Source organism: Acidovorax sp. sif0632, from assembly GCF_019218805.1.
Classification (GTDB): Bacteria; Pseudomonadota; Gammaproteobacteria; order Burkholderiales; family Burkholderiaceae_C; genus Acidovorax; species Acidovorax facilis.
This window is the reverse complement of record NZ_JAHUWW010000005.1, coordinates 223627-435853: the sequence shown is the minus strand read 5'-3', so window position 1 is coordinate 435853 and position 212227 is coordinate 223627. Positions and strand designations below refer to the sequence as shown.

General features: G+C 65.6%; 186 protein-coding genes and 1 riboswitch (1 of these 187 cut by a window edge). Of the genes, 104 read left to right on the top strand and 82 right to left on the bottom strand.

Annotation, left to right across the window (positions count from 1 at the left end; all coding sequences use genetic code 11):
- Positions 1-394: hypothetical protein (locus tag KW832_RS18105; protein ID WP_218300692.1), on the bottom strand; the 394-nt coding region annotated here is incomplete at its 3' end.
- A 355-nt stretch (positions 395-749) separates the two neighbouring features.
- Between KW832_RS18105 and gstA the strand changes: the two genes are divergently transcribed.
- On the top strand, positions 750-1358 hold the full coding sequence (gene gstA, locus KW832_RS18100; protein ID WP_121421762.1) for a glutathione transferase GstA: 609 nt from the start codon (positions 750-752) through the stop codon (positions 1356-1358).
- A 165-nt stretch (positions 1359-1523) separates the two neighbouring features.
- On the opposite strand, the gene KW832_RS18095 is transcribed toward gstA, so the two are convergent.
- The gene (locus KW832_RS18095; RefSeq protein WP_218300693.1) at positions 1524-2750 is read right to left on the bottom strand and encodes a YbfB/YjiJ family MFS transporter; all 1227 of its coding nucleotides are present in this window, start codon (positions 2748-2750) and stop codon (positions 1524-1526) included.
- Positions 2751-2920: 170 nt separating this feature from the next.
- Here KW832_RS18095 and KW832_RS18090 point away from each other — a divergent pair, with 170 nt between their 5' ends.
- Positions 2921-4027 (top strand): alkene reductase, encoded by a 1107-nt coding sequence (locus tag KW832_RS18090; protein ID WP_218300694.1) that lies wholly within the window; start codon positions 2921-2923, stop codon positions 4025-4027.
- Between the two features lie 135 nt (positions 4028-4162).
- On the opposite strand, the gene KW832_RS18085 is transcribed toward KW832_RS18090, so the two are convergent.
- The 3 genes from KW832_RS18085 to KW832_RS18075 form a co-directional block, all read right to left on the bottom strand.
- Entirely contained in the window at positions 4163-4750 is a 588-nt protein-coding gene (locus KW832_RS18085) for a hemerythrin domain-containing protein (RefSeq protein ID WP_218300695.1), read from the bottom strand.
- 469 nt (positions 4751-5219) lie between these two features.
- Positions 5220-6902, bottom strand: coding sequence for a methyl-accepting chemotaxis protein (locus KW832_RS18080; protein WP_218300696.1), 1683 nt, complete (start codon positions 6900-6902; stop codon positions 5220-5222).
- A 120-nt stretch (positions 6903-7022) separates the two neighbouring features.
- Positions 7023-9284, bottom strand: a complete 2262-nt coding sequence (locus KW832_RS18075) for a cation-translocating P-type ATPase (RefSeq protein ID WP_218300697.1) — start codon at positions 9282-9284, stop codon at positions 7023-7025.
- A gap of 167 nt (positions 9285-9451) precedes the next feature.
- Between KW832_RS18075 and KW832_RS18070 the strand changes: the two genes are divergently transcribed.
- Positions 9452-9655, top strand: coding sequence for a heavy-metal-associated domain-containing protein (locus KW832_RS18070; protein WP_029414201.1), 204 nt, complete (start codon positions 9452-9454; stop codon positions 9653-9655).
- A 36-nt stretch (positions 9656-9691) separates the two neighbouring features.
- On the top strand, positions 9692-10210 hold the full coding sequence (gene cueR, locus KW832_RS18065; protein WP_255577811.1) for a Cu(I)-responsive transcriptional regulator: 519 nt from the start codon (positions 9692-9694) through the stop codon (positions 10208-10210).
- Positions 10211-10276: 66 nt separating this feature from the next.
- Here the strand turns inward: cueR and KW832_RS18060 are convergent, their stop codons facing one another.
- Positions 10277-11122, bottom strand: coding sequence for a TetR/AcrR family transcriptional regulator (locus tag KW832_RS18060; protein ID WP_218300698.1), 846 nt, complete (start codon positions 11120-11122; stop codon positions 10277-10279).
- A 156-nt stretch (positions 11123-11278) separates the two neighbouring features.
- Here KW832_RS18060 and KW832_RS18055 point away from each other — a divergent pair, with 156 nt between their 5' ends.
- The 9 genes from KW832_RS18055 (at position 11279) to KW832_RS18015 (ending at position 21905) form a co-directional block, all read left to right on the top strand.
- Positions 11279-12121, top strand: a complete 843-nt coding sequence (locus tag KW832_RS18055) for an ABC transporter ATP-binding protein (protein WP_108500294.1) — start codon at positions 11279-11281, stop codon at positions 12119-12121.
- Positions 12118-13008 (top strand): branched-chain amino acid ABC transporter permease, encoded by an 891-nt coding sequence (locus tag KW832_RS18050; protein WP_056056932.1) that lies wholly within the window; start codon positions 12118-12120, stop codon positions 13006-13008. Before KW832_RS18055 ends, KW832_RS18050 begins: the two co-directional genes overlap by 4 nt.
- Positions 13009-13184: 176 nt before the next feature.
- Complete coding sequence (locus KW832_RS18045; RefSeq protein WP_218300699.1) at positions 13185-14222, top strand: branched-chain amino acid ABC transporter permease; 1038 nt, start codon at positions 13185-13187, stop codon at positions 14220-14222.
- A 17-nt stretch (positions 14223-14239) separates the two neighbouring features.
- Entirely contained in the window at positions 14240-15421 is a 1182-nt protein-coding gene (locus tag KW832_RS18040; protein ID WP_218300700.1) for an ABC transporter substrate-binding protein, read from the top strand.
- Between the two features lie 13 nt (positions 15422-15434).
- Positions 15435-16253 (top strand): ABC transporter ATP-binding protein, encoded by an 819-nt coding sequence (locus KW832_RS18035; protein WP_057271180.1) that lies wholly within the window; start codon positions 15435-15437, stop codon positions 16251-16253.
- A complete protein-coding gene (locus KW832_RS18030; RefSeq protein ID WP_218300701.1) occupies positions 16250-18049 on the top strand; it encodes a long-chain fatty acid--CoA ligase in 1800 nt (599 codons plus the stop codon). The genes KW832_RS18035 and KW832_RS18030 overlap by 4 nt, the downstream gene beginning before the upstream one ends.
- A gap of 87 nt (positions 18050-18136) precedes the next feature.
- Entirely contained in the window at positions 18137-18934 is a 798-nt protein-coding gene (locus KW832_RS18025) for an enoyl-CoA hydratase/isomerase family protein (protein ID WP_218300702.1), read from the top strand.
- Between the two features lie 173 nt (positions 18935-19107).
- Positions 19108-19842 (top strand): gamma-glutamylcyclotransferase, encoded by a 735-nt coding sequence (locus tag KW832_RS18020; protein WP_218300703.1) that lies wholly within the window; start codon positions 19108-19110, stop codon positions 19840-19842.
- A gap of 200 nt (positions 19843-20042) precedes the next feature.
- Entirely contained in the window at positions 20043-21905 is a 1863-nt protein-coding gene (locus KW832_RS18015; protein ID WP_218300704.1) for a beta-galactosidase, read from the top strand.
- Positions 21906-21948: 43 nt separating this feature from the next.
- Here KW832_RS18015 and KW832_RS25935 read toward each other — a convergent pair whose 3' ends face one another.
- The 3 genes from KW832_RS25935 to KW832_RS18000 form a co-directional block, all read right to left on the bottom strand.
- A complete protein-coding gene (locus KW832_RS25935; RefSeq protein ID WP_218300705.1) occupies positions 21949-23880 on the bottom strand; it encodes an acyltransferase family protein in 1932 nt (643 codons plus the stop codon).
- A gap of 17 nt (positions 23881-23897) precedes the next feature.
- Positions 23898-24887 (bottom strand): acyltransferase, encoded by a 990-nt coding sequence (locus KW832_RS18005; protein ID WP_218300706.1) that lies wholly within the window; start codon positions 24885-24887, stop codon positions 23898-23900.
- 159 nt (positions 24888-25046) lie between these two features.
- A complete protein-coding gene (locus KW832_RS18000; RefSeq protein ID WP_218300707.1) occupies positions 25047-26111 on the bottom strand; it encodes a recombination-associated protein RdgC in 1065 nt (354 codons plus the stop codon).
- A 416-nt stretch (positions 26112-26527) separates the two neighbouring features.
- On the opposite strand from KW832_RS18000, the gene KW832_RS17995 reads away from it, so the two are divergent.
- Positions 26528-27124 carry a Spy/CpxP family protein refolding chaperone gene (locus KW832_RS17995; RefSeq protein ID WP_218300708.1) on the top strand — a complete coding sequence of 199 codons (597 nt, stop codon included), beginning with the start codon at positions 26528-26530 and terminating at the stop codon, positions 27122-27124.
- 1009 nt (positions 27125-28133) lie between these two features.
- Here KW832_RS17995 and KW832_RS17990 read toward each other — a convergent pair.
- Positions 28134-33020 (bottom strand): EAL domain-containing protein, encoded by a 4887-nt coding sequence (locus KW832_RS17990; protein WP_218300709.1) that lies wholly within the window; start codon positions 33018-33020, stop codon positions 28134-28136.
- Positions 33021-33353: 333 nt separating this feature from the next.
- Between KW832_RS17990 and KW832_RS17985 the strand changes: the two genes are divergently transcribed.
- Positions 33354-33797, top strand: a complete 444-nt coding sequence (locus KW832_RS17985) for a MerR family DNA-binding transcriptional regulator (RefSeq protein ID WP_218300710.1) — start codon at positions 33354-33356, stop codon at positions 33795-33797.
- Positions 33794-34252, top strand: a complete 459-nt coding sequence (locus tag KW832_RS17980; RefSeq protein WP_176887660.1) for a PaaI family thioesterase — start codon at positions 33794-33796, stop codon at positions 34250-34252. The genes KW832_RS17985 and KW832_RS17980 overlap by 4 nt, the downstream gene beginning before the upstream one ends.
- A gap of 29 nt (positions 34253-34281) precedes the next feature.
- On the opposite strand, the gene KW832_RS17975 is transcribed toward KW832_RS17980, so the two are convergent.
- The 3 genes from KW832_RS17975 to leuA form a co-directional block, all read right to left on the bottom strand.
- Positions 34282-35382 carry a 3-deoxy-7-phosphoheptulonate synthase gene (locus tag KW832_RS17975; RefSeq protein ID WP_218300711.1) on the bottom strand — a complete coding sequence of 367 codons (1101 nt, stop codon included), beginning with the start codon at positions 35380-35382 and terminating at the stop codon, positions 34282-34284.
- A 167-nt stretch (positions 35383-35549) separates the two neighbouring features.
- Positions 35550-36056: a C40 family peptidase gene (locus tag KW832_RS17970; RefSeq protein WP_176887658.1), complete on the bottom strand. Its 507-nt coding sequence runs from the start codon at positions 36054-36056 to the stop codon at positions 35550-35552.
- Between the two features lie 132 nt (positions 36057-36188).
- Positions 36189-37868 carry a 2-isopropylmalate synthase gene (gene leuA, locus KW832_RS17965; RefSeq protein WP_121508049.1) on the bottom strand — a complete coding sequence of 560 codons (1680 nt, stop codon included), beginning with the start codon at positions 37866-37868 and terminating at the stop codon, positions 36189-36191.
- Between the two features lie 412 nt (positions 37869-38280).
- On the opposite strand from leuA, the gene KW832_RS17960 reads away from it, so the two are divergent.
- Complete coding sequence (locus KW832_RS17960; RefSeq protein WP_055393669.1) at positions 38281-38643, top strand: YciI family protein; 363 nt, start codon at positions 38281-38283, stop codon at positions 38641-38643.
- A gap of 19 nt (positions 38644-38662) precedes the next feature.
- Here KW832_RS17960 and KW832_RS17955 read toward each other — a convergent pair whose 3' ends face one another.
- From KW832_RS17955 to KW832_RS17940, 4 genes are all read right to left on the bottom strand, one after another.
- Positions 38663-40588 (bottom strand): bifunctional diguanylate cyclase/phosphodiesterase, encoded by a 1926-nt coding sequence (locus KW832_RS17955; RefSeq protein WP_121421739.1) that lies wholly within the window; start codon positions 40586-40588, stop codon positions 38663-38665.
- Positions 40585-41130 (bottom strand): YfiR family protein, encoded by a 546-nt coding sequence (locus KW832_RS17950; protein ID WP_218300712.1) that lies wholly within the window; start codon positions 41128-41130, stop codon positions 40585-40587. Before KW832_RS17950 ends, KW832_RS17955 begins: the two co-directional genes overlap by 4 nt.
- A 3-nt stretch (positions 41131-41133) precedes the next feature.
- Entirely contained in the window at positions 41134-43158 is a 2025-nt protein-coding gene (locus KW832_RS17945; RefSeq protein ID WP_255577810.1) for a TonB-dependent siderophore receptor, read from the bottom strand.
- 191 nt (positions 43159-43349) lie between these two features.
- Positions 43350-46157 carry a WG repeat-containing protein gene (locus KW832_RS17940; protein WP_218300713.1) on the bottom strand — a complete coding sequence of 936 codons (2808 nt, stop codon included), beginning with the start codon at positions 46155-46157 and terminating at the stop codon, positions 43350-43352.
- Positions 46158-46393: 236 nt separating this feature from the next.
- Between KW832_RS17940 and KW832_RS17935 the strand changes: the two genes are divergently transcribed.
- The 4 genes from KW832_RS17935 (at position 46394) to KW832_RS17920 (ending at position 49186) form a co-directional block, all read left to right on the top strand.
- A complete protein-coding gene (locus tag KW832_RS17935; protein ID WP_218300714.1) occupies positions 46394-46807 on the top strand; it encodes a YciI family protein in 414 nt (137 codons plus the stop codon).
- Positions 46808-46831: 24 nt separating this feature from the next.
- A complete protein-coding gene (locus tag KW832_RS17930) occupies positions 46832-47368 on the top strand; it encodes an SRPBCC family protein (RefSeq protein WP_121508053.1) in 537 nt (178 codons plus the stop codon).
- A gap of 71 nt (positions 47369-47439) precedes the next feature.
- Positions 47440-47847, top strand: coding sequence for a VOC family protein (locus tag KW832_RS17925; RefSeq protein ID WP_121421735.1), 408 nt, complete (start codon positions 47440-47442; stop codon positions 47845-47847).
- A 46-nt stretch (positions 47848-47893) separates the two neighbouring features.
- Entirely contained in the window at positions 47894-49186 is a 1293-nt protein-coding gene (locus KW832_RS17920) for an RNA polymerase sigma factor (RefSeq protein ID WP_218300715.1), read from the top strand.
- Positions 49187-49240: 54 nt separating this feature from the next.
- On the opposite strand, the gene KW832_RS17915 is transcribed toward KW832_RS17920, so the two are convergent.
- The 4 genes from KW832_RS17915 to KW832_RS17900 form a co-directional block, all read right to left on the bottom strand.
- Positions 49241-49711: a ribonuclease HI family protein gene (locus tag KW832_RS17915; RefSeq protein ID WP_255424244.1), complete on the bottom strand. Its 471-nt coding sequence runs from the start codon at positions 49709-49711 to the stop codon at positions 49241-49243.
- Between the two features lie 3 nt (positions 49712-49714).
- Complete coding sequence (locus KW832_RS17910; protein WP_010464995.1) at positions 49715-49972, bottom strand: DUF3297 family protein; 258 nt, start codon at positions 49970-49972, stop codon at positions 49715-49717.
- 103 nt (positions 49973-50075) lie between these two features.
- Positions 50076-50657, bottom strand: a complete 582-nt coding sequence (locus KW832_RS17905; RefSeq protein ID WP_218300716.1) for an NnrU family protein — start codon at positions 50655-50657, stop codon at positions 50076-50078.
- Positions 50658-50834: 177 nt separating this feature from the next.
- The gene (locus KW832_RS17900) at positions 50835-51446 is read right to left on the bottom strand and encodes a PolC-type DNA polymerase III (protein ID WP_121421731.1); all 612 of its coding nucleotides are present in this window, start codon (positions 51444-51446) and stop codon (positions 50835-50837) included.
- A gap of 176 nt (positions 51447-51622) precedes the next feature.
- Here KW832_RS17900 and KW832_RS17895 point away from each other — a divergent pair, with 176 nt between their 5' ends.
- The 3 genes from KW832_RS17895 (at position 51623) to KW832_RS17885 (ending at position 54862) form a co-directional block, all read left to right on the top strand.
- Positions 51623-52243: a LysE/ArgO family amino acid transporter gene (locus KW832_RS17895; protein WP_218300717.1), complete on the top strand. Its 621-nt coding sequence runs from the start codon at positions 51623-51625 to the stop codon at positions 52241-52243.
- A 169-nt stretch (positions 52244-52412) separates the two neighbouring features.
- Entirely contained in the window at positions 52413-53840 is a 1428-nt protein-coding gene (locus KW832_RS17890; RefSeq protein ID WP_218300718.1) for a serine hydrolase, read from the top strand.
- On the top strand, positions 53837-54862 hold the full coding sequence (locus KW832_RS17885; protein ID WP_218300719.1) for a M28 family peptidase: 1026 nt from the start codon (positions 53837-53839) through the stop codon (positions 54860-54862). Before KW832_RS17890 ends, KW832_RS17885 begins: the two co-directional genes overlap by 4 nt.
- 37 nt (positions 54863-54899) lie before the next feature.
- Here the strand turns inward: KW832_RS17885 and KW832_RS17880 are convergent, their stop codons facing one another.
- The 5 genes from KW832_RS17880 to dinG form a co-directional block, all read right to left on the bottom strand.
- Entirely contained in the window at positions 54900-56168 is a 1269-nt protein-coding gene (locus KW832_RS17880) for a PHB depolymerase family esterase (protein ID WP_218300720.1), read from the bottom strand.
- Between the two features lie 59 nt (positions 56169-56227).
- Positions 56228-56653, bottom strand: a complete 426-nt coding sequence (locus KW832_RS17875; protein WP_218300721.1) for a CopG family transcriptional regulator — start codon at positions 56651-56653, stop codon at positions 56228-56230.
- Between the two features lie 297 nt (positions 56654-56950).
- Complete coding sequence (locus tag KW832_RS17870; protein WP_121421727.1) at positions 56951-57454, bottom strand: pyridoxamine 5'-phosphate oxidase family protein; 504 nt, start codon at positions 57452-57454, stop codon at positions 56951-56953.
- 246 nt (positions 57455-57700) lie between these two features.
- Positions 57701-58072: a zinc ribbon domain-containing protein YjdM gene (locus KW832_RS17865; RefSeq protein ID WP_218300722.1), complete on the bottom strand. Its 372-nt coding sequence runs from the start codon at positions 58070-58072 to the stop codon at positions 57701-57703.
- Positions 58073-58134: 62 nt separating this feature from the next.
- Positions 58135-60297, bottom strand: coding sequence for an ATP-dependent DNA helicase DinG (gene dinG / locus KW832_RS17860; protein ID WP_218300723.1), 2163 nt, complete (start codon positions 60295-60297; stop codon positions 58135-58137).
- Positions 60298-60525: 228 nt separating this feature from the next.
- Between dinG and KW832_RS17855 the strand changes: the two genes are divergently transcribed.
- Together KW832_RS17855 and KW832_RS17850 are read left to right on the top strand one after the other, a co-directional pair.
- Positions 60526-61896 carry a hypothetical protein gene (locus KW832_RS17855; protein WP_370628727.1) on the top strand — a complete coding sequence of 457 codons (1371 nt, stop codon included), beginning with the start codon at positions 60526-60528 and terminating at the stop codon, positions 61894-61896.
- A 105-nt stretch (positions 61897-62001) separates the two neighbouring features.
- Entirely contained in the window at positions 62002-62301 is a 300-nt protein-coding gene (locus tag KW832_RS17850; RefSeq protein ID WP_121508061.1) for a hypothetical protein, read from the top strand.
- Between the two features lie 64 nt (positions 62302-62365).
- Here KW832_RS17850 and KW832_RS17845 read toward each other — a convergent pair whose 3' ends face one another.
- Positions 62366-63055, bottom strand: a complete 690-nt coding sequence (locus KW832_RS17845) for an HAD family phosphatase (protein ID WP_218300724.1) — start codon at positions 63053-63055, stop codon at positions 62366-62368.
- Positions 63056-63104: 49 nt separating this feature from the next.
- On the opposite strand from KW832_RS17845, the gene KW832_RS17840 reads away from it, so the two are divergent.
- Positions 63105-64184 (top strand): ankyrin repeat domain-containing protein, encoded by a 1080-nt coding sequence (locus tag KW832_RS17840; protein ID WP_218300725.1) that lies wholly within the window; start codon positions 63105-63107, stop codon positions 64182-64184.
- Between the two features lie 15 nt (positions 64185-64199).
- On the opposite strand, the gene KW832_RS17835 is transcribed toward KW832_RS17840, so the two are convergent.
- Complete coding sequence (locus tag KW832_RS17835; RefSeq protein WP_218300726.1) at positions 64200-66080, bottom strand: radical SAM protein; 1881 nt, start codon at positions 66078-66080, stop codon at positions 64200-64202.
- A 378-nt stretch (positions 66081-66458) separates the two neighbouring features.
- Between KW832_RS17835 and KW832_RS17830 the strand changes: the two genes are divergently transcribed.
- On the top strand, positions 66459-66929 hold the full coding sequence (locus KW832_RS17830) for a hypothetical protein (RefSeq protein WP_218300727.1): 471 nt from the start codon (positions 66459-66461) through the stop codon (positions 66927-66929).
- Between the two features lie 3 nt (positions 66930-66932).
- Here KW832_RS17830 and KW832_RS17825 read toward each other — a convergent pair whose 3' ends face one another.
- Together KW832_RS17825 and KW832_RS17820 are read right to left on the bottom strand one after the other, a co-directional pair.
- Positions 66933-67481 carry a gamma carbonic anhydrase family protein gene (locus KW832_RS17825; protein ID WP_218300728.1) on the bottom strand — a complete coding sequence of 183 codons (549 nt, stop codon included), beginning with the start codon at positions 67479-67481 and terminating at the stop codon, positions 66933-66935.
- An 87-nt stretch (positions 67482-67568) separates the two neighbouring features.
- A complete protein-coding gene (locus tag KW832_RS17820; RefSeq protein WP_218300729.1) occupies positions 67569-68306 on the bottom strand; it encodes a TetR/AcrR family transcriptional regulator in 738 nt (245 codons plus the stop codon).
- A 149-nt stretch (positions 68307-68455) separates the two neighbouring features.
- On the opposite strand from KW832_RS17820, the gene KW832_RS17815 reads away from it, so the two are divergent.
- Positions 68456-69565: an MBL fold metallo-hydrolase gene (locus tag KW832_RS17815; RefSeq protein ID WP_218300730.1), complete on the top strand. Its 1110-nt coding sequence runs from the start codon at positions 68456-68458 to the stop codon at positions 69563-69565.
- A 1-nt stretch (position 69566) separates the two neighbouring features.
- On the opposite strand, the gene KW832_RS17810 is transcribed toward KW832_RS17815, so the two are convergent.
- Entirely contained in the window at positions 69567-71027 is a 1461-nt protein-coding gene (locus KW832_RS17810) for a PLP-dependent aminotransferase family protein (protein ID WP_218300731.1), read from the bottom strand.
- Positions 71028-71135: 108 nt separating this feature from the next.
- Here KW832_RS17810 and KW832_RS17805 point away from each other — a divergent pair, with 108 nt between their 5' ends.
- Positions 71136-71615, top strand: coding sequence for an OsmC family protein (locus KW832_RS17805; RefSeq protein ID WP_218300732.1), 480 nt, complete (start codon positions 71136-71138; stop codon positions 71613-71615).
- Between the two features lies 1 nt (position 71616).
- Positions 71617-72243 (top strand): FMN-binding negative transcriptional regulator, encoded by a 627-nt coding sequence (locus KW832_RS17800; protein WP_218300733.1) that lies wholly within the window; start codon positions 71617-71619, stop codon positions 72241-72243.
- Positions 72244-72422: 179 nt separating this feature from the next.
- On the opposite strand, the gene KW832_RS17795 is transcribed toward KW832_RS17800, so the two are convergent.
- From KW832_RS17795 to KW832_RS17785, 3 genes are all read right to left on the bottom strand, one after another.
- On the bottom strand, positions 72423-73814 hold the full coding sequence (locus tag KW832_RS17795; RefSeq protein WP_218300734.1) for a homoserine dehydrogenase: 1392 nt from the start codon (positions 73812-73814) through the stop codon (positions 72423-72425).
- Positions 73815-73940: 126 nt separating this feature from the next.
- On the bottom strand, positions 73941-74087 hold the full coding sequence (locus KW832_RS17790; RefSeq protein WP_158603834.1) for a hypothetical protein: 147 nt from the start codon (positions 74085-74087) through the stop codon (positions 73941-73943).
- A gap of 71 nt (positions 74088-74158) precedes the next feature.
- Complete coding sequence (locus tag KW832_RS17785) at positions 74159-74404, bottom strand: ATP-binding protein (protein WP_218300735.1); 246 nt, start codon at positions 74402-74404, stop codon at positions 74159-74161.
- A gap of 70 nt (positions 74405-74474) precedes the next feature.
- Here KW832_RS17785 and KW832_RS17780 point away from each other — a divergent pair, with 70 nt between their 5' ends.
- A complete protein-coding gene (locus tag KW832_RS17780; RefSeq protein WP_121422963.1) occupies positions 74475-74777 on the top strand; it encodes an acylphosphatase in 303 nt (100 codons plus the stop codon).
- An 11-nt stretch (positions 74778-74788) separates the two neighbouring features.
- On the opposite strand, the gene KW832_RS17775 is transcribed toward KW832_RS17780, so the two are convergent.
- From KW832_RS17775 to KW832_RS17765, 3 genes are all read right to left on the bottom strand, one after another.
- Complete coding sequence (locus KW832_RS17775) at positions 74789-75586, bottom strand: DUF72 domain-containing protein (RefSeq protein WP_370628730.1); 798 nt, start codon at positions 75584-75586, stop codon at positions 74789-74791.
- Positions 75587-75662: 76 nt separating this feature from the next.
- Positions 75663-76976 (bottom strand): ATP-binding protein, encoded by a 1314-nt coding sequence (locus tag KW832_RS17770; protein WP_218300736.1) that lies wholly within the window; start codon positions 76974-76976, stop codon positions 75663-75665.
- Positions 76973-77746: a response regulator gene (locus KW832_RS17765; protein WP_218300737.1), complete on the bottom strand. Its 774-nt coding sequence runs from the start codon at positions 77744-77746 to the stop codon at positions 76973-76975. Before KW832_RS17765 ends, KW832_RS17770 begins: the two co-directional genes overlap by 4 nt.
- Before the next feature lie 178 nt (positions 77747-77924).
- On the opposite strand from KW832_RS17765, the gene KW832_RS17760 reads away from it, so the two are divergent.
- The 4 genes from KW832_RS17760 to KW832_RS17745 all read left to right on the top strand — a co-directional run bounded on the left by KW832_RS17760 (position 77925) and on the right by KW832_RS17745 (position 81181).
- Positions 77925-78452, top strand: a complete 528-nt coding sequence (locus tag KW832_RS17760) for a DUF2147 domain-containing protein (RefSeq protein WP_218300738.1) — start codon at positions 77925-77927, stop codon at positions 78450-78452.
- Positions 78453-78454: 2 nt separating this feature from the next.
- Entirely contained in the window at positions 78455-79168 is a 714-nt protein-coding gene (locus KW832_RS17755; protein WP_255577809.1) for a cytochrome c biogenesis CcdA family protein, read from the top strand.
- A 25-nt stretch (positions 79169-79193) separates the two neighbouring features.
- Positions 79194-79775, top strand: coding sequence for a thioredoxin family protein (locus tag KW832_RS17750; RefSeq protein ID WP_218300740.1), 582 nt, complete (start codon positions 79194-79196; stop codon positions 79773-79775).
- An 83-nt stretch (positions 79776-79858) separates the two neighbouring features.
- Complete coding sequence (locus KW832_RS17745; RefSeq protein ID WP_218300741.1) at positions 79859-81181, top strand: serine hydrolase; 1323 nt, start codon at positions 79859-79861, stop codon at positions 81179-81181.
- 55 nt (positions 81182-81236) lie between these two features.
- On the opposite strand, the gene KW832_RS17740 is transcribed toward KW832_RS17745, so the two are convergent.
- Both KW832_RS17740 and KW832_RS17735 read right to left on the bottom strand, forming a co-directional pair.
- A complete protein-coding gene (locus KW832_RS17740) occupies positions 81237-81674 on the bottom strand; it encodes an OsmC family protein (protein WP_218300742.1) in 438 nt (145 codons plus the stop codon).
- A 790-nt stretch (positions 81675-82464) separates the two neighbouring features.
- Positions 82465-82878 (bottom strand): YkgJ family cysteine cluster protein, encoded by a 414-nt coding sequence (locus KW832_RS17735; protein ID WP_055401223.1) that lies wholly within the window; start codon positions 82876-82878, stop codon positions 82465-82467.
- Positions 82879-83026: 148 nt separating this feature from the next.
- Between KW832_RS17735 and dcm the strand changes: the two genes are divergently transcribed.
- The 3 genes from dcm to KW832_RS17720 all read left to right on the top strand — a co-directional run bounded on the left by dcm (position 83027) and on the right by KW832_RS17720 (position 86250).
- A complete protein-coding gene (gene dcm, locus KW832_RS17730) occupies positions 83027-84262 on the top strand; it encodes a DNA (cytosine-5-)-methyltransferase (protein WP_218300743.1) in 1236 nt (411 codons plus the stop codon).
- A 163-nt stretch (positions 84263-84425) separates the two neighbouring features.
- Positions 84426-84878, top strand: coding sequence for a DNA mismatch endonuclease Vsr (locus KW832_RS17725; RefSeq protein WP_218300744.1), 453 nt, complete (start codon positions 84426-84428; stop codon positions 84876-84878).
- Positions 84850-86250: a type II restriction endonuclease gene (locus tag KW832_RS17720; protein WP_218300745.1), complete on the top strand. Its 1401-nt coding sequence runs from the start codon at positions 84850-84852 to the stop codon at positions 86248-86250. Before KW832_RS17725 ends, KW832_RS17720 begins: the two co-directional genes overlap by 29 nt.
- Before the next feature lie 419 nt (positions 86251-86669).
- Here the strand turns inward: KW832_RS17720 and gyrB are convergent, their stop codons facing one another.
- The 3 genes from gyrB to dnaA all read right to left on the bottom strand — a co-directional run bounded on the left by gyrB (position 86670) and on the right by dnaA (position 92103).
- Positions 86670-89285: a DNA topoisomerase (ATP-hydrolyzing) subunit B gene (gene gyrB / locus KW832_RS17715; RefSeq protein ID WP_055401225.1), complete on the bottom strand. Its 2616-nt coding sequence runs from the start codon at positions 89283-89285 to the stop codon at positions 86670-86672.
- Between the two features lie 144 nt (positions 89286-89429).
- The gene (gene dnaN / locus KW832_RS17710) at positions 89430-90548 is read right to left on the bottom strand and encodes a DNA polymerase III subunit beta (protein WP_055401227.1); all 1119 of its coding nucleotides are present in this window, start codon (positions 90546-90548) and stop codon (positions 89430-89432) included.
- A 130-nt stretch (positions 90549-90678) separates the two neighbouring features.
- Complete coding sequence (dnaA, locus tag KW832_RS17705; RefSeq protein ID WP_218300746.1) at positions 90679-92103, bottom strand: chromosomal replication initiator protein DnaA; 1425 nt, start codon at positions 92101-92103, stop codon at positions 90679-90681.
- A 431-nt stretch (positions 92104-92534) separates the two neighbouring features.
- Between dnaA and rpmH the strand changes: the two genes are divergently transcribed.
- The 7 genes from rpmH to KW832_RS17670 all read left to right on the top strand — a co-directional run bounded on the left by rpmH (position 92535) and on the right by KW832_RS17670 (position 98436).
- Positions 92535-92669 (top strand): 50S ribosomal protein L34, encoded by a 135-nt coding sequence (gene rpmH, locus KW832_RS17700; protein WP_005798102.1) that lies wholly within the window; start codon positions 92535-92537, stop codon positions 92667-92669.
- A 73-nt stretch (positions 92670-92742) separates the two neighbouring features.
- Entirely contained in the window at positions 92743-93258 is a 516-nt protein-coding gene (locus KW832_RS17695) for a ribonuclease P protein component (protein WP_218300747.1), read from the top strand.
- Positions 93255-93548: a membrane protein insertion efficiency factor YidD gene (gene yidD / locus KW832_RS17690; RefSeq protein ID WP_055401258.1), complete on the top strand. Its 294-nt coding sequence runs from the start codon at positions 93255-93257 to the stop codon at positions 93546-93548. The genes KW832_RS17695 and yidD overlap by 4 nt, the downstream gene beginning before the upstream one ends.
- Positions 93545-95254, top strand: a complete 1710-nt coding sequence (yidC, locus tag KW832_RS17685; RefSeq protein WP_218300748.1) for a membrane protein insertase YidC — start codon at positions 93545-93547, stop codon at positions 95252-95254. Before yidD ends, yidC begins: the two co-directional genes overlap by 4 nt.
- Positions 95255-95348: 94 nt before the next feature.
- Positions 95349-96773, top strand: a complete 1425-nt coding sequence (gene mnmE, locus KW832_RS17680; protein WP_218300749.1) for a tRNA uridine-5-carboxymethylaminomethyl(34) synthesis GTPase MnmE — start codon at positions 95349-95351, stop codon at positions 96771-96773.
- 143 nt (positions 96774-96916) lie between these two features.
- Complete coding sequence (locus KW832_RS17675; RefSeq protein WP_055401233.1) at positions 96917-97408, top strand: Crp/Fnr family transcriptional regulator; 492 nt, start codon at positions 96917-96919, stop codon at positions 97406-97408.
- Positions 97409-97518: 110 nt separating this feature from the next.
- Entirely contained in the window at positions 97519-98436 is a 918-nt protein-coding gene (locus tag KW832_RS17670) for a hypothetical protein (RefSeq protein WP_218300750.1), read from the top strand.
- 45 nt (positions 98437-98481) lie between these two features.
- Here the strand turns inward: KW832_RS17670 and KW832_RS17665 are convergent, their stop codons facing one another.
- A complete protein-coding gene (locus tag KW832_RS17665) occupies positions 98482-99036 on the bottom strand; it encodes an adenine phosphoribosyltransferase (RefSeq protein ID WP_121421703.1) in 555 nt (184 codons plus the stop codon).
- 194 nt (positions 99037-99230) lie between these two features.
- Here KW832_RS17665 and KW832_RS17660 point away from each other — a divergent pair, with 194 nt between their 5' ends.
- Positions 99231-102284 (top strand): EAL domain-containing protein, encoded by a 3054-nt coding sequence (locus tag KW832_RS17660; protein WP_218300751.1) that lies wholly within the window; start codon positions 99231-99233, stop codon positions 102282-102284.
- A gap of 219 nt (positions 102285-102503) precedes the next feature.
- Here KW832_RS17660 and KW832_RS17655 read toward each other — a convergent pair whose 3' ends face one another.
- Positions 102504-104489, bottom strand: a complete 1986-nt coding sequence (locus tag KW832_RS17655) for a monovalent cation:proton antiporter family protein (protein WP_055401241.1) — start codon at positions 104487-104489, stop codon at positions 102504-102506.
- A gap of 125 nt (positions 104490-104614) precedes the next feature.
- Here KW832_RS17655 and KW832_RS17650 point away from each other — a divergent pair, with 125 nt between their 5' ends.
- The 4 genes from KW832_RS17650 to KW832_RS17635 all read left to right on the top strand — a co-directional run bounded on the left by KW832_RS17650 (position 104615) and on the right by KW832_RS17635 (position 107805).
- Positions 104615-105616 carry an SIS domain-containing protein gene (locus KW832_RS17650; protein WP_218300752.1) on the top strand — a complete coding sequence of 334 codons (1002 nt, stop codon included), beginning with the start codon at positions 104615-104617 and terminating at the stop codon, positions 105614-105616.
- A gap of 130 nt (positions 105617-105746) precedes the next feature.
- Entirely contained in the window at positions 105747-106307 is a 561-nt protein-coding gene (locus KW832_RS17645; protein WP_218300753.1) for an HAD family hydrolase, read from the top strand.
- A 67-nt stretch (positions 106308-106374) separates the two neighbouring features.
- Entirely contained in the window at positions 106375-106998 is a 624-nt protein-coding gene (gene lptC, locus KW832_RS17640; protein WP_121421699.1) for an LPS export ABC transporter periplasmic protein LptC, read from the top strand.
- Between the two features lie 27 nt (positions 106999-107025).
- The gene (locus KW832_RS17635; protein WP_218300754.1) at positions 107026-107805 is read left to right on the top strand and encodes an SDR family oxidoreductase; all 780 of its coding nucleotides are present in this window, start codon (positions 107026-107028) and stop codon (positions 107803-107805) included.
- A gap of 132 nt (positions 107806-107937) precedes the next feature.
- Here KW832_RS17635 and KW832_RS17630 read toward each other — a convergent pair whose 3' ends face one another.
- Together KW832_RS17630 and KW832_RS17625 are read right to left on the bottom strand one after the other, a co-directional pair.
- Complete coding sequence (locus tag KW832_RS17630; protein WP_218300755.1) at positions 107938-108471, bottom strand: RNA-binding protein; 534 nt, start codon at positions 108469-108471, stop codon at positions 107938-107940.
- A 272-nt stretch (positions 108472-108743) separates the two neighbouring features.
- Positions 108744-109133 carry an RNA-binding protein gene (locus tag KW832_RS17625; RefSeq protein WP_218300756.1) on the bottom strand — a complete coding sequence of 130 codons (390 nt, stop codon included), beginning with the start codon at positions 109131-109133 and terminating at the stop codon, positions 108744-108746.
- Positions 109134-109466: 333 nt separating this feature from the next.
- Positions 109467-109657: riboswitch (yybP-ykoY riboswitch) on the top strand.
- 10 nt (positions 109658-109667) lie between these two features.
- Here KW832_RS17625 and KW832_RS17620 point away from each other — a divergent pair.
- The 4 genes from KW832_RS17620 to KW832_RS17605 all read left to right on the top strand — a co-directional run bounded on the left by KW832_RS17620 (position 109668) and on the right by KW832_RS17605 (position 113277).
- Positions 109668-110234, top strand: a complete 567-nt coding sequence (locus KW832_RS17620; protein ID WP_218300757.1) for a TMEM165/GDT1 family protein — start codon at positions 109668-109670, stop codon at positions 110232-110234.
- A gap of 132 nt (positions 110235-110366) precedes the next feature.
- Positions 110367-111497, top strand: coding sequence for a homoserine O-acetyltransferase (locus KW832_RS17615; protein WP_218300758.1), 1131 nt, complete (start codon positions 110367-110369; stop codon positions 111495-111497).
- On the top strand, positions 111494-112078 hold the full coding sequence (metW, locus tag KW832_RS17610) for a methionine biosynthesis protein MetW (RefSeq protein WP_218300759.1): 585 nt from the start codon (positions 111494-111496) through the stop codon (positions 112076-112078). Before KW832_RS17615 ends, metW begins: the two co-directional genes overlap by 4 nt.
- A gap of 68 nt (positions 112079-112146) precedes the next feature.
- Positions 112147-113277, top strand: coding sequence for a glycerophosphodiester phosphodiesterase (locus tag KW832_RS17605; RefSeq protein ID WP_218300760.1), 1131 nt, complete (start codon positions 112147-112149; stop codon positions 113275-113277).
- Here KW832_RS17605 and KW832_RS17600 read toward each other — a convergent pair.
- Positions 113261-113896, bottom strand: coding sequence for an NAD(P)H-dependent oxidoreductase (locus tag KW832_RS17600; protein WP_218300761.1), 636 nt, complete (start codon positions 113894-113896; stop codon positions 113261-113263). The genes KW832_RS17605 and KW832_RS17600 overlap by 17 nt on opposite strands.
- 72 nt (positions 113897-113968) lie before the next feature.
- A complete protein-coding gene (locus tag KW832_RS17595; RefSeq protein WP_218300762.1) occupies positions 113969-114439 on the bottom strand; it encodes a MerR family transcriptional regulator in 471 nt (156 codons plus the stop codon).
- A 191-nt stretch (positions 114440-114630) separates the two neighbouring features.
- Between KW832_RS17595 and otnI the strand changes: the two genes are divergently transcribed.
- From otnI to KW832_RS17570, 5 genes are all read left to right on the top strand, one after another.
- Positions 114631-115443 carry a 2-oxo-tetronate isomerase gene (gene otnI, locus KW832_RS17590; protein ID WP_218300763.1) on the top strand — a complete coding sequence of 271 codons (813 nt, stop codon included), beginning with the start codon at positions 114631-114633 and terminating at the stop codon, positions 115441-115443.
- A gap of 229 nt (positions 115444-115672) precedes the next feature.
- Positions 115673-117733, top strand: coding sequence for a methyl-accepting chemotaxis protein (locus KW832_RS17585; protein WP_218300764.1), 2061 nt, complete (start codon positions 115673-115675; stop codon positions 117731-117733).
- A gap of 121 nt (positions 117734-117854) precedes the next feature.
- Positions 117855-119111 (top strand): diguanylate cyclase, encoded by a 1257-nt coding sequence (locus KW832_RS17580; protein WP_121421690.1) that lies wholly within the window; start codon positions 117855-117857, stop codon positions 119109-119111.
- A gap of 184 nt (positions 119112-119295) precedes the next feature.
- On the top strand, positions 119296-120858 hold the full coding sequence (locus KW832_RS17575; protein ID WP_218300765.1) for a M20 family metallopeptidase: 1563 nt from the start codon (positions 119296-119298) through the stop codon (positions 120856-120858).
- 155 nt (positions 120859-121013) lie between these two features.
- Entirely contained in the window at positions 121014-121892 is an 879-nt protein-coding gene (locus tag KW832_RS17570; protein WP_218300766.1) for an alpha/beta hydrolase, read from the top strand.
- Positions 121893-121966: 74 nt separating this feature from the next.
- Here the strand turns inward: KW832_RS17570 and KW832_RS17565 are convergent, their stop codons facing one another.
- Positions 121967-122449: a YidB family protein gene (locus KW832_RS17565; RefSeq protein WP_218300767.1), complete on the bottom strand. Its 483-nt coding sequence runs from the start codon at positions 122447-122449 to the stop codon at positions 121967-121969.
- Between the two features lie 212 nt (positions 122450-122661).
- Positions 122662-124032 carry a M20/M25/M40 family metallo-hydrolase gene (locus KW832_RS17560; RefSeq protein ID WP_218300768.1) on the bottom strand — a complete coding sequence of 457 codons (1371 nt, stop codon included), beginning with the start codon at positions 124030-124032 and terminating at the stop codon, positions 122662-122664.
- 158 nt (positions 124033-124190) lie between these two features.
- Between KW832_RS17560 and KW832_RS17555 the strand changes: the two genes are divergently transcribed.
- Positions 124191-125117 carry a LysR family transcriptional regulator gene (locus KW832_RS17555; protein WP_218300769.1) on the top strand — a complete coding sequence of 309 codons (927 nt, stop codon included), beginning with the start codon at positions 124191-124193 and terminating at the stop codon, positions 125115-125117.
- Here KW832_RS17555 and KW832_RS17550 read toward each other — a convergent pair.
- A complete protein-coding gene (locus KW832_RS17550) occupies positions 125103-126287 on the bottom strand; it encodes an MFS transporter (protein WP_218300770.1) in 1185 nt (394 codons plus the stop codon). The two genes, KW832_RS17555 and KW832_RS17550, sit on opposite strands and share 15 nt — an antisense overlap.
- A gap of 256 nt (positions 126288-126543) precedes the next feature.
- On the opposite strand from KW832_RS17550, the gene KW832_RS17545 reads away from it, so the two are divergent.
- The 9 genes from KW832_RS17545 to KW832_RS17505 all read left to right on the top strand — a co-directional run bounded on the left by KW832_RS17545 (position 126544) and on the right by KW832_RS17505 (position 135579).
- On the top strand, positions 126544-127578 hold the full coding sequence (locus tag KW832_RS17545) for a peptidase U32 family protein (protein ID WP_218300953.1): 1035 nt from the start codon (positions 126544-126546) through the stop codon (positions 127576-127578).
- Between the two features lie 199 nt (positions 127579-127777).
- Positions 127778-128740: a U32 family peptidase gene (locus tag KW832_RS17540; protein WP_218300771.1), complete on the top strand. Its 963-nt coding sequence runs from the start codon at positions 127778-127780 to the stop codon at positions 128738-128740.
- 17 nt (positions 128741-128757) lie between these two features.
- Positions 128758-129351, top strand: coding sequence for a hemolysin III family protein (locus tag KW832_RS17535; RefSeq protein ID WP_218300772.1), 594 nt, complete (start codon positions 128758-128760; stop codon positions 129349-129351).
- A 17-nt stretch (positions 129352-129368) separates the two neighbouring features.
- Complete coding sequence (locus tag KW832_RS17530) at positions 129369-129905, top strand: SCP2 domain-containing protein (protein WP_218300773.1); 537 nt, start codon at positions 129369-129371, stop codon at positions 129903-129905.
- A gap of 2 nt (positions 129906-129907) precedes the next feature.
- Positions 129908-130321 carry a putative zinc-binding protein gene (locus tag KW832_RS17525; RefSeq protein ID WP_218300774.1) on the top strand — a complete coding sequence of 138 codons (414 nt, stop codon included), beginning with the start codon at positions 129908-129910 and terminating at the stop codon, positions 130319-130321.
- Entirely contained in the window at positions 130314-130910 is a 597-nt protein-coding gene (locus tag KW832_RS17520; protein WP_218300775.1) for a UbiX family flavin prenyltransferase, read from the top strand. The genes KW832_RS17525 and KW832_RS17520 overlap by 8 nt, the downstream gene beginning before the upstream one ends.
- Before the next feature lie 66 nt (positions 130911-130976).
- Entirely contained in the window at positions 130977-132464 is a 1488-nt protein-coding gene (gene ubiD / locus KW832_RS17515) for a 4-hydroxy-3-polyprenylbenzoate decarboxylase (protein WP_218300776.1), read from the top strand.
- Between the two features lie 163 nt (positions 132465-132627).
- Positions 132628-134268: a long-chain-fatty-acid--CoA ligase gene (locus KW832_RS17510; RefSeq protein ID WP_218300777.1), complete on the top strand. Its 1641-nt coding sequence runs from the start codon at positions 132628-132630 to the stop codon at positions 134266-134268.
- Between the two features lie 51 nt (positions 134269-134319).
- Positions 134320-135579: a branched-chain amino acid ABC transporter substrate-binding protein gene (locus tag KW832_RS17505; RefSeq protein WP_218300778.1), complete on the top strand. Its 1260-nt coding sequence runs from the start codon at positions 134320-134322 to the stop codon at positions 135577-135579.
- 40 nt (positions 135580-135619) lie between these two features.
- Here KW832_RS17505 and KW832_RS17500 read toward each other — a convergent pair whose 3' ends face one another.
- The gene (locus tag KW832_RS17500) at positions 135620-136390 is read right to left on the bottom strand and encodes an SOS response-associated peptidase (RefSeq protein ID WP_218300779.1); all 771 of its coding nucleotides are present in this window, start codon (positions 136388-136390) and stop codon (positions 135620-135622) included.
- Between the two features lie 198 nt (positions 136391-136588).
- Here KW832_RS17500 and KW832_RS17495 point away from each other — a divergent pair, with 198 nt between their 5' ends.
- Positions 136589-137878, top strand: a complete 1290-nt coding sequence (locus KW832_RS17495; RefSeq protein ID WP_218300780.1) for an acyl-CoA dehydrogenase family protein — start codon at positions 136589-136591, stop codon at positions 137876-137878.
- Between the two features lie 28 nt (positions 137879-137906).
- Here the strand turns inward: KW832_RS17495 and KW832_RS17490 are convergent, their stop codons facing one another.
- The 3 genes from KW832_RS17490 to KW832_RS17480 form a co-directional block, all read right to left on the bottom strand.
- The gene (locus tag KW832_RS17490) at positions 137907-139061 is read right to left on the bottom strand and encodes a diguanylate cyclase (RefSeq protein ID WP_255577807.1); all 1155 of its coding nucleotides are present in this window, start codon (positions 139059-139061) and stop codon (positions 137907-137909) included.
- Between the two features lie 332 nt (positions 139062-139393).
- Positions 139394-140131 carry a 16S rRNA (uracil(1498)-N(3))-methyltransferase gene (locus tag KW832_RS17485; protein ID WP_121508112.1) on the bottom strand — a complete coding sequence of 246 codons (738 nt, stop codon included), beginning with the start codon at positions 140129-140131 and terminating at the stop codon, positions 139394-139396.
- 90 nt (positions 140132-140221) lie between these two features.
- Positions 140222-141364 carry an aminoglycoside phosphotransferase family protein gene (locus tag KW832_RS17480; RefSeq protein ID WP_218300781.1) on the bottom strand — a complete coding sequence of 381 codons (1143 nt, stop codon included), beginning with the start codon at positions 141362-141364 and terminating at the stop codon, positions 140222-140224.
- 164 nt (positions 141365-141528) lie between these two features.
- Between KW832_RS17480 and KW832_RS17475 the strand changes: the two genes are divergently transcribed.
- The 3 genes from KW832_RS17475 to rsmA are packed head-to-tail and all read left to right on the top strand — an operon-like array spanning position 141529 to position 146153.
- On the top strand, positions 141529-143901 hold the full coding sequence (locus KW832_RS17475) for an LPS-assembly protein LptD (RefSeq protein ID WP_218300955.1): 2373 nt from the start codon (positions 141529-141531) through the stop codon (positions 143899-143901).
- A 26-nt stretch (positions 143902-143927) separates the two neighbouring features.
- Positions 143928-145343, top strand: coding sequence for a peptidylprolyl isomerase (locus KW832_RS17470; RefSeq protein WP_121508114.1), 1416 nt, complete (start codon positions 143928-143930; stop codon positions 145341-145343).
- 30 nt (positions 145344-145373) lie between these two features.
- Entirely contained in the window at positions 145374-146153 is a 780-nt protein-coding gene (gene rsmA / locus KW832_RS17465; RefSeq protein ID WP_218300782.1) for a 16S rRNA (adenine(1518)-N(6)/adenine(1519)-N(6))-dimethyltransferase RsmA, read from the top strand.
- Positions 146154-146385: 232 nt separating this feature from the next.
- On the opposite strand, the gene KW832_RS17460 is transcribed toward rsmA, so the two are convergent.
- The 5 genes from KW832_RS17460 to KW832_RS17440 all read right to left on the bottom strand — a co-directional run bounded on the left by KW832_RS17460 (position 146386) and on the right by KW832_RS17440 (position 150818).
- Entirely contained in the window at positions 146386-146598 is a 213-nt protein-coding gene (locus KW832_RS17460; RefSeq protein ID WP_147433275.1) for a hypothetical protein, read from the bottom strand.
- On the bottom strand, positions 146577-147002 hold the full coding sequence (locus KW832_RS17455; RefSeq protein WP_010464776.1) for a barstar family protein: 426 nt from the start codon (positions 147000-147002) through the stop codon (positions 146577-146579). The genes KW832_RS17460 and KW832_RS17455 overlap by 22 nt, the downstream gene beginning before the upstream one ends.
- A 140-nt stretch (positions 147003-147142) precedes the next feature.
- Complete coding sequence (locus tag KW832_RS17450) at positions 147143-147550, bottom strand: ribonuclease domain-containing protein (protein ID WP_055398013.1); 408 nt, start codon at positions 147548-147550, stop codon at positions 147143-147145.
- A 154-nt stretch (positions 147551-147704) separates the two neighbouring features.
- Positions 147705-150047, bottom strand: a complete 2343-nt coding sequence (locus KW832_RS17445; protein WP_121421673.1) for an NADP-dependent malic enzyme — start codon at positions 150045-150047, stop codon at positions 147705-147707.
- Between the two features lie 471 nt (positions 150048-150518).
- On the bottom strand, positions 150519-150818 hold the full coding sequence (locus KW832_RS17440; RefSeq protein WP_218300783.1) for a hypothetical protein: 300 nt from the start codon (positions 150816-150818) through the stop codon (positions 150519-150521).
- A 109-nt stretch (positions 150819-150927) separates the two neighbouring features.
- Here KW832_RS17440 and KW832_RS17435 point away from each other — a divergent pair, with 109 nt between their 5' ends.
- Complete coding sequence (locus KW832_RS17435; protein WP_218300784.1) at positions 150928-151416, top strand: GNAT family N-acetyltransferase; 489 nt, start codon at positions 150928-150930, stop codon at positions 151414-151416.
- Between the two features lie 314 nt (positions 151417-151730).
- On the opposite strand, the gene KW832_RS17430 is transcribed toward KW832_RS17435, so the two are convergent.
- The 3 genes from KW832_RS17430 to KW832_RS17420 form a co-directional block, all read right to left on the bottom strand.
- Complete coding sequence (locus KW832_RS17430; RefSeq protein ID WP_255577806.1) at positions 151731-152399, bottom strand: phage tail protein; 669 nt, start codon at positions 152397-152399, stop codon at positions 151731-151733.
- Positions 152400-152564: 165 nt separating this feature from the next.
- Positions 152565-154082, bottom strand: a complete 1518-nt coding sequence (locus KW832_RS17425; RefSeq protein WP_218300785.1) for a CoA-acylating methylmalonate-semialdehyde dehydrogenase — start codon at positions 154080-154082, stop codon at positions 152565-152567.
- 139 nt (positions 154083-154221) lie between these two features.
- Positions 154222-155583 carry an aspartate aminotransferase family protein gene (locus KW832_RS17420; RefSeq protein WP_055398024.1) on the bottom strand — a complete coding sequence of 454 codons (1362 nt, stop codon included), beginning with the start codon at positions 155581-155583 and terminating at the stop codon, positions 154222-154224.
- A gap of 129 nt (positions 155584-155712) precedes the next feature.
- Between KW832_RS17420 and KW832_RS17415 the strand changes: the two genes are divergently transcribed.
- Together KW832_RS17415 and KW832_RS17410 are read left to right on the top strand one after the other, a co-directional pair.
- Entirely contained in the window at positions 155713-156663 is a 951-nt protein-coding gene (locus KW832_RS17415; protein ID WP_218300786.1) for a LysR family transcriptional regulator, read from the top strand.
- Positions 156664-156730: 67 nt separating this feature from the next.
- Positions 156731-157036, top strand: a complete 306-nt coding sequence (locus tag KW832_RS17410; RefSeq protein ID WP_055398029.1) for a flagellar basal body protein — start codon at positions 156731-156733, stop codon at positions 157034-157036.
- A gap of 217 nt (positions 157037-157253) precedes the next feature.
- Here KW832_RS17410 and KW832_RS17405 read toward each other — a convergent pair whose 3' ends face one another.
- Positions 157254-157520, bottom strand: coding sequence for a DUF2061 domain-containing protein (locus tag KW832_RS17405; RefSeq protein ID WP_055398031.1), 267 nt, complete (start codon positions 157518-157520; stop codon positions 157254-157256).
- A gap of 279 nt (positions 157521-157799) precedes the next feature.
- On the opposite strand from KW832_RS17405, the gene KW832_RS17400 reads away from it, so the two are divergent.
- The 7 genes from KW832_RS17400 to KW832_RS17370 all read left to right on the top strand — a co-directional run bounded on the left by KW832_RS17400 (position 157800) and on the right by KW832_RS17370 (position 166137).
- Positions 157800-158852 carry an SPFH domain-containing protein gene (locus KW832_RS17400; RefSeq protein ID WP_055398033.1) on the top strand — a complete coding sequence of 351 codons (1053 nt, stop codon included), beginning with the start codon at positions 157800-157802 and terminating at the stop codon, positions 158850-158852.
- A 104-nt stretch (positions 158853-158956) separates the two neighbouring features.
- Positions 158957-160447, top strand: coding sequence for a DUF4178 domain-containing protein (locus KW832_RS17395; RefSeq protein ID WP_055398036.1), 1491 nt, complete (start codon positions 158957-158959; stop codon positions 160445-160447).
- Between the two features lie 98 nt (positions 160448-160545).
- On the top strand, positions 160546-160767 hold the full coding sequence (locus KW832_RS17390; protein WP_055398038.1) for a DUF350 domain-containing protein: 222 nt from the start codon (positions 160546-160548) through the stop codon (positions 160765-160767).
- Positions 160768-160817: 50 nt separating this feature from the next.
- Positions 160818-162380 carry a polyamine aminopropyltransferase gene (locus KW832_RS17385; protein WP_218300787.1) on the top strand — a complete coding sequence of 521 codons (1563 nt, stop codon included), beginning with the start codon at positions 160818-160820 and terminating at the stop codon, positions 162378-162380.
- Positions 162381-162529: 149 nt separating this feature from the next.
- Positions 162530-164236, top strand: a complete 1707-nt coding sequence (locus KW832_RS17380; RefSeq protein ID WP_218300788.1) for an NAD(P)-binding protein — start codon at positions 162530-162532, stop codon at positions 164234-164236.
- A gap of 6 nt (positions 164237-164242) precedes the next feature.
- Positions 164243-164764 carry a L,D-transpeptidase gene (locus tag KW832_RS17375; protein WP_218300789.1) on the top strand — a complete coding sequence of 174 codons (522 nt, stop codon included), beginning with the start codon at positions 164243-164245 and terminating at the stop codon, positions 164762-164764.
- Positions 164761-166137, top strand: a complete 1377-nt coding sequence (locus KW832_RS17370) for an MATE family efflux transporter (RefSeq protein WP_218300790.1) — start codon at positions 164761-164763, stop codon at positions 166135-166137. The genes KW832_RS17375 and KW832_RS17370 overlap by 4 nt, the downstream gene beginning before the upstream one ends.
- A gap of 98 nt (positions 166138-166235) precedes the next feature.
- On the opposite strand, the gene KW832_RS17365 is transcribed toward KW832_RS17370, so the two are convergent.
- The gene (locus tag KW832_RS17365; protein ID WP_121421666.1) at positions 166236-166487 is read right to left on the bottom strand and encodes a hypothetical protein; all 252 of its coding nucleotides are present in this window, start codon (positions 166485-166487) and stop codon (positions 166236-166238) included.
- 189 nt (positions 166488-166676) lie between these two features.
- Between KW832_RS17365 and KW832_RS17360 the strand changes: the two genes are divergently transcribed.
- From KW832_RS17360 to KW832_RS25930, 6 genes are all read left to right on the top strand, one after another.
- The gene (locus KW832_RS17360; RefSeq protein WP_218300791.1) at positions 166677-168032 is read left to right on the top strand and encodes an esterase-like activity of phytase family protein; all 1356 of its coding nucleotides are present in this window, start codon (positions 166677-166679) and stop codon (positions 168030-168032) included.
- A gap of 78 nt (positions 168033-168110) precedes the next feature.
- On the top strand, positions 168111-168815 hold the full coding sequence (locus KW832_RS17355) for a riboflavin synthase subunit alpha (protein ID WP_218300792.1): 705 nt from the start codon (positions 168111-168113) through the stop codon (positions 168813-168815).
- A gap of 17 nt (positions 168816-168832) precedes the next feature.
- Complete coding sequence (locus KW832_RS17350) at positions 168833-169333, top strand: GNAT family N-acetyltransferase (RefSeq protein ID WP_218300793.1); 501 nt, start codon at positions 168833-168835, stop codon at positions 169331-169333.
- Between the two features lie 35 nt (positions 169334-169368).
- The gene (locus KW832_RS17345) at positions 169369-169857 is read left to right on the top strand and encodes an NUDIX hydrolase (protein WP_121422951.1); all 489 of its coding nucleotides are present in this window, start codon (positions 169369-169371) and stop codon (positions 169855-169857) included.
- A 147-nt stretch (positions 169858-170004) separates the two neighbouring features.
- Positions 170005-170298, top strand: a complete 294-nt coding sequence (locus KW832_RS17340; protein WP_121508129.1) for a hypothetical protein — start codon at positions 170005-170007, stop codon at positions 170296-170298.
- Positions 170299-170450: 152 nt separating this feature from the next.
- Entirely contained in the window at positions 170451-172112 is a 1662-nt protein-coding gene (locus tag KW832_RS25930; protein ID WP_218300794.1) for a DUF692 family multinuclear iron-containing protein, read from the top strand.
- Between the two features lie 76 nt (positions 172113-172188).
- Here KW832_RS25930 and KW832_RS17330 read toward each other — a convergent pair whose 3' ends face one another.
- Positions 172189-173187, bottom strand: coding sequence for a tripartite tricarboxylate transporter substrate binding protein (locus KW832_RS17330; protein WP_121508130.1), 999 nt, complete (start codon positions 173185-173187; stop codon positions 172189-172191).
- Positions 173188-173208: 21 nt separating this feature from the next.
- Positions 173209-174093 (bottom strand): N-formylglutamate amidohydrolase, encoded by an 885-nt coding sequence (locus tag KW832_RS17325; protein WP_218300795.1) that lies wholly within the window; start codon positions 174091-174093, stop codon positions 173209-173211.
- A gap of 106 nt (positions 174094-174199) precedes the next feature.
- Here KW832_RS17325 and KW832_RS17320 point away from each other — a divergent pair, with 106 nt between their 5' ends.
- On the top strand, positions 174200-175144 hold the full coding sequence (locus tag KW832_RS17320; RefSeq protein ID WP_218300796.1) for a LysR substrate-binding domain-containing protein: 945 nt from the start codon (positions 174200-174202) through the stop codon (positions 175142-175144).
- 43 nt (positions 175145-175187) lie between these two features.
- Here the strand turns inward: KW832_RS17320 and KW832_RS17315 are convergent, their stop codons facing one another.
- The 5 genes from KW832_RS17315 to KW832_RS17295 form a co-directional block, all read right to left on the bottom strand.
- The gene (locus tag KW832_RS17315) at positions 175188-176162 is read right to left on the bottom strand and encodes a tripartite tricarboxylate transporter substrate binding protein (protein ID WP_218300797.1); all 975 of its coding nucleotides are present in this window, start codon (positions 176160-176162) and stop codon (positions 175188-175190) included.
- 40 nt (positions 176163-176202) lie between these two features.
- The gene (gene tcuB, locus KW832_RS17310; RefSeq protein WP_218300798.1) at positions 176203-177384 is read right to left on the bottom strand and encodes a tricarballylate utilization 4Fe-4S protein TcuB; all 1182 of its coding nucleotides are present in this window, start codon (positions 177382-177384) and stop codon (positions 176203-176205) included.
- A complete protein-coding gene (gene tcuA / locus KW832_RS17305; RefSeq protein WP_218300799.1) occupies positions 177371-178837 on the bottom strand; it encodes an FAD-dependent tricarballylate dehydrogenase TcuA in 1467 nt (488 codons plus the stop codon). The genes tcuB and tcuA overlap by 14 nt, the downstream gene beginning before the upstream one ends.
- 192 nt (positions 178838-179029) lie before the next feature.
- Entirely contained in the window at positions 179030-180013 is a 984-nt protein-coding gene (locus tag KW832_RS17300) for a LysR substrate-binding domain-containing protein (RefSeq protein ID WP_218300800.1), read from the bottom strand.
- A gap of 220 nt (positions 180014-180233) precedes the next feature.
- Positions 180234-181061, bottom strand: a complete 828-nt coding sequence (locus tag KW832_RS17295) for an IclR family transcriptional regulator (RefSeq protein WP_218300801.1) — start codon at positions 181059-181061, stop codon at positions 180234-180236.
- A gap of 104 nt (positions 181062-181165) precedes the next feature.
- On the opposite strand from KW832_RS17295, the gene KW832_RS17290 reads away from it, so the two are divergent.
- Genes KW832_RS17290 through KW832_RS17275 form a run of 4 tightly spaced genes read left to right on the top strand, consistent with a single transcriptional unit; the run spans position 181166 to position 185395 of the window.
- A complete protein-coding gene (locus KW832_RS17290) occupies positions 181166-182197 on the top strand; it encodes a tripartite tricarboxylate transporter substrate binding protein (protein ID WP_218300802.1) in 1032 nt (343 codons plus the stop codon).
- A gap of 29 nt (positions 182198-182226) precedes the next feature.
- Entirely contained in the window at positions 182227-183753 is a 1527-nt protein-coding gene (locus KW832_RS17285; protein WP_218300803.1) for a class I adenylate-forming enzyme family protein, read from the top strand.
- Between the two features lie 17 nt (positions 183754-183770).
- Complete coding sequence (locus KW832_RS17280; protein ID WP_218300804.1) at positions 183771-184565, top strand: citryl-CoA lyase; 795 nt, start codon at positions 183771-183773, stop codon at positions 184563-184565.
- Positions 184562-185395, top strand: coding sequence for an SDR family NAD(P)-dependent oxidoreductase (locus tag KW832_RS17275; RefSeq protein ID WP_218300805.1), 834 nt, complete (start codon positions 184562-184564; stop codon positions 185393-185395). The genes KW832_RS17280 and KW832_RS17275 overlap by 4 nt, the downstream gene beginning before the upstream one ends.
- A 7-nt stretch (positions 185396-185402) precedes the next feature.
- Here the strand turns inward: KW832_RS17275 and KW832_RS17270 are convergent, their stop codons facing one another.
- From KW832_RS17270 to KW832_RS17260, 3 genes are read right to left on the bottom strand one after another with little or no spacing between them, the layout of a single operon-like run.
- A complete protein-coding gene (locus tag KW832_RS17270; protein WP_218300806.1) occupies positions 185403-186476 on the bottom strand; it encodes a porin in 1074 nt (357 codons plus the stop codon).
- A 55-nt stretch (positions 186477-186531) separates the two neighbouring features.
- The gene (locus KW832_RS17265; RefSeq protein ID WP_370460079.1) at positions 186532-187530 is read right to left on the bottom strand and encodes a Bug family tripartite tricarboxylate transporter substrate binding protein; all 999 of its coding nucleotides are present in this window, start codon (positions 187528-187530) and stop codon (positions 186532-186534) included.
- A 38-nt stretch (positions 187531-187568) separates the two neighbouring features.
- On the bottom strand, positions 187569-188660 hold the full coding sequence (locus KW832_RS17260; protein WP_176887564.1) for a 4-oxalomesaconate tautomerase: 1092 nt from the start codon (positions 188658-188660) through the stop codon (positions 187569-187571).
- A 179-nt stretch (positions 188661-188839) separates the two neighbouring features.
- On the opposite strand from KW832_RS17260, the gene KW832_RS17255 reads away from it, so the two are divergent.
- The 8 genes from KW832_RS17255 to KW832_RS17220 all read left to right on the top strand — a co-directional run bounded on the left by KW832_RS17255 (position 188840) and on the right by KW832_RS17220 (position 202025).
- Positions 188840-189781, top strand: a complete 942-nt coding sequence (locus KW832_RS17255; protein ID WP_055398073.1) for a LysR family transcriptional regulator — start codon at positions 188840-188842, stop codon at positions 189779-189781.
- Complete coding sequence (gene mnmA, locus KW832_RS17250) at positions 189778-190908, top strand: tRNA 2-thiouridine(34) synthase MnmA (protein ID WP_055398068.1); 1131 nt, start codon at positions 189778-189780, stop codon at positions 190906-190908. Before KW832_RS17255 ends, mnmA begins: the two co-directional genes overlap by 4 nt.
- A 332-nt stretch (positions 190909-191240) precedes the next feature.
- Entirely contained in the window at positions 191241-191717 is a 477-nt protein-coding gene (gene bcsD, locus KW832_RS17245; RefSeq protein ID WP_255577805.1) for a cellulose biosynthesis protein BcsD, read from the top strand.
- A gap of 44 nt (positions 191718-191761) precedes the next feature.
- Positions 191762-192298, top strand: a complete 537-nt coding sequence (bcsP, locus tag KW832_RS17240) for a cellulose biosynthesis protein BcsP (protein WP_218300807.1) — start codon at positions 191762-191764, stop codon at positions 192296-192298.
- The gene (gene bcsQ / locus KW832_RS17235; protein ID WP_055400301.1) at positions 192295-193077 is read left to right on the top strand and encodes a cellulose biosynthesis protein BcsQ; all 783 of its coding nucleotides are present in this window, start codon (positions 192295-192297) and stop codon (positions 193075-193077) included. The genes bcsP and bcsQ overlap by 4 nt, the downstream gene beginning before the upstream one ends.
- Complete coding sequence (gene bcsA / locus KW832_RS17230) at positions 193074-195260, top strand: UDP-forming cellulose synthase catalytic subunit (RefSeq protein ID WP_055400303.1); 2187 nt, start codon at positions 193074-193076, stop codon at positions 195258-195260. The genes bcsQ and bcsA overlap by 4 nt, the downstream gene beginning before the upstream one ends.
- Positions 195261-195290: 30 nt before the next feature.
- Positions 195291-197615 carry a cellulose biosynthesis cyclic di-GMP-binding regulatory protein BcsB gene (gene bcsB / locus KW832_RS17225; protein WP_218300808.1) on the top strand — a complete coding sequence of 775 codons (2325 nt, stop codon included), beginning with the start codon at positions 195291-195293 and terminating at the stop codon, positions 197613-197615.
- A 90-nt stretch (positions 197616-197705) separates the two neighbouring features.
- Complete coding sequence (locus KW832_RS17220; RefSeq protein WP_255577804.1) at positions 197706-202025, top strand: cellulose biosynthesis protein BcsC; 4320 nt, start codon at positions 197706-197708, stop codon at positions 202023-202025.
- A 245-nt stretch (positions 202026-202270) separates the two neighbouring features.
- On the opposite strand, the gene KW832_RS17215 is transcribed toward KW832_RS17220, so the two are convergent.
- The 6 genes from KW832_RS17215 to cysC form a co-directional block, all read right to left on the bottom strand.
- Positions 202271-203911: a hypothetical protein gene (locus KW832_RS17215; protein ID WP_228897149.1), complete on the bottom strand. Its 1641-nt coding sequence runs from the start codon at positions 203909-203911 to the stop codon at positions 202271-202273.
- Between the two features lie 420 nt (positions 203912-204331).
- Positions 204332-205045 (bottom strand): Bax inhibitor-1 family protein, encoded by a 714-nt coding sequence (locus KW832_RS17210; protein ID WP_218300809.1) that lies wholly within the window; start codon positions 205043-205045, stop codon positions 204332-204334.
- Between the two features lie 86 nt (positions 205046-205131).
- The gene (locus KW832_RS17205) at positions 205132-205707 is read right to left on the bottom strand and encodes a hypothetical protein (RefSeq protein ID WP_218300810.1); all 576 of its coding nucleotides are present in this window, start codon (positions 205705-205707) and stop codon (positions 205132-205134) included.
- Between the two features lie 305 nt (positions 205708-206012).
- Positions 206013-206576: a single-stranded DNA-binding protein gene (gene ssb, locus KW832_RS17200; protein WP_218300811.1), complete on the bottom strand. Its 564-nt coding sequence runs from the start codon at positions 206574-206576 to the stop codon at positions 206013-206015.
- 128 nt (positions 206577-206704) lie between these two features.
- Positions 206705-207883, bottom strand: a complete 1179-nt coding sequence (locus tag KW832_RS17195) for an MFS transporter (RefSeq protein ID WP_218300959.1) — start codon at positions 207881-207883, stop codon at positions 206705-206707.
- A gap of 193 nt (positions 207884-208076) precedes the next feature.
- A complete protein-coding gene (cysC, locus tag KW832_RS17190) occupies positions 208077-208673 on the bottom strand; it encodes an adenylyl-sulfate kinase (RefSeq protein ID WP_055400369.1) in 597 nt (198 codons plus the stop codon).
- Positions 208674-208786: 113 nt separating this feature from the next.
- On the opposite strand from cysC, the gene uvrA reads away from it, so the two are divergent.
- On the top strand, positions 208787-211843 hold the full coding sequence (uvrA, locus tag KW832_RS17185; protein ID WP_218300812.1) for an excinuclease ABC subunit UvrA: 3057 nt from the start codon (positions 208787-208789) through the stop codon (positions 211841-211843).
- A gap of 75 nt (positions 211844-211918) precedes the next feature.
- Here the strand turns inward: uvrA and KW832_RS17180 are convergent, their stop codons facing one another.
- A protein-coding gene (locus KW832_RS17180) for an alpha/beta hydrolase (RefSeq protein ID WP_121508149.1) crosses the window boundary here: on the bottom strand, positions 211919-212227 show its 3' end. The gene runs 663 nt beyond the window's last position; the window shows 309 of its 972 coding nt (coding positions 664-972); its start codon lies off the right edge, out of view; its stop codon occupies positions 211919-211921.

Below are 212227 nucleotides of genomic sequence, written 5' to 3'. Positions count from 1 at the left end.
TGGGGCTGGCGTGGGGGGCTGCTGCCTGGGCGCTGGCAGTGCCAATGGCTGGGTTCTCGGGAGTGATCTGCAGGGGTTTGGTCTGCACCAGGTCGATACCGAGACCTGCTGCGTTCTCCGGGGTGACCTGCAGAGGCTTGGTCTGTGCCTGCACCATCAGGGCCAGTGTGGTGCTGGGGGTGTGGTCGGTGGGGGCGAAGAGGGAGGTGCTGGCCAAGGCCGTGTCAGCGTAGGGGTCGGGCTGGCCATAGCCGCCTGGGCCGCTGTCGGTGAAGGCGCCAGCGTTGTCCTGGGGTTGGTCTGTGTAGCTGTTGAATGCGCTGCCAGGGGCGGGCTGGCTGGCCAGGTCGCCAGGGGCGGGAGCGTAGGTGGAGGCTGAGGGGGCGACTTGCATGGCGCGCGACTGTGCCTACAGGCATCAGCGCGCGAAACTGGGAAGGCTCCTAGCTAGGAGTGTTCCTAGCTAGGAATGACCCCTACATGGGACGGGCCAGTGTGGGCGGCGGTGAATGCAAGGAATCGTGCTGTAGGGGCTGTGGAGAATGCGCAAGCAGCTACTAAATCAGGAGCATTCTACGCGCGGGGAATGCAGGAGGTGGGCTGCGCGGGTTACAGATTTTTACCAGGGTGAGGGCCGCAGAGGAATGACCGAGGCCACCACGCACTGTCGGCCGACATAAAAACAGCGAAGCGCATAGCATCGACAGCTTCACCGTTTGTCACTCTTTCACGAATTCAAGGACCGATCCATGAAGCTCTACTACTCACCCGGCGCCTGCTCCCTGTCTCCCCACATCGCCCTGCAAGAGGCCGGCCTGGCCTACACCCCCGTGCTGGCCAGCACCAAGAGCCACAAGCTGCAGGATGGTACCGACTACTACACCATCAATGCGCTGGGTTACGTGCCCGTGCTGGAGCTGGACAACGGCGAGCGCCTGCGCGAAGGGCCGGCCATCGTGCAATACATCGCCGACCAAGTGCCCGACAAGCAACTGGCCCCCGCCAACGGCACCCTGGCGCGCTACCGCCTGCAGGAGTGGCTGACCTTCATCGGCACCGAGTTGCACAAAGGCTTCAGCCCCCTGTTCAACCCCGCCACCCCCGAGGACTACAAACCCATGGTGCGCGAGCGGCTGCTGCAACGCCTGCAGTGGGTAGATGGCCAGCTGGCGGGCAAGCAGTACCTGATGGGCGACCAGTTCACCGTGGCCGACGGCTACTTGTTCACCGTGACCAACTGGACCCAACCCACCAAGCTCGACATCTCCGGCTTGGCGAATCTGGCGGCCTACCGCGAGCGTGTGGGTGCACGGCCTGCGGTGCAGGCGGCCATGAAGGCAGAAGGCCTGCTGAAATAGGGACACCCCCCTGAGGCGCTGCGCGCCTTCCCCCCGCTCTCGCTACGCAGGCAGGGGGACAACACCCTCGCTGCGGGGCGGCCCTTGCTCGGCGTTCCTGGCCTAGGCCCCGCCAGTATCGATTGGGAGCACGTAGCTCGACGCGCGGCCAAAACCCCAGTTGCGCTACAGCGGCTTCTGCCGCCACGCCACCAGCGCCCCCACCCACAACGCGCAGGCCGAGAACACCAGCCCGCGCGCCAGGCCTCCAGGGCCATCGGCAATCCAGCCCACCACCGTGGGCCCCACGATCTGCCCCGCCGCAAACACGATGGTGAACGCGCTGATGCCGCTGGCCCACAGCGCCTGCGGCAGGTTGTGCCGCACCAGCGCCGTGGTCGATGCCACCACCGACAGAAACACCCCGCCAAACAGCAGCCCCGAGGCCAGCACCACCGGCCAAGCCCCGGTGATGGCGGGCAGGATGGTGGCCACGCCCAGCAGCGCATTCAGGCGCGCCAGGGCCTCACCGCCCCGGCTGCGGTCCAGCAGCCCGGCCCAGATGCGCGACGACAACACCACGGCCAGCCCCAGCAGGGCGTAGAACAGCGTCACCTCGACCGCACCCCGGCCCTGCTCTCGCAGCAACGCCACCACAAAGGTCATGTAGCCGATGTAGCCCACGCCAAAGAGGCCATAACCCAGCAGCGCAGGAGCCAGCGCCCGCCAGCGCACGCGGTCGGGCACTGCAGCCTCCGGTGTGGTCCCGAATGCGGCGGCCACGGGTGCAGCCAACCCGTTCAACGCCCGCGCAGGCCACAGCAGCACCGCCGTGGCCGCCATGCAGGCCAGCGCCAGCGCCCACCAGGCCCAGGTCCAGCCATGCGGCGCGGGGGCCACTGCCAGCACCGCAGGCACCAGCAAGGCCGACAGGCTGATGCCCCAGCCCGTGCCGCCGTAGTACAGGCCCAGCAGCAAACCGCTGCGCCCCGGCACCTGGGCGCCCAGGCGTGCCGCCAGCAGGCCCCCCGCAATGAACACCAGCGCACTGGCACCACCGGCCAGCAGGCGCTGCACCAGCAGGGGCGCTGCCTGCGTGAAAAATCCGCTCAGGCCCATGAACACCGTGGCCATCACCGCACCTGCCACCAGCACCGTCCCCGGGGCCACGCGCCGCAACAGCAGCGGCGTGGCAAGAGCCCCCAGCAGATAGCCCAGCGCGTTCACCGTGTTCATGCCGCCCGCCAGCGTGTACGACCAGCCCAGGTCTTCCCGCATGGGCGGCAACAACAAGGCATAGGCAAACCGCGTGATGCCCAGCGAGATAGCGGCGCCCATCGACAAGGCAACGGCCAGCCACAGGCTGCGCAACGGGGAGACGAACAACGGTGCGGAAGGCGGTGGCAAGGGCATGGCGGTCCATTCTCGTGCAACAGCCCCCGCGCCGCTGGCACGACAGTCAGCGGACCGGGCTAACACAAAACCTGTGCCCTTGTTGACGCAAGTGTGCTGCACGTTTTGCGCTGCAGCATTAAGCTGAAAGGCTGCTTTTCTTGCACACAGCCCCTCAGGACACCCTCACCATGACCTCTTTGTTTGAACCCACCCGCGCGGGCGACCTTCAGCTGGCCAACCGCATTGCCATGGCGCCCCTGACGCGCAACCGCTCGCCCGAGGCCATCCCCACCGACCTGGTTGCCACCTACTACGCGCAGCGCGCCAGTGCCGGCCTCATCATTTCCGAGGCCACGGCCATCAGCCCACAAGCCCAGGGCTATGCCGATGTGCCCGGTCTGTACGGCACTGAGCAGCTGGATGGCTGGAAGAAGGTGACCCGCGCCGTGCATGACGCCAGCGGCAAGATCGTGGTGCAGCTGTGGCACGTGGGCCGTGTCTCGCACACCGACCTGCAACCCGGCAACGCCGCCCCCGTCGCGCCCTCGGCCGTGCAGGCCAACACCAAGACCGTGCTCATCAAGGACGGCGTGCCCACCTTCACGCCGACCTCCATGCCTCGCGCGCTCGATGCCGAAGAGATCCCCGGCATCGTGCAGGACTACCGCCACGCCGCACGCAACGCCATTGCGTCGGGCTTTGACGGTGTGGAGATCCACGCGGCCAACGGCTACCTGATCGACCAGTTCCTCAAGACCGGTGCCAACCAGCGCACCGACGACTACGGCGGCAGCATCGCCAACCGCGCCCGTCTGCTGCTGGAAGTGACCCGCGCCATCGTCGAAGAAATCGGCGGCGGCCGCACCGGCATCCGCCTGTCGCCCGTCACCCCCGCCAACGACATCGTGGACGCCGACCCACAGCCCTTGTTCGACCACGTGGTGCGCCAGCTCGCGCCCCTGAACCTGGCCTACATCCACATCATCGAAGGCGCCACCGGCGGCCCGCGCGAGGTGGAAGGCCGCCCCTTCGACTACGCCGCCCTCAAGGCCGCCTACCGCGCAGCCGGTGGCAAGGGCGCCTGGATGGTCAACAACGCCTACACCCGCGAGCTGGCCGATGCCGCACTGGCCCACGGTGCCGACATTGTTGCCTTTGGCCGCCCCTTCATCGCCAACCCCGACCTGGTGGCGCGCCTGGAGAGCAACGCCCCGCTGAACGAAATCAACCGCGCGACGCTGTACGGAGGCGGTGCTGAGGGGTACACCGACTATCCAGCCTTGACAGCGGGCTGAACAGCCCTGTCCACCAAGCGGCAGTCTCGCCACACAACGGTGGATACCGGCGCGCCCCAAGCCAGGGCCGCCGCGCAAGGGCCGCCCCGCCACGCTGGCGGCGTCCCCCTTGAGGGGGAAGGCGCCGCAGGCGACTCAGGGGGGGCTTCCAAGCCCTATCGGGCTGGGCGCCCGCATCACGATCCGGGTGAACAACCGGTCATACGCCGCATCGCGCGGCTTGCCCGGGGCCAGCGGGTTGGTGTTGCTGGCAAAGGCCGCATCAATGGCCACCCAATCACCGGGCTGCAGGCACTCCTGCGCCGCCGGCAGGACCACGGTTTCCTCGGTGCGCATGTGCTCCAGGTAAAAGCTCACATAGCGCTGCAGCGCGTCGGCAAAGGCCTCGCGGCGGCCATCACCCATCAGCTCCCAGCCCAGCAGCAGGTGCTGCAGCTCCCGCACCGCTGCCTCGCCACCTTCGTGGTCGCGCTCCAGCTGCGCAATGGCCTCAGCGGCCTGGGGCGCGCGCTCGGCCACTTTGGGGAAAAGCCACTGCGACTCTTTGGGGTGGTGCTGCCTTTCGGGAAACTCGTCGATGTAGAACAGCATGGCCCGCATCACGTCAAAGAACGCGGCAGGCGCATCGCCCGGGCCCTGGTCCAGCATCAGGCGCAAGGAATGGAGCACCGCCGCAAGCGACGCATGCTCTTCGCGAATGGTCCGCAGGCTGATCGACGGCATGGTGCACTCCCCAGGTTAGACGAACTCTAAGAACCTGTTCAAGATCTTTCGGGGATCGCATTGGAGTGCAATCGGGATGAGTGGATGCTTCGGATGCGCCGCATGGGCTCGTGCCCAAGCAAGCAGTCGAGGCTCCTAATCGCCCGATTTCACTCCAACCCTTCGGGCAAATGCCTTGCCGGGCGGTCTGCGGCGTTGCGGCGCTTGTGGATAGGCGGGCTATCCACTGCGCCCCGCGCCTTGCATCCCATCCCGGTAAGGACCTTGTGCGACCCCGAAAAGATCTTGAACAGGTTCTAAGGGTGCCATGCAGCACACAGCACGCCCATGACCCAGGTCAATAAACGGACTGCGGCCTGATCTACCCCTCTCCGCGGCAGCATGGAGAGCAGCCAAATAAAAAAGCCCTGCACGCCAAGCCTGCAGGGCCTTGATGCACTGGCTGCGCATGCGCAGCACGGGCAACAGATCAGCGCGCCAGCCGAGCCTGCGTGGGGCCTGATGAAACCTGCGTCGGTGCCTCGGCATATGGCGCGGCCACGCTGTTGCTGCCACCGCCGCTGCGGTGAGCCTGGCCATGCCCCATAGAGTCGGCCAGATGGAACTGCTGCACCACCTGCGACAGCCGCGCGGCCTGCTCGCGAAGTGATTCGGCGGCAGCAGCGGACTCTTCCACCAACGCCGCGTTCTGCTGCGTCATGCGGTCGATCTCGCCCACCGAGCCATTCACCTGGCCGATGCCGGCCGACTGCTCGGACGCCGCTGCCGTGATCTCGCCAATGATGTCGCCCACGCGCTGCACACTGCTCACGATGTCCTTCATGGCCGTGCCCGCTTCTTCCACGTGGCGCACGCCACCGTCCACGGCCGTCACGCTGTTCTGGATCAACCCCTTGATGTCGCTGGCTGCTGCGGCAGAGCGCTGCGCCAGGCTGCGCACTTCGCTGGCCACCACCGCAAAGCCCCGGCCCTGTTCCCCCGCGCGGGCGGCCTCAACGGCAGCGTTCAGCGCGAGGATGTTGGTCTGGAACGCAATCGAGTCGATCAGGCCGATGATGTCGCCGATCTTGCGGCTGGAGGTGGAGATCTCGTGCATGCTGGCCACGGCCTGCTGCACCACGCCACCGCCGTGCGTGGCCATCTGCGAGGCCGAGGCCGCCAACTGGTTCGCCATCTGCGACGACGACGCCGTCTGCTGCACCGTGGCGGTCAGCTGCGACAGCGAAGACACGGCCTCCTGGGCGTTGCTGGCCGTCTGCTCGGTGCGCTGCGACAGGTCCTGGTTGCCCGTGGCAATCTCCTGGCTGGCCGTGGCGATGTTGCCGCTGGCATCACGCACCTGCGCCACCAGCGCGCCCAGGCCCTGCTGCATGTCGCGCAGCGCGCGCTGCAGGTCGGCCACTTCGTCCTTGCCCTCGGCCGCGATGTTCTGCGACAGGTCACCCCCCGCAATCGCCTGCGCCATCCTGCGCGCATCTTCCAACGGGCGGCAGATGGAGTTCATGTTCATCAGCGTGGTAGGCACCACCACCACCACGGTGATCAGCACGGCCAGCACAAACAGCCACTTGGTCTGCTCAGACACCTCGCCCTGCTGCTCCACCGACTTGGCCACCTCGGCGCGCAGCACGGAATCAAGCTCCGCCATCAGCTTGTCGGCCTCGGCAAACTCGGCCACGGCCTTGCCGCTCATGCGGTTGGCAATCGTGGCCGTGTCGTAGCCGCTGGCCTCCAGCTGGCGCGCCACGTGCGCGAACAGCTCGCGGTAGCTGTCCAGGCGCTTGACGATGTTGCGCACCACAGGGTTGTCAGAGTCTTCCTCGCCTTCCAGGAACTTGTTCGCAATCTTCTTGGCCTTGTCCTGGCTTTCCAGCCATTTGGCGTGCGCCGCTTTCACCGCCTCGGGCTTTTCGTAGCCAATGATCATGTCCTTCTCGAACTGGCGAATGGCCCCCATCTCGCCCCGCAGCTCGGCCATGTAGCCCACCTCGGCAAACGAGTGGTCCATGAAGTCCTGGCTCATGTTGTGGATGCGGAACATGCCCAGCATGCCGGCGCCCCCCAGCAGCCCCAGCAGCCCCAGCACCACGCCAATGGCCCCCAGCATGCGCAAACGTATGGTGAACTGCCGCATGAGCGAGAAGAGATTCATGATCTGTCGTCCTTCATATATTGGTATGCCTGTGCGCCTGTCGCACCTCCCCCGAGGCCACGGATTCGCAACAAATCGTTGCAGTTTGCCAGACATCGATGACCGTGTTGTACGTATTTATCACATGCGCCACCGCTTGAGTAAGAGGGCATTCGCCATCACGCTCACCGAACTCAGCGCCATCGCAGCCCCCGCCACCACCGGGCTCAGAAAGCCCAGGGCCGCCAGCGGGATGCCCGCCACGTTGTATGCAAACGCCCAGAACAGGTTCTGCCGGATCTTCATCACCGTGCGGTGCGAAATATCCAGCGCCGCTGCCACCAGCATCGGGTCGCCCCGCATCAGCGTGATGCCCGCCGCGTGCATGGCCACGTCGGTCCCATTGCCCATGGCCATGCCCACATCCGCAGCCGCGAGGGCCGGGGCATCGTTAACGCCGTCGCCCACCATCGCCACTTGATGGCGCTTGCCATCAGGCCCTTGTTGCAATGCCACCACCTTCGCGGCCTTGTCACCCGGCAGCACCTCGGCCATCACCTCGCCCGCGTCGGGGTCCAGCCCCAGGCGCCGGGCCATGGCCTCGGCCGCGCCGCGGTTGTCACCCGAAATCATCACGGTGCGGATGCCACGCGCCTTCAGTGCCGCCAGCGCCTCACGTGCACCGGGCTTGGGTTCGTCACCAAAAGCCATCAGGGCACGAAGCGCCAACCCTTCCGTCACGCGCTGGGCCACAGCCGATACGGTGGCCCCCTCGTTCTGCAGCTCCTGTGCCCGCGCCGCCAGCGCACCCAGGTCCACCCCCAGCTCCTGCATCCAGCGCAGGCTGCCCACCAGGTAGCTCTGGCCGTCCACCTCGCCCTCGGTGCCGCGCCCAGGCACGGCGCGCACGTCCTGCGCGGTGGCCACGCTGATCTGCCTCTCGCCCGCAGCCGCCACCACGGCACGCGCCAGCGGGTGTTCGCTGCCGCTTTGCACCGCAGCCACCGCCGCCATCACGGCCGCATCGTCGAGGCCTGGCACTACCTCAAACGCTGTCAGCCGAGGCTGGCCCACGGTCAGCGTGCCGGTCTTGTCAAAAGCCACCACATCCACCTTGTGGGCCAGCTCCAAGGCTTGCACGTCCTTGATCAAAATGCCGTTCTTGGCTGCCACGCCCGTGCCCGCCATGATGGCCGCCGGTGTGGCCAGCCCCAGCGCACAAGGGCAGGCAATCACCATCACGGCCACGGCGTGGATCAGCGCGGCCTCCATGCCCACGCCCATCCACAGCCAGCCCAGCAGGGTGACCACCGCCACCACCAGCACCACGGGCACAAACACGGCCGACACCTGGTCCACCAGCCGCTGGATGGGCGCCTTGGCCGCCTGCGCGTCTTCCACCAGCCGGATGATCTGGGCCAGCACCGTCTCGGCGCCCACGGCCGTCACCGCCATCACGATGCGGCCATCACCATTGATCGAACCGCCCGTGAGCGCCGCGCCCACATCGCGCGCCACCGGCAAGGGCTCGCCCGTCAGCATGGATTCGTCCACCTGCGTGTGGCCCTCGTGCACCGTGCCATCCACGGGGATGCGCTCTCCCGGCCGCACCACCAGCTGGTCACCCACCAGCACCTCGGACACCGGCACATCCACCTCGCCCTGCTTGGTCAGCAAATGCACCACATCGGGCCGCAGCGCATGCAGCGCGCGGATGGCGGCCGTGGTCTGCCGCTTGGCGCGCGCCTCCAGCCACTTGCCCAGCAGCACCAGCGTGACCACCACGGCCGAGGCCTCAAAGTACAGATGCGGCACATGCCCCGGGTGGTCCGTGGGGGCCGTGAGCCACAGCCACATCGACAGGCCCCAGCCCGCACTGGTGCCCAGCGCCACCAGCAAATCCATGTTGCCGCTCAGCGCCTTGGCCGCATGCCAGCCCGCCTTGTAAAACCGCGCCCCCAGGATGAACTGCACCGGCGTGGCCAGCACAAACTGCACCCAGGCCGGCAGCATCCAGTGCTGGCCGAACAGGTCACCGATCATGGGCAGCACCAGCGGCGCCGACAGCAGCAGGCCAATGCCCACGGGTAAAGAGCCGGCCCAGGGTGACAAGTCCTCCGGAGCATCCTCCTGCCCCGCCGCACGCGGATCGTAGCCCGCATTGCGCACCGCGCGGCGCAGCACGGCCTCCATGGCAGCGGCGTCGGCGCCCACCTGCGTGACAAAGGCAATGCGCGCAGACTCGGTCGCCAGGTTGACCGAGGCCTCCTGCACGCCCGGCACCTTGCGCAGTGCACGCTCCACACGGCCCACGCAGCTTGCGCAGGTCATGCCAGAAATGCCCAGGTCCAGCGAGTGCACAGACCCGGGCGCGGTGTTGGGGGGGGTGGTGATGGTGTTCATGGCCGGGATGCTGATCCTTGACGTGATGGCAAGGTCAAGCATTGATATTGATCAACCCTCACATCATGAGTGTCTTGAGCGGTGTTTGACTCTGCCACGATGTCAAGCTTCAACATTCACTTCGGTCGCTTCAACGGCCCTTTTGAAAACCAACCCGAGGACACCCCATGACAACCACCACTACTTTCCAAGTTCAAGGCATGACCTGCGGCCACTGCGAACGCGCCGTCACCCAGGCCGTGCAGCAGATCGACCCCGACGCCCAGGTCCGCATCGACCGCGCCAGCGGCAAGGTGGACGTGGACAGCACCGCCCCGCGCGAAGCCCTGGCCGCCGCCATTGCCGAAGAAGGCTACACCGTCGCGGCCTGAGCGCCGCGCCACCACGCACCCAGCGAGGGCCACACCATGACCACGCCCCATTCTCCCGATGCCGCGCCCACCACGCGCGCCAAGGCCACAGCACCCCGCCCCATCGCCTGGCCCGTGCCCATCGGCGTCGCTGCCAAGCGCGCAGGCATCTCGGCGCGCATGGTGCGGCACTACGAATCGCTGGGCCTCATCAACGGCGTGGCGCGCACCGACAGCGGCTACCGCCAGTACACCGAGGCCGACGTGCACGCCCTGCACTTCATCCGCCGCAGCCGCGACCTCGGATTTTCGATGGAAGAAATCGCCGAGCTGCTGGGCCTGTGGCACGACCGCAGCCGCGCCAGCAGCCAGGTCAAGCGCATCGCCCAGCAACACATCGACGACCTGAGCGAACGCATCGCCCAGATGCAGGCCATGCAGCGTAGCCTGCAAACGCTGGTGTCGTGCTGCAAGGGCAACGACCGGCCGGACTGTCCAATATTGGATGACCTGGCGGCAGGGCAGGCGGAACACAACCCCCCCAGGGCACAGCGCAAAACGCTACCAAATCAATAGCATTTAGCGCTTATCCATAAAGCGCTAGAGGCCAGTTTTGCTTAAAATCCGACCCACCGAGGCACATCAGCCCCCGCTGGGCCGAACAGCGGTATTGGCTTTGCTGCTCGCCGCCCTGCGTTTGGGGGCGGGCACGGCGGCGGTGTTCAGCGCAGTGCTGTCAGCTGGCCGCCGCAACACCCCGTCACACAGCGTCGCAATGCACTGCTGTGCCACCTGCTCGGCCGTGTACTCGCCGCCGGGCTGGTACCAGCGGCCGATCCAGCTGAGCGCACCTGCAATCACAAAGGCCGTGATCTTGGGGTCGCAGGGCTGGATCGAGCCCTCGGCCACGCCCTCAGCCACTAGGCGGCGGAACTCCTGGTCGATGGCGGACTTGAGGCGGCGCAGCTCCTTGCGGCTTTCGGGGGGCACCTGCTCGTCGCCCACGCGGATCAGGCACATGCCGAAGTCCATGGTGACGATGCGCGCATACACCTGCATGCAGGTCATGAGCTGGTCGATGGCCTTGCCGCCTGCGGCGCGGGATGCGTCGATGCCTTCGAGCATCATCGCCAGCCCCTTGCCCACGCACTGCAACAGGATCTCGTCCTTGTTCTTCACGTAGTAGTACAGCGTGGGCTTGGTCACGTTCAGGCGCGCAGCGATGTCGTCGAGCGAGGTGGCGTGAAAGCCGCGCTCGTTGAACAGCTGGGCCGCCGCCTGCAGCACGGCGTTGCGCTTGGCCTCACGCTGTCGTTCGCGGTGCGACACAGGGGCCCAGGGCGAAGCGGCGTCGGGCGCGTCTTCGGGCCCGGGGGCCGGGGCTGAGGATGAGGATGAGGGCTTGGGGGCCGCGCGCTGGGTGCTGCTGCCGCTGCTCGTGCTGCTTTTGCTGCTGCGTCGGGTCGATGCCGCTTTGGCCTGGGGCATGGGGGGCGATTCCTCGGGAAAGTACGGATGCTGAACGGGGTGGCGGCTTCCAGAATCTACTCACGAGTAAACAGTTTACGCACAAGTAGGTAATTTCTGCAGGGTCTGCAAGAAATTTCTGTTCAGAAGCTGCGAACAACCCGTATTAGAAAGCCAATGGAGACAACCCCTTCCGGCCCCGCTGCTGCCACGCCCCTGTTGCAGGTGCAGGGCGTGACCCTGGCGTTCGGTGGCGTGAAGGCGCTGACCGGCGTGGGGTTTGACGTGCAGCCCGGCTCCATCACCGCCGTCATCGGCCCCAACGGTGCGGGCAAGACCTCGCTGTTCAACACCATCTCGGGCTTCTACCGGCCCAGCCAGGGGTCCATCCGCTTTCAGGGGCAGGACATCACCCGCGTGCCCGCACCGCAGCGCGCCAAGCTGGGCCTGGGCCGCAGCTTTCAGAACATCGCGCTGTTTCGCGGCATGACGGTGCTCGACAACATCAAGCTGGGCCGACACGCGCACCTCAAAACCAACGTGCTCGACGCGCTGCTGTACTTCGGCCGCGCGCGCCGCGAAGAGGCCGAACTGCGCCGCGACATCGAGGAGCGCATCATCGACTTTCTCGAAATCGACCACATCCGCCACGCACCCGTCTCGGCCTTGCCCTACGGCCTGCAAAAGCGCGTGGAGATGGCCCGGGCCCTCGCCATGCAGCCGCAGATCTTGATGCTGGACGAGCCCGTGGCCGGCATGAACCGCGAAGAGACCGAAGACATGGCGCGCTTCATCCTCGATGTGCGCGAAGAGTGGGGTGTGACGGTGCTGATGGTGGAGCACGACATGGGCATGGTGATGGACCTGTCGGACCACGTGGTGGTGCTCAACTTCGGCCAGGTCATCGCGCAGGGCACGCCCGCGCAGGTTCAGGCGGACCCCGAGGTCATCCGCGCCTACCTGGGCGCGGGCGACGTGGGCGACCTGCGTGCCAAGCTGCAGGGAGTGACCACCGCATGACCGGCAACTTCGACTGGGCCTACCTGTTTGAGATCAGCCTCACCGGCATCGCCGGTGGCGGGCTCTATGCGCTGGCCGCACTGGCTTTCGTCATGGTCTACAAGGCCACGCGCGTGGTCAACATCGCCATTGGCGAGCTGCTGATGGTAGGGGCCTACCTGTTCTTCACCTTCGCATCCATGTTTGCGCTGCCGCTGTGGCTGGCCATCCCCGCCGCGGTGCTGGGCACGGGCCTGCTGGGCGCGGTGATCGAGCGCACCATGATCCGCCCGCTGCTGGGCGAGCCGCCGATCTCCGTCTTCATGGTCACCGTGGGCCTGGCCTCGGTGCTCGTGGGCCTGGTGGAAATGATCTGGACGGCCGACCAGCGCCGCCTACCCGACTTCATGCCCACGCAGCCCATCATGGTGGGGGATGCCTTCCTCGCACCCAAGGTGTTCTGGGGCGCCGTGATTGCCATCGTTTTCATTGCAGCGGTGCTGGTGGTGTTCCGCTTCTGGCGCGGCGGCGTGGCCCTGCGCGCCACGGCCAGCGACCAGGCGGCCGCGTATTCGGTGGGCATCAACGTGCCGCGCGTGTTCTCGCTGGCCTGGGTGGCGTCGGCCATGCTCGCGGCCATCTCCGGGATCATCGTTGGTTCGATTGGCGGCATCTCTTCCAGCATGGGCGTGTTCGGACTGTCGGTGCTGGTGGTAGTCATCGTGGGCGGGCTCGACAGCGTGCTGGGCGCGCTCGTCGGCGGCATCCTCATCGGCCTGATCGAGGCACTGGCCGGGGCCTACCTGGGCGGCGAATACAAGCTGCTGGCCACCTTCATCGTGCTGGTCGCCGTGTTACTGGTGCGGCCCTATGGCCTGTTCGGCACCCACGAAATCGAAAGACTATGAAACACCCCCTGCGCCGCTTCGCGTCTTCCCCCTCAAGGGGGACACCGCCGGTGGCCCGGCAAAGCCGGTTCCACGGCGGTCACTCGCATGGCCTGCTCCGCGGCCTTTCGCACAAAGGCTTGGCAAATGTCAGGCCGACGATGCCAAAACACATCTGCGCCTTGGAGGCTTGATCCATGCGCATCGGAACCCTCAAGGAAACCTACATCACCGACGCTGCGCTGTTCGACTCGCGCACGCAAAAAGTGTGGCTGGCCGTGGGCGCCACGCTGCTGGTGCTGTTCCCGTTCATGGCCAGCGACTACTGGCTGTACCTGGCCTGCCTGGTCAGCATCAATGTGGCCAGCGCCACGGGCTTGAACATCCTCACGGGCTACACAGGCCTCGTGAGCCTGGGGCAAGCGGCGTTCATGGGCCTGGGCGCCTACACCGTGGCCGTGCTGGAAACCAAGGTGGGCACGCCGTTCATCCTGAACCTGCTGGCCGGTGGGTTTGTGGCGATGCTGGGTGGCATCGTGGTGGGCATCCCATCGCTGCGCGTCAAAGGGCTGTACCTGGCGATTGCCACCATTGCCGCATCGTTCATCGCGCACTTCATCTTTGCCAACTGGAAGTTCACCGGCGGCACTGGCGGCCTGAGCGTGCCACCCGCCAAGCTGTTTGGCATGGCGCTCGACACCTCGTTCCGCCTGTACTGGCTCATCGTGCCCGTCACCCTCCTCATGCTGCTGGGCGCGGCCAACCTGTTTCGCACGCGCGTGGGCCGTGCCTTCATCGCCATTCGCGACCGCGACATCTCGGCCGAGGTGCTGGGTATACCGCTGCTGCGCTACAAGCTGCTGTCGTTTGGGCTGTCGTCGTTCTATGCGGGGGTAGCGGGCGGGCTGTGGGCGTACTTCTTTCGCGTGGTCACGCCCGAGAGCTTTCCGCTGCTCATGTCCATCTTCTTCCTCGCGGCCATCATCGTCGGCGGCATGGGATCCATCCTGGGCGGCATCCTGGGCGCGGTGTTCATGACCATGGTGCCCGAGCTGCTCAAGCTCGTGGTGGGCCTGCTGCCCGGCGGCAGCGAACTCACCGTGTTCCTCTCGCCCGTGCGCACGGTCATCTTTGGCCTGCTCATCATCGGTTTTCTCGTCTTCGAGCCCCATGGCCTGGCCGAAGTGTGGCGGCGCGTCCGTCGTTTCTTCCATCTCTGGCCTTTCCGCAACTAAACCTATAGGAGACAACCATGGACACACAACGCACTTCCTTCCAGCGCCGTCAACTCTTGCTCGGAGCCGCTGGCGCCGCCGCCCTCACCAGCCCACTGTCGGTGCTGGCCCAGGGCGCCGAAGAGATCGTGATCGGCGGCTCCATCCCGCTCACCGGCGTGTTCGCGTTTGCGGGCGTGGGCATCAACGCGGGCATGGGCGACTACGTGAAGATGCTCAACGACGCGGGTGGCATCAAGGGCCGCAAGGTCAAGTACGTGCCCGAGGACACCGGCTACAAGGTCGATGTGTCGGTGGCTGCGTTCAAGAAGATCACCAGCCAGAACAAGGTCAACCTGTACTACGGCGACTCCACGGGCTTCTCCAAAACCATCAACCCCGAGCTGGACCGCAACGGCAACATCCTGATGGCGGGCGCGTCGTTTGCCACCGAACTCAACGACCCCAAGAAGTACCCCAACCAGTTCCTTGTGGGCCCCGACTACACCGAAATGTTCGGCATCCTGCTCAAGCACATCGCCAAGGAAAAGCCCGGTGCCAAGGTGGCCTTCGTGTACTCCGATTCGGAATTCGGCCGCGACCCCATCGAGTCCAGCGAAGCCATGGCCAAGCAGCTGGGCCTGTCGGTGCCCATCAAGATCATGACGCCCGCCGGCAGCGTGGACGTGTCCACCGAGGTCATCAAGCTGCGCCGCGCGGCGCCCGACTACACCATCTTTCACGGCTACATCCTCGCGCCCATCCCTGAGTTCATCACCCAGGGCAAGCAGCAGGGCATGACCAGCAAGTGGATGGGCACCTTCTGGACCATGGACAGCTCCACCGTGATGAAGATGGGCGACGCCGCCGACGGCTTCATGGGCGTGATGCCCTACCGCTACTACTACGACACCGAGAAGGCGCCGATGCTGGAGAAGATCCGCGCGCTGCGGCCCGAGTACCAGAGCACGGCCTACATCCAGGGTTTTCTGGCCGCGATGCTGTTCACCGAGGCAGCAAAGCGCACGCTGGACGCAGGCAATCCCCTCACCGGCCCCAACCTCAAGGTCGCGCTCAACAGCATCAAGGACTTCGACACCGGCGGGCTGATCGGCGTTCCGATCACCATCAGCGGCAACTCCATCCCCGTGGGACGCGTGTACCGCGCCGACATGAAGGCGCAAAAAATGGTGGCCGCGTCTGACTGGATCAAGCTCTGACCTCGCCTTTGCCATGACCCAGCCAACCCCGGCCAACGTCCTCGAAGTCAACAACATCGAGGTCATCTACAACAAGGTGGTGCAGGCCCTGCGTGGCCTGTCGCTGGCCGTGCCACGTGGGCAGATCGTGGCGCTGCTGGGCAGCAACGGGGCGGGCAAAAGCACCACGCTCAAGGCGGTGTCGGGGCTGCTGGCGCTCGAAGATGGCACGGTGGAGAGCGGCAGCATCCACTTCAATGGCCAGCCCACAGCGGCGCTGGCCCCGCAGCAACTGGTGCGCAACGGCCTGAGCCATGTGATGGAAGGCCGCCGCGTGTTTGAAGACCTCACGGTCGAAGAGAATCTGGTGGCGGCGACCTATGCGCTCACGGGGCGGAAAGACGCAACACCGGATTTCGACCTGGTCTACAGCTACTTCCCGCGCCTGCACGAGCGGCGCAAGGGCCTGGCCGGGTACCTGTCGGGCGGCGAGCAGCAGATGCTGGCCATTGGCCGCGCGCTCATCGCACAGCCCCAGCTTATCCTGCTCGACGAGCCCTCGCTGGGGCTCTCCCCCAAGCTGGTCGAAGACATCTTCACCATCATTGCGCGCATCAATGCCGAGCGCGGTACCAGCATGCTGCTGGTGGAGCAAAACGCCACCGTGGCCCTGGCCGTGGCGCACCGGGGCTACATCATGGAGAACGGCAAGATCGTGATCGACGGCACGGCCGAACGCCTGGCCAATGACCCGGACGTGCGCGAGTTCTACCTTGGCATGGGCGGTGGTGGCGAGGCCAAGAGCTTCAAGGACATCAAACACTACAAGCGCCGCAAAAGGTGGCTGTCATGACGCTCCCCGACCTCACCCTGCCCCAGATGCTGCGCGAGCGCGCGCGCACCGACGCGCAGCGCATCGCCATCCGGCAAAAGGACTTCGGTATCTGGAAGCCCTTCACCTGGGCGCAGTACCACCAGCGTGCCAGCCACTTCGGCCTGGGGCTGCGCGCTCTGGGCCTGCCTGCGGGCGGGCATGTGGGCGTGATTTCCGAGAACCGCATCGAATGGGTGCTGGCCCAGATGGGCGCGGGCCTGGTGGGCGCCGTGACCGTGGGTGTGTACCCCACCAGCCCCACCAACGAAGTGGCCTATGTGGTCGGCCATGCCGACATCGAGATCATGGTCTGCGAAGACCAGGAGCAGACCGACAAGCTGCTGGCCGCACTGCCCGAGCTGCCGCGCCTGAAAAAAATCGTGGTCATGGAGACCAAGGGCCTGCGCAGCTTTGCGCCCGAGGTGCGGCAGTTCATCACCACCTTCGACGAGGTCGAGCAGCTGGGCGCGGCGTCCAATCAACAACCCCTCATCGACGATGCCCTGGCACGCCAGCGGCTGGATGACGTGGGCCTGATGATCTACACCTCAGGCTCCACCGGCAAGCCCAAGGGCGCGATGATTTCGTACCGCAACATCCGGGGCGTGGTGCCCGGCATCGTGGACCGGCTGGAGCTGTCGCGCGAGACCACGCACCTGTCGTACCTACCGCTGTGCCACGTGGCCGAGCAGATGCTCACCAGCTTTGTGCCGGTGTACATCGGCTCGCAGGTGAACTTTGGCGAGTCCATCCGCACCGTGCAGGAAGACCTGCGCGAGGTCGCTCCCACCATGTTCCTGGGTGTGCCCCGCATCTGGGAGAAGCTGCACGCTGCCATCCACATCAAGCTGCAGGAAACGGGTGGCCTGCGCCGCGCGCTGTTCCACAAGGCCTACAACGCCTGCAAGCCGCTGGCCGAGAAGCCGCGCAGTGCCTGGAGCGCAACCGACAAGCTCACCTTTGCCGTGAGCTACTGGCTGGTGTTCCGAGCGCTGCAGAACTTCATCGGCCTGCGCAATGCCCATGTGGCGCTCACCGGCGCTGCGCCCATTCCGCCCGATGTGGTGCGCTTCTTCCGCGGGCTGGGCGTGCCACTCATCGAGGTGTATGGCCTAACCGAATCCACCGGCATGGTCACGGGCCACCGGTTGGACCATGTGGTGGTGGGCACCGTGGGCGTGCCTACGCTGGGCGTGGAACACCGCATTGCCGACAACGGCGAGCTGCATTTGCGGGGCGACATGGTGTTTGCGGGCTACTACAAGAACCCCGAGGCCACGGCCGGCAGCATCGTGGACGGCTGGCTGCACTCCGGCGACGTGGTGCGCGAGGAGCAAGGCCAGATCAAGATCGTGGACCGCCTCAAGGACATCATGATCACGGCGGGCGGCAAGAACCTCACACCGTCCGAGATCGAGAACACGATGAAGGGCAGTCCCTTCATCAAGGAATGCATCATCGTGGCCGAAGGCCGCAAGTTCGTCGGCGCGCTGGTGATGATCGACTACGAGACCGTGGGTAAATGGGCCGAGGCGCGGCGCATTCCGTTCACGCACTTTCGCTCGCTGGTGGAGCACCCCGAAGTGCGCAGCCTCATCGATGCCGAAATCAACCAGGGCAACCAACGCCTCGCGCAGGTCTCGCAAATCCGCAAGTTCCACCTGCTGACCAAGGAGCTGGACCACGACGACGGCGAGGTGACGGCGACCATGAAGGTGCGCCGCTCCAGCATCTACAAGACCTACGCGGCCGAGATCGAGGCGCTGTACCACTAGCCCCGGGGCTCACCACTTGTCGCGTAGATCACTATCAAAACAGGAGCTATCAGCGCTTATCCATCAAGCGCCAGAGGCCAATTTGACATGAAAACCACCGCCGCCGACCCGACCGCCCCCCTGCTGCTGGAACGAAACGGCGCCATTGCCACGCTGCGCTTTAACCGGCCCGATGCGCTCAACGCCATCGATGTGCCCATGGCCAACGCCTTCCTGGCCGCCGTGCAGACCATTGCCGCCGACCCCAGCGTGCGCGCCGCAGTGCTGTGTGGCAACGGCCGCGGCTTCATGGCCGGGGGCGACCTGACCACCCTGCGCGCCGACCCGGTGCAGGGCGCCATCGACATCCTCACGCCGCTCAACGCAGCACTGCTCCTGCTGGCGCAGATGAACGCGCCCGTCGTTGCGCAAGTGCACGGTGTGGCCGCCGGCGCAGGCCTGAGCCTGCTGCTCATGGCCGACTACGTGATCGCTGCCGAAGGCACACGCCTGAACCTGGCCTACATCAACCTGGGCACCAGCTGCGACGTGGGCGCATCGTGGGCGCTGCCGCGCCTGGTGGGCGTGCGCAAGGCGCTGGAAATCGCGCTGATGGGTGAAGCCTTCACGGCCGACGACGCCCTGCGCATGGGCCTCATCAACCGCATCGTGCCTGCCGTCGAACTGGAGACGGCCACCACCACCCTGGCCCAGCACCTGGCCGCCGGGCCCACCGTGGCCTACGGCGCCATGAAGCGCCTCATGCGCGAATCGATGGACCGCCCCCTGTCCGAGCAACTGGCTGCAGAAAAAGACGCCTTTGTGCACTGCGCGGGCACCGAGGACTTCCGCGCGGGGGTGGAGGCCTTTCACCAACGCCAAAGCGCGCAATTTGTGGGCCGCTGACGGCCCTCGCCACGGCGGCGCCCCCTTCTTTCATGGCCTCTGCCGTAACACGTCACCGCGCGCCGCCATCAACACCATGGCTGGAACACTGAGTTGTCAGTCGGCCCATTGATCCAACCGTTCTCGGACCACTACAGTAAAGCTTGCCCCACGATCTCCTGCAGTCCCAGCACATGACGCCCCCTGCCTTTGTGCACCTTCCCGAACTTCAAGGACGGCTCATCCCCGCCCACGCCTGCGGACTGCGGTTGACCGACGAGGTCCTGGCGGAATGGGACGCGCAGGCGCGCAGCCAGGGCCTGCCCATCGATTGGCGCCTGCCCGACGGCGACGTCGAACGCTCGCGCCGCCAGGTGCTTGCGGGCGTGTCCGAACGCCGGGACGACCTGTGGGTGTTTGCGTATGGATCGCTGATGTGGAACCCCGGCCTGGAGTTTGCCGAAGTCCGCAGGGCGCACCTGCCGGGATTCGCCCGGCGCTTTGCGCTGAGCACCACCATCGGCCGGGGCACACCGGATTGCCCCGGTCTCGTGCTCACGCTGCAGCGCGACGCAACGCAGTCTTGCGACGGGCTGGTGTTCCGCATTCCGGCCTGTGCAGTTGAAGAGGAGTCACGCCTGCTCTGGCGCCGCGAGATGATCACCGGCGCCTACAGCCCCGCCCTGCTGCCGTTGCAGACGCCACAGGGTGCTGTCAACCAGGCGCTGGTGCTGACAGCCAATACAGCCCATCCACACTACCGGGGCGACCTGTCCATGCAGGCCACCGCCGCCACCATAGCCAGCGCCTGTGGCCGCATCGGCAGCAACCGCGAATACCTTGATCAGCTGGTCGCACAATTCGGCGTGCTGGGCATCGTAGACCCCTATGTGCATGCACTGGCGGAGATGGTGCAGACGGCCTGCTGAACGAGGTTTCGAGCAGGCGGTGGCGCACTACCTACCCGTGCCGGTGTAGCGCAGCACAAGATCAAGGTATCCCTGTTGTTCATGGAACAATGGAATGGAAATCCCTCTTGTTGCCAGCGCTTCGACCGCCCAGCGAGGGGCGCATTTTGTGAATCCAGGCCGCCCAACGCCTCCTACGGAATCTTTCTTCCAGCGCTTTCATGAAAAAAATTCTCCGCATTGCCGCCGTTCTTGTTTCGCTGGTTGCGCTGGCCAGCCAAGCAGCTCCACCTCCACCCGCTCCCGTCTCCAGCATCATCGTCATGCCCTGGGAGTTGAATCAGAACCAGAACCTGCCCCGCGAACTCAAGGCCCAGGGCTTCAGCCACGCCACCGTCTATCTCAACTGGTCCGATATCGAAAGTCGCAAGGGCCAGTACGAATTTTCCCAGTACCACCGCCATCTGGATGCCATCGTCAACGGAGGCCTGTCGCTGCTGCTGGTCATTGACATGGGTGGACGCCCCTACAAGGACGAGACGGGCCAGCTCGTGCCCAACATGTCCACCGTGCCGCAATGGATCACCACGGCACATCCAGACATGGCCATGCGCAATTTCTCGGGCGACCCCAGCTGGCAGCCCGACTTCACCGATGCGTCGATCAGGAAGTATGCAGACCCATTCATTGCACAGACGGTCGATCACTTCTCCAAGCGCTACCCCGGCAAGGTCCTGGGCTACGCCATCGGCCTGCAGGAAGAACACGAAATCAAGTACGGGCAGATGGGCTACCAGTGGCGGGACTACAAGGACTCGACCCAGGATGCGTTTGCCAAAAAGTACAACGCCAAACAGCCCATCATCAACTACAACAACCACATCGCAGCAGGTGTTCCTAAAGCAGAGCCCCTGCTGCACGCCCACAAGGAATTCCGGGAAACCCGGCTCCAGGAAGCCACCTGTGCCTACGCCAATGTGATCCGGAGCAAGGGGGCAGAGGCGATTGGCTACTTTGCAGAAACCTTTACCTCCCACGACGCCATCTACGCCACGGGTGTCGTCGAAAAGCTGGCCCCGTGCATTGACATCGCAGTCATCGACTTCAATTTCTACGATGGCTATGGGCTGGTGGCAGACCCCGATGTGTTGCCCACGCTGGCCAACTACATGGGTTCACTGGGCTACAAGAAAGTCATGGTGGGCGCATATGGTGAGCGGTGGGAAGCCGCCAAGAAGACGCCAGAGCTGATCCCCGTCATCCAGCAGGCGGTGGCCCAGTCGCTGGCCCAGCCCCATGTGATGGGCTACGAGATCGGAGGCTTCCACCACCAGGCAGGTGGGGGGCCGCTGGCTGGCCTGCAGCTGAACAAGCTTCACGCCCGCATTGCCAAGCCGGGCCCCGCCGTCACAGCGGGCACGGAACGCAGGGTCAGAATTGGCATCCTGGGCTCCACCACCAACTTCCACGTGTGGCACGGTGAGAAAAGCGCGGGCAGAAACACCCACCGCGATGCGCTGTTCGCGTCTTACAAGATTCTGAGCAGCGAGCCCGGCATGCAGGTCCACGTCATCGGCGAAAAGAACCTTCTCGCGGACGACCCCATCATCGGGCAGCTGGATGCCATCCTAGTGCCCCACCAGGTGGCCATGCCGCAAGGCATCAAGACCAAGTTGACCGCCTACTGGAAAAACGGCGGCGCGCTCATTCAGGACATGCGTCTGGGTGAATTCGACGAAAACGGCAAACCCACCTTTGACTGGATGCACGAGGTATTCGGCATAGCCAATGTCGAGTGGAAGAAAAATGGCGGCATCTTCCTGATCGACGGCAAGGTCTACCGGCTCAAGCCTTCAAAACACTTGTACGCGGGCTACGCGTCGATCACGCCCCGCACCGGGTACCAGGTGCTGGCCACAGAACTGCTTCAACGGGAACAAGGCATCTTGGTGAAAGGCGAACGCACTTTGGCATTCGGGTTCATGCCGCAACTGGTCGCCGATTCAACCCAGGATGCGTGGAAGAAACTGTTTGTGCGCGAGATTGCAAAAGTGGCCACCAAACGGCCTGCATTCCAAAACTGAAAACCCGCCAGACCAGGGCCCGGAGGCCCTGGGACCACAGGCTTCATGGCGCCAACGCGTCTTCAATCTTCCGAGCAAGAGCGGCCGCCATGAGCTGGCTCCCAGCCGTAGTGAAATGGCCTGGGTCGATGTACATCTGTACCCCCTTGTGGTTGATATAGCAGTACTGAGCATCGCAAAGCTCATCCAGCGTGTTCAACACGTGCACGCCTTGCAGCCCGCCAATCACCCGTTCCACCATGGCGTCGTATTCCCGTCTTTCCGCATCGACAGCATCCCTGGCCCGCAAACATTCAGCGGGCTCGCGGCGCAAGGCGGGCCGGACATCACCAGCGCAGCCTGTCACATTCAGCAACACCGAATGAATAGGAATGGACTTCACCAACACCACTTTCTTCTGTTTGGCCACCAGCCGCTCCAGGGTGCGCCGCAGGCCGCGCTCATACGCCTGGGTCGATGTCTCGTCGGGCCCAGCACCCCGGATACTGCGCAGGCTATTGCCCGTGAAGTAAATCAAGTACACATTGGACAGGACAACCAAGCGGACGTCTGAATCTGACTCCAGGCGGCGCAATACCTTTTCCGTCATCTCCGGGGTACCTACATGTTCTGGATGCGGCATATAGCCCGGCCGGTATCTGACACCATCAAGATAAGGCCAACCCGGCGTGGACGCGACCTCCAGCCGATTCCCATACAGCAGCGAAAGGCCGTAGAACAAGTGCCCTGCATTGCTGTCACCCACCAAGGCTATCTTCCCCTGGCTTTTTATCTCTGGCTTGTCGTAGGCAGTCAGTGCCGCATTGGGGTAGGGCACGCCTGTCAACGGAACCTTGCCTGCAAGCCCAAGCCAGCCGATCCCCCCTGCCACCACCATCAGTGCCAAGAGCAGGACCGCAAGAAGCCTCTTGTTTTTCACATGTCTGGCCAACGGTCTTTCAATGCCGTGGTAGGTAAGCACAGCCAGAAGGATCGAAGCCAGAACCGCCAGATTTCGATGGGATGACGACCAACGCCCATCCCCCAGCAGGCGTACAAAAACCAACAGCGGCCAATGCCACAGGTACAGCGGGTAGCTCAGTTTGCCCACATAGACCAATGCGGGGTGCGAAAGCACCTTGCGATTGAACCATGCGCCAGGCCCAGCTTGCACCAGCATTGCGGTGGCCATTACCACTGCCAGGGTGTAAAAGCCTGGAAACGCGTTGGCATCCATGAATACAACCTGGGTAGTGACCAGTAAAGCAATGCCGGACCATCCTGCAACATTCAAGACATCCTGCCGCAGCTTTTCACTAGAAGCACTTGCGGACACCCTGCTTCCAGCTTGCCATTGAATACAGGCCATCACTCCGCCGCAGGCCAACTCCCAAAGACGCCCGAACGGCAGGTAGAAACCCGCAGCCTGGCTTTTGTTGGTGAGGATCAGATTCACCACCATCGAGCCAAAAACCACGGCAAGAGAAACCGTCACCATGGAACGCTTCGTACGATGCGCCCATAGCAGAATCAATGGCCACAACAGGTAAAACTGCTCTTCCACCCCAAGCGACCAAAGATGCAGCAACGGTTTTAGCTTGCTGGCCACATCCCAGTAGCCAGACTCCAGATAAAAATGAATATTGGCTGAAAACAATGCACTGAACAGCGCCGACTTGCCCATTTGGGCATATTCGCCTGGATACATCAGCGCAGGGCCCAGAAGCAGGCAGCCCAGAAGCACCAGGATCAGAGCAGGGAAGATACGGTTGATCCGGCGAACGTAAAAATCCCGAATGGAAAAATCCCCCTGAGCCAACTCTCTGCACAGAATGGATGTAATGAGGTAACCCGAAATCACAAAAAATAGGTCCACTCCAACATACCCATTGGGAAGGCTGGCAGGCGATGCGTGAACCGCAAGGACCATCAATACGGCAATGGCGCGCAATCCATCGATATCAGGACGATATTCAATTTTTTTATCTGTATTCACTGAGCCGCCAAAATTAATTATGATTTTTGTCTAGCAATGTTCATGAACGGCTTTTCAATCAGCTTATAGCTCAAATAAGAAATTGTAACCGTTGCAAAGAAAGACAAAAACATTTGATGATACTTGTTTTGAACAACAGAAGTTGTCAAAACAATGACTGGATAGTGAATCAAATAGAATGAATAAGAAATATCCGACATCAATTTCACCGATTTCGGATTTTCGTACTCAGAATTTTTCAAAATAAGAAATAATGCCGCCACTCCAAGACCTGTGAGGAATATCGGTGACGGAAATATTGGCTCCCATGATTTAAAAAGAACCACGGTCGATACAAATACGGCTAACAATGCTGCTTTGTCATACCTTGGATTTTTGACCGCAATCCACGCACCAAAAAGAAAAAATGGCATCTGGGAAATCGCATTATTTTGGATAAAGAAATACACATATATTCCTTCCATGCTTTTTACCAACGGATGCCATTTGGTACCACCAAACACCCAAACGCATGCAGCGACTACAAAAATCGCTGTAATTTTGGTTGGGCTTTTAAAAAACTTGGCGGCGATGAGAAATGCAATCACATACCATACCACTTCGATGGTCAATGTCCAGCTCACGCTCAAGGCATTATATTTTAAATAAGCTTCTGGAAAAAAATGCTGAAGAAAAAGCAAATGAATCAATAGACTTTCAAAGTCCATTGATTCCAATTGAAAATGACCAAAAACCAGAGAAAATAAAACAAACCAGAACAGGTATGCCGGATATATTCTAAAAAATCGATGCTTAATATATTCAATCGCAGAGTATCTAATTGCGCTTTGAATAATCAAATATCCGCTGATAACAAAAAAAATCTGTACCCCAATCCACCCCCCTACAATTCCAAAATATGGAATAGAAACAACCTTCAAGGTATGGAGATGATTCGCAAAAACAAGGAGCACGGCCAGTGCTCTCAAGGTTTCAATGGAGTGATTTTTTGACGAAATAATACTCATTCAAATATTTTATAGCGAGACAATTAAATATTAACTACCAGAATTGGTAGGTAGGTGTCGCATGCCGGCCAAACCACGGGCAAAACAACCGGCATCTGTTAGACCAGACACCTCGGCATTCAGGAGAAAGCACCTTCTCAGCTCTCTCACACTCTCCGCTCAAAACGGTGCCGACTCCGGATCCGTATCCACCGGGACTTGCGCAGGGCCCGTCACCACGCCACCAGCGCCACTCTTTCGCGCAGGCGCTGAATTCGTGGGGGCGCGTGATTCCACAGAAGGAGCTGGCATGCTGGCCCCCTCTGAAGCCACCGCAGCTGCCGCACTGGCCACGCCACTCTCCGCCTCTCCGCCCAGCGCCTCGATCAAGTCCGGGATCAGCTTGACCAGCTCGCCGGTGGCAATCGCCACATCGGTGTCAAAACCACCGTCATCGGCCTTGGTGCCCTCGAACACGGTGTCCAGGAACGACACTTTTTTGATCTGCAGCCCCTCTGTGAGCATGAAGGACACGCGGTCGTCCCAGGTCAGTGCCAGCTTGGTGGGCAGCTTGCCGGCGTCGATGTGGGCCTGCACCTCCTCGATATCCAGCGGGTGGCGGGCGTAGCGCACCACGGCTTTTTCCTCGTTGGCGCTTTTGAGTTCGCACTCGCGGTCCACCGTGAAGCCCACGGGCGGCTCCTGTTCCTTGAGCCAATGGGCCATGGCGGCCTGCGGGCTGGTCTGGGTGTTCAGCAGCGACACCGACAGGCCGGGCAGCGCCTCGATCAGCAGGGTGACCACTTCGTCCGCGCGGCCCTGGCTGGAGGTGTCCAGTACCAGCAGGCGCGAGGTGGCGTCGATCCACACCCACATCGAGCCCTGCTTGGTGAAGGCCATGGGTAGCAGGTCCAGCTTGGCCTCGTCTTTGAGCTCCTTGCTTTCCTTCTTGCCGGGCTTGCGGCCGGTTTCCTGCTCGATGCGCTCGGCCTTTTCTTTCACGCGGCGGGCCAGCACGCTGCCGGGCAGCACTTTGGATTCGACCATGAAGCGCAGGATCCACTGGCCCCCGACCGACTCGGCCAGTGGGCCGTGTGCATCACCGCGCGGGGGCACCCAGCCCAGGGACTTTTCCTGGGTGGCACCACATTCCATGAAGGGCGCCTTGGCCAGGGCTTCTTCTACTTGCGTCAATTCAACCTGCCATTGCGGGGCAATGCGGTACACGATCATGTTCTTGAACACAGATAACCTTTTGTTCGGGAGCGTTGGTGGTGAAGCGCTTTCAGCGAGAGCACTTTCTCTATCGGTGAAGCTATTGCCAACGGATGATCGAGCGATCGAACCCGTGAGCAAAACAGCCCGCCCGACACGGAACGTGCCATTGTCGGTGGTCGTCGGCACGCAGCCTGCCGCCGGAGCGCACAAGCAACGATGGTCGCCTGAATTAGCTATAAATATAATAGCTACTAGCGCTTTATGGATAAGCGCTAGCGGCCATTTTTTATCAAAACCTTGATCGCGCAGGCCTGCAGCTTCTTGGCACAACTTTACACAGCGTCATCCAACGCGCACGGCCGCGATACATGCGGGGCGGACACTGACTCTCAATCGCCGGAACGGTCGTTCCAGCGAGCCACCCCCGTAAAAGGACCCACACCATGGCTTTCCGCTTCCAACACCGCCTTGCCGCCACCGCTGCTCTGGCCGCGCTGGCCCTGCCTGTTCTGGCCCAGCCAGCCCCGGCCACCCCACCCGCTGCTGGCGCCTCCACAACCGAAGCCGCCCCGCGCTACAAGGCCGGAGAACGGCACGAACGCCACCATGGCGACCGTGCAGAAAAACGTGCCGAACACCATGCCAAACGCCTGACCGCCCTCAAGGGCCAACTCAAGCTGACCGCCGCGCAAGAACCCGCGTGGACAACGTTCACTGCGGCCATGCAACCGGGCGAACGCCCTGCCCGTCTGGACCGCCAGAACATGGACAAACTGACCACCCCCGAGCGCATCGACCGCATGCGGGCCATGCGCGCCCAGCACGCCGCCGAGGCCGACCGCCGTGGCGAGGCCACCAAGGCCTTCTACGCGGCACTGACGCCCGAGCAGCAAAAAACCTTTGACGCCCAGGCCCACCACGGCCACCGCATGGGAGGCATGGCAGGCATGAGGGGCGACGGCGAAGGCCGACACGGGCACCACGGCATGCGGGGTGGCGAAGGCCGCCATCAGCAACCGCAGGCAGCGCCCGCGAAGTAAATCCCCTCGTGGGGCCGCCCTGACGCAGGGGGCGGCTCAGAGGTAGGCGGCGGTTCCCCTCTCTTCTTGCCTGACAAAGCCCGGAGTCCTCCACGGACCCCGGGCTTTGTGCTTTGTGGGATGGAAAAGGTTGTCGACGGGCACCCGTTGTGGATAACACTGGGAACAGTTCTGGCACAACTGGACAGTTATCCACACAAAACGGCGATGGCCTGAAGTTGTTGTCTGCGAGCCCCGCCCTTTGTGCAGACCGCCACACAGACTTTGCAGCTGCGCAACCCCGCGCCAGCGTTGAACAAATTGGCCTTGTCCACAGAAAGTGGCTTGCTCTACTACTACTGCTATTTATATATAGAACTATAGAAGAATAACCAGAACCCCTCGAAACACCATTCCGCGGCGCACGCGCGTTCTGGTGGGCTGCCCCAGAAAGGGGGCATGAACAAGACCTGGGCGCGGACCTCCGTTTTTGGGCACTGCTTTGCTGAGGTGGAGGTGGAGCGGCACTCGCAGCACGGCGCCTGCGAATGTGTGTTTACTATAAATAAGATAGCTAATAGCGCTTATGCAGTAAGCGTCAGAGCCAGTTTTTACACAAGTTCATGACGAACCAGCGCCGGTGCGTAAGACTGGGGATAGTTCTGGCACAACCACGTGGTTATCCACAGAAAAGGACAGGCGCTGTGTTTTGTCCCCGTTCCCGTGACAACGGCAAGAGGGATCGGTGCACAGGGTTGGCGCACCTGCAAGTGCGCGCTGCGGTTGGGAAAAAAGCGGTTGTCCACATTCCGTGCCGCCTTCTACTACTACGACTATGTATTTATAGACAACATAAGAAGAAGACAGAGGGACAACTTGGGGTGCACCCGGGCAGGGGTTGCCATCTGGACGGGGCGATGTTTGGGGGCGCACGGGACACAACCCCAGGGAGAAAACCGCAGCCGACCAACCGTGCACGGGGCCGGTTGCGGCAAGGCGATCGGGGAAAACGCGGGGCCGTGCAGGCCGTCTACGCAGCCGCAGGGCGCAGGAAGGCCCCCAGGAGGTCCGCAGACAGGGGGCGGCTGAAGAGGTAGCCCTGGTAGAGCTGGCAGCCCGCGCGGGCCAGCAGCTCGCGTTGCTCGGGGGTTTCCACGCCTTCGGCGATGACTTCCAGGCCCAGGCTGCGCGACAGGCCGATGATGGTGTCCACAATGGCGGCGTCGTTGGGGTCGGTCAGCAGGTCGCGCACAAAGCTCTGGTCGATCTTGAGCTGGTCCAGCGGCATCCGCTTCAAGTAGCTCAGCGACGAGTACCCGGTGCCGAAGTCGTCCAGCGAGAAGCCCACGCCGTGCGAACGCAGCGCGGCCATGGTGGCGATGGTGGTCTCCATGTCTTCCACCAGCAGGCTTTCGGTCAGCTCCAGCTTGAGCAGGTGGGCCGGTGCCCCGGTGATGGCCAGCACCCGGGCCACGTCGTCCACAAAACTGGCGTGGCGGAACTGCCGCGAACTCACGTTCACCGCCATGGTCAGGTGGGCCAGCTGCGGGTCGGCCTGCCAGGTGGCCAGGAGCTTGCACGCCGTGTGCAGCACCCAGCGGCCCAGTGGCAGGATGAGCCCGGTTTCCTCGGCCAGCGGTATGAATACGGCAGGGGGCACCATGCCGCGCTGCGGGTGGGCCCAGCGCACCAGGGCCTCTACGCCCACACAGCGGCCCGACTGGTGCATCTGCGGCTGGAAGTGCAGCAAAAATTCCTCCTGCGCCAGTGCGGCACGCAGGTCGGTTTCCAGCCCGGCGCGGGCCGTCACCACGGCCTGCATGTCGGGGTCGAAAAAGCGCAGGGTGTTGCGCCCTGCCGTCTTGGCCTGGTACATGGCCAGGTCGGCCTGCTTGAGCAGCTCGCCCACGCTGGTCAACTCGCCGGTGAAGGGCGCGATGCCGATGCTCGGTGTGCTGCGGTACTGGTAGCCCGCCAGCGCATAGGGCACGGCCAGCATGGCCAGGATCTTCTCGCCCACCCCGCGCGCGTGCAGGGCCAGTTCGTGGGATTTGGGGCTCAGCTCTTCCAGCATCACCACAAACTCGTCGCCGCCCAGCCGGGCCACCGTGTCCACGCTGCGCACGCAGGTGTTCAGGCGCTGCGCCACCTGCTGCAGCAGCAGGTCACCCTGGTCGTGGCCCAGGGTGTCGTTCAGGGTCTTGAAGTTGTCGAGGTCGATGAACAGCAGCGCCCCGCCCTGCTGGCGCCGCTGGGCATTGGCCAGCGCATGGGCCATGCGGTCCATGAGCAGCATGCGGTTGGGCAGGCCGGTGAGCGCGTCGTAGAACGCCAGGCGCTGGATTTCACGCTCGCTGGCCTTGCGCTGGCGGATGTCGGTGTTGATGGCGAGGATGGATTGCGGCTGGCCGTCATCACCGCGCACCAGGGTCCAGCGGCCCTCGACCTCGATAGTGCTGCCATCGCGGTGGCGCTGCACGATCTCACCAGTCCACTCGCCTTGCTCCAGCACCGACTGGGTGGCATGGCGAAAGTGGGCGGGGTCGTCGTAAAGCAGGGTCTCGATGGACTGGCCCAGCGCCTGCAGCTGCGACCAGCCGTACAGGCGCTCGGCGCTTTTGTTCCAGAAGATGATGCGGTGTTCCAGGTCGCGCACCAGGATGGCATCCTGCGCCTTGTCCAGCAGCGAGGCCTGGTGGCGGATGCGGGCGTCGGCCAGTTGTCGGTCGATCTCGGACGAAGCGCGCGCGGCAAAGATCTGCAGCGTGGAGGCGATGAAATCCGTCTCAGCAATGGCCTGGCGGAACAGCACGAACACAATGCCCACCACCTCGCCGTCGGCATTGCACAGCTGTTGTCCTGCGTAGGCCTGCGCGCCCACGTAACGGAGCACGGGCGCATCCGGGTAGCGCTGCTGCACCTTGTCGGTCACCACGTACTCGCGCTGCGTCAGCAGCATGAGGCTGGGCGTGCCCTCCAGGCTGTATTCGTCGTTGGGCAGCATCTGGCCGTCCAGCACCGCCGCCAGCGTGACCACCCGGGGTGGTTGCCCTTGCGCTTGGGGCAGCAACCGCACCACGCAGCCGCCCTGGGCCCCCAGGGCATCGGCCATGTTGCGCACCAGCTGCACAAAAAACTCGGTGCCCGTGCTGGCCGACACGGCCGCCGCCACCTTGAGCACCGAGGCCTGCAACCGCTGCTGCGCCTTGTGCGCGCGCAGGCTGGTGATGCCAAAGGCCAGGTCGTTGGAGAGTTCCTGCAGCAGGGCGGCCTCTTCAGGGCTGATCTGCAGAATGTCCGGCGCGTAGAGGTACAGCAGGCCAAAGGTACGGTCGCGGTTGCGATCACGGTCCTGCAAAGGCAGGCAGATCACACCGTGGAAGCCGTGGTCCAGCATGCGCTCGGTCCAGTCGGCAAAGTCGCCTTCGGTGCGGATGTCCTGCACGATCACGGGCTTGCCCGAACGCACCGCCATGCCCGCCGGCCCCCGGCCGTAGGGGTCATCGGCCGACCAGGAAAGCTGCAGGTTTTCGAGGTAGTTCTGGTTGTAGCCCGCGTGGGCTACAGGCTGGATGGACTTGCGTTCGTCGTCCAGCGCAAACCCCACCCAGCCCATGCGGTAGCCGCCAATGTCCACGGCAATCTGGCAGATGGCCTGCAGCAGCGCGGTTTCGGAGGTGGCGCGCACCAGGGTTTCGTTGCAGGCGCTCAGAAGGCGCTGCGCACGGCCCATGCGGGCCAGTTCGCGCTCGGTGCGCAGGCGTTCGGTCACGTCGGTGGCCAGCACCTGGCGTGCCGGGCGGCCATTGAAGCTGATGCTGCCAGCCGTGATCTCCACATCCATGAAGCTGCCGTCCTTCTTGACGTGGCGGCTGATCACTGGCTTGTTGCGCTGGTCGATCGCAATCGCATGCAGGGCCTCCCGGATGGTTGCGTGCCGCTCGGCGGGCCACAGGTCGGTCATGTCCATGGCCAGCAGCTCGGCCTCGGTGTAGCCGTAGTGGGTTTCCATCGACTGGTTCACAGCCTGCAGGCGCAGCGTTTCCTTGTCGTACACCCACATGGGATGGGGATGCTCGTTGAACAGCATGCGGTACTGCTGCTCCGACGCCTTGAGCTGCCCGGCCACATGCCGCAGCTGCACCATGGCCCCCAGGGATTCGGTAAGGATCTCCAGGTGCGCCACGTCGCGCCGCGAGAACGCGTTGGGCTTGTCAGACGTCACCTTGAGCGAGCCCACCACCCCCTGCGCCGTGCGCAGCGGCACCGCCATCACGGAGCGGACGCCATGGCGGTGGGGCAGCGAAGCCATGTCCCAGCCCTCGGCCTCGGTGTCGTTGCACACCACGGTGCGCCCTTCGCGCAGTGCGGGCCAGAGCAGGCTCTGGTCCACGGCCAGCAAGTGCCCCACGGGCCGCACATGGTCGCCTGCCGAGGCCTGCGCCACCAGCTGGTGGCCCTGCAACAGCTCCACCAGCGCGCCCCGGGCCAGCGTCTGGCGCAGCACCGTGTCGGCCACCAGTTGCAGCACGTCGGGCAGGGGCATGTCCAGCGACGAGATGCGCTGCTGCACATGCAGCAGCTCGGCATGGTTCTGCGCATCACGCTGCGCGTCAAGCTCGGTCAGCTTCTGTACGCTGATGTCGGTCATGCCGCCCACCATGCGCACGGCCGTGCCGGAGGAGTCGCGGATCAGGAAGCCCCGGTCCAGCACCCAGGCATACGTGCCGTCCTTCCGAAGAAAGCGGTACTCGGCCGACCAGTGGTTGTCGGTGCCATCAATGGCTGCATGGATGCTGTGGAGGATTTCCTGGCTGTCGTCGGGGTGCAGCCGCAGGGTCCAGGAGGTGCTGTCGGGGGGCAGCTCGTCCAGCGGCACGCCGAACAGGTTCTGCATGCCCTCGTTCCACCACATGGCATCGGTGTGCAGGTTCCAGTCCCACACAGCATCGGCCGTGGCACGCGAGACCAGGTGAAAGCGTTCTTCGCTTTCGCGGCGTGCCTGCCGCGCCTGGTGCTGGACCGAGATGTCCTGGAAGGCGCCCTGGATGCGGATGATCTGGCCATGGGCATCACGCGCCGCCTGTCCTGCTGTGCGCACCCAGAATCGCCCGCCACCAGGCATGGCCACCTCAGCCTCGACGTCGAAGGGGGTGCCATGGTGCATGCATTCATCAAAGGCCTTTTGCATGAGCACCCGGTAGGGCGGGGTGTACAGCTGCAGCACCTGGGCCAGGCTGCCTACGCGGTGGGTGAGCCCGTAGGCGGCAGCGATCTCCTGTGACCAGGTCAGTTGGAGGCTGGGGAGCTCTACCGTCCATCCCCCGATGCGCGCAATCTGTCCTGCCACACGCAGCGCATCGCTCTGGGCCAGCATCTCCGCATGCATCTGGTCGCGCTCTTGCACCAGCTGGGCCAGCAGGCGCTTCTGGCGGCGCAGCTCCAGCTGCACCATGGCCTGGCCTGCCAGGATCTTCAGACCGTCGAGCTGCTCGTCCCCCAGCGTGCGGGGCACGGTGTCCAGCACCGCCAGCGTTCCCAGTGCAAAGCCCTCCGGCGTAACAAGGGGCACGCAGGCGTAAAAACGAACACGGGGTTCGCCCACCACCAGCGGATTGCCCGCAAATGCGGGGTGCTGGCGCGCGTCCGGCACCACCACGGCATCGCGGTTGCCGTCCAGCGCATGGGCGCAAAAGGCAATGGCACGGTCGGTCTGCCCGAAAGGCACGCCTATCGCTGCCTTGAACCACTGGCGCTCGCTGTCTACAAAGTTGACCACGGCCATGGGGCAGCCGCAGACGCGCGCGGCCAGTGTGGCCAACTGGTCAAACGCGTCTTCCGGGGGGGTATCCAGGATGGCGTAGGACTGCAGTGCGTGGAGCCGCGCGGCCTCTTGGGGTGCGTGCGCAGGCGGCATGGCGGTTACGCTGGGGCCAGGCCCAGGGGCACGCATCCGACCTCCAGGCGCCTTGCTGCCTGGGGAGGGTTGTAGGAGGACCGGAGTTGCGTCAACAAGGAAGTGGAGCGGTAAGGCGGCACATGCCGGACGGCCCAGCCGCTGCAGGAAGTCGCAAACGCCGGGGCCACAACTTGTAATAAAGCAGCAATGCTACACCGCACAGACCCATGTTGACGCACCGCAGCATGCGGGTTTGCCCCAAAGGGGAAACCGGCCCAGCGACCACGGGCAGCGCGGAAACAGTCGCCAAGGCAACCTTCGCGCAGCATCAGGCTTGCTAGCCTGTGTGCCATGCAGATATCCGAACTTGCCCGCCAGGCCTCAGTGTCCGTCCACGCCCTGCGCCACTATGAACGGCTGGGGCTGATTCGCCCGCACCGCCGGGCCAACGGATACCGGGACTATCCCGCCAGCATCAAGCGCGAGGTGGTGTTCATCGCCATGTCCCGCCAGCTGGGCTTTGCGCTGCCGCAGATTGCCCGGCGGCTTGACGACTACCGTGCCGGCACGCTGGGTATCGACGACATGGTGCTGGCCCTGCAGGAACGCGTGGCCGCGCTGGAGCAGCAGATCGGCCAGTTGCAGGCCCAAAAGCAGGTGGTGCTCGACCACCAGGCGTGGCTGCAGGCGCAACAGACACGCAAGCGAGAGACACCCCGCGCCTGGCCGCGCTTGCGGCCCAGCACATCCACCAAGTCCCCCTCCCAAACCCCAACCTCCAGGAAAACGCCATGACTTTGTCTTCGCCATCCCCTTTGCCCACGGCCTCCATCGCCGCATTGCAGGCCTTTGTGCTGGCCATGCCCATGGCCCGCACGCTCGGGCTGCGCTTCGTCCACGCCGAACCGGGCCGGGTTGAGATGGAGATTCCGGTGAGTGAGGCCTTCAGTTTTCGCCCCGGCCAGTTGCAGGCCACGGCTGTGTTTGCCGTGGCCGACTTTGCGGCGGTGGCGGCAGCAGGCAGCGTGTTGCCGCCAGGGTGGACCAATGCCACGGTGGATGCGACCGTGAAACTCGTGGCGCCTGCCCGGGGCGTTTGCCTGCGTGCGCGCGGGCGTGTGGTGGATGCGGGGCGGTTACTCACCGTCTGCGCGTCCGACGTTTTTGCGGTGGACGGGAACGGCCAGGAAACCCTGTGCGCCACGCTCCTGGCCACGGCGCGCAATATCGATCCCGCCGCTGCGCGGTAGGTGGCGGGCCGTCCCGTTCTGAGGTGGGATTACGCCCGCGAGCGCCGCGCCCGCACGGCGGCCGCCAACCCTTCAAGCACCGGCACGGTCTGCGCCAGGCTGATGCAGGCGTCAGTCACCGACACGCCGTGTTGCAGCGGCTGGCCGGGCACGATGTCCTGTCGGCCTTCGTTCAGATGGCTTTCGATCATCAGGCCGGTGATGCGCGCATCACCGGCTGCAATCTGCTCGGCCACTTCTGCCGCCACCGTGATCTGATGCTGGTGCTGCTTGCTGCTGTTGGCATGGCTCACGTCGATCATCACCTGCTCGCGCAGGCCCGCCGCCTTGAGCATGGTGCAGGCAGCATCCACATCGGCAGCGCTGTAGTTAGGCTGCTTGCCGCCGCGCAGGATCACATGGCAGTCCTGGTTGCCGCGCGTCTCAAAAATGGCGGCCTGGCCCATCTTGGTCATGCCCATGAACGCGTGCGATGCCTGTGCGGCCTGGATGGCGTCGCTGGCCACCTTCACGCCGCCATCCGTGCCGTTCTTGAAACCCACGGGGCACGACAGGCCACTGGCCAGCTGGCGGTGGCTCTGGCTCTCGGTGGTGCGCGCGCCTATCGCGCCCCAGCTCACCAGGTCGCTGATGAACTGTGGCGAGAGCAGGTCCAGAAATTCGGTGCCCACCGGCAGGCCCGTGGCCAGCACATCGAGCAGCAGCTGGCGCGCCAGCTCCAGCCCTTCGTTGATGGCAAAACTTCCATCCAGGTGCGGATCGTTGATGTAGCCCTTCCAGCCCACCGTGGTGCGCGGCTTTTCAAAGTACACGCGCATGACGACGAGCAGATCGGCCTGCAGCGCATCCGCCTGTTGCTTGAGCTGGCGCGCGTAGTCCATGGCCTGGTCGTGGTCGTGGATGGAGCAGGGCCCCACCACCACGATGAGCCGGTCGTCCTGCCCGTGCAGTACGCGTGAGATGGCGGCGCGGCTCGATTCGACCAGCGCCTGCGCCGCATCGGGTGCGGGCAGCCACTCCTGCAGCAGCGCAGGCGTAATCAGCGGGCGCACTGCCTTGATGCGCGTGTCATCAATGCGTGTGGTGTCGTGGGTGGAAATGGGGTTGGCGGAGCGGTGTGCGTGGGTCATAGTGGCCCCGATTGTCGCGGAGCCGCTGTTGCCTGCTGGTCAAGGAGGTGGTCACACGGCTCGGAACTGGCGCGGCCCAGGCCAGTGACGCAGAGCAAGGGCCGCCCCGCAGCGAGTGCGTCGTCCCCCTCAGGGGGAAGGCGCCGAAGGCGACTCAGGGGGAGCCTCTACGGCCTGCGGAACGCCGCATTCTGCCGCGCCCAATGGCGCGACTGCAAATGGTCGAGCCGCACCGTTCCGCCCGTGGAGGGCGCGTGCACAAAACGCCCTTCCCCCACATAGATGCCCGCATGGTTGGGCTGGCGGCCGGTGCCAAATACCACCAGGTCTCCGGCGCGCAACTCGCCACCGTCGATTCGGTATCCCCAGTTGTTGAGCTGCGCCACCGTGCGCGGCGGCGGTGTGCCGACCTGATTGCGGTACACGTAACCAATCAGCCCGCTGCAGTCGAAACCCGAGTCGGGCGTGTTGCCGCCGTAACGGTACGGCGTGCCCACCAGGCCCAGTGCGTGGATGGCGATGTCGTGTGCCTGCTCGGCGGTCAGGGGCGGCGTGGTGCGGATCGGGGCGGACGAAGAAGAAGACGTCGAAGGCGGCCGTGAGGTGCCACAGCCGCCCAGGGCCAGCAGGGCGGCGGTGCAGGCGGCAAAGGCCAGGCTGTGAAAAACGCGCATGGACCGAAGGGTAACGGATGGAGCCCGGCGCATGCGCTGACCCCGTTCCTGCCTTGGGGATATTGGTCAAAAATGCCGCCAGCGCTTGTGCATCAAGCGTTGGCAGCTATCTTTTTTACAACACTTGGGAGCTCATGCCGTCGCAGTGATTTCGGCCGTCTGGCGCCGCAGCAGCAACCGGTTGGCTACGCTCACGATGGCCTGAACCGACGCAGTCACGATGTTGTGGCTCGCGCCCGCGCCAAAGGTGGAGCCCGCCACGCCGTCCATGGCCGCTTCCACAATCGCCAGCGCCTGGGCGTTGGCGCCCGTGCCGGTGGCGCGCTCTTCATAGTGGTCCACGCGCAGCGGCAGGCCGAGGGCATCCACCGTGGCGGCAATCGGCCCGTTGCCCTGGCCGCGCAAATGCTGGCGCGTGCCGTCGATGGTCACGTCCAGCTCGATGCCCTGCCCGTCTTCATCGAGCTTGTGGCTGTGGCAGGTGATGGCGGCGTGCGCAGGCGCTTTCAGGTACGTGGTCTGGAACAAGTCCCACAGCGCCTCGCCGCTCATTTCGCCCTCGCTCGCGTCCGTCTGCCGTTGCACTACTGCGCTGAATTCGACCTGCATGCGGCGCGGCATCACCACGCCGTGTTCGCGTTCGAGCAGGAAAGCAATGCCGCCCTTGCCCGATTGGCTGTTCACGCGGATCACGCTGTCGTAGGTGCGGCCGAGGTCCGCCGGGTCGATGGGCAGATACGGCACTTCCCACAAGGCGTTCGGGTCTTGCGCTGCAAAGCCCTTTTTGATCGCATCCTGGTGCGAGCCCGAGAATGCGGTGAACACCAGGTCGCCAGCATACGGGTGGCGCGGGTGCACGGGCAGCGAGGTGCATTCCTCGGCAATGCGCGCGACCGAGGTGATGTCCGAGAAGTCGAGGTTGGGGTGCACGCCCTGCGTGTACATGTTGAGCGCCAGCGTCACGATGTCCACATTGCCGCAGCGCTCGCCGTTGCCGAAGAGGCAGCCTTCCACGCGGTCGGCGCCGGCCATCATCGCAAGTTCTGCCGCCGCCACGCCCGTGCCCCGGTCGTTGTGCGGGTGCACCGAGAGCGTGATGTGCTCGCGCGGGCTGAGGTGCCGGTCCATCCACTCGATCTGGTCGGCGAACACGTTGGGCGTGGCGTTCTCCACCGTGGTGGGCAGGTTGATGATGATGGGACGGCCGGGGCCCGCGTTCCATGCGGCAATCGCGGTCTGGCAGGCCTTGAGGGACACGCTGAGTTCGGTGGCGCTGAAGGTTTCGGGCGAATACTGCAAGGTCCACTGCGTTTCGGGCTGTGCATCGGTAAGCTGCTTGAGGTAGCCCACGTGGTGCGCGATGAGCTGCATCACCTGCGTCACGTTCATGCCGAACACGATGCGCCGCCATGCGGGGGCCGTGGCGTTGTAGAGGTGCACGATGGCGCGGGGGGCTCCTTTCACGGCCTCCACGGTGCGCGCAATGAGGTCTTCGCGCGACTGGGTCATGACCATGATGGTCACGTCATCGGGGATGAGGTTCTCGTCGATGAGGCGGCGCACAAAGTCGAAGTCCGTCTGCGATGCTGCCGGAAAACCGACCTCGATCTCCTTGAAGCCGATGCGCACCAGCTCTTCAAAGAGCTTCATCTTGCGCTCGCCGTTCATGGGCTCGAACAAGGCCTGGTTGCCGTCGCGCAAATCGGTGGACAGCCACACGGGCGCGTGGGTGATGCTGCGAGTGGGCCACTGGCGATCGGTCAACGCGACCGGGGCAATGGGCTGGTACTTGGTGGCGGGTTTGGAAATCATGACAAAGGCTCCACGAACGGTGTGTGCGGTGTGAAAGACACGGTGCACAGGTCAAACGAATCTAGAAACGAATGACATCCCCTGCAGCCCTTTGCGTGTGCAAAGGCTGGTTCGCGGGCCGGGGTCAGGGGGAGATCAGGTGTTGCGCTGAGCGGATCAGGCAACGGTGGCGAACGCAGGCAGACCCCGGCCAGGCACTAGGCCTAGCGATAGGGTGGATAGGAGCATGCTGCGTTGCATAGGAGGCAAAGATAGCACAGGCTTGCTGCGGTGCGCAATTATTTTGACGAAAATTGCCGCTAGCGCTTTATGGATAAGCTCTGATAGCTATCAAAATAATAGTGAATACTGCTGATAGGATGGCGCCTTTCGTTGCGTGCCCTCCCCATCTGTTTCGTCAGGAGATCTTTTCATGGCCTACATGCTGCTCATCATGGAACCCCACGGCCAACGGGCCGAGCGGGGGCTGGCGGGGGGCCAGGAGGCCTATGCGCGCATGCTGCGTTTTGGCGAAGGCCTGCAGGCCCGGGGCCTGCTGCGTGCCTCCGAATCGCTGGCCTCCACCGAGCAGGCCGTGCGCCTGCAGGTGCGCGAAGGCCAGGCCCGCATGGTCGATGGACCCTTTGCCGAGACGAAAGAAATGGTGGGTGGCTTTTACCTGCTCGACTGCGCCACGCGCGAGGAGGCTGTGGCCATTGCCCGCGAATGCCCGGCCGCCGAATGGGCCACTGTCGAGGTGCGCGAAGTGGCGCCGTGTTACCACGGGGCTTTGTGATCCGGGGCGCTGACGCTTTTCACACTCCCCGGCGCGCAGTGCCTTCCTGCAGCTGTGCCTGAAACTCCCCCACCGGCATGGGCCGCGCAAACAGGTAGCCCTGCAGCACATCGCAGCCCTGGCGCACCAGGTAGTCGGCCTGCTCGGGCGTTTCCACCCCTTCGGCTGTGATCTGCAGCCCCAGACCGTGGGCCAGCGCCACGATGGCGGTGACGATGGTGCGGCTGTGTTCCTGGCCGGGCAGGTCTTTGACAAAGCTGCGGTCGATCTTGAGGCGCCGCATCGGCAACTGCCGCAGGTAGGCCAGGGAGGAGTAGCCGGTGCCAAAATCGTCAATGGCCAGGTGGATGCCCAGCTGGCTCAGGCGGTGCAGGGTGTGCGCACCGGCCTCCATGTTGTCCATCAGCACGGTTTCGGTGAGTTCGATTTCGAGCAGGTGGGCGGGCAGGCCCTCTTCGCGCAGGATGTCCATCACGCGCTCCAGAAACTGCGGGTCGCCCAACTGCCGTGCCGAGATGTTGACCGACACCCGGAGCGGCCCGCCCGCCTGCCACCGGGCGGCATCGCGGCAGGCCGTGCGCATCACCCAGTAGCCCAGCGGCACGATGAGGCCGCAATCCTCGGCCACCATCACGGCCTCTAGCGGCGAAACGTTGCCCAGCTCCGCATGCGACCAGCGCAGCAGCGCCTCGGCGCCCACCAGGGCGCGGTCGGTGGCGGCAAAAAGCGGCTGGTAGTGCAGCGCGAGGCCCTCGCCTTGCTGGAGCGCGGCGCGCAGTGCATGCTCGATGGCCTGGCGCCGAACCACCGCCTGGTTCATCGACGCGTCAAACCGCACACAGCGGTTCTTGCCCATTTCCTTGGCGCGGTACATGGCCGTATCGGCATTGCTGACCAGGCCGTCCATGTCGGCCGCATCACCCGGAAAGGTGGCGATGCCCGCGCTGCAGGTCATGGTCATCTGCTGGCCGACTTCGGTGAACGAATGGTGGAAGGTGCCGACAATCCGCTGGCCATAGGTGTTGAGCGCTGCGTCGTCCATGTCCAGCGGCAGGATCACGGCGAACTCGTCGCCCCCCAGGCGCGAGATCGCATCGGTGCTGCGCACCACGGACTGCAGGCGCCGCGCCACCTGGCGCAGCAAACCATCTCCGGCCGCATGTCCGAAGGTGTCGTTGAGCGTCTTGAAATTGTCGAGATCGATGTACACCAGGGCCACGCGGGTGCCCTGGTCCCGGGCGGCTTCGATCGCTGCGGCCAGGCGTTCATTGAAGGCGTGCCGGTTGCCCGTGCCCGTGACGGCGTCGGTATGGGCGAGCGCGTGCAGCCGGTTCTCGGCGTTGCGCACGGCCGCCTGGCTGCGCAGCACCATGGCGGCGGCCATGGCCATCACACACCCGGCAATCAGCAACGCGCTGACAAAACGAATGGCCAGGCGCGAGTACACCGCACGCATGGACTTGCGAAAGTACAGGGTTCCCTCTGCCACGCCCGCCGTTTCAACCGGCCGGGCAATCTCCAGCACGCTCACCCCCGCACGCTCGGTCAACCCGCCCATGCCAGCGGCCGCCAGCGTGGCGGGGAAGCTGTCGCCTGGCCCGCGTGTGTAGTGCGCCAGCAGCAGGCCCTGCGCGTCGTACACCCCGGCGCCCAGCACCATGGGCGACGACTTCAGCGCCGCGAGCATCTCGTTGGCCGTGCGCGCATCTCGGAACATGACAGCGGCCGCAATGTTGTCCGCGACGATGGCGGCCTCCACGCGGCTGTCCTGCAGCATGGACTGGCGCGTGCTCCAGTAGTCCAACCCCGTGAGTGCCAGCACCACCGTCAAAAGCGCCAGGCCCGCCGCCAGGATGCCCGTTACCACCAGCCTGGACGACAGCAGCACGGGCGGCAGCGGTGGCGCCGGGATGGCAATCTGGGGTTCGGGGGCCTGGGTTCTCATCGGTACACCTTGGCCAGCCGCAGCAGTCGGGAGCTGATCGTGAGACCCGCCTTGGCGGCGGCGTCGGGGCTGATGCCGAACACGATACGCCCTTCCTGCTGGGTGAGAGCGATGACGATCTCCGGGTTGACGAAGGTCAGCTCATCCGAGACCGTCAGCACGCCATGGCCCTGAGACAGGGTTCGAAGCGCTCGCAATGCCTGCTCTACGTCTGCGTTTTGCAGGATGAGCACCCTGCAGTCGCGCAGGCTGGCCATCTCCAGCAGCCTGATCCGCACGGTACGGCCTTTGGCGGCCTGTTTGCCTTCCAGGGCGGTCAGGGGGCGCTTGAGTGGACTGAAGGGCGAGACGCAGACGGTCAGTTCGCTGCCCATGGCGCTGTCGTTGTCAGGCCATTCGATGAACTGGATGAAGTTGAAGATATAGGCGGCCTTGAGGTCGGGTTCTTCCACGGGGTTGGTGGCATGCGCCAGGCCGACCAACCCGCCCAGCAAACACAGGCCGAACCACAGTATCTTGCCCAGGTGGATGGCGTTGTACATGGCTCAGAACGCGTAGGTGAGCTTGAGCCGGTAGGTCCGTCCATCCTGCCGGATCGATTCTTCGCGGATCTCGTACGAGGCGGGGTCTGCATGCCGGTGGTTGAACAGGTTGTAGACGCCCATCGACACGTCCACATCCGCGAAGCGTTGTGTGTAGACGAGGTTGGTGACGATGGTCCCCGGCAGGCGTGCGCCCGAACGGGTTGCGCGCGCGCCCACGCCAATGGCCTCCACGGCATATTGGCCCGGCCTGCCAGCGCCTGGCGTTGCCCATGCGCCCAGCGCCAGGGTGTCCGACCACTGGACCTTGAGCAAGTGCCGGGGAGAGTTCGTCAGCGGCTGGGGGGTGCTGGTGTTGCGCGCCTTTTGCCAGCCATAGGCCACACGCAGGCGCGAGCCGCCTTGCCAGCGCTGTTCCACCTCGGCTTCCAGCCCGTGAACGCGCACGCTGCCGGTGTTGCCGAAATTCAGTCTTTCCGCTGCGTTCGCATCGCCCAGCGCGATCAGGTCGGTCACCTGCGACCGGAACGCCGTCAGCAGCATGCGGGTGGCGCCGGTGGGGGCATGTTCGAGAGCCAGCTCTGTGGTGCGCACCTTTTCCGACCGAAGCCCCTCCGAGCTGACGATGCCGCCGGGCAGGTCCACGCGGTAGTCGCGTTCGTAGGCATTGGGGGGCCGGTAGGCCGTGCCGTGCAGCAGCTTGAGGGCGGTGGAGGGGTTCCACCAATACACCAGGCCCAGCCGGGGATGGAAGCTGCCCGCACTGCCGGACTGCTTGCCCCAGCGCAGCCCGGTGTGCAGCGTGAGTGTGGGCGCCAGCGCAAATTCATCCTGCATGTAGATGCCCAGCGCATCGCCCGAGCGGCGGGTGTCCAGGTACTGGGCGGGTGGGTCCAGATCGACGTTGAGCTGCTGGATGCGGGTGTCGCGCCGGTAGTCGATGCCCCAGGCGAGCTTGTGGCGTGCAAACGCCGTGCTGACCCACTGCCAGTCGGTGCCCCACCACTGCCCGGTGCCGACGTCGCGGTTGACCGTGAGGGGTGGGTAGTCGTACACATAGTCGCCCACGAAGCGGTAGCGCCCGGCGTGTACGCGGCCGGTGAGCGCCAGTGAGGACGAAATCTGGTGCGTGGTTTCGGCCGCCAGGCGGGTGGTGGTGTCGATGTAGCGCGAGCGTGGGTCGTTGAAGGCCTGCGAGAACGAAGCCGTGGGCGTGCCCTTGGTGCGCTCGCCATGGGCCAGGGTGAGCGTGAGCCCCTCCCGTTGCATGCGGGCAAACAGCTGCGTGCTGCGGTCGAAATCCAGGCGGTGTGCCACACCATGGTGGGTCTCGGGCGCGTCGAACGCTGAAAAGTACTGGTCTGCCCCCCGGCTGCTGGAGCGCGTCACCGCGATGAGCCAGTCGCTGCCCTGGGCATCCACCGTGCCCAGCGAGAAGCGTGCCTTGGCGCTGCCTTGGCTGCCCGCCTCCACGCTGATCTGCGGCCCGGCCAGCTGGCGGCCGTTGCGCGTGATGACATTGACCACGCCAAAGAACGCATTGGCGCCATACACCGCAGAGCCCGGCCCGGGAACGAACTCCACGCGGTCCACCAGGTCCAGGTCGAGCGGGAAATCCGTGCCGATGGTGGCCTGGTCGTAGAGGTTGTCGTTAAAGCGCACGCCGTTGACCAGCAGCAGCACCCGGGTGTTGTAGTCGCCCGGTGTGGCAAAGCCGCGTGTGCCAAGGTAGTGGTAAGAGCGGTCGTACGAGACATACAGCCCGCGCATGCTGCCCAGCACTTCCGCCAGCGTGCGGTAGCCAAAAAGCCGGATGTCGTCTGCGGTCACCACGCTCACCACGGCGGGCGCTTCCAGGGCGGTTTGCGCATACCGGCTGGCCGTCCGGACCTCCATCTGCATGAGCTGTTCCAGCGGCAGCTGGGCAATGTCCGCCTGCGCGGCAGCGTGGGATGCAAAGCCACACAGCAGCGCCAGCACCAGCTGCTGTGTCCGCTGGGTTGTATTGGGTTCCGATCCTCTTTGCATGGGTGGTGCACCCGCTGTGGTGAGGGCCCGCGCATGCAGGCCAAGGCGTTCTGGAGGTTCGTGAATCAGTGGGGCGAAAGGTTTACAAAGTGTATCCATCGCCGGGACCGAACAGTCCCTCCGGGGATCGGTGATGACCCCTAGAAAACTGTAAAAAGTGCTGCGGCCGCCCCGTGAACCCTTGCCGGAGCTCACTCGACGGGCGTGATGCCCTCACGTGCCGCGTAGGCCAGCCCCACGCGGCGGTACAGGCGGCGCCAGCCGAACACGTACACCACCACCAGGGTGGCTGCAAGCGCCAGCCATGGGCTCCAGGGGCTGGACGCTACAAAACGCCACGCCCAGTACAGCTCCGCAAAGCCCATCAGTGCGAAGGTGCCCAGCCCGATCCACGGGCCCTCGGCCCGCCAGGCCGCGACCGAGACGAATGCATGGCCCACCAAGGCTGCGAGGCCCAGCAGCAGGTGGGCCGCCAGCGCCAGCACTGGCCGCTGCTCGAACCACCCCGCCATCCCCCGGAGGGTGGGGGGCGTGTCTGACTTGGCGGTCAGTGCTGCCTGCATCACAAACGCTGCCAAAAACCACTTGTGCTGGAGCCTGCGTGCCGTGGTGTCCTGGCCTCGCAGGGCCGAGCCCACCACGCGCCGCGACCACCAGTCGCCCAGGTCGCCACCCGCGCGTGGCGGGTCTTCTTTCTGTGCATCCGGGGGTAGCTGGGCCATCGCTTCGCGCGCCTGTGCACGCAGGGATTCGGGCACGTGTTCCAGCGCACTGGGGCTGCGGCGCAGCGCGTGCGCACAGACAGCGACGGTGCGCAAGGTCTCGGGCACCTGTTCCAGGCGCCAGCCACCGTCCTGCACGTGGGCGATGCAGGCGTCCTCGCTGAGCATCCCGGCCGGTATTTGCGCAAAGCTTTTCACACCCTGCCGCAGTGCGGTGGCGTAGCGTGCGGGTGTCATGAGCCGCCTGGGCACAAAGCGCACGGTGTCTTCATCGGTGGCCAGCGCGGCGTCCACCATGGCGTGGGTGATGTGTTCACGCGGCACATCGGCCAGCGTACGTGGGTGCGACTGTAGCTGTGCCATCAGCGTGGTCTCGTCGGCGGCTTGGGCCTGGGGTGCTGGCTGTGCAGAACGCGCACGTTGCGCCAGCTGCAGCGCATCCACGCTGGGCGCTGCCATCAGCCACAGCTCCCACCATGCGTCGCCATCGCCGGAATCCGCGTGTTGGTACAGCGTGAGCCACTGCTCGCGCGATTCGCGCAGCACTCCGCCATCACCGGGCAGGGGTCTGGCCAGCGGCGAGGCCCAGGCCTGGGTGTGGTCGCCGCTGCGGTGCCAGGGGGCGGCGTGTTCGGGGTCCGGGTCGGCCGGGCCAAAGCGCGCTGACAGGCGCTGCACCATGGCCTCGCGGGCTTCGTTCACCGCGCGGTGGAGGTCGGCAGACAGGAATTCATACGGGCCGTTGTGCGACTCGCTCAGGTAGGCGCGCATGACCCGGCGCACGACCACGGTGCGGTCGGCCTGCACCTGGTCTGGGTCGTCCGCATCTTCCTCATCGTCGGTGCCGTCATCGTCCTTTTCCGTGCCCGCGCGGTCAGCTTGCAGCATGTCGCCCGCAGCCAGTTGGTGCAGGCGTGTCTCGGCCTGGGCCAGCAGGCGGCTGGCCAGGGGCACGATGCCGTCGAGCGTGTCCAGGCCTTCCAGGTGGTCGGTCAGGGGGGCATGGAAAAAGGGCCGGGGCGGCCAGCAGTTCTCGCGCACGCCGCTGCGCCACAGGGGCGCACCTTCAGCGCCGAGCAAGGCCACCTGCTGGCCGTCATAGTGCGCGCGCCAGACCACAACCCCTTCGCCGTCGATGTACGCCAGCTGACCATCGCGGGTGAGGAACGGCACCAGCGGGGTATCGGGCGTATTGCCCACCAGCCAGCCATCGCCGTTGGTCAGCGGCTCCAGCAGATGCGCTGGTGCCGGCACGAAACGGCCATCGGGATGCAGCAGGCCCCAGGTGGCGCAGGCCGACGGACCTTGCGCGGCGGTGCGCACCACGGCAAAGCCGCTCTCCGCAGAAAAGTCCGAGCCATAGCTCAGGCGCGGGCCGGGCAAAGGCTTGCCTTCGGCCGTGAGAAAACCCGTGCCGTCGTAGCTGTTGGCCACCACGCCGCAGACCATGCGCCGAGACAGGTGGCGGCCACCCTTGACCACCACCTTGCCCCGGGCGTCGAGATAGCCGTGGCCGTTGTCCCAGGCGTTGGGTTCGTCAAAATAGGCCAGGCCGTCGCTGTTGAAGGCATCGATGCTGGGGTAATGCGGCTTCAGCACCCATTCGCCCCGGGCATTGATCAGCCCGTAGCGTTCTCCATCGAGCGATGCGGCCGTGGTGGGGGACTCGCCAAACGGCTTGGCATCGCGAAAGCGGGGTTCAATCACCCAGCGGCCCGCGCGGTCCACAAAGCCCTGGGTGCGCTGGTTGCTATCCTTTTTCCACAGCGTGGCGCGGGCCAGGCCGTTCGCGCCGAACAGGCCCAGTTCATGAAAAGCTTCGTCGCTGGTGGGCTGGCCCTTGCGGTTGATGGCGCGCCATGCATCCTGGCCCACCTGCACGGCACTCACCCCGTTGCGGAATGGGTGGGCGTTGTCGAAGGTCGGGGGGATGACCACCGCACCCGCCAGGTCCACAAAGCCCCAGCGGCCCCCGTCGCAAAAGCGCGCCAGTCCGTCTTCTGAAAAGTTGCGTGCGTTCTGCAGCGCGGGCGGCACGCGCCAGCAGCCTTCGCCATCGATATAGCCCCACAGCGAGTTGTCGGCCTGGGCAGCGCTGACCCAGCCGCCGCGCCCGTCGGCGTTGAAGCGCAATACCGCCTTCAAGCCTTCTGGTGGCACCACGGCCCGCCCGGGGTGGACGATGACCAGGGCCGGGGTCTGGCAGCTGGGTTCCAGCGGAATGCTGGCCAGCCAGGGAGGGGCCGGTTCGGTGGTGATGTCGCTGTCTTCGTTCATTGTGCTCGGGGGCTCTCCGCGCGGCATCCTACCGAGGGTGTCTGGCCGGGCGCGTAACCATTTGCACGCCTTGGCAAATGCCCCACACCTTGGGCTGCGCCTGACACCTTGGCGACTTTTTTCTACGTAGTTACCCTGATTTTTTGAACCATCCTGTCGATCTGCCCGGCCTTCGTTCGTCGTGCAGGTGAAGGTCCACCAACGGGCCCTCAACCCATCACTTTCAGGAGAACCCCATGCGATTCATGATCATCGTCAAAGCCACCGCCGAATCCGAACAAGGCTGCATGCCCAGCGCCGCCCTGATGGCCGAGATGGCCCGCTACCACGAAGAACTGGCCCATGCGGGCGTGCTGCTGGACGGCAGCGGCCTCAAGCCCAGCGCGCAGGGCTGGCGTGTGCGCTACACCGCCAGCGGCCGCACCGTGACCGACGGACCGTTCACCGAAACCAAGGAACTCATTGCCGGCTACACCCTGATCCAGGTGCGCAGCAGGGGCGAGGCGCTGGAATGGACGCGCCGCTTTCCCAATCCGCGGGGTGAGGGGCTCGATGCCGAGATCGAAGTGCGCCAGCTCTTTGAGATGGAGGACTTTGCCGGCGTCGAAGGCGTGGAGAAATTCCATGACCTCGAAGCGATGCGCGGCTGAAACCAACCGGGAGGACCCTCTACCATGATCAAGACCATTGCCCTTGTGCTGCTGGCGGCGCTGGGACTTTTCCTGGCGTTTGCTGCCACCCGCCCCGACACCTTCCGCGTGGAGCGCAGCCGCGTCATCTCCGCCCCGCCCGAGCGTGTGTACGGCCTCATCCACGACCTGCGCCAGTTCAACACCTGGAATCCGTACGAACGCAAGGACCCCGCCGCCAAGGGCGAGTACAGCGCCAACACCATCGGCCCCGGCGCGCGCTATGCGTGGCAGGGCGACAAGGTGGGCACCGGCAGCATGGAGATCGTCGATGCCACTGCCCCGGCGCGCGTGGCAATGAAGCTCGACTTTGTGGCCCCGTTCGAAGCCCACAACCAGGTCGAGTTCACGCTGCAGCCCGAAGGGGCAGGCACCACCCGCGTCACCTGGGCCATGCACGGCCCTGTGCCCTACCTGGCCAAGATTGCGCACCTGGTTTTCAACATGGACCGCATGGTGGGCCAGGACTTTGAAGACGGCCTGGTCAACCTGCAGGCTGTGGCGCAAAAGCCTGCCGGCTGAGCCCCATCCCCTGTTGCGCTTTGCAAAACCTTTCGTTTCGCTTTACCTTCCTTACTCCTCAGGAGCACCTCATGCACCAACAAATCTTCGTGAACCTGCCCATCGAAAACATGGCCCGCTCGCAGGCGTTCTTCCGCGCACTGGGCTATGACTTCAACCCCCAGTTCACCAACGACCAGGGCGCCTGCCTGGTGGTGGGCGAAAACCTCTTCGTGATGCTGCTGGTCAAGGACTTCTACCAGACCTTCACCAGCAAGACGATTGCCGATGCGCGCACCACCTCCGAGGTGCTGGTGTGCTTCTCTTGCCAAAGCCGTGCAGAAGTCGATGCGCTGGTGGACAAGGCCGTGGCTGCGGGCGGCACCACACCCCGCCCTGCGCAGGACCTGGGCTTCATGTACTCGCGCAGCTTTGACGACCTGGATGGCCACACCTGGGAGTTTGTGCACATGGTGGACGCCAGCAAGGCGCTGGGATGAGAACGTGTGAATGAATGCGCCGGATTCATTCACACCTTTTGATCGCGTGAAACCCTCTACCCTTCCCGACCGCGATGCCCTGCACCGCACCATCGACTCGGTGTGGCGTATCGAGGCCGCGCGCATCATCGCCAGCGTGGCGCGCATGACGCGGGACGTGGGCCGGGCCGAGGAACTGGCGCAGGACGCGCTGGTGGCCGCGCTGGAGCACTGGCCTACCACCGGCCTGCCCGCCAATCCGGCGGCGTGGCTGATGACCACGGCCAAGCGCCGCGCCATCGACCACCTTCGCCAGCAGGCGCTGCACACGCGCGAGAACGAAGCCCTGGGCCACGACCTCGAAGCGCTCGAAGCGCAGTACGCGCCCGACGTGGTGGAGACCCTGATGCACGTGCAGCAGGACGACATTGGTGACGACCTGCTGCGCCTCATCTTCACCGCCTGCCACCCCGTGCTGCCCACCGAGGCGCGTGTGGCGCTCACCTTGCGGCTGTTGGGCGGGCTCACCACGGCTGAGATCGCACGCGCGTTTCTCGTGCCCGAGCCCACCGTGGCCCAGCGAATTGTTCGCGCCAAGCGAAGCCTGTCTGCGGCCCACGTTCCGTTTGAAGTGCCCGGCCCTGCGGAGCGCGCGCCGCGACTGGCCTCGGTGCTGGAGGTGATCTACCTCATCTTCAACGAAGGTTATGCCGCCACGGCGGGCGATGACTGGATGCGCCCCGCTTTGTGTGGCGAGGCGCAGCGACTGGTGCGCGTGCTGGCCAGCCTGGCGCCCGATGAGCCCGAGGTGCAGGGGCTGGTGGCACTGCTCGAAATCCAGGCCTCCCGCCTGCCCGCACGCACCAACGCACAAGGCCAGCCCGTGCTGCTGATGGACCAGGACCGTGCGCGCTGGGACCACCTGCTGGTGCGCCGGGGGCTGGCAGCCCTCGACAAGGCCGAGCAGCTGGCACGCGTGGGCCATGCCTGGGGGCCCTATGCGCTACAGGGTGCGATTGCGGCCTGCCATGCGCGCGCGCACCGCGCACAAGACACCGACTGGCACCATATCGTGGCGCTGTATGACGCACTGCTGCAGGTGGCGCCCTCGCCTGTGGTCGCTCTCAATCGCGCCGTGTCGGTGGGCATGGCCCTGGGTCCGGCCGCAGCACTGGCCCTGGTGGATGAACTGGCCGCAGAACCCAGCCTGCGCCACTACCACTGGCTGCCCAGTGTGCGGGGCGACCTGCTGGCCAAGCTGGGGCGCCAGACGGAAGCTTGTGCAGAGTTTGAACGGGCCGCCAGCCTGACGCGCAATGCGCAGGAGAAGGCACTGCTGCTGGCGCGAGCGCGAGCGTGATGGACATGCACTCCAGCCGGCGCGCTGCGTGAAGCAGGTCGGAGCAGGGCAGGATCAGCGTCGACGCTTCTGGGTGCGGCCGTGTGGCGTGGCCACCTTGGGCGCCAGACCCAGCGCGGCACGCGCCAGCGCATCGGCCGCCCCATTGCGGTGGCGGGGAACCCATTGCAGGTCCACCTGTGCAAACCGCTGCAGCACACGGCGCGCCTCGTCAAACAGCGGTGCCAGCCGCTCGATAGGCGCTACGGCCTGCTTGCCCAGTTGCTCCACCAGCACGCTGCTGTCGCTGAGCACCTGCACGGTGGTTGCCGTCGCCACCACCTGGGGTTCCAGCCACTGCAGCGCCCGCAGCAGCGCGCGCAGTTCGGCCTCGTTGTTGCAACCGGTGAAGGTCGTGGCTTCAGAAATGGTGTGTTGCGTGGCCCCACCGGGCCCCACCAGCACTGCCCCCAGCCCCATGCGCCCGGGGTTGGGCACGGCGCTGCCGTCGCAGTGCACCACCCAGTGGGCGGGTTCGGTGGCCACGGCCTATTTGTAGAAAGCTTCGACTTTGCCCTTGAGCTTGATCATCAATGGCTGGCCCTTGCGGTCCACCGTCTTGCCTGCGGGCACTTTCACCCAGCCTTCGCTGACGCAGTATTCCTCGACATCGCTGCGGTCCTTGCCGTTGAAGCGGATGCCGATGTCGTGCTTGAACACCTCCGCCACATGGTGCGGGCTGCGGGGGTCCACCGACAGGTGATCGGGCAAGGGGGGTGGCGTGGTGGAGGTGGTTGCGTCGGTCATGCAGAAGGCTCAGTGTGAAAAGGCAATGGGAAAGAAAACAAAAACGGAAAGCGCGGATTCTCCGGGATTTGGTCCTGCAGTGCTGCGCCAAGCCCCTGCCACCCTACCGCGCGAGAGGCGCAACGCCGATCAGCCAGGCATGCGCCCAGAACGCAAAGCCCACCCAGGCCACAGCGCCCACCACCACGGCCACGCCCGTGCCCGCCGCAGTGCCGGGCGCGTAGCCGGTGTTCATCGCCCGGTCGCGCTGCCGTGCGGCCCGAAAGCTCAGCACGGCCCACAGCAAAAAGCTGCCAAACAGCAATACATCGGCCAGGTTGCCGTTGGACAGCAAATGCGCCAGCGCCCACACCTTCACGCCCAGCACCATGGGGTGGTGCAGCCGGGCCTTGATGGCATTGCGCGGCACGTAGGTGGCGGCCAGCAGGATGAAGGCAATGAGCGTCAGCAGCGACGCAGCGTGCCGCATGCCAATGGGCGGCACCCACAGCACCACCGGCTGCTGCCGCGCCAAGCCATAGCCCCACACGATGAGTGCCAGGCCCATGGCGGAGACCAGTGAATACAACCCCTTCCACGGCATCTCACCCATGCGTGCCAGCGTCTGCGTGCGCCAGCCATCGGCCACGATGCGCACCGAATGCACACCCAGAAACAGCACCAGTCCAAGAACCAGAATTTCCATGGCAAGACCTTTCATCGGGGGTTGTTGTGGGCGCAGCCACCTTGTGTGGGATTGTCGCGGCCTCAGTATGCAAAAAATTTGAATAAAAATGGCCTTCTGCGCTCGTCCATCATGCACTGATAGCTATCAAATTGATAGTTAATGGGTGTTGCTTGGCGTGCCCTCAGCGGGCTCTCGCTAGGCCACCGCATGCTGCGCCAGCAGCGCCCCCACCTTGGGCTTGGCGCAGCGCTGCAGCGTTTGCAGCAGCGTGTAGCTGGGCTCGGCCACCCTCCAACGCGTGCGCAGGTCGTGCTGCATGCGCGCCAGCAGCGCAGCAGCCATCTCGGCATCGGCCAGCGCCCGGTGCGCCTGGCCCGTGCGCGGCAGGCCGTGGTAGTCCACCAGCGAGCCCAGCTTGTGGCTGGGCGCCTGCGGGTACAGCCGCCGCGACAGCAGCACCGTGCACGCAAACGGCTGCGGCGCGGGCAGACCGGCCAGGGCCAGCTCGGCCTGCCAGAACTTGCTGTCAAACGAAGCGTTGTGCGCCACCATGGGCGCATCGCCCACAAAACGCGCCGCGTCCTGCATCACCCCCGCCGCATCGGGCGCGGCGTTCACCATCGCGTTGGTAATGCCGGTGAGCTGGGTGATGAACGACGGTATCCACACCCCCGTTTTCATCAGGCTTTGAAAACGGTCCACCACCTGCCCTTTTTCCAGCAGCACGATCGCCACCTCGGTCGCACGCGCGCCCTGGCCGGGCGAGATGCCGGTGGTTTCAAAGTCGATGACGGCGATGGGGGGCATGGGTGGGGCGGGTGGTGTGAGGGACATATTGTCCGTGGTGTGGGTTGGGCCGCCTCTCGTTGGCACCAGGGCACCAAGATACAGGACAGGCTCGGGGCCATTGCAGCGAGAGCCTTATGATCAACGCTCTTCAAATCGTCCGGTTCAGCTTGAGAGGTTGTCGGTAAGGCGCCGACATGATTGACCTCTCTACCTTGTTACAGGGCTTTGTACTTGGCTTGGGCGTGTTCATTTGCCCAGGACCGAAGGATGTCCTGATCCTTCGCGAAGCACTGCGTGGACGCTCTCCGGCCCAGTTGATTGCTGTGGGCTGCGGCAGCGATGCGGTGCTGATTGCCCTGGGGCTTATCGGGCTGTCTGCCGCGCTACAGGCGGAACCTGCATTGCGGTTGGCCGCGCAGGTGCTTGGCATTGCGCTTTTGGTCCTGCACGGCGGGTTGGCAGTGCGCAACGCCATGCGTGCCTGTCCTGCCGTGTCATTGAATGCCGTCGCCGCAGCGGCCCCCGGATCGCATGGATTGCACCAGCTCCTGTTGGTGTCGTTGCTCAATCCAGCGGCTTGGCTGGACACGGTACTGATCATCGGAGCAGTGGGCGCAGCGCTGCCGGTCGATACCCGCTGGAGCTATGCCCTTGGCGCGGTGAATGCGTCGCTGGTGTGGTTTTCGATATGGGTTTTGGGTGCACGCAAAGCGCAGCGATTCATGGGAGCCTCCAGCGCATGCCGAGCGTTGGATGTCAGCATTGCCCTGGCGATGTGGGGGATGGCCCTTTGGATGTCCTGGGACCTGTGGTGAAACACCCGGGGATGGCCTGCATGATTCCCTGCGGTCTGTGATCGCGCGGCGTTGGGCATCTCGGCGTCGGCCGATGCCCGGTGGGCCTGGCCCGTGTGCGGCAGCCCTGCGGGAACGCGTGCCCTACACTGCCCATCCCTTTTTCTCGACGGATCGAGCGGAGCAACGCATGAAGAAGAACGGCACCGATTCAGCCTGGCTCAAGGCGGCACTGGACTATGTGCCGCAATGGCTGGGCCTGCAGCTGGAGCGCTTCCGCCAGCCCGGGTGTTCCGTGGCCATCGCACGCGGGGGAGAGACCCTGGCAGAGCTGGCGCTGGGCGTGGCTGATATGCGGACTGGCAAACCCCTCACGCCCCGGCACCGCCTGCGCATCGCGTCGCACTCCAAAAGCTTCACGGCCACTGGGGTCATGCTGCTGCGCGAGCAAGGAAAAATCGGCCTGGACGACCCCATTGGCCGCTATGTCGATGGCCTGCACAAGGACCTGGCCCGGGCGCGCATTGGCGAGCTGCTGTCGCACGCCGCAGGCGTCACGCGCGACGGCCCCGACGCGGGCCAGTTCCTGGACCGGCGGGCCTTTCTCTCCCGTGCAGAACTGCTGGCGGACCTGCGCGACAAGCCGCCGCTGGAGTCGGGGGTGCAGCTCAAGTATTCGAACCACGGCTACGGCCTGCTCGGGCTGATGATGGAGCAGGTTACGGGTACGGAGTACGCAAGCTGGATGGTGCGCCATGTGATTGATGCTGCAGGCCTGCAGGAAACGGTGCCCGACATGCCGCGCCTTGCGCGGGGCGCCCCGATGGCTGTGGGCCACAGCAGTGAGTTTCCGTTCGGCCAGCGCCTGATCGTGCCTGGCGACAACGTGTGCGACGCCATGGCCCCGGCGGCCGGGTTTGTGTCCACCGCGTCGGATGTGGCCCGCTTCTTTTCGCAGCTGGCGCCAGACAGCAAGCGCAGCATCCTTTCGCCCGCCAGCCGCCGCGAGATGGCGCAGCGCCGCTGGCGCGACCCCTGCAACGTGTTCGAGTCCCACTACGGGCTGGGCACCATGCTCAGCGCGCCGGGCCCGCGTGAATGGATGGGCCACACCGGCGGGCTGCAGGGGTTTCTGTCGCGCACGGCGCGCTACCCCGCGCTGGACCTGACGGTGACAGCGCTTACCAACGCGCAGGATGGCCTGTCCACCGAGTGGGTGGACGGCGTTGCCAGCATCCTGTTTGCGTTCCAGCAGCACGGCGCGCCTGGCATGAAGGAGGCCGCCTGGGCCGGGCGCTGGTGGAGCCTGTGGGGTGCCACTGATCTGGTGCCCATGGGCAAGGTGGTGTGCCAAGTGGTGCCTGCCATGTTTGTGCCCTTCAACGCAGCAACCACCGAGCTGGCCATCACCGGGCGCGACACCGGGATGGTCCAGAAAGCCTCGGCCTACGCCAGCCCGGGCCAGGCGGTCCGCCGTGTGCGCGATGCCCACGGCGTGCCGACCGAACTGTGGGTGGGCGGCTCCAAGCTTCTGCCCAAGGACGCGATGCTGGCAGAGGCCACCCAGCGCTATCGCAAGAGCAAGACGCGCCCGGGCCGCAGCGCCACATCGGCGTGAGCGACGTAGCCCTGCGTGTGGGGCAAAGTCTCTTGCGCATCACAGGCGCCCTCGCCGCCGTGTTTGGCCTGATTCTGGCGGCCATACTGGTGTTCACCACCATGCCCGGCAGCTCGCACCGTGGCGCGCTCCCAGCCGCCAGTGCTGCGCAGCAGGCGCTGGCGCAGCAATTGCAGCGGCATGTGGCCGTGATTGCAGCGCAGGAGCACAACGCCCAGCACCCTGCTGCGCTGGAGGCCGTGGCGACTTACCTGGAGTCAGAGCTGGTCTCGTATGGTTACAAGGTTCGGCGCGACGAGTTCAAGGCGCGGGGCGTGGCGGTGCGCAACCTGGAGGTCACGGTGCCCAGCCAGAGCGCGCCGGGGCGGCGCCTGGTGGTGATCGGCGCGCACTACGATTCGGCGCACGAAACACCCGGCGCCAACGACAACGCCACGGGCACCGCCGCCGTGCTGGCCCTGGCCAAAAGCCTCAAGCACCTGGGCGCCACCGCGCAGGCGGACGTGATGTTTGTGCTCTACACCAACGAAGAGCCGCCCTTTTTCAAGACCCCGCAGATGGGCAGCCAGGTGCACGCCCAGGCCTTGCAGGCCCGTGGTGCGCCGGTGGTGGCGATGCTGTCGCTGGAGACCATGGGGTATTTCTCGAACGCCGAAGGGTCGCAGAAATACCCCTGGCCGCTGAACCAGTTCTACCCCACGCAGGGTGATTTCATTGCCTTCGTCGCAACCACGCCCGACCTGGGGCTGGCGCGCCGGGTGGTCCGGTTGTTCCGTTCGCATGCGGCGTTCCCGTCCGAGGGCATCGCGGCGCCGCGTTTCATTCCTGGCGTGGACTATTCGGACCACGCGGCCTACATCGACGCGGGCTACCCCGCGCTGATGGTGACCGACACCGCCCCCTACCGCTACCCGCACTACCACACCCGCGAGGACACATCTGATAAGGTGGACTACGACCGATTGGCCCGCGTGGTTCAGGGGCTCGAAGGTGTTGTACGCGATCTTGCACACCGGCCTTAGCGCATCGAAGACCGAGTGAGGGGACGCGTGTGGGGAGTCAATGCCTCGGAGCGCGCGGATGTTCCAGAAAAAACCTCAGCATCTCCTGCGTGGCAGCCACGCCGCGTGGGTCGGTGTGGCTGCCGCCCGCGTGCCCACCAGCCCACGCGTGCCCTGCGCCGTGCAGCACCCATTGTTCTGCCACGACCGTGCTGTGCAGTGTGCTGGCCGACAGGGCGCTACCCGCCACGGTGTACACCTTGCGGGTATAGCTCTGGCCACCACGGGACTGGCCCTGGTGCACCGTCTCCACCGTCGTCTGGCCGCCATCTGGGGCCGTGGCCAGTGCTGACAGCGTTGCCTCGATGAGTTGCTCGCCGTTGTGGGCGTGCACGGTGGTGTCGGCGTCGCCATGGAACACGATCATCGGCGGAGGCGGCAGTGCAGGGGCCTCGGCGGTGGGGTGGGTGGCGGCGCCGGGTTTGGCGCCGTTTTTCATGGCCGACAGCGCGCCCATCACGTTGTGCGCCGCGCCCGCCTGCAGGCCGGAGTGCACGCCTACGGCGGCAAACAGCTCGGGGTATTCGCGGCCCAGCAGCGCTGCCATGGCGCCGCCAGCCGACAGGCCCGCCACGTAGACGCGTTGCGCATCCACCGGATGGCGCGCCATCACGTCCTGCAGCATGGCGACGAGCAGCGCGGGCTCGCCGCTGCCCCGGTGCTGGTCGCCGGGGCGAAACCAGTTCCAGCAGCCGTTGGGGTTGGCGCTGTGGGGTTGCTCGGGATACAGCACCAAGGCGTTGGCGGGAGCGGCGGCGTCGTTCATGCCTGTGCCGGTGGCAAAGTCCACGGGGTTCTGCGTGCAGCCGTGCAGCATCAGCACCAGCGGCATGGGGGTGCCTGCCGTGGCGCCCGGGGGCACGTACAGGTGGTAGTGGTGCGGGTGGCGCCGTGCATCGGGGTGGGTGAAGACCACGCGGGTGAAGCTGCCGGGCGGCTCAGCCTTCGGGTGGTTGCTGGTGGGGCGTGGTGTGGTGGAGGGCTGTGCTTCTGCTGGCGGTGTGGGGGCGCTGCGGTCGATGACCACGGCGTCTTCCACGTCCTGCGCGGTGTTGGCATTGCGCCAGCGTGGGGTCTCTGTGCCTGCAGGTGATGGCGCTTGCAACGACGTGGCCTCAGCGCTGGCAGGTGTCGGTTCGTTGCTGTGGCGCGCCACGGCTGCGCCCAGGGTCTGCTGGATGGCCCGCGTGGCGTCGGCCAGCTGGCCACTGCGCACCAGCTGGGTGGCTTCGCCCATCAGGCGCTTGAGATTGAGGTTCCAGTCCATGGGGACTCCTTGTGTGGGTGGGCGCGCCAGCGGTGCGCTGCGGTCCGGGTCGGTGGTGTTCAATGCATGCGCCCGGCCAGGGCGGTCTTGACGGCCGCACTGGCATGGAACGCGCCCAGTACCGTCACCGAGGCAACCGTGGCCTGCGCCAGGGCGGGCGGCACGTCGTCGTCGATGCTGGCCAGGCCCAGCACGCGGATCTCCAGCGTCTCGCCCGCCGCCAACACGGCCTCCAGATCGGCCCGGCCAAAACGCTGCAGCCCCAGCACAAGCATCTTGCGGGCCACCACCTGGCGCACGGCGTCGTTCTGGGCGGTCAGCTGGTTGCGGATGGCGGTGCGGATGAAGTCGGTGCGGTTGGCGTAAAAGCCTTCTGAGACCAGCAGATCAATGTGGCCCAGGTCCACGAAGCCCAGGTTGATCGTGACCTTCTCGGACTCGGGCACCTTGCCGCGCGACGGGGCGATGGGAACGATATTGTTCATCGGGGAAACTCCATAAAACATCCAATGGGATGGTGTATGGATGGCATGTGGATGCCTTGGCGCGCTGTTTCAAGAGCCGTGACCCAAAGAAAAAGGAGCCCGTGGGCTCCATGGCTCGGTGGTTTTGCTATGAAATATGTAGCTATTAGCGCTTGATAGAAAAGCGCTGGAGCCCATTTTTTCTTGAATTTCTGTGCAAGACGCTGACGCTCTTCCTGGCATTGCGGCAGGGTGCGGCGTGCCTCCGGCCACTGCCCCACCTTGGGGAAACAGCCGCCCGGGGGCCTGCCGCTCAGCTCAATACAAGGTCAGTTCCTTGTGCTCGCCCAGGCTGCGCGGTGGTTCGCCCGTGATGGCGGCCTTGGCCATCTTGAAGAGCTGCACCATCTTGCTTTCATCCACATCCCAGTATTCGGCATGGCGGATGCGCACGGCCAGCAACGCCAGGTTGGGGTCGGACACGCCACCCGGGAACCACGCCTGGGCCATGGGGGACCACAGGGCTTGTTTTTGCGCATGGTCGTCCACAGCGCGTGCCTGGCCCGACAGCGACACGTAGCTGTCGTCGTCCGGGTTGGCATACGACACGTTGACTTCGCCATCGGTCAGCAGGCGTTCGTACAGCTCGCCCGACTTGGGGATGAAGAAATACAGCTCGCCGTGTTCGTCAAACTGGCGGTTTTGCGTGGTGAGCGGGTGCGCGTGCAGCATGCCCGTGGAGGTGCGGTGCGTGAGCATGCCAAACCGAATGTCCTTGATGAGCTTCCACAAGGTTTCGTGGCCGGGGGTGTCGTGGTGCATGGGGGGCTTCCGTGAAATGGAGGGGGTGCTACGACTCTAGGCCGCCCGCGCCATGCGCCGCGTCGTCCCCCTGCCCGCCTGTGCGTGGGCGCTTGTCCGACATCCCCTCCGACCCGCCCAGACAGGATGGGTCAGGACCGGACGTTACCTATGCCGCCCGTGCGGCTGCACCGGTAGCTCCGCCTTGCGCAGCACCTGCCGTGCTGTCACGGTAAAGCGTGGTGCGCCAGGTGGAGGGAAGGCGCTTCACGCCTTCTTCAAAAACTCCGACTTCAGCAACATGCTGCCCAGGTCGGTCTTGCAGTCCACGTTGTGGCCATCGGCGCCATCCACCAGGCGGATGCTCTTGATCTTGGTGCCCTTCTTGAGGGTGGACGATGAGCCCTTGACCTTGAGGTCTTTCACGAGGATCACCGCGTCGCCATCGGCCAGCGGGTTGCCGTTGGCATCGCGCACCATGCCATCGCCTGCTTCTGCGGCATCGGACTCGGATTCGGATTCGGCAGCATCGGCCACCTGCGGCCATTCAAACGCGCAGTCGGGGCACACATAGTTGCTGCCATCGGGGTAAGTGTTCTCCAGGCCGCATTGGGGGCAGGCAGGGGTGGTGTGGGGCATGGTGGGGTCCTCTCTGTCGTTGTTGTAGTGGTTGTGAAATGGGTGCGCAAAGTGTCGCCGCTTCACAGCGGCGCGCGTTGCTCCAGCGCAAACGGTGGCAGCCCTTTGAGCAGGCGCTGGCCGTAGCTGGTGCGTGTCAGGCGCTTGTCGTAGCAGTACACATGCGCCATGTCTTCTTCGGTGCGAATCGCGCGGCCCACCCATTGCGCCAGACGGATGGCGGTGGCGGGCACCACCAGCTCGCTGAACGGGTCGCGCCCCACGGCGCGCAGCCATTCGGCGCGGGCCTCGCCCACCGGGTCGTCGGGCGGGGCAAAGGGCAGCTTGGTGATAAAGACCGATTCGCACAGGCGCCCGGGCAAATCCAGCCCTTCGCCAAACGACTGCATGCCAAAGATGACCGAGGGCTCGCCGTTTTCCACCCGCTCGCGGTGGCGCTTGAGCAGCTGGGTGCGCGGCAGTGCGTTCTGCACCAGCACCACGCTGCGCATGGCGGTGGGCAATGCGTCCACCGCCTGTCGCATCTGCTCGCGCGAGGTGAACAGCACCAGCGCGCCGTATTCCACGCGGGCAATGTCGTGCAGCAGCGCATCGACCATCTCGGTGGTGAACTGCGCGGCGTTCTTGGGGTCGGCGCGGGTTTCGGCGGCAATCAGCGTGCCCTGCGCGGCGTAGTTGAAGGGGCTGGGCACTTCGAGCGTGGTGGTGGCTTCATCGCCATGCAGGCCTGCCTCGCGCAGGAAGAAATCAAAGTGCCCGCAGCTGGTGAGCGTGGCCGAGGTCAGCACCGCGCCGCGCACGGCGCTCCACAGGTGGTTGCGCAGCGTGGTGCCAGGCAGGATGGGGCTGGCGTGCGCCTTGACCACGATGAAGTCGCCATCGACCTCCAGCGTGAACCATTTGGCGGCCGGCACCGCGCCTTCGGGCGCATCCTGCAGCAGCAGTTGCGCGGTGGCATGCAGCTCTTCCAGGCGCGGGGCCAGCATGCCGATTTGTGCGTACAGCGTGGACAGGCGCTTGGCCTCGTCGGGCTTGTCACGCATCTCGGCGCGCAGGGCTTTGCTGATGGCGCGCAGGGCGTCGAGGAAGCCCTCGGCGCTGGCGGCCAGCAGGCCCAGCGGCGCAATGAGCTGTTCGGGCAATTCGCCGCGTGGCACGCGCACGCGCGCCGGGCCCCAGGCGCTGGGCTGGCTCTTGAGTTGGGCGCCATACACATCCATCACGATGCGTGCCAGGTCCTGCAGCGTCTGCCGCAGCTGGGCCGAATGTTTGGGGATGTCGGCAATCTCTTCGACCTCCAGCAGTGCCCCAATGCGCAGGCCTCGGCTGGCAAGCCGCTCGATCCAGGTGATGCGCGACAGGTCCATGCTGCACGCAAACTGGTCGAGCGCTGTGGCGGGCAGGTGGTGGGCTTCGTCCAGCACCAGGAGGCAGTTGTCCAGCTCGGGCAGCACGCGCGCGCCCAGCGATGACAGCAGCAAATCGTGGTTGGCCACGATCACCTGCGCGCCCACCAGCTCCTTGCGCTTGTCGTAGTAGGTGCACTGGCTGAAGGCCGGGCAGTGTTTGCCGGTGCACGACGCGCCCTCGGCTGCCACGGGGCTCCACACCTCGGGCTCGGGCGGCGTGTCCAGGCTGTCGCGGTCGCCATCCCACGCACCTTTCGACAAGGTCTGCGCCATCGTCGAATAGAACTGGATGCGCGCCTCGGTCTCGTGCCGGGGGCGCTTGGCGCGGGCGGCGGCTTCCTCCTCGGCAAACAGGTCGTCGTCGGCCCCTTCCTCGGCCTCGCCCGTGCCCGCCAGGCGGTCCAGCTTGAGCTTGCACACATAGCGCCCGCGCCCCTTGGCCAGCGCAAATTTGAAGGGCTGGGGCATCAGCGCGGCCAGTGCGGGCAGGTCCTTGTTGACCAGTTGCTCCTGCAGCGCCACGGTGGCGGTAGAGATCAGCACCCGCGTGCCGCGCGACAGCGCCAGGGCGATGGCGGGCGCGCAGTACGCCAGCGACTTGCCCACGCCCGTGCCCGCCTGGATCACGGCGATGGACCGCGTAGGCGCGTCTTCACCGCTTTCTTCATCCACCTTGCCCAGCGTGGCGCTGCTGAACGTGCGCGCCACCTGCTCGGCCATCAGCCGCTGGCCGGCACGGCTGCGAAAACCCTCGGTGGCTGACACCACCGCATCGAAAGATTCAAGGGCCTGCGCGGCCCACACCTGTTGAGACATACAGTAGTGTCGCATGCCGAAGACAGGTTGACGCTGGGCAGTGCCTTGTGGCGGATGGGCGGGCTGTCCCCCCGCAGCTGCCTTGAAAGAAAATCCCCGCACAGCTACAGGAGAGCAAAGATGCAGGGGGGAAATGCGTGGGGATTTGCGCTGAACTGCGGTTCGCTGCTGCGCTGCAGGCCATGGGCAATGGCAAGCGCAAGCTGTGTTCCGGGTGGGGCGAAAGGTGTGCAAGGCACCCTGCTTCGGACGCTGGGGTTCGTGCTGCTGCTGTGCATGGTGAGTGCATCGGGCGCATGGGCACAGCAACCCGCATCGTCGGCTGCCCAGGCAGGCAGCCCTGCGCGCCAGCGGTTGCTGGCGCAGGAGCTGGTGCCGCAGCACCCTGCCCGGTACGCATGGATGCGTGCGGCAGAGGCCCAGGGACAAGGGGCCGATGCGCTTTATCTGCGGCTTGCATTGCTCGACGAATGGTTGCTCGCCCTGGAAGGGCGGCCGGCGAAGGCCAGTCGCACCATCGAAGTTGCCATCGCTCACGGGCGCGAGGTCGATGCGGACGATCTGCAGCGCCGGGCGCGTGCGGTCTGGCCCTCCCTCCTCAAAGCCCAGCTGCGGCCGCTATGGGACATGGACGGCCCCGATGTTCCGCTGCCGTCCGAGCTGGATGCCCTGGGCGCGGACAGCATTGCCCAAGAAGGCCCTGGCCTCTGGGTGCACCGGGCCAAAGATGGCCGGCCTCGGGGCCTTTACCTTTGGCTGGGCGTGCGCAATGGGCTGGGCGAGCCCGTGCCTTTGCCGGAGTTTGCGCTGCGCCTGGGCCGCCCCGGCCAGCAGGCGGCTGCGCCGTTGATGCAATGCTATTTGCCCCGCTACAGCACGCGGCAGCTCATCCCGCCGCAAAGCACGCAGCATTACCTGTGCCGCGCGGGCGAGGGTGGCCTTGGGCTGCCGCCGCCCGGCGTCGGGTGGCTGGCGCAGATGGGTGAGTGGTTCAGCCAGGGGGGGGCCCTGCAGACCGAACTGCCCCAGCACGACCAGGCCTTGTCGCGCACGGGCCGGATCCTGGGCCAGGTGGACAACCCGGCGGTGGACGACTTCCTGCGTGGTGCCCGTGAATCCGCCGAGAAGCAGCAACAACTGCAAAAAGAACGGGCCCAGGCGGAGGCCGCAGCGGCCGCAGCGACCAAGAAGGCCCGTGAAGCCACGCTAGCGCGTCGCTCTGGCGAGTCGCTACCGCTCTGGCTCAAGCGGGTGGCGTTCTTGGGCGGGGTGGTGGGCGCATTGGTGCTCTATGGCCTGCTCGCGCACCACGTCAGCGTGGCAGTGGCGTCCGGGGTGCTGTGGTTGGGCCTGGCCATTCCGAGCGCGATCTACTTGCGTTCGATCTGGACCATGGGCGGGACCGACGGCTGGGGCAAACTCGTGGCCATCGTCCTGTCGGGTGCAGCCATCGCGGCGCCTTTTGTGGGCACGCTCGCCGCGTACACGGTTTACAAGCTGGTGGTGAGCGCGCGGGCGCGCCGCAAGGCGATCCTTTTCTTGATCGGCGTGATCGTGGTCATCGTGCTCAACGCGCTGGAGCGGTGGTTGTTCTGGTGACAGCAGGCTCCGCACGCCCGCAGCCGTGCAGGGCCTGGGCCTACAGTGCGGGGCGGCCAGCGGCGCTAGGGTGAAGGGACTCCACGTTGCATACCAAGGCCCCGCATGAAAACGACCCCCACAGCCCCCCGCAAGGAAGAGGAGATCATCCCCTCCGCTCCTGTGCCCGCCCGCACCGAGCGGCGCGTGAACACCACCCAGCCCCAGCCGCACCCCGGCAGCGGACCCGAAGACCTGAGCGGGCCCGAACCCCGCCTGCCCCACGAGCGCGACGAGGCGGTCAACATGACCGACGGCGAACCCGACGCAATGATGGAGCAGGCCTACCGTGATGTGAAACGTGGACTGCAGGACACGGACCGGGGGCCACCGGCCGACAAGGCTTACCAGAAGCAGAAACGGTAATGCTGCTAATTTGATAGCTATATGCGCTTGATGGATAAGCGCTAGAGGCCAATTCTTATCAGTTTTACGGCACCCGCGCCGCCCTGAACCAGCGCGGCAGGTGGTCATGGGCATGCACCAGCGATTCGAGCACGCCGTGGCTGCGCTCCACCACCTCGATGCCCGGTGCTCTGAGGTCCGGCACGATCACTACCGCGACCCCTGCGGCTTGCGCCGCGCGTGCGCCGTTCTCGCTGTCTTCAAACGCCAGGCACTGTGCGGGGTCCACGCCCAGGCGCACAGCCGCCAGCTGGTACAGGGCGGGGTCGGGTTTGCCGCGCGGCACTTCGTTGCCGCCAGCCCAAGCGTGAAAGTGCTGCAGCACGCCCACCCTGCCCAGGCGGTGCTCGATCTCGTCGCGCCGCGACGATGAGGCCACCGCGCAGGGCACGCCTGCTTGCCCCAAGGCGTGCAGCAGCGATGCGACGCCGGGTTTGAGGGGAAACAGGGGCTCTGGCCCTGCGTCCCACAGGCGCGCAGCCACATCGGATTGCACCTGTTCGAACATCTGCGGACCACCCAGCAAAGCCGTGAGCATGGTGTCGGAGTCGGTGGAAGCGCGCCCCACCACCTGCAGGTAGTCGGCCTCTGCCAGTGCAATGCCCCGCGCCCGCGCGGCGTCCAGCCAGGCGCGCAGGGTCACGCGCTCGGAGTCGACCAGCAGTCCGTCCATGTCGAAGATGGCGGCGGTGAAGGGCGGGCGAGGTGTCTGCATCGAAATATGATGCCTGCAAAAACCACTGCTTCAGTCCATCCGAGGGAACATGGAAACCACGACGCGATTCACGCTGGTCTGCAAGAACGATACCGATGCCGATGCACTGCATGCGGTTTTCAGCACTCCCGATGGTGCCGGGCTTGAAGCGGCAGTCAGGGCCTTCTTCGCGGCCCGCAAGATCAGCATCCACCCCACGGACTACCTGGGCTTTGACCGCTACGAGCGTTCGGGCCTGGTGATCGACGCGGCATTCACCTCGGGCTCCACCGATGTCGGTGATTTCATCAAGCCCTTGTCCAAGGGGTGCCATGCGTTGCACGCCGAGCTGGTGGACGACGAGGTCGCCCACCAGCTTGTATACGGCTTCATCGACGGCAAGAAGAAGCCAGCCGCCGATGTCGTGGCCTTGATGAAGACCCTGGCCCCGACCGCTCAGCTCGGCCGGGTGGGGAAAATCATCGAGGCCGCCGAGCGCGAGCAGAACGACCCGACCTATGCCTTCATCCGCGCCATCGGGTTCTCCAAGAACCAGGCCACCGTGCAGGCCCTGCTGGAGAAGGGGGCCGACCCCAACAGCACATTCTCTTCCGGCTACTCCTGCCTGAACAAGGCCATCACCGACAAGCGCGTGAAGGTCGTGCAGCTCATGCTGGAGCATGGCGCCGACCCCAACCTGCCGCACAAGGGCTATCCCAACCTGTACGAGGCCTGTCGGTTCTCTGCACCCAAGATCGTGGACCTGCTGCTGCAGCACGGCGCCGACCCCGATGGGCGCGCTCAGGGCGCATCGGAAACCAGCTACCCCATCGAGATCGCCATCTACTACCACCAAGCCAAGATCGTGCAGTCGCTGCTGGACAAGGGCGCCACAACCCGCGGCCTGCCCAAGCTGGCCAATTTGCTGGAGCTCACGGCCCGCTCGTTCGACGCCATGTACGAGAACCTGGACGGCAAGCTCGCTATCCTGAAGCTGCTGGTGCGCGACCCGGCGTGGAAGGCCGAACTCGTGCAACGCCGTGACCGGCTGACCGGAATGCTCCAGCAGTCTTTCGCTGCCTACAAGTACCAGACGCCCAAGGACCGCAAGGACTTCGACGACATCCTGGCTTTCATGGCGGCTGCTTGAAGAAATACTGCGGGCTCAGCCGCGCTGCTGAAGCGCCCGCTCAATCCGGTCACGTCGCACCGTCGTCTTGGGCACCTTGAACGGGAACCACGTGCGTACGTCCTCTTCGAGCCCGATGCCGTGCATGTAGTTGTAGATGGCCTTCTTGAGCGCGCCACCCAGCGCGTCGTGGTCCACGCCGGTGGGGTCGATGAAGGCCACGTCGTTCTTGGCAAAGTCACCGGGCGGCAGCGGCGCCAGCGTCACGCCGTACTCCTCGGGGTTCTTGCCCACGGGCGAGTGCACGGTGCAGGCAAAGCGGTGAAAGAACCCGCTCTGGATGCAGCCGTTGGCGAACAGCTGGCGCACGTATTCGAGTGCGTCCACGGTGTCCTGCACGGTCTGCGTGGGAAAGCCGTACATCAGGTACGCATGCACCAGGATGCCCGCGTCGGTGAACGCCCGCGTCACTCGAGCCACCTGGTCCACCGACACGCCTTTTTTCATGAGCTGCAGCAGCCGGTCTGACGCCACTTCGAGCCCGCCCGAGATCGCGATGCAGCCGCTGTCGGCCATCAGCTCGGCCAGGTCGGGCGTGAAGGTTTTTTCAAACCGCACATTGCCCCACCAGCTGATGCCTGCGTTGCGCGCGATCAGCTCGGTGGCCAGTGCCTTGAGCGCCTTGGGCGGTGCGGCTTCGTCCACAAAGTGAAAGCCGGTCTGCCCCGTCTCGTGCACGATCTGCTCGATGCGGTCGGCCAGCACGGCGGCGCTGGCGCCTTCGTAGCGGCTGATGTAGTCCAGGCTCACATCGCAAAAGCTGCACTTCTTCCAGTAGCAGCCGTGCGCCACGGTGAGCTTGTTCCAGCGCCCATCGCTCCACAGGCGGTGCATGGGGTTGAGCATGTCAAGTAGCGACAGATACCGGTCCAGCGGCAGGCCGTCCCACGTGGGCGTGCCCACCTCGGCGAAAGCGATGTCGGCTTCCATCATGTTGATGTACTGCACGGTGCCATCGCCGCCTTCTCCATCATTGCGGACAAAGGTGCGCACCAGCCGCTGGCGGCCGCGCTCGCCGCGCAGGTGCTCCAGCAGCGCCAGCAAGGGGCGCTCGCCCGCGTCCATCGTCACATAATCAAAGAAGTCGAACACACGCGGGTCGGCTAGTTCGCGCAGCTCGGTGTTCACAAAGCCGCCGCCCAGCACGGTGGCGATGTGCGGGTGCCGCGCCTTGATGGCCTGCGCAATGCGGAATGCCGCATACACGGACCCCGGGAACGGCACGGACAGCAGCACCACGCTGGGCTGGTGCTTGGCAATCGCCTCGTGCGTGAGCTGCTCCAGCAGCGTGTCCACCAGCGTGGGTGGTGCGGCCAGGGCATCGGCCAATGGGTCAAACGTGGGCTGGCTGCCCGCGAGCGACTCGGCATAGCGCACAAACTCAAAGCGCTCGTCCACCGCGTCGCGCAGCACATCGGCCAGGTCGTTCAGGTACAGCGTGGCCAGGTGCTTGGCCTTGTCCGTCAGGCCCAGCGCGCCAAAGGCCCAGCCCAGCGGGTCGCCGCCTTCGTCGTCCACGTACACATCCAGTGTGGCAAAGCGCGGGCCCTCGGGCAGGTAGTTACGGCCCACGATGCGGTGCGCCAGCGTGCTGTCGCGGCCTTGCAAGAAGGCAATGGCGGGGCCGATGGTGGCGAGGTAGCGGTCCTTTTGCGCCGCAAAACTTTGCACGGCGGGGCTCTGCTTTTTGGCGGGCAGCGCATCCACCTGGGCGGCCACCGCGCGCAGCCCTTCGGGCGAGAGCAGGCGCAGCACCAGCGCCAATGCCAGGTCTTCCTGGAACGCCGTCACCCCCCGCGAACGCAGAAAGCCCGTGAGGTAGGCGGTGGAGGGGTAGGGCGTGTTCAGCTGCGTCATCGGGGGGATGACGGAGAGGACGCGAAGAGACGCAGGAGCAGGGAGTGAGGCGGCGGCGGACATGGTAGAGCCGCCTGGAGCAAGTGGCGGGACACAATTATCGGTTGAGGTCAGAGGCGGGCTTGTTTCACGCAATCTTGGTCTGCCGACAGGCATCGTGTTTGTGAGGGGCGTGGCTGCCTAGAATCGCCGATCAATTTCTCCAAAGCTCAGTACTCGATGGCGTTCCAGTTCAACTTTCGCTGGCGATTTTTTCGCCCGCTCCCGTCATTGCACTGGGCCGTTCCCTGCATGTTCGTAGCGTCTCTGGTACTGGCGACTGCGGGTAACCAATGCCGAGTCGGCCCAAACTATGAGGGGCCCATCTGGTTGACGGCGATGACGGTGACCGCATTTTGGGCCGCTGTGTATTCAACAGCTGCTGCCTACCAAGGCTGGCGGAGGTGGATGAAGGTCGGAACCAGCGTCGTTTTTGATGTGCTGTGTGTTTCGTTGTTGGCGCTTCCGTTCACCCTCTTTCAGCCAACCTATCAGTGCTACACGGAAAGAGCAAAAGTTGCAGAGATGATGGTTGTTGCATCGCTATACCGTGAGGCCATCACCGAGCGAGCCACCCAGCGACAATCGCTATCCGGTGCGGGTGAAGGGCTGCGTTTTGAACCGACGGGGCGGGTGCACGGTGGCGCCATCTCTGCCAACGGGGTCATCACCTTGTTCTCTGAGGAGCCGAGAGCGTTGGTCGTATTGCGCCCCTCCTTGGAGAACTCCGAAGTGAAATGGGCATGCGAGGGATTTCCTCTGAAGGCAATGACCGCCTCATGTCGGCAGCTTCCCTATCAAACGCGGTGAAAGCTATACAAGATTTGCTTGGGCGCCCGCCAGATAGTTGTTCTTCACCCGCACATAGTGCTCGGCCGAATACTTGAGGTACGCAATCTCTGCATCGGTGAGCGCGCGCTGGCGCACCGCAGGGCGGCCGATGTAGAGGTACCCGCTCTCCAGCACCTTGCCGGGCGAGACCAGGCTGCCCGCGCCCAGCATCACGCGGTCTTCGATGATGGCGTCATCCATCACGATGGAACCCATGCCGATGAGGCATTCGTTGCCGATGCGGCAGCCGTGCAGGATCACCGAATGGCCCACCGTGACGTAGTCGCCGATGACCAGCGGCGAGCCTTCGGGCTTGCTGGCGTTGCGGTGTGACACATGGCCCATGGTCAGGTCCTGCACGTTGCTGCACACGCCCACGGTGATGCGGTTCACATCGCCGCGCAGCACGGCGTTGCACCAGACCGAGCTGTCGCGGCCCAGCGTGACGTCGCCGATGACCTGGGCAGAGTCGTGGATGAAAACGCCGGTGTCCAGGACCGGGGCGGTGTCGAGGTAGGGAGCGAGGGGCATCTTGGTGTCAGGCTGCGTTGAAAGAACGGGCGAGCGTAGTGCAAATCGCACTTCACGCCGGCTTGCTGGCCAGGGGGGTGGCGTGGGTCAGCGCGCTGGGGCGCGGCGAGGGGCAGGTTTCGCAGAGGTTGCAACAGGGGCTGCCGCTGCCTTGCCCGTGCTTCCAGCCGGGGATTTTTTTACGGGGGCCTTGGCCCCCTGGGTGGGCGCGGCGTAGAACCCCAGGAACATGTCCACCGCATCCCCCACCACTTGCGCTTGCTGTGCGGCGCTCAAGGGTGGCTGGCCCATGGCCAGCTGGGGCCAGAACGCAAATGCCTTGACCATGCCCTGCAGTTGCTGCGCGGCATAGGGCACATCCATGGTGGCGCGCAGGCGGCCATCCTGCTGGGCCGCGCGCAGCCAGCGCGGCAGGCCCTCTTCCTTGGCCGAGAGCTTGGCGGTGATGCCGCGCGCGCGCTCGGGGGTGTGCATCATGTCGGCCATGGCCACGCGGCTCAGGTCGATGAAGCTCGCGTCGTTGAGCAGGCGCATCTTTTGCGCCAGCAGCTCCAGCAGCTGGTCGCGCAGCGGGCGCGTGGGGGTGTAGGCCAGTTCGTCGGGTGACTGGCTGCGCTCCCACATCAGCAGCAGGATGGCTTCGAACAGTTCTTCCTTGCTTGGGAAGTGGTTGTACACCGTACGTTTGGACACATCCGCCGCTGCGGCCACGCGGTCCATGCTGGTGCCGTTGAAGCCGTGTTCGCGGAACTCGCCGATGGCGGCCTGCACGATGGCATCGCGCTTGCGGTCGGTCAGGCGAGGGGTGGGCTGGGAGGCGATCATGCGCAAATTTTACACCGGGTAGTTTACTTTTCTAAAAAGTGAACTACACTGTGCAGTGTAATTTCCATGTCGCAGATCCGGTGTCACTCTCCATCGCCCGCCGCCGTCTGCTCCCGGCACTTTGTGTCGCCTTCGTTGTACTGATCGCCATGGCCTACAGCCTCTTTTCCCGCGCCGCCCAGCCGGTGGCCGCCTATGAACAGTCGCCGCAGTTTGCGGGCGGCAAGTTTCGCAACGTGGCACCCCGCCATGCGCTGGGCGCCCTCAAGACGCTGGAGGTGATGTGGCGCTTTGCCACCGGCAAGCCCGACGACTCGGTGCCGCGCCAGCCCGTGCCGGTGTACGCGGTGATGCGGTCAGACCTGCTGGCCGCGCCCGACCTGAGCCTGTGGCGCCTGGGGCACTCCACCCTGCTGTTCAAGATCAACGGCCAGTTCTGGCTGACCGACCCGGTGTTTTCCGAGCGCGCCTCGCCGTTCCAGTTCATGGGGCCCAAGCGCTTTCATGCGCCGCCCATCACGATTGACGAGCTGCCGCCCATCACCGGCGTGATCCTGTCGCACGACCACTACGACCACCTGGACTACGCTGCCATCCAGAAGCTTGCGCCCAAGGTGGAGCACTTCATCACGCCGCTGGGCGTGGGCGACCGGCTGATTGGCTGGGGCGTGCCTGCGGCCAAGGTGCAGCAGTTTGACTGGTGGCAGGGCACCACCATCGGCGGGCTGCAGCTGGTGGCCACGCCTGCGCAGCATTTCTCGGGCCGGGGCCTGTCGGACGGCAACAGCACGCTGTGGGCCTCGTGGGTGCTGATCACGGGCCAAGGCGCCGAGCCGATCCGCATCTTCTTCAGTGGTGACACGGGCTACTTCGACGGCTTCAAGGCCATTGGCGAGCGGTTCGGCCCGTTCGATCTGACGCTGATCGAAACCGGCGCCTACAACGCAGACTGGCCCGACATCCACATGCACCCCGAGGAGAGCCTGCAGGCCCATCTGGACGTCAAGGGGCGCCGTCTGTTCCCCATCCACAACGGCACGTTCGACCTGTCGCTGCACCCGTGGGTGGAGCCGTTCGAGCGCATCACCGCGCTCGCAGCAGCAGCGCAGGTGCCGCTGGTGGCGCCCATCATGGGCGAGCGGCTGGACATCCGCGCGCCCGCGCTGTCCACCCACTGGTGGCGCAAGGTAGAGCCGCAGGCCGAGGCCACGGCAGTGGACCGCAGCGTGGCCCTGGCTCCGCAGCCCGGCGCGTGGTGATTTACCGCATGCGCGCCAGCCCGCCCACCGCGCGCGCGGCGGCCACGATCTCGGCTTCGCTATAGCCTGCATACCCCAACAGCCAGCCACGCCGCGTGGACTGCATCGCATAGCGCGATAGTGGCGCCAGCATCACCCCGGCGGTGAGCGCCTTGCGGCTCAGGGTCTCGTCGTCACTGCCTGGGGCGGCTTCGTGCAGCAGGTGCATGCCCCGGTCGCTGGGCTGCAGTTGCCAGGCGCTATCGCTGGCATCGGCCAGCGCATCGATAAGCACATCCTGGCGCGCCTGGTACAGCTCGCGCATCTGCCGCAGATGGCGCAGCAGGTGGCCTTCTGCAATGAAGCGCGCCAGCACCGCCTGGGTGTCGCCCGGCGCGTGCCGGTCGGTGATGGCCCGGGCCATGGCAAAGGCCTCCACCAGTGCGGGCGGCACCACCACAAAACCCAGGCGCAGGCCGGGGTGTAGTGTCTTGCTGAAGGTGCCTACATACAGCACGCGCTCCGAGCCCGGCAGGCTGCACAGGGCGGGTACGCGCTGGGCAGCGCCGCCGTACTGAAACTCGCCGTCGTAGTCGTCTTCCACCACCCAGGCGTCGTGCGTGCGCGCCCATTGCAGCAGCGCCTGCCGCCGCGCCAGGCCCATGCACACGCCGGTGGGGAACTGGTGCGTGGGCGTGACCACCGCCATGCGCGCGCCGGGCCACTGGGCCGCACCCTCGTCGATGCGAAGGCCCTGCGCATCCAGCGCCACGGGCCGCGCCAGCACGCCGTGGCCCAGCAGGCTGGCGCGGATGCCTGGGTAGCCAGGGTCTTCCACCAGCACCTCATCGCCCACGTCCAGCAGCAGCCGCGCGATCAGGTCGATGCCCTGCTGCGAGCCCGAGCACACCACCACCTGCGCCGCATCGCAGCGGATGCCGCGCGACGCCCACAGCCACAGTGCCACGGCCTGGCGCAGTTCGGGGTCGCCCGCGGGGTCCAGGTACTGCGCGCGTGCGCTGCGCTGGCCGGGGCGGGCCTGGCGCGCCAGGCGGTCCCACAGCGCAAACGGAAACGTGTCCACCTCGGGCGCGCCGATGCGGAATGCGCGTGCCGCCACATGCGGCGGGCGCCAGCGGGCAGCCGTTTCGGCAATGAGCTGCCCGCGCCGCGAGAGCCCACGCGGCGGCGCCACCAGCCCTTGCGGAGGCGGTGCGCCTGCGGCCTGCGAGACATAGGTGCCGTCGCCCACACGCGCCTCCACATACCCTTCGGCCTGCAGGCGCTGCACGGCCCACAGCACGGTGTTGCGTGACACGCCCAGGCTGGCTGCGTGCTCGCGCGACGGCGGCAGGCGCGTGCCCGCCGGCAGGCGGCCCTGTTCGATGGCGCTGCGCAGCTGTTCGTACACCTGCTGGCGCAACTGGCCCAGGCGCCCGTCCCGGGGGGCTGTGGTCTTGGGATTGGCTCCGGCAACTGGCATGAATTGGCCCCTTGGTTGTGGTGATGCAACCATAAACTGAAGAGCCATTTTAGAAATCCCGGGCTTGTGTTTCCTCCAAGGCCCGGCCACCGCAAGAAAGACCTATCCATGGCCGAGCACACCGCCACTATCACCTGGTCCCGTGGCAACGATGACTTTCTGGACAAGCGCTACCACCGCACCCACACTTGGCAGTTCGATGGCGGCGCTACCGTGGCCGCGTCGTCGTCGCCCCATGTCGTGCCGCTGCCGTATTCCGACGCGGCAGCGGTGGACCCGGAAGAAGCCTACGTTGCGGCCCTGTCGAGCTGCCACATGCTGTGGTTCATGGACTTCGCCAGCCGCGCGGGCTATCGGCTCAACAGCTACGCCGACGCCGCCGTGGGCACCATGGCCAAGAACGCGCAGGGGCAGCTTGTCGTCACCCACGTGCAGTTGCGCCCCGTCACGCGCTTTGATGGGGCCCACGCGCCCAGCGCTGCCCAGCTGGACGACCTGCACCACCGCGCCCACACATCGTGCTTTCTGGCCAACTCGGTCAAGACGCAGATCGACTGCGCGCCCGTGCTCGAAGTGGATGGAGCCTGACATGACCATTGCCAACCGCCAGTTTCAAGTCACCGACCCGGCCGCGCAGCAGGGACTGGTGCAGGCCCAGCCCCTGGCCACCCTGGTCGTGTCGCACGAGGGCACGCTGCACGTGAACCATGTGCCTCTGTATCTGGACTCCTCGCGCGGACCGCACGGCACGCTGGTGGGCCATGTGGGGCGCGGCAACGGCGTGTGGCCGCTGCTGCCGCAGCAGGCCGTGGCCGTGTTCCACGGCCCCCAGGCCTATGTGTCGCCCTCGTGGTATCCGTCCAAGGCCATCGACGGCAAGCAGGTGCCCACCTGGAACTACGCCACCGTGCACGCCCACGGCACGCTCAGCGCGGTGGACGATCCAGTGCAGTTGCGCGCCATCCTGCACATTCTGAGCGAGCGGCACGAGGCGCACCGCCCCGACCCTTGGCGCATTGACGATGCCCCGCCCGACTACATCCACAAGCTGCTGGGCGCCATCGTGGGCATCGAGCTGGCGGTGGAGCGTTGGGAAGGCGTCTGGAAGGTGAGCCAGAACCGCACCGACACCGACCGCGCGGGCGTGGTGCAGGGCCTGATGGCCGAGGGCACATCTGCAGCACAAGACATGGCCGCGCTGGTGCGGGTGGCTTGATGCATTGAGTACACGCCAGCATCAATATTGATAGCTTTTGGCGCTTGATAGATAAGCGCTAGAGCCTGTTTTGACCATATTTTTCAGGTGGCTGAAATCGTTCATTACCGTTCGGGCTGAGCCTGGCGAAGCCGTGCGCGGCGCTTCGACAGCCTCAGCGTGAACGGGTTATGGACGAATCATCCCTCCAGCAGCTCCACCCGCAGCGCCACCACTGGCCCGGCCACCGCAGGGTGGGCGGCCAGTGCGTGCACGGCCAGGTCTACCGTGGCTTGGGCCACGGCATCGGTCAGCACCAGCACCTGGGGCTCGCTGCCCGTGGGCAGCGCTTTGTCGCAGGCCAGCTCCACACGCTGCACGGGCACGTGCTGCGCCGCCAGCCAGGCACCCACGGCTTCGATCTGCTGGGCGCTGTGCACAGGCACGCGCAGGTAGTAGCGGGTGTGCACGGCTGCGCGGGGCAGCACGGCCAGTTGCTCGTCCATCGCCTGGGGGTGAAACCCCAGGTGCGGCACGCGCTGCTGTGCACGGGTGCCATCCAGGCGCGCCACGTCCACCAGGTCGGCAATCACGGCCGATGCAGTTTGCTCGGACCCCGCACCCGCGCCGTAGAACATCGTCACGCCCGAAGCATCGCCCTTGACCATCACCGCGTTCATGGAGCCGTTCACCTGCGCCAGCAAATGCGCGGCAGGCACCAGCGCAGGTTGCACGCGCAGCTCCACGCCGTCCACATCGCTCTCTTTGCGCCGCTTGGCCACGCCCAGCAGCTTGATGCGAAAGCCCAGTTGCTCGGCGCAGGCCACGTCCAGCCCCTGCAAGCGGGTGATGCCCTCCACCTGCGCATCGGCAAAGCGCACCGGCATGCCGAACGCATTGGCCGCCAGCAGCGAGATCTTGTGCGCAGCGTCGACGCCCTCGATGTCAAACGTCGGATCGGCCTCGGCATAGCCCAGCGCCTGGGCCTGCGCCAGCGCTTCGGCAAAGCCAACACCCTCATCGCGCATCTTGCTCAGGATGAAGTTGGTGGTGCCGTTGATGATGCCCGCCACCCATTCGATGCGGTTGGCCGTGAGGCCCTCGCGCAGCGCCTTCACGATGGGGATGCTCACCGCCACCGCGCCTTCATAGGCCACGGCCACGCCGTGCTGGCGGGCGGCGGCAAAGATCTCGTTGCCGTGCGTGGCCAGCAGCGCCTTGTTGGCCGTGACCACATGCTTGCCCGCGCGGATGGCGGCCAGCACCCAGTCGCGCGCAGGGCCGGTGCCGCCAGCGGCTTCCACCAGCACATCCACATCGGGGTGTGTGGCCACCTGCATGGGGTCGTTGGTCAGGGCCACATCTTTGCCCACCACGCTCATGGCGCGGGCGAGGCTGCGGGCGCAGACCACCACCAGCTTGATGTCCCGCCCTGCGCGGCCTGCGATGAGCGCCTGGTTGCGTGCCAGCACGCGAAAGGTGCCCGCGCCCACGGTGCCAATGCCGATCATGCCCACGCGCAGGGGGCGCATGGCCGCAGTGGGCGACTGCAACGACGGGGCTTCGAGGGACTGGACGGGATCGCGGTACATGGACTTCTCCGGCTAACGAACGAACAAACAAAAAAACCCAGCTGCCAGAGCTGGGTTTCGTGCATTCGTCTTGGGGGAGAAGAGAGCGATCACCAGGTGGCTGCCGAAACGGCCACCTGCGCGTGCTCAGGTGGCCGCGGTGGTAATGGTGGTAATCATTCGTGCACCCAGTGCCCGCTGTTCACCATTGGCCCGCGTGAATGCGGGCGGCATCATGCCCATGCCTTGGAAGGCAGCGGCGCGTGCGGTGAAGGGGATGGAGGTGTACGACATGAAGGGCACAGTGTACCGGATGCGTGCCGGGGCCCGTCAACCCGTTTCTGTGGGCCTGTGGCGCGAAGGACTCACCGGCCTTCGGTGGTTGCCACGCGCACCATGCGGATCGCATCGAACGGGCAGCGCACCGCACACAGCGCGCACCCGGTGCAGCCCGGCGCATCGTGCAGGGTGGAACACTTGGGACCCCAGGGCCCCGTGCCTTGCACCTGCAGCGACAGCACATGCGGCGGGCACACCGCAATGCACCAGCCGCAGCCGGTGCAGCGCTGGGGGTCGATGGTGGGCAGTGCCTTGGGGGGGGTCGTGGTCATGGGGTGCGGTGCTGCTGGCAGTGTGCCCCTGGAGCGGGCTCCCCACAAGGAGCGCGCTACAGTGCCCCCCATGAACGCAGAACCCCACTCCACCATCACCCGCCATCTGTTGATCACCGGCCATGTGCAGGGCGTGGGCTACCGCTGGTCCATGGTGCAGGCCGCCGAACGCCTGGGCGTAAAGGGCTGGGTGCGCAACCGCCAGGATGGCCGCGTGGAGGCCTGCGCATGGGGCACCGAGCAGGCCGTGCTGGCCCTCATCGACTGGGCGCACCAGGGGCCTGTGCATGCGCGGGTGGAACGTGTGGTGGTGGGCAATGTGCCCGATGGTGGCGAGGCCCCGCAGGGGTTTGTGCAGCGAGAGACGCTGTAGCTGCGCCGCTGCTATGCGCGCAGGCCCAGTTGCCTCAGCAACTCCATCGCGCCCGCAGGCGCTCGCTCCTTCGCCCCGTTGATGAAGTAGACGAACACATCGCGCGGCCGCTCGCCGCCGGTCCAGGTGCGCACGCCATCGGCCCACTGTGCAATCGCCTCGTGCGTGTAGCCGGTGGGCACATCGGCCTGGCTGCGCATCAGCCGCAGGTAGGCAAAATCGGCCTCTGCATCTGCGATGGCGGGAAACTTTTCGGAGTCCGTGTAGACAGGCACGCAGCCGTATTGGCGGGCCAGCGCCACGAACTCTGGCGTGGCAAAACTCGGGTGGCGCGCATCCAGGGCGTGGCGCAGCCGCAGGCCATCCACCTGTGGTGGCAGCAGGGCCAGAAAGGCCTCGAAGTCCCGTGGCTCAAACACCTTGGTCGGCATGAACTGCCACACGATGGGCCCGAGCTTGTGCTTGAGTTCCGAGATGCCGCTCTCCACAAACCGCGTGATCGACTCGCCTGCCTCCGCCAGCACGCGCCGGTGCGTGGCGAAACGGTTGGCCTTGAGCGAGAACAGGAAACCTTCGGGCGTTTCATCCCGCCACTTGGCGAAGGTGGGCGGCTTGAAAGTGCTGTAGTACGTGCCGTTGACCTCGATGGAGGTGAGCTGGCGGCTGGCGTACTGCAGCTCCTTGCTGTGCGCGAGGCCTGCGGGGTAGAAGTTGTCGCGCCAGGGCTCGAAGGTCCAGCCGCCGATGCCGATGCGGATGTTTTGGCTTCTGCTGCTACTGCCTGCGTTGGTGCTACCAGTGCTGTCCACGGTGTTCCCCTCATGAATCCACGGAAGGGCCACTGTAGCAGCGGCCTGCTGCGCCTGGAGAGCCTACAGAGCGGTGCTATGGCTGCGGGCCGGGCAGCTCGACCCGCGCCTCCAGCCCCGCACCATCCTCACGCGGCCCCAGCACCAGCCGGCCGCCCAGCGCCTGCGCCAGCTCGTTCGCAATGGCCAGGCCTAGCCCCGTGCCGCCTGTGCCGCGGTTGCGCGAGTCTTCCAGCCGCACATAGGGTTGGAGCACGGCGGCCAGGTCAGCTTCCGGTATGCCCGGCCCCCGGTCCAGCACGCGCAGCAGCCACTGGCCGTGATCTCCAGCCTCCAGACTCACCTCAGCCGCGCCCGCGAACTTGAGCGCGTTGTCCACCAGGTTGCACACCAGCCGGCGCAGGGCCTGGGGGCGCGTGTCGCAGGTGCCCGGGTCTGCGTGCAGCAGCGTCACGGGCAGGCCCGCATCGGCGTAGTCGAACGCAATGCTCTGCAGCAGCGCGCGCAGGTCCACGCGCTGCAGCGGCTCCTGCACGGCCTGGGACGAGCGCGCGTAGGCAATGCCCTCCTCCACCAGCGACTGCATCTCGGCCAGGTCTGCGTGCAGCTTGCCCTGCAGCGCGGTGTCGTCGAGCAGGTCCGCGCGCAGGCGCAAGCGGGTGATGGGCGTTTGCAGGTCGTGCGAGACGGCGGCCAGGATGCGCATGCGCTCCTCCAGGTGCGCCTGGATGCGGTGCTGCATGCGGTTGAAAGCTTGGGCAGCGCGCTGCACCTCGCGCGGGCCGTCCTCGGCCAGGGGCACGGCGGCGCGGTCGGCGCCCAGCGCATCGGCCGCGTCGGCCAGCGTTCGCAAGGGCCGCGTGGCCGCGCGTACGGCCCAGGCGCACAGGCCTACCAGCAGCGCCAGCTGTAGCGCCAGCGCGCCCAGCACCCAGGGCGAGACCTGCAGCCGGGGCTCGTCCATGTCCACGGCCAGCGGCGTGCCGTCGCTCAACTGGAGCTGCAGGCGCAGCTCGGTGCCGGGCACGAGGGGGTCGACCACCCGCACCGTCTGGCCGGGGGGCAGCGTCGCGCCCACGGCGCCTGCAATCAGGCGGGCCAGGTCGGACGGGTCTTCGGGGGCGTCCAGCGGCGCGGTCAGCGCAAACCGGTAGTTTCGACGCGCCAGCCGGTCCACCCACTGCGCACGCTCCGCGGCGGGCAGGCGGTCCAGCATGGCCATGGAGCTGGCCACATCGCTCGCCAGGTACGACACCATGGCGCGGCGCATGGTCATGCTGCGCTCGGTGATCGCCAGCACGAAGGTCAGCGCATGCGCCAGCGCCAGGCCCAGTGCCAGCACCAGCAGGATGCGACCGAACAACGAGCGGGGCCACCAGCGCAGCGTCATGCGGCGGCTCCTCCCGGCGCGGGTGCGGTTACCGGTGCGGGCAACACGCCGGCGCAGAACACATAGCCCTCGTTGCGCACGGTCTTGATATAGCGTGAGCCGCGTACCCCGTCGCCCAGCCGCTGGCGCACGCGGCTGACCAAGAGGTCGATGGAGCGGTCGAACACATCGGCATCGCGACCCTGGGTGAGCTGCAGCAGCTGGTCGCGTGTGAGGATGCGCTGGGGGTGGTCCAGCAGCACGCGCAGCAGCCGGTATTCGGCGCCCGACAGCGCCACCACCGCGCCCGTGGCATCGAGCAGGTGGCGCGCCGTGGTGTCCAGCCGCCAGTCGCCGAACGCAAGGTGGCGCGCGGGCTCGGCCACCGCCAGGTTGGGCGGCAGCATGCGCGTGCGCCGCAGCACCGCGTGGATGCGCGCCAGCAGCTCGCGCGCGGCAAAGGGCTTGGTCAGGTAGTCGTCCGCGCCCAGCTCCAGGCCCAGGATGCGGTCCGCCTCGTCGCTGCGCGCGGTGAGCATGATGATGGGCAGGGGCGGCGCGCCGGGGCTGCGCAGCTCGCGGCACAGCGCAATGCCGTCGGTGCCGGGGAGCATCAGGTCCAGCACCAAGAGGTCGATGCGTTGCGTGGCCAGCACCTCGCGCATCTGCCGGCCGTCGGCCGCCACGCTCACCTGCAGGCCCTGACGCTGCAGGTACTCGGCCGCCAGTTCGCGGATGCCGGCGTCGTCATCGACGATGAGGATGTGGTCGGGCGGGGTCGTCGTCGTCATGGGCGCTGATTGTCCAGGCTTTGGCGCCGTGCGGTGAGGCCGGTACGGGCCCGCATGTATCTGAACTTGTCTGCCGGTGCCGCCGACACGCGCGCATACCAAAAGGCCTGTGCAGGACAAACCGCCGATACGTACGCTGGCTTCAATGCAGTCTTCCTGAACTTCACGAGGACTTGCCATGAAACCATCCTTCGCCCTGGCCGCCGCTGCGCTGGCCCTGGGCCTGGCGCACAACGCCAGCGCGCAAGAGGCTGCCACCCAGCCCGCCACGGCGCCGCACCCCAAGGCCCCGCTGGGCCGCTGGATCACCGAAAGCGGCAACCTGGAGGTGGAGATTGCTCCCTGCCCCACTAACGCCAATGGCACTGCCAGTGCGAACACCGGTGGCAGCAGCGGCACCAACACCCTCTGCGGCAAGGTGGTGCGCGTGCTGGCCAACCGGTCGATGAGTGCACCCGGCACCGAGATGGCCGCGGCCGACGCGCGGCCCGCGCTGGGCATGACGATGCTGTCCGGCCTGCGCGACAGCGGCAGCGGCGAGTACCAAGGCGAGATTTACAACCGCGAGAACGCCAAGACCTACCGCTCCACCCTCACCCCCGCTGAGCCCGACCAGCTGCTGGTGCGCGCGTATGTCGGTATCCCGCTGTTCGGCAAGACGCAGGTGTGGCGTCGCCCGGCCGCAGAGCGTGGGGGCGTGCAATGAGCATGGCCGCCACCTCCCCCTGGCTGGCCGTGGCCGCTGGCATGCTGACTGTGGGCGCGCCCTGCGTGCTGCCCATGTTGCCGGTGGTGCTGGGGGCGTCGGTGGCGGGCGGCCCAGCGCAGCGCACGCGTCCGCTGTTCATCGCGCTGGGGTTTGCGCTGTCGTTCGCAGCCGTGGCGCTGCTGTTCAGCAGCTTCACGCAGGTGCTGGGCTTGTCGCCCGAGGGCTTGCGCCGGTTCGCCGCCGCAATGCTGCTGGTGTTTGGCGTGCTCACGGTGTGGCCCAGGCCATTCCAGTGGCTGAGCCAACAGGCGGGTGGCGTGCTCAACCGAGCGGCCAGCCTGGGGATGGGCGCATCGGCGGGCAACTGGGGCGGGCTGCTGCTGGGTCTGAGCCTGGGTGCGGTGTGGACGCCCTGCGCCGGGCCGGTGCTGGCCTCCATCCTCGCGCTCATCGCCACGGAGCCGCCCGGGGTCAGCACGGCGGTGCTGTTGCTGGCCTATTCCACCGGCGCCGCGCTGCCCATGCTGGCCATCGCCTACGGCGGTCAGGCCGCGGCCAGTCATGTGCGCCGCATCTCGCGCCATGCACACCGCGTGCAGCAGGTTTTTGGGGTGGTGGTCATCGCCGTCGCGCTGGCCATGCTGCTGGAGGTGGATGGCCAGGTCACAGCGTGGCTGTCGCAGTTCTATCCCTCAAGTTTTGGAGGGCTGTAAGCGGCCCTCAGCAAGGAGTTTCACCATGACATCGCGCATTTCTTCACCCATCTCGTTTCAGCGCCGCACGTTCCTGGCGTCTGCAGCATCTGTGGCTGCCGCCGTAGCGGCACCCGCCCTCACCCACGCAGCAGGGCCCGCCGTCCAGGCGGCCACGCTGCCCGACTTTGGCGCGGCACCCGAGTTCACGGGCATCGAGCGCTGGCTCAACTCCGAGCCGCTCAGCCTGGCCCAGCTGCGCGGCCGCGTGGTGCTGGTGGACTTCTGGACGTATGCCTGCATCAACTGCATCCGCACGCTGCCCCACGTGAACCGCTGGGCCGAGCTGTACACGCCCCAGGGCCTCACCGTGGTGGGTGTGCACACGCCGGAGTTTCCGTTTGAGCGCACCACCAGCAACGTCGAGGTGGCCATGCGCCGCCACGGCGTGAAGCACCCCGTCGCGCAGGACAACCGCTACGGCACCTGGAAGGCCTACAGCAACCAGTACTGGCCCGCAGCCTACCTCATCGATGCGCAGGGACGCATTCGCTACAAGCACTTTGGCGAAGGCGAATACGAGCGCACCGAGGCCGTGATCCGCGCGCTGCTCGCGGCGCGGAGCTAGGCGTTCTGGCTCCACCGTTCACTCATTTTTATCCCGTCATTTCTCTGCCCGCTCTCCACTCACCTTTGCAGGACTCTTGCACCATGCCGTACCCCCGCCTTCAATTTGCCCTGGTCACACTCGCCGCGGCCGCTGCTGCTCTCTGCATGGCCGCTACCAGCCATGCCCAGGCACCGCAACTGCCCCCGCCCGACGCCACCCACCCCGCCACGCTGCAGCTGATGCAGGGCTTTCCGCCGCCGCCCGACAAGGTCGTGCGCTTGGCCAACATCCTCAAATACCCCAACGTGCGCTGGGCCGCGCACCACCTGCGCGAGCTGGGCCCCACGGCGGCCGTGTGGCGCGGCGCCGGCGCACCCAGCGCGCTACTCGCCGCAGCCCGCGCGCTGGACGATGCACTGCCGGTGCCCGACGGCAAGGGCGGCACCACCACGCTGGCTGACTGGCAAAAGGCCACCTACACCGATGGACTGCTGGTGCTGCACCGAGGCCGTGTCGTGTACGAGCGCCACCACATCGGCATGCAGCCGCACCAGCCCCACGTGCTGTGGTCCATGAGCAAATCGCTCACCGGCCTGCTGGCCACTGAACTCATCCAGGAAGGCGTGATCGACCCGAAAGCGCTGATTCCCCGCTACCTGCCCGAGCTGGCCACCAGCGCCTGGGCCGATGCCACCGTGCAGCAGACCCTGGACATGACGACCGGCGTGCAATACGCCGAGAACTTTGCCGACCCTGCGTCCGGCGTTTTCCAGTACCTGGCCGCCGCAGGCCTGCAGCCCGCGCCGCCCGGCAGCAACGCCGCCAAAAGCATGGCCGAGTTCCTGCCCACGTTGAAGAAAGAAGGGGAGCACGGCACCGCGTTTGCGTACAAGTCGGTGGACACGGAAGTACTGGGCTGGCTGCTGCAGCGCGTGACGGGCAAGAGCTACGCCACGCTGCTGTCCGAGCGCATCTGGTCGCGCCTGGGCGCACAGGAGGATGCCTATGTGTTTGCCGATGCGAACGGTGGCCAGTCCACCAGCGTGGGCGTGAACGCCACGCTGCGCGACCTGGGGCGCTTTGGAGAAATGCTTCGTGCCAATGGCAGCTTCAACGGCCAGCAGATCATCTCGGCCGCCACCATTGCCGAGCTGCGCAAGGGTGCCGATCCCACGAAATTCAGCATGGCCCCCGGCACGGCCATGCGCGCGGGCTACTCGTACCACAACCAGTGGTGGGTGCCGCACGATGCGGACGGTACGCTGGAAGCCAAGGGCCTGATGGGTCAGCACATCCACATCAACCCGGCGGCAGAACTGGTGGTGGTGAAGCTATCAACACACCCGGTGCCCAACACGGCCTTCACCCACGCGCTGGACCGGCAGGCATTTGCTGCGCTGGCAGCGGCGGTGCGGGCTCGCTGAGGGTGAAGAAGAATCGGCCAAGGCGGCGCCCCCGGCGCTGCGCCTGTACCGATAGCTACTTCACGAGCGTGGCGGTCAGCGTGATCTCTGGCACCGAGGCCAGTGCCTTGGACAGCGGGCAGTTGGCCTTGGCATCGGCCGCTAGCTTCTGAAAGGCAGCATCGTCCATGCCCGGCACCTTGGCCGTGAGCGTGAGGGCGATGCGGTCAATCACAAAACCATCGCCTTCCTTGCTGAGCCGCACGCTGGCCGTGGTGTCGACGGTCTCGGTGGCGATACCAGCCTTCTCGGCTGCAAAAGAAAACGCCATGATGAAGCAGGCTGCATGGGCAGCGCCCACGATCTCCTCGGGATTGGTGCCCTTGCGGTCGTCGCCGAAGCGGCTGGCAAAGCCATAGGGGTACTTGTCCAGTGCGCCGGTCTCGGTGCTGATCTGGCCCTGGCCGGACTTACCGGCACCTTCCCAGTGAACGCTGGCTTTCTTTTCAGACATGGTGTGCTCCTTGTGGTGAATGGGGTGAACCGCCCATGTCACCACGCCCCGCCGCTCAGGCGTGTGGGACACCGTCGCGTCGTGCTGTCCATCTTGAACGTGCATCGTGGCGGGCATGGGTGCCCGTTGCAGCGCTAGTTTGGTGTTGCATGCTTGACGGCACATTGAAAGCCGATGGATTTTTGGTCAGGGCAAGGCGCAAGCCACAGCGACACCCGTAGGTATCGCGCGGATTTGCAACGCCGCCCTGGCCGAAAAGACCCGGTTAGAAGTGCCGGATAGCGTCCAACACCACACTAAACGTCTTCAATGAGGGGCTGGGTCCGCACCATGCGGATCGCATAAAACGGACACCGCACCGCGCACAAGGCGCACCCCGTGCAGATCGCAGCAGCAGGATAGAGCCAGGCGACCACGACAGCATTGCAGCTCAGCGCACGCAGCACCGCTGGTCGAGCGCTGCCGTGGTGGGCGGGCTTGTAAACAACACCGAAGGCGGGTGCGCTGGCGATACCGTGCGTGCACGCCCCCTGCAGCAGCAACAGTGCCTCCACCATCACCCGGCACCTTCTCATCCGTGGACACGTCCAGGGCGTCAGCTACCGCTGGTCCATGATGCATGGCGGCCCAGCAGCGCGGTGTGCAAGTGCCGTGATGGCAGCAGAGCCTGCGGAGCCTTGGGCAGGCCTTGTACAGAGGGACACGGTGTAGGAGCAGGGAGGTTGGTCAGCTTGCACTGTGTCGGGTGCCGCGCTGCTGCACCAACCGACGGATTGGTCTTGGTGACCGTTCAGCCCTTGCGCTGCAAGTCCCGAGCCCCATAAGCACAGTACCCAGGCTTGGGGCTCTTCTTTTGTGGGTGCAGCCGGCACGTCTCGGGCCGCTTGTCATACACCGTGCACAGCCGGGTCTTCGGGTCCAGAAAATTGCAGTCCCCGCTGGCCCGCCGCGCCATCGTGAAGATCGCGTTCTTGTGATTGAAGTGGTCAATCAACCGCGCCTTGAGCAGCCGCTTGGCAATGTGCCGCAGCTCTTCATGCTCGGCCTCGAACGGGTCCACCAGCTCAAGCCGCACCAGGTCGGGCAACTGCACTTCCAGCGGCATCGTGCAGCAGTTGGCCGCGCAGGTGTCGCACAGGCCTGCGCGGTAGCGGGTCCAGGTGTCCAGGCGGTCTACGTCAACGATGGCAATGGGTGAGCGCATGGGAAGCATTGGTTTTTTGTCAAGTCGATGGGTACTTAGGCAACTGGGCAGATTTGAGTGAGCAACAACAGCTCACCTGATGGCTGTATTTGTATACAGAGGGACGATATGGCGACATAATGTCGCAAAATTTTCCCGCCTGAATATCATGATACTCACCACTGCAGACGACCAGCCCGCCCTGAACTACCTGCATGCCGCACAAGCAGCTTGGCCAGCGCTTGACATGGCGCAGCATTTCGGAATCTCGCTCCGTACTCTGCAGCGCTGGAAGGGCGGGGAGATCAATCCACCGCGTCATGTTGTTGCTGAGCTTCAGCGTCTCTTGGACTTTGGCGTCTCGAAAACTCCCAAGGGAGACTTCCGATTCATTGACCTCTTTGCAGGAATTGGTGGCATCCGTCAGGCCTTTGAGGCCATTGGCGGTGAATGCGTTTTTACTAGCGAATGGGACGAGTACGCACAAAGGACCTACGCAGAAAACTATCCAGGAGGGCACCCGATCAACGGGGACATCACGAAGATCGAAGCAAGCGAAGTACCTGATCACGACGTTCTTCTGGGAGGCTTTCCCTGCCAGCCTTTTTCGATTGCCGGTGTTTCAAAGAAGAACGCGCTAGGCCGCGCTCACGGGTTCCAGGACGAGACACAAGGCACACTTTTCTTTGACGTAGCCCGCATCATTGCGGAAAAGCGTCCGAAGGCATTTCTGCTAGAGAACGTTAAAAACCTGCAGTCCCATGACAAGGGTCGGACTTTCGATGTCATTCAACGTACTCTGAGGGATGAGCTGGGCTACCAGATCCACTGCAAAGTGATTGACGGAGCCCACTTCGTTCCTCAACACCGTGAGCGAATCCTGATTATTGGCTTCAGGGATCCGGTTATTTTCGATTGGGATATGGTCGACCTTCCCACCAAGGGTGTCCATGTGCTGGGAGACATCCTCCATAGTGGGAAGGAGGAGCCATTTATTGAGGCCGATGGTGACAAGTACTTTGACCACAAAGCAGGGCGTGTTTTGGAAAAGTACACGTTGACCGACAAGCTCTGGACGTACCTGCAGGACTACAAGAAAAAGCACCAAGCCGCCGGCAACGGCTTTGGCTTCGGACTGGTGACATCAGAAAGCGTGACCCGGACGCTGTCTGCTCGTTACTACAAGGATGGCTCTGAGATTCTGGTAAGTCAGGGCAGCAAGAAGAATCCGCGCCGACTGACTCCCCGGGAGTGCGCGCGTCTTATGGGCTTCCCGGACTCTTTTAAGATCCCGGTGTCGGATACCCGTGCGTACAAGCAGTTTGGCAACTCAGTTGTGGTGCCGGTTATGGAAGCGGTGGCTCGTGTCATGCAGCCATTAGTCGTTGAAACCACTGGCATCTAAGTTTGCGTAACCTTGGGGCGGTGTGATCATTCAAGTAGTCCCTGCACAAAAAAACTTTGCGGACCTGAAAGGTCGGGGCAGCCCAGCATTGGTATGAATCGCAGCTTCCATAAGCTAACGCCTCTGGTCTTCACTGCCTGCCATCCAGCATGTAACTAAACTCGTGACAGATGTTGTAGACAAGGCTACTAGGAGCTGGATGATGTCCGGTATCCGTGCACGCGACACCAAGCCAGAGTTACTTGTGCGACGTTTTTTGCATGCGAAGGGCTTACGTTATCGCCTCCATGTGAAATCGCTGCCCGGGACGCCTGATCTTGTGCTGCCACGGTGGAAGACGGTCATCTTCGTACATGGGTGCTTCTGGCACCAGCATCCGGGATGTAATCTTGCCTACATTCCCCGGACACGTCAGGCCTTTTGGCTGGAGAAATTCGAGAGAAATGTTGCACGTGACGCTGCAGCAATTTCAGCCCTGAAGGGCGCGGGCTGGCAAGTCATCGTTGTGTGGGAGTGCGTGCTTCGCTCCGGCGCTTCTCAGAGGGTACTGGCAGATCTGGTCCAGAAAATCAAAGAGGGAGTGGATGATGAAGGAAGTGACCGTGGATCTTTTTGACGTCGAAGAAGCATCGGGTGAGCTGACAGATTCTGATATCGAGATGCTTGATTTACTCGAAGCGCTTTACCGAGCATCTAACAGGATCGCAATTAAGAAACTGGCCAAGAACGACAGGGGCTGGGCTTGGAGTCCTCCGTCTACCAATCAGGCGGGCATATACGTACCCAAGGAGTTCCGCGATGGACTCTTTTTCCCCAAGGATGATGCAATATTGCCAAGAGCGGACAAGCCTGCAATTCTCGACTTGTCAGTTCCCGTAAGTTGGCCGCAAGCACCAGCGCACGGCAAAGACGCCCATTACAAGCGGTTTACAGAAAAAAATAGTGGCACTGAGACCCACCTAACGCAGCTTCCAAAGTCAATATTCAAAACTGCAGGCCCGGCTTCATATCTTGTGATGGGCCGTTTATCTACGGCACCGCCGACTTCCTTGGTATGCGTTGTCGTTGACTCTGGATCAGCAGTCCATGCAATGCTGGAGGCAAAGTTTGATCTGCGTCCAGATTTTCAGGCGGGCCTGTTTGATCCACCGAAAGCAACACCAACGGAAGCACATGATGCTGATGAGTTACAAACCTTCATTGATGAGGCTATCGAGGCTGTCGCGACAGGTACTCTCGAACTAATGTTGCGTAAATACGCACGGATGCCAGCCCCTGCTCTATTGAGCGCGCAGGCCCAGCAGACGTGGTTGGAGCGCAACCCGGGGAGCACGCTGAATCCAATGAAGCTGTCAAAGCCTGGTGATGCTGTGCGTGAACTTGTCTCTCACATCGAGTTCAATCTCTACCGAAAGCATGAAGTCCGGACGCGCGCAGTAAATCTGATCGAGTTACTCCTTGGCGATCGAAAGGAGCCAACCGTTAGGTCGCTGGTCACTAGCCTTGTCAGAGATTTCAGCGGTTTCTATTCAGAAATGCTCAATGCCGCCCAGCAACGCAAGGCTCGTGTGGGGGCGGGTTTTGAAACGCATATTCGCGCGCTATTGGAGGCTGGTGCCATTCCGTTTGCTGAGCAGAAGGTGGTCAGCTCGCTGCGACCTGACTTTGTTCTCCCAAGCGTTGCGCTGTATCAGGCGAAATCCCCTAGCGCTCTGGTGCTCTCGGCCAAGACCACACTGCGTGAACGCTGGAAGCAGGTAACAATGGAGAAGCGTGGTTGTCCGGTGTTTTTAGCCACGATGGATGAAAAGGTTGCTGTCTCTTCCGTCAGGAAAATGCGGGAGCACGATGTGTTTTTGGTAGTTCCGGAAGCATTCAAGGCCAAGGGCACAGTTGTTGATTTCTCAGCCGAGTCAAATGTTTTAAGCTTCAGCGAGTTTTTCAAAGAAGAAATAGGTGTACGTCGAGTACCACTATGGCAGGCGTAAAGGACTGCGAGTTGAGCCCGAGCTGGCGGGCCTTCACTAGTTGAGTATTAGGTGCGAGCAAGCACGCAGTGGAGGTGACCATCCTTGTCGTGCCCGATAAGCAGTGTGTCACCAGGTTGCGCAAGAGTCATTACATCGTTGGTCTGAAAATAGAGTCTGAACTCTGTCCTCGTCGCATGATTTTCTCTAGCGTCATACCAAGTGACCTCAGCATCAACAGTCGGGCCTGCGCTGCCAACTACGGAAAAAGTTGCGAGAACATTCCTGCGTTCAGTTCCTAGAATTTTCTTGAGCCGGGTGACCCCGTTAAGTTCATGCTGATTCGATGTGTCAAGGTCTGCCTCCACGGCAGAAAGTTTCTTGAGACATGTGGCTTCAAGAAAGTCTGGATTCAACTTAACCATAGTTCCTCTGCTTAATCAAACGTCAATATTCCCCGCCCGCAGCGCATTCGTTTCAATGAAATCCCGGCGCGGCTCCACTTCATCCCCCATCAGCATCGTGAACACCCGGTCCGCCTCGATCGCGTCGTCGATCTGCACGCGCAGCAGGCGGCGCACGTTGGGGTCCATCGTGGTTTCCCACAGCTGTTCGGGGTTCATCTCGCCCAGGCCCTTGTAGCGCTGGCGGGATGTGCTGCGTTCGGCTTCGCTGATCAGCCACTTCATGGCCTGGCGGAAGTCGCCGACCTTTTCTTCCTTCTGCTTTTCGCCTTCGCCGCGCAGGGCCTTGGCGCCCTCGCCCAGCAGGCCGCGGAAGGTCTCTGCGGCTTCGGCCAGGGCGGCGTAGTCGGCGCCGTGCACGAAGTCTTGCGTGATGACGCTGCTCTTGATGTTGCCGTGGTGGCGGCGGCTGATGCGCAGCAGGGGCTTGTCGGTGCGGGCGTCGAACTCGCCAGCCACTTCGGCGGGGGCGCCGGTGGTGTTCAGTTCGCGCAGCTTGGCCTGCAGGGCCACGGCGCTGGCTTCAGCGTCGGCCACGGTGTCGAGCTTCAAGCTCACGCCGTCGGCAATGGCGCGCAGGGCTTCGGCGTCCATGAAGTTGCCCAGGCGCGCAATGACACTCTCGGCGATCTGGTGCTTGCGCGCCAGTTCGGCCAGGGTGTCGCCAGTCAGGGTTTGCGGGTTGGCGCCGCCGGTGGTCACGCTGGCGTGGTTGAGCGCAATGCGCAGCAGGAAGCCGTCGAGCGCGGGGGCGTCCTTCAGGTACAGCTCTTCCTTGCCAGCTTTCACCTTGTACAGCGGTGGCTGGGCAATGTAGATGTGGCCGCGCTCCACCAGCTCGGGCATCTGGCGGTAGAAGAAGGTGAGCAGCAGGGTGCGGATGTGGGCGCCGTCGACGTCGGCGTCGGTCATGATGATGATGCGGTGGTAGCGCAGTTTGGCCACGTCGAAGTCATCGCCACCCGTCGTGCCACCGGCCTTGCCGATGCCGGTGCCGAGGGCCGTGATCAGCGTGAGGATTTCGTTGCTGGTCAGCAGCTTTTCGTAGCGGGCCTTTTCCACGTTCAGGATCTTGCCGCGCAGGGGCAGGATGGCCTGGAACTTGCGGTCGCGGCCTTGCTTGGCAGAGCCTCCGGCGGAGTCACCCTCGACGATGTAGATTTCGCACAGGGCGGGGTCTTTTTCCTGGCAGTCGGCCAGCTTGCCGGGCAGGCCCATGCCGTCGAGCACGCCCTTGCGGCGGGTCATTTCGCGGGCCTTGCGGGCGGCTTCGCGGGCGCGGGCGGCTTCCACGATCTTGCCGCAGATGATCTTGGCGTCGGCGGGGCGCTCTTGCAGGTAGTCGGTCAGCAGCTTGCCGACGATGTCTTCCACGGGTGCGCGCACTTCGCTCGATACCAGCTTGTCCTTGGTCTGGCTGCTGAACTTGGGCTCGGGCACCTTCACGCTCAACACGCAGCACAGGCCTTCGCGCATGTCGTCGCCGGTCACTTCGACCTTGGCCTTCTTGGCGAACTCGTTTTCTTCGATGTACTTGTTGATGACGCGGGTCATCGCGGCGCGCAGGCCGGTGAGGTGGGTGCCGCCGTCACGCTGGGGGATGTTGTTGGTAAAGCAGAGCACTTGCTCGCTGTACGCGCTGTTCCACTGCATCGCCACTTCCACGCCGATGTGGGTGCCAGGGATGCCGCCATACGTCTCGGCCGGGCGCTCGCCCGCTGCGTAGAACGATGTGGGGTGCAACACCGTCTTGCCCTTGTTGATGAACTCCACAAAGCCGCGCACGCCACCAGCGCCCGAGAAGTCGTCTTCCTTGCCGCTGCGCTCGTCTTTCAGGCGAATGCGCACTCCGTTGTTCAAGAACGAGAGTTCGCGCAGGCGCTTGGCCAGGATCTCGTAGTGGAACTCGTTGTTCTCCTTGAAGATCTCGGTGTCGGGCAAGAAGTGCACTTCGGTGCCGCGCTTGTCGGTGTCGTCCAGCACCTGCATGGGCGAGACTTCCACGCCGTCCACCGTCTGCACGATGCGGTTTTGCACGAAGCCCTTGCTGAACTCCAGCGCGTGCACCTTGCCTTCGCGGCGCACGGTCAAGCGCAGCATCTTGCTGAGCGCGTTCACGCAGCTCACGCCCACGCCGTGCAGGCCGCCCGAGACCTTGTAGCTGTTCTGGTTGAACTTGCCGCCCGCGTGCAGTTCGGTCAGTGCGATCTCGGCGGCCGAGCGCTTGGGCTCGTGCTTGTCGTCCATCTTCACGCCGGTCGGAATACCCCGGCCGTTGTCGGTGACGCTGATGGAGTTGTCGGAATGGATGGTGACGACGATGTCGTCGCAGTGGCCGGCCAGCGCTTCGTCGATGGAGTTGTCCACCACCTCGAACACTAGGTGGTGCAGGCCGGTGCCGTCACTGGTATCGCCGATGTACATGCCGGGGCGCTTGCGCACGGCTTCCAGACCTTCGAGGATGGTGATCGCGCCTTCGCCGTAGCTTTCACTGGCCCCTGCCTGGTTGGTGTCGATCTTGGCGAGGGTGGGCTCAACATGGCCGGAGACGCCGGTGTCTTCGGGCTCGGAGGGGATGTTGTCAACGGTCATGGTGGGCCTTGGGATCCGTGGAAACCGGGGTTTCCAATGTGTCAATATGGGTCAAATTGGGCTCTAGCGCTTATCCAGTAAGCGCTAGTAGCTATCAAAACGGTAGTCGTCGTGGTCAGGCTGTGCAGCAGGACGGGGGCCGCCTCAAATGCGCATTGGCATGACCACGTACTTGAAGCTGTCGTTCTCGGGGATGGTCAGCAGCGCAGAGCTGTTGCCGTCCGAAAGCTCCACCTTCACCATGTCCTGGCCCATGTTGGCCAGGGCGTCGATGAGGTAGGTCACGTTGAAGCCGATCTCGATGGTGTCGCCACCGTAGTCGATGTCGAGCTCGTCCACGGCCTCTTCCTGCTCGGCGTTGTTCGACGCCACGCGCAGGGTGCCGGGCTCCAGGTTCAGGCGCACCCCCTTGAACTTGTCGCTGGTCATGATGGCCGTGCGCTGCAGGCTGGCCAGCAGCGGGGCGCGGCCCAGGGTGATGCTGTTCTTGTGGTTCTTGGGGATCACGCGGTTGTAGTCGGGGAACTTGCCCTCGACCAGCTTGGTGACGAACTCCATGCCGCCAAAGGTGAACTTCGCCTGGTTGTTGGCAAACTGCATCTCGATGTGGGGCTGGTTCTCGCCGCCCGCATCGCTGAGCAAACGCTGCAACTCGATCACGGTCTTGCGCGGCAGGATGACTTCCTGCTTGGGCACTTCCACATCCAGCGTGGCGCTGGCAAAGGCCAGGCGGTGGCCGTCGGTGGCCACGAGGCTCAACTGCTTGCCCTCAGCCACGAACAGAATGCCGTTGAGGTAGTAGCGGATGTCCTGCACCGCCATGGCAAACGACACCTGACCGAGCAGATCTTTCAGCGTCTTTTGCGGCACGGCGAACACGGGGCCAAAGGCGGCAGACTCTTGCACCAGCGGGAAGTCTTCTGCGGGCAGGCTTTGCAGCGTGAAGCGGCTCTTGCCGCCTTTCAGGATGAGCTTGGACTGGGCCGATTCGAGGCTCACGGTCTGGTCGCCGGGCATGGTGCGCAGGATGTCAATGAGCTTGCGCGCGCCCACGGTGGTGGTGAAGTCGCCGGTGTCGCCGCCCAGCTCAGCCGTGGTGCGGATCTGGATTTCGAGGTCGCTGGTCGTCAGCTGCAGGGCATTGCCCGTCTTGCGGATCAGCACATTGGCCAGGATGGGCAGCGTGTGGCGGCGCTCCACGATGCCAGCCACGGATTGCAGAACCGCGAGAACCTTGTCTTGTGTTGCCTTCAGGACGATCATGTCTTCAACCTCTTGTGGTTTTTGGGACGGTGCGTGGACAGCGGCACAGGTCGTGCCTCCCCCTGCTGTATAACCCGCCATTTTGCCCGTTTACCGGGCGGGTTCTTTTCGGGGTCTCTCCCACCGGTTGTCAGCCTTTCAGGGTCTGTTCCAGCACATGCAACTGCTGGTTCAACTCGGTCAGCTGCTGGCGCTCGCCCGAAATCTTGCGCACTGCATGCAAAACGGTGGTGTGGTCGCGCCCACCAAACAATTCTCCGATCTCGGGAAGACTCTTTTGCGTCAGTTCCTTGGCCAGGTACATCGCAATTTGGCGCGGCCGGGCAATGCTGGCCGGGCGCTTCTTGCTGTACATGTCGGCGACCTTGATCTTGTAATAGTCAGCAACCGTTTTCTGGATGTTTTCCACAGAAATCTGCCGGTTCTGGATCGACAGCAGATCGCGCAGCGCCTCGCGGGCGAGCTGGATGGAAATCTCTTTCTGGTTGAAGCGCGAGTAAGCCAGGATCTTGCGCAGCGCGCCTTCGAGCTCGCGCACGTTGGAGCGCACGTTCTTGGCCACGAAAAAGGCCACTTCTTCGGGCATCTCGGTGCCTTCGACGCGGGCCTTGTTGATCAGGATGGCCACTCGCATTTCCAGCTCGGGTGGCTCGATGGCCACCGTCAGGCCCGAGTCGAAGCGCGACACCAGCCGCTCGTGGATGTTGGCCAGGCCCTTCGGATACGTGTCCGACGTCATCACGATGTGCGACTTCTTGGCCAGCAGGGCTTCGAAGGCGTTGAAGAATTCTTCCTGCGTGCGGTCCTTGTTGGCGAAGAACTGCACATCGTCGATCAGCAGCAGGTCGAGCGAGTGGTAGCGTTCCTTGAATTCATCAAAGGTGCGCCGCTGGTAGGCCTTAACCACATCCGACACAAACTGCTCGGCATGGATGTAGAGAACTTTGGCGTCGGGCTTGTCCTGCAGCAGGCGGTTGCCCACAGCGTGCACCAGGTGGGTCTTGCCCAGGCCCACGCCGCCATAGATAAACAGCGGGTTGTACAGGTGACCGGGCATGCCCGCCACGTGCATGGCGGCCGAGCGCGCCATGCGGTTGGCCGTGCCTTCCACCAGCGTCTCAAATGTGAGGCCTGCATTGAGCCGGTTGCGGAAGGCGCCCGCCGAGGCTTCATCGCTGTGGCTCGATGGTGGTTCGGACGGCGTTGCAGTGTTCGATGGTTCAGACGCTGCGGGGCGTGCGTAAGTGCGTACAACGGATTCCCGCTGAGCGAGCGCTAACTCCAGGGTGACGGGCTGGCCATACAGGCCTTCAAGCAACGCGGCAATGCGGCCCGCATACTGCGCCCGGATCCAGTCGAGCTTGAACCGGTTGCCCACCAGCACGGTGACCTTGGAGAAGTCTTCGGCCACCTGGGCAATCAGGGGCTTGATCCAAGTGTTGAACTGCTGCTCGGGCAGGTCTTGCGCCAGTTGCTCTACGCAGGCTTGCCACAGGCCCTGGCCGGCATCTGCACCGGGTGAATGTTGGGGGCTGCGGGAGGGTTCCTCGATCATTTCAGGGGGATTCTTGTTGTGGATAGGAGGAACGGGGCTGGGCGGCGGATTGTAGCTTGTCAAATAGTTATCCACAATTTGAAAACTGCGGTGGTCAGAGGTGTTGATAGTCGTTCAGGGGGCGCTGTGGTGCTGGCGTGTACCCATTGAAAATCGCAGCCGTAGTTGCCGAGAATCCGTGATAAGCCGCGATAAAACAAGCCGAAACGTGATCCGGAGATAAGCCTGCCAGCCAAAAGGCATTGCCAGCAGCTGGCTAGCCTGCGATAATCTCGGGTTTCCCTGAATGTGTTCAGGGTGATTTGACCCGGCGCGCCGTTATTTCTGCCCCGTGGATCTGCCGCCAAAGTCCTGTTGTACAGGGCGTGGCTGCGCAGATTGCAGGGGGTTCAAGAGCAGCAGTCCGGAACTGAACCTCAAGGAATAGCACCATGAAACGTACTTATCAGCCCTCCAAGACGCGCCGCGCGCGCACCCACGGTTTCCTCGTCCGCATGAAGACCCGCGGCGGCCGTGCCGTTATCAACGCACGCCGCGCCAAGGGCCGCAAGCGCCTGGCCGTCTAAGGCCGCTACGGTCTACGGCCTGCTCCCCGCCTGTTCCCGGCTTGTACCGCCAGGTTCCAAACGGGGCGCTTGCATGCACAGGCTGAAAACCCGTCCGCAGTTCCAGGCCACCATGGCGGGGGGCACTGTCTCCCGTACAGCGCATTTTGTGCTGCACCGTCTGGTGCTGGATGCCGAAGGTGCTGCGGCTGACCTCCAAGCCAGTGCTGCTTTACCCACAGGGCCCGGCTCCTTGCCACAACAGCAAGGGCCGCAGGCCCTGTTTGCCGTGCAGGGCGTCTGGCTGGGTGCCATGGTGCCCAAGCGCTGGGCGCGCCGCGCGGTGACGCGCAACACCATCAAGCGACAGATCTACACCGTGGGCGCCACGTTTGAAGCGCGGCTCCCGCAGGCCGCCCATGTGGTGCGTCTGCGCACGGCGTTTGACCGCAAGCAGTTCGTGAGCGCTACGTCTGACCAGCTCAAGCAGGCGGTGCGGGCAGAGCTACTGCAGCTGTTTGGCTACGCCGCACGGCGTGCAGGTGGGGCCGATGCTGCTTCCCCCGCGCAGCAACAAGGTGGTGTTGCAGAGCCGGTGGTGCCATGCTGATGCAGCGCCTCTTGATCGGTGTCGTCAAGGGCTACCGGCTGTTCCTGAGCCCTTGGCTGGGTTCGTCGTGCCGGTTTGAACCGACCTGCTCGGCCTATTCGCTGCAGGCGCTGGAGCAGCATGGCGCTGCGGCGGGTAGCTATCTCACGGTGCGCAGGCTGGTACGCTGCCACCCCTGGTGTGACGGGGGCCATGACCCGGTCCCGCAACAATTGCCGCGCAGCATGCGGCTTTTCTCGCGGCTTCATCCTTCCAACACCCAACCATCCTCACCAAAGAAGTCTTCATGAACGACATTCGCCGCACCATCCTGTGGGTGATTTTTGGCTTTTCCATGGTTCTGCTGTGGGACAAGTGGCAGCTGCACAACGGCAACAAGGCCACCTTTTTCCCCACCACGCCCGCCGTGACGGCACCCGCCGCTGCTGGCGCTGCGTCGGGCGCGACCGGGGCTGCCAGCGTGCCTTCCACGAGTGCACCCGTGGCCGCTGCAGCGACGGGGGCCTCCGCCGTGCCGGGCCAACCAGCGGCTGCTGCGGCAGTACCTGCCCCCCGCGAGCGCATCGAAGTCAAGACCGACCTGTATCGCCTGGTGTTTGACAGCGAAGGCGGCTCGCTCACGCATGCCGAGCTGCTCAAGCACGCCGACATGGCCGACAAGGCCCGCAATTTCCTGTTGCTGGACGAAAGCGCCCAGCGCGTTTATGTGGCGCAAACCGGCCTGATCGGTGGCACGTTCCCCACCCACAAGACTGCCATGACCGTGGTGCCCGGCCCGCGTGAACTCAAGGACGGTGAAGATGAAATCAGCGTTCGCTTCGAATCGCCTGCACAGGGCGGCGTGAAGCTGGTCAAGACTTGGACCATCAAGCGTGGCGCCTATGACATCGCTGTCAAGCACGACATCGTCAATACGGGCAGCGCGGCGGTGTCGCCCCAGCTGTACCTGCAATTGGTGCGCGATGGCAACAAGCCTCCCGGAGAGTCGTCGTTCTACTCCACCTTCACCGGCCCGGCCGTCTACACCGACGCCAAGAAGTACCAGAAGATCGAGTTCAAGGATATCGACAACGGCAAGGTCGACATCCCCAAGGACTCGCCCAACGGCTACGTGGCCATGGTGCAGCATTACTTCGCCACAGCATGGCTGCTGGCCGACGGTGTGCAGCGCGAGCCCTTCACCCGCAAGGTGGACACCAACCTGTACTCCGTGGGCATGCTGACCTCGCTGGGCGCCATCGAGCCCGGTGCCACCAAGACCATCGATGCGCGCCTGTTCGCTGGCCCGCAGGTCGAAACGATGATGGAAAAGCTGTACCCCGGCCTGGAACTGGTCAAGGACTATGGCTGGCTCACCATCCTGTCCAAGCCGCTGTACTGGCTGCTGGACCAGCTGCACAAGCTGCTGAACAACTGGGGCTGGTCCATCGTCGCCCTGGTGCTGTTGCTCAAGATCGCGTTCTACTGGCTCAACGCCAAGGCCTACGCCAGCATGGCCAAGATGAAGGCCATCAACCCCAAGATCATGGAGATGCGCGAGCGCCTGAAGGACAAGCCGCAGCAGATGCAGCAGGAGATGATGCGCATCTACCGCGAGGAGAAGGTCAACCCGATGGGCGGCTGCTTCCCTATCATGATCCAGATCCCTGTGTTCATTGCGCTGTACTGGGTGCTGCTGTCCAGCGTGGAAATGCGCAACGCGCCCTGGATCGGCTGGATCCACGACCTGTCCACGCCTGACCCGTTCTTCATCCTGCCCTTGCTGATGACGGCCAGCTCGCTGCTGCAGACAGCCCTGAACCCCGCGCCGCCAGACCCGATGCAGGCCAAGATGATGTGGTTCATGCCGCTGATCTTCAGCGTGATGTTCTTCTTCTTCCCGGCCGGCCTGGTGCTGTACTGGCTGACCAACAACATCCTGTCGATTGCGCAGCAGTGGCTCATCAACACCCGCATGGGCGTGCCACCGCAATTTAACTTGCCGAAGTTCAAGTGATGCCGCAGCGGCAACGCTGACATCAATGAACTGACTCCCGAAAGGCCGCGCAAGCGGCCTTTTTCTTGCCCATCCACCCTGTACAGTCACCACCATGCTTGCCCGCCACCAAGACCCCATCGTCGCCATCGCCACCGCCCCGGGGCGTGGGGCCGTCGGCATCGTGCGCGTGTCAGGGCGCGGGTTGGATGCGCTGGTGCAGGCGGTTTGCGGGCGCATCCTCAAGCCCCGCGAGGCCACCTACCTGCCCTTTCGCGATGCGCAGGGCCAGGCCATCGACCAGGGGCTGGCGCTGTACTTTCCCGGCCCGCACAGCTACACCGGCGAAGACGTGCTGGAGCTGCAGGCCCACGGCGGCCCGGTGGTGCTGCAACTGCTGCTGGCACGCTGCCTGGAGGCGGGTGCCGCCACCGACCCTGCTACCGGCCAGCCCAATCTGCGCGGCTTGCGCGTCGCCCAGCCGGGCGAGTTCACCGAACGAGCCTTCCTGAACGACAAGATCGACCTGGCCCAGGCCGAGGCGATTGCCGACCTGATCGACGCCAGCACCGAGGCGGCTGCCCGCAGCGCCAGCCGCTCGCTGACCGGGGCTTTTTCGGCCGAGATCCATGGCCTGCGTGATGCCCTCATCCACCTGCGCATGCTGGTGGAGGCCACGCTGGACTTCCCTGAGGAAGAAATCGACTTCCTGCGCAAGGCAGATGCGCATGGACAGCTATCGAATTTGCAGCAAACATTGGCCTCTGTGATGCAGCGGGCGCGCCAGGGCGCGCTGCTGCGCGAGGGCATCAAGGTGGTGATCGCAGGCCAGCCCAATGCCGGTAAAAGCTCGTTGCTCAACGCGCTGGCGGGGGCCGAGCTGGCCATCGTCACCCCCATTGCAGGCACCACCCGCGACAAGGTGCAGCAGACCATCCAGATCGAAGGTGTGCCCCTGCACATCATCGACACCGCCGGCCTGCGCGACAGCAGCGACGAGGTGGAGCGCATCGGCATCGCCCGCGCCTGGGACGAGATTGCCGGGGCCGACGCGGTGCTGTTCCTGCATGACCTGGAGCGTGCGGATGCTCCTGAATACATAGCTGGTGACGCCGATATAGCAAACGCGATGGCCCAAAAAATGCCCAAGAGCATTCCCGTGATTGACGTCTGGAACAAGCTCGACCGGGCGCCAGGGGCGGCTGCGGCGGCGGGTGAAAACGCCCGGCCTGGCGTGCACCTGTCTGCCCGGACGGGCGAGGGGCTGGATGGCCTGCGGCGCCTGCTTCTGGAAGTAGCCGGCTGGCAGTCCGCGCCGGAAGGCCTCTACATTGCCCGCGCCCGGCATGTGGAGGCACTGCAGGCCGTGGGGGCTCACCTGCAGGAGGCGGCCGATCAACTGCAGGCTCAGGGGCCGGCGCTCGACCTGTTGGCCGAAGAGCTGCGTTTGGCTCAGAATGCCCTCAGCGCCATCACCGGCGAGTTCAGCTCGGACGACCTGCTGGGTGTCATTTTTTCCAGTTTTTGTATTGGCAAATAGGCCCGCAGAAGGGCCGCTGCTCGCGCAGGTTGAACGGGTTTGCATCCGACCAGGGCGCACAGGCCGCCGCCTGTCGCTTATGTTGTAAATGGACGTAAACAGCGCTTGTGCGCAATCTGTAACAAGGGTACTTTCGGCAAACCATGAATGTTCCCACGCCTGTTGTTTCCAAGGTAGACCTGCAAGGTCTGATCGATGCCATCGCACAGGCCAGTGCCGACGACAGCATGACCAACCCGCTGACCCAGGCGCAGTGGGACATCCTCTCGTCTTACCTTCTGCCCGTGGTCATGCCCGCCGGACAGGTGTTGTTCACGCAGGGCGCTACAGACCGCACCTTGTACCTGGTGGAAAGCGGCAGCCTGAGCGTGCACTACCAGGACGAAAAAGAGCGCTTGCGTCTGGCGATCGTCGGGGCAGGCTCCGTGGTGGGCGAAGGTGCGTTTTTCTCGCACCGCTCCCGTAGCGCCACCGTGCAGGCCAGCGCGCCCTGCAAGCTGTGGAGCCTGACCGCCATCCGCTTCACCGAACTTTCCATCCGCCAGCCTGCCATTGCGCTGGGCCTGGTGATGGCCGCTGGGGCGGTACTGGCCAAGCGGCTGGGCAATCGCCGCCGCCGCGTTGCGGCCACCTGACAGACCACCGATGTGGTGGTGGCCTGCGGGCTTTTGCGGGGCAAGAATGGGTGTACAGCAAGTTACACTCAATTTGGATTTTTCTGGCGCCGTCCCGTAGAAAGCAAGCCATGTCTCTGTTCAGTTGGTTTAGCCGCAAACCTGCTCCCCCCAAGCCCCGGCCCATGGCCGAACCGTCGGGCCTGTTGAATGCCGATGCCACGGTACCGCTCTCGCCAGGCCGCCAGGGCAAACCGCTGGTGGAGCCCCTGCCTCCCGAGCACGCCGCCAACCGCAAGAACGAACGCATGGAGCGCCGCGAGCTGCTCTACACGGTGGTCCGCGACGCGATGGTGCGGGCCGGTGTGCTGTCGGCCAGCTACAAGTTCAAGGTGCTGTCGCTGGACCAGCGTGGGCGCCAGTTTCTGGTCATGATGGACCTGGCGCGTGAATACGGTGGAGAAACTGTGCGCCTGTCCGAAATCGAGGCGCTGATTGCCCAGACGGCCAAAACCCGCTACGACATCCTGGTAACCGCCGTGTACTGGCGCATCAATGACCACGTGGCAGTGGGTATCCCCCAGAAGGGGGTTGCGCCCCAGGGGGCTTCCCTGCAGGCAGCACCACCGCTGGCCCGGCGGCCGGTTCCGGTGGCTACGGCACCCGCTCCGGTGGTGGCCACCCCGGCCCGCCCGGTGGCGCCCGTGCCGACAGCCGCCGCCACGGCCCCCGCGCCACTGCGCCCTCCCCTGGCTGCTCCGGCGGTTGCGCCTGCTGCGGCGCCCACTGCGCCCGCCGCCGCACCACGCCCAGCACCACGGTACGAACCCATCGAGGCGGACGAAGTGGCGGCGTTCAAGCGCGCCCTGGCCTCGGCGGCAGGCCCCACCGCCGCAGTGCCGCTGGCAGCGGCCAAGCCCGGTGTGCCTGTGCGTTCGGGGCCTTTGCTGCCGCCTTCGCAGCCCACGGGGTTTGAAGACACCGAAATGCCCGGGTCCGATGGCCCCGCGCCGGACCTGAGCAGCACCCAGTACGGCGAGCTGAACTGAACTGACCCTGCGGGCCGCAGCTCGTCGGACTCTGGGCGGCCGTGATCAGTGGCCCTCGAAGTCCACCAGCGTGTACAGCGGCAGGCCGGATTCGCGCAGCCGTTTGGAGCCTCCCAGCTCGGGCAGGTCCACGATGGCGGCGCCCTCGGTCACCGTCGCGCCCAGTTTCTCCAGCAGCTTGCGGCCCGCCATCATCGTGCCGCCCGTGGCAATGAGGTCATCGATCAGCAGCACGCGGTCGCCTGCCTTTACGGCGTCGGTGTGCAGTTCCACCGTGGCGCTGCCGTATTCAAGTTCATAGGTTTCCTCTACCGTGGTGAAGGGTAGCTTGCCCTTCTTGCGGATGGGCACAAAACCCACGTTGAGTTCATAGGCCACCACGGCACCCAGGATGAAGCCGCGTGCATCCAGCCCGGCCACCACATCCGGGCGCAGCGCCTTGTCCATGTAGCGGTGCACAAAGGCGTCGATCAGCACGCGGAACACCTTGGGGTCCTGCAGCAGCGGGGTGATGTCCCGGAACTGCACACCGGGTGCGGGCCAGTCGGGTACGGTGCGGATGTGCTGGCGGAGGTATTCGTTGACGCTAAGTGGCTGCATGGGGTCGAGGGGGTAAAGAAAGGCTGCACGCGCAAACGTGCGCAGGCCAAAGGCCGTTGTGGGGCAAAGTGTATCCAGCCGGGGGTGGGTGCCCTGGGGGTGTGCCCGGAGCGCTGCAAGCCCCCATAATGTTTCCGTGCTGTTACACCCTTGGTAACGCCCCCCGTTGGACCACTCCACAACGCCGATCGGCCATGCCCATCTCCATCCTGCTGATCGAAAGCGATCACCACCACGCGCGGGCGGTGGTGGATGCGCTCGCAGACCCCTGGTCCGGCTGGCGGGTGGATGTGGCTCAGTCGCTGGCTCAGGCCCGGGACCACCTGGGGCACAGCAGGCCGGACATTGTGCTGGCGGCGCAGCGCAGCGTCGATGGCTCGGCCTTTGACCTGCTGCGGCTGCTCGATGGCGTCCCGGCCATGATCATCGTGCGCAAGGGCGCCGAGACCCATGCGGCCCAGGCCCTGCGCCACGGCTTTGATGACTATGCTGTGCAGGACCCTGCGCTGGACTACCTGCTGACCCTGCCCGCGCAGATCGATGCGGTGCTGGAGCGCAGTTCCAGCGCCCGTGCCCGGCTGGTGGCAGAGGCCATGCTGACGCGCCAGCACCGGTTGCTGCAGGCGATATCGCTCGCGCAGGCCATGTTCATCGCCAGTTCGGGCCCGCGCGCCGCGTTCGAGGCCCTGCTCAAGGAGCTGATGTCGCTCACGCAAAGTGCCTTTGGCCTGGTGGGCCAGGTACAACGGGCCGCCGACGGGCATCCCTTCCTGCGGGTGCATGCGATGACGGACATCAGTTGGGACGAGGCCTCCCATGCCCTCTATGCCCAGCACGCAGAAGAAGGCATGGTGTTCGACAACCTGCAGTCCCTGGTGGGCGCGGCGCTGGTGTCGGGCGAGCCGGTGCTCACCAACGATGCAGGCCACGACACGCGCAGCGCGGGCACGCCCCCGGGCCATCCCCCGCTGCACACCTACCTGGGGCTGCCCATCCATGCGGCGGGCGAACTGGTGGCCATGGTGGGCCTGGCCAATCGGCCCGAGGGGTATTCGGCGGCAGACGTGCAGTTTCTCCAGCCCCTGCTCAACACCGTGGGCCAGCTGGAAATGGCCCGCCGAGCCGAGCTGGCGCGCAGCGCGGTCGAGGTGGAACTCGCGCGCACCAGCGCGTTGCTGGCCGAGAAGACGCGCGCCCTCGAAGGCACGCTGGCCAGCGTGTCGCAAGGCATTACCAACGTGGATGCGGAGGGACGTATCCGCGTCTACAACCGGCGCTATCTGGAGCTGCTCGACCTGCCCGAATCCCTGCTGGCCGCCCAGCCCAAAGTCGAGGACGTGGTGCGGTTTCAGACCGAACGGGGCGATTTCGGCACCGGGTTTGAGCTGATAGAACCCACGGCGCGCAACTATGTGGCGTCGGAATATGCGGCCCACGGTGGCAAGCTCACCATGCCGGACACCTATGTGCGGCGCACCCACAACGGCCGCTACATCGAAGTGCGCACCCGGGCCCTGGAGCCGGGGGGGCGCGTGCGCACCTTCACGGACGTGACCGACTACCTGAGCACCCTGGAGGCCTTGCGCCTGAGCGAATCGCGCTGGCGCAGCCTCACCCACCTGTCCTCCGACTGGTACTGGGAGCAGGACGCGCAGTTCCGCTTTGTGCGCCTGGACGGCAGCCCCTACAACGATGCCGGCGTGCCCGACGAGATGCACTACGGGCGCACGCGCTGGGAGCTGCCCAACACCTTTGTGAGCGAGGGCCAATGGCGGGAGCACCGCAGGCAACTGGAGGCGCACGAGGTGTTCCACGACTTTGAAATGCAGCGCCTGACCGAAGACGGAAAGCCCGTGTGGGTCTCCATCAGCGGGGAGCCCATCTTTGATGACGCCGGCCAGTTCACGGGCTACCGGGGCGTGGCGCGCGACATCACCGAACGCAAGCTGGCCGAGGCCGAGATCCAGCGCCTGGCCTTCTATGACGAACTCACAGGCCTGCCCAACCGGCGGCTGCTCATGGACCGGCTGGACCGCGCGGCCAACGCGTGTGCGCGGGAGGGATGCCACGGGGCTTTGCTGTTCCTGGACCTCGACAACTTCAAGGGCATCAACGACACCATGGGCCACGAGTGGGGAGACCGGCTGCTCGTGCAGGTGGGCGGGCGCATCGGCGCGTGCGTCCGCGCCACCGACACGGTGGCGCGTTTGGGTGGCGACGAGTTCGTGGTGGTGCTGCAGGGCCTCCACGCCGAGATGGACGTTGCGGCCGCCGAAGCCGAGGCCGTGGCGCAAAAGGTGCTGGCGGCGCTGAACGAGCCCTACGTGGTGCAAAACAGCGAAGTGCACAGCACGCCCAGCATCGGCATTGCCCTTTTTCGCGGTGTGCAGCTGCCCGTGCAGGAGCTGCTCCAGCGCGCCGATCTGGCCATGTACCAGGCCAAGGCGCAGGGCCGCAACACGCTGTGTTTCTTTGACCCCGCCATGCAGGCGGCGGCGTCTGCGAGGTCGGCGCTGGAAGGCGACATGCGGCAGGGCATTCTGCGCAACGAGTTCCTGCTGCATTACCAGCCGGTGGTGGACGAGGCCGGCAAGGTGCTGGGGGCCGAGGCGCTGGTGCGCTGGAACCACCCGCAGCGCGGCATGGTGCCTCCCGGCGACTTCATCCCCCTGGCAGAGCAGACCGGACTGATCCTGGCGCTAGGGCGCCAGGTGCTGACCATGGCCTGCCGTCAGCTGGCGCTCTGGGCAACAGCGCCGCACACTGCGGACTGGACCGTGGCCGTGAACGTGAGCGCGCAGGAGTTTCGCCAACCCGGCTTTGCCGACGAAGTACTCAGCGTGCTGCGCGATTGCGGGGCGGACCCGGCCCACCTCAAGCTTGAGCTCACGGAAAGCCTGCTTCTGCATGACGTGGAAGACAGCATCCTCAAGATGCAGGCGCTGCGCACGCTCGGCGTGGGCTTCTCGCTGGACGACTTTGGCACGGGCTATTCGAGCCTGAGCTACCTCAAGCGCCTGCCACTGGACCAGCTCAAGATCGACCAGAGCTTTGTGCGCGACGTGCTCACCGACCCCAACGACGCCACCATCGCCTGCACCATCATCACCCTGGCCCACAGCCTGGGCCTGGACGTGGTGGCCGAAGGGGTGGAAACCGAAGGGCAGCGCGCGTTCCTGCTGCGCAACGGTTGCCAGCAGTTCCAGGGCTATCTGTTCGGGCGGCCCGGGCCCGCCGAGCTTTTGTAGTTTGCTATTAAATAGATAGCTATTGACGCTTGGTAGATAAGCGCTAGAGCCATATTTAATTCAAATTTTGGCGCCAGCCTCAGCCACTGGCACGCACTAGGCGAGAGATGCCAAGCAAGGGCCGCCCCGCAGCGAGGGCATCGTCCCCCTTCCCAGAGCGCGTAGCGCGTAGAGAGAAGGAGGAAGGCACGCAGTGCCTCAGGGGGATGTACCCTGCCTTTACCCCCGCAACAACTTGTCCTCCGCCAGCGCCAGCGCCGCCGGATGTCCTGAGAGCACCAGCGTGTCGCCTTCGGCCAGCTGTGCGTCGTCCTCCGCTGCGCTGATGTGGCCGTTGCCACGCCGCAGGTTCACCACCCGAACGCCCATGGCGGGCAGGGCCAGCTGGCCCAGGCTGCGGCCCAGGGCCGTGGAGCCGGGCGGCAGGTTGATGGTGGACAGGCGTTCTTGGTCGCGCTCGTTGGCCGTGTCGTCGTCGGCGCCGTGGAAGTAGCCGCGCAGCAGGTTGTAGCGCGCATCGCGCTGGTCCTGCACCAGGCGCAGCACGCGGCGCATGGGCACGCCCACCAGGGCCAGCGCGTGGCTGGCGAGCATGAGCGAGCCTTCGATGGCCTCGGGCACGACCTCGGTGGCGCCCGCCTCTTGCAGCTTGTCCAGGTGCAGGTCGTCCTGCGTGCGCACCACCACGGGCACCTGCGGTGCGTGCGAGCGCGCGTTGGCCAGCACCTTCAGGGCGGCCGGCACGTCGATGTAGGTGATCGCCACCGCGCTGGCACGCACCAGGCCAGCGGCCATCAGCGCCTGCAGGCGGGTGGCGTCGCCATACACCACCGAATCGCCCGCAGCGGCGGCCTGGCGCACACGGTCCGGGTCCAGGTCCAGCGCCATGTAGGGGATGCCTTCATGCTCCAGCATGCGCGCTAGGTTTTGTCCGCAGCGGCCGTAGCCGCAGATGATCACGTGTTTGCTGGTGTTGATGGATTTGCGCGCGATGGACGTCATCTGCAGCGACTGCTGCAGCCAGTCGCTGGCCACCAGCTTCATCACGATGCGGTTGCTGTACATGATGAGAAACGGCGTCGCCAGCATCGACAGCACCATGGCCGCCAGGATGGGGTTCATCAGCGCGGGCTGCACCAGCCCGTTGGCCTGCGTGAGCGACAGCAGCACAAATCCGAACTCCCCCGCCTGGGCCAGGTAGAGCCCGGTGCGCAGGGCGACGCCCGTGGTGGCCCCCATGCTGCGGGCCAGCACCAGGATGATCCCCAGCTTGACCACCAGCGGCACCGTCAGCAGGGCCAGCACCAGCGCCCAGCGGTCCACCAGGATGTGCCAGTCCAGCATCATGCCGATGGTGATGAAAAACAGCCCCAGCAGCACGTCGTGAAACGGGCGGATGTCCGTGCCCACCTGGTGCTTGTACTCTGTCTCGGACACCAGCACGCCCGCGATGAAGGCGCCCAGCGCCAGGCTCAGCCCCGCCAGTTCGGTCAGCCAGGCCAGGCCCAGCGTGATCAGCAGCAGGTTGAGCATGAACAGCTCCTCGCTCTTGCGCCGCGCCACCAGCGTGAGCCACCAGCGCATGAACCGCTGCCCGCCCGTGAGCAAAATGCCCACCAGCACCGTGGCCTTGACCAGCGCCCACGCCAGCGCGGTCAGCAGCTGGTCTGACGAGGAACTCAGCGCGGGGATCAACACCAGCAGCGGCACCACGGCCAGATCCTGGAACAGCAGAATGCCCATCACGCGGCGGCCATGCTCGCTTTCGAGCTCAGCCCGCTCGGCCATGAGCTTGACCACAATGGCCGTGCTGCTCATCGCCATCACGCCCGAGAGCGCCAGCGCCGTCTGCCAGCCCATATCCCACACGCCGCCCACCCAGCGGGAGAGCACCAGTGCCGCGCCGGTGACCACCACCATCGTCAGCACCACCTGCATCAGCCCCAGGCCGAACACCTGGCGCCGCATGGCGCGCAGCTTGGGCAGGCTGAACTCCAGCCCGATGGCGAACATCAAGAACACCACGCCAAACTCGCCCAGGTGCCGCACCCCTTCCGAGTTCTGCGTCAGCGCCAGCGCATGGGGGCCAATGAGCACCCCCGCAGCCAGGTAGCCGAGCATGGGTGGCAGCTTGAGGCTGCGGCAGACCACAACACCCAGCACTGCGGCCAACAGGTAAAGCAAGGTGAGGGCGAGTGAGGACATGGTTCGATGCTATCCGAGCCTTCCTGCGGCCCTCGGTGTTTTCTGTCCGAAGCAGGGTCCATGCCAGAGCCAGGGCAAAAAATCTGCCACCCGCGCAGGCATGCCCGGTCGATAGAATCCACCGGATGACCCCTGTGCCCGCCACGCTGCCCCCTTTTGATGCCGAACAGGCCCTGCGCCTGGCCCGCGAGACCTTTGACATTGAGGCGGCGGCGCTGACCGGGCTGGCGGCCCGCGTCGATGGCGTGTTTGCCGAGGCTGTGTTGATGGTGCTGCAGGCCCGTGGCCGTGTGGTGGTGATGGGCATGGGCAAAAGCGGCCACGTGGGCCGCAAGATTGCAGCCACGCTGGCATCTACGGGCACGCCGGCGTTTTTTGTGCACCCGGCCGAGGCCAGCCACGGCGATCTGGGCATGGTCACGGGCGACGACCTGGTCCTGGCGATCTCCAACAGCGGCGAAAGTGGTGAACTGACGGCCATCCTGCCCGTGCTCAAGCGCCTGGGCGCCCCGCTGATCGCGATGACCGGCGGGCTGCAGTCCACGCTCGCCCGCCATGCCGACCTGGTGCTCGACTGCAGCGTGGAGCGTGAGGCCTGCCCCCTGAACCTGGCCCCCACCGCCAGCACCACGGCCCAGCTGGCCATGGGCGACGCGCTGGCCGTAGCCCTGCTCGACGCCCGGGGCTTCCGCCCTGAAGACTTTGCCCGTTCGCACCCTGGCGGTGCGTTGGGGCGCAAGCTGCTCACCCATGTGAGCGATGTCATGCGCACTGGCAGCGAGGTGCCGCGTGTGGCGCCCGACGCCTCCTTTAGCGACCTTATGCGCGAAATGAGTGCCAAGGGCCTGGGCGCCTCGGCCATCGTTGATGCTGCTGGCCAGGTGCTGGGCATCTTCACCGACGGCGACCTGCGCCGCCGCATCGAGGCCGGGGCCGACCTGCGCACTGCCACGGCGGGCCAGGTCATGCACCCCCACCCGCGCCGCATTGCCCCGGACGCCCTTGCGGTGGACGCCGCCGAAATGATGGAGGCGCATGCCATCACCAGCGTGCTGGTGGTGGATGCGGGAGGGGTGCTCACGGGGGTGGTGCACATCGGCGACCTGATGCGAGCCAAAGTCATATGACCTCATTGGATAGGACCCCCCTGAGTCGCTTCGCGCCTTCCCCCCTTGAAGGGGAGACGCACCCCCTGGCCCGGCGAAGCCGGTTCCACGGGTGCACTGGCTTTGGCCGTGCTTGTTCAAACGCTGCGTGATGACTTCTGACGTGACCTTTCCGGTGCTGCAATTTCCCCCCGAGCTGCTGCTGCGCGCCCAAGGCGTGCGCATTGCCTTCTTCGATGTCGATGGCGTGCTGACCGATGGCGGCCTGTATTTCAGCGAATCGGGCGAAACGCTCAAGCGCTTCAATACGCTGGACGGGCATGGGCTCAAGCTGCTGCAAAAGGCAGGCATCACGCCTGCGGTCATCACGGGCCGCGACTCCGCGCCGCTGCGCGTGCGCCTGAAGGCGCTGGGCGTCGAACACGCGGTGTTCGGCACCGAAGACAAACGCCCCGCCGCTGAACAGATGCTGGCCACGCTGGGGCTGGACTGGTCCCAGGCTGCTGCGATGGGTGACGACTGGCCCGACCTGCCGGTGATGCGCCGCAGTGCTTTCGCGTGCGCCCCGGCCAACGCCCAGGCCGAAGTGCGCCACGCCGCCCATTTTGTGACGCAGGCCCGGGGCGGCGATGGTGCCGCGCGCGAACTGTGTGATCTGCTGCTGGTGGCCTCGGGCCGCTATGCCGCACTGCTGGCGGAGTACACCGCATGAACCGGGGTTTTCTGCGCTCTTTCCCCACCTGCCAGGTTGTCGTGCCTGGCCCGGAGGCAACACCGTGATGCGCAACTGGGTCCGCCAGGGCTGGGAACAGTTCTCGCTCTATCTGCCCGTCGTGCTCATGGGGCTGCTGGCGCTGGGCACCTGGTGGCTGGTGCGCAACGCGCCCATGCCCCTGCTGCCTGCCATCGAGCGCCAACAAGGCAACCAGCCCGACTATTTCATGAAGTCGTTCTCGGTAAAAAGCTTTGACGCGAGCGGGCGCCTGCAAAGCGAAGTGCAGGGCGAAGAAGCGCGGCACTACCCCGACTCCGACACGCTGGAGATCGACAAAGCGCGCATGCGCTCGGTGACGCCGCAGGGCCGCCTCACCGTGGCCACGGCAGACCGCGCCCTGACCAACGCCGATGGCTCGGAGGTGCAGCTGTTTGGAAATGCCATCGTCACGCGCGAGCCCCTGCCCGCCAAGCCAGGGTCACCCGCCCAGCCTCGGCTGGAGTTCCGCAGCGAATTCCTGCACGCCTACACCAACACCGAACGCGTGCGTTCCGACAAGCCCGTCACCCTCACGCGCGGCAATGATCGCTTCACGGCCGACGGCATGGACTACGACAACCTCGACCAGGTGCTGCAGCTGCGCGGACGTGTGCGTGGCGTGCTCCAGCCTGGCGCGGCCAAACCCTAGTACGCGTTGCCCACGTCCGGAACCTGCATGACCACTCCCCTTGTCTTCATCACCGGCGCGTCCAGCGGCATCGGCCAGGCCCTGGCCCTGCGCTTTCACCGGTCGGGCTACCGCCTGGCCCTGGTGGCGCGCCGCACCTCTGAGGTAAAAACATGGGCTAGCGCTCAAGGAATAAGCGCTGACAGCTACGAAATTTATAGTGCAGATGTAGCCGTGACCGACAGCATCGTTGCTGCGGGCCGCGATTGCATCGCACGCCAAGGGGTGCCTGACGTGGTCATTGCCAATGCGGGCATCAGTGTGGGCATGGACACGGCAGTGCGCGACGACATCGACGTGATGGCACGCACCTTTGCCACCAACAACATCGGCGTGGCGGCCACCTTCCATCCCTTTGCGGACGCGATGGCGCAGCGGGGCAGCGGCACACTGGTGGGCATCGGCAGCGTGGCAGGCATCCGTGGCCTGCCCGGGCATGGTGCGTATTGCGCCAGCAAGGCGGCCGTCATCAGCTACTGCGAGAGCCTGCGCGGGGAGATGCGCCCCCACGGAGTGCGTGTGGTCACCATTTCTCCGGGCTACATTGACACGCCGCTCACCCGCCAGAACCGCTACAGCATGCCGTTTCTGATGCAGGCCGATGATTTTGCGGACCGTGCCTTCCGGGCCATCACGGCCGGTGTCAGCTACCGGGTCATCCCCTGGCAAATGGGGGTGGTTGCCAAGTTGCTGCGCATGGTGCCGAACGTGCTGTTCGACAAGCTGCTGGCCGGGCGCCCGCGCAAGCGGCGGCAGAGCGAGCAGTAGCTCCTAGGTCCACCGGGGGTGGTTTTTGGCCGCCGGTTCGGGGCGGTCCTGGCTGCGATAGAAGCAAGGCGTGGCGGTCGTGCATGAAAAAAGCCCCCGAGGGGGCTTTCAGAGAAACGTCACTGGCCTGCTTCAGTAGCCGTTGCCACCACCGCCACCATAGCCGCCGCCACCACCGCCGTTGCGGCCACCGCCGCCACCGCCGTTGCGGGAGCCAGAGCCGTAGGGGCTGCGGAATCCGCCTTCGCTGCGGCCACCGCCACCACCGCCGCCGTAACCGCCGCCACCCTCGCGGCCGCCGCCATAGCCACCACCGCCTTCACGGCCACCGCCGTAACCGCCGCCACCACTGCGACCACCGCCGCCGCCGTAACCGCCACCACCGCCGCCAAATCCGCCACTGCGGGGTGGGCGGGGCTCCATGGGGCGTGCTTCGTTCACGACGATACTGCGGCCACCCAGTGGCTGGCCATTCATGCCATTGATGGCGGCCTGGGCTTCCGCGTCACTGCCCATTTCCACGAAACCAAAGCCCTTGGAGCGGCCTGTGTCGCGCTCCATCATGACCTTGGCGCTGGTCACTGCGCCGAATTGGCCAAAGGCCTGTTCGAGATCGCTGTCGCGCACCGAGTACGGCAGGTTGCCGACGTACAGTTTGTTGCCCATTGAGGGACTCCTCAAAAACACATGGAAAAAGCGATGGAGTCCCGAAAACGCAGCCAGCTAATCTCAATGACGCTCTCAGCGCGAAACTGACGGATCACCGCAAACTTTAAGCGGGGGAAACCCCGCTGGCTCATTATGCGCCACACTTTTGCTGAAAAAGCAAGCGGCAATGCCGACTGTGGTGGCGATGCCGCGCAGGCATGAAAAAAGGAGCCCAGGGGCTCCTTTGTTTTGCCTTTGGCAGACCGCAAAGGTCTGCCAGCAAGGTCTTTTTAGTAGCTGCTACGGCCACCGCCGTAACCACCACCACCGCCGCCGCTACGGCCACCGCCGTAACCGCCGCCTCCACCACCGCCGTAGCCGCCGCCACCACCGTTGCCGCCGCCGAAGCCGCCGCTACGGGGAGCGCGGGGCTCCATGGGACGGGCTTCGTTGACCACGAGGTCACGGCCGCCGAAATTGGTGCCATGCACGCCTTGGATGGCGGCTTGGGCTTCAGCATCGCTGCCCATTTCGACAAAGCCGAAACCCTTGGAGCGGCCGGTGTCGCGCTCCATCATGACCTTGGCGCTGCCGACCGAGCCGTACTGGCTGAAGGTCTGTTGCAGATCTTCGTCGCGGAAAGAGTAGGGCAGGTTGCCCACGTAAAGTTTGTTGCCCATGAAGGACTCCTGAAAAAACACAAAAACGCGATGGAGTCCGACGCAATCAACAAACCTGTGACGACTTCAAAGACGCGAAACTGACCATTCACCGCTAAGCTAACTGCTTTCCTGCAAGCAGAAAAGCGAACCCATTATTAATCACTTTATGAGGCGTGTGGGGTTTATTTCTGGATCAAGCCATCCATCCTGCACAAATTTGTGGGTATTTTGGAGCGTGCAACGGCGGTTTTCAGGGGAAACCCGCAGGGTCTGAACAGCCACCCGAACCTGGCCCGTCGCCACCTTTCGGCAACCACCCGCCTGTTTTCCCTGTCGGAAGCAGGGTAAAATCCGCGAGTCTTTGGGGAGTAGACCGCCCGGCCGCGCAATGCGCCGGGGGCATGCGTCAACACACTTGGGTTCTTCGAAACCTATGGCGTATGCGGCTTTTGAGCTGGGCGAGACCATTGACTGCAAACCGATCCACATGGCCGGAGTCGGGGTGCAGTCAATGCGTTTTCCACCATCCGGCCGGATAGGACCCCCTCCCCCATGGAAGCCTTCTTCATTTCTACCGCCATCGTCGCGCTCGCCGAGATGGGCGACAAGACGCAGCTGCTCGCGCTCGTGCTGGCCGCACGTTTTCGCAAACCCTGGCCGATCGTGCTTGGCATCCTGGTGGCGACCCTGGTGAATCACGGCCTGGCCGGGGCTTTGGGTACCTGGGTGACCACGTTCCTCGGCCCCCAGGTACTGCGCTGGATCCTGGGTGCATCGTTCATCGCCATGGCGGTGTGGATGCTGCTCCCCGACAAGCTGGACGAAGGCGAAGCCGACGGATCGCCACGCTGGGGGGTGTTTGGCACTACCGTGGTCGCATTCTTCCTGGCCGAAATGGGCGACAAGACCCAGATCGCCACCGTCATGCTGGCCGCGCAGTACAACGCCTACCTGTGGGTGGTGGCGGGCACCACGCTCGGCATGATGATCGCCAACGCGCCGGTGGTATGGCTGGGCGAGCGCATCACTCGCCGCGTGCCCATTCGCGCCGTCCATGTGGTCTCGGCGGTGATTTTTCTGGTGTTGGGGCTCGTGGCGATCTTCACGCCCGCCGGGTGAGTAGCAGCGGCCGTTTTGGTATATTTGCCAGACGCGCCGATTTGCCACAGCTTGCGGGCGCTTTATAAATCCTGCTAAAGACCCGTCCGACACATCCGCCCGGCCTCGTTTTTAGCGACGCCGGGTTTTTTTATGTCGTTTTTTGCCACGCCCCAGTCCATGCATTTCCCGGAGGTGCTCTCGCTGCAAAGCGGTGCGTCCATCCGCGACTACCACCTGGCCTACGAGACCTACGGCACGCTCAATGCCGACCGCTCGAACGCCGTGCTCGTGTGCCACGCCCTCAACGCCTCGCACCATGTGGCGGGCGTCTACGCCGGGCAGGACAAGAGCGAGGGCTGGTGGGACAACATGATCGGCCCCGGCAAGCCCGTGGACACCGACCGCTTCTTCGTGATCGGCGTGAACAACCTGGGCTCCTGCTTTGGCTCCACCGGCCCCATGCACAACCATCCCGATACGGGCGAGGTCTACGGCGCGGACTTCCCGGTGGTCACGGTGGAGGACTGGGTCAATGCCCAGGCCCGTCTGCTCGACCGTCTGGGCATCCAGCAACTGGCGGCCGTGCTGGGCGGCAGCCTGGGCGGCATGCAGGCATTGAGCTGGACGCTGCAGTACCCCGAGCGCATGCGCCACGCGGTGGTGGTGGCCAGCGCCCCCAACCTCACAGCCGAGAACATCGCCTTCAACGAAGTGGCCCGCCGCGCCATCGTGACCGACCCGGACTTCCACGGCGGCCACTTTTACCGCCACGGCGTGATCCCCAAGCGTGGCCTGCGCATTGCCCGCATGATCGGCCACATCACGTACCTGAGCGACGACGTGATGAACGAGAAGTTCGGCCGGCAGCTGCGCGAAGGCCTGGAACTGAAATACAGCACCCAGGACATCGAGTTCCAGATCGAAAGCTACCTGCGCTACCAGGGCGACAAGTTCAGCGACTACTTCGACGCCAACACCTACCTGCTCATCACCCGCGCGCTCGACTACTTCGACCCCGCGCGAACCCATGCCGGCAACCTCACGCGGGCCCTGGCCCGGGCGCAGGCCAGGTTCCTGCTGGTGAGCTTCACCACCGACTGGCGCTTCTCTCCCAAGCGCAGCCGCGAGATCGTGAAGGCCTTGCTCGACAACCGCCGCAGCGTGAGCTACGCCGAGATCGACGCGCCCCACGGGCACGATGCCTTTTTGCTCGATGACGCCCGCTACATGGGCGTGATGCGCTCTTATTTCGACAGCATTGCCAAGGAGTTGCAAGCATGACGGACAAAGCGGCAATGCAAGCCCTGGCGCGCCTGGTGCCTCCCGGCTCGCGCGTGCTCGACCTGGGCTGTGGCAACGGCGCCATGCTCGACTACCTGCAGCGTGAGCGCGGCTGCAGTGGCTATGGCGTGGAGATCGACGACGCCAACGTGCTGGCCTGCGTGCAGCGCGGTGTGGATGTGATCCAGCTCAACCTCGACGAGGGGCTGGTCATGTTCGACGACAACAGCTTTGACGTGGTGCTGCAGATCGACACGCTGCAGCACCTGCGCAATGCTGAGACCATGCTGCGCGAGACGGCGCGCGTGGGCCGCACGGGTGTGGTGGCGTTTCCCAACTTTGCGCACTGGCCCAACCGCCTGTCCATCCTGCGCGGACGCATGCCCGTGACGCGACGCCTGCCCTACCAGTGGTACGACACGCCCAACATCCGTGTGGGCACCTACAAAGACTTTGAAGTGCTGGCCACCAAGAACGGCCTGCGCATCCTCGACTCCTTCGGGCTGCAGGACGGGCAAGAGGTGCGCTGGCTGCCCAATGCACGCGCGGGCACGGCCGTTTTTCACTTCGAACACGCGTAGGCCTCCTTGCGACACGACGCTGTCAAGCGCATCGGCTAAGGTGCGGTCTCCGTTTGTAGGAGACCCGCATGAAACGCATTGCACTGCGCGCAGTGACCGCTGCCGCGCTGTTGACCACTTGGGCGCTGGGTGCCGTCGCCCAGGCTTGGCCGCCCACCCCCACCGTGATTGCCCACCGGGGCGCTTCGGCGCTGCGGCCCGAGCACACGCTGGCCGCCTACCAGCAGGCCATTGACGACGGCGCCGACATCATCGAGCCCGACCTGGTGATCACCAAGGACGGCGTGCTGGTGGCCCGGCATGAGAACGCGATTGCCATCCTGGGCGCCGACGGCTCGGTGAAGGAAGCCACCACCGACGTGGTGGACCGCCCCGAGTTCGCAGGCCGCAAAACCACCAAGACCATCGACGGCCAGGCCATCACCGGCTGGTTCACCGAAGACTTCACCCTGGCCGAACTCAAGACCCTGCGCGCCCGCGAGCGCATCCCCGCGCAGCGCCCGGCCAACGTGGCCTACAACGGCCAGTTCGAGGTGCCCACGCTGCAGGAAGTCATCGACCTGGCCAAGGCCCAGAGCGCGAAGACGGGCAGGACCATCGGCATCTACCCTGAGACCAAACACCCCACCTACTTCCAGTCCATCGGCCTGCCGCTGGAGGCGCCGCTGCTGGCCGCGCTGGAGAAGAACGGCTGGAACCACAAGGACGCGCCCGTGTTCGTGCAGTCGTTCGAGGTCAGCAACCTGCAGGCAATCCGCAAGCTCAGCAGCGTGCGTCTGGTGCAACTGGTGGCGCCCTCGGGCCGGCCGTATGACTTTGTGGCGCAGGGCGCGGCCAACACGCGCGCTTATGCCGACCTCATCACGCCCGAGGGCCTCAAGCAGGTGGCCACCTATGCCAATGCCATCGGCCCCTTCAAGACGCTGGTGGTGCCGGTCAAGGACGGCGTTCCCGGCGAGCCCACGACGCTGGTGGCGCGCGCCCGCGCCGAAGGCCTGGCCGTGCACATCTGGACGCTGCGGCCCGAAAACGCCTTCCTGCCCGCAGGCCTGAAGAAAGCACCGACCACCGATGGCACCGTGCGCGGCGACAGCGTGGGTGAGATCACGGCCTATCTGCGCGCAGGCATCGACGGCTTCTTCACCGACGACCCGGCCGTGGGCCGAGCTGCCGTTCAAGCATTCACGGCGACGAAGTGACGGGTGCCGGGCGCGGCTTGCCCGGCGCGGAGCGTGCCCCCTGGCGCTGCCCCAGTTGCCGCGCCTTTTCCACCCACTGCGCCAGCCGCTCGGTGCTGGCGCTGCGCACCGGGCCAAAGCTGTGCACCTGCACGGGGCTGATGCCGCAGAACTCCAGGATGGCCTTCTTCATCTGGTGGTGCCCTGGCATGCGTGTGACCCAGCGGAAGTACCAGGGCGGCGAGTCCATGGTCACCAGCAGCTCGGCCGATCGGCCGGCCAGCAGCTTGTCCCACAGTGATGAGCCTTTGCGGTACTTGAAGGCATAGCCGGGCAGCAGCACGCGGTCGATAAAACCCTTGAGCAGCGCGGGCATGGCGCCCCACCAGATCGGATAGACCCACACCAGATGGTGCGCCCAGGTGATGTCGGCCTGCGCGGCCAGCAAATCGGGTTCCAGCGGCTGGGCAGCGCCATAGCCCTGGAACAGGGGGTTGAAGGTCAGCTGACCCACGTCCAGAAACCGCACCTGCGCCCCTGCGCGCCTGGCGCCCTCGGCATAGGCACGTGCCATGCCTGCGCACAGGCTCTCGGCGGTGGGGTGGCCCAGGATGACCAGAATGTTTTGTTGCTCTGCCACAGACGCTCCATCACGGTGTTGTTGATGGCGCCATGGTCACCCTGCCCCACGGGGCAGAGTCAAGCGGTCAGGTCAAGTCGCGGTGAATCTCGCAGCGCCCGCCGTGGTCGCTGCACCAAATTGCGCGGGGTTGTGCGCTGGAGGTGCCACCGCCAGTGTGGAGGGCGCGGCGCAGGCTTCGGGTGCCACGGGCACGGCCAGCGTGTCGCAGGTGTGCAGCTCGGCTTCCAACAGCGCCAGCTGCGCGTCCAGCGCTGACAGGCGCGCCAGCTCCTGCGCCACGGCGGCCCGCCGCCCGGCCACCAGCTGGGCCATGCGTTCCCAGCCTGCAGCGGTGTCGATGTGGGGCAGGCCATCCAGCTCCGACAGCCGAAAACCCAGCGCCTGGGCCTGGCGGATCAGCAACACGCGGGCCACATCGGCCTCGCCATAGTGGCGGTAGCTGCCTGCGCGCGCCACCGTGCCCAGCAGGCCCCGGGCCTCGTACAGCCGGATGGCCTTGGGCGTGGTGCCGGTGCGTTGGGCGAGTTCTCCGATGCGCATTGGGTGTCCTGGTAGGAGAGCAAAATACTATTAAATTAATAGCTACTGGCGCTTATCCATTAAGCGCTAGGTGCCAATTTTGCTCATATTTTTCATGGGTGGAGCCTGGTTGAGGCTTGTCAAGGGCTGCTGGCCCCGATGCTGCACGATAAGCTGCTGCGCTCTGATTCCACCTTCCGCCCGCGCCCGCCATGCCCCAGTTTGCCGCCAACCTGAGCCTGATGTACACCGAGCTGCCGTTTCTGGACCGTTTTGCCGCTGCGGCGCGCGACCGGTTCACGGCGGTGGAGTTCTTGTTTCCCTATGCCTTCGAGCCCGTCGAGGTGGCGGCCCGGCTTGCGGACAACGGCTTGCAGCTGGTGCTGTTCAATGCCCCGCCTGGCGGCACCGACCGCAGCCGCATGGCGGCGGCGTGGGACCAGAACGCGCGCGGCACCGCAGCGCTGCCTGGGCATGAGGCCGAGTTCCGCGCGGGCGTGCAAGAAGCCCTGCGCTATGCCGAGGTGCTGGGCTGCCCGCGCATCCACGTGCTCTCGGGCATCGTGCCGCCCGGCGTGGAGCGCGAATCCCTCAAGGACCTGTGCGTTGGCAATCTGCGCTGGGCGGCGGCCGAGGCTGCGCGTGCGGGGTGCGACATCCTCATCGAGCCCATCAACCTGCGCGACATGCCGCGCTACTTTCTGAACCGGCAGGATCACGCGCACGAGCTGCTTGATGCGGCGCAGGCCCCCAACCTCAAGGTGCTGATGGACCTCTACCACTGCCAGATCGTGGAGGGTGACGTGGCCACCAAGCTGCACCAGTACCTGCCCACGGGCCGGGTGGCGCATGTTCAGATTGCCGGTGTGCCCGGGCGCCACGAGCCGGACCGGGGGGAGCTGAACTACCCCTTTCTCTTCGACACCATCGACGCGTTGGGCTACGGCGGCTGGGTCGGCTGCGAATACCGGCCCGCAGCGGGCACCTCGCAAGGCCTGGGCTGGATGACTGGGAAGATCCGCTGAGTCGCTTTGCGCCTTCCCCCTACGCCTTCGTTGTGGGGCGGTACTTGCTCGGCGTCCTCGGCTTGGGCAGTGCCAGTTTCGCAGGCCATGACTCACACATCGGCGGCGTTGAGGTACGCAGCTTTGCGTAAGGGAATGCGTGAATAAATGTAACAAGCCTCTGGACGTAGAGTGACCGCAGACCGGCGACAGCCGGCTTTGGGCTTTCAATCTCCAGGAGACACACTGCATGGCTGCTTCCCTTGCCAACAACCGTTCCGTCGCGCGCCAGGTCACGCTGACCGCCATTGCGCTGGTGGCCCTGGTGCTGGTGCTGGTGGGGCTGGCCATTGCCGTGCTCACCGAGCGCAGCACCCGCGCCCTGGTCGCCTCCAGTGTGGGCGACACCGCGCAGAGCGTGGCGCAGTCGCTGGACGCCGCCGACAACACCAACCGCGAGCTGGTGCAGCTGACCATGAAGGGCTTTCAGCGCTACTTCGAGGCCACCATGCAGCTCGACGAAGCCTCGGGCGAGCTGCGCAGCTACGGCGCGCTGGTGAACGAGGACTACGGCTCGGTCGACAAGTTCGCCAGCGAGACCGGCGGTATCGCCACCGTGTTCGCCAAGAAGGGCGATGACTTCGTGCGCATCACCACCTCGGTCAAGAACGAACAGGGCGCGCGCCAGCAGGGCACGCCGCTGGGCAAGGACGACCCGGCCTATGCCACCGTGTCCAAGGGCGAGCCCTACACCGGCGTCACCGTGGTGGGCGGCAAGCCCTTCATGGGCCACTACCTGCCCGCCAAAGACGCTTCGGGCAAGGTGATTGCGCTGCTGTTCATCGGCAACGACATCAGCGTGTTCCACGCCATGCTGCAAAAGCAGGTCACGCAGACAAAATTCTTCGAGCATGGCGGCACGTACGTGATCAACCCCGGCACCTCGCTCGACAAGGCGGTGTTCGTGTACCACCCCACGGCACGCGGCAAGCGTGTGCTGGAAGCCTACCCCCAGGCCCGCCCGTTTTTTGAAGCCCTGGCCGCATCGCCCGACGGCTTTGTGCGCGAGGCCGCGCCCGTGCTGGGCACCGGTGCCGAAGACCCCTGGGCCCTGGTGCGCAAAACCGGCGGCGGCTGGTGGGTGGTGGCGGAGGTGGCCGACGGCGAGGCCATGGCCAGCCAGCGCCGCGTCACGCTCGCCGTGTGGGGGTTGATGGCCGTGGCCGTGGTGCTGCTGGCCATCGGCCTGTTCCTCATGCTGCGCCGGGGCGTAAGCCGCCCGCTGCAGGACCTGACCCAGGCCATCACCCTGGTAGCGCAGGGCGACCTGACAGAAGAATTCCGCACCACGCGGCGCGACGAAATCGGCGCGCTGGTGCAGGAGGTGGAAGGCATGCGCCAGCGCTACACGCAGATGCTGCAGCAGGTGCGCACGGCGGTGGACAGCATCACCACCGCCAGCGCCGAGATCGCCAGCGGCAACCAGGACCTGTCGGCCCGCACCGAGGCCACGGCCAGCAGCCTCGCGCAGACCGCGCAGAGCATGGAGCACCTTACCTCCACCGTGCGCCAGTCGGCCGACGCCGCGCGCCAGGCCAACCAGCTGGCCAGCACCGCCGCCGCCGTGGCCGCACGCGGTGGCCAGGTGGTGGGCGAGGTGGTCACCACCATGGGCGACATCAACCAAAGCTCGCGCAAGATTGCCGACATCATCGGCGTGATCGATTCCATTGCGTTCCAGACCAACATCCTGGCCCTGAACGCAGCGGTGGAAGCCGCCCGCGCTGGTGAACAAGGCCGGGGCTTTGCCGTGGTGGCCAGCGAGGTCCGCAGTCTGGCAGGGCGCAGTGCCGAGGCCGCGCGCGAGATCAAGGCGCTCATCGGCGCCTCGGTGGAGCGGGTGGAATCGGGCGCACGCCTGGTGCAGAACGCGGGCACCACCATGGACGAGATCGTGGGCTCGGTCAAACGCGTGGGCGACATCATTGGTGAGATCACAGCGGCATCGAGCGAGCAGTCCGACGGCATCGGCCAGGTCAACACTGCCGTCAACCAATTGGACCAGATGACACAGCAGAACGCTGCCCTGGTGGAGGAATCCGCCGCCGCAGCCCAAAGCCTGCGGGAGCAGGCCTCCCGTCTTGCGGGGGCGGTGCAGGTGTTCAAGCTCTCGCGGGCCGAGGGCGCTGCCGGTGGCGGTATCGGCTACACCCAGCGCGCGGCCCTGGCCGCGCCCATGGCACAAACGGGCGAGGGCGAGGCGGTGCACGCCCCCGGCAGTGGCGCGCGCGCACCCGCCCAGTTGCAATAGCCCACTGCATCCGACCAATCGACTGTGCGGCGGGGACGCGTGGTCATCTGGCGGTTTGCGGTCTGCAGACCTTCGTTTATGCTGATCTGAAACCCCCCCACCACACCGCCCACCCCCATCCATGGCCGCCCACGTTCCCACCATGCTGGTCATGATCATCGTGAGTTCGCTCATGATGGCCGCCTCCATGGCTGTGGTGGGCTGGGGGCGTCGGCGCGATGGCCTGGGACGGTGGGCGGCCGCCCTGATGGTCAATGCCGTCGGGCATTTGCTGATCATGCTGCGGGGTCTGGTGCCGGATGTGGTGTCCATCGTGCTGGGCAACCTGCTGCTGTCCTGCGTGTTTGTGGGGATGATCGCCGCGATCTACCAGTTCCAGGGGCGCCCGCCACGGTGGCTGCTGCTGCTCACACCGTCGGCGCTGGTCACGTGTTTTGTCATCGTGTTTATCGACAACTTTCCGGCGCGCGCGAGTTTTGTGGGCCTGGTCATCGGGCTGCAGGCCGTGTGGGCTCTGGTGGCGGCCCTGGAGCGCCGCCATGCCACCGTGGGGCGCGGGCAGTGGCTGCTGGTGGCAGGGCTGGGCCTGGAGGCCCTGGTGCTGGGGGGCCGCGCGCTGCTGGCCTTGGGCGAAAGCCAGACGGCCACCAGCATCCTCCAGGGCAGCCTGCTGCAGACGCTGACCTTCATGGCCACGTTTTCTGTGGTGCTTATCAGCTCCATGGGATTTGTGTTCATGTCTCGCGACCGTGCCGACGAGAACAACCGCATCATGGCGGCGCTGGATCCGCTTACTGGCGTGGCCAACCGCCGCTCGCTGATCGCGGCGCTGGACCGCGACGTCTCGCGCGCCGTGCGCTCGCGCGAATCCATCGCGCTCATGATGGTGGACATCGACCACTTCAAGCGGGTCAACGACCGCTACGGGCACCCCGCCGGTGACCAGGTGCTGTGCAGCGTGGTCAATGTGCTGAGCGAGCGCGTGCGGGCGCAGGACCTGGTGGGCCGCTACGGGGGTGAGGAATTCATGGTGGTGCTGCCCGACACCACGTTGCTGGGGGCCGAGCAGCTGGCGCGGGAACTGTGCAAGGCGGTGGAGGAATCGCGCTGCCGCATCCGCGCAGTCGGCGGAGCCGCGCCAGATGCAACCACCGACGCGGCCCTGGGCATTGCCGTCACGGTCAGCATTGGCGTCTTTGGCGGCCGGCTGGAGCCCGGCGACAGCTGGGACATGCTGATCGCCGCAGCCGACCGTGCGCTCTACCAGGCCAAGGAAAACGGCCGCAACCGGGTGGAGGTGTCCACCAGCCTGCGGCGCCCCGCCTCCCTGGCGGCGGCACAGGCCAATCCCGACACGCATCCTGTTTCCCGGTATTGACCCCCAAGAGGGACGCGGGACGGGCCACGCTGGGCACACCACCCGAAGAAGAGCTGCGCCCCCTGCCACAGCGCTGCCAGACTATGTCGCGGGTCTATGGATACCTGCCATGGCGCCCGCACAGGCGTTGTGTTGGAATGCTGGTTTCGGTCCACAAGATCCGCCGTATTCAGGAGAGCTGCCCATGAACGCCCGAGTCCCCCCCCACGCCCTGCAACCCGCCCTGGCCCTCGAACGGGTTAGCCAAGCCTGGGACAACGACATTGTTCGCCAGCTCACCGACTACATCGCCATCCCCGCCAAGTCGCCCATGTTCTCGCCCGATTGGGCCGAGCAGGGCCTGCTCGACACCGTGGTGCGCAACGCCGCCGCGTGGGTCGAGTCGCAGAAGGTTGAAGGCCTCACGCTCGAAATCGTGCGCCTCCCAGGCCGCACCCCCGTGCTGTTCTTTGAAATCGACGCTACCCAGGCCGGCGCCCGCGACGCCGCACGGCCGCCCGAAGGCGGCGCAGCCCCCTCGGGGGGCAGCGAACCACGCGCAGCGGGGAGCGTGGGGGCCGGTGACACCGTGCTCATGTACGGCCACCTCGACAAGCAACCCGAGTTCAGCGGCTGGCGTAACGACCTCGGTCCTTGGACGCCCAAGTACGAAGACGGCAAGCTCTATGGCCGGGGCGGCGCCGATGACGGCTACGCGGTCTATGCCAGCATCGCCGCCGTGCAGGAGCTCAAGCGCCAGAACGTGCCCCACCCGCGCATCGTGGGCCTGATCGAGACCTGCGAGGAAAGCGGCTCGCGCGACCTGCTGCCCTACATCGATGCACTGAAGCCCCGCATGGGCAACGTGGCGCTGGTCGTGTGCCTGGACTCGGGCGCCGGCAACTACGACCAGCTGTGGCTCACCACCAGCCTGCGCGGCATGGCCACCGGCACGCTCAAGGTCGAGATCCTCACCGAAGGCATCCACTCCGGTGACGCCTCGGGCCTGGTGCCTTCGTCGTTCCGCATCATGCGGCAGGTGCTCGACCGGCTCGAAGACAGCGCCACCGGCCGTCTCCTGCCCCAGAGCTTTCATTGCGAAGTGCCTGCCGACCGCCTGGCCCAGGCCCGCGCCACGGCGGGCATCCTGGGCGAAGATGTGTACAAGCGCTTCCCCTGGGCGCACTACGACTGCGGCGGCTCCACCACCTTTGCATTGCCCACCACCACCGACCCGCTGCAGGCCCTGCTCAAGCGCACCTGGGAGCCCACGCTGAGCGTGACCGGCGCCGAAGGCTTCCCGGCCCTGCAGGACGCAGGCAATGTGCTGCGCCCCTACACCGCCTTCAAGCTCAGCCTGCGCCTTCCGCCCCTGGTGGACGCCGCCGCCGCCGTGCAGGAGCTGAAAGCCCTGCTCGAAGACAACGCGCCCTACCAGGCGAAGGTCACCTTCCAGAGCATGAGCGGCGCCACAGGCTGGAACGCCCCCGCCACCACGCCCTGGTTCGAGCAGGCGCTCAACGCCGCCTCGCAGGCCCACTTTGGTGCGCCCTGCGGCTACATCGGCCAGGGCGGCACCATCCCGCTCATGAACATGCTCAGCGAAGGCTTCCCCACCGCGCAAATGATGGTGTGTGGTGTGCTCGGCCCCAAGAGCAACGCCCACGGCCCCAACGAGTTCCTGCATGTGCCCTACGCCAAGAAGCTCACCGCCGCAGTGGCGCAGGTGATTGCAGGCATGGCGGAAAGCTCGGGTACAACCCCCTGAGTCGCTTCGCGTCTTCCCCCTTCTCTCGAAGTCGCTGCGTGACTTCGGGAAGGGGGACGATGCCCTCGCTGCGGGGCGGCCCTTGCTCGGCATCCCCCGTGTTGCACCCCGCCTGATCCGCGTTCTGCTCCCCTGTCTGTGCCAGCCCTTTCACCATGACCCTCGACGCCGACGAACTCGCTCCCTCCACCCTCACCACCTTCACCGCCAGCGACGGCGAAAACCTGGCTGTGCAGGACTGGCCCCTGCCCGAGGGCGAGCCCTGCCGGGGCACCGTGCTGCTGGTGCATGGCCTGGGCGAACATGTGGGCCGCTATGACGCGGTGGCCCGCCGCCTCAACGACTGGGGTTTTGCCGTGCGGGGTTACGACCAGTATGGTCACGGCGAATCTGGTGGGCCACGTGGCGGCCTCACTTCGGACCTGCGCCTGCTGGATGACCTGGCCGACCTGGTGGACGCCACGCGCGCCCGCATGCCCGCAGGCCAGCCCCTGGTGTTGCTGGGCCACAGCATGGGCGGGCTTGTGGCTTCGCGTTTTGTGTCGTTGAAGATACGGCCTGTGGACGCCCTGGTGTTGTCATCCCCCGCGCTGGATGCGGGCCTGGGCGCCGTGCAAAAGCTGCTGCTGGCCACGCTGCCGCGCATCGCACCCAACCTGCGCGTGGGCAATGGGCTCGATGCGCAGTACCTCTCGCACGACCCGGCCGTGGTCGAGGCCTACCTGGCCGACCCGCTGTGCCACGACCGCATCAGCGCCCGCCTGGCCCGCTTCATCGCCAACGGCGGCCCCGCCACCGTGGCCCGCGCCGCGCACTGGAGCGTGCCCACGCTGCTGATGTGGGCGGGCAGCGACAAGCTGGTCCACCCTGCGGGCAGCCGTGCCTTTGCGGCCGCAGCCCCCAAGGCCGTCGTGCATGCACACTGCTTTGAACCCCTGTTCCACGAGCTGTTCAATGAAAGCCCGGAGCTGGCCGAGCCGGTGTTCAACCTGCTGCAGCAGTGGCTGGTGCGGCGCTGTCCGGCAGTGAGGTAGCCGGGTCGTCGCGGTTACCCAAAATTTCAAGCCAAAATGGCCGCCAGCGCTTATCTATAAAGCGCTAGCAGCTATCATTTTTGCAACAATCCGCCCAGCATTCCGAACAGGTCGTTCGAGGTGCCAAACCCGCCCTGCGGCGCCTCGCCGCGCGGGCTGAGCTGGTCGATCAGGCCCGGCAGTACCTGGGCCAGCTGGCCTGCTGCCGCGCCGGGGCCTACGCCCAGTTGCGACGCGATCTGCGACAGCGGGCCGCTGCCCAGCACGCTGGACAACTGTTCGCCGGAGATCGCCTGATTCGGCCCCGCGCTCAGCCAGGACGCAATCACATTGCCAAGCCCCGCCTGCTGAAACTTGGCCATCAACCCCGGCAGACCGCCCACCGGGCCGTCGTTGCTGATCAGGGACATCACGGCCTGCACCAGCTGCGGGTTCTGCGCAGCCAGGCTGATCAAGCCGCCCAAGCCACTCCCGGCCCCACCGGCTGCAGCGGCGCCATTGCCGCCTTGCGATGCATTGTTGATAACGGCACCCAGAACGGAATCGAGCAAACCCATGGTGTTCTCCTGCAGAGGGATAAAGGACGGCGGTGCGCCGCCCCGGACGGAACCACCCATGGTACGCACCTTGGCGTCTCCTTCATGTCAACAATCGTGAATTGTGGTGCTGCGGGCCCTGCCCGGCAGGGCACGCGGCAACACGCCATCCACGGCCCGCTCCACTCCCGCGCTGGTGTGTGTCGCTGAGAGGGCGCCCCGCTGCCGCGCAACTACTTGGCGCGGGGTGGGCGCTTGTCCAGCAGCGGTGCACTCACACCCTGCACCCCCACCAGCCCCAGCACCGTGACCAGCGAGGTCTGCGCGCCTTTCCAGGCGTCCGTCAGGTCAATCCATTCGGACAGCGCGTGGAACCCGCCCGTCTTGCCGCCGCCCCCGATCACGATGGCGGGGATGCCCAGCGACATGGGCACGTTGGCATCGGTGCTCGCGCCGCCCAGCACCGTCTTGCGGCCAAACGCCGTGTTGGCGCGCACGGCCGCTTCCACAATGACCGAATCCGCCGCCGTACGGCCACCGGGCCGGTCGCCGATGAGTTTGGTCGATGCGCTCAGGGTGTTCACACCCCAGCGTGCGTTCTCTTCGGTCACGGCGCTGTCCACGGCGGCCAGCACCTGCTTTTCGGTGGCCAGCATCGGGGCTGTTTCGTCGGAGCGGATGTCCACCGCCATGCGCGCATCCGGCGCGATGGTGTTGACCGATGTGCCGCCGCCCACAGTGCCCACGGTGAACGTGGTCTTGGGGCTCTTGGGCGTGCGGATGTCGGCGATCTTGGCAATGGCGCGGCCCATGCCGTGGATGGCGCTGGGCACCTCGCCAAACGCGGCGTAGCTGTGGCCGCCCGGGCCCTTGAAGGTCACCTCGTGGCGGTGGCTGCCCGTGCCCAGCACCAGCACCGTGCCATCGGGCGCGGGCTCCAGCGCCACCATGCCGTCGATGTCCAGGTGTTCCTTGAAAAGGTGCTTCATGCCGCGCAGGTTGCCCAGCTCTTCCTCGCCCACATTGCCCACGAACACCAGGTCGCCCACGGTGGCGATTTTCTGGTCGTTCAGCACCTTGAGCCACGACAGCAGCACGGCCAGGCCGCGTGTGTTGTCGGAAATGCCGGGCGCATACAGCTTGCCGTCGCGCTCCTTCACCTTCACATCGGTGCCGGATGGGAACACCGTGTCCAGGTGGGCCGAGATGACCAGCTTGGGGCCGTTGCCCGTGCCCTTGCGCACGCCCACGACGTTGCCTTCGGCATCGATGGCGGCGTTGGTCAGGCCCAGGGCCTGGAGCCGGGCCAGGAAGGCTTCGGCACGCTTTTGTTCCTTGAACGGCGGCGCCTCGATCTCGGTGAGCATGCGCAGGTCTTCGGTGGCGCGGTCGTGGTCGGCCTTCACGGCGTCGAGCAGCTGCAGGATCTGGGGCGCAGCCATGAGCTGGCCGTAGGCCTTGTCCACGGCAGGGCGCAGCACGGTGGGCGTGGGCGCCACGGCGCCGAACTGCGCATGGGCGGCACCGGGCAGCAAGGCGGCGCAGGCGAGAGCCATGGCACCCGCAAGGGCTGTGGCACGGAAGGTATGGAGAGGGAGAGTCATGGTGATCCAGCGAAACACGAACACAAACGGAAGGAGTGACCGGCCTGTCCAGCCATCGTGGATGGAGCCGCGGGCCGGCATGCAGTGCCATGCAATTGTTGGACCGAACCCCGCCCCTGGGCTCTGCTTTAATCTGCCCAGCCGACAGTTTTTCTTACATGCGCAAACACATCCCCAGCACCCGTGCCCTGCTTGTTTTTGATGCCGTGGCGCGCCACCACGGCGTGAGCAAGGCCGCCGAAGAACTCTGCCTCACCCACAGCGCCGTGAGCCAGCAGCTGCGTCTGCTGGAGGGCCAGCTGGGCCTGCAGCTGGTGCAGCGTGGCGCACGCGGCTCCACCCTCACCGACGTGGGCCGCCGCTACCACGCGCAGATCGTGGGCGACCTGCTGCGGCTGCAGAACCACACGCTCGAAGCCATGGCCCAGCGGCCCGATGGCGCGCGCCTGCTGGTGGGCTGCGTGCCGGTGTTTGCCGAGCGCTGGCTGCTGCCCCGTCTGCCGGCCTTCCTTGCACAGCACAAAGGCTGCAGCCTGCACCTGCAGGTATACCCCACGCAGATCTACATGGCGGAGATCCCGTTTGATGTGGCCGTGCAGTACAACGACGCGGCCTGGCCCGGCGTGGTACCAGCGCCCCTGATGCCCGAGGTCTGCGTGGCCGTGTGTGCCCCGCAGTCGCGCCACCGGCGTGCGACAGAGCGCGGCGATTTTCGGGCCGTGCCGCTGCTGCAGCTCAGCTCGCGCCTGGGGGCGTGGGACGACTGGCTGGCCCGTGCGGGCATCACGCGCATTCCGGGCCACACGTTGGGTGGCCACCGCTTTGATCTGTTCTCGATGCTGGTGGAGGCGGTGCGCGCCGACTTGGGGCTAGGCCTGGTGCCCCGGTATTTTGTGGAGCGCGAACTGCAATCGGGCGAGCTGGTGCTGGCCCACCCGCACCACGACAGCGGTGCGCGGGGCTACAGCCTCTTCGTGGCGCCGGGGCGCCTGGAAGACCGGGCGGTGGCGGCGTTTGCACAGTGGCTGCGCACCACGGTGGCCGCAGAAGGCGCTGTGGCTGAGGTGCCTTCAGACGCCGCGTGAAACGCGCTTGCGCTGCAGACCCAGCCAGGCCAGTGCCAGCCCCGTCACCACAATGGGCACCAGCGAACCGGCGTTCAGCAACGTCCAGCCCTGCGTCGTGACCAGCACGCCCGACGAGAACGCGCTCAGCGCCAGCGTGGCGTACACGCAGAAGTTGATGGCCGCCTGGGCGCGGTCCTTTTCTTCAGGGCGGTAGGCCGTCATGGCCAGTGTGGTGGAGCCGGTGAACAGGAAGTTCCAGCCCACCCCCAGGAAGAACAGCGCAATGCCGAAGTGGTGCAGCTCCACGCCCATCAGCGCCACGGCTACGCAGGCGAAGTTGAGCAACACCCCCGTGCCCATGATGGGCAGCACGCCAAACCGCTTGATGAGGTGGCCGGTGACAAAGCCGGGAGCGAACATGCCAATCACATGCCACTCCAGCACCAGCGCCGAGGCGTCAAAGTCAAAGCCACACACCTGCATGGCCAGCGGCGTGGCCGCCATCAGCAGGTTCATCACCCCATAGCCCAGCGCAGCGCCCACAATGGCCACGATGAAGGCAGGCTGGCGCATCAGTACAGAGAGGGGGCGCCCCTGCTCGCGTTGGCCCGCAGCGTTGAGCACCACGGGTTGCGCTTCGAACCGGATGGCTGCCATGCACAGCATGGACAACAGCGCCACGCCGATGAGCGCGATGTACGCGCCCGCAAACGGCACCGGGAACAAGGTGCGCGTGGTGCTGGCCAGGTTGGGGCCTGCCACGGCGCCCAGCAGGCCACCGGCCAGCACCAACGACACGGCCTTCTCGCGGTAGTCCGGGGCCGCCAGCTCGGCGGCCGCAAAGCGGTACAGGCCACCGTTGGCGCTGTAGTAGCCCGCCACCAGCGTAGCGGTGCACAGCAGCCAGAAGCTGCCGCTGAACGCCGCCCAGGCACACAGCGCGGCCGATGCCACGGCCACGGCCAGCCCGATCTGGAACGACACCTTGCGCCCCCAGCGCGATTGCGTGCGCGCCACCAGCGGGGTGGACAGCGCCCCGCCTACCACGTAGCCCATCACCGGCAGCGTGGCCATCCAGCCAAAGGGCGCCAGCTGCAGGCCCACCAGGCCATTGATGGCAATGAAGACAACGTTGTTGGTGAGGAAAAGGCCTTGGCACAGCGCCAGCAGCCACAGGTTCTTGTTCATGACAGGGCAGCGCCCGGGTTGGGCAAAAGGAAGGAACGAAAAGTGGGACAGCGTAGACGCAAGTCAAGGCCTGGCGGCTATGGGGTGCGCTGCGGAGGCGGGCCACATCAAAACCCGACTGGTTTGCTCCGGAATTGTGCACCGCCGTTGATGAAGATCAGCGGATGCGTGGAGTGTCCTCATTATGGTGGCGCCCAGTGCTGTGGCCCGGCCCGGGGCCCGCGTTTGAATGTTTGTGATGGAACCCCTGAAATCGATGGAGGCGGTGCTGCCCGACGCTGCAACCCCCGGACTGGAACTCGTCTGCCCCGCCGGCAGCCTGCCCGCCCTGAAGGCCGCTGTGGACCACGGCGCCAACTGCGTCTACCTGGGCCTGCGCGACGCCACCAATGCGCGCAATTTTGCGGGCCTCAACTTTGACGAGGCCGCCATCGCCAACGGCATTGCCTATGCGCATGGTCGCGGCTGCAAGGTCTTCATGGCGCTCAACACCTACCCGCAGGCGGCCAACCCGGGGCCGTGGCGCAGCGCACTGGACAAGGCGGTGGAACTGGGCGTGAACGCGGTCATCCTGGCCGACCCCGGCCTCATGCACTACGCGGTGCAGCACCATCCCCGGCTGCGCCTGCACCTGTCGGTGCAGGGCTCGGCTACCAACTACGAGGCCATCAACTTCTACCGCGAGCAGTTCGGCATCGTGCGCGCCGTGCTGCCGCGCGTGCTCTCGATGGAGCAGGTGCGCCAAGTCATCGATCGCACGCCGGTCGAGATCGAAGTCTTCGGCTTCGGCAGCCTGTGTGTGATGGTCGAGGGGCGCTGCGCGCTGTCGTCGTACGTGACCGGCGAATCGCCCAACACACACGGCGTGTGCTCTCCGCCCAAGGCCGTGCGCTGGGTGGAGACGCCGCAGGGCCGCGAGTCGCGCCTGAACGGCGTGCTCATCGACCGCTATGCGCCCGGCGAGAACGCGGGCTACCCCACGCTGTGCAAGGGGCGTTTCGATGTGGGGGACGACGAGAACTACTACGCCATCGAAGAGCCCACCAGCCTCAACACGCTGGAGCTGCTGCCCCAGCTGCTCAAGATGGGTGTGCGCGCCATCAAGATCGAAGGCCGCCAGCGCAGCCCCGCGTATGTGGCGCAGGTCACCCAGGTCTGGCGCGAGGCCATGGACCAGTGCCTGGCCCACCCCCACCGCTATGCGCCCAAGACACGCTGGATGGCCAGCCTGGACCAGGTGGCAGAAGGCCAGCAGCACACCCTGGGTGCCTACCACCGCCCCTGGAAATGAAATGATCAGGCGACAACCCCCTGAGCCGCTGCGCGGCTTCCCCCTTCTCTCTACGCGCTTCGCGCTAGGGGAAGGGGGACAACGCCAGCGCGGCGGGGCGGCCCTTGCGCGGCGTCCCCTGGCCTGGATCGCGCCAGATCGAAGGTCGGTGCGCCGCTTTGAATCCGAAATATCACGATGAAACCCCGGAGATCGCCCCATGAAACTCTCTCTCGGCCCGCTGCTGTACTACTGGCCCCGCGACACCGTGTTCGCGTTCTACGAGGCCATGGCCGCCACGCCCGTGGATGTGGTGTACCTGGGCGAGACGGTGTGTTCGCGCCGCCATGAATTGCGCCTGGCCGACTGGCTGGCGCTGGCGCGCATGCTGCGGGGCGCGGGCAAGGAGGCGGTGTTGTCCAGCCAGGTGCTCATCGAGTCCAGCGCCGACGTGGGTGTGATGCAAAAGATCACGGGCAACGGCGAGTTTCTGGTTGAGGCCAATGACATGGGCGCCGTGAGCTGTCTTGCGCGCGCACCCGCCGGGCCGCAGGCCTTTGTGGCCGGGTCGCACCTGAACCTGTACAACGCGCACTCGCTGCAATGGATGGCGCAGCAGGGCGCTACGCGCTGGGTGATGCCGCTTGAAATGTCGCAGGACGCGCTCGCTGCCGTGCTGGCGCAGCGGCCCGCAGGTTTGGAGACAGAGGTGTTTGCTTACGGACGCATGCCGCTGGCCTATTCAGCACGCTGCTTTACCGCACGCCACCGCAACCTGCCCAAGGACGACTGCCAGTTCAGCTGCCTTGACCATGCTGACGGACTGCCGCTGCGCACGCGCGAGAGCGAGGGCTTTCTCGTGCTTAACGGCACGCAGACCCAGTCGGCCCGCGTCTACAACCTGGCCAACGAACTGGTGGCGATGCAGGCCCAGAGCGTGGACGTGGTGCGCCTGAGCCCGCAGGCCCAGCACATGCCGCAGGTGATCGCCGCGTTTGACGAAGCCCGCCGTGCCGCAGCCGCCAAAGCCACTGCTGAAAACGCGCCCGACTTTGTGGAGCGCATGCAACCCTTCATGCCCGATCTGCCCTGCAACGGCTACTGGTTCGGGCGCCCGGGGCTGGAGCAGGGGATGCACGGCGCGGCGGGCGGTGCAGCCGCTCAGCCCTCCATGCACCCGTAACCACAAGGCAGATCACCATGTACCCCGGAGAACGTTTCAACAGCATCAGCCACCTGGTGGGTGCCCTGCTCGCCACGGCAGGCACGGCCGTGCTCATCACCCTCGCGGCGCGCCTGGGCGACCCGTGGAAGGTGGTCGCGTTCAGCATCTACGGCGCCATGTTGGTGGCGCTGTACGCGGCCTCCACCGCGTACCACAGCGTGCGTCGGCGCACCATCAAGGCCGTGCTGCAAAAGCTGGACCACTGCAGCATCTACCTGCTGATTGTGGGCAGCTACACGCCGTTTGCGCTGGTGTCGCTGCGCGGTGCCTGGGGCTGGTCGCTGCTGGGCATTGCGCAGGAGATCTGGTGGGCGCGGGGTGCACGCGTGCTGTCGCTGGTCATCTACGTGCTCATGGGCTGGCTGGCGCTGGTGGCCGTGGTGCCGCTGTGGCACGCGCTCACGCCAGCCGGGTTTGCCTGGCTGCTGGCGGGCGGGGCCTGCTACACGCTGGGCATCGTTTTCTATGCGCTGGACCACCGCGTGCGCCACGGCCACGGGCTGTGGCACCTGTTTGTGCTGGGCGGCAGCGTCTGCCACTTCTTCACCGTGTTTTTCTACGTGGCCTGAGGGCCCGTCTTCAACCTATGGCTGCTTTCCCTTCTTCACCCACCCCTGCCGCGAACCCACGGCTGGTGCCGCCGCCCGTGGGGGCCTTGCTGGCGCGCCTGCCCGCCTACCCCGGCTCGATGCTGCTGGTGACGGCGCTCAACCTGGCGCTCGCGCGGCACCTGCCTGTGGACGTGGGCCAGGTGCTGCTGCACAAGAAGATGCGGGTGCAGGTGCGCGATGCGCGCGTGGCGTTCGACTTTGCCTGGACGGGCCAGCGCTTCGCCCCCCATGCACCGCTGGTGCCGCCGCAGGTGGCCGACGTGACGCTGAACGCTACGGCCCATGATTTTTTGCTGCTGGCCCAGCGCCAGCAAGACCCGGACACGCTGTTTTTCAGCCGCCGCCTGTCGATGGAGGGCGACACCGAGCTGGGCCTGGTGGTGAAGAACGCGCTCGATGCGATCGAGCTGCCCGTGCTGGACCCGCGCCAGTGGGTCCACAGGCTGGCGCCGCGCCAGGTGCTGGGCCACCTGCGCCGCCGCCTGGACCCCACACCACGCAACGGAGGGTGAGCATGACCACCGACACCCATCCCCAGAACCATCCCTTGGTCTATTCCTGCTCCGGCTGCTCCAGCGCCGCGCAGCTGGCCAACCACGTGGCGCTGCAGCTCGACCGGCGCGGCGTGGCCGAGATGTCGTGCATCGCGGGGGTGGGCGGCGACGTGCCGCACCTGATGAAGACCGTGCGCTCGGGTCGGCCCATCATCGCGCTCGACGGCTGTCCGCTGGTCTGCGTGAAAAGCACGCTGGCGCGCCACGGCATCGTGGCCGACCGGCACTACCAGCTGCAGCAATACGGCGTGAAAAAGCGCACGCACGAAGACTTTGACCCCGTGCAGGCCGCGCTGGTGCTGGAGCAGGTGGAGGCCGATCAGCAGGCGCAGCCCTTGGTTCGTTCTGCCGCCGTGGAGCCCTCGCATGGCTGATGCTGCCCACACCCGTCGCATCATCGTCGCGATCTCGGGCGCCAGCGGCGCCGTGTACGGCGCGCGCCTGCTGCAGGTGCTGCAGGGCCAAAGCGGCATCGAGACCCACCTGGTCGTCTCCGACGCCGGCTGGCGCAACCTGCAGCACGAGCTGGACATGGACCGCCCTGCGGTGGAAGCGCTGGCGCACCGCGTGCACGACGTGGCCAACGTGGGCGCGGCCATCGCCAGCGGTTCGTTCCAGTGCCATGCCATGGTGGTGGCACCGTGTTCCATGCGCACACTCGCCGCCATTGCGCACGGCCTGGCCGACAACCTGCTCACGCGCGCGGCCGACGTGGCCCTCAAGGAGCGCCGCCGCCTGGTGCTGATGGTGCGCGAGTCGCCGCTGCACCTTACACACCTGCGCAACATGGTGGCCGTGACCGAGATGGGCGGCATCATCTGTCCGCCGCTGCCCGCCTTCTACCTGCGCCCGCAGACCGTGGGCGAGGTGGTGGACTACAGCGTGGCGCGCGTGCTCGACCTTATCGATGTGCCGCACGCCCTGGCGCCTCGGTGGCAAGGTCTGGAGCTGAATGCTCCTTAATTGATAGCTGTTTGCGTTTGTTGGAAAAGCGCTAGCGGCCAATTTCATTCAAATTCTGGACCTGATATGGCCTACCGCGACCTGCGCGACTTCATGGCCCAGCTGGAAGCCACGGGCGACCTGCGCCGCGTGGCGGAGCCGGTGTCACCCCACCTGGAGATGACAGCGCTCAGCGATCGCGTGCTGCGCGCGGGCGGCCCGGCGTTGCTCTTCACCCAGCCCACCGGCCACCGCATGCCGGTGCTCACCAACCTGTTTGGCACCACCGCCCGCGTGGCCCGCGCCATGGGCGTGGCCGACCTGCGCGGCGTGCGCGCCCTGGGCGAACTGCTGGCCACCCTCAAGGAGCCCGAGGCGCCGAAAGGCTTCAAGGACATGCTGGGCATGGGCCCGCTGCTCAAGACCCTGTGGAACATGGCGCCGCGCACCGTGGAGCGCGGCGCACCCTGCCAGCAAGAGGTGTGGGAAGGGCCGGACGTTCATCTCGACCGCCTGCCCGTGCAGCACTGCTGGCCTGGCGACGTGGCCCCGCTCATCACCTGGGGTCTGACCATCACGCGCGGCCCGCGCAAGGCGCGGCAGAACCTGGGCATCTACCGCCAGCAGGTGCTCTCGCGCAACCAGGTCATCGTGCGCTGGCTGGCGCACCGGGGCGGGGCGCTGGACTTTGCCGACCACTGCGCCGCCCACCCCGGCCAGCCCTACCCCGTGGCCGTGGCGCTGGGGGCCGACCCGGCCACGCTGCTGGGCGCCGTCACGCCCGTGCCCGATGCGTTGAGCGAATACCAGTTCGCCGGCCTGCTGCGCGGCGCGCGCACCGAAGTCACGCCCGCGCTGGGCGTGCCCCTCTCGGTGCCCGCCACCGCCGAGATCGTGCTCGAAGGCCACATCCAGCCCGACGCGGGCCACCCGAGCGGCTGGCAACACGCGCTGGAAGGGCCGTATGGCGACCATACGGGCTACTACAACGAATGCGCCGAGTTCCCCGTGCTCACTGTGGACCGCATCACGCTGCGCAAAGACCCGATCTACCACAGCACCTATACCGGCAAGCCGCCCGACGAGCCTGCCATGCTGGGCCTGGCGATGAACGAGCTGTTCATCCCACTGCTGCAAAAGCAGTTCCCCGAGATCGTGGACTTCTACCTGCCGCCCGAAGGCTGCAGCTACCGGATGGCGGTTGTCAGCATCCGCAAGGCCTACGCCGGCCACGCACGGCGCGTGATGATGGGCGTGTGGAGCCACCTGCGCCAGTTCATGTACACCAAGTTCATCGTGGTGGTCGATGCCGATGTGGATGTGCGCGACTGGAAAGACGTGATCTGGGCCATCACCACCCGCATGGACCCGGCGCGCGACACCCTGCTGGTGGAGCACACCCCCATCGACTACCTGGACTTTGCCTCGCCTGTCAGCGGCTTGGGCAGCAAGATGGGGCTGGACGCCACGAACAAGTGGCCGGGGGAGACGCAGCGCGAGTGGGGCCGCCCCATGGCCATGGAGGCCGCCGTGCAGGCGCGGATGGACGGGCTTTTTACGGCGCTGGGCCTATGACACCACCGCGCACCGCGGCGGTGCAGAGCTCCCCAGTCACGTAGAAGACAAGCACGCCCCGCGTTGTTTGCGACGATGTGCCAGCCCCAGCACAGAGGGCTCTGCACCGGCACCGACGGATGCCGCGATGCAGCACAGCGCACATCCCTAGGAGACAACGGCAATGCAGCAGCACCAGCCCGGCAGCATGATGGACCGGCCACTACTGGTTTCGGCCATCCTCGAGCATGGCGAGAACCAGTACGGCGACCAGCAGATCGTCTCGCGCGACACCGATGGCAGCCTGCACCGCTACCGTTTCGCCGACATGGCCCGGCGCGCCCGGCAGCTGGCCAACGCGCTGCAGGCGCTGGGCCTGCGCCCTGGCAGCGTGGTGGGCTCGCTGGCCTGGAACAACCACCGCCACCTGGAGGCGTACTACGCCGTGTCGGGCAGCGGCATGGTCATGCACACCTGCAACCCGCGCCTGCACCCCGAGCAGCTGGCCTACATCGTCAACCACGCCGACGATGAGGTGGTGCTGTTTGACACCACCTTTGCACCGTTGGTGCGTGCCATTGCGGCGTTGTGCCCCCGCGTGCGGCACTGGGTGGCGCTGTGTGATGCCGAAATGCTGGGCACCATCGACCTGCAAGGGGTGCCCGGGGTCGAGGCCTACGAGACCCTGGTGGCCGGCCAGCATGACCGCTTTGTGTGGCCCGAATGTGATGAAAAGACCGGCGCGGCGCTGTGCTACACGTCGGGCACCACCGGCAACCCCAAGGGCGTACTGTATTCGCACCGGGCGCTGGCGCTCAGTGCCCTGTCGGCCTGCATGCCGGGCGTGCTGAGCATCAGCGCACGGGAGACCATCCTGCCCGTGGTGCCCATGTTCCACATCAATGCCTGGTGCCTGCCCTATGCGGCCCTGATCGGCGGCGCCAAGCTGGTGCTGCCCGGCCCGCGCCTGGACGCGGCCAGCCTGTACGAGCTGATGGAGACCGAGCGCGTCACCGTCAGCGCGGGCGTGCCCACGATCTGGTTGGGCCTGATCCAGCATGTGGAGCAGCACGGTCTGCGCTTTACCACCATGCGGCGCACGGGCGTAGGCGGCTCGGCCATGCCCAAGGCACTGATCGCCAAGTTCAATGACGTGTACGACGTGGAGGTACGCCACGGCTGGGGCATGACCGAGACCACGGCCATTGCCACCATGAGCGTGCTGGGCGCTTCCGATGCCGAACTGCCGCCCGAGGACCGCCATGCACTGGTCGCCAAGCAGGGCAAGTCGGTGTTCGGCATCGAGCTTAAGCTGGTGGACGAAAACGGCGCCAGCCTGCCCCGCGACGGCGTGGCGCAGGGGGAGCTGATGGTGCGCGGCCAGTGGATCGTGGACCGGTACCACAAGGCCGAGCGTTCGGCGCTGGTCGATGGCTGGTTTCCCACGGGCGACATCGCCACCATCAGCCCGCAGGGCGTGGTGCAGATCCGCGACCGCACCAAGGACGTGATCAAGTCCGGCGGCGAGTGGATCAGCTCCATCGACCTGGAGAACGCCGCTGTCGCCCACCCGGCCGTGGCCATGGCGGCTGTCATTGGCGTCAAGCACCCCAAGTGGGATGAGCGCCCGCTGCTCTTCATCGTGCGCAAGCCCGGCCAGGCGCTCGACAAGGCGCAGATCCTGGACTTCCTCGCAGAGCGTGTTGCCAAGTGGTGGCTGCCCGACGAAGTGCTGTTTGTCGAGAGCCTGCCCCTGGGCGGGACCGGCAAGGTTCAGAAAAACGAGCTGCGGCAACGCCATGGCTCGGTGTTCGGCGGCGATTGACATCGCCCCGCATTGACGCAGTTCCTACCCACCCACCCCACGGAGACACCCATGAACATGGTTCCCAGGAAATGGCCTCATCAATGGCTTCAGGCCGGCGCCTGCGCCGCAGCGCTGGTGATGGCGGCACACGCCGGCGCGGCCGAGACGGTGAAGATCGGCTTCATCGACCTGCTGTCCGGCCCCTTTGCGCTCACCGGCCAAAGCTCGCTCAATCAGCTGCGCGAGGTGGTGGCGCAGGTCAACGCCAAGGCCGGGCCCAACGAGCCCAAGTTCGAGGTGATGGACTTCGACAACAAGGGCACGCCGCAGGAGAGCCTGAACGCCCTGAAGGCTGCCACCGACCGGGGCGTGCGCTACATCACCCAAGGGGGTGGATCGGGGGTGGCCCTGGCGCTGGTGGACGGGCTCAACAAGCTCGCCGAGCGCGACCCGGAGCGCGCCACCGTGTACCTGAACTACGCCGCCATGGACCCGCAGCTTACCAACGAGCGCTGCAGCTTTTGGCACTTCCGCTTCTATCCATCAAGTGAGATGAAGATGGAGGCGCTGACCACCTACCTGCAAGGCCGCAAGGACGTGAAGCGCGTGTACCTGCTCAACCAGGACTACACCCACGGCCGCCAGGTTTCCAAGGCCGCCAAGGAATACCTGGCGCGCAAGCGGCCCGACATCGAGATCGTGGGCGACGACTTCATCCCCATCGCGCAGACGCGCGACTTTGCCCCCTATGTGGCCAAGATGGCCGCTGCCAAGGCCGATACGGTCATCACCTCCAACTGGGGCAGCGACCTCACGCTGCTGTTCAAGTCCTCGCGCGACTATGGCCTGAACATCAACTACTTCACCCTCAACGCCAACAACCCCGGCACGCCCGCGCAGATCGGGCCCTGGGGCGAGGGCAAGGTCGGGGTGATCTGGAACTGGGTGCACAACGCCCCCACCCCCGATCTGGAAAAGATCTACGTGGACTACAAGAAGAAGACCGGCGACGACTTTGTGTTTGCCGCGCACTGGAACAGCATGCACATGCTGCGTGAAGCCATGCGCAAGGCCCAGTCCACCGACGCCAAGAAGGTGGCCCTCGCGCTGGAAGGCATGACCTACAAGAGCCCCATGGGCGAGGTGCGCATGCGCAAGACCGACCACCAGCTCGAAGCACCGCTGTACCTGGGCATCTGGGCCAAACAGGGCAGCAAGGGCGTGAAATACGACGCGGAGAAAACCGGCTATGGCTTCCGCTCCGAAGTGGCCTGGGACAACTACATCAGTTCCCAGCCCACGTCCTGCCAGATGAAGCGGCCGTCCTGACTCTCCCACCGTGCCACCGTGCCGCTCACGCGGCGCGGCATCAGCCCAGCAGGCCCTTGGGCACCTTGTCCGCCTTTTTCTCCACCGGGTTGGCTGTGAGCCACTGCGCTGCGTACTGGCGCATGAACTCCTTGGCCTTCTCTGGCCGGGCCGTGAGCCACGCGTCGTAGGCGCCTTCGTTCAGGATGGCGGGCATGCTTTTTTCGCTGCCGGGCTGGCCGTAGCGGTGCAGCAGTGCGTGGTTGTTGGCATTCACCGTGAGCAGGCAGTAGCTGATGATCACCTCGCCATCGGCCCCCTGCCAGCGCGCCCACAGGCCCGCCACGCCCATGGGCTTGCCGTCCACGCGCGCCACGCGGGTGGGCACGGCCTTGCCGCTGCGCAGGTCGTCTTCGTAAAACGCCACCATGGGCACGATGCAGCGCTGGCCATTCAGCCACGCGTCGCGGAACGCGGTGCCGGTGGAGGCGGTGTCGGACTTGGCATTGACCAGCTTGGGCGCGCGCAGCTTGGCATCGGATGTCGACTTGACCCAGTGCGGCACCAGGCCCCATTGCGCGGGCACGAGCACGCGTTCCGTGCTGGCGGCGGGTGCGTCTGTGGGCGTGTCTGCCGGGGGGCTGGGTTCGGCGTCGGCCGCCGCTTTGGCCACCACTGGCTGGGCGATGGCGGCTGCCGTGGCCGCATGCACGATGAAGAAGCCGGGCTTGCGTGGCCACAGGTGGCGTTCACCCAGGGCCTGCGGTGGCTCGACCGCAAAGGCCTCGCGGTAGGTGTCGGCGTGGGTCAGGGTTTCGTAATGGGTGCTCATGGGGCGATGGTAGCGTGTGGCGTTGAGGTTTCTTGCATGAAATAGGGCTCTAGCGCTTGTTTGATAAGCGTTAACAGCTATAAAAACAGAAGCATTTTCGAGCCCGCTGTGTCACCCATCCGGCCCGGTCCTGACCTGTATCAAGCCCGTTGTCGCCTGCGTTGTGACGCGCGCTGGCGCTGTTTTCACAATGCCCGCATGGACTTCGCACCTTCCCCTCTGGCCCTTCAATGGCGTGATCGCCTGCTGGCGTTCATGGACCGGTATCTGCTGCCCTACAACCCTGCCTGGCAGGCGGCCGTGCTGGCGGGCGACTACCCGCCGCCTTTTGTGGAGGACCTGAAGGCGCTGGCGCGCGAAGAAGGCCTGTGGAACCTGTTCCTGCCCACGCTTGAGGACGACGAGCCCGGCACGCGGCTGTCCAACCTCGACTACGCGCCGCTGGCCGAGGCCATGGGCCGCCTGCCGTGGGCGGCCGAGGTGTTCAACTGCCACGCGCCGGACACCGGCAACATCGAGCTGTTGCACCGCTTTGCCACACCCGCCCAGCGCGCCCGCTGGCTGGTGCCGTTGCTGCACGGCCATATGCGTTCGGCCTTTGCGATGAGCGAGCCCGACGTGGCCTCGTCCGACCCTACCAACCTGCAGACCACGGTGCGGTGCGAGGGTGACCACCTGGTGCTCAGCGGTCGCAAGTGGTTCATCACCGGCGCGGCGCACCCGCATTGCCAGCTGCTCATCGTGCTGTGCCGCAATGCAGGTGATGACCAGACTGACAGCCACCATCGCCACAGCATGGTGCTGGTGCCCGTGGACACGCCGGGTGTGCAGATCGTGCGCAACATCAGTGTGCTGCACCACCATGCGCCCGAGGGGCATTGCGAGATCCTGCTGCAGGGTGTGCGTGTGCCTGCGGACCACCTGCTGGGCGATTGGGGCGCCGGCTTTGCGATGGCGCAGGCGCGCCTGGGCCCCGGCCGTGTGCACCACTGCATGCGCACCATCGGCCAGTGCGAGCTGGCGCTCTCCCTGGCCACCGAGCGGGCGCTGGAGCGCACGGCGTTTGGCAAGCCGCTGGCCGAGCAGGCCAATGTGCAGGAATGGCTGGCCGAGTCGCGCATCGAGATCGACCAGGCGCGCCTGCTGGTGCTGCATGCGGCCTGGCTGCTGGACCAGGGCGACGCTTCGGATGCGCGCACTGTGCGTGCCCAGGTTGCCGCCATCAAGGTGGTGGCCGCGCGCCTGCAGCAGCGCGTGGTGGACCGCGCCATGCAGATCTTTGGCGCCATGGGCCTGTCGCCCGACACGCCGCTGGCGGCGTTCTGGACCTGGGGCCGCGCGCTGCGGCTGATGGATGGGCCCGACGAGGTGCACCTGCGCACTGTGGCGCGGCACGAACTGCGTCAGGCGCGCGAGCAGCTCGGCACCTTAGCAGCCTACTTCACCACCCCGGAGCAGATGCGCGCGCCGCCACGGCTGAGTGCCTGAGCACCTGCACCGGACAGTGCGGCGGGAGTCAGGAGGACGCGGCCGAGGCCCGCGCGGCGCGCTGGCCGGAGGGCGCCACCACAACGCGGTTGCGCCCCAGCGACTTGGCGGTGTACAGCGCCTGGTCGGCGCGCTCCAGCGTCTGCTCCACCATGTCGCCGGGCAGGTGCAGTGCCAGGCCAGCCGATACCGTCATGCGCAGCACGCCGGCAGCGTGCGGAATCTCCATCGCGGCCACGGCCTGGCGCACGCGCTCCAGCAGGTCGCGGGCATCGTCCATCTGGGTGTCGGACAGCAGCAGCACAAACTCTTCGCCACCCCAGCGGGCCAGCACATCGGTGTCGCGCACGCTGGCCCGCACGATGCCCGCAAAGGCCTGCAGCGCCCGGTCGCCCGTGGCGTGGCCATGGGTGTCGTTGACGCGCTTGAAGTGGTCAATGTCCAGCTGGGCCAGCAGCAGGGGGCGGCCGTTGCGCAGGTTGCGGCGGCGTTCCAGCTCCATCAGGTCCTGCATGGCGCGGCGGTTGGGCAGGGCGGTCAGCTCGTCGCGGGTGGCCAGATCGCGGTTGACGGCGAGCGCCTGGGCCAGCGCCTCGCGCTGCTCCTGCAGCCGCGCGCGGATGCGCTGGATGCGCAGGTTCAGCGCAATGCTGCCCCCCAGCACGATCAGCACCATGAGCGCATAGGCGGTATCCAGGTAGCCAAACGGGCTGGCGTTAAAACGCGTGGTGGCCGCCACCGCACAGCCGAAGGCCAGCAGTGCATACACGCCGATGCCGATCACCTCGGCCACGGTCAGGCCAAAGGTGCCAAAGAACAGGATCATGGCCAGCACGGCGGGCACCACGCCCCGCGCATCGCCCGCCAGCACATAAGCCACGGCGCCGCTGGTGATGGTCCAGACCATCTGGGGCACGGTGAGTGAGGGGTCGCTGAGCCGCGCGGTCTCGCCCGAACGGATGAACGCGGTCATCACCACCATCCCGCCGACCGAGATGGCGGCCCACCATTGCACGGCAACGGCGTTCACTGCGCTGCTCGCCGTTGCCACCATCAGCATGACGCCCGCACTGCTGGTCATGAGCACCAGCGCGAGCAACGCCATGGCCACCAGCGTGCGCCGCCGACGGTCGGTGGAGAGAACCACGTCCCGAATGCGGTGCCAGCGGGAAGGTGTGCGCAAGGTGGGTGCTCCTGCCAGGGCGGTCGGGTGGCGTGTGGATGGGTGGGGCTGCGCTGCGGCGTGCAACGGGGCCTGGCCGTGCGCTTTTCATTCTAGGAGGGTCATCGCCCGGCGTACAGCCCTGCCCAGGCGCGGCCTGGGGTTTCGCCGAAGGACCCTGACCCCGTTAAGGATGTCCTGCATAACCCTCGCGAGTCGGTGGTAGTGCGGATCGGGATGGGCCGCAAGGCGTCTTTTGGCAGCCAATAGCCCAGCTATTGGCAAGAAAAGCAACGCAGCGGACCGCCCGAGACCGCGCTATCACCCATCGCAGGGAGTTATGCAGGTCATCCTTAAAGAAGGGTGAGTGCCGCCAAGGCGGCCAGCGGTGCGGTCTCGGCGCGCAGCACACGGGGGCCCAGCGTGACCGGGGCAAAGCTGTGTTGCAGTGCCAGGTCTTCCTCGGTGCTGGAGAGCCCGCCTTCGGGGCCGGAGAGAAACACCACGGGCCCGGCCGGGCCCGCCGCCGTGTGCAGCGGCGCCGTGCCCGCGCGCAGCGACAGCAGCAGGCGCTGCACTGTGGTGGCCTGGGCCTGGGCGCGTACCCAGCCGGCCAGGTCCACGGCGTTGTGCACCACGGGCACGCGGTTGCGGCCGCACTGCTCGCAGGCGGCCACGGCCACGGCCTGCCAGTGGGCGATTTTTTTCTCGGCCCGCTCGCCCTTGAGCTTGAGCACGCTGCGCTCGGCCACCAGGGGCGTGATGCTCGCCACGCCCAGCTCGGTGGCTTTCTCCACCAGCCAGTCCATGCGTTCGTTGGCGGTGATACCGGCCAGCAGGTGCACGGCGCGCGGGGCTTCACGTTCGGTGGCATGGTGGGCGCCCACCACCACGCGCACATCGCTGCGGCCCATCTTCAGTATCGTGGCGTCGAATTCGCCGCCCGGGTCGCCCTCGGCTTGCCCGCCGTGGAACAGCGTGATGGTGTCGCCCGGTTGCAGGCGCAGCACCTGTACGTGGCGCGCAGCGCCGGGGGGCAGGTCTAGCTCGGCGCCGGTGGCCAGAAGGGCCGGGCAATGGAAACGGGGCATTTGCTACTTAATTTATAGCTACTTGCGCTTGATTGATAAGCGCTAGAGCCTAATTTTATTCTGTTTTACTGCGTGCGCCCAGTCGCGCCGCTACATCCGGCCGTAGGCAAAGCCCACCACCGGCTCGGTGCCTTCGATCTGGTCGAGCATCTTGAGCAGCGGCCCCAGCTGCCGGTAGCGGTTGGCCGTGGCGCGGATGTAGGCCATGAAACGCGGCGCATCGGCCAGGTACTTGGGCTTGCCGTCGCGCAGGGTCAGGCGCGCAAAGATGCCGGCGACCTTGAGGTGGCGCTGCAGGCCCATCCATTCCACCGCACGGTAGAACTCGCCGAAGTCATCGCCCCAGCCGCTGGCGCTGCGCGCCCCCAGCAGTCCAGCCTTGCGCGCCTTCTCCCAGTAACGCACCGTAATGTCGATGACAAATTCCTCTTCCCAGCTGATGAACGCATCGCGCAGCAGGCTGGCGATGTCGTAGGTGATGGGGCCGTAGACGGCGTCCTGGAAGTCCAGAACGCCGAGGGGCGCGCCCTGTTCGGTGGGGGCCATCAGGTTCCGGGTCATGAAATCGCGGTGCACATAGACCTGGGGGGCGGCCAGATTGTGGGCCACGATGGCATCGAAGGCGCTGGCCAGCGTGGCCTGCTGCTTGTCGTCCAGCGTGACGCTGCGGTGCCTGGCCAGGTACCAATCGGGGAACAGCGCCAGTTCGCGGCGCAGCAGCGCCTCGTCATAGGCCGGCAGCACGCCGGGCTGGGAGGCTTTTTGCCAGTCCAGCAGCACATCGGTGGCCTGCTGGTACCAGGCGTAGGCGTCCTGCGGCTTTTCGGGGTTCAGCAGCTCGATCAGCGTCTGGTGGCCCAGGTCGGACAGCAGCATGAAGCCGGTCGGTTCATCGAACTCAAGGATCTCGGGCACGTTCAAACCGGCGGCGGCCATCAGGCCCTGCACCTGCACGAAGGGCTTGCAGTTTTCCTTGTCGGGCGGTGCGTCCATCACGATGCGGCTGGCACCCGTGGTGCTGTCGATGCGCAGGTAGCGGCGGAAGCTGGCATCGGCAGAGGCGGGGCGCAGCGTGGCGGGCAGTAGCTGGTGCGGGCCCACCAGGGGCGCCAGCCAGGCCTCGAAGGCTGTCTGGCGGGCCGCGTCGGGCCAGGCGACGGTGGAAGTTGCGGGGGTTGCCACGGCCGTGCCCGGGGGCGGGCAGGCGGGAGAAGGGGAAGATGGGTGGCTCATGGATAATCCGATTTTACAAACCCGCTCCCCCCAGGCTCTGAGGTGGGCGGGTTCCTCCTTCTTTGATCCGCCCCTGCCCACCGCCCCACGTGCCACGCTGCAAGCCCCCCACCGTGCAGACATCCTCCCTCCGGCCCCGGCCCGCCAAGGCGAAGCCCGAGCGGCTGCGCGCTCCCGTACCCCGGGCCCTGGCTTATGGCGTGGCGCTGGCCTGGTGCGGTCTGCCGCTCTCCGTGCTGGCGCAGGCGTCTGACGCCGCCCCGCCTGCCAGCGCCTGGGATGCACCCCCTGCGCTGCGCACCTCGCCCCTGCTTCAGGAAAAGATTCCCGAGGCGGTCCGGCCCCAGCTCCCCGTTTTTGTGACGGGGGACCGGATCAGCGGCCAGACCGACCTGAACGCCGTCATCGAAGGCAATGCCGAATTGCGCCGGGGCGACACCGTGATCCGTGCCGACCGCCTGGACTACAACGTGCCCGAAGACCTGGCCAAGGCCAACGGCAAGGTGCGCATCAACCGCGCGGGCAACGTGTACGAAGGCACGGCGCTGGAGCTGCGGGTGGATGCCTTTGAGGGATTCTTCAGCGACGCCCGCTACCAATTTTTGGCCACCCAGGCGCACGGCGACGCCACGCGCGTGGATTTCATCGACCGCGACCGTGCCGTGGTGCACAACGCCACCTACACCACCTGCGAGCGCGGCAATGAAGAAAGCTGGCAGCCCGACTGGGTGCTGCGCGCCGCCACCATTCGCATCGACAACGAGGAAGAGGTCGGCACCGCCGAAGACGCGGTGCTGGAGTTCAAGGGCGTCTCTGTGCTGCCCATTCCGTACATCACCTTCCCGCTGTCGGACAAGCGCAAGTCCGGCTTGCTGCCGCCCACCATCGGGCTGGACAGCCGCGACGGGGTGGCGTACATCCAGCCCTACTACTGGAACATCGCACCCAACCGCGACGCCACGCTGCGCGCGGCACTCATGACCAAGCGCGGCGCCAACCTGGGCGGCGAATTCCGTTACCTGGAGCCCAGCTACACCGGCCAGATCAGCGCCGATGTGATGCCCACCGACCGCCTGCGCGACCGCATGCGCTGGAGTTTTTCGGGCCAGCACCAGGGCGGCTTTGACACGCCGATGGGCGGGCTGGGGCTCAATCTGAACGTCAACCGCGTGAGCGACGACAACTACTGGCGCGACTTTGGCCGGGCTTCCGACCTGCTGCGCCAGCGCCTGCTGCCGGGCGACGCCACGCTGTCGTGGGCGCGCAATGACATGTCCGCCAGTGTGCGCACCCTCAAGTGGCAGACCTTGCAGGACGTGACCTCGCCCATCGTGCCGCCGTATGACCGGCTGCCCCAGTTGCAGTGGCGCTATGCACCGTCGCAGCTGGGTGGCGGGCTCGATGCCAGCGTGGAGCTGGACACCACCCGCTTCCAGGCCGCCCGCGAGCTGACAGGCCAGCCCAATGCCAACCGCAGCTATGCGATGGCGCAGATCAGCCGTCCGTTTCTGGCGCCCGGTGGCTTCGTGACCCCGCGCCTGCAATTGCACGCCACGCAGTACCAGTTTGACTCGGCGCTGTCCAACGGGCAGCGTTCAGCCAACCGCACCCTGCCCACCTTCAGCCTGGACAGCGGGCTGGTGTTCGAACGCGATGCCGCTTACTTTGGCCGCGCCTTTTTGCAGACGCTGGAGCCGCGCGCGTTCTACACCTACACGCCTTACCGTGACCAGAGCATGCTGCCCGTGTACGACACGGCGGCCAATGATTTCAACTTCGCCACCATCTATACCGAGAACGCTTTCGGGGGTAACGACCGGCTGGCCGACAACAACCTGCTCACCTTGGGCGTGACCACCCGGCTGCTGGACCCGAACACGGGCGCCGAGGCCGCACGCTTTGGCATTGCCCAGCGGCTGCGGTTCTCGGACCAGAAGGTCACCTTGCCCGGCGGTACCCCCGTGAGCGAGCGCCTGTCGGACCTGTTGTTGGGCGCGGGTATCAGCTGGACGCCCCAGTGGGGCTTTGACTCCACCGTGCAGTACAACCCCAAGACGGGGCGCTCCATCCGCTCGACCATCGGCGCGCGCTACAGCCCCGGCAATTACCGCACCGTGAGCGCGGCCTACCGCCTGCAGCGTGGCACCAGTGAGCAGATCGACATCGGCTGGCAGTGGCCGCTCAACGACCTGTGGGGCGACAAGGGCAAAGACCTGGGCGCAGGCCGTGGCCAGGGCGGCGGGCGCTGGTACAGCGTAGGCCGCCTGAACTACAGCCTGCAGGACCGCAAGCTGGTGGACACCGTGGTCGGCCTGGAGTACGACAGCTGCTGCTGGATTGGCCGTGTGGTGCTGGAGCGCCTGCAAAGCAGCGTGACCACCTCCAACACCCGCCTGCTGTTCCAGATCGAGTTCGTCGGCTTCTCGCGCCTGAGCCTGGGCTCCAGCCCCCTGGACACCTTCAAGCAGAATGTGCCGCGTTACCAGAACCTGCGCGAGCAGGTCACAACGCCCAGCCGTTTCAGCAACTACGACTAACGCCCAACGCTCCTACGCTTAACGCCATGAATCACCGTGTCATTGCACTGGCCATTGCCACCCTGGCTTCCCTGCTCTCCCAGGGCGCCCTGGCCCAAGGGCTGCGCCCTTCCGGCGCACCGTCGGGCAAAGGGCTGACGGCGCGCCCGGCGGCCGCACCATCGATCACGCTGCCTGCAGAAACGGCGAGTGGTAGCAGCAGCTCGGCACCCCGGCAGGCGGACTTCATTGTCGCCGTGGTCAATTCCGAGCCCGTGACCAACAACGAGGTCCGCGCGCGCCTGGCCCGCGCCGAAGCCCAGCTGGCCCAGCAAGGGGGTGCCATGCCGCCCCGGGAGCTGCTGGCGCGCGAGGTGCTGGAGCGCATCATCCTGGAGCGCGCACAGCTGCAGCAAGCCAAGGAATCGGGCCTCAAGGTGGATGACTACGCCGTGTCGCAGGCCGAACAGGGCGTGGCCCGCCAGAACAACATGTCGGTCGATGACCTCTACCGCCGCCTGGCGCGGGACGGCATGGGCAAGGAGCGCTTCCGCGAGGAATTGCGCAACCAGTTGCTGCTGCAGCGCCTGCGCGAGCGCGAGGTGGAGGCGCGCGTGAAAGTCACCGACCTGGACATCGACCAGTACCTGCGCGAGCAGCAAAAGGGCAACGACGTCGCTTCGATGGAGATCAACCTGGGCCATGTGCTGGTGCTGGTGCCCGAGAACGCGAGCCCCGTGCAGGTGGCCGAGCGCCAGGCACGCGCCCAGCGCGCGGCCGACAAGGTACGCGCGGGGGAAGACTTTGCGGCCGTGGCCCGCGAGTTTTCGGACGCGCCCGAGGGGCAGCGTGCGGGCGGCCAGCTGGGCATGCGCCCGGCCGACCGGTATCCCGAGCTGTTTGTGAACTCCACGCTGGGCCTGCCTGTGGGCAGCATCGTCGGGCCCGTGCGCTCGCCAGCGGGCTTCCACGTGCTCAAGGTGATCGAGCGAGTCACGGCTGGCGTGCCCACCACGGTGGTGCAAAACCATGCCCGCCACATCCTGCTGCGCACGGGGCCGCAACTTTCCGAAAGCGCCGCCGCCGCTCGCCTGGCCGACTACCGTCGCCGTGTGCAGATGGGGCAGGCCGATTTTGCGGCACTGGCCCGTGAGCACTCGCAGGACGGTAGCTCCAAGGAAGGTGGCGACCTGGGCTGGGCCACCCCCGGCCGCTATGTGCCTGAGTTCGAGCAGGCCCTGAACGCCCTCAAGCCCGGCGACATCAGCGAACCCGTGGTTTCGCGTTTCGGCGTGCACCTGATCCAGCTGCTGGAGCGCCGCGAGGCCAAGCTCACCCAGCGCGAGCAGCGCGACATGGCGCGCGACACCGTGCGCGAGAAGAAACTGGACGAGGCCTACGCCACCTGGGCGCAGGAGCTGCGCGGACGCGCGTATGTCGAATACCGCGACCCACCGCAGTGACCGATCGATGATCAGACAGGTAAGCACGCGTTGAAACACATCCCCCGCAAGCGCTTCGGGCAGCATTTTCTGTCCGACAAGGGCATCATCGAAGATATCGTGCAGGCCATTGCACCCCAGCCGGGCCAGCCCATGGTTGAGATCGGGCCGGGCCTCGCGGCGCTGACCCAGCCCTTGGTCGAGCGCCTGGGGCGCCTCACGGTCATCGAGCTGGACCGCGATCTGGCCTTGCGCCTGCGGCTGCACGGCCAGCTGGAAGTGATCGAGTCCGACGTGCTCAAGGTGGACTTCACCGCGCTGGCACTGGCCATGCGCGAGAAAGCCGCGTTGCCCGGCCTTAAGCTGCGCGTGGTGGGCAACCTGCCCTACAACATCTCCACGCCCATCCTGTTCCACTTGCTGGACCATGTGCAGGTGATTGAAGACCAGCACTTCATGCTGCAAAAGGAAGTGATCGATCGCATGGTGGCCAAGCCCGCCACCAGCGACTATGGGCGCCTGTCAGTCATGCTGCAGTGGCGCTACGCCATGGAAAACGTGCTGTTCGTGCCGCCTGAGAGCTTCGACCCCCCCCCACGCGTGGACAGCGCCGTCGTGCGCATGGTGCCGCACGCAGAGCCCGCACCTTTGTCGGTGCCCCTGCTGGAAGAACTGGTGCAGGTCGCCTTCAGCCAGCGCCGCAAGCTGCTGCGCCACACCCTGGGCCGCTGGCTCGAAGCGCGCCAGTTCGCCGGCACCTTCGACACCCAGCGCCGCGCCGAGGAAGTGCCCGTGGCCGAATACGTGGCGCTGGCGCAGGTTTGCTCTTGAATTGATAGCTGTTGGCGCTTGATGGGCGCGCGCAAGGCGCCATTTTTGCCGTAGATGCGATGGTGTCGCGCCTACAGCTTCGGCCCCTCATTTCGCCACGACCCTGGCAACTGTCACGGCCCAGGCCAGTGACACCGCGCAAGGGCCGCCCCGCCGCGCTGGTGTCGTCCCCCTTCCCGGCGAAGCCGAGAGAAGGGGGAAGCGGCGTAGCCGCTCAGGGGGATATACCGAGTTACGCCGCGCTCAGCCAGTAACCCGCGTTGAAAGGGCTGCTCATGCGCAGCGCCATCGGGGAGACATCGACAAGCTTGTCGGTCGGCATTTTTTCGGCGGAATCCGTGCCGATTTCAATGCCCTCGACACCTTGTTGGGTGCCGGTAGCCTCGTTCGCCCGTTCTGCTTGGCTGGTGGATGCAGAACGGGCTACAGAAAAGAATAGAAACACCGGAACGGTATCTTGCGGTCGCCCCAGTAGTCGGCGGCGTCGCGGAAGATATCGAGCAGTTGTTCACGCGCTTCCTTGTCGAACTTGCCCGTGGCGGGGATCTGCTCCAGCACCACGATGAAACCAGGCTGCGGGCCCGATTTATGCAAGGGATCTGTCATGCAGTCGTACAACGCATCAAAGTTCTTGCCGAAGTGCGACGGGAAGGTGAATTGCCCGGCAATCAGGTCCAGCACATCCTGCTTGGACTGTGCGTGGGCCAGGTTGGCGTACAAGAAATGGTGACCCATGGAGGTGGCCGCATCCTGCAGGTCCTGCACGCGGAAAGCGCGAATGGACTGCACGATGTTGGTGCGCACGCCACGCAGTGGCGTTTCCAGGTCTTTACGAAGTGGCGTCTGCATCTCCGCTACTCTTTCTTTTTAAAGTCCACAAACTTCTGGCATTTCGCAGGGCTGCGGGATGCAGCCTGCGGGTGGGGGATTCAAGGGGGCGCGCTTACCGCTGCCAGCGTATCTCTGGCCTGCGTGCAGCGCAACGGGGGTCACTCGACGATCTCGCGAAAACTGGCGTAGTGATCGCTGGTGTAGTAGCAGGCGTCCGGAACCCGGGGCTTGCCGCCACACACAATGCGCCGGGCTCCCCGGTTGCGCGATCCTGGTGTTCTGACGGTGTACTCACGGTAGTAGCCCCGCTTGTGGGCGGGCAACAGCCGCTCGCGATTGCCAAAAACTGTTCCGTCCTTGTCATACGGAAAGGGCCCTCCTTCACGGATCAGCGCATACGTCGCCCGCCCTTGGGGCGGCAACTCGGCCAATGCGATAGGGGGGATGGAGCCGTCGGTGGACGGGGAGTTCCGGGCATGCCCCGCTACCGGGGACAACACGAACGCAACACCCAAAACACACAAAAACCCTGCTTTGCGCGCCCGGGTGGCTACAGCCTTCAGCATCAACGAACCTTTCAGAAACTACGGGTTAACCCGAAATTTCGAGCCGCTAGTGTCGCTCAACGGCCCCCAAAAAGCAAGCGTCTGCACAAAGATTGGGCAGACGCTGAAGGGAAAAACAAGCTCTTTAAGTTAGCGCTTGCTATCAATTTTTGGCTTATCTTGACACGTTGGCATCGGCCACGGTAAGTGCTGTCATGTTCACAATGCGGCGCACGGTGGCGCTGGGCGTCAGGATGTGGACCGGCTTGGCCGCGCCCAGCAGCACGGGGCCGATGGCGATGCCGCCGCCTGCGGCGGTCTTGAGCAGGTTGTAGGCGATGTTGGCGGCGTCGATGTTGGGGAACACCAGCAGGTTGGCGTCACCCGTGAGTTCGCTGCTGGGCATGAGGGCCGCACGGGCCTTGCCGTCCAGCGCCACGTCGCCATGCATTTCACCGTCCACTTCCAGCCAGGGGGCTTGCTGGCGCAGCAGTTCGAGCGTCTGGCGCATTTTGACGGCGCTGGGGTGGTTGCTGGTGCCGAAGTTGGAGTGAGACAGCAGCGCGGCCTTGGGCTTGACGCCAAAGCGCATCATTTCCTCAGCAGCCAGGGCGGTGATCTCGGCCAGCTCCTGGGGTGTCGGGTCGTAGTTGACGTGGGTGTCCACCAGGAACACCTGGCGGCCGGGCAGCATGAGGCCGTTCATGCAGGCGTATACCGGCACATCCTGCGCCGTGCTGTCGGCGCCGCCCGCGTGTTTGCCGATCACCTGGTCGATGTAGAGCAGGTGGTTGGCCGTGGTGCCCCAGGTGCCGCAGATCAGGCCGTCCACCTCGCCCTTGTGCAGCATCATGGCGCCGATGAGCGTGAGGCGCCGGCGCATTTCGATCTTGGCGACCTGCTGGGTGATGCCCTTGCGCTCGGTCATGCGGTGGTAGGTCTGCCAGAAGTCGCGGTAGCGGTGGTCGAAGTCGGTGTTGACCACGTCGTAGTCCACGCCTTCCTTCAGGCGCAGGCCAAACTTTTCGATGCGCTGGGCAATGATGGCGGGGCGGCCGATCAGCGTCGGGCGGGCCACCTTTTCGTCCACCACGATCTGCGCGGCGCGCAAAACGCGTTCTTCCTCACCCTCGGCGTAGGCCACGCGCTTTTTGGCGGCGGTGCGTGCTGCGTCGAAGATGGGTTTCATCGTCGTGCCGGAGGCGTAGACAAAGGTCTGCAGCCGGTCGCGGTACGCGTCCATGTCGGCGATGGGGCGCTGGGCTACGCCGCTGTCCATGGCGGCCTGGGCCACGGCCGGCGCAATCTTCATCATCAGGCGCGGGTCGAACGGCTTGGGAATCAGGTATTCGGGGCCGAACGACAGCTTCTCGCCCACATAGGCTGCGGCCACCACTTCGCTCTGCTCGGCCTGGGCCAGCTCGGCAATCGCGTGGACGGCGGCAATCTCCATCTCATCGGTGATGGTGGTGGCGCCGCAGTCCAGCGCGCCGCGGAAGATGTACGGGAAGCACAGGACGTTGTTGACCTGGTTCGGGTAGTCCGAACGCCCCGTGGCCATGATGATGTCGCTGCGCACGCTGTGCGCCAGCTCGGGCGTGATTTCGGGGTTGGGGTTGGCCAGCGCGAAGATCACCGGGCGCTCGGCCATGGTGGCCACCATCTCGGGCTTGAGCACGTTGCCCGCCGACAGGCCCAGGAACACGTCCGCGCCCACCATCACCTCGGCCAGCTTGCGCGCGTCGGTCTTTTGCATGAACTGGCGCTTGTCGTCGTCCATCAGCTCTTCGCGGCCCTCGTAGACCACGCCAGCCAGGTCGGTGACAAACACATTCTTGCGCTGCACACCCACCTTGAGCAACAGGTTCAGGCAGGCCAGCGCCGCTGCACCCGCGCCGCTGGTGACCAGCTTCACCTCCTCGATCTTCTTGCCCGCCACCTTCAGCGCATTCACGATGGCTGCTGCCACCGTGATGGCCGTGCCGTGCTGGTCGTCGTGGAAGACCGGGATCTTCATGCGCTTGCGCAACTCACGCTCCACGTAGAAGCAGTCGGGGGCCTTGATGTCTTCGAGGTTGATGGCGCCGAAGGTCGGCTCCAGCGCGGCGATCACTTCCACCAGCTTCTGGGGGTCTTTTTCGTCGATCTCGATGTCGAACACATCCACGCCGGCGAATTTCTTGAACAGGACGCCCTTGCCTTCCATCACAGGCTTGGAGGCCAGCGCGCCGATGTCGCCCAGGCCCAGCACGGCAGTGCCGTTGGTGATGACGGCCACCAGGTTGCCGCGCGAGGTGTAGCGGAAGGCATTGGCCGGGTCCTTGACGATTTCTTCGCAAGGTGCGGCCACACCGGGCGAGTAGGCCAGCGCCAGGTCATGCTGGTTGACCATCTGCTTGGTGGCGGCAATGGCGATCTTGCCGGGCTTGGGAAACTCGTGGTACTCGAGAGCGGCACGGCGCAACTGGGCGCGCTTGTCGGAATCGTTGTTGTTCTGGGCCGTGGTGTTTTCGGGCATTCAATTGTCTCCAGCTTGGGGTGTCAATGCCACGCCGGTTCAAGCAGGTCCGGCGCAGGTTGTCAGCTTTCGTAAGGGTGGGCGATTGTAGGCCGCGTTCGGTAAAAACCCTAGTAAGCGAATCTGCTTACATGGGAAATTCAGCTTTGCCGTCTGGGTTGGAATGCGGCGGATCGCTCCAGCGCGAAGTGCAACCTTTATGCAACCGCTGCCGAAGTGGTCTGGAGCTCAGCTTCGAGCCCGTCCAGCCTGGGCTTCGAACTGCGAAACCGTAGGCTTCACCACAATCGTTCCCAGCCAGGGCTGTTTTTGCGGTCAGCGCAGTCCATGGCCGAGATACGGAAAAAAGACCGCTGAAATGGACTGCAGCGGTCCTTCTGTCATCGACGGTTTCCAGTTCGTTTCCAGCTCCAGCGGGCAACAGATCGAAGCGGGCGCTATCGTTAGCGGTGCTTCCCATGGGGCAAGCTGTTAGCCAAACAGCGCCTCATAGCGGGCGATGTCCGGCGAGCGCGTATCCGGCATGCTGGGCACCAGCATCCACTGCACGCTTCCCAGTTGCGGGTGGCTCAGGGTGTACGTTGCCTGAGAAAGCCTTGGAACATCTGGTCCATGAAATAGCAGTGTGAACGGTGTCCGAAATTGCTCTGGCAAATGGCCGCGCGCCCGTTCGGTAGCTTCTACCAAAACCAGCTCCACTGGGCCATGCTCTGTCAGTGCGACGAAGGGACTGCCCACCAGGGTGTTGACGGATTCAAAAGTGGTGCTCATCGATGGCGTGTGTTGGGGGATCACAAAAGGGTTGGATACAGGCCATTGAGTCGCCAGAATGGGCTGGTATCCATGACCCAGCTCAACATCCTACAGCCGAGAATCCACTGTGTATTTGCTATCTGAACCATTCGCCCTGCGTGAGAGGGCCGACGACGATCAGCCTTTTCTGCTGGAACTCTATCTGTCTACCCGCGATGACCTCCGGCAGGCCATCCCCAACCTCCCGCTGCTCCAGCAGTTGATAGCCATGCAGTTCAATGCACAGGAGACCGGCTACCGCCACCAGTTCCCCTTGGCCCGCCAGTTGGTACTGCTGCGTTCCGGCCACCCAATAGGGCGCATGGTGGTAGACGCCTCACCCGAACAATTGCGTCTGGTGGATATCGCCATTGCACCGCCAGCTCGCCGCAGCGGCGCCGCAATGGCTGCGTTGGCTGCGCTGCAGCGCCATGCAGCAGCGCAGGGCCTGCCACTGTGTCTGGCGGTAGGGCGATACAACGGTCCAGCGCAGTGTCTGTATCAAAAATGCGGATTCACTTCCGTGACCGAAGACGATCTTTTCGTGCAGATGATCTGGAGAAGCGCTTCGCAGTGAGACCTGCCAGCGCAATCGCTCCGTTGTTGAAGCCATCTTCGACGGGGGAAATGAAATGTGCCTGACCGTGTAGCGCTTGCAGGCAAGGCCATCCGTGGGGCGGTTCCTGCATCGACAATGGGGACACACGGCAAGTAGATCGCTGTGCCGGGGGCTGCAGAACAAGCTGCGGCGCTTGCTGGCCACCTGGCTGCAGACAATCCATGCCCCAGACCAGGTGCCCCAGCGTAGCTATGCGACAGCCGCATAGCAGTCCACGTCGCCCGCGGCTCGCAGCGAAGGCCGCACTGCTTGTGCAAGACCGTCCAACGATCTCAGTTGCGCGATGGGAAGATGCCTTCCATGCAAATGATGTAGTTGAGGCCCAGATACGGCTGCATGTTGGACACCATGGCTGTGGTCGTCACGGGGGCGGCCAACGGCTGGCCGCCGGTATTGGCGCCCACCGTCACCGCGCCTGTGCCACCAATGGCGGTGCTGACGCCGCCCAGGTTGACAGGACCCGTTGCGGTCGGTGAGTAGATGGACGCGCTGCTCGGGCCACTCGGCGATGCGCTGAGGAAAGAGCCATTGGCGGGAGTCGTGCTGGTGCCCGTGGTGCCCGTGGACGCCTGCAAATGCGTTGTGCCCGTGAGCCCTGCGGGGTCGAAGGTGGCCGGGTGCGTGTGCGGTGGCAGATTCGAGGCATTGAGTGTCACCGTCGCCGAGCCCGTGCCAATCACAGTGTTGTTGTTGGTACCCGCCTTCTCGCCTTGTGCAATGGGGGTCAATCCTGGTCCAGCGGCTTGTGATCCGACGGGGACCCTGCCCCGCAAATCCGGCAGGCCGAAGGTGTTCACGCCATCCCCCCCGTACGTGGTTCCCAGCAAGGCGAACATGGCTGAGTTTTGCTGAATAGGAACCGTCTGTCCGTTGCAGAACGCCCAGCCGCGCGGCGCGTAGTTGAAACCGACCGGCATGATCATCCCCATAAATGCGTCCATGAGTTCTCCTCCATTAGTGAGTGATAGGCTCAGGAATACTATGACGGCAACACGGGAGCGGTCAACGAATATGCTGCAAGAGGCATTTGACACACGCGAACGCACGTCCCGGACCCGTCACCCCCTCGGAGGGACTTTGAACAGGCCCTGAGCGTGCGCTGCGCTCTATCGGCTGCTCGGAAAGCTAAACACCGCGCCCTCGCGCACACCGGCGCTGGGCCAGCGCTGGGTGATGGTCTTGCGCTTGGTGTAGAAGCGCACGGCGTCGGGGCCGTAGGCGTGCAGGTCGCCAAACAACGAACGCTTCCAGCCGCCGAACGAGTGGTAAGCCACCGGCACGGGCAGGGGCACGTTCACGCCCACCATGCCCACCTGGATGTGGTCGGTGAAGTAGCGGGCGGCCTCGCCGTCGCGCGTGAAGATGCAGGTGCCGTTGCCGTATTCGTGGTCGTTGATGAGCTGCATGGCTTCCTGCAGCGTCTTCACGCGCACCACACCGAGCACGGGGCCGAAGATCTCTTCCTGGTAGATCTTCATGCCGGGCTTGACGTTGTCGAACAGGCACGCGCCCAGGAAGTAGCCTTCCTCATGGCCCGCAACCTTCACGCCGCGGCCATCGACCACCAGCGTGGCACCCTCTGCCACGCCCTGGTCGACATAGCCCTTCACCTTCTCGAAGTGCGGCTTCGTGACCAGCGGGCCCATGTCGTTGCTGTTGTCGGTGCCTGGGCCGACCTTCATCTTGGCGATCTCGGTCTTCAGGCCCGCGATCACGGCGTCGCCCACTTCGTCGCCCACGGCCACCAGCAGCGGGATGGCCATGCAGCGCTCGCCGCACGATCCGTAGGCCGCGCCCATCAGGGCGCTCACGGCGTTGTCCACATCCGCGTCGGGCATGAGCACGGCGTGGTTCTTGGCGCCGCCCAGGGCCTGCACGCGCTTGCCGTGCTTGCAGCCTTCGGCGTAGATGTACTCGGCAATGGGGGTGGAGCCGACAAAGCTCACGGCCTTCACGCGCGGGTCCTGCAGCAGAGTGTCCACGGCCAGCTTGTCGCCGTTGACGACGTTGAGCACGCCGGGCGGCAGGCCCGCTTCCAGCGCCAGCTGGGCGATGAACAGCGTGGAGGAGGGATCGCGCTCCGAAGGCTTGAGCACAAAGGTGTTGCCACACGCCACGGCCATGGGCCACATCCACAGCGGCACCATCGCCGGGAAGTTGAAGGGCGTGATGCCTGCGGTGACGCCCAGCGCCTGGAACTCACTCCACGAGTCGATGCTGGGGCCCACGTTGCGGCTGTGCTCGCCCTTGAGCAGCTCGGGCGCGTAGCTGGCGTATTCGACGTTTTCAATGCCACGCTGCAGCTCACCGTGTGCATCGGCCAGCACCTTGCCGTGTTCGGCGGTGATCAGGGCGGCAATCTTGTCGGCGTTTTCTTCGAGCAGGACTTTCAGCTTGCTCATCACGCGGGCGCGCTTCAGGGGCGGCGTGTTGCGCCAGGCGGGGAAGGCGGCTTCGGCTGAAGCAATGGCGGCCTCCACAGTAGCCTTGCTGGCCAGCGCCACGCAGGTGGTCGACTGGCCCGTGGCGGGGTTGAACACCGGCTGCGTGCGCGCCGTGTCCGCAACGATCTTGCCGTCGATCAGGTGGCCGACGGTGGTGGTGACGTTCTTGTCGTGGTTCATGGCAAAAATATGGGTAAAAAGTGCCGCTAGCGCTTATCTAGAAAGCGCTAGCAGCTATTGAATCAGGAGTATTCCCGCTGGCGGATGAAACGGCGCGCGCCAGGCCAGCGGCCGCCATGCAAGGGCCGGGGGTGTGTCATCACGCCGTTTCAGCCAGGGCATCGCCCAGTGCGTTGATCAGGCGGTCGATTTCGGCCTTCTCGCTGATGAAGGGCGGCGCCAGCTGGATGGTGTCGCCACCGTAGCGCACGTAAAAGCCCTTCTTCCAGCAGTTCATCGCAATTTCATAGGGGCGGCGGGCCGGCTCGCCCGGCAGCGCGGCAATGGTGAAGCCAGCAGCCAGCCCAAAGTTGCGGATGTCAGCCACATGCTTGGCGCCCTTCAAGCTGTGAACGGCTTGCTCGAAGTACGGCGCCAGCGCGTTCACGCGGCCGATCATGTCTTCCTTCTGCAGGATGTCGAGCGCCGCAATGCCCGCCGCGCAGGCCACAGGGTGGGCCGAGTACGTGTAGCCGTGCGCGAACTCCAGCATGTACTCCGGGCCGCCCGCCGCCATGAAGGTGTCGTAGATCTCCTTGGTGGCCACCACGCCGCCCAGCGGTTGCGCGCCGTTGGTTACCTGCTTGGCAAAGTTCAGGATGTCGGGCGTCACGCCAAAGGCTTCGGCCCCGGTCCAGGCGCCGCTGCGGCCAAAGCCGCTGATCACTTCATCAAAAATCAGCAGGATGTTGTTCTGCGTGCAGATCTCGCGCAGGCGCTGCAGGTAGCCCACGGGCGGGATCACCACGCCGGCCGAGCCCGAGAAAGGTTCCACGATCACGGCGGCAATGTTCGATGCGTCGTGCAGCGCAATGACGTCCAGCAGGCGGTCGGCCAGCTCTTTGCCGGTGGGCGGCATGCCTTTGTGGAACGAGCCAGCGGGCGGCTGGGTGTGGGGCAGGTGGTCGGCTTCAATACCCTGGCCGAACATCTTGCGGTTGGCAACAATGCCGCCCACCGAGATGCCGCCGAAGTTCACGCCGTGGTAGCCCTTTTCGCGGCCGATCAGGCGGGTTTTGCTCGCCTGGCCCTTGTTGCGCCAGTAAGCGCGCGCCATCTTCAGCGAGGTGTCGGCCGACTCGGAGCCCGAGCCGGTGAAGAACACATAGTCCAGGCCCGCAGGCGTCAGTTCCTTGACCCGGTTGGCCAGCTCGAACGACAGGGGGTGGCCGAACTGGAAGGCGGGCGCGTAGTCCAGCTTCATCGCCTGCTTGCCAATGGCCTCGGCGATCTCGCGACGGCCATGGCCCAGGCCCGCACACCACAGGCCCGAGAGGCCATCAAAAATCTTGCGACCGTCCGCGTCGGTGTAGTAGGCGCCGCTGCCCTCCACGATCATGCGCGGGTTGGCCTTGAACTGGCGGTTGGCCGTGTAGGGCATCCAGTGCGCGTCCAGCCATTCGGCGTCCATGCGGGGGCCTTCGGCACCAGCGGCGGGTTTTTCGATGTTGACGAAGCTCATGGGGTTCTCCAGTGCAAAGGCGGCGACAAAAGGCGGGCAACCCCAGCGGTCTGGGGCTTGACGTAGGGCATTGTTGCGCTGCCTGTTAATCTCTCCAATACTCCAATATCAATGTTTACTTGACGGTTTATGCAAGTAAAAACACCTCCACCCCACCCTTCCCCCAAACACCGCGCCGTACTGGGCCAGCTCAGCGACATGGACCTGCGCCTCTTGCAGGTCTTCAAGAGCGTGGTCGAGTGCGGCGGCATGTCGGCCGCAGAGCTGGAGCTGAACATTGGCACCAGCACCGTCAGCCGCCACATGAAGGACCTGGAGACCCGCCTGGGCCTCACCTTGTGCCGCCGGGGCCGGGCCGGTTTTGCCCTCACGGCCGAGGGGCAGCGCGTGTACGACGAGACCCTGCGCCTGCTGTCGGCCGTGGACGCCTTTCGCAGCAGCATCGACGACATCCACCGCCGCATGGGCGGGCGGCTGGAGGTGGCGGTGTTCGACAAGACGGCCAGCAACCCGGCGGCGCACATTGGCGAAGCGATTGCGCTCTTTGCCAGCCAAGCGCCCGAAGTCAGCCTCCAGATGCACGTGGCGTCCATCCCGGCCATCGAGCGCGGGCTGATCGACGGCAGCTTCCACGTGGGCATCATCCCGGCGCACCGCACGTCGCAAAGCCTGGTCTATGCCGACCTGTTCGCCGAAACGATGTTGCTGTACTGCGGTGCGCGCCACCCGCTGTACGGCACCGACCATGCCGCGCTCACCTGGGAATCCCTGCGCGCCTACCAGTTTGCGGGCCTGGGCTACCACTCGCCCAACATGGAGCTGAGCCACAGCACCCGCCTGCCGCGCAAGGCCACCGGGTTCGACCAGGAGTCGATTGCCACGCTAATCCTCTCAGGCCGCTACCTGGGTTTTCTGCCCGACCACTACGCCGAAGGCTTCGAGCGCCAGGGGCTCATGCAGGCCGTTCTGCCCGCGCAGTTCCACTACCGCTGCCAGTTTGTGAGCGTGCTGCGCAAGTCGCCGCAACCGCCGAGGGCGGCGCAGGCGTTTGCACAATGCCTACTGGAGGCCCATGGTTGATGACTTGCCCGCAGCGCGGCGCAGGCAGACAATGCCAACTCTTTGGCGCTTTTGAGCGGGGCACACCATGGCAACCATTTCTTCGATTGGCAGTTCCGGCCTGCAGGCCGCGCAGTTGCGGCTGGATGCCTCGGCCAACAACGTGGCCAACATGAACACCCCCAACTACCGCCGCCAGGTGGTGGCGCAGGAAGAGGCCGCCGACAGCGCTGGCGTGCGCGCCACCGTGCAGCGCCAGCAAGAGGCCGAGGGCGTGGCGCTGGAGAAGGAGGCGGTCGAGCAGATGTCGGCCACCTACGCCTTCAAAGCCAATCTGCAGACCATCAAGGCACAAGACGAAATGATGGGTTCGCTGCTGGACGTAAAGGCCTGAGTCGTTTCTCCCGCGCTCCCCACAATGCCCCGCCAGCCGGGGCATTGTTGTTTTCAGCGCCAGCGCTGGAGTGGCCTCGGGCGACCTCAGCTGGCTACAGCCAGCCCGGCCAGCCGGTGAACGAGCCAGCGTTGAAAGGCCAAGCCGGTAGCGGTGCGGCTGCGCAAGGGAATGCTGTACATGGGGGCTCCTTCGTACGGGTGGTTCAGACGTTGGTTCAAACGGCCTGCAAGGCGGCTGGGCTGGGTGCCTGTGTGGCGTCGTCAGCGCCGCGCCGCGCAGCCCGGTCCCACGCCTTTTCATGGAAGAAGAACGCGACCGCCTGCACCGTGGGCTCCAGCAGGCTCAGCGTGAGCGAGGCCCACAGGTTGCCCGTGACGGCATAGGCCACCAGGGCGGCCACGCAGATGTGGATCACGTAGTAGCTGCCAGTTTTCATCAGCATGGTTTTGTTCTGGCGGGCAGCGCGGCGGATGTGGGACATGGCGGACTCCTTTTCACTTCTTCATCAGGGCCTGCGGTGGTGTGCAGGGATGTTGAAATGGTAGTAATTCTCAATAGCGTTGGCTAATTGATCATCACTAAGCCGGAGATAGCCACTATCAAGCGGCCATGCATCCCGGTCGGGCGGCGCCATGCCAACCAAACTGATTCAGCGCGTGAACCAGTTCACCGATGGGGCTCAAAAAAAGCCGCTCCGCGCCATGCCCCCGTTGCTATGATGGCCGCTCTTTTCAACCCCCCTTTTGCTTTGGGAGCACACATGGCCCTCATGGACTTCATCAAGAAACAGTTCATTGACATCATTCAATGGACCGAAGAGGGGGACGGCACGCTGGCCTGGCGCTTCCCCATGGCGGGCATGGAAATCCAGAACGGCGGCACGCTGGTGGTGCGCGAGTCGCAGATGGCCATCTTCGTGAACGAAGGCCAGGTGGCCGACGTGTTTGGCCCCGGCACCTACAAGCTCACCACGCAGACGCTGCCGGTGCTCACGTACCTGAAGAACTGGGACAAGCTCTTCGAGTCCCCCTTCAAGAGCGATGTGTACTTCTTCAGCACACGCCAGCAGATCGACCAGAAGTGGGGTACGCCCCAGCCCATCACGATCCGCGACAAGGACTTTGGCGCCGTGCGCCTGCGCGCGTTCGGCAACTACGCCTTCCGCATTGCCGACCCCAAGGCGTTCCACACCGAAATCTCGGGCACGCGCGAGTCGTATCCCGTGGCCGACCTGGAAGGCCAGCTGCGCGGCCTGGTGCTGCAGAACATCAGCAACGCCATTGCGGGAAGCGGCCTGCCGTTCCTCGACCTGGCGGCCAACCAGGTGATGTTTGCGGAGGCGATGGTCAAGGAACTGGCGCCCATCTTTGCCAAGCTGGGCATCTTGATCGAATCTCTCACGGTGCAGAACGTCTCGCTGCCCGAAGAGCTGCAAAAGATCCTCGACCAGAAGATCGGCATGGGCATGGTGGGCAACGACATGGCCAAATTCATGCAGTACCAGACGGCGCAGGCCATCCCCAAGTTCGCCGAAGCCAGTGGCGGTGGTGGCGGCATTGCGGGCGATGCGATGGGCCTCGGCGCGGGCGTGGCGCTGGGCCAGGTGCTGGCGCAAAACCTGCAGCAGGGCCTGCAGACCCCGGTGGCTCCCGCTGCTGCTGCGGCAGCGCAGGCCGCTGCGACCCCGGTGGGTGTCAAGCCCGAAGAGGTCATGGCAACGCTGGAAAAGCTGGGCGAACTCAAGTCCAAGGGCATCCTCACGCAGGAAGAGTTCGACGCCAAGAAGGCTGAGCTGCTCAAGAAGCTGGTCTGAACCCGGTTGCTATCATAAATATAGCTGTTTGCGCTGGAGGGATAAGCGCTAGAGGCCAAAAAGGCCTCAAAGCCGTGTAGCGCGGCGCAGGCAGCAGCCCCACGATGGCCACCGACCCCACACAGCGTTACTACCGCGCGCCCTGCCCGGGCTGCGGCGCGCCGGTTGAATTCCGCAGCGCGCAGTCCACGCACGCCGTCTGCGGCTACTGCCAGAGCACCGTCGTGCGCAGCGGCGACGTGCTCACGCGCCTGGGCAAGATGGCCGAGCTGTTCGACGACCACAGCCCCCTGCAGCTCATGGCCAGCGGGCGCATCCAGCTCGACGGCAAGGATGTGCCCTTCACCCTGGTGGGTCGCCTGCAATACAAAGGCGATGCAGGGGTCTGGACCGAATGGGCCGCCTTCCTGAACGACGGCACCCTGGCCACGCTGGGCGAGGACAACGGTGCCTACGTCTTCACGCGCCCCATCGACCCCGGCCGCGAAATGCCAGCGCCCGAGCGCTTTCGCATCGGCACCACCACCGCCATCAACGGCAAGCCCTACAGCGTGGCCTACACCGGCCAGGCATCGCTGATCTCTGCCCAGGGCGAACTGCCCAAGCTGCCCCCGCTGGGCCAGCCCTTCGGCATGGTCGAGCTGCGCAGCGCCGACGGTGAAGTGGTCAGCATCGACTACGGCCACACCCCGCCCAACGTGGAGCGCGGCAAGTCGGTACTGCTGGAAGACCTGCAGCTCCAGGGCCTCAAGGACGAATCCGCCAAGGACGAAAAAGGCCGCCAGTTCAACTGCCCGCACTGCGGCGCGCCCGTGCAGGTGAAGCTGGCGGGCACCAAAAGCATCACCTGCGGTTCCTGCGCCAGCATCATCAGCCTCGATAGCGGCGTGGGCGGCGAACTGCGCTCGGCCGAGCAGGACGAGCCCGTGCAGCCCCTCATTCCGCTGGGCAGCAAGGGCCAGCTGCAGGGTGTGCACTGGCAGGTGGTGGGTTTTCAGCACCGCATGGGCGTGGAGCCGGGCGACGACGAGCACTTTGGCTGGAGCGAATACCTGCTCTACAACCAAAAGCGCGGGTTTGCCTTCCTGGTTGATTCCGAAGAAGGCTGGAGCATGGTGCGCCCCACCACCGGCGCGCCGCAGCTCTCCTCCAACGGTCGCACCGCCACCTACATGGGCACCAAATACGAGCTCAAGTACACCTACGAGGCTGAAACCACCTACGTGCTGGGCGAGTTCTACTGGCAGGTCACGCGGGGCCAGAAAACCAGCAACCGCGACTTTGCGAGCGCCAAGGGCCTGCTGTCGCTGGAGCAGACGCCGAACGAAGTCACCTGGTCCGCCGGTGACAAGCTGGCCAGCGACACCGTGGCCAAGGCCTTCAAGCTCGAAGACAAGGCCGATGTACTGCAGCGCGACGACCCCGGCCCCTTCACCGCCAAGTCGGGCCTGGGCTGCGGCACCATCATCCTGATTGCGATCATCATCATCATCCTGCTGATCATCCTGAGCAATTGTTCGGGGTCATCGGGCAGCGGCTACCGCAGCTCGGGCGGCTCGTTCGGCGGATACTCGTCCGGCGGAAGCCACAAGTAGGCGGGCGCTCCAAGGCGCCTGCCTGCAGACAGATCCATGAGCCCCGTCTTCACCACCCCACCACCACCCACACACCACCGTTTCAAGGAGTTCACACCATGATGGGAATCGAATGGCTCCGGCCCGCAGCCTTCCTCGGGTCCATGCTGTACGCGCTGATTGGCGTGGTCATTTTCTGGCTGTGTTTTGTCATCGTGGACAAGATCACGCCCTACGACCTGTGGCGCGAGATCGTCGAGAAACAAAACAAGGCCCTAGCCATGGTGGTGGCGGCGATGTGCCTGGGGATCAGCATCATCGTGGCGGCGGCCATTCACTGACGCACCTTGCCTGAAACGGCGCGCGCCCCTGCGGCGCGCCGGTACCTGCCTTGCAATCCGACCTGACTTCTCCTGCCTCGCCGTCCGAGGCCCTGGGCGCCACAGCCGGCCCCCGCCCCATCGAAATCGCCCTGCTCATCAGCGTGTTCGTGGTGGCCGCCTGCGGCCTGCTGTACGAGCTGGCTGCGGGCGCGCTGGCGTCGTATGTGCTGGGCGATTCGGTGCTGCAGTTTTCCACCATCATCGGCACCTACCTGTTTGCCATGGGCGTGGGCTCGTGGCTGTCGCGGTACTTCGAGCGGCAACTGCCCGCGCACTTCTTGCGCATCGAATTGCTGGTGGCGCTGATTGGCGGAGCCTTGCCTGCCACGCTGTTCCTGGCCAATGCGTACACGCCCGGCGCTTTCCGGTTTCTGCTGTACGGCATGGTGTTGATGGTGGGCACGCTGGTGGGGCTGGAGATCCCCCTGGTGATGCGCATCTTGAAGCGCAACGTGGCGCTCAAGGACCTGGTCTCGCAGGTGCTCACGTTTGACTACCTGGGCGCGCTGGCGGTGTCGATGGCGTTTCCGCTGCTCTTGGTGCCGCACCTCGGGCTCATCCGCACGGGGCTGCTGTTTGGGGTGATGAATGCGGCCGTGGCGCTGTGGGCGGTGTGGCTGTTTCGGCACGAGTTGCGGCGCCTGAAGGCGCACCTGGCAGCCTGCGTGATGGTGCTGGGCATCTTGCTGGCCGCGCTGGCGGGGGCCGAGCAGATCACCAGCGTGGCCGAAGACAAGTTCTACCAGGACCGCATCGTCTTCAGCACTGCGTCGCCCTACCAGCGCATCGTGGTCACGCAGGGGCGCGCGGGCCACCGGCTGTACCTCAATGGCAACCTGCAGTTTGCGCAGGCCGACGAGTACCGCTATCACGAGGCCCTGGTGCACCCCGCCATGGCCGCCCACGGCGCGCCCAAGAAGGTGGCGGTGCTGGGCGGCGGCGACGGCATGGCCGTGCGCGAGATCCTCAAGTACCCCTCGGTCGAATCCGTGACGCTGGTGGAGCTGGACCCGGCCATGACGAAGATCTTCAGCGAGAACCCACGCCTTGCGCAGCTCAACGGCCACGCGCTGCAGAACCCCAAGGTGAAGATCGTCAACACCGATGCATTTGGCTGGCTGCAGGATGGGTCGGACACCTTTGATGTCATCGTGGTGGACTTTCCCGACCCTACCAATTTCTCCATCGGCAAGCTCTACACCAACAGCTTTTACGCGCTGCTGGACAAGCGCCTGGCCGCCAGCGGCTACGCGGTGGTGCAGACCACCTCCCCGCTGGTGGCCCGCAAAAGCTACTGGACGGTGGCGCAGACCATCGAATCCATCGGCCTGCAGACGGCGCCCTACCACGCGCATGTGCCCAGCTTTGGCGAATGGGGTTTCATCATCGCCAGCCGCAGGCCCTGGCGCCTGCCCGAGGCACTGCCAGCCGATTTGCGGTTCTTGGGTGCCGACACGCTGCCGCTGTTGTTCGACTTTCCGCTCGACATGGCGCGCGTGCCGGCCGAGGTGAACCGGCTGTCGAACCAGGCGCTGGTGCACACGTACGAACGCGAGTGGGGAAAGCACTAGATGGGACACCCCCCTGAGCCGCTTCGCGTCTTCCCCCCAGGGGGACGTACCCGGTGGCCTGGCAGAGCCAGTTCCACGGGTGCGCTGGCATCGGAGCGTGCCGGTTGCGAGCGCTGCGCCCTTCAACGCTGAATCAGAGTCAGCCTCCCATGCAACGCCGCCACTTCCTTGCCACCGCTGCAGCCTCGGCCGCCACGGGCATGCTGCTGCCGGGTTGCGACCGTGCACCACGCGCGCTGGAAGGCGGCTTCACCGGCATCGACATGGCGCGCGGCCACCAGCTGCGCGACCTGCTCAAGACCGGCACCTTGCCCGCCCCCAGCGTAGTCCGCCGTGCGCAGGTCATCATCGCGGGCGGTGGCGTGGCGGGGCTCGCTGCGGCGCGGTCGCTGCGGCTGGCGGGGGTGGAGGACTTTGCGCTGCTGGAGCTGGAAGACGGTGCAGGCGGCAACAGCCGGGGCGGGGCCGTGAGCGGCATTGCCTGCCCGCTGGGCGCGCACTACCTGCCCGTGCCCGGCGACGATGCGCGCGAGGTGCAGGATCTGCTGGAAGAGCTGGGCCTGCGCCGCCGCGTGGCTGGCCGCTGGCAGTACGACGAACGCCACCTGTGCCACAGCCCGCAGGAGCGCCTGTTTTTTGACGGCGAGTGGCAAGAAGGCCTGCTGCCCGTGCACGGTGTGGGCGAAGCCACGCTGGCCCAATACCGCCGCTTTGCACAGGCGGTGGAGCGAGAGGCGAAGGCCGCGCGGTTTGCCATGCCTGCGCTCAAGCTGTTGGGGCCAAAAAAGCCTCTAGCGCCCGCCCATCAAGCGCTGGATGCCATGACTTTCAGTGCTTGGCTGGCGCAAGAGGGCCTGGATGACGAGCACCTGCTCTGGTACCTGAACTACTGCTGCCGCGACGACTACGGCGCGGGCGTGGCGCGCGTGTCGGCCTGGGCGGGCATCCACTACTTTGCCAGCCGCCACGGTTTTCACGCGCCGGGCGAGGCGGTGGATGAGGCGCGCGAAAGCGTGCTCACCTGGCCTGAAGGCAACGGCTGGATCACCCAGCGTCTGGCCGAGCCGCTTGCCAACACTGTGAATGGGGGCGGCCAGCTGCGCACTGCCACCAGCGTGCTGCGCATTACCGAAACCCGCCACGGCGTGGAGGTGGACGCCTTCAACCATGCCACCGACAGCGTGGAGCGGTGGCAGGCGCCGCGCTGCGTCGTGGCGCTGCCCGTGTTCGTGGCGGCGCGGGTGGTGCACAACCCGCCCGCTTTTTTGACCGGCGCTGCGCAGCGCCTGCAGTCGGCCCCCTGGCTGGTGGCCAACATCCACATCGACAGCCCGCTCACCGACCGCCCCGGCGCTGCCCCCGCGTGGGACAACGTGCTCTACGCCGACCCCACCGCCGGCGGCCTGGGCTACGTGAACGCCGGGCACCAGCGGCTGGACACAGGGGCCGCGCTGGCCGGGCCCACCGTGCTCACCTACTACCAGGCGCTGGGCGATGTGCAGGGCGGCCGCCAGCAGCTGGCCACCCAGCCCTGGCAACCATGGGCTGAGGCCGCGCTGGCCACCCTGGCGGTGCCCCACCCCGACCTGCGCCAGCGCGCCACACGCGTGGACATCACCCGCTACGGCCACGCCATGGCCATCCCGGTACCTGGCATGCAGGGCTTTTTAAGCCAAATTGGCCTCCAGCGCTTATCAGGTAAGCGCAAACAGCTATCAAATGGTGAGCAATCGCCCTGGATTCCCACCCCCACCACGGCGCGGCTCGCGTTTGCGCACAGCGACTGGTCGGGCTATTCGGTGTTTGAAGAGGCCTTCACGCGCGGGCACGGTGCCGGGCTGGTGGCGGCAGGCTGAACCCCGATGGCGGGCCCCGAAGTGCACATCGACGTGGCGCGGCAGCAGCTCCACCTGATGCTGGACGGGGCCACTCTGCGCACCTACCCGGTATCCACCGCCCTGAACGGCGTGGGCGAACACAACGGCAGCGGCTGCACTCCCCGCGGTCTGCACCGCGTGCGCGCCAAGGTGGGCGCGGGCTGTGCGCCTGGCACGGTCTTTGTGGGGCGGCGCGCCACAGGCGAGATCTATTCGCCCGCGCTGGCCGCTGAGCACCCGGGGCGCGACTGGATCCTGAGCCGCATCCTGTGGCTGACGGGCTGCGAACCTGGCGTGAACCGGGGCGGAGCGGTGGACACGCTGCGCCGCTACATCTACATCCACGGCTGCCCGGACGACTGCCCCATGGGCGTGCCGCGGTCACACGGCTGCGTGCGCATGACCAACGCGGATGTGATCGACCTGTTTGACCGGGTGGTAGCGGGCACGCGGGTGTGTATCCACAGCACCCAGACCCCCGGGCTCATGGAGGGCGCAGCACCATGACGGACAAGGCCCACCCCGGCAGCCCGCCGCCTTCGCTCGACCGGCGCTTTCTCGTGTTCCTGGGCCCCTTGGTGCTCACCAACATCCTGCAGGCGCTCACCGGCACGGTGAACCACATCTACGTGGGGCGGCTGCTGGGTGCGGGCTCGCTGGCGGCGGTGGCCTCGTTCATGCCGCTGTTCCTGCTGCTCAGTGCCTTCATCTTTGGGCTGGGCAATGGGTCGTCCATCCTGGTGGGCCAGGCCTTTGGCGCGCGCAACCACGCGCGGCTGCATGCCGTGGCGGGCACCACGCTGTGCGCCGGGGTGCTGCTGGGCCTGGTGCTGGCCGCCCTGGGGCTGTTGGCCGTGCGGCCTCTGATGCTGCTGCTGGGCACGCCGGCCGACGTGCTGCCCCAGGCGGTGGCCTATGCGCGGGGGATGATGGTGCTGTTCCCCGTGCTGTTCACCTCCATGCTCACGGCGGCGCTGCTGCGTGGCACGGGCGACACCGTCACGCCGCTGCGCGCGCTGGTGGTGTCGCTGTCGGTCACGCTGGTGTGCGCGCCGCTGTTCATCCGGGGCGTGCCTGCCCTCGGGCTGCCTGCGCTGGGCATCCTGGGTGGCGTGGCCGCGCTGCTGCTGGCCACGCTGTGCTCGCTGGGCTACACGGCCTGGCACCTGCGGCGCCGCGCGCATGTGCTGGCCCCCACGCGGGCGCTGGCCGCGCATCTGCGGCTGGACGCTGCCTTGCTGCGCACCCTGGTGCGGCTGGGCGTGCCCACGGGCCTGTTCTTCATTACCGGCTCGCTGGCCGACCTGGGCCTGCTCAGCCTGGTCAACGCGCATGGCTCGGCAGCCACGGCGGCGTGGGGGGCCGCCAGCCAGGTGATGTCGTATGTGCTGTTCCCGGCGATGGCCGTGGCCATTGCGTCGTCGGTGTTTGCGGCGCAGGCCATTGGTGCGGGCCACGGGCAGCAACTGGCGGCCGTCACGCGCACCGGCATGCGCATGAACCTGCTCCTCACCGGCGGCCTGGCCTTGCTGATGTTTGGCGCAGCGCCCTGGGTGGTGGGCCTGTTTGTGGCCGACGCCCGCGTGATCGACATCGCCGCACGCGTGCTGCCCATCACGGTGTGCAGCGCGGTGTTTTTCGGATGGGCCAGCGTGTATTCCGGCGTGATGCGTGCCAGTGGCACGGTGCTGGCACCCACGCTCATTTCACTGGGGTGCCTGGCCTGCCTCATCGTGCCGCTGGGCTGGCTGCTGGGGCGCCAGTTTGGGCTGGTGGCCACCTGGGTGGCCTACCCCGCCACGTACCTGTGCGCCCTGGTGCTGCAGGGGCTGTATTTCCACGGGGTATGGCGGCGCCAGGCATTGCAGCGGCTGGTGTGATGCGCCAGCAATTTGCACCAAAAATGGCCCTGTCGCTTATCCATCAAGCGCAAACGCTATGAAAATCATAGCGTTTGCGCGCAGCCCTCGCCTGCGTTTCAGCCGCGCCGCATGTCCAGCCACAGACCCGCACACAGCGCCACGCCCACCGCAAACAGCATCCAGGTCCGCGAAACCGCGTAGGGGTAGAACATGAGCGCCACGCCCCACCAGCGGGTGCGTGGCTGCTGCGCTCTTTTGCCGTGCCAGAAAGCCGCCATGCCGATCAGGCCAAACACGATGGCGCCAGCGATGTAGGCGGGGCTGGGCAGTTCCAGTCCGAGGGATTGCAATGCAGAAAGGGTGTCCATAGGGAATAGGGGCTGTCCAGCGTTGTGGGTGGGGAATGGTGGGGGAGCGCAAGGCGGGTGTGACTCTCGACCCTGGCAAAAGGTCCGTGTCCATCGGCTGCATGCCAGGGCATATCCTGGTGCCTGCCTTTCATGGTGGCGTCACAAGGGCGCGGCATCGTGCGGGTTTTGGCTTTATTCCCCATGAACATGTCCCGACTCTCCTTCATCGCCGCCAGTGCAGCCCTGCTGTGCGCCGCCTCTTCTGCAGCCCTGGCCCAGCAGGCCTACCCCGCCACGCTGACCGGCCACGCGGTGCTGCCCGCCCTGACGACGATTGCCGCGCCCAAGGATGCGCCACACGACCTGCAGGTGGCGGGCAAGTTCACCACACCCCGCCGGGTGGACGCCGTGGGCAGCGTGATGGGCCAGTCGGGCGGCCGCGACACCGGCGTATCGCTGCCGTTCCAGGGCCAGCCCATCCAGGGCCACTCGGGCATCAAGCGCATGGCCGATGGATCGTTCTGGATCCTGACTGACAACGGTGCCGGTTCCAAGGCCAACTCGCCCGACTTCATGCTGCACCTGAGCCACTACACCGTGGACTTCAAAAGCGGCCAGTTCAATCGCCTCAAGACCATCTTCCTGCACGACCCGGACAAGAAGATCCCGTTTCGCATCACGCACGAAGGCACCAGCAGCCGCTACCTGACCGGCGCCGACTTCGACCCCGAAAGCTTCCAGTTCGCCGGTGGCGCGCTGTGGATTGGCGATGAATTCGGCCCTTTCCTCATCAAGGCCGACCTGAATGGCAAGGTGCTCGGCGTTTTCGAGACCCAGGTGGACGGCAAGACCGTGCGATCGCCCGATGCGCCCGGCGTGCTGATGCCCGGCGCCCCCGACGCCAAGCCCACTGCGTTTGTGGTCAAGCGCTCCAAGGGCTACGAAGGCATGGCCGCCAGCAAGGATGGCAGCAAGCTCTACGCGCTGCTGGAAGGCGCGCTGTGGAACGACGATGCCAAGGCGTATGAAAACGTGGGCGGCAAGCAGTACCTGCGCGTGCTGGAGTTCGACGTGAAGACCGAGCAATGGACCGGCCGCCACTGGAAGTACGTGCTGGAGGCCAACCACCACGCGATTGGCGACTTCAACATGATCGACGCCAGCATGGGCCTCATCATCGAGCGCGACAACGGCGAAGGCACGGCCGACAAGGCCTGCCCCGAAGGCCAGAAGCGCGCGGATTGCTTCCACGATCTCGCCAAGTTCAAGCGCGTCTACAAGGTGGAGATGAGCGACGCCAACGTGGGCGGAGAGATCCGCAAGATCGGCTACATCGACCTCATGAACATCCAGGACCCCAAGCGCCTGGCCAGGAAGCCGCTGAACAACGGCGTGTTGACTTTCCCGTTCTTCACCATCGAGAACGTGGACATCGTGGACGGCACGCACATCGTGGTGGGCAACGACAACAACCTGCCCTTCAGCAGCAGCCGCGATCCGAACAAGGCGGATGACAACGAGCTTGTGCTGCTGGAAGTCGGCGAACTCTTGCGCGCGAAGTAACCCGGCACGAGCGCGCGGTGGGGGCCGGGTGGCAAAATTCCCGGTTCCCGTTCCAACGTACCCGGAAGCCGCGCCACCATGTTCACAGGCATCGTCCAAGCCACGGCAGGCATTGCCGCCATCCACGACCGCGCAGGGTTGCGCACCTTCACGCTCGATTTTCCCGAAGGCTTCTGCCAGGACCTGGCCATTGGCGCCAGCGTGGCCACCGACGGCGTGTGCCTTACCGTCACCGAGATCCTGTCGCCCACGCGGGCCAACTTCGACGTGATGCTGCAGAGCCTGAACATCACCACGCTGGGCAGCTACGGCCAGGGCGACCGCGTGAACGTGGAGCGCGCGGCCAAGGACGGTGCCGAGATTGGCGGCCATCCGCTGTCGGGCCATGTGGACTTCACCGGCACACTCATCGAGCGGCGCGAGTTCGACAACAACCTGGTGTGGCGCGTGGCCGTGCCCGAGGCGTTTCGCCGCTACATCTTTGCCAAGGGCTACATCGCCATCCACGGGGCCAGCCTCACGGTGGCCGAGGTGAACCGGCAGGAGGGCTGGTTCGAGATCTGGATGATTCCCGAAACGCGCCGCGCCACGGTGTTTGAAGCCAAGAAGGTAGGAGACCGCCTGAACATCGAGATCGAGCGCAGCACCCAGGTCGTGGTGGACACCGTCCGCGAGGCCGTGCAGGAAAGCCTGGGCCGTCTGCAGCCCGTGCTGGAGGCGCTGCTGAAAGAAAAGGGCTTGTCGCTGGACGACTTTGTACAGGCGCCCGTGCTGCCGCACTGATTGAACCAAGCTCACTCATGTCCGTGGTGGTGCGCCCGCTGGCGCTGAGCGATCTGGCCGACCTGCTGGCCGTGCAGCTGGCCTGCTATGGCGAGGGGTTTGTGGAAAGTGGCGAGGTGTTTGCCCGCCGCCTCGCCAGCCCCGCCAATTGCTCGGTGGTGCTGGAGCGCGGCGGCACGGTGTGCGCCTACCTGGCGGCCTACCGCAGCGTGCGCGGCAAGGTCACCCCGCTGCACGGCCACTTTGAAGCCGCTGCCCCCGCCGATACGCTGTACCTGCACGACATGGCCGTGCTGCCTGCCCATGCGGGGCAAGGCCTGGCCCACGCTTTGCTGCAGCCCCTGTGGGCGCAGGCCCGTGCAGAAGGGCTGCGGCACAGCGCGCTGGTCTCGGTGCAGGGCTCGCAGACCTACTGGCAGCGGCAGGGCTATGCGCTGCACCCCTTGCAGGACGCCGCCCAGCAGGCCCGCCTGGCCAGCTACGGCGAAGGCGCTGTGTACATGGCGCGCACGCTGTAGGCTTGGCGTCACCGCCCCTCGTCATAATGCGCGCCATGCCCCACCGCTGGAAACCCAACGTCACCGTGGCCGCCCTCATTGAGCGCGATGGCCGCTTTCTGCTGGTCGAGGAAGAAACCACCGACGGCCTCAAGCTCAACAACCCCGCCGGCCACCTGGACCCGGGCGAATCGCCCATCCAGGCCTGCGCCCGCGAGGTGCTGGAAGAAACCGCGCACGACTTCGAGCCCACGGCGCTGATCGGCGTGTACCTCAACCGCTTCACCAAGACGCGCACGGGCGACGACATCACCTACATGCGCTTTGCGTTTGCGGGCTCGCTGGGCACGCACCACGACTGGCGCACGCTCGACACCGGCATCGTGCGCACGCTGTGGCTCACGGCCGATGAGATCCGCGCCTGCCCCGAGCGCCATCGCAGTCCCCTGCTGCTGCGCTGCCTGGAGGACTACCTGGCGGGCCAGCGGTTTCCGCTGACGCTGGTGCACACCGACATTTCGGTGACCGAACCCTCTGCGCAATAGCGCCGAGGCACCATGCAAAAAAGTTTTTTGGACTGCATGTAACCCGCAGCGTGCGGGGGACGAATTACCAGGCAGAGAGCGCGGCACGGTGCAGCGCGATCTAACCACCTGATTACTCATCCCTTAACGCCTACGGAGTTACCCGCCATGCTGTCCACGAACACCAAGACCACTGCATCTTTCGCCCTGTCTGCCGCGCTGCTGGCACTGGCATCCACCAGCTTTGCAGCCGACGCGCCCAAGGGCTCCAAAGGCGCCGCCATCGGCGCCAACGACAAGGTGCACTGCTACAACGTGCACGACTGCAAGGGCAATAGCGACTGCTCCACGGCCGAGCACAGCTGCAAGGGCCAGAACGCTTGCAAGGGCCACGGCTTCAAGGCCAAGACCGCGGCCCAGTGCCTGATGGAGAAGGGCACCATCGGCGACATCAAGGGATAAGGCAACAAGCCCCCCTGAGGCGCTGCGCGCCATCCCCCCAGGGGGACACCGCCAGCGCGGCGGGGCGGCCCTTGCGCGGCGGTGCTGGCATCAGGGCGTGCCAGTCTCGGCGATCATGCCCAGTGCCCGCACTTTCATACCTTGATTTCGCCATGGCACATGACCTCATCGCTACGCGCGGCACCGGCTTTGGCCTGGGACTGCGCACGCAGCACTACGCCGATTTCCTCGCGCGCAAGCAGCCGCTCGACTGGCTGGAAATCATCACCGACAACTACCTCATCGACGGTGGAAAACCTCTGGCGGTGATCGATGCCATCCGGCGCGACTACCCCGTGGCCATGCATGGCGTGGCCATGTCCATCGGTGCGTCGCAGGGCGTGGATGTGCCGTATCTGCAGCGCGTGAAGGCGCTGGCTGACCGTATCGAGCCGCTGTGGGTGTCCGACCACCTGTGCTGGACGGGCCCTGGCCCCGAGCAGTTGCACGACCTGTACCCGCTGCCCTACACCGACGAATCTGCACGCCATGTGATCGCACAGATCCGTCGCGCACAGGATGTGCTGGGACGCAGGCTGGTGCTGGAGAACGTGTCGAGCTATATCCGCTACCGGCATGACAGCGCGAGCGAGTGGCAGTTTCTGGCCCACATCGCGCAAGAGGCCGACTGCCTGTTGCTGGTGGATGTGAACAACATCTACGTGAGCAGCGTGAACCATGGATTCGACCCACTGACCTATCTGCATGCCCTGCCCGCGCACCGGGTGCAGCAAATTCATCTGGCTGGGCACAGCGACAACGGCGACCACATCATCGACACGCACGACCACCCGGTGGCGCCGCCGGTGTGGGACCTGTACGCACAGGCCTGCCAGCGTTTTGGCGCTGTGGCCGCGATGATCGAGCGCGACGACCACATCCCGCCGCTGGCCGAGCTGCTGGATGAAATGGCCATGGCCCGGCGCGTTGCCGCGGAGCATGTGGCCTCGCCCGAGCCTGTCGCGATCACCTCCATCACCCTGGCCACCACGGCAGACCTGACTGGGTTGGCTGCGGTGCAGCGCCACTTTGCCGACCGCGTGCTGGCGAATGCGCTGCCGCCCGAAATGCCCGAAGACCTCATCACAGGTCGCCTGCCCATCTACCACCATGCCTACCGCGCTCGGCTGGCCGAGGTGCTGGCCGACACCTATGCCAAGACTTGCCTCTACATGGGGTCAGACACCTTCGAGGCCCATGCGCGCGACTACGCCGTGGCCCATCCGCCGCGCACGCGCAGCCTGAACCGCTATGGCGAAGGCCTGGTGGGCACGCTGCGCGCGGCGTACTCCGACAACCCCGAGCTGCATGAACTGGCCCAGCTCGACTGGGATCTGCGCACCCGCTTTGACAGTGCCGATGTGCCGACCTTGGAGACTGCGGCTGCTCAGGCGTCGGACACCTGGACCACCCGCCCTGGTGTACTGCACCCCAGCGCCTTGCTGCGCGCGATCACGACGAACGTTGTGGGGGTGTGGAATGCCATCCATACCGACGACGACGTGCCCGAGGCCGTGGCCCTGCCTGCACCGGCCACGCTGCTGGTCTGGCGCAAAGGCCACCAGCCGCACTTTCGCACGCTCGACGCGGCCGAGGCCGCCTGGGTGCAAGCGCTGCACGCCGGTGCCTCGGTGCACGACGCCTGCGTGGCGCTGCTGGGCAGCGGCCTGTGGCAAGGCGACCCCACTGTGCTCGGCGGCTGGCTTGCGCAGTTGCTGGATGATGGGCTGGTGCGAGCGGATGGGCCAGTTGAAGGCGATGTTCCAACGTACTGATGGCTTGCCCACATGCCCACATGCGCACGAGGTCGGGGATATGTTTCGTCCATTCCGCAAGGATGGGGAGTGGGCACTATTGATCCACGGAGATCTTGTGGGTCTTCACGATGTTCTTGTAAAAACCGATGCGCTGCTGAATCTCCTTGCGAAACTCTGCGGGCTTCACGGTATCAGGCAGCATAGCGCCGCGGTCATTCCATGCCCTTTGTGTTTGCGGATCACGCAACACGGTACGCATCGCTTCGTAGAGCTGCGCAACGATGGATTCCGGCGTTTTTGCAGGTGCGGCAAGACCTGTCCAGGAAGTCAGGTTCAGCTCCGGCAACTTCAGCTCGTCGAAGGTCGGGACATCCGGCAGCTGGGGAGCGCGGATTGGCGATGCCACCGCCAGCGCGCGCAGGCGACCGTTCTGAGCCATGCTGAGGTTGGAGGACAGGTTGTTCCAGGTCATGTGCACCTGGCCCGCCTGCAGGTCGGTCAGCGCCGGGCCAGCGCCCCTGTAGGGGATGTGGGTGATGGACAGCCCCAGCTTGGCCTTGAGCAGCTCCATGCTCAGGTACGCCAGCGAGCCATTGCCCGAGGAGGCGTAGTTCAGCTTGCCTGGGTTCTCCTTCACGTATTTCACGAACTCGGCGAAGTTCTTCACGGGCAGGCCGGGGGTGATCAAGAGCACATTGGCCAGGCGATCAATCAGCGTGATGGGGGCAAAGTCATTGACCGCGTCGTAGGGCAGACTGGCCGACAGGGCGGGGTTGATCACATGCGTGGTCTGCGAGGTGACGATCAGCGTGTAGCCATCGGGCTGGGCCTTGGCCACCTGCGTGGTGCCGATGGTGCCACCAGCGCCCCCTTTGTTTTCCACAATCACGGGCTGCCCCAGCACTCGGCCCAGCCTGTCGGCTATCGCCCGGCCGGAGTTGTCTACGGCGCCTCCGGGCGGAAACGGCACCACCAGCGTGATCGGACGTGTGGGATAGCGGTCGGGCGCCTGGGCCAAGGCCGGCAGGGCAATGGCGCTCGTCACGGCGCTGGTCGATGCGATAAATCGGCGGCGGTTCATGGGGGTGGGCATGGTGGGTCCTCTTGGTTGAAATCAGGCGTTGTCCAGGCAAGCGCTGCGGATATGGGCGGCCATCTCGTGCAGCAGGTCGGTGATGTCCGCGCGCACGCGGTTGGCGTGTGGCAGCGGCTCCCGCGTCTGCTCGTTCAGGTAGATGGCCCGGTTGATCTCGATCTGCAGGCTTTCATGACCCCGCGAAGGCGCCCCGAACCGGCGCAGCAGCTCCTGGCCTGCATAGGGGTCGTTGATGGCCACGCAGTAGCCGCGGCGGCGGAAAGCTTCGGCCACGCGCTGGGTGAATGCGCTGCTGCAGCTGCGACCGTTCAGGTCGCCCAGCACCACGTCGGCCAGCGGGCCGGGCGCCACGCGGCCCAGCCGCTCGTAGGCGTTGCTGGGCATGGAATGCAAGTTCAAGTGCCAACGCGGGCCACGCTGGGCGGCGGCCTCCAGTGCCTGCGCCAGCGCATGTTGGTATGGGCGCCAGTAGTGGGTGATGCGGTGCGCAACCTCCTGGGCCGACAGGCGGCGCGCGTAGATGGGCTGGTGCGTGGGGGTGTGGCTGGGAACCAGCCCCATGCCCAGCTCCAAAGTGCGGGCGGTAGGGGCGGTATTGCCGGGCCAGGCATCGGCCAGCATGGCGGGGTCGATGTCGTGCTCATGGCGGTTCGGGTCGATGTAGCTGCGCGCAAAGGTGGCGTGCACCAGCGTGCCGCCCACACGCGGCACGGCGTCCCACAGCCAGTGCACATGGGTGTCTTCGCACTTGCGCAGATCGGCGGTGGAGACGGCATAGCCAAAGTCGGGCGGATAGTCGGTGCCGCTGTGCGGAGAGTCGCAGACCAAGGGGATGGCGGCATCGGTGGCGGGAAGGAGCACCTGGACGGGCGTGGCGGGAAGAAGGGCTTCGGGTAGCTGCATGGTTCTCGGGGATCAAGGTGGGGCAGATGGGCGAAGCGTAGGGAGTCAGGTGCCTGCGGGCAAACGACAATTTGATCTGCGCTGATAACCGGATGTAATCACCACCATGCAGTTCAAGTCCCCCTCGCTGCCCGAGTTGCACGCCTTTCTTGCGGTCTGCCAGCTTGGCAGTTTTCGACAGGCGGCGGGTGTGCTGTTCGTGACCCAGGCGGCTGTCAGCCGGGCAGTGCAGCGGCTGGAGCAGCGGTTGGAATGCACGCTGCTGGACCGCTCCGGCCCCCGGGTGCTACCCACGGCGCGGGGCCGCGAATTCCAGCAATTGGTGGAGGCCCATGTGGCAGGCCTGGAGACCGCCGTGAGCCGGTTCGGGGTGCGCGCTTCAAAGCGTCGGTTGCGGGTCAGCGTAGTACCCACCCTGGCCACCCGCTGGCTGGTCCCACGGCTGGGCCAGTTCCACACGCTGCACCCGGACATCGAGATCGAGTTGCGGCCGTTCCACCACGATGAGAGCTTCACGCGCGACGACGTGGACCTGTGGGTCAATGTGAAGCGCCCCGGGCGCGCTTGGCCGCGCGGCATCCGTGCACGCTACTTGGCGGGGCGAGAGATCGTGCCCGCTTGCACCCCCGCGCTGGCGGCCAAGCTGCGCCAACCGCGTGATCTGCTCAAGGCAACGCTGCTGCAGCACATCAACTTTCCCGGCAATTGGGCGCTGTGGCTGCAAAAGGCCGCAGGGATAGACGTAGCCCCCGTGCTGGGCCCGGGGTTTGATCTGGGCAACAACCTGATCGTTGCAGCCTGTGCGGGCATGGGGGTCACGGTGATCCAGCCCATGCTGATCGAAGCCGAACTGGCGTCGGGCCAGCTGGTGTTGCCCTTCAGCCCGGCCGTGAACACGGACCGGGGCTATTACCTGTGCAGCCGTGCAGCACTGGCCGAGAACGAAGCGGTCGCGCGGTTCACACGCTGGCTGGTGGGTGAGGCCCAGGCCAGCAGCGAACGGGCCGGCTTTTCAGCACGCGGCAGCGCGGCGCGCAAGAAGATGGCCTGACCTGCATGGGGCGGCGGGGCACCGCTTTCCCGCAGAGGCCAGCTCAGTCCGCCGTGAGCTTGCGCTCCTTGATGATGGCAGCCCACTGGGTCGACTCCTTCTTCATGAAGGCGGTGAGTTCGGCGCGTGAGGTGGGCTGGGGCGTCAGGCCGTGCTTGTTCAGTGCGTCCTTCACGGCCGGGTCGTTGAGCACCTTGACGATCTCCTGGTTCCAGCGCTCCAGCAGCGGCACCGGCGTTTTGCCCGGCGCCACAAACGCATACCAGTTGAGCGCCTCAAAGCCCGGAAAGCCCGATTCCGCCACGGTGGGGATATTGGGCAGATAGGCTGGCCGCGTGAGACCCGTGGTGGCCAGCGGGATCAGCCTGCCCGTTTCGATGTGCGGCAGGGCCGTGGGTGGGGCTGCAAAGTAGGAGGTGATGCGCTCGCCCAGCAAATCCTGCAAGGCGGGTGCCCCACCTTTGTAGGGCACGTGGGTCATGTCGATGCCCGCCCGCTGGTTGAACAGCTCGCCCGCCAGGTGCGATGCCGAGCCCGCGCCCGTGGAGGCAAAGTCAACGCTGCCAGGCTTCTTCTTGGACAGCTGCACAAACTCTGCCAGCGTCTTTGCGCCTGCAGCCTTGTGCACGACCAGCACGTTGGGGAAGTTCACGCCGCCTGAGATCGCCGCCAGGTCCTTGAACGGGTCATAGGTGAGCTTCATCAAGTGCGGCGCAATGGTGAGCGGGCCCTCCGACCCGAACAGCAGCACCGTGCCGTCGGGTGCCGCATTGGCCACGAACTGGTGCGCGATATTGCCGCCTGCGCCGCCCTTGTTGTCCACGACCACCGACTGGCCGATGTTCTCACCCAGCTTCTTGGCAATCAGTCGCGCCGCCGCGTCGGCTGCACCGCCTGCGGCAAAGCCCACGACGAGCGTGACGGGCTTCTTGGGCGGAAAGTCTTGCGCAGCAGCGCCGAACGCCAGGGGGGCGGTCGCCAGCGCCAGGGCGCAGTGCAGCAGGGTACGTTTTTTCATGGGTGTCTCCTTCATCGTGGGTGGTGTATGGATCGTTGGCTCAGTCGGCGCTCAAACCGATGGGGTGGGGCTGGCGCTTTTCCACCGCGTGGCGCAGCAGCGAAGCGGTGCGGAAAATGCCGTGCGCAAACTTGCCGTAGGGCATGGTGGCGAACAGCGCCATCACCGCGCCCAAGTGCAGGCACAGCAGCAGCGGCAGGGCAGCGCTTCCGCGTGCCCCCCACAGCGCCAGGCCGCTGGTGGCGGTGAGAAACAGCAGGGCGATGAAGGCGCGGTCCATGGGCTTTTGCGCGGCGTCGCCGTGTTGTGGGTGGCGGCGCAGGTTCAGCCGCCACAGGCCGGCCGTGCCAATCGCCAGGCTGATGCCGCCCACGCCGCCCAGCAGCTTCGGCAAACTGGGCAGGTCGTACGGTGCAGGCAAGGCCAGCAGGTAGTGGTACAGCGTGGCCACGTTGGTGGCCGCAAAACACAGCATGAATCCGTAGAACGTGAGGTGGTGCATGCGCCTGCGCGACAAGGTGTAGGCGTCGTCCTCGTTGTGGCAACCGTCGCCATGGCCGCCGTCCAGGTACTTGAGGCGCAGCACGGCATCGGTGGCCTCGGCCGTGGCGGGCGCGCTCAGCGGTGCGCCGCTGGTGGCGGGTGTGATATCGCGCCAGAAACGGCGCACGCCCAGACCCAGCGCCAGCACGGCGAACAGAAAGACGGGCGCGAACAGTCCCACCAGCAGGTTGTGCGGGAAGATGCCGTAGAAGCCGCCCACAGGGGCCTGCCACAGCGCGGCGATTCCCTGCCCATGCAGTGCCACGGCCAGCAACAGGAACAGCGTGAGCCCGGCCACCAGTGCCAGGGCCAGGGTCAAGCCGTTGCGCTGGTACAGCTGGCCCAGCGCGGGCGGCCAGGCGTAGTCGGCATAGGTCTGGCCGCGCACCTGCGCCATGGCCTGCGGAATGTTCACCGCAAACTCGTGCGGCGGCGCGTACTGGCAGGCGTGCAGGCAGGCACCGCAGTTGTGGCACAGGTTGGCGATGAAGTGGATGTCGGCCTTGCCAAACTCCAGCCGCCGCGTCATGGCCGGGAACACGGCGCAAAAGCCTTCGCAGTAGCGGCAGGCGTTGCAGATCTGCAGCTGGCGCGCCACCTCGGTCTCGGGCGCAGACAGCACAATGCCGCCATTTGCCAGCGCCCGGGCGTCGCGCGTCAGGGCCTCAAGCGTTTGCATGATTTGCTCCTTGTTTTGTAGCGTTTGAGGTATGTTCGACTAGCGCTACCGGGCGTTTGGAGGCCAAAGCTGCCTGTGTGCCCGCAATGCGGCCAAACGCAGTGCCAATGCTCATGCCCACGCCGGCCGTGTAGCCCTTGCCCAGCACGTTGCCCGCCATCATTTCGCCCGCCACAAACAGGTTGGGGCTGGCCTGGTTGTTAAAGCGCACCGCAGCCGTGTCGTCGGTGTGCAGGCCCAGGTACGTGAAGGTGACGCCAGGCTTGAGCGCATAGCCGTAGAACGGGCCGGTGTCGATGGGCCGGGCCCAGTGTGTCTTGGCGGGCGCCACGCCCTCGGTGTGGCAGTCGTCCAGCGTGGTGTGGTCAAACTGGCCCACGCGGCAGGCGGCGTTGTAGCCGGTTAGCGTGCGCATGAAGGTGTCCACGGGCAGGCCGAGCTTTTGCGCCAGCTCGGGCAGGGTGTCGGCCTTCACGCCCGGGAACACGGGCGGCATGAAACGGCCAATGGCCTTGCTGTCGATGATGGAGTAGCCGATTTGCCCCGGCTGCTGCGCCACCAGGCGGCCCCAGATAGCGTAGCGCTTGGGCCAGAAATCCTCGCCCTCGTCGTAGAAGCGCTCGCCATTGCGGTTGGCCACCACGCCCAGCGACACGCAGTCGATGCGGGTGCAGATGCCGCCGTCGTACAGCGGCGCGCGTGCGTCGATGGCCACCATGTGCGCCTGCGTGGGGTCGCCAATGCGGTCGGCACCGTGGTCGTCGAGCAGGTGCTTGAGCAGCACCCCCTTGTTGTAGGCCGTGCCACGGATCAGGAAGTTGTCGGCCGGCCACTCGCCGCGCTCGTTCTGGCCCCAGGCTTCGCGCAGCCATTCGCGGTTGGATTCAAAGCCGCCTGCGGCCAGCACGCAGCTCTTTGCGGCAATGCGCTCGCCGTTGGCCAGGTGGGCAGCGATGAAGCGGCGGCCGTCCATCTCGATGCGGTCCACGGGCGCCTCGTAGCGGATCTGCACGCCCAGCTGCTCCGCGCTGCGGTAGTAGGCATTGACCAGCGCCTTGCCGCCACCCATGAAGAACGCGTTGGTGCGTGCCACATGCAGCGTGCCTGCCAGCGCGGGCTGAAAGTGCACGCCGTGGCGGCGCATCCAGGGGCGGCAGGTGCTCGACGCGCGGATCACCAGGCGCGCCAGGTGTTCGTTGGTCAGCCCGCCCGTCACCTTGAGCAGGTCCTGCCAGAACTCTTCTTCGGGGTAGGCATCGACCAGTACGTCCTGTGGCGCATCGTGCATGCAGCGCAGGTTGCGGGTGTGGGCCGAGTTGCCGCCGCGCCAGGCGCGCGGGGCGGATTCGAGCAGCAGCACGCTGGCGCCCGCCTCGCGTGCCATCAGGGCGGCGCACAGGGCGGCATTGCCGCCACCGATCACCAGCACATCGACCACAGCATCGCCGCTCATGGCTGGTGGCTCCAGGCGGTGCGCTGCGCGCCGGGGAATGAAGAAGGGGGTGTGGGGCCCATGGGGTGTCTCCTGGCGCGGTCGCCGTGTCGTTCATCGGGGTGATGGCGACTGTAGGGAGACGCAGGCCCGCCGTGCAGCGGGTTCAGGTCATGGGGGTATCACGGATCGTGATGGCTGCGGGGTGGCCGCTCAGGCGCGGGTGTCTTGTCCGCCTATCCATGTCGTGCCAAACCACTGGCCGCTCGTCACCAATTCACGCACGCAGTCCGCCAGCACCACCCGCGCGGCCAGGGCGGCGGGTGAGAGTTCTTCGTCGGGCAGGCTGCACAGCAGGTTGACGCGGCGCGCGGGCGCATCGGTGAGGCGTGCGCACTGAAAGCGCTCGGCCGCATCCGGGTAGCGTCCCATGGCGGCCCAGGGCTGCACGGTGGAGCCCAGGCCCGCATCCACGGCGGCCATCACCATGGCGAGCGAGTCCACCTCCAGCACCACGTGCGGTGCCACGCGGTCGCGGGCAAAGGCCGTGTCCAGCGTGCTGCGCAGGCCGTGTGGGCCGGTGGGCAGGATCAGCGGCTCCTGTCCCAGCTCGGCGACGGTGATGGTTTCCGGCAGCTGCCGGCCACGGGGGTTGCCGGGACCGCTGCGGGCACAGATGAGGAACAGGTCCTCCTCCAGCAGCGGCGCCATGTCCCAGCGGCGCGCGCCCGTGGCCTGCTGCGCCTGGTGCAGGCGCGTGTCGAACAGCACGGCCAGGTCCAGCTCGCGCGCATGCAGCATGGCCGTGAGGTGGCCCGACATGCTCTCCACCATGTGCAGCCGCACGTCCGGGTAGCGTGTGCGCATGGCCTGCATCAGTGGCAGGCCGAGTACGCCAGAAGTGGTGGGCGCCAGCCCCACGGTGACGGTGCCCGACAGCCGCGCCTGCTGCGCCGCGCGCACGGCCTGGTCGGCATGGCGCAGGGTGAGCTGCGCCTCGCGAAAGAACGCCAGCCCTGCCTCTGTGGGCGTGACGCCGCGCGGCGTGCGCTGCAGCAGGCGCGTGGCCAGCTCGCTCTCCAGCCGGGTGATTTGCTGGCTCAGCGCGGACTGCACCACGTCCAGGTCCAGCGCAGCGCGGCTCATGGAGCCTTGCTCCACCACACGCACGAAATAGCGCAGTTGTCTCAGTTCCATGGGCGGGCCTCAGGGTGCATGGCGTGACTCGGATGCAGGGCGGTCAACAGGGTGGTGGAAATGCAGGGGAAGCATTGGTTTGAAGCCAAATTGCCATCTGGCGCTGGTCCATCCATCGCTGAAAGCTATCATTTTTATAGTAATTGCTTCGGTGGCGTTCGCGGCGTCGGCTGGCTGGCATCGTCCGTCTGCGGCTTGCCAGAGTGTGCCGCAGACCCGCTCAGATGCCATTCGGCAGGTGCGTCGCCAGCGCCTCGCGCATCCAGCGCGCGATGAGCTGCTGGCGTTCGCGCGGCATGCGGTCCACGGTCGATGCCACGCTGATCGCCGCCACCGGTTCGCCCGCTGCGTTGCGCACGGCCATGCCAGCCGCCAGCACGCCCTGCGTGGCGTGGTTGCCCACCACCGACCAGCCGCGCTCGCGTGTGGCGCGCACCAGGATCTGCAGGCGCTCGGGCGTCATGCCGCCGTAGCGCGGCAGCTCTTGCGCGTTGGCGTCGATGCAGGCCTGCATCTCGGCATCGGGCAGCGCCGCCAGCAGCGCCAGGCCCGCCGCGCCCACGCCCAGCGGCTGGCGCGTGCCCACCTGGATCACCAGGATCTGCACCGGGTGCGTGCCCACATGGCGTGCAATGCAGTGCGAAGTGGGGCCTTCGCGCACGATGGCAAAGGCTGCGTCACCACAGGCGCGGCTTACTCGCTCCAGCACAGGCGCCAGGCGCACGGCCAGGTTGGGCTGGCCCGGGGGCTCGGCCAGGGCGGCCAGGCGCGGGCCCGCCACGTAGCGAAAGCGCCCGCGCTGCGCCACATAGCCGCTCTCCATGAGCGTGGCGAGCAGCCGGTACACAGGGGCCCGCTCCAGCGCGGCGGCGCGGCACAGGTCCACCACGCGCGCGCCGTCGCGGCCATGGGCCAGCACAGCGTCCAGCACCTGCAGGCCGCGCCGCAGCGTGCGACTGCCGGGGTCTTCGACCGGCTCCTCTGTGGTGCGTGTACTCGCACGTTCGTCCGGCTGCCGGACGTTTGAATTCGCAGGTCGGGAGGGCATGGGAAAGAATTTGTTCGTCAACGCAACCAGTGCGCAGTGTGCCGCAGAGCACGCAGCAGGGCGCCACGACGGCATTTTTCCAAGAACCAACGGAGACAGACACCATGAGCCCACACACCCCCGCCGCGCTGGGTCAGCGCAAAGCTTCGCCATCCCTGCCGCGGCGCGCCCTGCTGGCGCTGGTCGCCACCCTGGCCTGCGGCGCCGCCATGCCATTGCAGGCCCAGCCCAATGCCTCGGGCTGGCCCGCCAAGCCGGTCAAGCTGGTGGTGGGCTATGCAGCGGGCGGCGCCACGGACGTGATTGCGCGCCTGGTGGCCGTCAAGCTCGGCGACCAGCTGGGCCAGCCGGTGGTGGTGGACAACCGCGCCGGGGCCAACAGCAACGTGGGCGCCGAGGCCGTGGCGCGCGCGCCGGCCGATGGCTACACGCTGTACGTCTATACCATCGCCAACACCATCAACGCCACGCTGTACCCCAAGCTGGGCTACGACCCGGTCAAGGACTTCGAGCCCATCGGCATGATCGCCAAGATTCCGAACATCCTGGTGGTCAACCCCAAGCTGCCCATCAAGAACCTGGCCGACTACGTGCGCAACGCCAAGGAGTCCAAGGACGGCATCACGTTTGCGTCGTCGGGCAGCGGCTCGTCCATCCACCTCTCGGGCGAGATGTTCAAGATGCAGTCCAAGCTCAAGATGCTGCACGTGCCCTACCGGGGCAGCGCACCCGCCGTCACCGACCTGCTGGGCGGCCAGGTGGATTCGATGTTCGACAACACGCCGTCGGCCCTGCCGCATGTGCAGGCCGGCAAGCTGCGCGCCATTGCCATCACCAGTGCCCAGCGCTCGCCCCTGCTGCCGGACGTGCCGACGCTGGCCGAGTCGGGCTACGCGGGCTTTGACGTGCAGTCGTGGTTTGGCCTGGCCGCACCGGCGGGCACGCCGCGCGCCGTGATCGAGCAGGTCAACGCAGCCCTGAACAAGGTGCTGGCCCAGCCCGAGGTGCGCACGCGCCTGCAGGAGCTGGCCGCTACGCCCGACGGCGGCACCCCCGACAAGATGCGCCAGTTCGCCGCCGCCGAGATCAAGCGCTGGCGTGAAGTGGTGAAAGAGTCGGGCGCATCCGCCGAGTGACAGATCACCCACACAACTTCACCTCTTTCATGTTCCCCATCGACTTTTTCTGGCGGGCCGCTCAACGCTGGCCTGACCGCATTGCCATCGACGCGCCCGAGGGCGCCATCCGCTACGACGCGCTGGCCGCCCGCGTGGCAGCGCTCGCGGCGGGCTTCGCCGCCATCGACCCCACCCCCCAAAGCCGTGTGGGTATCTGTGCGGGCAACAGCGCCGACCACATCGCCGCGCTGCTGGCCGTGTTGGCCTGTGGCAAGGTGTGGGTGCCGCTTAACCCCAAGAGCACGCGGCCCGAGATCCGCCGCATCATCGACGCGACCGAGCCCACCCTGCTGGTGCTGGACGCCGCGTGCGCCGACCTGCTCGAAGGCGCGCCCGGCGCCCGCGTGCTGACCGGGGCGCAGGCCGCTGAGGGCGCCGCCACGCTGGCCAGCTTGGCCGCTGCGCACGCTGGCGCACCCCGCCCGCAGCTGGACTTGCCGGACGACGCCACCCAGGCCATCAAGTTCACCGGCGGCACCACGGGTGCGCCCAAGGGCGTGATGCAGCCCTACCGCGCGTGGATGGCCAGCATCACCAACCAGATCCACGCCTGGGGCTTTGACGAGCACGAGCGCTACATCGTGGCCGCACCGATCACGCACGGCACCTCCACATACATCCTGCCCATCCTGGCGCAGGGCGGCTGCCACGTGGTGCTGGCGGGCGCGGGCGCCGAGGCGGTGCGCACGGCGTTCCGCGAGCGCGGCGGCACCGTGTGCTTCATGCCGCCCACGCTGGTCTACATGCTGATGGCGCTGCCTGGCGCGTCGCGCGCGGACTTTCCGCGCCTGCGCCGGCTCATCTACGGCGGCGCGCCCATGCCGCCCGAGAAAATTCGCCAGGTGCGCGACTTCTTCGGCCCGGTGCTGGGCACGACCTACGGCCAGACCGAGGCGCCGCAGATCCTGACCGTGCTGTGCCCTGAGGACTTCGATGACGAGCGCAACCTGGCCTCGGTGGGCCGAACCACCTGGTTCAGCGACGTGGGCATCATGGCGCCCGACGGCCGCCTGCTGCCCCCGGGCGAAGTGGGTGAGGTGGTGGCGCGTGGCGACCTGCTGATGACCGGCTACTGGCGCCTGCCCGAGAAGACGGCCGAGACCCTGGTGGACGGCTGGCTGCACACCGGCGACCGGGGCCTGATCGACGAGCGGGGTTTTCTCTACCTCAAGGACCGGCTCAAAGACATGGTGATCACCGGCGGCTTCAACGTCTACCCCGTGGACGTAGAGAACGCGCTGGGCCAGCACCCTTCGGTCCACGAATGCACCGTGTTCGGCCTGCCCGACGACAAGTGGGGCGAGACCGTGCAGGCCGCCGTGCAGCTGCGCACCGGCGAAGCGGCGAGCGAGGCCGAGCTGATCGCCTTTGTGCGCGAACGCCTGGGACCGGTGCAGACGCCCAAGCGCATCCACTTTCACGAAAGCCTGCCGCGCTCGCCCGTGGGCAAGGTACTCAAGTCCGCCGTGCGCGATGCGGCCCTGGCCGCCCTGGCTGGTACGGCCACTGCCTGAAAGAAGGAACCCATCTCATGACCCAAACTGCTTCCAAGACCCCCGTCACCCGCCTGTGCACCCACACCCTCACCAGCCTGCATTACCGCGATGCGGACCTGGTCGAGGACTTGATGGGGAAGAAGACCTTCACTGAGGTGATGCTGATGCAGATCCTGGGCCGCACCCCGCGCGGCGTGGACCTGCGCATCACCGACGTGGTGCTCATCGTGCTCATGGAGCATGGCCTCACGCCCAGCGCCATTGCCACGCGGTTGATCTATATGAGCGCGCCCGAGAACCTGCAGGGCGCCGTGAGCGCGGGCCTGCTGGCCGTGGGCAGCTCCTTCGTGGGCACCATGGAGAACTGCTCGGGCCTGCTCGACCGCATTGCAGCGGCGCAAGACCCTGAGGCGGAAGCGCTCACCATTGCGCGCCACTACAAGGGCCTCAAATCCCCCGTGCCCGGCTTTGGCCACCACCTGCACAAGCCCGTGGACCCGCGCGCCTACAAGCTGCTGGAGATGGGCCGCGCCGAGCCTGAGCTGCAGGGCGACAAGATCCGCGCGCTGGAGACGCTATCCAAGGCTGTGGATGAAGTGGCAGGCCGCCCCATCACCATCAACGCCACCGGCGCGGTGGCCGCGCTGCTGGGCGAGATCGGCGTGCCCACAGCCGTGATGCGCGGCTTTGCCGTGATCTCGCGCGCGGCCGGGCTGGTGGCGCACATCGTGGAAGAGCAGCAAAGCCCCTCGGGCCGCTTCATCTGGGACACGGTGGAGCACGCCATTCCCTTCGTTGGCGGCAGTGCCGGCCAGGGCACGGACGCATGAGCGCCCCGCCAGCCCATTCACCTGCCCTGCCGCTCGATTTGTCAGGCCGCGTCGTCTTTGTGGCCGGAGGCGGGTCTGCCGGCCCGGGCTGGAGCATTGGCCGCGCCGCCTGCGTGACCTACGCGCGCCTGGGTGCCAGCGTGTGTGTGGCGGACCGCGACGCAGCCTCGGCCGAAGAAACCACGGCGCTCATCCACGCCGAGGGCGGAACGGCCGCCACCCTGGTGGGCGACGTGGCGGACGCGGCCGATGTGCAGCGCCTGTTTGCCGAGGCACGCGAGCGCTTTGGCGGCGCCATCGATGTGCTGCACCACAACGTGGGCATCGGCAAGACCGGCGGCCCGCTGGAGACGAGCGTTGAAGACTTCGACCGCATCCATTCCGTCAATGTGAACAGCCTGCTGCTGGCCTGCCAGCAGGTGCTGCCCGCCATGGTGGAGCGCGGGCGGGGTTCCATCATTGCGATCTCGTCCATCGCGGGCATGCGCTACCTCGGCTACCCGCACCTGGCCTATGGCGTGACCAAGGCGGCCGTCACGCACTTCACACGCATGGTGGCGCAGCAGTACGCGGGCCAGGGCGTGCGCGCCAACACGGTGGTGCCCGGGCTCATCGACACGCCGCGCATTGCCACCACGGTGGCGAAGATGTTCTCGGACACCAGCCTCGACGAGGCCCGCGCCGCGCGCGCCCGGCAGGTGCCCATGGGCCGCATGGGCACGGCGTGGGATGTGGCGCATGCCTGCGCCTTCCTTGCCAGCGATGCCGCCGCCTACGTGACCGGCACCGAGCTGGTGGTGGACGGGGGCATCACCGGCAAGTTCGTGTAAGGCAGGTTCAGAACGTATGCACCACACCGGCGGAGATGCCGGTGGCCGTGGCCTTGTTCGACGCGCCCTGGAAGCCGTTGCGCCAGCGGGTGTTGTCCAGCTCGGCATACACCTTGGTGCGGCGCGAGAGCTTGTACTCGGCAAACGCCACCAGGCGGCCGTAGCCGTCGTCGGCGGCGCCCGTGCGGGTGCGGTCCACCTTGTAGTAGGCAGCCGTCAGATCGAACAGGGGCGTGACGGACCAGGTCGCGCCTGCCGAGAACACGCGCTGCACCGTGTGTTTGCCGACCGCTGTCTCGGCCTCGCTGCGTGCCGCGTTGGCCGCCAGGCGCACGGTGTTCCATTGGTAGGCCGCGCCCAGGGTGGCTCCGTCCAGGGTGCGCTGGTTCGTGTCCTTGAAGGTCTGGAATGCGCCCGACAGTGTGACGCCGCTGGCCGCATAGGCCATGCCGACCCCGCGCGACGACAGGGCCGATGTCTTTCCAGCCACTTCACCCGTGCCCAACATCGCCCGTGCGGTGAGGCCGCCAAATCGCGCTGTGTACTTGATCGCGTTGTCCAGCCGGTACGAGCCTGACGTGGACCCCGCACTGCCGAACTCGATGCCCAGGCCATGCTGGCTGAGCGCGGCCACGCCGATGCTGGGGTTGAAGCTGGCAAAGCGCATGCCCAGCGGGTCCACGGGCGAGATGGCATCCGCTAGTGTGGTGGTCTGGCGGCCCAGGGCCAGCGTGCCCCATCCGCCCTCCAGACCGACCCAGGATGCGCGATCAAAGGTCTTGCTGGCGTTGGCAGAAGCGCCGGTGTCGGCGTTCAGTCCGCTCTCGAACTGGAACAGCGCCTTGGCACCGCCCCCCAGGTCTTCGCTGCCGCGAAGCCCCCAGCGGCTGGTGGTGTGTATGCCGCTGCCCAGGCTATGCGACGAACCGGGGGCTGCCGCATTGGCCGCCGTGAGGCCGCTGCCGTGGCGCAGCCCCAGGTCCACGGTTCCATACAGCGTGACGCCGCTGGTTTGTGCCGCGATGCAGCTGCTGGCCAGTGCGGCACAAAGCGCACCGATGTTGCCTATTCTTTTTCTCATAGATGTCTCCTGCCTGATTGAAATCTGAAACGGGTGCGAGGGTATTTCTGGGGCCTCAATCGGGGGTGAGCTGGGCTTTGTGCACGACGCCCTTCCACTTGGCGATCTCCTGGCGTACGGTCAGGGCCAATTGCTCGGGCGTGCTGGGGTCCACCACGGCGCCTTGTTCTTCAATGCGCCGTGCCACGTCCTTGTCCGCCAGGGCGGTGTTGAGCGCTTTGTTGAGCTGATCGACGACGGGCTTGGGCGTTTTGCCGGGCGCAAACAGGGCGTACCACTGCGTGATCTCGACGCCTTTCACGCCCGCCTCTTCCAGCGTGGGCACATCGGGCAACAGCGATGAACGCTTGGGGCCTGCCAGCGCCAGGGCGCGCAGCTTGCCGTTCTTGACGTGGGGGTAGGCTGAGAACAGGCTGGGGAACATGACCTGGGTCTGCCCGGCCATGGTGTCATTCATCGCGGGCGCGGCACCCCGGTAGGGCACGTGGGCCATTTGCGCACCGCTTTCCAGCTTGAAGATTTCGGCGGAGAAGTGCGGGGCTGTGCCGTTGCCGGCCGAGGCGTAGTTGAAGTCCTGGGGCTTGGCTTTGGTCAACGCCACCAGCTCGCCCACCGACTTGGCTGGCACCTTGGGGTGAACCACCATGAGCGTGGGCGAGTAGCTCACCATGCCAATGGGCTCGAACTGCGTGATGGGGTCGTAGCGCAGCTTTTGCAGCGCAGGGCTCATGCCGTGGGTGCCGATGTAGCCAAAAAGAATCGTGTGGCCATCGGGCGCCGCGCGGGCCACAAACTCCGCCGCAATGGCACCGTTGGCGCCCGCCTTGTTCTCCACAATGACCTGTTGCCCCAGCAGGGTGGAAAGCTTGAGCGCCACCACGCGCGCCATGCCATCGTTGCCACCGCCAGCGGCGGTCGGCACCACGAGCGTGATGGGCTTGTCGGGATAGGCCGCATGTGCCAGGGTGGGGATCATTTGCACAGCGGTGGCGAGGGCCGCCGCGGTGAGCAGGGTGCGGCGTGCGCGCGATGGCACAAAGTGTTGGCGAATCATTTTTTGTCTCCTGTCATCCAAAGGGTTGGGGTGTGAAATCAGTGGGTGAATGCGTTTTCTGAAACGAACAGCGTGCCCTCCAGAATTTTTCGCGCCGTGCGAACCAGCGCGGCCTGCACCAGCTTGAATTGGCCGTCCACTTCGGTGAGTTCCACGTCTACATGAATGCGGCCGGCGGGGTGCAGCACTTCCACACGGCGTGTGCCTGCAATGGCGTGCTGCAGGGAGTCGGTGATCACCGTGCCTGGCAGCACGTGGGCAGCAGCCACGCCAATCGCACCGGTCACGGCGTGTGAGCGGTGGCAGCGGTGGGGTGTGAAATAGCGCGAGACGACGCTGCCCGGTTGATCGCCCGCAGACACGATCACGGGCTTGGGCAGCACGCTGTTCGATACGTCGCCCATGCCCATGCGCAGACCGGCTTCGCACCGCAACGCTTCCAGCCTGGAAAGCAGCTCGGCATTGGCATCCAGCTCCGCAGGGCTCTCGTTGCCACGCAGGTCCAGGTCGGCTGCGCGCACCAGCACCATGACCTGTGCTGCATCGATACAGGTGACCTGTAGGCCGTGGATGGTGTCGATGCGCTGGCCGGTCGGGAAAATCTGGCCCGTGACGGCGCCCCAGGCGTCCAGGAAGTTCATCAGCACCGGTGCCGCAGTGCCCTGCACGCCGTCAATATGCACATCGCCGTCGTAGTGCACCCGTCCGCCAGCGGTACACACCTGCACATCAATGCGTGAACGGGTGTTGACGTTGTAGACCCGTACCGTGGTGGTGTTTCCATGGCCGGAAGCGGGCACCAGCCCCTGCTCGATGGCAAAGGGCCCCACGCCCGCCAGCATGTTGCCGCAGTTGGGCCGCGTGTCCACGCGGGCCTCTTCCACACTGACTTGGGCGAAGAGGTAGTCCACATCGCAGTCGGCATGTACCGACCTGGAAACGATCGCCACCTTGCTGGTCAGCGAGTTTCCTCCGCCCAGGCCGTCAATCTGCAATTCATGCGGCGAGCCCAGCGCGGCGATCAGGGTGCGGTCGCGCGCCGCAGGGTCTTGCGGCAGCCAGTCGGCCAGGAAGAACGGCCCCCGGGAAGTGCCGCCACGCATCAGAACGCAAGGAAGGTTGTAGCTCATGGGTCGGCATGGTGCGACGCTTCATCTGTTCTGTGAATTGCATTGTTGACAATGATTGATGCATGCAGCGCAATAGGCTATGAGCCCTTGTACATGGTGAAATCACGTTCGTGAATTGCAATGTTCTGATCGTTTGATGCGTGCTGCGCAACAGCGAAACGTCTTGAAAGCCCATGCCCATGAACAACAAATTCGATCTTGCTGACATCCAGGCCTTTGCCGCGGTGGCTGAGCTGCAGAGCTTTCGTGCTGCGGCCGAGGCGATCCACTTGTCGCAGCCTGCATTCAGCCGTCGCATCGACAAGCTCGAAGAAGCCCTGGGCGTGCGCCTGCTTGACCGCACCACGCGCCGTGTCACGCTCACGGCCGTGGGACGCGACTTTGCGCGCAAGACCCGCGTGTGGCTGGATGACCTGGACGGCATGCTCATGGGCCTGGGCGATGTGGCCGCGCGCCGCATGGGCGAGGTGACGATTGCCTGCGTGCCGTCGGCCGTTTATTACTTCCTGCCGCAGGTGGTCAAGCGCTACCACGAGCGGTTTCCAAAGATCCGCGTCAAGGTGCACGACGCCAGCGCCAACGAGGTCCTGGTGGCCGTGGCGCAGGGCGATGCCGACTTTGGCCTCAATTTCATCGGCAGCCAGGAGGCCGAGATCGAGTTCAAGCCCGTGCTGGCCGAGCGCTTCGTAGCCGCCTGCCGGCGCGACCATGTGCTGGCGCGGCGCAAGAAGGTCACCTGGGCAGAGCTGGGCCAGCACGACTTCATGTCGGTGGGCAAGACCTCGGGAAACCGTCTGTTGATGGACCTGGCGCTGGCCAACGTGCCCGACCGCCCCCAGTGCCTGTACGAGGCCAAGCACGTGACCACGCTGCTCGGCCTGGTGGAGGCGGGCCTGGGCGTGGCTGCCGTGCCCAGCCTGGCCATGCCAGGCAAGGACCATCCCACGCTGGTGAGCATTCCGCTGATCGAGCCCGTGGTGACGCGCCAGATGGGGCTGATCAAACGCAGGGGCAAATCGCTGTCGCCCGCTGCGCAGCAGCTCTATGACCTGCTGGTGGCTACGCGTTCTGTGCGCCCACGCAGTGCTGCCACGGCGCAAAAAATACAATCGGGGCAATGACTGCCAATACCAAACCGCCCAAACAACGTGTTGTCGTGGGCCTTTCGGGCGGAGTGGACTCTGCCGTGACCGCGCACCTGCTCAAGCAACAGGGCCACGAAGTCGTCGGCATCTTCATGAAGAACTGGGAAGATGACGACGACAGCGAATACTGCTCGTCCAACATCGACTTCGTGGACGCCGCCGCCGTGGCCGATGTGATCGGCATCGAGATCGAACACGTCAACTTCGCAGCCGACTACAAGGACCGCGTGTTTGCCGAGTTCCTGCGTGAGTACCAGGCGGGCCGCACGCCCAACCCAGACGTGTTGTGCAACGCCGAGATCAAGTTCAAGGCTTTTCTGGACCATGCCATGCGCCTGGGCGCGGAGAAGATCGCCACGGGGCACTACGCCCGCGTGCGTCAGAACCCATCCTCCGGCCTGTTCGAGCTGCTCAAGGGGCTGGATCCCTCCAAGGACCAGAGCTACTTTCTGCACCGCCTGAACCAGGCGCAGCTGTCCAAGACGCTGTTCCCGGTGGGCGAGTTGCACAAGACCGAGGTGCGCCGGATCGCCGAGGAGATTGGCCTGCCCAATGCCAAGAAGAAGGATTCCACGGGCATCTGCTTCATTGGCGAGCGGCCGTTCCGCGAGTTCCTGAACCGTTACATCAGCCATGAGCCCGGCCCCATCCTGGACGACCGGGGCCGCAAGCTGGGCCAGCATGTGGGCTTGTCGTTCTACACCTTGGGCCAGCGCCAGGGCCTGGGCATCGGCGGAATCAAGGAGAAGGGCGCACAACGTGGCGGCGGCGAGCATGCGCCCTGGTTTGTGGCCCGCAAGGACCTGGCCAGGAACACGCTGCGCGTGGTGCAGGGGCACGACCACCCCTGGCTGCTGTCCTCCGCCCTGGAGGCGCAAGATGCCAGCTGGACGTCCGGCCACCCCCCTGTGCCGGGGAACTATGCCGCCAAGACCCGCTACCGGCAGCAGGACGCCGCGTGCACCGTCGTCAGCGCGGACGGCGCGGGTTTTCAGCTGCGTTTCCCACAGGCGCAGTGGGCGGTGACGCCGGGACAGAGTGCGGTCTTGTACGACGGGGAGGTCTGCCTCGGGGGCGGGGTCATTTTTGGTGCGACAGACTGAAACATCTGGGGCACATTAGCCCTCTAGCCGATTGTGGTGCGCCCCCACAAATGGGGTTTTCTAATTAATTAAGACTATGGATTGGCTAATCCAAATAGTAAATAATTAATTCTTGTGGCGTGACACCCACAAACTTCTACGTAGTTACCGCCAGTTGAACTAAGTTGACCTTTGGTTCGTCGCCACAAGCGTCATTTGTCACGGCGTGGCTTCTAGAATTCCCGAAAACGCTGTTTGAAACCACATGTATCAAAAAATGCACGTGGTAAACCCTTAGTTCATCTTGCTGACGGCCGTCAAAAACGGGCCCGAAGCTTGCTCGTGCTTGCACCATGTCTCAAATTGTTTCCATGCCTTCGAGCCCCGACATCGCCGCGCACCTGGCCCGGCAGCAGTGTTCGGTGCAATGGCGAGGGTTTTTCCAGGCTCTTGCAGCGGAGTTTGTCGCTGCGCTGCCACCGGAAGACCTTCGCGCGCTGATGTTCCGGGTGGGCGCGCGGTTTGCGGCAGACCATCCTTTGCCAGCGTGTGCCACTGTGGAAGACCTGCAGCGCAGCATGACGGCGGTCTGGACGAGCATCGACTGGGGCTGGGTCGATTTGACGCAGGAAGTTGCACAGTTGAACATCCACCACAGCCTCTCGCCCGTATCTGCTGCATTCGGGCCGGACCACGTGCAGTGGTCGGGTGGTTTCCTCGAAGGGGTCTACCAAAGCTGGTTCGACCAAGCGGGTGCCGGGCAACTCAAGGTGGTGCAGTGCGCACCTGCAGATGCCTGGGGGTGTGTACACCTTCAGCTGTCGCGCTGAGCACCGGGTTTCGGATCTATATGTTGCGGCATTGGCGGTGACCCATGAAACACTCAGACGACATCGTGAACCTCTTTCAGCAGTTTGGGGCCAAGGCAGACCCCTACCATGAGCTGGCCCGCAAGCAGGAGCACCAACTCTCCAACGAGCGCTGGCCCCTTGTCTCCGCCGTGCGCAATGCCGTGGCCGATGATGTGCCCTCGGTAGACCGCAGCGCCGGTACCGCTGCGGCGCCGCTTCCCCAGCAGGCTCAGGCTTCCGTTTCGGCGCGACCAGAGCCCGTTGTGGCAGTGCAGCGCACTGCACCCGTCGCCGCCGAGTCGCCCCGCCCGGTGGCCGCGCCCGCAGCAGTATCGGCAGACCGTCTGCCGCCAGCGGCTGCGCTGGCCTCGCGTTCCCCCCTGGCGGGTCTTGCGGGCCTGCGTGGACAGGCTGCGCCGACTGTTGCTGAAGAGCAGGCCGTGCACCAGGAGTCCTTGCCGGTGGACCTCCCATCGGTTTTTGCGCGTCTGGCGGGTGCTCCCGTGGCCGCCGGCGCTGCGCCAGCGCCCGCCTGGCAGCCTCGCAAGGGCCACCTATGAAAGTGATTGCCATCGTTTCTGCCAAAGGTGGCGTGGGCAAGACGACCCTGACGGCCAACCTGGCCACCGCACTGCAGCGCGAAGGTGTTGCGACGTTGCTGGTGGTGGACATGGACCCCCAGAATGCGCTGGGCTTGCATTTCGGCGCCGATCCCCGTTCTCTGGCCGGTGTATCCCGTGCCAGCCTGGCAGGCGAAGACTGGGGCTCGGTCTGCGTGCAAAGCCCATCGGGCGTGCATGTGCTGCCCTATGGCGTGGTGAACGAGTCTGACCGCGTGGCTTTCGAGCGGCACCTGGACGCACACCCGAACTGGCTGGAGCAGCAATTGCAGGGCCTGGAACTGCCGGAGGATGCCGTGGTGCTGATCGACACGCCGCCGGGTCCTTCTGTTTATATGCAGCAGGCGCTGTCGGCGGCCCAGGTGGTGGTGGTGGTCAGCCTGCCCGATGCGGCATCTTATGCGGCGCTGGCCCTGATGCAGCGGCTGGTGCACACCTATTGCACACCGCGCCCTGATTTTTCCGAAACGCTGTACGTGCTCAATCAGGTGGACGGCGCGCGCCAGTTGTCCAAAGACATCACGCGTGTGATGCAGGACAACCTGGGTGAGCGTCTGGTGGGCGTGGTCCATGAAGACCAGGCGGTGCGCGAGGCGCTCGCCTACGACCAGAGCGTGCTGGAGTATGACCCCCAAGGCCAGGCGGCCGATGACCTGCGCAAGTGCGCGCGCGTCCTTGCGCAGCGCCTGCGACTGCCACTGGCTGGAGCCGCGCAATGAGTATCGACCAACGCCCGCAGGCCGACGAGGTAGCTGACGCCGATTCCCACAGTCCCCAGGCACACTGGCGCACCGTGGTGCATGCCATCACCGGGTGGGATCTGTGGCAGCACCCCGTAGCGCGTGTCGCGGCTGTGGTGTTCAGTGCCTTGCTGATGGGGTTGGTCATCAGCGTACCGCTGGATCTCCAGGGGCAGATTCTCTTTTCGGTGGGTTCGTTTGGTGCGGCCTTGCTGCTGAGCAGGACCCCCGGCCGCCTGTCCACGCTGGCAATGATCGTGCTGTCGATCTCGGCCTCGTCGCGTTACATCTACTGGCGTTTTACCGACACCATCGGCTTTACCAACTGGCTGGATGCGGCATTCGGCTATGGCCTGGTGCTGGCAGAGCTGTATGCCTTTGCGGTGCTGCTCATTGGCTACTTCCAGACGGCGTGGCCCCTGCAGCGCCGCCCGGTTCCCATGCCCCAGGACATCAGCACCTGGCCCAGCGTGGATGTGTTCATTCCGACCTACAACGAGCCGCTTGAAGTGGTGCGCCAGACGGTGTTCTCGGCCATGAGCCTGGACTGGCCCGCCGATCGCCTGCACGTGTATGTGCTCGACGACGGCCGCCGTCCCGAGTTCCGTGAGTTCTGCGAAGAGCTGGGCGTGGGCTACCTGATCCGCGACAACAACCACCACGCCAAGGCGGGCAACATCAACGCGGCGCTCAAAGTCACGAGTTCCGAATACATCGCCATCTTTGACTGCGACCACATCCCCACGCGTTCCTTCCTGCAGGTCTGCATGGGCTGGTTCTTCAAGGACACCAACCTGGTCATGCTGCAGACGCCGCACGTGTTCTTCTCACCCGATCCGTTTGAGCGCAACCTGGACACGTTCCACCGGATGCCCAACGAGGGCGAGTTGTTCTACGGCATCGTCCAGGACGGCAACGACCTCTGGAACGCGTCGTTCTTCTGCGGTTCTTGCGCCATCATCCGCCGCAAGGAGTTGCTGGAAGTGGGTGGCATTGCGGTAGAAACCGTGACCGAGGACGCCCACACGGCGCTCAAGCTCAGCCGCCTGGGCTACAACACGGCTTACCTCGAAGTGCCTCAGGCTGCGGGCCTGGCCACCGAGAGCCTTTCCGGCCACGTAGGCCAGCGCATTCGCTGGGCGCGGGGCATGGCGCAGATCGCGCGCACCGACAACCCGCTCTTTGGCAAGGGTCTCAAGTTCGGCCAGCGGCTGTGCTACCTGAATGCGATGCTGCATTTCTTCTACGGACTGCCGCGCCTGGTGTTTCTGACTGCACCGCTGGCCTACCTGTTCTTCGGGGCCCACGTGTTCCAGGCCACGGCGCTGATGATCACCGCCTATGCGCTGCCCCACCTGGCCCACGCCAGCGTGACCAACTCCCGCATCCAGGGGCGCTTTCGCCACTCGTTCTGGAATGAGGTGTACGAGTCAGTGCTGGCCTGGTACATCATGCGCCCGGTGATCGTTGCCTTCATCAACCCCAAGCTGGGCAAGTTCAACGTGACGGCCAAGGGGGGCGTGATCGAGAAAGCCTATTTCGACTGGACCATTGCACGGCCTTATGTGGTGCTGTTGGTGATCAATCTGGTGGGTTTTGCGGTGGGGATCTGGAAGCTGTTCTCCTCCGCAGGCGACGAAACCACCACGCTGGTCATCAACATGGTCTGGACCACCTACAACGTCATCCTGCTGGGCGCCAGTGTGGCGGTGGCCAGCGAGACGCGCCAGATCCGTGGCACACCGCGCGTGGCGGCTGCCCTGCCCGCTGTCATCCGCTTTGATAACGGCCGCACGCTGGTTTGCAAGACTGAAGATTTCTCGCAGCACGGGCTGGGCCTGTCCGTTCCGGCGGACAGCGACATTCCCATGGGCAGCCGCCTTTCCGTGTCGCTGTTCAGGTCCGACGAAGAAGGTGTTTTTCCGGCCGTTGTCACGTTCAGTGGCAAGGGGCGTCTGGGCGTGAAGTTCGACAACCTCAGTCTGCGCCAGCAGGCCGAACTGGCATCGCTGACCTTTGCACGGGCGGATGCCTGGATTGCCACTTGGGGCACGGGCCAGCGCGACAAGCCGCTGCGCTCGCTCTGGAGCGTGATTGCGATTGGAGTGCGCGGCATGGGACAACTGACCGTCTCCGCCGTCAAGTCCCTCAAGCCCCGTTAAGCCTTTCCCTGTTTCCAAAGACTCGACACCATGATTCCCAAAAGACATCCGACAGCGCGGCTGCCGCGCAAGCGCATGCTGCCTGCCATGCTGGCCTTGGTACTGACAGGGACGGCCGTGCCCGTATCCCAACTTGCTGCGGCCCCTGCACCAGCGGGCTTGGCTGGGGCGGAAATGCTGGCTGCGGCGCAACCGACCGAGAGTGGAGTGCGTGTACACCGCACCAGTTTCAAGGATCTGGGGGCCCTGTTTCCGCTGCAATTGCGGGGTGTGGACGGCACCAGCGGTGTGGCGTTCAGCGTGCGCAACGACGAAGTGGTCACAGGCGCGCGACTGAAGCTGAACTACTCCTACTCGCCCGCCCTGCTCCCCAACCTGTCCCATATCAAGGTGCTGGTGAACGAGCAGGTGGCCGCCACCATTCCGGTGACCACGCAGCAGGCGGGCGAAAACCTGCAGCGCGAGATCGTCATCCCGCCGCGCCTCATCACCGAGTTCAACCGGCTCAACCTGCAGCTCATCGGCCACTACACGATGGAGTGCGAAGACCCGCTGCACTCCAGCCTGTGGGCCAACGTCGGCAACGACAGCGTGCTGGAACTGACGGTGGCGCCCGTGGCCCAGACGAACGATCTGGCGCTGCTGCCGCAGCCTTTCTTTGATCGCCGGGATGTGCGCCCGCTGGAGCTGCCGATGGTGTTCGGCGCAGTGCCCAACACGGGCACCTTGCAGGCCGCAGGCACGATGTCATCCTGGTTTGGCGCGCTGGCGGGTTTCCGGGGAGCGAGGTTCCCGTCACTGGTGGGTGAACTCCCCGCGCGCGGCAACGCGGTGGTGATGGTCGCTGGCAAGGCGCAAGCGCCCGCCGGGCTGACCCTGCCAGACATCCAGGGCCCCACCGTGGCCGTGGTGAGCCACCCGGCAGACCGTCATGGCAAGCTGCTGCTGGTCATGGGGCGGGACGAGGCCGAGCTTGGCGTTGCCGCCAAGGCACTGGCCATCGGTTCCTCGGCCCTGTCCGGCCCGCTGGCACGGATCACCGAGGTCACGGAACTCAAGCCCCGCAAGCCGTACGACGCGCCCAACTGGCTGTCCAATGACCGGCCCGTGAAATTTGGTGAACTGGTCGAGGCCGATGCACTCAACGTGTCCGGTTACTCGCCAGACCTGATCCGCCTGAACTTCTTCCTGCCGCCCGACCTGTTCGCATGGCGCCAGAAGGGCATCCCGGTGGACCTGCGGTATCGCTATACCCCGCGCCCGAACCCGGACAAGTCCACCCTCAACATCAATGTGAACCAGCAGTTCCTGCGTTCGTTGCCCCTGCACGCAGTGAATCATGAAGAACCCGGCGCTTTGGACCGCCTGCTGACCAAGGTGGTGCCCAAGGGCGAGATGGCGCCGGAGCGCGAGACTTTCCACATCCCGCTGTTCAAGCTGCCCGCCCAGTCGCAGCTGCAGATGCATTACTACTATGACGTGGTCAAGCAGGGCGCCTGCAAGGACGTGCCACTCGACAACGTCCGGGGCTCTGTCGAGGCCGACTCGACCATCGACATCTCCGGTTTTCCGCATTTCATCGCCATGCCGGATCTGGCGGCCTTTGGCAATGCAGGGTTCCCGTTCACACGCATGGCAGACCTTTCTGAATCTGCGGTGGTGATGCCGGACAAGCCGGGTGCGCAGGAGTACGCGGCCTATCTGGGCCTGATGGGTGTCATGGGGCGCGTCACGGGATACCCTGCCCTGGGCGTGACCGTGGCGCAGGCCCAGCAGGTGGAGCGGCTTGCCGACAAGGACCTGCTGGTCATTGCCTCCGGCGGCAACCAGCCCCTGCTCAAGCAATGGGCCAGTTCCATTCCGGCCCTCCTGCAGGGCGAAACCAAGAGTTTCCAGATGTCGGATTTCGCCAACCGCCTGCTGCGCTGGTGGGGCTTTGGCGAGGACTCCAGCGTGCACGCACGGCGCAGCCAGGTTGCGTTTTCCAGCGACAGCACCGATGCTCTGGTGGCAGGTTTTGAATCGCCTTTGCGCGGTGGCCGCAGTGTGGTGCTGGTTGCCAGCAACCAGCCTGCAGGTCTGTCGCAAGTGATGGATGCACTGCTGGATGCCGAAATGCTCAAACACGTGCAGGGCAGCACCACGGTCATCCGGGGCAAGCAGGTGGACAGCCTGGTGGCCGAGAAAAACTACCATGTGGGTCAGTTGGGCCCCTTGCTGTATACCCAGTGGTTTCTTTCGCGCAACCCGCTGTTGCTGATTGTCCTGGGCGTGTCGGCGGCGGTGCTGATAGCGATCATCATGTACCTGTCGCTGAGAGCGCGCGCACGGGCCCGGCTGAAGCAAAAAGGCTGAGGCGGTGCAAAGCACGCCCGGCAGTTTCTGAATCACGCAACACATTCCCGGCACCTCGGTGGCCGGGAGCCTCGCAGGGAGAAGGAAGGCATGTCCTCCAAACGTCGTCGTCATCAAACACTTGCCATGGGGCTGCTGGCCTCGCTGATGGCCCCCGTTGCCTGGGCGCAGACCGGGGCCGAGCAGACCCTGCTGGACCAGGGGCAGTACTGGCAGGAGCGCGGCGACACGGAACGCGCGGGTGAGGCGTGGCAGAAGCTGTTGCGCATCAACCCCCAGAACGCCCAGGCCCTCTATGGGATGGCGTTGGTGGAGCTCAACGCCCGCCGCCCCGAGGGCGCCCAGCGCTACCTGAACCAGTTGCAGGCAGCCCATCCGCGCAGCCCGCTGGTCAGCCGGTTGCAGGAGTCCATCCGCACGGGCCGCAGCGCACCCCAGATCGAAACTGCGCGCCAGCAGGCCCGCAGCGGGCAGGCCAGCCAGGCCTTGAGCACCTACCAGGCGGCACTGGGAGACCGCGCTCCTACCGGGCCCCTGGCCCTGGAGTACTACCAGACGCTGGGCGCCACAGCAGGCGGCTGGGACGAGGCCCGCCGGGGTCTGAACCGCCTGGCGCAGGAATCGCCCGAAGACCCGCAGATTGCGCTGGCCCTGGCGCAACACCTGACCTACCGCGAATCCACACGCCGCGAAGGCATCGCCCAGCTGGCGCGGCTGGCCGGGCGCCCCGATGTGGGCAAGGCGGCGACGGAAAGCTGGCGCAAGGCGCTGGCCTGGACGGGCAATCGTTCGGCCGACATCCCGCTGTACCAGGAATTCCTGCGCGCCAATCCCGGAGACACGGCCGTGCAGACGCGCCTGGTGCAGGCCCAGAACCTGCAAAAACAGTCCCAGGCAGCTTCCGTCCGGACGGCCGACCCGCTGCGCCAGCGGACGACAGCAGGGTTCCAGGCCCTGGACGATGGCGAGCTGGATGCTGCAGAGGCCGCATTTCTGAACGTGCTCGAATCCCGTCCCACCGACGGCGATGCGCTGGGTGGCCTGGGCATTCTGCGTTTGCGCCAGGAACGGTTTGCCGACGCGCGCGGGCTGCTGGAGCGGGCCTCGCGTGCGGGCTCGGCCAGCCGCTGGAAACAGGCGCTCGACAGCGCCACCTACTGGAGCCTGGTCGAGCAGGCCACCTCCGAACGCGAACGCGGCGAGACAGCGGCAGCGCGGCGTTCGCTGGAGCAGGCTGTGCGGCTGAATCCGGCCGAAGTCACGGCCGAAACCGACCTGGCGGACCTGTTGGTCGAAGATGGCCAGTACGACGCCGCCGAGGCGGCCTACCGCCGTGTGCTCGCGCGCCAGGCCGACAACCCCGACGCGGTGCGGGGACTCGTGGGCGTGCTGGCGCAGAACAACAAGGCGGCCGAAGCCCTGGCGCTGGTGGAAAAGCTGTCACCCTCGCAGCAAGAAAAGGTGGGAGCCCTGGGGCGCCTGCGTGCTGCGCAGGCATTGGGCCAGGCCCGCGCAGCGACGGAGCGTGGCGATACCGCCGCCGCCCGCGCAGCGCTGGAAGATGCCCTGCTGAACGATCCGGCCAGCCCCTGGGTGCGGCTGGACCTTGCCCGCCTGTACCTGCGCATGGGCGCGGTGGCCGAGGCGCGGGGCGTGATGGACGGACTGCTGCTGTCCAACCCCAACATGCCCGAGGCCCTGTATGCCAGCGCCCTGCTCGCCTCGGAAGCCGGCGACTGGCCCAACGCCCTGGCCCTGCTGGACCGCGTTCCAGAAAAGCACCGCACCCGTGACATCGCCGCGCTGCAAAAGCGGGTGTGGGTGCATGTGCAGGCATCGGCTGCGTCGGCGTTGGCGGCCGAAGGTCGCCAGACGGAAGCCCTGGCCACCCTGGCCCAGGCCGAGTCCTTTGCCACCCAAGACCCCGAATTGCTGGGCGCCATGGCCTTGGCCTACGCAGACGCTGGCGATCCGCAGCGCGCACTCGGCATGGTGCGCCAGGTGCTGGCGCGCACCCCCCGGCCCGATGTCGGCCTGCGCCTGCAGTACGCAGCCACCTTGCTCAAGACCCAGCAGGATGTGGAGCTGGCGGGCATCCTGCGGCAGCTGCAGACGGCCCCGATGAATGACCGCGAGCGCAAGAGTTTCAGCGACATCCGCCGCGCCTACATCGTGCGCCAGGCCGATGGCCTGCGCGAGGCGGGCGACCTGGTCGCGGCCTACGACACGCTCGTTCCCTTGCTGGCCGAGCAGCCCGACGAGCCCCTGGCCATGGCGGCACTGGCCCGCATGTACGCGGCCAACAACGACTATGCCCAGGCGCAGGCGCTGTATGCGCGGCTGCTGGAAAAGTCTCCCAATGACGTGCCCCTCATCCTGCAGACCGCAGCCATGGCCACGGGCGCCAAGGACTACGGCTATGCGGAGTCGCTGCTGTCCGTGGCGCTGGCGCGCGCGCCGCGTGATCCCGAAGTGCTGACGGCCGCCGGTCGGTTGTACCGGGCGCAGGGCAAGAATTCCAAGGCCACCGAGTTCTTCACGGCTGCCGTTGCTGCCGAAAACGCGCAGCGCGATGCCGTGCTGGCCGCCAGTGGCGTGGCGGCGGGGCCTGCACGTTCGGGCAATCCATTTGCCCAGCGCGCGGCGTTGCAGCAGCGTGCCGGGGGCGGCCTGTCAGTGCCTGGTGCTGCAGCCGTCGCACGGTCGCCGGTGGGCTACACCCCCCAGCAGTACGCGCCCCAGCCAGTAGCGCGCAGCAACAACGCACCTGCAGGCCTCTACATTCCCGACCCGGCCGGTGCAAGCCGCTTTGGCACGGCACCGCAGGCCTATGCGCAGGCCGCTCCCATGACGCCCGCCAGTTACTACCCCGAGGCGTCCAGCCCGGTGGCGGCGGCTGACACGGCGGCTTCGACGAGCGCTGCGCGGCGCAACGCTGCGGCACTGCCTTCTTCGACCCCACGGTCGGTGGGTGCCTCTGCGGCGGCGCCGGCCATGGCACCTGTGTACGTGCCGCCAGCACAACCCATGCAGCCGATAGGCGCTCCGGCCCCGGCTGCGGCGGGCTACTACACGCCTGCACAGGCCTACGGTGGTGGGTATGCGGGCGGCGCCCAGTCCTTGCCTGCGCAACGCGCAATGCCTGCTCCTGCAGCACCTTCTGCCTGGTCCACGGCGGGCCTGGGCAACGTGCCCGACCCCACGCGGCCCCGCACGGCCCGCGACGAGCTGCGCGAAGTGCAGCAAAGCCAGATTTCTTCGTTCTCCGTGGGCGCAGTTGCGCGCGCACGGCAGGGCGAGGCAGGCATGAGCCAGCTTTCCGAGATCGAAGCGCCCGTGCAGCTCAAGATGAGCGTGGGTGACGGTCACCTGCTGCTGGGCGTAACGCCCACGGGCGCCAGCGCAGGTTCGCCTGGCTCTCCCTACGGCACCATCAGCCGCTTTGGTGGTGGTCCGGTCACGGCCCTGGCCATGCCCGAACGCGGTGCGGGCTCGCAAAGCGACAGCGGCGTCGGCCTGAGCGTAGGCTATGAAAGCGGAGGCTTCCGGGCAGACATCGGCAGCACGCCGCTGGGCTTCGGCCAGTCCGATGTGACGGCAGGCGCGAGATACCGCACAGCCCTCACCGACGACCTGACCGTGGCCGTGGACCTCTCGCGCCGCCCGGTGACCGACAGCCTGCTGTCGTTTGCCGGTGTCCGTGATGCCCGGACCGGCGACCGCTGGGGCGGCGTGTCCGCTTCCGGGGGCCGCGTTGATCTGACCTGGGACGATGGTGAACTGGGGATCTATGGGTACGGTTCGCTGCATGGCCTGACCGGTACCCGCGTGCGCAGCAATGCGCGGGCCGAGCTGGGTGGCGGGATGTACTGGCATGTGCACCGCACATCGAACGCCGACCTCACGGCGGGCCTGAGTTTTACGGGGCTGTCGTACCAGCGCAACCTGCGCTACTTCACGGTGGGCCACGGTGGCTATTTCAGTCCCCAGCAGTTCGTGTCCTTTGGCATTCCCGTCGAATGGGCGCAGCGCAATGGCCGCCTGTCCTACCAGCTCAAGGGCTCAGTGGGCGTGCAGTATTTCAAGGAAGATGCGGCGCCGTACTTCCCCAACAGCCCATCGCGGCAGGTGTCTGCCGTCCAGGCAGCGGCCGACGCGCTGGCCTTTGGCGAAACGGGCGCCACGGCCATCTACCCCGGCCAGTCCCGCACGGGCCTGGGCTACAACCTGGGTGCAGCCATGGAATACCAGATGCATCCGCAGGTGTTCGTGGGGGGACACCTGTCGCTCAACAACGCACGCAATTACCGCGAGTTCGCGGGCGGCCTGTATGTGCGCTATGCCTTCCAGCCCTACAACGGCCTGCAGGCGTTTCCGGTCAACCCGCTGCGGTCACCGTATAGCTACTGAACTTTTCCAGGGCGCTCACCCGCTCTCTGCAAGCCACAAAAAGGCCCGTCGCACTTCACGTGCGACGGGCCTTTTTTATGGGCAATCCGCTTGTGGTGGGAGCGCTGTCTGTGTGCCACATGGCGCCTGCGCGGGGTGAAGGCGCTGTAAGCCCAGGCCCCTGGGCCGATCACAGATCACAGGGGCACCGCAGTGATTGCCCGATTGCAGCGCCCCCCGCCTAGCGCGAGGGGGGCTCCCTGCCGTTACGGCGTGGTCTGCTTGGCGCCCACAAACACGGTGTGGGCACGTGTGCCAGCCACGGACAACCCGGCAGTCAGAATGCGCAGGCCAATGACCTTGCCATTCGCATCGAACTGTGCCGATGCCGAGCCGGACTGCGGCGGGCCCGAGGACAGGCCGCAGGTGATGGGTGCGTTGGGGCTGTTGAGGTAGCCGAATGCCTCGACGCGGTACAGGTTCAGACCACTGCCCAGTTCGCCCAGGAGCTTGCCCGCCACTTCACAGCCGCTGGTGGTCAGGCCCGTGATGGCGCCATCGGCAAACACCGTCAACGTTGTGGTGTCGCCACCAAAACCCGTGCCAGCCATCTTGTAGGTACCAACGATCAGAGCCGCGTTGGGCACCTTGCCGGAGGGCAGGGCGTACAGCGGGTCGGGCGTCACGCTGAAGCGGGTGGGGAAACCGCCTGGCTGCGTTGGGTAGCTGAAGCTGCCGCTGAACAGGCCGGCGGTGCTGGTGCCATCGCCACTTTGGAGCGTGCCGTCGATCAGCACGGACTCGTTGTAGGCGCCCGTGTTGGCCAGCAGGCGGTTGAAGAACACGCCATCGTTGGCCGTCACAAAACGGTTGTTCGTGACGTTGTTCTCGTAGCGGATAAGGCGGCCATACAGCGCGTTGTGGTCCAGGCTGCTGTTGGTGTAGAAGAACAGGCCGCCGTCCGGCAGCACGCTGCCCCAGACGGTCGTATCGCCAATCACGCCTGCAGGCAGCGTGAAGGAGCCCTGCCAGTTGCCTGCCACCGACAACGGCGTGGTGGAAGGCGGCACGGTGGTGCGGGGGTCGGCAATGCCGTTGAGGGTGAAGGTGTTGTTCGGGCCCGTCGCATTGCGCGTGAACACCCAGATGCCGTTGGGCACCCCTGCCGCATCAAACCGCAGCACGGCGATGCCGGATTGCTGCGTGCCGCTGGCCTCGCAGGAGGTGGTGTCGCCCGAGAGATTGAGCGTCATCGAATACAGCGGGGAGTCTGCGGCGCGTGGCGTGGCCGTGCCCGTGACCAGGCAGCCGCCGATGCGGCCCGAGAGCTGGCCCTGTGGGGTGACGGTGAGCACCCATCCACCGCCAAACAGGCCGGTGCCCCGGTAGGTGCCCTCGACCAGGCTCGCGCGTGCGGGGTGGAAGTTCAGGCTGCTGTACGAGAGCTTGATCGGCACCACCGCGCCGGACGCAGCGGCCGTCTGCACCGGGTCGGAGTAATTGCCGCTGATGCCGTCGGTGCGGCCGATCTTGCCGCTGTTCGATGCCGTGCCACGCAGCGTCAGGCCCGTGGCAAATTTGCCGTCCTGGACCGAGTAGTACGTGACGCCAGTGGCCAGCACTGCCGTGACGTTGACATTCAGGCGCCCGTAAAACGCATCAAAGCCCGCTGCGCCCGGGGCCTCGCGTGCCATGTAGAACTCGCCCCCGGTGCCCAGCGGGCCGGGATCGATGTAGCCCACCACCTGCCGCTGCGCAGCGCCGGTGCCCACCGTGCCCTCCCACACGCCGCCGGGGTATTGCTGTACGCCAGGGGCGGGGCCCACGTCTTCGCCGTCGGACGAGCCGCCGCCGCAACTGGCGAGCAGGGCCGCACAGGTCAAGGATAGCCAGAAGTATTTGCGCATGATGGACAGAAAGAGGATCAGTGGGTAATGGGGATTCGTCGAGATGCCGCCGTGGCGCGCGAGGCGTTGTCGACGGGCCAGCGAGCGCGCACTGGTGCATGCTGGCTGTCTTGCTGTTTCTAATTGTGCCAGCAGCGGGCGCAAGGGACGACAGGAAAATGGCATGCCAGAGTTGGGCGGCGGGCTGTGGGGCTGCGGTGCGCCCACGGGGAATGCGACCTCGGACGTCGGCTGGGCCGAGCCTGTCAGGTGCACCTGAATGCACTTACGATGAATTGCTATCAATAATATAGCTATCCCCGCTTGTTCATCAAGCGCTAGAGCCTGATTTTTCTTGGATTTAGCCTGCTGCAAAGAAAAGGGCCGACCCCTTTGCAGGAGCCGGCCCTTGCCACCGCGCGGGTCTTCGAGAATGGCGGCTCAGTCGTCGTTGGTCGCCAGGCTGATCAGGATGCGCAGCACGTACCAGAGCATCAGCGCGATCGATGCAAACAGGTGCAGCGCAGCGCCCGCAGGGCGGTCGGCGGGGTAGTCGTGGATGATGCGCGAAGTGTCGTACAGCACGCAGGCGCCGGCAAACAGCACCATGATCCCCGAGAACCAGATGCCCAGCTTGAAGCCAAAGATGGCGCCGGTAATGATGGTGCCTAGGGCCACCAGGCCGCCCACCTTCAGAATGCCCCCCAGGAACGAGAAGTTGGTCTTGGTGGTGAACGCCGTCCAGGTGAGCGCGCCCACCAGCAGCAGCGTGATGAAGGCCGCAGCGCCAATGGCACCGGGGGCCACGATCTGGGCGATGCCGAACATCGGCGCGAAGATCAGGCCTTCGGCCAGTACATACAGGCCCAGGCCCATCAGCTGTGTTTGCGGGCTCTCTGCGTTGTCGGCCATGTACGAGGCCAGCCAGCCCACCAGCATGAACGCGCCCATGACGCCCAGCCACAGGAACTTGTTGCCGCTGGCCAGCAGCATCTTGGCCGCTGTGCCGGAAAATCCGGTCGCCATCAGGACGGCGGAAAGCACCACGAAGGCCAGCATGGCCACACCGAGGTGCTTGTAGGTAGCAACGATGAAATCGCGCCGTTCAAACGGTGCGCCTTCCGGCGTCGAAGGGGTCAGGACATTGGGATTCATGGCGTATTCCTCGCTCTGTGTGTTGGTTGTGAAATCACGGGAGGGGCGCGCCAGGCGCCTCCTCCCTCCCTCTCTGTGAAAAATTCTCAGGCCGCGCTGAGTTGCTGGCTGGAGTCCGCTGCACGCAGCCTGCGGTTGGACCACACACCGGCGGCGCCGATCAGCGTCAGCAGGATCGCGAAAATCCAGGTGCCAGCGCCGCTGAAGGACCGGGCGGAGGACGCTGCCTCGGCCTGCAGGCGCTGCCTGGTGGTCTCATAGCTGATCACGGGCTTTCCATCGACCGCCACTTCGTACACCAGGTCGTTGTCGCTCTTGTCCACCAAAGCGGTGATCTTTTCGTCGATCAGGTTGCCCACCAGTTCCTGGGGTGTGCTGTAGTCGATGCGCAGCTTGCGGGCCTCGGCGCCTGCGTCATCGGGCTGGACGCTGATTTCGTAGAACTGCTTGGTAGCGCGGCGCTTGCGCTTGACGGTGACCTCCGAAGCCTGCGTCACCGTGCCTGCCACGCTCTGCAGGCTTTCCCGCGCTGCGTAGGCATGGTCGCCATCGGCCTTCCAGCCGCTGTACAGCGACAGGCCGATCAGGCCGGGCCCGGCCAGTAGCAGCAGCCACGCGTAACCGGTGATGAAAATCAAAATCTTCCGAACAAAGCCTGGCATGGCTATCCCTCTCTTGTGCTGTTGAATGTTGTTGTGACTAACCAGAATTTGCTGGCGGCACCGCAGGCCAGCCACCAACAAGCGCCCGATGATCTTCGAGTTGGGCGCAACCGGTGTAAGAAAGTGTTGGCGCCGTTGTCCCCGTGCCGCACTGGACAAACTGAGGGGGTGGGAATGGCCCAGGCCGTTGTAGAAGAAGCGCTGCGTGCTGTTGATTCAGCGCTTCTTGACCATCGTGCGGGCGCAAAAAAAGGCCCGCAGCGTCTGTGCTGCGGGCCTTTTTACAAAACTGGAAAGCGCGGCTTTTAGAAGGGGATGTCGTCATCCATGTCGTCAAACCCCGAGGCTGCGCGGGGTGGCTGTGCCACGGGCGCAGGTGCAGGGCGCTGGGCAGGGGCCGCCATGGGGCGTGGTGGGGGCGCGGCGCGGCGGGGGGCCTGGTCGTAGCCGCCGCCCTGGTCGCCACCGCCGTAGCCGCCATCGTCGTAACCGCCGCCTTGCTGGCCACCACCACCTTGGCCGCCGCCCATGCCCTGGCGGCTGCCCAGCATCTGCATCTGGTCAGCACGGATCTCGGTGCTGTACTTTTCCACGCCGCTCTGGTCGGTCCACTTGCGGGTGCGCAGGCTGCCTTCCACGTACACCTGCGAGCCCTTGCGCAGGTACTGGCCAGCGATCTCGGCGAGGCGGCCGTTGAAGACCACGCGGTGCCACTCGGTGGCCTCCTTCATTTCGCCAGACTGCTTGTCTTTCCACTTGTCGGTGGTGGCAATCGTCACGTTGGCCACCTGATCGCCACTGGGGAAAGTGCGCATTTCAGGGTCGCGGCCCAGGTTGCCGACGATGATGACTTTGTTTACGGATGCCATGGTGCTGTTTTTGCCTTAAAGGGATGAAAGAAGCGCCGGATTTGGAGAAGGATTCCGGGCGCCAAACGCGCCATTGTGCCGCAACCGGCTCGCAATGGAAGCTCTGGCGGCATGGCTCGATCCACCACTCAGTGGCCGCCGCGCCCCACGGGCCGCAGGGGCCAGGTCAGTACCAGCCACAGGGCGGTGAGCACGGTGGTGGCGGCAAACAGGCCCGGCGCGCCGGCCCATTTCACCAAGGCGCCGCCCAGCGCGCCGCCCGCAAACAGGCCCAGCGATTGCAGCGTGTTGTAGCTGCCCAGCGCCGCGCCGCGCAGCTGCGGCGGCGCCATGCGCGACACCAGGCTGGGCTGGCTGGCCTCCAGCGCGTTGAATCCGCAGAAAAACACAAACAGCAACGGCCCCAGCACCCACAGTGTGGGTGTGCTGCCGCTGCCCGCCAGCAGGCCCAGGCCTGCCTGCACCAGCAGCACCAGTGCGATGGCACCCAGCAGGGCGGCGCGCAGGCGGCCCGCGCGCTCCAGCGCAAAGAGCCCGCCCATGGCCGCAAACGAGAGCACCACCGCAGGCAGGTAGACCTGCCAGTGGTGGTCTTTGGAAAGGCCCGCCTGCACCAGCATGGCCGGCACGGCCACCCACATGGACAACTGCACGGTGTGCAGCACAAACACCCCCAGGTTCAGGCGCAGCAGGTCGGGGTGAGCCCACACATCGGACAGGCGGCCCCGGGGCGCATTCTGGTGCTGCGCGGTTTCTGCAGGCACCCACCAAATCACCACCGCCACGCCTGCCAGCGCCAGGGCGCAGGTCAGCCCGAACAAGCCCGCCAGCCCGATGTGGGCCGCCAGCACCGGTGCGGCCACCAGCGCGACGGCAAACATCAGTCCGATGCTGCCGCCCACCAGCGCCATGGCCTTGGTGCGCACGGCGTCGCGGGTCTGGTCGGCCAGCAGGGCGGTCACGGCGGCCGATACGGCCCCGGCGCCTTGCAGCGCGCGGCCCATCAGCAGTCCCGTGAGCGAATCGGCCAGCGCGGCCAGCAGGCTACCCGCTGCAAACACCAAAAGACCCAGCACGATCACGCGCTTGCGCCCAAACCGGTCGGATGCCATGCCCAGCGGCAACTGCAGCACGGCTTGCGTCAGGCCGTAGATGCCCATGGCAAGCCCCACCAGGGCGGGGTCATCCCCACCGGGGTACTTGCGGGCCTCGAGGGCAAACACAGGCAACACCAGGAACAGGCCCAGCATACGCAGCGCAAAGATCAGCGCCAGGCTGAGGCTGGAGCGGCGCTCCTGCGGGGTCATGGCGTTGCCGGAAGGCGATGGCGACAGGGGCGGTGGGGCAGCGCCCGCAAGTGAAGAAGGAGAATCCGGCACGGTGGTGCCCTATGGGGCAGGTAAAGCAGGGATTTTCGCCCATTGGGCAGGAGTTGTGATTCGCGTGGGCATGTGCGGGGCGTGGCACGGCTCCCAAGGCATGGCTGACCGGCCCAAAGGCTCACAGCAAAGCGCAGATCCGCTGCACGCATTCCTGGGGCGTGAGCTGGGCTGTGGGCAGCACCAGCTCGGCGGCCAGCGGTGGTTCGTAGGGCGAATCAATACCGGTGAACTGGCGCAACTCGCCCGTGCGGGCCTTGCGGTACAGGCCTTTGGGGTCGCGCTCTTCGGCGAGTGCCAGCGGCACATCGACAAACACTTCCAGGAAGTCGCCCGGGGCAAACAGTTCCCGGGCCGCCTGGCGTTCCGCACGAAAGGGCGAAATGAAAGCCACCACCACGATCACGCCCGCGTCCACAAACAGGCGGGCCACTTGTGCGACACGCCGGATGTTCTCTGCCCGGTCCGCGTCCGAAAACCCCAGATCCCGGTTCAGCCCCTGGCGGATGTTGTCGCCGTCCAGGATGTAGGTGCGTTTGCCCTGGCGATTCAGTTCCCGCTCCAGCGCATTGGCAATGGTCGATTTGCCCGCACCCGACAGGCCGGTGAGCCAGACCACCCGGCCGGGGTGGCCTCCCAGCTGCTCGCGCTCCGCACGGGTCACGGTCAGCGCCTGGGCATGGACATGGGGGACGTGGGGTGGTGTGGGATCGGTCACTTTGGCGTAGGCAAATGAATGTGGCGTGCAATGGTACTGGCATGGCAGCAGCTGCAACACAGGGCATGGGGCTTGACCTATCATGGCCGGTTTCCCTGCTGTTTCCCCACTCCGTGACCGACTCCCATTCCCCCACCGATGCCCAAGCTGCCGACAGCAGCGGTCTTTACCTCGCCCGCGCCCTGCGCGAGCAGCGCATCAGCATCCGGGGGGCGCGCACGCACAACCTCAAGAACATCGACCTCGACATCCCGCGCAACCAGCTCGTGGTGATCACGGGGCTGTCGGGCTCGGGCAAGTCCAGCCTGGCGTTTGACACGCTGTATGCCGAGGGCCAGCGGCGCTATGTGGAGAGCCTGTCGGCCTATGCGCGGCAGTTTCTGGGGCGGCTGGACAAGCCCGATGTCGACCTGATCGAAGGCCTCTCGCCCGCGATTTCCATCGAGCAGAAGGCCACCAGCCACAACCCGCGCTCCACCGTGGGCACGGTGACCGAGATCCATGACTACCTGCGTCTGCTGTACGCCCGCGCTGGCACGCCGTATTGCCCCGACCACAACCTGCCGCTGGCCGCGCAGACCGTGAGCCAGATGGTGGATGCCGTGCTGGCCCTGCCCGAAGACACCAAGCTCATGCTGCTGGCCCCCGTGGCGCGCGAGAAGAAGGGCGAGTTCACCGAGCTGTTCGCGCAGATGCAGGCGCTGGGCTACGTCCGCTTTCGGGTGGATGGCCAGATCTACGAGCACGAGAACCTGCCCGCGCTCAAGAAGACCGAGAAGCACAACATCGACGTGGTGATCGACCGCATCAAGGTGCGCGCCGACCTGCAGCAGCGCCTGGCAGAGAGCATCGAGGCGGTGCTGCGCGTGGGCGGGCATGAGGGCAATGGCCGCGTGCTGGCGCTGGAGATGGACACGGGGCAAGAGCACCTGTTCAGCAGCAAGTTCGCCTGCCCCGTCTGCAGCTATTCGCTGCCGGAGCTGGAGCCGCGCCTGTTCTCGTTCAATTCGCCCATGGGCGCGTGCCCCGCGTGTGACGGCATTGGCCAGCGTGATGTGTTCGACCCAGCGCGTGTGGTGGCCTTCCCCACGCTGAGCCTGGCCAGCGGCGCCATCAAGGGCTGGGACCGGCGCAACGGCTACTACTTTGCGATGCTCGAGAGCCTGGCCAAGCACTACGCGTTTGACATCGAGGCGCCGTTTGAATCGCTGCCCGCACCGGTGCAGCACGCCATCCTGCACGGCTCGGGCGAGGAAGAAATCGCCTTCAGCTACATCATGGACAGCGGTGCCTCCAAGGGCAAGGTGTATGCCAAGAAGCACCCCTTCGAGGGCATCATCCCCAACATGTCGCGGCGCTACCGCGAGACCGATTCGGTGGTGGTGCGCGAAGACCTCGCGCGCTTTCGCAGCACCCAGCCCTGCCCCGAATGCCACGGCACGCGCCTGCGCCGTGAGGCCCGCCACGTGCGGCTGGGCGAGGGCGAGCAGGCCCGCGCCATCTTTGAAGTGAGCCACGCCACACTGAACACCGCCCACACCTGGTTCAACGACCTGAAGCTCACGGGCGCCAAGGCCGAGATCGCCGACAAGGTGGTGCGCGAGATCGCCACGCGCCTGCAGTTCTTGAACGACGTGGGCCTGAGCTACCTGAGCCTGGACCGCAGCGCCGAGACCCTCTCCGGGGGCGAGGCGCAGCGCATCCGCCTGGCCTCGCAAATTGGATCGGGCCTCACGGGCGTGATGTATGTGCTGGACGAGCCCAGCATCGGCCTGCACCAGCGCGACAACGACCGGCTGATCGCAACCCTCAAACACCTGCGCGACATCGGCAACAGCGTGATCGTGGTCGAGCACGACGAAGACATGATGCGCGCCGCCGACCATGTGATCGACATGGGCCCCGGTGCGGGCGTGCACGGCGGGCGTGTGATGGCGCAGGGCACGTACGACGAAGTGCGCGGCAACACGCAGTCGCTCACGGGCCAGTACCTGTCGGGTGTGCGCTCGATTGCCGTGCCCGCGCGCCGCACGCCCTGGCTGCCGGTGCTGGACCAGCCTGCGCCCGTGGTGGAGGCCAAGGCCAAGTCGCGCTTTCCGCAGACCGAAGCCAGCAAACGCCGCGCCGAACGCATGGCCGAACACCACGCGCGCCAGGGTGCCCTGCAGGCGCTGCGGGTGGCAGGCGCCACGGGCAACAACCTCAAGGGCGTCACAGTGGACTTCCCCGTGGGGCTGCTCACCTGCGTGACGGGCGTGTCGGGCTCGGGCAAGAGCACGCTGGTCAACGACACGCTGTACGCTGCCGTGGCCCGCCAGCTGTACCGCGCGCACGAAGAGCCAGCCGCGCACGACGAGATCGTGGGCATCGAGTACTTTGACAAGGTCATCAACGTCGACCAGAGCCCCATTGGCCGCACGCCGCGCAGCAACCCCGCTACCTACACGGGCCTGTTCACCCCCATCCGCGAGCTGATGGCCGAGGTGAACACCGCCAAGGAGCGTGGCTACGGCCCCGGGCGCTTTTCCTTCAACGTGGCCGGAGGCCGCTGCGAGGCCTGCCAGGGCGATGGCGTGGTGAAGGTGGAGATGCACTTTTTGCCCGACGTGTACGTGCCCTGCGACATCTGCCACGGCCAGCGCTACAACCGCGAAACGCTGGAAGTGCTGTGGAAGGGCAAGAACATCGCGCAGATCCTGGAATTGACGGTGGAAGACGCCGCCGCCTTCTTCAAGGACGTACCGACCATCGCGCGCAAGCTGCAGACGCTGCTGGATGTGGGCCTGTCGTACATCCGCCTGGGCCAGGCGGCCACCACGCTCTCCGGTGGCGAGGCGCAGCGCGTGAAGCTGGCGCAGGAGCTTTCCAAGCGCGACACCGGCCGCACGCTCTACATCCTGGACGAGCCCACCACGGGCCTGCACTTTGCAGACATTGACCTGCTGCTCAAGGTGCTGCACCAGCTGCGCGACGCGGGCAACACCATCGTCATCATCGAGCACAACCTCGACGTGATCAAAACCGCCGATTGGCTCATCGACATGGGGCCGGAGGGTGGTGCGGGCGGTGGCACCGTGGTGGGCGTGGGCACGCCGGAGGAGCTGGCAGCCAACCCGGCCAGCCATACGGGGCGGTATCTGGCGCCCTACCTGCAGGCGAAATCTGAATGAAAATGGCTGCTAGCGCTTATCTATCAAGCGTTAATAGCTATTGATGCAGTAGCAAATTGCCACTGCATCACTGCATCACTGCAAGCGACGGGCCACCTCAGCGTCCAGCGATCCCATGAAGGCCTCCACCGCGCGGGTGTAATCGCTGTCCAGGCCCAGTTGGGCGTTGATTTCGCCATGGTCCAGGTCCTGCGGCAACACCTCGGCGCGGCCGCCCTGGTTGCGCACGTGGCGGGCCATGGCATCGGATTGCTGGCAGGGGTCGTCCGCCCGCTGGGTGGAGCACACCATCTGCATCGGCGGAGCGCCCGCCGTCCACTGGTGGAAGGGCGACATCGCTACCCAATAAGCAGGGTCAGTGCCAAAGGCGTCGTCGTACAGCGG

Coding starts and splice junctions, on each gene's coding strand:
- gstA (WP_121421762.1), top strand. CDS start 750: ATGAAGCTCTACTACTCACCCGGCGCCTGCTCCCTGTCTCCCCACATC.
- KW832_RS18095 (WP_218300693.1), bottom strand. CDS start 2,750: ATGCCCTTGCCACCGCCTTCCGCACCGTTGTTCGTCTCCCCGTTGCGC.
- KW832_RS18090 (WP_218300694.1), top strand. CDS start 2,921: ATGACCTCTTTGTTTGAACCCACCCGCGCGGGCGACCTTCAGCTGGCC.
- KW832_RS18085 (WP_218300695.1), bottom strand. CDS start 4,750: ATGCCGTCGATCAGCCTGCGGACCATTCGCGAAGAGCATGCGTCGCTT.
- KW832_RS18080 (WP_218300696.1), bottom strand. CDS start 6,902: ATGAATCTCTTCTCGCTCATGCGGCAGTTCACCATACGTTTGCGCATG.
- KW832_RS18075 (WP_218300697.1), bottom strand. CDS start 9,284: ATGAACACCATCACCACCCCCCCCAACACCGCGCCCGGGTCTGTGCAC.
- KW832_RS18070 (WP_029414201.1), top strand. CDS start 9,452: ATGACAACCACCACTACTTTCCAAGTTCAAGGCATGACCTGCGGCCAC.
- cueR (WP_255577811.1), top strand. CDS start 9,692: ATGACCACGCCCCATTCTCCCGATGCCGCGCCCACCACGCGCGCCAAG.
- KW832_RS18060 (WP_218300698.1), bottom strand. CDS start 11,122: ATGCCCCAGGCCAAAGCGGCATCGACCCGACGCAGCAGCAAAAGCAGC.
- KW832_RS18055 (WP_108500294.1), top strand. CDS start 11,279: ATGGAGACAACCCCTTCCGGCCCCGCTGCTGCCACGCCCCTGTTGCAG.
- KW832_RS18050 (WP_056056932.1), top strand. CDS start 12,118: ATGACCGGCAACTTCGACTGGGCCTACCTGTTTGAGATCAGCCTCACC.
- KW832_RS18045 (WP_218300699.1), top strand. CDS start 13,185: ATGCGCATCGGAACCCTCAAGGAAACCTACATCACCGACGCTGCGCTG.
- KW832_RS18040 (WP_218300700.1), top strand. CDS start 14,240: ATGGACACACAACGCACTTCCTTCCAGCGCCGTCAACTCTTGCTCGGA.
- KW832_RS18035 (WP_057271180.1), top strand. CDS start 15,435: ATGACCCAGCCAACCCCGGCCAACGTCCTCGAAGTCAACAACATCGAG.
- KW832_RS18030 (WP_218300701.1), top strand. CDS start 16,250: ATGACGCTCCCCGACCTCACCCTGCCCCAGATGCTGCGCGAGCGCGCG.
- KW832_RS18025 (WP_218300702.1), top strand. CDS start 18,137: ATGAAAACCACCGCCGCCGACCCGACCGCCCCCCTGCTGCTGGAACGA.
- KW832_RS18020 (WP_218300703.1), top strand. CDS start 19,108: ATGACGCCCCCTGCCTTTGTGCACCTTCCCGAACTTCAAGGACGGCTC.
- KW832_RS18015 (WP_218300704.1), top strand. CDS start 20,043: ATGAAAAAAATTCTCCGCATTGCCGCCGTTCTTGTTTCGCTGGTTGCG.
- KW832_RS18005 (WP_218300706.1), bottom strand. CDS start 24,887: ATGAGTATTATTTCGTCAAAAAATCACTCCATTGAAACCTTGAGAGCA.
- KW832_RS17995 (WP_218300708.1), top strand. CDS start 26,528: ATGGCTTTCCGCTTCCAACACCGCCTTGCCGCCACCGCTGCTCTGGCC.
- KW832_RS17990 (WP_218300709.1), bottom strand. CDS start 33,020: ATGCCGCCTGCGCACGCACCCCAAGAGGCCGCGCGGCTCCACGCACTG.
- KW832_RS17985 (WP_218300710.1), top strand. CDS start 33,354: ATGCAGATATCCGAACTTGCCCGCCAGGCCTCAGTGTCCGTCCACGCC.
- KW832_RS17980 (WP_176887660.1), top strand. CDS start 33,794: ATGACTTTGTCTTCGCCATCCCCTTTGCCCACGGCCTCCATCGCCGCA.
- KW832_RS17975 (WP_218300711.1), bottom strand. CDS start 35,382: ATGACCCACGCACACCGCTCCGCCAACCCCATTTCCACCCACGACACC.
- KW832_RS17970 (WP_176887658.1), bottom strand. CDS start 36,056: ATGCGCGTTTTTCACAGCCTGGCCTTTGCCGCCTGCACCGCCGCCCTG.
- leuA (WP_121508049.1), bottom strand. CDS start 37,868: ATGATTTCCAAACCCGCCACCAAGTACCAGCCCATTGCCCCGGTCGCG.
- KW832_RS17960 (WP_055393669.1), top strand. CDS start 38,281: ATGGCCTACATGCTGCTCATCATGGAACCCCACGGCCAACGGGCCGAG.
- KW832_RS17955 (WP_121421739.1), bottom strand. CDS start 40,588: ATGAGAACCCAGGCCCCCGAACCCCAGATTGCCATCCCGGCGCCACCG.
- KW832_RS17950 (WP_218300712.1), bottom strand. CDS start 41,130: ATGTACAACGCCATCCACCTGGGCAAGATACTGTGGTTCGGCCTGTGT.
- KW832_RS17945 (WP_255577810.1), bottom strand. CDS start 43,158: ATGCAAAGAGGATCGGAACCCAATACAACCCAGCGGACACAGCAGCTG.
- KW832_RS17940 (WP_218300713.1), bottom strand. CDS start 46,157: ATGAACGAAGACAGCGACATCACCACCGAACCGGCCCCTCCCTGGCTG.
- KW832_RS17935 (WP_218300714.1), top strand. CDS start 46,394: ATGCGATTCATGATCATCGTCAAAGCCACCGCCGAATCCGAACAAGGC.
- KW832_RS17930 (WP_121508053.1), top strand. CDS start 46,832: ATGATCAAGACCATTGCCCTTGTGCTGCTGGCGGCGCTGGGACTTTTC.
- KW832_RS17925 (WP_121421735.1), top strand. CDS start 47,440: ATGCACCAACAAATCTTCGTGAACCTGCCCATCGAAAACATGGCCCGC.
- KW832_RS17910 (WP_010464995.1), bottom strand. CDS start 49,972: ATGACCGACGCAACCACCTCCACCACGCCACCCCCCTTGCCCGATCAC.
- KW832_RS17905 (WP_218300716.1), bottom strand. CDS start 50,657: ATGGAAATTCTGGTTCTTGGACTGGTGCTGTTTCTGGGTGTGCATTCG.
- KW832_RS17900 (WP_121421731.1), bottom strand. CDS start 51,446: ATGCCCCCCATCGCCGTCATCGACTTTGAAACCACCGGCATCTCGCCC.
- KW832_RS17895 (WP_218300717.1), top strand. CDS start 51,623: ATGATTGACCTCTCTACCTTGTTACAGGGCTTTGTACTTGGCTTGGGC.
- KW832_RS17890 (WP_218300718.1), top strand. CDS start 52,413: ATGAAGAAGAACGGCACCGATTCAGCCTGGCTCAAGGCGGCACTGGAC.
- KW832_RS17880 (WP_218300720.1), bottom strand. CDS start 56,168: ATGGACTGGAACCTCAATCTCAAGCGCCTGATGGGCGAAGCCACCCAG.
- KW832_RS17875 (WP_218300721.1), bottom strand. CDS start 56,653: ATGAACAATATCGTTCCCATCGCCCCGTCGCGCGGCAAGGTGCCCGAG.
- KW832_RS17870 (WP_121421727.1), bottom strand. CDS start 57,454: ATGCACCACGACACCCCCGGCCACGAAACCTTGTGGAAGCTCATCAAG.
- KW832_RS17865 (WP_218300722.1), bottom strand. CDS start 58,072: ATGCCCCACACCACCCCTGCCTGCCCCCAATGCGGCCTGGAGAACACT.
- dinG (WP_218300723.1), bottom strand. CDS start 60,297: ATGTCTCAACAGGTGTGGGCCGCGCAGGCCCTTGAATCTTTCGATGCG.
- KW832_RS17850 (WP_121508061.1), top strand. CDS start 62,002: ATGAAAACGACCCCCACAGCCCCCCGCAAGGAAGAGGAGATCATCCCC.
- KW832_RS17845 (WP_218300724.1), bottom strand. CDS start 63,055: ATGCAGACACCTCGCCCGCCCTTCACCGCCGCCATCTTCGACATGGAC.
- KW832_RS17840 (WP_218300725.1), top strand. CDS start 63,105: ATGGAAACCACGACGCGATTCACGCTGGTCTGCAAGAACGATACCGAT.
- KW832_RS17835 (WP_218300726.1), bottom strand. CDS start 66,080: ATGACGCAGCTGAACACGCCCTACCCCTCCACCGCCTACCTCACGGGC.
- KW832_RS17830 (WP_218300727.1), top strand. CDS start 66,459: ATGACGGTGACCGCATTTTGGGCCGCTGTGTATTCAACAGCTGCTGCC.
- KW832_RS17825 (WP_218300728.1), bottom strand. CDS start 67,481: ATGCCCCTCGCTCCCTACCTCGACACCGCCCCGGTCCTGGACACCGGC.
- KW832_RS17820 (WP_218300729.1), bottom strand. CDS start 68,306: ATGATCGCCTCCCAGCCCACCCCTCGCCTGACCGACCGCAAGCGCGAT.
- KW832_RS17815 (WP_218300730.1), top strand. CDS start 68,456: ATGGCCTACAGCCTCTTTTCCCGCGCCGCCCAGCCGGTGGCCGCCTAT.
- KW832_RS17810 (WP_218300731.1), bottom strand. CDS start 71,027: ATGCCAGTTGCCGGAGCCAATCCCAAGACCACAGCCCCCCGGGACGGG.
- KW832_RS17805 (WP_218300732.1), top strand. CDS start 71,136: ATGGCCGAGCACACCGCCACTATCACCTGGTCCCGTGGCAACGATGAC.
- KW832_RS17800 (WP_218300733.1), top strand. CDS start 71,617: ATGACCATTGCCAACCGCCAGTTTCAAGTCACCGACCCGGCCGCGCAG.
- KW832_RS17795 (WP_218300734.1), bottom strand. CDS start 73,814: ATGTACCGCGATCCCGTCCAGTCCCTCGAAGCCCCGTCGTTGCAGTCG.
- KW832_RS17790 (WP_158603834.1), bottom strand. CDS start 74,087: ATGTCGTACACCTCCATCCCCTTCACCGCACGCGCCGCTGCCTTCCAA.
- KW832_RS17785 (WP_218300735.1), bottom strand. CDS start 74,404: ATGACCACGACCCCCCCCAAGGCACTGCCCACCATCGACCCCCAGCGC.
- KW832_RS17780 (WP_121422963.1), top strand. CDS start 74,475: ATGAACGCAGAACCCCACTCCACCATCACCCGCCATCTGTTGATCACC.
- KW832_RS17770 (WP_218300736.1), bottom strand. CDS start 76,976: ATGACGCTGCGCTGGTGGCCCCGCTCGTTGTTCGGTCGCATCCTGCTG.
- KW832_RS17765 (WP_218300737.1), bottom strand. CDS start 77,746: ATGACGACGACGACCCCGCCCGACCACATCCTCATCGTCGATGACGAC.
- KW832_RS17760 (WP_218300738.1), top strand. CDS start 77,925: ATGAAACCATCCTTCGCCCTGGCCGCCGCTGCGCTGGCCCTGGGCCTG.
- KW832_RS17755 (WP_255577809.1), top strand. CDS start 78,455: ATGGCCGCCACCTCCCCCTGGCTGGCCGTGGCCGCTGGCATGCTGACT.
- KW832_RS17750 (WP_218300740.1), top strand. CDS start 79,194: ATGACATCGCGCATTTCTTCACCCATCTCGTTTCAGCGCCGCACGTTC.
- KW832_RS17745 (WP_218300741.1), top strand. CDS start 79,859: ATGCCGTACCCCCGCCTTCAATTTGCCCTGGTCACACTCGCCGCGGCC.
- KW832_RS17740 (WP_218300742.1), bottom strand. CDS start 81,674: ATGTCTGAAAAGAAAGCCAGCGTTCACTGGGAAGGTGCCGGTAAGTCC.
- KW832_RS17735 (WP_055401223.1), bottom strand. CDS start 82,878: ATGCGCTCACCCATTGCCATCGTTGACGTAGACCGCCTGGACACCTGG.
- dcm (WP_218300743.1), top strand. CDS start 83,027: ATGATACTCACCACTGCAGACGACCAGCCCGCCCTGAACTACCTGCAT.
- KW832_RS17720 (WP_218300745.1), top strand. CDS start 84,850: ATGAAGGAAGTGACCGTGGATCTTTTTGACGTCGAAGAAGCATCGGGT.
- gyrB (WP_055401225.1), bottom strand. CDS start 89,285: ATGACCGTTGACAACATCCCCTCCGAGCCCGAAGACACCGGCGTCTCC.
- dnaN (WP_055401227.1), bottom strand. CDS start 90,548: ATGATCGTCCTGAAGGCAACACAAGACAAGGTTCTCGCGGTTCTGCAA.
- dnaA (WP_218300746.1), bottom strand. CDS start 92,103: ATGATCGAGGAACCCTCCCGCAGCCCCCAACATTCACCCGGTGCAGAT.
- rpmH (WP_005798102.1), top strand. CDS start 92,535: ATGAAACGTACTTATCAGCCCTCCAAGACGCGCCGCGCGCGCACCCAC.
- KW832_RS17695 (WP_218300747.1), top strand. CDS start 92,743: ATGCACAGGCTGAAAACCCGTCCGCAGTTCCAGGCCACCATGGCGGGG.
- yidC (WP_218300748.1), top strand. CDS start 93,545: ATGAACGACATTCGCCGCACCATCCTGTGGGTGATTTTTGGCTTTTCC.
- mnmE (WP_218300749.1), top strand. CDS start 95,349: ATGCTTGCCCGCCACCAAGACCCCATCGTCGCCATCGCCACCGCCCCG.
- KW832_RS17675 (WP_055401233.1), top strand. CDS start 96,917: ATGAATGTTCCCACGCCTGTTGTTTCCAAGGTAGACCTGCAAGGTCTG.
- KW832_RS17670 (WP_218300750.1), top strand. CDS start 97,519: ATGTCTCTGTTCAGTTGGTTTAGCCGCAAACCTGCTCCCCCCAAGCCC.
- KW832_RS17665 (WP_121421703.1), bottom strand. CDS start 99,036: ATGCAGCCACTTAGCGTCAACGAATACCTCCGCCAGCACATCCGCACC.
- KW832_RS17660 (WP_218300751.1), top strand. CDS start 99,231: ATGCCCATCTCCATCCTGCTGATCGAAAGCGATCACCACCACGCGCGG.
- KW832_RS17655 (WP_055401241.1), bottom strand. CDS start 104,489: ATGTCCTCACTCGCCCTCACCTTGCTTTACCTGTTGGCCGCAGTGCTG.
- KW832_RS17650 (WP_218300752.1), top strand. CDS start 104,615: ATGACCCCTGTGCCCGCCACGCTGCCCCCTTTTGATGCCGAACAGGCC.
- KW832_RS17645 (WP_218300753.1), top strand. CDS start 105,747: ATGACTTCTGACGTGACCTTTCCGGTGCTGCAATTTCCCCCCGAGCTG.
- lptC (WP_121421699.1), top strand. CDS start 106,375: ATGCGCAACTGGGTCCGCCAGGGCTGGGAACAGTTCTCGCTCTATCTG.
- KW832_RS17635 (WP_218300754.1), top strand. CDS start 107,026: ATGACCACTCCCCTTGTCTTCATCACCGGCGCGTCCAGCGGCATCGGC.
- KW832_RS17630 (WP_218300755.1), bottom strand. CDS start 108,471: ATGGGCAACAAACTGTACGTCGGCAACCTGCCGTACTCGGTGCGCGAC.
- KW832_RS17625 (WP_218300756.1), bottom strand. CDS start 109,133: ATGGGCAACAAACTTTACGTGGGCAACCTGCCCTACTCTTTCCGCGAC.
- KW832_RS17620 (WP_218300757.1), top strand. CDS start 109,668: ATGGAAGCCTTCTTCATTTCTACCGCCATCGTCGCGCTCGCCGAGATG.
- KW832_RS17615 (WP_218300758.1), top strand. CDS start 110,367: ATGTCGTTTTTTGCCACGCCCCAGTCCATGCATTTCCCGGAGGTGCTC.
- metW (WP_218300759.1), top strand. CDS start 111,494: ATGACGGACAAAGCGGCAATGCAAGCCCTGGCGCGCCTGGTGCCTCCC.
- KW832_RS17605 (WP_218300760.1), top strand. CDS start 112,147: ATGAAACGCATTGCACTGCGCGCAGTGACCGCTGCCGCGCTGTTGACC.
- KW832_RS17595 (WP_218300762.1), bottom strand. CDS start 114,439: ATGCGCATCGGAGAACTCGCCCAACGCACCGGCACCACGCCCAAGGCC.
- otnI (WP_218300763.1), top strand. CDS start 114,631: ATGCCCCAGTTTGCCGCCAACCTGAGCCTGATGTACACCGAGCTGCCG.
- KW832_RS17585 (WP_218300764.1), top strand. CDS start 115,673: ATGGCTGCTTCCCTTGCCAACAACCGTTCCGTCGCGCGCCAGGTCACG.
- KW832_RS17580 (WP_121421690.1), top strand. CDS start 117,855: ATGGCCGCCCACGTTCCCACCATGCTGGTCATGATCATCGTGAGTTCG.
- KW832_RS17575 (WP_218300765.1), top strand. CDS start 119,296: ATGAACGCCCGAGTCCCCCCCCACGCCCTGCAACCCGCCCTGGCCCTC.
- KW832_RS17570 (WP_218300766.1), top strand. CDS start 121,014: ATGACCCTCGACGCCGACGAACTCGCTCCCTCCACCCTCACCACCTTC.
- KW832_RS17565 (WP_218300767.1), bottom strand. CDS start 122,449: ATGGGTTTGCTCGATTCCGTTCTGGGTGCCGTTATCAACAATGCATCG.
- KW832_RS17560 (WP_218300768.1), bottom strand. CDS start 124,032: ATGACTCTCCCTCTCCATACCTTCCGTGCCACAGCCCTTGCGGGTGCC.
- KW832_RS17555 (WP_218300769.1), top strand. CDS start 124,191: ATGCGCAAACACATCCCCAGCACCCGTGCCCTGCTTGTTTTTGATGCC.
- KW832_RS17550 (WP_218300770.1), bottom strand. CDS start 126,287: ATGAACAAGAACCTGTGGCTGCTGGCGCTGTGCCAAGGCCTTTTCCTC.
- KW832_RS17545 (WP_218300953.1), top strand. CDS start 126,544: ATGGAGGCGGTGCTGCCCGACGCTGCAACCCCCGGACTGGAACTCGTC.
- KW832_RS17540 (WP_218300771.1), top strand. CDS start 127,778: ATGAAACTCTCTCTCGGCCCGCTGCTGTACTACTGGCCCCGCGACACC.
- KW832_RS17535 (WP_218300772.1), top strand. CDS start 128,758: ATGTACCCCGGAGAACGTTTCAACAGCATCAGCCACCTGGTGGGTGCC.
- KW832_RS17530 (WP_218300773.1), top strand. CDS start 129,369: ATGGCTGCTTTCCCTTCTTCACCCACCCCTGCCGCGAACCCACGGCTG.
- KW832_RS17525 (WP_218300774.1), top strand. CDS start 129,908: ATGACCACCGACACCCATCCCCAGAACCATCCCTTGGTCTATTCCTGC.
- KW832_RS17520 (WP_218300775.1), top strand. CDS start 130,314: ATGGCTGATGCTGCCCACACCCGTCGCATCATCGTCGCGATCTCGGGC.
- ubiD (WP_218300776.1), top strand. CDS start 130,977: ATGGCCTACCGCGACCTGCGCGACTTCATGGCCCAGCTGGAAGCCACG.
- KW832_RS17510 (WP_218300777.1), top strand. CDS start 132,628: ATGCAGCAGCACCAGCCCGGCAGCATGATGGACCGGCCACTACTGGTT.
- KW832_RS17505 (WP_218300778.1), top strand. CDS start 134,320: ATGAACATGGTTCCCAGGAAATGGCCTCATCAATGGCTTCAGGCCGGC.
- KW832_RS17500 (WP_218300779.1), bottom strand. CDS start 136,390: ATGAGCACCCATTACGAAACCCTGACCCACGCCGACACCTACCGCGAG.
- KW832_RS17495 (WP_218300780.1), top strand. CDS start 136,589: ATGGACTTCGCACCTTCCCCTCTGGCCCTTCAATGGCGTGATCGCCTG.
- KW832_RS17485 (WP_121508112.1), bottom strand. CDS start 140,131: ATGCCCCGTTTCCATTGCCCGGCCCTTCTGGCCACCGGCGCCGAGCTA.
- KW832_RS17480 (WP_218300781.1), bottom strand. CDS start 141,364: ATGAGCCACCCATCTTCCCCTTCTCCCGCCTGCCCGCCCCCGGGCACG.
- KW832_RS17470 (WP_121508114.1), top strand. CDS start 143,928: ATGAATCACCGTGTCATTGCACTGGCCATTGCCACCCTGGCTTCCCTG.
- KW832_RS17455 (WP_010464776.1), bottom strand. CDS start 147,002: ATGCAGACGCCACTTCGTAAAGACCTGGAAACGCCACTGCGTGGCGTG.
- KW832_RS17450 (WP_055398013.1), bottom strand. CDS start 147,550: ATGCTGAAGGCTGTAGCCACCCGGGCGCGCAAAGCAGGGTTTTTGTGT.
- KW832_RS17445 (WP_121421673.1), bottom strand. CDS start 150,047: ATGCCCGAAAACACCACGGCCCAGAACAACAACGATTCCGACAAGCGC.
- KW832_RS17440 (WP_218300783.1), bottom strand. CDS start 150,818: ATGAGCACCACTTTTGAATCCGTCAACACCCTGGTGGGCAGTCCCTTC.
- KW832_RS17430 (WP_255577806.1), bottom strand. CDS start 152,399: ATGGACGCATTTATGGGGATGATCATGCCGGTCGGTTTCAACTACGCG.
- KW832_RS17425 (WP_218300785.1), bottom strand. CDS start 154,082: ATGAACCACGACAAGAACGTCACCACCACCGTCGGCCACCTGATCGAC.
- KW832_RS17420 (WP_055398024.1), bottom strand. CDS start 155,583: ATGAGCTTCGTCAACATCGAAAAACCCGCCGCTGGTGCCGAAGGCCCC.
- KW832_RS17415 (WP_218300786.1), top strand. CDS start 155,713: ATGCAAGTAAAAACACCTCCACCCCACCCTTCCCCCAAACACCGCGCC.
- KW832_RS17410 (WP_055398029.1), top strand. CDS start 156,731: ATGGCAACCATTTCTTCGATTGGCAGTTCCGGCCTGCAGGCCGCGCAG.
- KW832_RS17405 (WP_055398031.1), bottom strand. CDS start 157,520: ATGTCCCACATCCGCCGCGCTGCCCGCCAGAACAAAACCATGCTGATG.
- KW832_RS17400 (WP_055398033.1), top strand. CDS start 157,800: ATGGCCCTCATGGACTTCATCAAGAAACAGTTCATTGACATCATTCAA.
- KW832_RS17395 (WP_055398036.1), top strand. CDS start 158,957: ATGGCCACCGACCCCACACAGCGTTACTACCGCGCGCCCTGCCCGGGC.
- KW832_RS17390 (WP_055398038.1), top strand. CDS start 160,546: ATGATGGGAATCGAATGGCTCCGGCCCGCAGCCTTCCTCGGGTCCATG.
- KW832_RS17380 (WP_218300788.1), top strand. CDS start 162,530: ATGCAACGCCGCCACTTCCTTGCCACCGCTGCAGCCTCGGCCGCCACG.
- KW832_RS17375 (WP_218300789.1), top strand. CDS start 164,243: ATGGCGGGCCCCGAAGTGCACATCGACGTGGCGCGGCAGCAGCTCCAC.
- KW832_RS17370 (WP_218300790.1), top strand. CDS start 164,761: ATGACGGACAAGGCCCACCCCGGCAGCCCGCCGCCTTCGCTCGACCGG.
- KW832_RS17365 (WP_121421666.1), bottom strand. CDS start 166,487: ATGGACACCCTTTCTGCATTGCAATCCCTCGGACTGGAACTGCCCAGC.
- KW832_RS17360 (WP_218300791.1), top strand. CDS start 166,677: ATGTCCCGACTCTCCTTCATCGCCGCCAGTGCAGCCCTGCTGTGCGCC.
- KW832_RS17355 (WP_218300792.1), top strand. CDS start 168,111: ATGTTCACAGGCATCGTCCAAGCCACGGCAGGCATTGCCGCCATCCAC.
- KW832_RS17350 (WP_218300793.1), top strand. CDS start 168,833: ATGTCCGTGGTGGTGCGCCCGCTGGCGCTGAGCGATCTGGCCGACCTG.
- KW832_RS17345 (WP_121422951.1), top strand. CDS start 169,369: ATGCCCCACCGCTGGAAACCCAACGTCACCGTGGCCGCCCTCATTGAG.
- KW832_RS17340 (WP_121508129.1), top strand. CDS start 170,005: ATGCTGTCCACGAACACCAAGACCACTGCATCTTTCGCCCTGTCTGCC.
- KW832_RS25930 (WP_218300794.1), top strand. CDS start 170,451: ATGGCACATGACCTCATCGCTACGCGCGGCACCGGCTTTGGCCTGGGA.
- KW832_RS17330 (WP_121508130.1), bottom strand. CDS start 173,187: ATGCCCACCCCCATGAACCGCCGCCGATTTATCGCATCGACCAGCGCC.
- KW832_RS17325 (WP_218300795.1), bottom strand. CDS start 174,093: ATGCAGCTACCCGAAGCCCTTCTTCCCGCCACGCCCGTCCAGGTGCTC.
- KW832_RS17320 (WP_218300796.1), top strand. CDS start 174,200: ATGCAGTTCAAGTCCCCCTCGCTGCCCGAGTTGCACGCCTTTCTTGCG.
- KW832_RS17315 (WP_218300797.1), bottom strand. CDS start 176,162: ATGAAAAAACGTACCCTGCTGCACTGCGCCCTGGCGCTGGCGACCGCC.
- tcuB (WP_218300798.1), bottom strand. CDS start 177,384: ATGCAAACGCTTGAGGCCCTGACGCGCGACGCCCGGGCGCTGGCAAAT.
- tcuA (WP_218300799.1), bottom strand. CDS start 178,837: ATGAGCGGCGATGCTGTGGTCGATGTGCTGGTGATCGGTGGCGGCAAT.
- KW832_RS17300 (WP_218300800.1), bottom strand. CDS start 180,013: ATGGAACTGAGACAACTGCGCTATTTCGTGCGTGTGGTGGAGCAAGGC.
- KW832_RS17295 (WP_218300801.1), bottom strand. CDS start 181,061: ATGCCCTCCCGACCTGCGAATTCAAACGTCCGGCAGCCGGACGAACGT.
- KW832_RS17290 (WP_218300802.1), top strand. CDS start 181,166: ATGAGCCCACACACCCCCGCCGCGCTGGGTCAGCGCAAAGCTTCGCCA.
- KW832_RS17285 (WP_218300803.1), top strand. CDS start 182,227: ATGTTCCCCATCGACTTTTTCTGGCGGGCCGCTCAACGCTGGCCTGAC.
- KW832_RS17280 (WP_218300804.1), top strand. CDS start 183,771: ATGACCCAAACTGCTTCCAAGACCCCCGTCACCCGCCTGTGCACCCAC.
- KW832_RS17275 (WP_218300805.1), top strand. CDS start 184,562: ATGAGCGCCCCGCCAGCCCATTCACCTGCCCTGCCGCTCGATTTGTCA.
- KW832_RS17270 (WP_218300806.1), bottom strand. CDS start 186,476: ATGAGAAAAAGAATAGGCAACATCGGTGCGCTTTGTGCCGCACTGGCC.
- KW832_RS17265 (WP_370460079.1), bottom strand. CDS start 187,530: ATGATTCGCCAACACTTTGTGCCATCGCGCGCACGCCGCACCCTGCTC.
- KW832_RS17260 (WP_176887564.1), bottom strand. CDS start 188,660: ATGAGCTACAACCTTCCTTGCGTTCTGATGCGTGGCGGCACTTCCCGG.
- KW832_RS17255 (WP_055398073.1), top strand. CDS start 188,840: ATGAACAACAAATTCGATCTTGCTGACATCCAGGCCTTTGCCGCGGTG.
- mnmA (WP_055398068.1), top strand. CDS start 189,778: ATGACTGCCAATACCAAACCGCCCAAACAACGTGTTGTCGTGGGCCTT.
- bcsD (WP_255577805.1), top strand. CDS start 191,241: ATGTCTCAAATTGTTTCCATGCCTTCGAGCCCCGACATCGCCGCGCAC.
- bcsP (WP_218300807.1), top strand. CDS start 191,762: ATGAAACACTCAGACGACATCGTGAACCTCTTTCAGCAGTTTGGGGCC.
- bcsQ (WP_055400301.1), top strand. CDS start 192,295: ATGAAAGTGATTGCCATCGTTTCTGCCAAAGGTGGCGTGGGCAAGACG.
- bcsA (WP_055400303.1), top strand. CDS start 193,074: ATGAGTATCGACCAACGCCCGCAGGCCGACGAGGTAGCTGACGCCGAT.
- bcsB (WP_218300808.1), top strand. CDS start 195,291: ATGATTCCCAAAAGACATCCGACAGCGCGGCTGCCGCGCAAGCGCATG.
- KW832_RS17220 (WP_255577804.1), top strand. CDS start 197,706: ATGTCCTCCAAACGTCGTCGTCATCAAACACTTGCCATGGGGCTGCTG.
- KW832_RS17215 (WP_228897149.1), bottom strand. CDS start 203,911: ATGCGCAAATACTTCTGGCTATCCTTGACCTGTGCGGCCCTGCTCGCC.
- KW832_RS17210 (WP_218300809.1), bottom strand. CDS start 205,045: ATGAATCCCAATGTCCTGACCCCTTCGACGCCGGAAGGCGCACCGTTT.
- KW832_RS17205 (WP_218300810.1), bottom strand. CDS start 205,707: ATGCCAGGCTTTGTTCGGAAGATTTTGATTTTCATCACCGGTTACGCG.
- ssb (WP_218300811.1), bottom strand. CDS start 206,576: ATGGCATCCGTAAACAAAGTCATCATCGTCGGCAACCTGGGCCGCGAC.
- KW832_RS17195 (WP_218300959.1), bottom strand. CDS start 207,883: ATGACCCCGCAGGAGCGCCGCTCCAGCCTCAGCCTGGCGCTGATCTTT.